This window comes from Microbacterium sp. ZXT2-5 (assembly GCF_055329545.1).
In genome coordinates this window covers 915,476-1,146,161 of record NZ_JBUZWD010000001.1, presented here as the reverse complement: position 1 = coordinate 1,146,161, position 230,686 = coordinate 915,476, and the positions used below count along the sequence as shown (strand labels likewise).

The window sequence follows — 230,686 nt, the reverse complement described above, 5'->3', positions numbered from 1 at the left end:
GGCACGGACTGCCGCGGCCGCGAAGACGCCGAGGACCGTCAGGGCATCGCCCGGCTCTCCCGTGGCGAAGAGCACGAGTGAGACGCCGCCGATCATCACCACGAAGCCGATCTCGAGCACGTAGCGGGGCGCTTCGCCGAGGATGCCCATCGTGCGACTGGCGTTCGCGCCTCGCAGGCGCGCCTGGTAGAAGCCGTCCACGAACCGCTCCGAGCTCGACGTGAGCCGCGCCTCGCGGAACCCGTCGAGTCCCGGCATCAGGTACTGCCACGCCTCGAGGGCCGCCTCGCTCGTGACTTCGCCGAGCTGCGATTGGCGCTTGCGGAAGATCCGCTGCAGTCCGACGACGAACCCCCCGAAGATCACGACGGTCACGATCGTCACGACCGGCGCGGTCCACGCCAGCACGGCGGTGATGGCGATGAGCATCATCAGATCCGTGCACATGCTGATGGTGGCCAGCAGCACGCCCGTGGCCTGTGCCGTGCTGGTGGAGATGTTGCGGTACACCTCACTGAGGCGCCGGGTGCGGTGGTCGGCGTACGGGGCGAGCACGTACCGCCGGAACATCCCGCGCGAGAGCGTCGCGGAGACGCGCGTCGTGCGCCCGAGCAGCCACCAGCGGAACAGGAGCGCCGCGACGCTCTTGCCGATGAAGAGGACGGCGACGGCGCCGGCGACGAGAGGGATGAGCTCCTGCGGCGTCGACATGCCCGTCACCCCCGAGATCCAGCCCAGTGCGCCGGTGTCGGTGTCGGCTCCGGCGATGAGCTGGGTGAGCGGGATCATCGCCGCGATCCCGAGGCTGTCGAGGACCGCGAGGACGAGGGATGCACCGACGGTGGATGCCGCCCAGCCGGCCGGACGCGCGTCGGCGAGCTCCAGCAGCGAGCGCAGCTGCGGCAGCAGCCGGGTGGGAGGCTCGGGGGCTGTCATGACGACCTTCCGCCTGCGCGCTCGGATCGCAGGCCTTCCGCATCCTATCCGGGCGCACCGGGCGCAGGCTCGGGCCGCCACGGCGTGGGGCAGGCGCAATTCGCGTCATGACCTGGTATGGGGTGTGCGCGGAACGGGATGATGCGATACGATCCCCCCATCGCCTTCCGCGAGGAGATGGGGTCTGTCCGTCGCCGGAAGGGATAAGCCTGGTGCTGGGGGGGCCCAGGGCCTCGCCATAAATAGGGGAATATCGACGTCGGAATCCGGCGGCACCAGCTCTGGGAGGGACTGGGGAACATGGACGAACTCGAACCGCAGAAGTCCGGCGTCAGCCGCCGGACCGTGACCAAGGCCATGGCGTGGGCGGTTCCCGCCATCGCCATCGCCGCACCGGCTCCGGCCTTCGCGATCTCGGGCTCGCCGCCCGACGTCGTGATCGGACAGGCGTGCAAGCTGCCCGGTGCCAGCAACCAGGGCTGTGCCGGCGTCTACGCCAACTGTCCCGGACTGGACACCGACAAGGCGTACGCCTTCCCGATCCAGATCACCAACACCGACGATCAGATCATCTACATCACCGATGTCGAGATCACGACCGTGGGCGACCTCGATTTCGACGTCCGCTGCATCTCGCCGGCGTACTGCTCGCCGATCGCGGGTGGCGCCACGGTGACGATCTTCGTGTACGCGAACTCGAACAACAGCGCGAACACCGAGGAAGACGTCACCCTGACGGTCACGTGGGGACACTCCGTCGACACGACGGGCGGCACCTGTACGCTCACCGACAACGACCACACTCCGGTCGTCGCCGGCCCCGTGCACATCGACGCGTTCCCGCCGTGCTCGTCGCGGATCCCGTTCCCGACCGGCGCGCCGACCTGCACGCCGCCGTTCTACGAGCCCGCGTAAGGCTCAGTCACGACAGCGCCTGAGGCGCCGGGACTCGTTCCCGGCGCCTCAGCCGTTTCCGCACGACAGCCCCGCACGGTCGCATCGGGCGGGCTGCCGGGAACGGCCCCGCTACGCTCGAGTCGTCGCTCTTCGACCGGCCCGGAGGATTGCAGTGGAACGCAGCCTGATCCACGCCATCACTCCCGGCGACCACTTCTCGCCGCTGACCGGGTCGGCCATTCCGACGGTGGTGCACGGGCTGGCCGGCGCGGCGCTGCGGGCCGGCGCGCCGCGACACCGGGTCGTCGTGGACCGCTCGACGTGGCATCCGCGCTACGACAGCGCGGATGTGATCGAGTACGACGGCGCACGCGGACCCGACCGGCGGGCGCGGTACGCGGATGCGCTGCGCGGACGCCTCGGGATGCCGCGCACCGCTGTCGCCGCGTACTACCGACCGATCGCCGACGCCGTGGGGGCGCAGCCGGCGTCGGTCGTCCTCGCGCACAACGCCCCCATCCTCGTGCGGCTGCTGCGCGACACGCCGCACCGGGTGGTGCTCTATGCGCACAACGACCTGCTGCGCACGTACTCGCGCCGTGAGGCGGGGCGGATGCTGGGCTCCGCCGCCGGGATCGTATGCGTGAGCGAGTCCCTCGCCGACCGTACCCGCGAGCGTCTGCCTCCCGCGCTGCACGGGCTCGTCCACGTCATCGGCAACGGCGTCGACACCGCGCAGTTCCAGCCCGACGGAGTCCGGCACGAGGGGGCTGTCCGCGTCATGTTCATGGGCCGCGTGATCCCCGACAAGGGCGCCGACGTCCTCCTGCAGGCGGTGCAGCGACTGGACGCCGCGGGCCTCGAGGTGGTGATCGTCGGACGACCCGGCTTCGCGGCGGATGCCCCGCTCAGCGACCACGAGCGGGAGCTCCGCCGGCTCGCCGAGGCGTCCGGCGCCGCGGTGCGCTTCCAGACCTTCGTGCCCCGCGCGGAGCTTCCTGCCCTGCTGCGCACTGCGGACGTCTTCGTCGTCCCGTCCCGTTGGCCCGAGCCCTGGGCGCTCACCGTCGGCGAGGCACTCGCGACGGGTCTGCCGGTCATCGCCAGCCGCATCGGCGGCATCCCCGAGGCGATGGGGAATGCCGGGATCCTCGTCCCGCCCGACGATCCGGCGGCGCTCGCCGACGCGCTGCGCGGGCTGATCGACGACACCTCGCGGCGGGCGGCGTTGGCCGAGGCGGCTCGCGCGCGCGCCGAGGAGCGCGACTGGTCGTGGTCGTGGCGGCAGCTGGAGACCGTGCTCGATCAGATCTGACGGCGTCGCAGCCGACCGGGCGTCAGCGCGGCGGCATCCGGTCGATCACGGCGCGCATGGCCGCAGCGCGGTCGTCCCAGTCCGGGGCATCCCCCTCCGCCCCGTCGGGGAACCGGCTCGTCGCGGGCATCAGCGACGCGACCGCGGACGGGAAGGCGGATGCCTCCGCCAGCCGCACCCGCGGATCGGCGGCATCCCGGAACCCGGCCACCGGCGTGGCGACGACCGGGCGGCCGACCGCCGCGTACTCGTACAGCTTGATGGGGTCGAGGCTGTCGGTGAACGGGCTGACGACGTGCGGCACCAGCAGCACGTCGGCGTGCTGCAGATAGGCGACGACGTCCTCGCGCCGGCGCTGGCCGAGGAGCAGCACACCGGCGGCGCGCAGCCGTGCGGCGTCGGAGGGATCCAGGGCGTCGGGGCCGACCAGCACGACGCTGCCGCGGCCGGCGACGAGTCGCGCGGTCGCCACGCACACGTCGAGGTCGAGCCGGTCGCGGTGGAGCGTGCCGACGTAGACCGCGGCGACGGCCGGGAGGTCGGTCGGTCGCGGCCGCGGCACGCGGTACGCGGCCACGTCGACGGCGTTCGGGATGAGGTCGATGCCGACCCGTGCCGATGCCTTGCGTCGCACCAGCTCCTCCGAGCACGCGACGACCGCCGCGGCGTTGCGCAGCAGCCACTCCTCGCCGCGGCGGATGCGGTCCAGCTCCGCCCCCGGCCGGTCGGCGGCCAGCCAGTCGTCGGTCAGGTCGTAGAGCGTCGGCCAGCCGGTCGCCCGGGCGAGGTCGGCGGCGCGCGGATCGTTGAGCCACAGCAGCGGGCGCCGCATCCCCGCTTTCCCGGCGGCCCGGTGCACGGTGCGCGCGAGGCGCTGATCGGCGCGCCGGTCCAGTCGCCGCGGCAGCGCCTTCAGAGGTCGCACGCGCAGCAGGCGCCCGTCGTAGCCGGCCGCGCGGGGGCCGAACGGGCGCGAGGGCCGGCGCCGCGACGCGAGGTCGTGGAGGGGATCCGCGGGCGGTTCGACGAACAGCACGCGCAGTGCGGGGTCACCGTCGAGCAGGCGCGAGACCAGGTGCTGGTTGCGGCGCCACACCTCGTCCCATGCTTCCAGCGACACCACCACGAGGTCGGTCATCGGCGCTGCCGCCGCTCCGCGTCGCCGCCCCGCCGCGCGGCGATCGCGCGACGGTACACGGCATCCGTGCCGGCGAGCTGCGCGGCGATCGAGAACTCGGCGCGCTGCCGCTCGCGTCCGGCGGCACCCAGGGCCGCCCGCGCGGCCTCGTCGTCGGCGAGGTCACGCAGCGACCGCGCCGCGGCGGCGACGTCGTCCGGCGGGAACAGCGCGCGCGGATCGAGACCTGCGAGGATCTCGGAATGCCCGCCCGCGTCCGCGGCCACCGCGGGAAGCCCCGTCGCCATCGCCTCCAGCAGTGACAGCCCGAGGCCTTCGACCGGACAGGGGGCCAGGAACAGCCCGGCCCCCCGATAGAGCTGTGCGACGTCGTCCCGGAATCCCAGGAGGTCGACCGCACCGTCCACGCCGAGCGACGCCGCATCCTCCTCGAGCAGCGCCAGCTCCGGTCCCGCGCCGGCGATCTGCAGGCGCCACCCGTCGTCCGCCAGGCCCGACGCGGCGAAGGCCGCGAGGCCGATCCGCGTGCGCTTCTCGGGCTGCAGCCGCTGCGCCATGAGGACCGTGCGAGATCGCGTGGCGTCAGCCGGCGCCGCGGCATCCGCGACACCCGAGTGCACCACGGTGCTCGGGATCCCGATCGAGCGCGCGACGGCCTCGCTGATCGCGATCTCGGCGTCGATGCGGCGTTCGATCGCCGGATACACCGGCCGGGGGGCGCGACTGCCGCGTCGCCGCGTGAAGTGGCGGGTCGCGACGAGGGCAGCATCCCGGCCGAGGAGGGCTGTCGCGGCGGCGGCATCCGCCGCGGTCATGTGCGTCGCGACGACATCGGCGCCCCGCGCGCTGCGGCGGATGAGGAGGATGTCGCGGATGCCGCTTCCCGACGCCGTGAAGCCGACGCCCGCGGCGTGCAGCTCGGTGGCCATCTGCGCGGGGTCGCCCCCGATCACCGCGACGCGATGCCCGGCGCCGGCCTGGGCGATCGCGAGGCGCCGCACGAACTGCTCCACGCCGGCGAAGCTGCGGGTGCGCACCACGTGGAGGATCTGCAGCGGGCGGTCGGTCATCGCGCCGCCTCGGCATCCCGCTCGGCGCGCACGTCCTCGAGCAGTGCGACGTACCGCTCCGCGATCGCGCGCCAGCCGAACGGCTCGGCACTGCGGCGGGCGGCCGCCGCGAAGCTCCCCGGCTCGGCGGCGGCCACCTGCTCCAGCCGCCGCGCGAGTTCGAGCGGATCCCGGTCGACGAGCCAGCCGTTTCGGCCGTCCTCGACGACTTCGGGCGCGATCCCCACGCGTGTCGCGACGACCGGCAGGCCACTGGCGAGTGCCTCGAGGAACACCAGGCCGCTCGACTCGTACGAGCTCGGGAGCACGAACAGATCCGCGACGGCGAGGTACGGCGCGAGGTTGGACTGCTGGCCGAGCAGCAGAACGCGGTCGGCCACCCCCAGCTCGTCCGCCTCGCGCTGGGCCCGCGCGACCATCGAGCGGGTGCCACCGACGACGAGCAGCAGCACGGTCGTGGCGTGCACGAGCGCCTCCATCGCCAGCCGCAGGCCCTTGCGCTCGAACTCGTGCCCGACGAACAGCGCCACACGGTGCTCGGCGTCCAGCCGGAGCCGCTCGCGGGCGGCCCGGCGCTCCTGCGGGGTCGGCGGACGGAACCGCTCCAGATCCACGCCGTTGGGGATCACGACGGTGCGGGGGCGCACCCGCCCGAACGTGCGGGTGAGGGTCGAGACCTCGTCCTCGGTCAGGCACACGACCACGCGATGGGTGTCCGAGCGCAGCCGCGCGCGGTCGCGGACGAAGCTGAACAGGTGGGTGGGGTCGCGCACGAAGCCGCCGATCCCCGATCCGTGGGCGTGCATGGCGGCGAGCAGGATGCCGTGGTTGACGTAGACGTCGCCCGCGACCACCTTGCTGTGGCAGAGCGAGACGGCGTCGGGGCGCGCGGCGAGGAACGCCCGCGCCCTGCGGGTGCCGACCGTGCTGAACCAGAGCGTGCGCCACGACTGCAGCGCCCGAGCGCTCCAGCGCCCCCGGGCGCGGAACGGATCCGGTCTGCCGCGGCGGGCGGTGGCGAACGTGAAGCTCTCGACCTGATGGCCGAGCGTCCGGAACTGGCGGTCGAGATTGTGAGCGACCCCCGGAACGCCCGCTCCCGGCCCGATGAAGGGCGCGAGCTGGACGATGTGGACCACGCTTCACTGTAGCGACGGCCCCCGCGCCGTGCGACGTCCCGGATGGGGCCGGTTGTAGTCTCAGGGCGGGGTTCGGTTCGAAGGGGAACGGCATGGCGGACGCGACCGTGCAGGGGAACATCATCCCGGATGAGAGTCAGGCGCTCACCGGGTTCCGCTCGGCGACCCTCGAGAGCGGCGGATCACCGTTCACGCTGTGGTTCCGCGAGCTCGACGGCCGGCCGCTCGACCCGCGGCTCGCCGACGTGTACGTGCTCGGATCCCTGCTGCACTGGATGGCGCGAGGCGGTGCGGTCCACGTGCACGGGGCGGTGAGCCGCACCCTGCTGAGCAACCTCGACGAGTGGCAGGCGGCGCTGCACTCCTGGCTGCCCGACGTGTACGACACGGTCACCTTCACGGTCGACGAGGTGGTGGACGCGGAGCCGGATCGCTCCGCCCGCGCCATCGCCGCCTACTCCGGCGGCCTAGACTCCGCGTTCACCGCGATCCGGCACACGCGCGGCCTGGCCGGGTGGCGCACCGAGCCGCTGGGTGCGCTGCTGCTCGTCCACGGGTTCGACGTCGCGCTGGACCGGGCCGCCGAGTTCGAGGGGGCGAGCGTTCGAGCCGGCCGGGCCGCGGAGGCGCTAGGCCTGGAGCTGCGCACCGTCTCGACGAATCTGCGCGACCTCGGCCAGGACTGGGAGATGGTGCACGGCCTGGCGGTCGCGGCCGCCCTGCAGCTCTTCGCCCCGGAGTTCGGCGTCGGGCTCATCGGCAGCAGCGCGCCGTACTTCCGCCTGGTGGTCCCGTGGGGGTCGAATCCGGTGACCGACCACTTCCTGTCGTCGGGCACGATGCGGATCTCTCACGACGGAGCGGCGCTGAGCCGCACCGCCAAGGCGAAGGTCGTCGCCACCGAGCCGGGCGTCCTGGCCCTGCTGCGGGTGTGCTGGCAGGGAGAGCGGCTGTCGCGCAACTGCGGACGCTGCGAGAAGTGCGTGCGGACGTACTGGGCCCTCCACATCGCCGGCGTCCGGCGGCCGGCCTGCTTCGACGAGCCCTTCTCGGTGCCGCCGACTCGGGTGCGGATGCCGTCGCACAACATGTCGTACTGGCGCGAGATGCTCCGGCTGGCCCGGCTCGAGGGTGACGACGAGGCGATCCGCTACATCCTCACGCTGCTGCGGTACCAGCGCGCGCGGCGCGCGCTGCGCAGCATCAGGCCGCTGCGGGCGGTCGCCGTGCGGGCCCGTCGGCGGCCGGGCCTGGCGAACCGGCTGTTCAGGTGACGGATGCCGCGCCGAGGCGGGCCTCGACGCGGACGGGGCCACGCCGGAAGGCCGCGGCCCGTCGCCGGGCGGCCGCACGGCGATCGCCGCGCAGCGCGACCGAGCGCGCCATTGCCCCGAGCCAGATCGCGGCCCTCGCCGCCTGCCAGCCGACCGGGCCGAAGTGCTTGCGGTAGAACCGTTCCTGCGAGGCGAAGAAGTGCGCCTCGCGACGCCGGGGGTCCGTGCTCGTCGCGGCGCCCGCATGCACCGCGCGCACCTCGTCGACGAGGGCGTGCCGCCAGCCGAGCAGGTGCGCGCGGTAGGCCCAGTCGGTCTCCTCCGCGTACAGGAAGAACCGCTCGTCGAAACCGCCGACCTGATCCAGCGCCTCCGCGCGCAGCAGCAGCACCGAGCCGATCACGTAGCGCGCCCCGCGCTGCCACCTTCCCAGCCCGGCCGCTTCCAGCCACGCGTTGAGCGGGGTGGGGAACGGCCACGCGACCCGGGCGGGGCGACCACGCTCATCCGTCTGCGCCGGCGCCACCGACGCGAGGCCGGGGTCGGCCGCCAGACCGGCGTGCAGCGCGGCGATCGCGTCCGCCGAGATGACGGCATCCGGATTCAGCAGCAGCATGTCCGCTCCCGCCACCATCCGGTCGCCGAGCGCGACGTTCACACCCGCCGCGAACCCTCCGTTGCGACCGGGATCGAGGTAGCGCACGCCGAGCTCGCCGCACAGCGCCGCGATCTCGGGCAGCGACGAGTTGTCGACCACGGTGACGGGAAGATCGCGCACCGGCTCCAGCGCCCTGCGGAGGAGGTCCGGGGCGCCATAGGCGACCACCGCGATCTCGAGCGCGCGCGGCGCACGAGCGCCGCCGCCGGGCGCTGGACGGGCGCCGCGGCGGGTGATGCTGTCGTAGAGGTCGGCGTAGGCGCCGGCCACGGCATCCCACGAGCACTCCGCAGCACGCGTCAGCCCGGCCGCCCGGAGCTCGGGCGCGCGTGCGGTCGCCGCCTCGACGAGGGCGCTCGCGAGAGCGGCCGCGTCGCCCGCGGGAACCACGAGCCCCGCCCCGCCGACGACCTCGGGGAGGGCGCCGGCGTCGCTCGAGACGACAGGGACTCCCGAGGCCATCGCCTCGACGGCGACGCGGCCGAACTGCTCGGTCCAGCCGGGACTCGGGAGGGACGGAACCGCCAGCACGTCCAGCCCGGTGTAGAAGTCCGGGACGGCCTCGGGGTCGAGCGGGCCGAGGAGTTCGACGCGCTCGCCGAGGCCGCGGGCGGCGGCGTCGGCGCCGAGCTGCTCCGCGAGCGGACCGGCACCGGCGATCCGCAGCCGCAGCCGGGGGTCGTGCGTCGCGGCGTCGAGCAGGACGTGCAGGCCCTTCTCGGGCACGAGACGACCGAGGAACCCGACCGTGACCGGCTCGTCCGTGGGCGGCGCCGACGGGCGCGGGGTATAGCGGTCGAGGTCGACGCCGAGCGGGATCACTCTGGCGCGGCCCGCGAATCCCTTGCCCTCCGCGATGCGTGCCGCCGCCGCGTTGCACGCCGAGATGCCGCTCGCATGCCGCAGCGCGTATCTCTCCAGCCAGCGGAACGGCGGCGGGTAGCGCTTCAGGATGTTCTGGGCGGTGTAGAGCACCACCGGTGCCTTGTTGCGCCGCAGCCACCGCAGCAGCAGCACCTCTGCCGTCGCGAGCGCGAAGGGCTCCTCGTGCACGTCGATGACGTCGTACTCCTCGGCCAGCGCCCGCCACAGCGGACGCGGGTCGTAGACGAAGAGCGCCGGATGCCGCCCCCAGGTGTCGACCGGGACCGCATGCTCGTCGGCTCCGGCGGTGAGCTGCGTCTCGGCGCCGCCGGCATGCCATCGCCGCGCGCTCAGCAGCATCACCGTCATGCCGAGGGCGCGCAGGCTGCGCTCCCGGCCGCGCCAGTCGGCGACGGCGGCGCTGTGCGAGATTCGCAGGACGCGCACGGAAGGCCTCCTAGTATGCTTGCCCAGGCAACCCTATGTCCGGATGCTTCTGGACCGGGATAGTGAGGTGCCCGATTGGCCGATGACTTCGTCGTACTGGCGGTCTGCGCAGGAAACCTCCATCGTTCGCCCCTCGCCGAGGCGCTCCTGCGGCGCTGGGCGACGTGGTACCTGCCGTCGCCGCTGGCGTCGCACGTGCGCGCCATGAGCGCGGGGGTCGTCGCCCCGGCCGGGGTTCCCATGGGCGAGCGGGCCCAGCGGATCGCCGCGGCGCTGGGCGCCGACGGCTCGAGCCACACCGCCCGGCGTCTCACGGACGCCGACCTCGGAGGCGCCGACCTGATCCTCACGGCGTCGCGGCGCCTGCGCGACACCGTCCTGCAGCGGGAGCCCTCGGCGGCGCGCCGCACGTTCACGATGCGCGAGGCGGGCCGGATCGCGGCATCCCTCGATCCGGCGTCCCCCTCCTCGGTGCAGGACCTGCGCGACGCGGTGGGGCGCCTCGCCGACCACCGCTCACCCGGCGACGACGACATCGTCGATCCCGAAGGCCGTGGCGACGAGGCGTACGCCGCGATGGTCGCGCAGGAGGTGCCCGCGCTGGCGCGGCTGGCGCACCTGCTCTACGGGATGCCGGCCGGCGACGTCGAGCGGTATGCCGCCGTCGCGACGACCGGCGAGGGGATGCCCTTCGCGCCGGCGCCTCCCGCGACGAGGGACCCCTCCGCCCCGTGACCGCTCTGCGCGTGCTGCACCTCGATCACACCGCGGCGGCGGGCGGCGCAGAGCTGGCGCTGGTGCGCATGCTGTCGGCCCGGCCGGGCTGGCGGCCGTTCGTGCTCACGCCGCCCACCGACGGCTCTGTCTTCGATCCGCTGGACGGGGTGGTCGCGCGTGGGACGAGCGGCATCCGGCAGCCGGCGGGCGTCTCCTCCGGACGGACGGGCGCGATCCTCGGTGCCGCCTGGCGCCTGATCGTCCAGGCCGCCGCGACCCGCACCCACCGCGCCTTCCGCGGCGCCGACCTGGTCGATGCCAACAGCGCCCGGGCTGCGGCGTACGGAGCGCTGGCGGTGCGGGGCTCGCGCACGCCCTTCGTCGTGCACCTGCGCGACACGGTCGATCCCACCGCGCTCGGCGGCGTCGGCTTCCGGCTGATGAGCCGCCTGGTGCTGCCGCGTGCCGACGGCGTGATCGCCAACTCGCGGCTGACGCTGCGGACGGCGTCGCCGTTCCTGCGCGAGGGCACCGGCACCGCCGTCATCCCGAGCGCCTCGGGGCTGCGCGCCGCGTCGGCGTCCGCGGACGGGCGCGAGCCCGGCCCGCTCCGCATCGGGATGCTGGCGCGCATCGACCCGTGGAAGGGGCAGGCGCTGCTGATCGAGGCGTTCGCCGCCGCCTTCCCCGACGACGCCGTCCTCGAGATCGCCGGCTCCGCACCGTTCGGGCACGAGCGGTACGCCGCGGAGCTTCGCGCACAGGCGGAGCGTCTCGGCGTCGACGATCGCGTCGAGCTGCTCGGCCACGTCGACGCGGTGGACGCCCTGCTCGCGCGCTGGGACATCGCGGTGCAGTACTCCACGCGCCCCGAGCCCCTCGGCCAGAACGTGCTGCAGTACCTGGCCGCCGGGAAGGCCGTGGTGGTGGCGGACGAGGGCGGACCCGTGGAGTGGGTCGACGACGGCGTCAACGGGCTGCGGGTGCGCCCTCGCGACCCTGCTGCGCTCGCGGCGGCGCTGCGCCGTCTCGCCGACGAGCCCGAGCTCCGCGACCGCCTGCGCGCCGCCGCCGGGGCGACCGCGGGCCTGCTGACCGACGCCGATGTCGCGGCCGCTCACGCGCGGTTCTACGCAGAGGTCGTACGCCGGCGCGAAGAGGGTGCGGGCCGTCGCCGCACCCGGTTGCCGCGCGAGTAGCATCAGCGTGTGATCGCTGCCCTCGCCGCCACCCTTCCTGTGATCCTCGCCGGCGTGCTCGTGGCCAGCGCCGTGGCGAAGCTGCGCGCGCCCGACGACCTGGTGGGCTGGGCCGAACTGGGCGTGCCGAAGGCGTTCCGCAGACAGTGGCTGCTCTCGTTCCATCCGTGGGGTGAGATCGCGCTCGGCGCCGCGCTCGCACTGCTCGGGGGGTGGCTGGGCCTCCTCGCCGCCATCGTGGCCGTCGTCCTGATGGCCGCCTATCTGTGGCTGGTGGTGCAGGCGAAGGGCCGTTCCGACGACGCGTCCTGCGCGTGCTTCGGCTCGCGACGCCGGATCACCCGGGTCACGATCATCCGCAACAGCTGGCTGCTGGCGCTCGCGCTCGCCACCGCCGCCGTCATCTGGACGGCACCTCTGCTGGGCGGGGCGCTCGCGCTCGCCGTCTCGGGCTGGTGGGGCACCCTGATCGCCGCGGCCGCGGCGGCGGTGACCGCCGCGCTCGTGCTCTGGCCCGACGCACCCCAGGCCGAGCCGGTCTCGCCCGCGGCAGAGCCGGCAGCCGCCGAACAGGTCGACGCCGGCGGCGAACTGGACTACATCCGCACCCGCACGCCCGCCGTACCCGTCTCGCTCGCCGACGGCACCCGCGTCAACCTCCGCGAGCTGACGCGCACGAAGCCCATGCTGATGCTGGCAGTCTCGTCCACGTGCGGCTCGTGCAGCGTCGTGATCGAGCAGGCGCCCGATTACCGCACGCTGCTGCCCGAGCTCGACGTCCGCCTCATGTTCACCCACCCGCACGACAGCGGACGCCTGAGCGAGCTCACCGAGCCGCAGTCTCTGCACGACCCCGAGCACTTCATCAGCGGCTCGATCGAGGACTGGAGAGTGCCCTCGGCGGTGCTGTTCGGAATCGACGGCCTGCTGGCGGGCGGTCCCGTCACCGGGGTGCGCGAGATCGAGGACTTCGTCGACGACGTGTACGAGAGCCTCCACGGCGTACGGCCGTCTCGATCCCACATCGCGTGAGCATCGCGCGGCGACGTCCCTCGTCCCGCGGGGACGTTCATGGCATCCTGGCGTGAGACGACCGGCCGGGTCGCGACACTGTCACCAGTGACGGGTGCTGCGGTCGCGGCATCCGTCCCGTCGAAAGGTGCGCCCATGATCCGCCGTCTTGCTTCCGTCGCAGGCATGACACTCCTCGCCGCGGGGCTCCTCGCCGGGTGCGCGAGCACCGCTGGCACCGAATCCCCCGAGCCGGACGAGACGGTGCCCGCCGACAGCGAGGAGATCGAGGTCGAGGCCGCCTGGCTGGACGGCGGCCGCATGATCGGCATCGTGACGGAGGGCTCCTCGACCTGTGTGCCCTCCGCCGGCGAGGTGAGCTACGACAACGGCGTCCTCCAGGTCGAGCTCGTCGAGGCTCCCGCCGACACCGCGTGCACGAGCGACCTCGTGGCGCGGGCGACCGTCGTGGGACTGCCCGAGGGCATCGACACCACGCGCGAGCTCGAGGTGTTCGTCACCGGCGACGGCTACCACGGCGAGGCCGAGCTCGACCCGGTCCCCGGCCTCGATCAGAGCGGCGAGACCGACTACCTCCCTTCGGCAGGATGGACCGACAAGGACGGGCAGTTCGTCATCCTCACGTGGGGGTCGTCGACCTGCGTGCCGGCGATCGAGAACGTCGAGGGCTCCGGTCAGGAGGTCACCGTCACGTTCATGACGCCGCCCGAGGACCAGGCGTGCACCATGGACATGGCCCCGCGCGCGGTGGTGGTGCAGGTCGAAGGGGTCGACGACGACGCCGAGGTCACCGCGATCCTCACCGGCGGCGAGTTCGACGACGTGCGCGTCCCGATCGTCGGCCACGACTGACAGTGCGCGATTGCGGATGCCGCGGCCCGCGGCATCCGCAATCCACTCAGTCCGTCCGCACCAGCAGCTCGCCGATCTCGCAGTCCAGCGCGCGGCAGATGGCCGACAGCGTCGAGTAGCGGATGGCGCGGGCGCGGTCGTTCTTGAGGACCGACAGGTTCACGACCGACACCCCGACGAGCTCCGAGAGCCGGGTGAGGGTCATGCCGCGCTCCTCGAGCAGCTCGTCGAGCCGGCAGTGGACCCCGGTGGGCCCGTCGTCTTCGGCCGGGCTCACACGAGGCCTTCGGTCTCGCGCTGCAGGCGCTCGCCGATCTGGAAGGCAGCGCCGATCGCCGCGAGCGCGAGCATGCCGAACAGCGGCGCGAAGTCGGTGGAGAAGGTCACGCCGTCGTACGTGTAGTCGCTCACGGCAGACAGCGCGCCGTTCACCGTCATCGTGGTGAGCATCGAGCCGACGAACCAGCCCACGGCGAGGATGCCGGTGCCCAGGAAGATGAGGCGCGCGGTGCCGCGCTCGAAGGCGCGGCCGCGCGCGAGGCGCAGGCAGAACAGCGCGCCGACCACGATGCCGGCGATGATGGCGAGCGCGATGACGATCGGCTCGGCCCACAGCGCGAAGAGGGTGGCCGCAGCCGGCTCCGCGACCGTGACGGTCGCCTGCTCGACGGCGACCTGCACCGGCGCTCCGTCGGGGCCGATGGGAAGGTCGGCGGTCTCGCCCAGGAACGGGACGAGCACGGGGATGTCGGTCCCGCGCGCCACCTCCGCCAGCCGGGCGATCGCGTTCCAGGCCGTGAAGCCGATCGCGACCGCCCCGATGGCGACGGAGAGGTAGATCCCGACGCGATCGCTCCTGGTGGGCATCCTGGTGTCCGTCATCTCGATCGTTCTCCCATGCTCATATCGATAAACGTTGTTATCGAAAAACGATACGGTATGTGCGCAGCTCGCCGCAACCGGCGAGCCGGCACGGGCGCCGGCGGGGCGTGCGCTATGCCCACGGCGAACACGGCCATCCCGTCCGGGCCCGCTGGCTACCCTCGATGTAAGGCGCAGTAGGTCACACCGACCCGAGGCGTCCCGGAGGAGTGAACGATGTTCGAGAGATTCACCGACCGTGCCCGTCGTGTGGTCGTCCTCGCCCAGGAAGAGGCGAAGATGCTGAACCACAACTACATCGGCACCGAGCACATCCTGCTCGGTCTCATCCACGAGGGCGAGGGCGTCGCCGCCAAGGCCCTCGAGAGCCTCGGCATCTCGCTCGACGCCGTCCGCGAGCAGGTCCAGGACATCATCGGCCAGGGACAGCAGCAGCCGACCGGTCACATCCCCTTCACTCCGCGCGCCAAGAAGGTGCTCGAGCTGTCGCTGCGCGAGGCGCTGCAGCTGGGCCACAACTACATCGGCACCGAGCACATCCTCCTGGGGCTCATCCGCGAGGGCGAGGGCGTCGCCGCCCAGGTGCTCGTCAAGCTCGGCGCAGACCTCAACAAGGTGCGCCAGCAGGTCATCCAGCTGCTCTCGGGCTACCAGGGCAAGGAGCCCGCCGGCGTCGCCTCCGGCGCGGGCGAGCAGACCCAGGGCACCACCCAGGGCGGCTCGCAGGTGCTCGACCAGTTCGGCCGCAACCTCACGCAGGCCGCGCGCGACAACAAGCTCGACCCGGTCATCGGGCGCGAGAAGGAGATCGAGCGCGTCATGCAGATCCTGTCGCGCCGCTCCAAGAACAACCCCGTCCTCATCGGCGAGCCCGGCGTCGGAAAGACGGCGGTCGTCGAGGGCCTCGCCCAGGCCATCGTCAAGGGCGACGTTCCCGAGACACTGAAGGACAAGCAGGTCTACTCGCTCGACCTCGGCTCGCTCATCGCCGGCTCGCGGTACCGCGGTGACTTCGAGGAGCGCCTCAAGAAGGTCACGAAAGAGATCCGCACCCGAGGCGACATCATCGTCTTCATCGACGAGATCCACACGCTCGTGGGTGCCGGTGCCGCCGAGGGCGCGATCGACGCCGCGTCGATCCTGAAGCCGCTCCTCGCGCGCGGCGAGCTGCAGACGATCGGCGCGACCACCCTCGACGAGTACCGCAAGCACTTCGAGAAGGATGCCGCGCTGGAGCGCCGCTTCCAGCCGATCCAGGTCGCCGAGCCGAGCCTGCCCCACGCGATCAACATCCTGAAGGGGCTGCGCGACCGCTACGAGGCGCACCACAAGGTGCAGATCACCGACGGCGCGATCGTCGCGGCGGCGAACCTCGCCGACCGCTACATCTCGGACCGCTTCCTGCCCGACAAGGCGATCGACCTGATCGACGAGGCCGGCGCCCGCCTGCGCCTGTCGATCCTGTCCAGCCCGCCCGAGCTGCGCGAGTTCGACGACAAGATCGCCAACGTGCGCCAGCAGAAGGAGCAGGCGTCCGAGGATCAGGACTTCGAGAAGGCCGCGTCGCTGCGCGACGAGGAGAAGTCGCTCCTCGCCGAGCGTCTGCGCCTCGAGAAGCAGTGGCGCTCGGGCGACGTCGCCTCGCACGCCGTCGTCGACGAGGGCCTGATCGCCGAGGTGCTCGCCCAGGCCACCGGCATCCCGGTCTTCAAGCTGACCGAGGAGGAGTCCAGCAGGCTCGTCTTCATGGAGAAGGCGCTGCACCAGCGCGTCATCGGCCAGGAGGAGGCGATCGCCGCCCTCTCGAAGACGATCCGCCGCCAGCGCGCGGGCCTCAAGGACCCCAAGCGTCCGTCGGGCTCGTTCATCTTCGCCGGCCCCACGGGCGTCGGGAAGACCGAGCTGGCCAAGGCGCTCGCCGAGTTCCTCTTCGACGACGAGCACGCGCTCATCTCGCTCGACATGTCGGAGTTCGGTGAGAAGCACACCGTCTCGCGCCTGTTCGGCGCCCCTCCCGGCTTCGTGGGGTTCGAGGAGGGCGGCCAGCTCACCGAGAAGGTGCGCCGCAAGCCGTTCTCGGTGGTGCTCTTCGACGAGATCGAGAAGGCCCACCCCGACATCTTCAACTCGCTGCTGCAGATCCTCGAGGAGGGTCGCTTGACCGACGGTCAGGGCCGCGTCATCGACTTCAAGAACACGGTGATCATCATGACGACGAACCTCGGTTCGTCGGCGATCGCCGGAGGCCCGGTGGGCTTCCAGGTCGAGGGCGACACGGGCACGACGTACGACCGGATGAAGGGCAAGGTCAACGAGGAGCTCAAGCGCAACTTCAAGCCCGAGTTCCTCAACCGCGTCGATGACATCATCGTCTTCCCGCAGCTGAACAAGGACGAGCTCCGCCAGATCGTGGGCCTGTTCACCAAGCGTCTCGGCGAGCGCCTGCTCGACCGCGACATGACGGTGGAGCTGACGGATGCCGCGAAGGACAAGCTGATCGACATCGGCTTCGACCCCGCGCTCGGCGCCCGGCCGCTGCGTCGCGCGATGCAGCGCGAGGTCGAGGACCGCCTGTCGGAGAAGATCCTGCACGGCGAGCTCAACCCCGGCGACCACGTGAAGGTCGACGCCGAGAACGGCGAGTTCGTCTTCGAGCACGGCCCCCGCGGCGAGAAGGTGGCGGTGGGCGTCGTGCACAACGGCGAGATCACCGCGACCCCCGATCTGGCCGCCAACGCCTAGGGCGGTCGCCGAGCCGCGACACGCAGTCGAAGAGCGGATGCCTCACTCCGAGGCATCCGCTCTTCGCATTCCCGGCCCGCCCCTCGCTCCACGCACCGGTCCCGGCCCTACGCTGGACGGATGAGCGAGTTCACGGTGCGGCCCGCGCGCACGCCGGACATCCGCCGCATCCAGGCGCTCCTCGAGCCGTTCGTGCAGCGGCGCATCCTGCTCGGCAAGGACCTCGTCGTGCTCTACGAGGCGACCCAGCAGTTCCTCGTCGCCGAGGATGCGCACGGCGAGCTGATCGGCTGCGGCGCCCTGCATGTGATGTGGGAGGACCTCGGCGAGGTGCGCACCCTGATCGTCGCCGACGGGTGGCTGCGGCACGGGGTGGGACGCGCGCTCGTGGAGGGCCTGGAGGAGAACGCGCGCGCGCTCGGGCTGTCGCGGCTGTTCTGCCTGACGTTCGAGGTGGACTTCTTCACACGGCGCGGCTTCGAGCCGATCGGCGAGCAGGTCGTCGACCCCGACGTGTACTCGCAGCTCATCCGCTCGCCCGACGAAGGCGTCGCGGAGTTCCTCGACCTCGCGCACGTCAAGCCGAACACCCTGGGCAACACGCGCATGATCAAGCGCCTCTGACCCGCGGGCGACGCGCGCGCCAGGCGGCTGCGCCCTGCCGGGTGGCGCGATCCGGGGCGCGCCGACCGGAGATGACGCCGCCCAGAGTTAGCCTGTCATCATGACCGGCACCACTCCGCGCCGCCGCCATTCCCCGGCGGTCTATCGTCGCCGGCGATTGGTGCTGCTCGTCGGGCTCCTCGTCGTCGTGGGCGTCGTGTGGCTGCTGATCGCCCAGCCCTGGCGCGGATCGGCCGAGGAGTCGGCCGCCGACGGGGATCGCGCGTCGTCGCAGAACTCGGCGGACTCGCTGCCGGTGCCGTCGCCGGGGGAGACCCCGGGCCCGTCCGAGACGGGCGCCGTCGAAGGTGCGGTCGTCGAGGGTGCGACGCCGGGCGCGACGCCTGCCGCGCAGCCCTGCGTCGCCGGCGAGATCACCGTGGAGCCGGTCACCTCCGCCGACGCGTTCACCGGCGACCAGAAGCCGCAGTTCTCCATCGAGCTCACCAACAACGGCCCCGACTGCACGCTCAACGTCGGCACCAGCGCGCAGTCCTTCACGGTCACCAGCGGCGACGACGTCTGGTGGCGCTCGACGGACTGCCAGAGCGAGCCCAGCGACATGATCGTGCTCGTCGCCGCGGGGCAGACGGTGTCCAGTGCGGCGCCGCTGGAGTGGGATCGCACCCGCTCCGCCGTGGGCACGTGCGGCGACACGACCCGGCCCGTCGCGCCGGGCGGCGGCGCGTCGTACCACCTGTCGGTCGAGATCGGCGGCGTCGCGTCGACGGAGCCGAAGCAGTTCCTGCTCTACTGAGCGCGTCCTGAGCTGCCGGGCGTGGGCGCGGGCGCGGCATCCGCTGTCCATCGCGGCCGCGGCATCCGCTGTCACCGGCCCGCCTCGGGCTCTTGGTCGCCGGCGCCGTCCACGGCGCTGGCCCAGACCCAGCAGCGGTATTCCTCGCCTGAGATCCGGAAGCGGATGGCGATCGCACGCGGCGTCCACATGCAGGCCTCCGCGTCGACCTGGATCGGCGTCCGGCCGAACCGCACCCACGCCTTGACGCGCTTGGGCTTCGGATCGGTGGTGCACGGCAGATCGTCCAGTTGCAGCTCGAGCCGCGAGAGCGTCTCGAGCGGGCCGCCGGCCGCGATGCGCTGCAGGATCCTCTCGTCCATCAGCCGGTCGTAGTGGTCGGCGTATCGCCTGTTCGTGCCCACCCGCCGGCTCCCTCCTCCGGCCTCCTTCCACTCTATCGAGAGTCGAAGATGTGTTCTATTCTCTTAACCCATGACGACCACGCGCATCGAACATGACGTAATTATATGGATGGCCGACGACATCCCCGCGCGCATGTTCTACGCGGGTCGCCGGTGGCGTGTGAGCGATGCGCCGACGCGGCTCCGCGAGTCGATCTGGGCCATGCCGCTGGAGCGCGGGCGCAGCATGTACGGCTGGCGGTTCCAGGCGACCAGCGACGACGGCGACGTGGTGGTGTTCGACGTCTATCGCGACGGCGAGGACTGGCACATCCACCACACGTACACGTGAGAAGGCGCAGACAGCGCGAAGCGGGGCTCCCCCAGGACGCCCCGCTCCGCTTCCCCACACCAGGGTGTCAGCCGAACACCTAGGGCTTGTCGCCGAACACCTCGGACTCCATGGCGTCGTACCCCTCCGCCTGGGGGTCCCAGTGCTTGCCACCGGAGAGGGCGTACTCCTCCTCCGGAGAGAGCACGAGACGGTGGCGGAAGTACAGGGCGAATCCGACGAGGATCACCACGTACACGATGGCGATCGCGACGATGGCGGGCCGGGCCGGCTCGTTGATGAAGAAGCCGAAGAAGATGAGCACCGACACGGCGCCGGCGATGACGGCGCCGGGGATGCCCCACGGACTGCGGTAGGGGCGGTGGGCGTCGGGGTACTTGCGGCGCAGGATCACGTACGACGCCATCTGCAGCGCGTAGGCGATGACCGCTCCCCAGATCGCGATGTTCAGCACGATCGCTCCTGCCACCCCGCCGGTGCCGCCGAGCGAGTCGACGAGCACGAGGGCGATGAAGCCGATCGCCGCACCGACCACCAGCGCGACCCACGGCGTCGCCCGCTTGCCGGTGAGCGACAGGAACTTCGGGTAGTAGCCCGCGCGCGACAGCGAGTACATGTTGCGGCCGTACGCGAACATGATCCCCTGCAGCGACGCGAGGAGCCCGATCAGGGCGAAGAGCGCCAGCACCGCGGCCAGCTCGTCGCCGACGATCGCGCGGAATCCGTCGAGCAGCGGCTCGCCGGCGCTGCCGGTCGCCTCCGCGCCCACGACACCGGTGTTCAGGAACAGCACGAGCAGGCCGGTGATGATCAGAGTCGTGCGGGCGATGAAGCCGGCACGGGGGATGTCGCGCTCCGGGTTGTGCGACTCCTCGGCCGCGAGCGGCAGCTCCTCGATGCCGAGGAAGAACCACATCGCGTACGGCAGAGCGAAGAGGATGGGGATCACGCCGTGCGGCAGGAAGGCGCTCTGTCCGGGATCGGGTGCGATGTCGAAGAGCTTGTCCCAGCTGAACTGGCCCGAGAAGAGCGCCATCGCCGAGAACACCAGGATGATGGCGATCGAGATGATGGACACGACGATCGCGAACTTGAACGAGATCGCCGCGCCGGCGGCGTTCAGCGCGATGAAGGCCGTGTAGAGGATGATCCACCACACCCACGTCGGCATCGAGAAGTTCAGCAGCTCGCTGGTGATGGCATCCGCGTAGGACGCCGAGAAGTACACGATGACCGCGGTCGTCGCGACGTACTCGATCGTCTCAGCCGCGCCGGTGACCAGGCCGCCCCACGGGCCCATCGCGGAGCGCGCGAACGAATACGCACCGCCGGTGTGCGGCATCGCGGCGGCCATCTCGCCGATCGAGAAGATCATGCCGTAGTACATGACGACGAGGATGGCGAAGGCGATGAGCATGCCGCCGAAGCCTGCGAAGCCGATGCCGAAGTTCCACCCCGAGAAGTCGCCCGAGATGACGGCGGCGACGGCGAGGCCCCACAGGCCCCAGACGCCGGCCGAGCGCTTCAGGGTCCGCTTCTGGAAATAGTCGTGACCTGCTCGCCTATAGGTCGCTCCTGCGACCTTCGACGAGCTTGCGGCGGCGGATGCCGGTGGCTTCGGGGTGGATGCACTGCTCGCTTGGGACATCGGTCCTCCAGTGATAGGCGAAGGGAGGCGCGCTCGGGTCGCGCGGCTTGCACTTGTCGCCGATTGTGGCGCTATTGGTGGGCTGTGTCTACCTTTGAATCCGATTTTCGTTAGAGTGAGCGCGTGCCCGCGGCCGGGCATGGTCGCGTGCGCGACTGGTCGCACGTCGGGACTTGAGGAGGACGGATGCCGGGCAACCTCACCGTCGAGCAGTTGAACGACCGGATCGCGAGCGGCGACATCGACACGGTGGTGGTCGCCTTCGGCGACGCGCAGGGGCGGCTGGTGGGCAAGCGCGTGTCGGCGCGGCTGTTCCAGGAGGAGGTGCTCCCCCACGGTGCGGAGGCCTGCAACTACCTGCTGTCCGTCGACGTCGACATGAACACCGTCGACGGCTACGCGATGTCGAGCTGGGAGACCGGCTACGGCGACATGATGCTGCGCCCCGACCCGTCGACGCTGCGCGTCATCCCGTGGCTGCCGGGCTCGGCGCTGGTGATGGCCGACCTCACCTGGGAGGGTGGCGACCCGGTCGTGCAGTCGCCGCGCGACATCCTCGACCGCCAGCGGCAGCGCCTCGCCGACCGCGGCCTCGTCGCCTACTCCGGCACCGAGCTGGAGTTCATCATCTTCGACGACACGTACCGCGATGCCTGGGCCAAGGGCTACCGCGGCCTCACGCCTGCGACCGACTACAACGTCGACTACGACCTGCTCGCCTCGGGCCGCCTGGAGCCGCTGCTGCGCGACATCCGCCTGTCGATGGACGGGGCCGGGCTCTACACCGAGGGCGTCAAGGGGGAGTGCAACCTCGGTCAGCAGGAGATCGCCTTCCGCTACGCCGAGGTGCTCGAGACCGCCGACCAGCACGCCATCTACAAGAACGGCGCCAAGGCCATCGCCGAGCACCACGGCAAGGCGCTGACGTTCATGGCCAAGTTCGACGAGCGCGAGGGCAACAGCTGCCACATCCACCTGTCGGTGCGCTCCGAGGCGGGCGAGCCCGTCATGGCCGGCGACGGGAGGCACGGCTTCAGTCCGCTGATGGAGCACTGGATCGCCGGCATCCTGGCCACCCTGCGCGAGTTCACGCTGCTGTACGCGCCCAACATCAACTCGTACAAGCGGTTCGCGAAGGGCTCGTTCGCCCCCACCGGGATCGCGTGGGGCCTCGACAACCGCACCTGCGCGCTGCGCGTGATCGGCCACGGCTCCTCGCTGCGGGTGGAGAACCGGGTCCCGGGCGGCGACGTGAACCCGTACCTCGGCATCGCGGCGATCATCGCGGGCGGCCTGCACGGCATCGAGCACGAGCTGCCGATGCCCGACGCGCTCACCGGCAACGCGTACACGTCCGGGGTCGACCACCTTCCGACGACGCTGCGCGAGGCCGCGCAGCTGTTCGACCAGTCGGCCATCGCGCGCGCCGCCTTCGGCGATGACATGGTCGAGCACTATCTGAACCAGGCGCGCATCGAGGTCGAGGCCTACGACGCCGCCGTGACCGACTGGGAGAGGGTGCGTGGCTTCGAACGCCTCTGAGAACCCCGTGATCGGCCTGACGACGTACCTCGAGCAGGCCACGCAGGGGGTGTGGGACGTGCGCGCGGCGTTCCTGCCGCAGGTGTACTTCGACTCGGTGACCGCCTCGGGCGGAATCGCGGTCCTGCTGCCGCCGCAGCACAGCAGCGCGACCGGCGTGCGTGTGGAAGACGCCGCCGAAGCCGTCCTGGACGGCCTCGACGGTCTCATCCTGACCGGCGGCCTCGACGTCCAGCCCGAGCTGTACGGCGCGGAGCGGCATCCGACCACCGACCCGGCGCGTCCGGATCGTGACGCGTGGGAGCTCGCGCTGTTCCGCGGGGCCGAAGCGCGACGGATGCCGGTGCTCGCGATCTGCCGCGGCCTCCAGCTGGTCAACGTCGCCCGCGGCGGGACGCTGCACCAGCACCTCCCGGAGGTGCTGGGCACCGAGCGGTACCGCGTCGGCGGCGGCGTCTTCGCCACCAACGAGGTGCACGTCGACGACGGCACGCGGCTCTCGGCGCTCGTCGGCGCGGGACCGATGGACGTCCACAGCTACCACCACCAGGGCATCGACCGGCTCGGCGACGGCCTCGTGGTCACCGCGCGCACCGACGACGGGCTGGTCCAGGCGTTCGAGTCGGACGGCGACGGCTACGTCCTGGGGGTGCAGTGGCATCCCGAGCAGAACCAGGAGGACCGCCGGCTGTTCGCGGGGCTCGTGGCCGAGGCATCCGTCTACGCGTCCCGGGAGGTCCACGCATGAGTGGGACGTTCACGCTCGTCAACCCCGCGACCGCGCAGCCGATCCGCGAGATCGCCCGTGCCGACGGGGCGCAGACGGATGCCGCGATCGCGCGTGCCGTCGCCGCCCAGCGTTCGTGGGCGTCGCTGCCGCCCGTGGCGCGGGCCGACGCGCTGCGTGCGTTCGCTCGCACGGTGGAGGCCCATGTCGAGGAGCTCGCGCAGCTCGAAGTGCTGAATTCGGGGCATCCGATCGGTTCGGCGCGGTGGGAGGCGTCGCACGTCGCGCAGGTGCTGAACTTCTACGCCGGCGCGCCCGAGCGGCTCTCGGGCCAGCAGATCCCGGTCGCCGGGGGACTCGACGTGACGTTCCACGAGCCGTACGGCGTCGTCGGCATCATCGTGCCCTGGAACTTCCCGATGACGATCGCGTCGTGGGGGTTCGCCCCCGCGCTCGCCGCCGGGAACGCCGTGGTGCTCAAGCCCGCCGAGCTCACCCCGCTGACCGCGATCCGCCTCGGCGAGCTCGCGCTCGAGGCGGGGCTTCCGGCGGGGCTGTTCGAGGTGGTCACCGGCTCGGGCTCCGTGGTCGGTCAGCGCTTCGTGTCGCACCCGGACGTGCGCAAGGTGGTCTTCACCGGGTCGACGTCCGTCGGCGTCGAGGTCGCGGCCGGCTGCGCGCGCGAGCTGAAGCCGGTCACCCTCGAGCTCGGCGGCAAGAGCGCCAACATCGTGTTCGCCGACGCCGACCTCGAGAAGGCGGCCGCCAGCGCGCCGGGCGCGGTGTTCGACAACGCCGGCCAGGACTGCTGCGCCCGCAGCCGCATCCTCGTCGAGCGCTCCGCCTACGACCGGTTCCTCGAGCTGCTCGAGCCCGCGGTGAAGGCGTGGCGCGTGGGCGACCCGGGCGACGAGCGCACCGACATGGGACCGCTGATCTCGGCATCCCACCGCTCCACCGTCGAAGGCTTCCTCGACGGTGCGGACCTCGCCTTCCGCGGGTCGGCGCCCGACGGCGACGGCTTCTGGTTCGCCCCGGCCGTCGTGCTCGCCGATCGCGGGGACCGCATCGCGCGCGAGGAGGTCTTCGGACCGGTGGTCGCGGTGCTGCCGTTCGACGACGAGGCCGACGCCGTGCGGCTCGCCAACGACACCATCTACGGGCTCGCCGGCTCGATCTGGACCGAGAACCTCGGCCGCGCCGTGCGCGTCTCGCGCGGGGTCAAGAGCGGCGTGCTGTCGGTCAACTCGCACTCCTCGGTGCGGTACTGGACGCCGTTCGGCGGCATGAAGGCGTCGGGCCTCGGCCGTGAACTCGGCCCCGACGCCGCCGAGCACTTCACCGAGACCAAGAACGTCTTCTTCGCGACGGACTGAGAGGGAACAGCATGGATCTGACGGCGAGGCTCAAGGACCGGGTCGCCATCATCACCGGCGGCGCGTCGGGCATCGGCCTGGCGACGGCGCGCCGGTTCGCGGCCGAGGGCGCGCGCATCGTGATCGCGGATCTCGATCCCGAGTCCGGCGAGGCCGCCGCCGCTGAGGTGGACGGCGTCTTCCGCGGGGTGAACGTCGCCGACGAGGCCCAGGTGAACGCCGTCTTCGACGGCGTGGCCGCGGAGTTCGGCGGCATCGACATCGCCTTCAACAACGCCGGCATCTCACCGGCCGACGACGACTCGATCGAGACGACCGAGCTGCCCGCGTGGGACCGCGTGCAGGACGTCAACCTCAAGAGCGTCTACCTGTGCTCGCGCGCGGCGCTGCGGCACATGGTGCCGGCGGGCAGGGGCTCGATCATCAACACCGCGTCGTTCGTTGCGCTGCTGGGGTCAGCCACGTCGCAGATCTCGTACACCGCCTCGAAGGGCGGCGTGCTGGCCCTGACCCGGGAGCTCGGCGTGCAGTTCGCGCGTCAGGGGATCCGCGTGAACGCGCTGTGCCCGGGACCGGTGAACACCCCGCTGCTGCAGGAGCTGTTCGCGAAGGACCCCGAGCGCGCGCAGCGCCGCCTCGTCCACGTGCCGATGGGCCGGTTCGCCGAGCCGGAGGAGCTCGCCGCCGCCGTCGCGTTCCTCGCCTCGGACGACGCCTCGTTCATCACAGCGACCGCGTTCGTCGTCGACGGCGGCATCACCAACGCCTACGTGACGCCGCTCTGAGGAGGCTTCCGATGCATCGCCCGTACCGTGTGCAGGACCGACCGGCCGAACCGAGGCGGAACTCGGCGTGTCGCGCGGGTTCGGCGGGATCCGTCCTGCGAACGGTACGGCGGAGAGGCGAGGGGCTGTGACCGACCCGCCGCTGCACGAGGTGCGCAAGGCCGTGTACCGGCCGGTGCGCGAGGGCAACGCCCTCGAGGACACGGTCGCGCGCATCGCGCAGACCATCCGGCTCGGCGTGGTGGCCCCGGGGGAGTCGCTGCCGTCGGAGCGTGAGCTCGCCGTTCTCTACGCCGTCAGCCGCGACACCGTCCGCGAGGCGATCCGCGAGCTCGCCGACACCGGCTATCTCGTGCGACGGCGCGGCCGCTACGGCGGCACGTTCGTCGCCGACCCCCTGCCGCAGCCTCCGCACCCGCGGGACGTGACCGCCGCCGAGTTCGAAGACGTCCTCGGGCTCCGGCGCGTGCTCGAGGCCGGTGCAGCCCGCGCCGCCGCCGGCCGGACGCTCGACGCGTCGGCGCGCGACGTGCTGTGGGCGAGGTACGAGGCCGTGGCCGAGGCATCCGCCACGGACTACCGCAGGCTCGACACGCTGCTGCACCTGACGATCGCCGAGCTCGCCGGCATTCCGTCGCTCGTCGCGCTCGCCGCCGAGAACCGCGCGAAGGTCAACGAGTGGCTCGACACCTTCCCGCTGCTGCCGCGCAACATCGAGCACTCCAACGCCCAGCATGAGCACATCGTGACCGCCATCCTCGCGGGGAGAGCGGATGCCGCGGAGGCGGCGATCCTCGAACACCTCGCCGGCTCGGAGGCCCTGCTGCGGGGCTTCCTCGCCTGAGGGTTCCTGCCCCGGTGGCCGCTGGGGCGGCGGAGCGGAAGGCCGTCCAGGCCGAAGCTACGCTGGAGGGGTGGCAGGCAAGAAGCGGGCGAAGAAGGCGAAGGAGCCGCTGGAGTTCCGCAACACCCAGCTGAGCGATGCGCTCCAGACGCAGGACATGGCGGCGGTCGCGTTCGCGCTGCGCCATGGTCCCACCGTCGTCCCGCTCATGCGTCCGGGGCAGCGCGACAACCCGCTCGACGTCGGCGAGGTGTGGACGTACCGCGACCCCGACACCGGCGACGTGGCCCTGCTGCTGTTCAGCGATGCCGCGCACAAGCCCGCGAGCCTGCCGCCCGGCGTCGCGCTGCAGTCGCCGGCATGGCTGCGCGCGTTCCTCGGCGCGCACGAGGCCGAGATCACCACGGTCTTCTTCGACATCGCCGGACCCCACCCGCTGCAGGCCTCACCCGCCGACCTCATCGCCGCGCTCGACGCCTGACGCGCCCAGCACCCAGCGTCCCCGGTTTGGGGCGCGTCGCGCCCGTCTGGGGCGTGCCCCGTGCGCCCCGAACGACAGCGGTGCGCCCCAAACCCCCGGTGATCCGCCGGGTGGGTGCCCGCGCGACAAGCGCCGAGCTTCCTCGGGTTTGGGGCGCGTCGCGCCCGTCTGGGGCGTGCCCCGTGCGCCCCGAACGACAGCGGTGCGCCCCAAACCCCCGGTGATCCGCCGGGGGACGCGCCCGCGCGACAGCAGACGGCAGCTCCGGGGGAGGGGTTTGCGTCGACGGGGATGAGCGGGCAGACTCGCCGGGTGGAATTCCTGCTCGTCGGAATCGTGTGCGCGGCCGGACTGGTGATCCCCATCGTGCTCGGGTACGCCGACCCTGGGCGTCGACGCCGGCCCGGGGGTCGCTGAGGGGACCGGCCGCACGCCGCGGGACCCAAGGACGTCTTCGCCCGGCAGGCTCCAGCGCTGAGGGGACCGGCCGAGCCTCAGAACTCGGGGACGTCTTCGCCCGGCCGGCCCTTCGACCGCGTCCGCACGTCGCTGACGGCGCCACCCAGCGAGCCCGAGCGGTGGTCGATCACGTCTCGGTACCCGAGACGCGCGCCTTCGCTGCGCCGTTGCGTCGCCTGGGTGACGGGCCGCACCTCGCCCGCCAGGCTCAGCTCGCCGACCACGGCGATATGGCGGGGAATCGTCCATCCTTCGACCGCGCTGGCCACGGCGAGCGCGATCGCGAGGTCGGCCGCCGGTTCGGCGAATCTCACTCCGCCGACCGTCGAGACGTACACGTCCTGATCCGAGGTCTTGATCTTCATCCGCTTCTCGAGCACCGCCAGCACGGTCGCCACGCGGGCGGCGTCGACCCCGTTCACGATGCGCCGCGGGTTGCCCGACTTGCTGTCGATCGTCAGCGCCTGCACCTCGACGGGCAGCGCGCGCCGGCCCTCCAAGGCGATCGAGACGCACGTGCCGGGCTCGGTGCTGCCGTGGCCGAGGAACAGGGCGCTGGGGTCGGGGACCTCGGCGATGCCCGCGCCGGTCATGTCGAAGCATCCGACCTCGTCCGTCGGACCGAAGCGGTTCTTGAGCGCGCGCACGAACCGCAGCGACGTCTGCCGGTCGCCCTCGAACTGGCACACGACGTCGACCAGGTGCTCCAGGATGCGGGGCCCCGCGATCGAGCCGTCCTTGGTGACGTGGCCCACGATGATCGTGGGGATCCCGCGCTCCTTCGCGACCCGGATGAGCGTCGCCGCCACCTCGCGCACCTGCGACGGATGCCCCGCCATGCCCTCGGACAGGGCCGACGACACCGTCTGCACGGAGTCGACGATCAGCAGGTCGGGGGAGACGTCGTCGACGTGGCCGAGGATGGTCGCCAGATCGGTCTCGCTCGCGAGGTACAGCTCGTCGTGGAGCGCGCCGGTGCGCTCGGCGCGCAGGCGCACCTGAGCCGTCGACTCCTCCGCGCTCGCGTAGAGCACGCGGCGCCCTTCGCGGGCGGACTGCGCCGCCACCTCGAGCAGCAGCGTCGACTTGCCGACGCCCGGCTCGCCGGAGAGCAGGATCGCCGCACCCGGAACGAGGCCGCCGCCGAGCACCCGGTCGAACTCGCCGACCCCGGTCGTGCGGCGCGGCGCGTCGGACGTGTCGATGCGGGTGATGGGCTGCGCCGCGCGCGCCGCGCCGGGCGAGACCGGCGTGATCGAGCGGAGGATGCCGGTCTGCTCGGCCGCCTCGACCACGGTGCCCCACTGCTGGCATTCGCCGCAGCGGCCCACCCACTTGATCGTCGTCCAGCCGCATTCGGTGCAGCGGTAGGGCGCGGTCTGCGTCGGGCGTCGGGCTGCGGGCATGGGCCCAGCGTAGGCGCCCGCGGGGACATCGCCGGCGCGCGTCGCCGGGGTTCGTCAGGCGCGCAGCGAGTCGGCCACCTTCTTGAGCGCATCGGCGGACGCGTGGAACAGCTCGAGCTCGCGGTCGTCGAACCTCGTCTCGCGGATCGGGACCGCGCCGGTCGCACTCACCACCGACGGCACCGACAGGGCCACCCCGTCGACGCCGTGGAACCGGCTGAGCACCGTCGACACGGGCATGACCGCGCGCTCGTCGTTGAGGATCGCCTCGATGATGCGGGCGCTGGACAGGCCGATGGCGTAGTTCGTCGCACCCTTGCCCTGGATGACCTTGTAGGCGGCGTCGCGGACGTCGACGGCGATGCGGTCGAGCTCTTCGACGGTCAGGCGGTCGCCGCGCGGTGTGACCCAGTCCAGGATCGGCACGGTGCCGATCGTCGCCTTGGACCACAGCGGGAACTCGGTGTCGCCGTGCTCGCCGACGATGTAGGCGTGCACGCTCGAGGTGGAGACGCCGGCGCGCTCGGCGAGCTTCCACCGCAGGCGCGAGGTGTCGAGCACCGTGCCGGAGGCGAAGATGCGCTCGGGCGGCAGGCCGGTGTCCTCCTGCGCGAGCACGGTGAGCACGTCGCACGGATTGGTGACGATGACATAGATCGCGTTCGGGGCCGCCTCGAGCAGCTGCGGCATCATCTTCTGCATGATCCCGGCGTTCACGCCGGCGAGTTCGATGCGAGTCTGCCCCGGGTGCTGCTTGGCGCCGGCCGTGATGACCACGACGTGCGAGCCCTCGACGACCGACAGGTCGCTGCCGCCGACGATGTCGCTCGAGCCGGTGAACTGCGTCCCGTGGGCGAGGTCGAGCACCTCGGCCTCGACCTTCTCGGTCGCGATGTCGTAGAGCGCGACGTGCCGCGCGGACCCCCGGATCAGCGCCGCGTAGGCCGCGCTGGACCCCACGCTGCCCGCTCCGACGATGGTGACTTTCGAGTTCTCGATCACGGCCATGCCGCCAGTCTGGCAGCGCGGGACGCGGTGCGGCCAGCGCCGGTGGCCGTGAGTATGGCGACGGCGAGCGGATGCCGCGCCCCGGCCGGGTCGCGGCATCCGTCGCCCGTCACGCGGGCGGTGTGTCGGCGGCGGTCTCGGGATTGCGGATGCCGAGGAACGAGGTGATCCCGCCCGCGATCATGAGAGCGGCCGTGACGATCGCCGCGCGGTGGAAGCCGTCGAGGTCGAGCGCGCCGCCGACGATCGTGGCGAGCAGGGCGATCGCGATGAGGCCTGCGACGCGGGCGACGGCGTTGTTGACCGCGGATGCGATGCCGGAGCGCTCCGGTCCGATCGAGCCCAGGATCGCCGACGTCAGCGGCGCCACCGTGAGCGCCAGTCCCGCGCCCAGGACGACCATGCTCGGAAGCACCTGCCACCAGTAGGAGAAGTCCGTGCTCACGGTGAGCAGGAGCAGGGCGCCGGCGCCCATAGTGATCGGGCCGACGGTCATGAACAAACGCGGACCCCACCGGCCGCTGAGCGTGCCCACGCGGGAGCTGAAGAGGATGAGGAGGATCGTCGTGGGCAGGCTCGCGAGCCCCGCGAGCGTGGCGGAGAGGCCGGCGCCCTCCTGCAGGTAGACCACCACGACCATGCCGTTGAGGGCGAGGGCGCCGTAGATGAACGTCGTCGCGATGTTGCCCGCCGAGAAGTTGCGGACCCGGAAGAGGTCCAGCGGCAGGATCGGGCTGCGCACCCGCCGCTGGCGCAGGATGAACAGCACGAACAGCACTGCGCCGAGCAGGAGCGGCACCCAGATCGCGGGAGAGGACCAGCCCAGGTGGGGCTGCTCGATGAGCGCGTAGACCATGCCGCCGAGGCCGAGGGTGCACAGGGCCGCGCCGAGCCAGTCGATCGAGGCATCCGGGTGCCGGGTGTCACGGAAGCCGCCCCGCGCGAGCAGCACCAGCGTCGCGCCGATCGGGAACACGTTGATGAGGAACGCCAGCCGCCACGACGCCAGGTCGACCAGGAGGCCTCCGATGAGGGGGCCGACGATCATCGCCGAGGTCGTCATCGCCGTCCAGACGCCGATGGCGCGGCCCTGCGCCCCGCCGGAGAAGTTCGACGTGATGAGCGCGAGTGAGCTCGGCACGAGGAACGCGCCCGCGGCACCCTGCACCGCTCGCGCGACGATCAGGAACTCGGCCGTCGGCGCGGCCGCGATCGCGAGGGATGCCACGCCGAAGCCGATGAGCCCGATGCGGAGCACCAGCACGCGACCGTAGGCGTCGCTCACGGATCCCGCGACCAGGATCAGCGCGCCGAGGGTGATGAGGTAGGCGTCGACGACCCACTGCTGCGTCCGGAGGCCGCCGCCGAGCTCGTCGCTGATGGCGGGGAGGGCGACGTTGACGATGGTGCCGTCGAGGAAGGCCACGAAGGATCCGAGGATCGCGATCCACAGCACGAACCGCTGCGTCGTCGACATCGGATCGGTGACGGTCTGCTCGGCCCCGGATTGCTCGTGCGTCACGACCCCCACGCTAGACCCGCCCGGCGACACGGCGGTCGGTCCGCGCGACCCCGTGTGCGCGGGGGCTCGGCGCCGTAAGATGACGACAGCCCCACCCTGTGCCGCTTCGAACCTCGCGCGGGAGCTGCGATGTGCCGATGGCTGGCCTACACGGGGGAGCCGCTGCGGCCGGCCGCCCTCGTCCTCGACGCGCAGCACTCGGTGGTGGCGATGTCGCAGAATTCGCCGCTCGGAGCCGAGACCGTCAACGGCGACGGCTTCGGCTTCGGCTGGTACCCGCAGGACACCGGAGGGACGGATGCCGCCAGCCCGAGGCATCCGTTCGTCTTCCGCAGCATCGAGCCGGCGTGGAACGATCAGAACCTCCGCGAGATCACCCGCGCCGTCCTCAGCCCGCTTTTCTTCGCGCATGTGCGCGCGGCCGCGGGACCGCCGATCCAGCAGACGAACTGCCACCCGTTCCGGCACGACGAGTGGCTCTTCATGCACAACGGCGCGATCTCGGGATTCGGCCTCATCAAGCGCGACCTCACGCTCGCCGTCGACCCCGCGCTGTACCCGCTCATGCAGGGGACGACGGACTCCGAGGTGTTGTTCCACCTCGCCCTGACGTACGGACTCGCCGACGACCCGATCACGGCCGTCGGTGCGGCCATCCGCCGCGTGGAGGAGCTCGGCCGTGCGGCCGGCGTGCCGTTCCCGATGCAGGGCACGCTCGCGGTCTCGGACGGGACGACGCTGTGGGCGTTCCGCTATTCGTCGCAGGGGCGCTCGCGGACGCTCTTCCACTCGGCGGACATCCCCACGCTGCGCGCGATGTACCCCGACGCCGAGCGCCTGTCGCTCTTCGGCGACCACGCGCAGGTCGTCGTGTCCGAACCGCTCAACGATGTGCCGGGCATCTTCCACGAGGTCGGCGAGTCCACCGTGGCGGTGCTCGACCCCGACGGGTACCACCACCGGTCGTTCCTCGACGCTGCCTGACGATGTGGCGGCGGCGGGCGGCGAGCGCGGCGGCCAGGACCGATTCGCGGCATCCGTCCGCGTGTCGTAAGCTTGTCGGCGGTGACGTGTCCGAGCGGCCGAAGGTGCAACTCTCGAAAAGTTGTGTAGGGTAACCCCCTACCGTGGGTTCAAATCCCACCGTCACCGCCAGTTTGGGCCAGATCGACGTCCTTCTCGGACGGTCTCGATCTGGCCCATTCCTCGTAGCGGGATGACACGAGCTGGAACCACCACGCCACAGGGCGTGAACAGTCGGACTCACTCGAAGCGTCACGCGTCAGAGTCCGCTTCCACGCGTCTCGTCGCCTGCGCTCTGGGACAGTTGCGCCCCGACGGCCCGATGGACGTTGCCGTGGACGTGGTCAGTGCCGATCCGATCGATGATGCCCTGGGCCTCGAGTACGTCGCGTACGCGGGGCTTGACTCGCGCCAGCCGCATCGTGACGCCCTCCGCTTCGGCCAGGTCGACGAGCTCGGTGAGTTTGGCTGCCCCCTGCGAATCCACGAAGGCGACGCCTTCCAGATCGATCACCAGCGCGGTGAGGAGCGGGTCCCCGGAGATGACCTTGCGGATGCGTTCATCGAACGCTTCGGCGGTTGCGAAGAACAGGCCGCCGTCCAGACGTATCACGGCGATACCGGCGATGGTCTCATCGGCGGGGTTGAGGTCGATGTCGCGGAAGACCTGGGTGCCGGGCTCACGGCCGAGCAGGGGCATGGCGGGCCGTGTCGACACGTAGATGAGCCACCCGAGCGACAGTGCGATCCCGATGACGATCCCGAAGAGCACGCCCGCGGACAGCACGCCCACGACGGCCGCCACCGCGATCCAGAAGTCGAATCTGGACACGCGCCGCAGCCGGGAGAACTCTTTGAGGTCGATCATCCCGAACACGACCGCGTCGATGATGATGGAGGCCAGCACGGCCTTCGGCAGCTCTGAGAAGACAGGTGCGAGGAAGAGCAGCGTCAGGATCACCAGCGTTCCGGTGGTGAGCGACGCCACGGGTGTGCGCGCACCTGCGGATTCGTTGAGCGAACTGGCCGACAGACTCGTCGAGACCGGCATCCCTTGGACGAGGCCGGCGCCGACGTTGGCCATACCCTGGGCCACCGCCTCCTGATTCACATCGATGCGGTAACGGTGCCGGGTCGCGAAGGATCTGGCGTCGCCTGCCGTCTGAGAGAACCCGATCAGCAGCAGCGCCAATGCCGCGATGATGATTTCCGGGACGTTCCCCAGGACGATGTCGAGGTCCGGCAATTGCGGGACGGGCAGCCCGCTCGGCACGTCGCCGACCAGCGTCACTCCTCGCTCGCCCAGGTTGAGCAGCGCGGATGCGAGGAGCCCGCCGACGACGAGCACCAGCGCGCCGGGGATCTTGGGCGCCCAGAAGCGCAGCGCGAGGATCACCGCGAGGGCTGCCGCGCCGACCACCAGTGTCGGGAGGTGGATGGCACCCAGCCCGACGATCCACGACGCGAACTCCCGCCACACGTTGTCGCCCTCTCCCGAGGTGCCGGTCAGCTTGGGCAGCTCTCCCACGACCACATCGATTGCGGCTCCCGCCAGGAACCCGGTGACGACGGCCTTCGAGAGGAACTGGGCGATCCATCCCATCCGGAAGAGCGCCAGGAGCAGCAACAGGATGCCGGTCACCAGCGTGATCGCCGCGACGAGCTGAGCTGCATCACCGCCAGTGACACCGGTCACGATCACCACACCCCCGGCGACCGTTGCCAACGCCGAGCTCGGACCGGTGGAGATCTGACGTGACGTGCAGAACAGCGCGTAGACGATCGCCCCGGCCGCCGCAGCGTACAGACCGTTCTGAACTGGGATCCCCGCGATCTCGGCATACCCGAGGTTCTTCGGCACGATCATCGCCACGACGGCCACTCCCGCGATGATGTCCGCGCGCAGCCATCGCCGTTCATAGCGAGGCAACCAGCGCAGGATCGGGAGAAAGCCTGCGGAGCCGCTCTTCGCGCTTGTCCGCACAGTTGCCTCCGACCATCGGCGCGTCGGGCCGGTCGCCGGCAGGGTACGAGAAGCGCCTCGCCGACACCGCCGATGTTCCCGATGCTTTCCTGACGGCATGCTACGTCCCGAGAGGACGCAGACGCACCTGTGCATGTCCCGGACCGGCGACCACGGGAGCCGAGACGGCGAGCGAGCTCTGACGGAACCCAGTTCGACGAACCGCTTTGCCATCGCTCGAAGGCACGCTAACGTTGAGAATTGTTGTTGCCTAGAACAAATCGCGAGCCAAGGATGCCTCATGACCGGCCTCACTGCGGAGAACTGGCCGATCGCGGCCGCCGCGCTTCCCTTCCCCGGCACCACCGCTGACGGACGCAGCGTCACCGACGCGGGCGCCGAGGAATGGGCGGTCACCCTGACCGAGATCGCCGATGCCGGGTTCGACCGTGTCGACATCACCGACTCGTGGCTGCGCGTCGGGGACCTGACCGCCGGCGGCCTGCGTGATCTGAAAGACGCGTCCGCGCGCGCGGGCGTCGTGCCGACGTCGATCTCGGCCATCCGGCGCAGCGTCATCGATCGCGCCGACGGCGACGCGAACCTCGCCTACAGCCATCGCACGCTCGACGCCGCCGCCGCGCTCGGAATCGAGACCGTGTCGTTCGGCCTGCACCAGGCGCTGACTCCGCAGCAGCAGGAGGAGCTCTGGTTCTGGACGGTGCAGGGCCACGTCGACGACCCCGCGGACTGGAATCTCGCGGTCAGCCGGCTGAGAGAGCTCGGCAGCCACGCCGCGGAGCTCGGCATCCTGGTCTCCCTCGAGATGTACGAGGACACCTTCCTCGGCACCGCCGACTCGGCGGTGCGCCTGGTAGAGGAGATCGGTCTCGACAATGTCGGCCTCAACCCCGACATCGGGAATCTGGTGCGACTGCATCGGCCCATCGAGTCGTGGTGGGAGCTCGTCGAGAAGACGCTGCCCTACGCCAACTTCTGGCACGTCAAGAACTACGCGCGCGACGAGGACACGGCACGCGGGACGTACTTCGCGGTGCCCGCGCCGATGCAGTACGGCCTCATCGACTACCGCCGCGCGTTCCGGTACGCGATCGCGCAGGGCTTCCAGGGCGTGATCTGCGTGGAGAACTACGGTGGCGACGGGCTGAGCGTGTGCGCCGACAACCGCGATTACCTGCGCCGGCACGTGCTCCCCAAGCGCGACGGCTACGTGCGGGGCGAGAGCAGGGTGCGCCAGCCCCGCCACGACGGAGGTGCCTCGTGACCCGCATCGCCAACGACCCGGCCGAGTTCGTTCCGCAGGCCCTCGCCGGTTTCGTCGCCGCGCACGGCGACCTGGTCCGCGCCGTCGACGGCGGCGTCGTCCGCGCCGCTCCTGCACCGCGCGGCTCGGTCGCGCTCGTCGTGGGCGGCGGGTCGGGGCACTACCCCGCCTTCGCCGGCGTCGTCGGAGCCGGGATGGCGGCGGGCGCGGTGTGCGGCAACATCTTCACCTCGCCCTCGGCGGGGCAGGCCTATCGCGTCGCGAAGGCGGCGCATCGCGGCGGCGGCGTGCTCTTCAGCTTCGGCAACTACGCCGGCGACGTGCTGCACTTCGGGGAGGCGCAGGAGCGCCTGCGCGAGCAGGGCATCGACGCGCGCACGGTGCTCTGCACCGACGACATCGCCAGCGCCCCGCAGGACGAGCTGCACAAGCGCCGCGGCATCGCGGGCGACTTCGTCGTGTTCAAGATCGCCGGCGCGGCCGCCGAGCGCGGCGACTCGATCGACGACGTCGAGCGCCTCGCCCGACACGCGAACCACCGCACCCGCACGCTCGGAGTCGCCTTCAGCGGCTGCACGTTCCCGGGCGCCGACGAGCCGCTCTTCACCGTCCCGGACGGCATGATGTCGATCGGTCTCGGCATCCACGGCGAGCCCGGCATCCGCGACGTGCCGCGCGCCACGTCGGAGGACCTCGCCCGCACGCTCGTCGACGCGCTCCTCGCGGACGTCCCCGAGGAGCGCGGCGATCGCGTGGCCGTGATCGTGAACGGCCTCGGCTCGGTGAAATACGAGGAGCTCTTCGTCCTGTACGGCGACGTCGCCGCCCGGCTCGACGCGGCGGGCATCACCGTGGTGCAGCCGGAGGTGGGCGAGCTCGTGACGAGCCTCGACATGGCCGGGGCATCCGTCACCCTCTTCTGGCTCGACGACGAGCTCGAGGCGCTGTGGGCCGCGCCCGCGTACACGCCGGCCTACCGCAAGGGCTCGGTCGTCATCGCCCCCGCTGCCGACGCCGAGGACGAGGACGAGGGCGCCGCGGCCGAGGCCGCGAGCAGCTCCGATGCCTCCGCGTGGTCGAAGTCCGCCGCCGCGGTCGCCCGGGCCTGCCTCGTGGCCGCGCGCGACACGATCCACGAGCACGAGGCCGAGCTCGGCCGCATCGACGCGATCGCCGGGGACGGCGACCACGGCGTCGGCATGCGCACCGGCGTCGACGCGGCATGTGAGGCGGCCGACCCCGACGCGGGCCTGGCGGCGATGCTGGATGCCGCCGGCGAGGCGTGGAGCGAGAAGGCCGGGGGCACCTCCGGCGCGCTGTGGGGCGCGATGCTGCGCGCGATCGGCTCCGCGCTGGACCGCGATGGCGCCGACCCGCGCACGTCCGCCGTCGGCGCAGCGCGAGCGGCGCTGGACGCGGTGACCGCGCGCGGCGGCGCGAGCGTGGGCGACAAGACGATGGTCGACGCGCTCGATCCGTTCGCGCGAGTGCTCGCCGAGCAGATCGACGCCGGCGAGAGCCTGCCCGTCGCGCTTCAGACCGCCGCCCGGGCCGCGACCGACGCCGCCGCGGCCACGTCGGCCCTTCGTCCCGCCCTCGGTCGCGCCCGCCCGCTCGCCGAGAAGAGCCTGGGGCATCCCGACGCCGGTGCGACGTCGCTCGCCCTCATCGCGACGGCGATCGCCGAGGCATCCGCACAAGAGAACCTTCGAGAGGAACAGCGATGAGCGACACCCTGCGCATCGTCGTCGGAAGCGACGATGCCGGTTACGAGTACAAGTCCGCCCTGAAGGCGCTGCTGGAGGCCGACCCCCGGGTCGCCTCGGTCGCCGACGTGGGCGTCGCGGGCGACGAGCACACCGACTACCCGCACGTCGCCGTCGAAGCCGCCCGTCGCGTGGCCGCCGGGGACGCCGACCGTGCCCTGCTCATCTGCGGCACCGGGCTCGGCGTGGCGATCTCGGCCAACAAGGTGCCGGGCATCCGCGCCGTCACCGCGCACGACAGCTACTCGGTGGAGCGCTCGGTGCTCAGCAACGACGCGCAGGTCCTGACGATGGGGCAGCGCGTCATCGGCCTCGAGCTCGCCAAGCGCCTCGTGACGGAGTGGCTCGGCTATCGGTTCGACCCGTCCTCGTCGTCGGCGGCGAAGGTCGCCGCCATCGACTCCTACGACCAGCCCGGCGTCGCCGGAGACACCACCCAGAACCCGCACACCGTGGAGGCCCGCTCATGACCCGTATCGCCGTCGTCGGCAGTGGCTACATGGGTGGCGGGATGGCGCAGGTCTTCGCGATGGCCGGCCACGACGTCGTGCTCTCGGACGTCACCGCCGAGATCGCGGCATCCAACCTCGATCGGGTCCGCACCGAGGCCGCGCAGTTCGAGCAGCAGGGTCTCTTCCCGGCAGGAGCCGCCGAGCTGGTCGCGCGCCACATCTCGGCCGCGCAGAGCATCGAGGAGGCCGTCGCCGACGCCGAGTTCATCGAGGAGGCGGTGCCCGAGCGGATCGAGGTCAAGCACGAGACGCTCCGGCGCATCTCGCAGGCCAACGCGCAGGCCGTCATCGGCAGCAACACCTCGACCATCTCGATCACGAAGCTCGCCGAGGCGGTGGCGAACCCGGAGCGGTTCCTCGGCGTGCACTTCTCCAACCCCGCGCCGTTCGTGCCGGGGGTCGAGCTCATCCCTCACCCGTCCACCGCCGAGAGCGCGATCGTCGTCGCCGAAGAGCTGCTGTCGCAGTGCGGCAAGGTCGGCGCGCGCGTCAAGGATGCGACCGGCTTCGTGCTGAACCGGCTGCAGTACGCCCTGTTCCACGAGGCGACGCAGCTCGTCGACGAGGGCATCGCGACGCCGGAGGACATCGATGCCATCGTCCGGTCGACCTTCGGGTTCCGGCTGCCTTTCTTCGGTCCGTTCGCCATCGCCGACATGGCGGGTCTGGACGTCTACGCGTTCTGCTACGCCTCGCTGCAGGGTGACTTCCCCGAGCGGTTCGCCACGCCCCCGATCCTCGCCGAGCGGATCGAGCGCGGCGAGCTGGGCACCAAGTCCGGTGCCGGGTTCCGCGAGATCGACCCCGCGCGCATCCCCGAGCTGGTGGCCTACCGCAACCGCGCCTACGCGAAGATGAAGGACCTCCTCGACGAGCTCGGGCCCTCGCCCTTCGAGGCGCCGGCCGATGGGGTGGCGCGATGACGACGGCTCGCCCGGACCTGACCCGCAACTGGGCATCGAACGTGGTCTACGGGCCGTCGCGGATCGTCGCACCGCGGTCCCTCGACGAGCTCGCCGAGGTGGTGCGCTCGGCCGACCGCGTGAAGGCCCTCGGCAGTCGCCACTGCTTCAACACGATCGCCGACACCGACGGTGTGCACGTCTTCCTCGGCGAGCTCCCCGCCGAGGTGAGCATCGACGCCGAGCGCGGTGTCGTGCGCGCCGCGGCCGGCCTGCGGTACGGCGACATCGCACCGGCGCTTCACCGCGAGGGATGGGCGCTGGCCAACCTCGCGTCCCTGCCGCACATCTCGCTCGCCGGAGCCGTCGCGACCGGAACGCACGGCTCGGGCGACGCCGTCGCCTCCCTTGCGGCGGCCGCCGCGGGCGTCGAGCTCATGACCGCCGACGGCGACCTGCGCACGTTCCGGCGGGGCGACGCCGACTTCGACGGCGTCGTCGTCTCACTGGGTGCGCTCGGCATCGTGACGGCGCTCGAGCTCGATCTGGTGCCGACGTTCGAGGTCGCGCAGACCGTCTACGAGCGCCTGCCGCTGGATGCCGTGCTCGAGGACCTGGACGCGATCACCGGCCTGGGCTACAGCGTGTCGATGTTCCACACGTGGCGCGATCCCGGCACCGTCGACCAGTTGTGGGTGAAGCGTCGGGCCGATCAGGCCGGCGCGCTCCCCGACGAGATCCTGGGCGCCCCGAAGGCGCCGGGCAAGCGGCATCCGCTCCCCGGCGTATCGGCCGAGAGCTGCACCGAGCAGCTCGGCGCCCCGGGGGAGTGGTACGCCCGGCTGCCGCACTTCAAGCTCGAGTTCACGCCGTCCAACGGCGAGGAGCTGCAGTCCGAGTTCCTCGTGCCCCGGCGCAACGCCGTCGCGGCCATCGCGGCGATGCGCGACCTCGCCGGCCAGGTCGCGCCGCTGCTGCAGGTGTGCGAGCTGCGCACCGTCGCGAGCGACGACCTGTGGCTGTCTCCCGCGTACGAGACCGACGTCCTCGGCATCCACTTCACCTGGCAGCCCGACCAGCCCGGCGTCGAGCGGCTGCTGCCCGTCATCGAGCGTGCCCTGGAGCCCCTGGATGCGCGCCCGCACTGGGGCAAGCTCTTCACGCTCGACGGGGCGGCCGAGCGGATGCCGCGCCTCTATCGCCGCTGGGACGACTTCGCGGCGCTGCGCCGCCGCCTCGACCCGCGAGGCGTGTTCGGCAACGACTTCCTCTCGCGGCTCGGTCTCTGAGGAGCGGGTCGGACGGGGAGGCGGCCGGCACCTTCAGCGCTGGTCGCTCGACTGGTCGTGGTGCAGGTGGTCGCGGTGCTTCTCGGCCTGCCGCGTCTTGGTGACGGTGTCGATCGGACCGGTGACGGTGAGCTCGTCCTCCCAGCACTCGATGCCGGTGACGCCGGGGAGCCTGTCGCGCGTGAAGACCGGGTCGCGGCCCGCGCGCCGCTGACCGGTGTAGTCCTTGAGCAGCTTGAACGCGAGCCCGGACAGCAGGCCGATGGCGATGAGGTTCGTCAGCGCCATGAGGCCCATCACGCCGTCGGCGAAGTTCCACACGAGGTCGGCCCCCACCACGGAACCTGCCAGCACGGCGGCCACCACGAGCACCCGGTAGACGGTGAGCAGGATCGGGTTGGTCGAGATGAACTCGATGTTGGACTCGCCGTAGTAGTAGTTGCCCAGGATCGACGAGAACGCCAGCAGGAAGATGATCACGGTCAGCGCGATGTTCGACCATTCGCCCAGCGTGCCGACGAGCGCCCCCTGCGTGAGCCCGATGCCCTTGGTGGCTCCGGCGAGATCCGGCACCGACACCAGGATGATGAAGGCGGTGATGGAGCACACCAGGAACGTGTCGAAGTAGACCCCGAGGGTCTGGACGAGCCCCTGCTTGACCGGGTGCGTCACCGCGGCGCTCGCGCCGGCGTTGGGGGCGGAGCCGAGCCCGGCCTCGTTGGAGAACATGCCGCGCTTGACGCCGGTGAGGACGATGTACCCGAACGCGGCGCCGACGACCTCGTTGAATCCCCAGGCCGAGGTGAAGATCTCGGCGAAGACCGGGCCGATCCGGTCGACGTGCAGCGCGACCACGACGATGCCCAGCAGCAGGTAGGCGATCGCCATGATGGGCACCAGGAACTGGGTGACCGAGGCGATCCGGCGGACGCCTCCGAACACGACCAGCCCGGTGAGCACCGCGATCCCGAGGCCCACGCCCCACGGCAGCCAGGGGTTGTCGCCCCCGATGCTCGACGTGACCGTCGCCGAGATCGTGTTGGCCTGCAGGGAGCTGAAGGCGAAAGGGAAGCAGACGATGAGGATGACCGCGAACCAGACGCCGAGCCAGCGCGCCTTCAGGCCGCGCTGCATGTAGTACGCCGGCCCGCCGCGGAAGCTGTCCTTGTCGCGCACCTTGAACAGCTGCGCGAGCGAGGACTCGATGAAGCTCGACGCCCCGCCGATGAACGCCATCACCCACATCCAGAACACGGCGCCGGGTCCACCGACGGCGATCGCGGTGCCGACCCCGGCGATGTTGCCGACGCCGACCCGTGATGCCGCCGAGATGGTGAAGGCCTGGAACGCCGAGACGGACTGCGGATCGCCGTCGGCGTTGCGGGGCGTCTTGTCGGTGAGGGTGCGGAACATCTCGGGGATGAGCCGGAACTGCACGACGCCGGAGCGGATCGTGAAGTAGAGACCCAGGAGAACGACGACCGGGAGGACGACCCAGGTCCAGAGGTTGTCACCCCATGTCAGCAACCACGCGTTGACGGCATCCATGCCCGTCAGTATGGCGAACTCCGCGCCTGCCGGGGGGAGGCGACGCGCCCGTGCCGCGACCCCGCCGCCATGGTTTCCGCGTCAGATGAGCTGAGCGAACGCCTCGGCGTCGCGCGTCTTGCCCACCACGAGGATGGTGTCGCCCGCGCGCAGGACGGTGCGGTTGTCGGCGTTGTCCCAGGGGCTGTCGCCGTGCTGGAACGCGGCGATCGTGACGCCGTGGCTGCGACGGAGCCCCGTCTCGCCGAGCGGGACACCCTGGACCGACGAGGGCGCGGGCGCCTTGACCATGGCGTATCCGGGAGCGATCTCGATGAAGTCCAGCGCAGCGCCGCGCACCAGGTGCGCCACGCGGCGGCCCATGTCCTTCTCCGGGTAGATCACCTTGCCCACGCCCAGCTGTTCGAGGATCAGCCCGTGCTGGTCGTCGACGGCCTTCGCCCAGACCGCCGGGATGTCCATGGTGAGCAGGATCGAGCACGTCAGGATCGACGCCGAGATGTCGCCGCCGATCGCGACGACCACGCGATCGAACTCGTCGACGGCCAGCTGCTCCAGCGCCTCGCGCTTGGTCGAGTCGGCGCGCACGACCTGGGTGAGCTGCCCGTTGAGCGACTGCACGAGATCCTCGGAGAGGTCGATGCCCAGGACGTCCGTCCCGCCGGCCATGAGCTCGAGGGCGAGCGCGCTGCCGAACCTCCCCAAGCCGATCACGGCGACGGAGTGGGCCTCGGCGGTCCGGCGCGAACGCGCGGATCCCGAGAACGCGGGGAATCTAGCCAATGGCGGGCCTCTCCTTCGGGTATTCGTACAGGACGCGCCGCTCGCGCAGCGCGATCGCCGACCCGAGCGTGAGGGGCCCCAGCCGGCCGAGGAACATCATCACGATCAGCACGACCTGGGCAGGTTCCGACAGGGTCGGCGTGATGCCCGTCGACAGGCCCACGGTGGCGAACGCGGAGACGGTCTCGAACAGCGCCCGATCGAGGTTCTCGCCCGTCAGCAGCATGAGCGATCCGGTGCCCGCGACGACCGCGGCCACCGCGATCAGGACGACCGTGATCGCCTGCCGGTGCACCGCCCGCGACAGCCGCTTGCCGAAGATGTTCACGGCTCCTTCGCCGCGCAGCTCGGTGAGCATGATGAAGAAGAGCACCGCGAACGTCGTCACCTTGATGCCGCCCGCGGTGCCTGCAGGCCCGCCGCCGATGAACATCAGGATGTCCATGCCGAGCCACGTCTCGTCATGCATTGCGGCGATGTCGACCGAGTTGAAGCCGGCCGTGCGCGTCTGGACCGACTGGAAGAAGCCGGCCAGCACCCGCGCCCACGGATCGAGGCCTCCGAGGGTGCCGGGGTTGTCCCACTCGATGACCGTGATGTACACGGACCCTGCGGCGAGCAGGACCACCGTCGCCGACAGCACGAGCTTGGTGTTCATGGCCCAGTGCAGCGGATGCCGGAACTCCTTGCGCAGCTGCATGATGACCGGGAAGCCGAGCCCGCCGAGGATGATCGCCGCCGCGATGGGGAGGCAGATGAACGGGTCGCCCACGAAGGCCATCAGGCTGTCGCTGTACAGGGCGAAGCCCGCGTTGTTGAACGACGAGACGGCGTGGAACACGCCGTGCCACGCGGCATCGCCGAGGGAGTAGCCGTAGCCCAGCAGGAACCGCAGGAACAGGACGACGAAGAGGGCGGCCTCGGTCGTCAGCGAGATGCCGACGATTCCCCGCACCACGCCGCGCACGTCGTCGAGACCGAGGACCTTCGCCTCGGCGGCCGCATACAGCCGCGATCGCACGGAGATGCGCCGGGCGAGGACGAGCCCGATCAGCGACGCGAAGATCATGATCCCGAGGCCGCCCAGCTGGATCAGCACCAGGATCACCGCCTGGCCGAACGGCGTCCAGAACGTCGGGGTGTCGACGACGACCAGGCCCGTCACGCACACCGCGCTCGTGGCGGTGAAGAGCGCCTCGACGGGGGTCGCCGCGCCGGGGCCGGCCTTGGCGACCGGTGTCAGCAGCAGCGCCGTTCCCGCGAGGATCGTCACGGCGAATCCGCTCGCCACGGCCTGCGCCGGGTGCAGGCGAAGCCGAGAGGCCAGCTCTCGATTGCGCACCCGGCCCGGCCGTCTCATCGCCACCCGCACACGGTACTCGCGCCGCGACCGCCCGCCTGGCCGCCCTCACGGAATCCTCACGACGGCATCGGGAACGCGTACGAACGCCGGGACGGATGCCGCGCGCGAACGTCTCGGCGTCCCCGCGGCGTCAGCCGACGATCGGCCGTTCGGTGGGGAAGGAGAAGAGCATCTTGCGCTGCCTGACGGCCAGCGCTGCGGCCAGGCCGATCGGCCCGATGCGGCCGGCGAGCATCAGGATGGAGAGCACGAGCTTCCCGAACGCGTCGAGCTCCGCTGAGAGCCCGACCGACAGCCCGCACGTGGCGAACCCGGAGATGACCTCGAACAGGATCCGATCCAGCGGCGCATCGTTCGTGAGCGTGATGAGGGCCGTCGCCCCGAGCACCAGCGTGGCGCCGAGGAAGGTCACGCTGATGGCGACTCGGAGCAGCCCGTTCGGGATGGTGCGGTCCGCGACGCTCAGATCCCGCGTTCCGCGGGCCTCGGCCGCGATGGCCAGGAACAGCACGGCGAGAGTCGTCACCTTGATGCCGCCGGCCGTGGATGCCGAACCGCCGCCGACGAACATCAGCGCGTCGCTGAGCAGCAGCGTGGTCGACGTGGACTGCGCCGTGTCGACGATCGCGAACCCGCCCGAGCGCATCATCGTCGAGGCGAACAGGCCGTTGAGCACCTTCTCGCCGACGGTGTAGTCGGCGATCGTCGCCGGGTTGCTCCATTCCGTCGCCGTCCAGGCGGCGGCGCCGACCAGCAGCAGCAGCGACGTGGTGACGAGGGTGAGCTTGGTGTGCAGGTTCCACCGCTTGCGGTTCCATCGCGTGTTGATGAGGTTGAGGAAGATCGGGAATCCGAAGCTGCCGACGAAGACGCCGATCGCGATCGGCGTCAGCACCCAGCCGTCGTCCCGGAACGGGATCAGACCGCCCTCGTGGACGGAGAAGCCGGCGTTGTTGAAGGCGGAGATCGAATAGAACAGGCCGTGCCACAGGCCCCTGCCCCAGCCCTCGGCGACGATGAAGGCGGGGGCGAGCGCGACGAAGAGGGTCCCTTCGATCGACAGGGTCGTCAGCACGACGATCTGCAGCAGGCGCCGCACCTCTCCGAGTTCGGGGGATCCGATGTTCTGCTGGGCGAACACTCTGCCGCCGAGCCCCAGCTGCCGGGTGACAGCGCGCGCCAGCAGGAGCGCGAGGGTCACGATCCCCAGGCCGCCGATCTGGATCGCGACGAGGATCACGATCCACCCGAAGGGCGACCAGTAGGTCGCGGTGTCGACCGTCGTCAGGCCGGTGACGGTGATCGCCGACGTCGCGGTGAAGATCGCGTCCTGCCAGGGTGCCGCCCTGCCGGTCGCCGTCGCGATGGGAAGCCGGAGCAGCAGCGAGAAGACCGCAGCCGCGCTGATGAACACGAGCACGGACGCGCGGGCGGGCGACCGCCTGATGAACCCGCTGAGGACCCGCTGGGCTCGCCGGAGGGGTCTCCGCTCGGAGGCTGTGGTTGAGGTCATCGAGGGTCTCTTCCAGGGACGGCGACGGACTGCCTCGCCGACCCGACTTCCCGGCACACCGGCCAGCACCATACCGCACCGGTCTTTCTGTCACGATAAGCACCGCGCAGGCGGGCGGCCTCACCTCACCGCCGGGGCGCCTCGCGCGCGGTGACGTGCGCGCCGGCTGAGCCGGCCGCGGGTCGCGATCTCGACGCCGGGTTTGACGGCGCGCGCGAGGCCGCATACGCTCTGAAGCACGTTAGTGAACGTTCACTGTATTGAGGGAGCAACGATGCCATCCGCCACCACGCCCGAGCGAGGCGCCGCCCCGCTGCGATCGGCCATCATCGGGACGGGCGGCATCGCGCACGCGCACGCCGGCGCCATCGCGGGTCTGGCCCCGCGCATCGAGGTCGTCGCGGTCGCGGACGTCGACCGCGACCGCGCCGAGGCCTTCGCGCTGCGGCACAGCCCGCAGGCCTCGGTGTACGCATCGGCCGACGAGCTGCTCGCCGCGGAGACGCTCGACCTGGTCCATGTGTGCACTCCGCCGCAGACGCACGTGCCGCTCGCCATCGCGGCGATGCGGGCCGGGGTCCCGGTGCTCGTCGAGAAGCCGACGGCGCTGAGCCTGGCCGAAGCCGATGAGCTGGCCGCGGTGTCCGCGGAGACGGGCGTGCCCGTTCTCACGGTGTACCAGCACCGCTTCGGCCCGGCGGCGCAGCGTCTGCTCCGTCTGTTCGCGGAGGGTGCGCTCGGTCGCGCGATGGTCGCGACCTGCGAGACGCAGTGGTACCGCGGCCCGGAGTACTTCGACCTGCCCTGGCGTGGGCGGTGGCACGTCGAGGGCGGCGGGCCCACCATGGGTCACGGCATCCACCAGTTCGATCTGCTGCTCGCGGTGCTGGGTCCCTGGTCCCGCGTGTCGGCGTTCGCCGCTCGGCAGAAGCTGCCGACCGACACGGAGGACGTCTCGGTCGCCGTCGCGGAGTTCGACAACGGCGCCCTCGCGACGATCGTCAACTCCATCGTCTCGCCGCGCGAGAGCTCGCGCCTGCGCTTCGACTTCGACTGCGCGACCGTCGAGGTCGAGCACCTCTACGGCTACGCCGACGGCGACTGGACCTTCACGCCGGCACGCGGACACGAAGAGCTCGCGTCGCTGTGGCACGCGTCGGACAGCCCGGAGACGACCAGCCATCGCAGCCAGATCGAGGCGATCGTGACGGCACTCGAAGAGGGGCGGGACCCGGGCGTGGGCATCGCCGACGCCCGGCGCACGCTCGAGTTCGCCGCCGCGACGTACGCGTCGGCGTTCCGCGGAGTTCCGATCCGTGCGGGCCAGATCACGCCGGACGACCCGTTCGCGACGGCGATGGACGGCGGCGCGGTGCCCTGGGCGCCCGTCAAGGAGCCGATCGGGGCGGGCGCGTGAGCATCCGCATCGACGATGACGGCGTCGGCGCGTTGAGCATCCGGGACGGTGATGTCGAGCTCGTCCGGTATACGTACGTCCCCGACACCGTCCAGTTCGAGTCGCCGAAGCCGTACCTTCACCCGATCCGCACGCGGGCCGGGAGACTGGTCAGCCTGTTCCGCCCCTGGGATCACGTCTGGCACAAGGGCATCGCATGGTCGCTGCCCGTCGTCGGCGACGAGAACTTCTGGGGCGGCGTCACGTACGTCAACGGCCAGGGGTACGTGCAGCTGCCCAACAACGGGGCGCAGGTGCACCAGGGCGGCGGAGCGTCGACGGACGGAACGAGTGCCTCGTACGCCCACGACCTGAAATGGATCGCCGAGGACGGCAGGCGGCTGTTCGCCGAGCAGCGGCAGCTCGGCGCCCATATCCTCGACGACACCGCCTGGGCGCTCACCTTCGACACCGCGCTGACGAACGTCTCGGACGAAAGCATCCCCATCGGGTCCCCGACCACGCGGGGCCGGGAGAACGCCGGATACGGCGGCCTGTTCTGGCGCGGCCCCCGCTCCTTCACCGACGGGCTGGTCGTCACCGAGGGCGCGCGCGGCACCGGAGACGACCTCCGCGGACAGCGTCACGCGTGGATGGGCTACGTCGGCCGCCACGACGACATCGACGAGCAGTCCCTCGTCGTCATGGTCGACGATGCCCGGAATCCGCAGCATCCGCCGCAGTGGTTCGTGCGATCCGAGCCGTTCGCGTGTCTGAACCCCGCACCGTTCTTCAGCGAGGAGCTGGTCGTGGCGCCGGGCGAGACCGTCCGGTTCCGCTACGCGGTGGCCATCGCGGATGCCGGAGCCGACGCCGCCCCGGCGCTCGCCGCAGCCGCGGGGACGGTGCTCTGATGGCAGGCTTCCCCGGCGGGGTCGCGCTCAGCGAGCTCGCCGTGTACGACTGGGAAGCGGCCGACGGGTGCGCGGGCGGGACCCCCCACCTGCACACGGCATCGAGCGAGGGCTACGTGGTCGTCGCGGGCGCAGGGGCGGTCCAGACGCTGTCGTCGGTGGGCCGCGAGGAGCACCCGCTCGCTCCCGGCGACATCGTCTCGTTCACCCCCGGCACCGTGCACCGGCTGATCAACGGCGGAGACCTGCGTCTGCTCGTCGTCATGTCGAACGCCGGACTCCCCGAGGCCGGCGACGCCGTCATGACGTTCCCCGACGACGTCCTCGCCGACCCCGAGGCGTACGCGCGCGCCGCCGCGCTCCCTGCGGGCGGCTCGGACGACGAACGGGCCGCAGCGGCCCGCTCGCGCCGGGATCTCGCGCTCGAGGGGTACGCGTCGCTCTGCGCCGCGATCGACGACGAGGGGCCATCGGCGCTCGAGCGCTTCCACCGCCGGGCTGCGGCGCTCGTGCAACCCCGCGTCGCGCGGTGGCGCACCATCTGGCAGCAGACCGTCGCGGCGGAGACGGATGCCACGCGCGCTCAGTTGGACGCACTCGAAGCGGGGCGGCGCGGAGCGCTCGGCGAGGCCGCGGTGACCAGGGCCACGCCACGCGACGCCCGCGGCTTCGGGATGTGCGGGCGCCTCACCACGTGGCAGTGGCCCACGCAGGCGATCGAGGACGGCGGGGTCGAGCGGCGAGCGTGATGCCGCCTGGCGGCCGCCGCCGGGCGTCGCTCAGTGCCGGCGGGTCACGAGGTCTCCCTCTCGCGGTCGGCAGCCATCTCGTCGTCCGCGGCCGGCGTGGTCAGAGGGCGTGCCGGCGCGTCGCGGTCGCCGCGGGTCTTGATGAGGCTCGCGGCCGTCGCCACCGCGATGGTGCCGGCGATGAACAGCAGCGAGAACCAGATGGGGATCTCGGGGGCCCACAGCATCGGCTCACCGCCGTTGATGAACGGGAGCTCGTTGACGTGCATCGCGTGCAGCACCAGCTTGACGCCGATGAAGGCGAGGATCACGGCGAGACCCTGCGCGAGGTAGACGAGGCGCTCCAGCAGGCCGCCGATCAGGAAGTAGAGCTGTCGGAGCCCCATCAGCGCGAACGCGTTCGCGGTGAAGACGATGTAGGCCTCCTCTGTCAGCCCGTAGATCGCGGGGATCGAGTCGACGGCGAAGACGAGGTCGACGAAGCCGATCGCGATGATCACGAGGAGCATCGGGGTGACGAAGCGCCGACCGTCCTTGACGACGGTGAGCCGATCCGCGTTGTACTCGTCGCTGACCGGCAGGTGGCGGCGCACGAACGACATGAAGCGGCCCTGCGAGGGGTCCGCCTCGCCGTGCGCGAAGGCCTGACGATACGCCAGGAACAGCAGCAGCGCGCCGAACAGGTAGAAGATCCACGAGAAGTTCTCGATGAGCGCGGCACCGACCGCGATGAACACGCCGCGCAGGACCAATGCGATGACGATCCCGATCATCAGCACCTTCTGCTGATAGATCTTCGGCACCGCGAAGCCCGTCATCACGATGAGGAAGACGAAGAGGTTGTCGACCGAGAGCGCCTTCTCAGTGAGGTAGCCGGCGAAGTACTCGCCGCCGTACGTCCAGCCCGACATGACGCCGATGCCGACGCCGAAGAGCAGCGCGAGTCCGATGTAGAACGCCGACCAGCGGGCCGACTCGCCGATCGACGGCTCGTGGGGTCTGCGGACGTGGGCGAAGAACTCGTAGACGAAGAACGCGATCGTGACCGCGATCGTGATGAACCAGACGAGCGGGGTGATGTTCACAGGGATCTCCAGACCTGGCGTGATGGATGACGCCAAGGTCTTCTCCATCCCCGTGATCGAGGACCGGTGACCCGGGATGCACCCTGCATCCGTAGTGACGAGTCGACCGCGCCGGAGTACTCCCCTTGCTGTCGGCAGATTACTGGGCTACGCCGATGTCTTCCTGAGAACCGGCCGAGAGGCGGCGCATCGTCGGCCGTGCGCGAGCGGCGCGCTCACGCACGGGCCGGCTCGACGTGGGAGCGGTAGACCTCGACGACCCGTGAGAGGTACGCCGTGATGATCGCCTGCTCCTGAGCGCTGAAGTCGTCGAGCACGGCGTCGACGTCGAGGATCATCGGCATGAGCACCGAAAGGGCGCTCTCGCGCGAGGTCTCCGTCGGCACGACCAGCACCCCGCGGCGATCGCTGGGATGGGGCTCGCGGGTGACGTGGCCGAGTCCTACGAGCCGGTCCACGAGTGCCGTCGTGGACGCCGTCGTGATGCCGAGCCGGCGCGCGAGTTCACTCGGCCCGAGCGGCCCCGAGGCGATCAGGTGCTCCATGGCCTCGAGGTCGGTGGGGTTCACCGTCAGGTGCGTCCGCAGCCGCCGCTCGAACAGGTCGCTCACGGTGATGAGGTCGCGCAGCAGGCCGGTCGCCGGGCGCACGGGCGGGCCGCCCGCGTCAGCCTCGCGAGGGCGGCGGGAAGCGTCCGTGTTGCCAGCGGCGACGGCATCCATGCGTCGATGATAACCCGAACTTGCGCAGTCTGACTTATATCTAGATAATCTAGACATTAGTTCTGCTAGGGAAAGGGCGGCCATGAACGGCTTCCTCCGTTTCGTCACCTCCGCGAAGACGTCGTGGATCGTGCTGGTGCTCGCCGGCCTCATCGCGGGCGGGTTCTTCGCCCTCGGCAGTGGGGCGGAATCGGAGACGGCGCCCACCGTGGGGCTGCCCGACTCGGCGGAGTCCGTGCAGGTGGACGAGCTGCTCGAGGAGTTCCCGAGTGCGGACACCACGTCGGCGCTGCTGGTGTTCGCCGCCGACGACGGAGAGCTGTCGTCCGACGACATCGCGCTGATCGGCGAGAAGGCGGCGGGCGAGCTCGCCGATTTCACGCCGGACGGCTTCGTCCCGCCCGCCCAGATCTCGGAAGACGGCACGGTCGCCCTTCTCGTCGTCCCGCTCGACCCCGAGTCCGACGTCGAGCGCCAGGCCGAGCGGGCCGCGGAGATCCGCGAAGCGGCCGCGGCCGATCTCGAGGACGTGCGTGTCTACCTGACCGGCCCCGAGGGCTTCGAGGTCGATGTGGCCGCAGTCTTCGCGGGAGCCGACTTCACCCTTCTCCTCACCACCGTCATCGTCGTCGCGGTGCTCCTCATCGTGACGTACCGGAGCCCCTGGCTCTGGATCGTGCCGCTCGTCGTCATCGGACTCGCTGACGCGGTGGCGGGAATCGTCGCCAACCGGGTGGCCGCCGCCGCCGGAATCGCGCTGGACGCGTCGATCACCGGCATCCTGTCGGTCCTCGTCTTCGGTGCGGGCACCAACTACGCGCTCCTCCTGATCGCCCGATACCGCGACGAGCTGCGGCTCAGCCCCGATCGCCGTGAGGCGATGCGCCGCGCCATGCGCGGCGCCGGCCCCGCGATCATCGCGAGCGGCTCGACCGTCGCCCTCGCGCTGGCGACACTGCTCCTGGCGGAGATCGCCGGCAACCGGGCGTTGGGGCTCGCCTGCGCGGTGGGCATCCTCGTGGCCATGGCCTTCGCGCTCATCGTGCTGCCGGCAGCCCTCGTGCTGTTCGGCCGCGGCCTGTTCTGGCCCTACGTCCCCCGGTTCGGCTCGCGCGACGCCATCGCCCGCAGCCCGTGGGGGAAGCTCGGCCGTGCGGTGTCGCGGCGCCCGGTCGTCGTCGCGATGTCCGGCTTCGGCGTGCTGGCAGCGCTCGCGAGCGGGCTCTTCTTCGTCGAAGTCGGCCTGTCGCAGAGCGACCGGTTCCTCCGCGAGCCGGAGGCCGTGCAGGGACAGGAGGTGCTCGCCGATGCGTTCTCGGCCGGCACGAGCTCGCCGGCGGTCGTCGTCCTTCCGAGCGAGGATGCCGAGCAGGCCGTGGCGACGCTGTCCGACCTCGACGGCGTCGACGGTGCGACGGTGACCGAGGAGAGCGGCGATCTCGCCCGGATCGATGTCGTGCTGTCGGATGCCGCCGAGACGCCGGAATCCTTCGCGACGATCGAACGGATGCGCACCGCACTCGCCGACGCCGGTTCGAGCGACGCGCTGGTCGGTGGCCTGGACGCGAGATCCCTCGATGTCGCGCAGGCGCAGGCGCGTGACCAGGCGCTGCTCATCCCGCTCATCCTCGTGGTCGTGCTCGTCGTGCTCATCATCCTGCTGCGTGCGCTCGTGGCCCCGATCCTGCTGCTGCTCGCGGTGGTGGCGAGCTACTTCTCCGCCGTGGGGGCCAGCTGGTGGCTCTTCCAATCGCCGCTCTTCGAGTTCCCGGCCATCGACACCAATGTGCTGCTGTTCAGCTTCCTGTTCCTCGTCGCGCTCGGCGTCGACTACAGCATCTTCCTGGTGACGCGTGCCCAGGAGGAGTCGCGCGTGCTGGGCACGACGCAGGGCATGATCCGGGCGCTCGCCGCCACCGGGGCCGTCATCACGAGCGCGGGCATCCTTCTCGCGGCGGTGTTCGCGGTCTTGGGCGTGCTGCCCCTGATCACCCTCACCCAGATCGGCGTCATCGTGTGCATCGGCGTCCTCATCGACACGCTGCTCGTGCGCACCGTGATCGTGCCGGCCATGGCGTTCATCACCCGCGATCGGTTCTGGTGGCCGCGGCGTCCGGTCGTGTCCGACGCGGACGCGCACGCGGCGGGCCTGGACGCTCTCGCAGGGCGTGCCGGCGAGCACGCCGGTGACGAGAGCATCGACGCCCCGGTGGCGGCTATGCACTGACTCCGCGGGCCGATCGGCCTCTCTCGGCCTACATGCAGTTACTGCGGTATAAAGTGCAGTCACTGTAAGTTTCTGAGAGAGGGACCATGATGACACCCCAAGCGGACGAAGGGCGAGCCGCAAGCGGCTCGCCCGTTCTGGAGGCACGCGCTGTGACGCGCACCTACGGACGCGGTGAGAGCGCGTTTCACGCGCTGCGCGGCGTCGACCTCGCCGTGAAACGCGGCGAATCGCTGGCGATCGTCGGCAAGTCCGGGTCGGGCAAGTCGACCCTGATGCACCTGCTCGCGCTCCTCGACAGGCCCACCTCCGGCCAGGTGATCGTCGAGGGGACGGATGCCGCCACCCTCCGCGCTCGCGACCTCAACGCCCTCCGCAACTCCACCTTCGGCTTCGTCTTCCAGCAGTTCTTCCTCGCCGCCGGGCAGTCGGTGTTCGAAAACGTCACCCTCCCCCTGGTGATCGCCGGAACTCCGGCCAAGGAGCGGCGGCGGCGGACCATGGCCGCGCTCGACGCTCTGGGGATCGCCGACAAGGCCGCCAACCGTGCGACGGATCTCTCCGGGGGGCAGAAGCAGCGCGTCGTGATCGCCCGCGCCCTCGTGGGCGAGCCGTCGGTGATCTTCGCCGATGAGCCGACCGGAAACCTCGACTCCGCAACGGGCGCACAGGTCGAGGAGATCCTCTTCGGGCTGCAGCGCGAACGCGGGATCACCCTCGTCGTCGTCACCCACGACCGCGAACTCGCCGATCGCTGCGGGAGGGCGGTCGCCATCGCCGACGGGCTGATCTCGACGGATGCCGCGACCGCGGCCGCAGCGCTGACGGAGGTGTCGCGATGAGGACGAGCGATCTGGTGCGCACGGCGGCCCGCAACGCTTTCCGCAGCCGGCTGCGCACCACCCTCACGGTGCTGAGCCTGTTCGTCGGCGCCTTCACGCTGACCCTCACGACCGCCCTCGGTGCGGGCGTCAACGACTACGTGGAGCGGCAGGTCTCGACCCTGAGCACGGGAGACGTCCTGCTCGTCAGTCCCGCCGCGACGACCGAGACCTCCGACGGCCCTGACGAGTTCGATCCGGACGGGCGTCAGCAGGCCGCCGCGGCCAATCCGCTGGCCGGCGGTACGCTGCTGAACGAGGACGATGTCCAAGCGATCGCCGGGATGGACGGCGTCCGCTCGGTCGAGGCCGTCAGCCAGGTCCAGATCGATTGGGTCCAGGCCGCCGCCGACGACGCGACCAGGTTCGAGATGGACATCAACCCGACGTCGTCGATCGGGCGGAGCGACCTCGTCGCCGGCGCCCAGCTCGACCAGGAATCGGCCGGGTACGAGCTGGTGATCCCCGAGGAGTACGTCGCCGCACTGGGATTCGCCGACGCCGACTCGGCCGTCGACGCGCGTGTGATGCTCGGCTTCAGCGACGCCGGACTGGCCGAGCGGCAGGTCGAGGCCTCGGTCGTGGGAGTGGCGCGGACGAGCCTGTTCGCGTCGGGCGCCGGCGCCAACGCCGCACTCGTGGAGGAGGTCGCCGCCGCTCAGGCGATACCCGGGCAGCCTCGCGCGTGGCCGCTCGCGGTCGCCTACCTCGAAGGCTCCGGCGACGACGGAGCGGTGACTGCCGATGACATCGGCGCGGTCAAGGCCGAACTGGCCGACGCGGATCTCGCAGGCCAGACCGTCGAGGACCAGCTCGGGGTCGTCCAGACCATCATCAACGGCATCATCGGCGTCCTCAGCGCGTTCGCCGTGGTCGCCCTCATCGCGGCGTCTTTCGGGATCGTGAACACGCTCCTGATGAGCGTGCAGGAGCGCACGCGCGAGATCGGACTCATGAAGGCGATGGGGATGTCGAACGGCCGCGTGTTCGGGCTGTTCAGTCTCGAAGCGGTGGTGATCGGGTTCCTGGGCTCGGCGCTGGGCGCGCTCGCCGCAGTCGCCGTCGGATCCGCGCTCGCCGGCTCCCTGTCGCAGACGGTCCTGGCCGACCTCCCGGGCCTGCGGATCCTCCTGTTCGAACCGGCGGGCGTCGCCGTGGTGATCGTCGTGATCATGGCGATCGCCTTCGTCTCCGGCGTGCTGCCGGCACGCCGCGCGGCCCGCCAGGACCCGATCGAGTCGCTACGGTACGAGTGAGCCGAGGAGCGCAGATCATGTCCACGTCACCGAGTCCACGTCGTCGCGACGCCGTTGCGAAGGCCGCGGCCATCGAAGCCGCGGCGGTCGACCTCGTGCTCGAGCACGGGTACGAGGCGGTGACGGTGGACATGATCTGCGCTCGCGCGGGTGTGAGCCAGCGCACGTTCTTCAACCACTTCAAGACGAAGGACATGGCTCTGATCGGCCCCGGTGCGCCGACCGTGGACGAGCGCGCTGCGCGCGCCTTCATCGTGTCGACCGGCCCGCTGCTGCGCGAGGCGACGCAGCTCATCCGGATCGATGCGGGTGCGATGGCGAGCGACCCAGGGCTCCTCGCCCGCCGGATCCGCGCGGTGGGTACCAACCCCATCCTGATGGCCCGTCAGATGGAGCGTCTCGCGTCGATCGAGCACGAGCTGCGCGAGATCATCCAGCTGCGACTGCAGACCCAGTACCCCGATGAGGCTCCCGCCGACTTGGCCGATCAGGCCGACATCATCACCCACCTCCTCGCCGGGGTCATGCGCTACATCGGCCAGTCGTGGGCGCGCGATGTGGAGCGCGGCGCGGCACCCGCGATCGACCCGACCGCCATCGGCGACGCGCTCGATCGCGCCGTGCGCAAGCTCGGCTGACCGACGCCTGGCCGCATCATGGCGTGACGGTCGTCCCAGTCGTTCTCCGCACCGACCGGGGCGTCCGCCCCCGGTAGGTTGGGACGGTGCGGGAACTGTCGTCGGCGGATTCGAGTTCGTGCGCGAGCGCCACCTGGCCACGCTGTCGACGATGGCGCCGTGGGGCGGCATCCATTCGGTCCCCGTCGGGTTCACACTCCACGACGGGATCCTCCGCGTCATCACGTCGCGCGACTCCCAGAAGGTGCGCAACGTGCTTCGCGACGGGACGGCGACCATCAGCCAGGTCGACGGGGCGCGGTGGCTCAGCTTCCCCGGCACCGCGACCGTCCACGACGATCCCGAGGAGGTCGCGCTCGCGGTCTCGCTCTACGCCGAGCGGTATCGGCAGCCGCGCGTCAACCCGAAGCGCGTGGCGATCCAGCTGCGGCCCACGCGGATCCTCGGCAGCAGCGGGCTGCGCCGGGACTAGGGCCGGGCGTCACTCCGGCCGCTTCTGCGGCAGGATCAGCGAGAAGCGCGTCGTGGGCGACGAATCCAGCAGCAGATGCCCGCCCAGGGCCTCTGCCAGTTCGGCCGACAGGGCCAGCCCGATCCCTTCGCCGCCTCCGGTGCTCTTGCCGGGGGTGCGCTGGAAGATGGCGTTGCCGGCGGGACGCGGCCCTTCGTCGCCGACGCTCACCGTCACGTAGCCGTTCGCGCGGGCCGCCGACACGCTGACCCTGCCCCGGCCGTGCTGCAGCGCGTTGTGCACGAGGACGTCGAGGATCTGCGCCGTGGGCGCCGGCGCGTCCACGGTGGTCACGTGCGTCGCGTCGACGCGGATCTGACGGCTCTTCGCCGCCGCCTGCGATCGCCACCGATCGCCCGCCTGCGTGAGCATCGGGGCCAGCGGCGTCCACGCGTCCGCACCCGGCGTGCCGCCTCGGGCCATCTCGAGCAGCTCGGCGATCGCCTCTGAGAGACGGTCGATCTCCCGCAGCGCGTGCTCTAGCTGCTCGCGCACCGGTGGCGGAGTCTCGGGCCACAGCGACAGGTCCTCCAGCTCGAGCCGCAGCGCCGTGATGGGGGTGCGGAGCTGGTGCGAGGCGTTCGCGGCGAACTCGTGCTCGCGCCGGATGCGCTGCTCGAGCGTGGACGCGCTGGTGCGCAGCGCCTGGTCGATCGCCCGGGCTTCGGGGATGCGCAGGTCCTCGTGCGCGCGCTCGAGCGTCCCCTCGCCGAGGTCGCGCGCGACGGCGGCCAGCCGGGTGAACGGCTGCGAGAGGCGACGCGCGAGCAGCACGGCCGCGACGGCCGAGACCGCCATGAGCGCCACGCCCAGGATCACCACGGGCATCACCGCTTCCTGCACCCGCCCCGAGATGACGTCGTCGGACCGGCCGAACTCCACCGTTCCGCCCCCCTCGACCTCGGCGGTCGAGACGATGTCGTCCGGTCGGGGGTTCACGCCCGCCTGCACGCGCTCGCCGTCTGCGTCGACATAGACGATGTGCTCGCCCTCGATGAGCAGGGGCTCGAGGAACTCCGCGGTCACCTCGGCCTCCGCCTCGCGCTCGGCCATCAGCACCGCGAGGAAATCGGCGAGACGCACGACCCGCCGCTCCTCGCTGGTCTGGATCAGGTCGGCGACGATGTACGCGCGCGGGATGCCGTACAGCGCGATGATCCCCACCGCGAGGGCCACGAAGGCGAAGACGAGGCGTTCACGCATCCGCCGCCCCGTCGTCGAGGCGGAATCCCACGCCCCGGATCGTGGTGACGCGCACATCCGCGCCGGACTCCTCCAGCTTCTGGCGGAGCCGGGCGATCGTCACATCGAGCGTCTTGGTGGAGCCGAACCAGTTCTCGTCCCACACCTCGTCCATGAGGCGTTCCCGCGTCACGACGGCGCCGCGGTTGCGGTCGAGCTGCTCGAGCAGATCGAACTCCTTGGTGCTCAGCGAGATCTCGCGATCACCGGCGAAGACCCGGCGCGCGTCGGCGTCGACGGTGAGTCCGGCCCCGGATGCCGCGACCGCGGTGGTCTCCGCCGTCCCGGCGGCCAGAAGCCCCGCGCTGCGTCGCAGCAGCGCCCGCAGCCGCGCGAGGAGCTCCGCGAGCGCGAACGGCTTGGCGATGTAGTCGTCGGCGCCGACGTCGAGACCGACCACCCGGTCGAGCTCCCCGTCGCGCGCGGTGAGGATGATGATGCCGCCGGCGAAGCCCTCCTCGCGCAGTCGGCGGCAGACGTCGAGGCCGTCCATGTCGGGGAGGCCGAGATCGAGCACCACCAGGGAGAAGCCGTCGCCGATGACCCGGCTGACCGCCGTGCCGCCCTCGGCCACCCGCTCGACCTCGTAGCCCTCTCGGGTCAGCGTGCGCACGAGCGGCACCGCGATGCCGTCGTCGTCCTCCACGACCAGGATGCGCTGCCCCACGACGTCGATGCTATCCAGGCTGTCGTCTCGGGCTGCGTCAGCCCCGCCTGGGGTGTCGCCCTGCTGTCGGCTCACTCAGAACTCCCGGTCCAGGTTGCCCGTCTCGGTGACGGGGGTGTTCGAAGAGGCGGTGCCGCCGAGGTCGGTCGCAGAGCCGGACGGCGTCCACACCATGGCGGCCGCCGATGTCGTCGGAGCGGTGCGCAGGGCGCCGCCGCCGAGGAGGGAGCCGAGGGTGACCTGCACGACGATCACGGGCAGGCCGTTCACGGTCGCGGTGGTCGCCGTCATCGTGGCGTTGAACGTCGACGTCTTGTTGCTCTTCACGTAGTCGCCCTTGAGGTTGACGGAGCCGAGGTTCACGAGCGTGCTCGTGCCGGGGACCAGCACGTCGACCGTGTCGCCGGCGTTGCCGAGCGAGAGCAGGTTGCCGTCGCGCAGGCGCAGCGTCACGGGCGCGCCGACGCCGTTCCAGCCGGCCATGATGCTCGCCGGGTTCATCTGCGTGCTGTACGTGAAGGTCATCGTGTCGCCGGCATCCAGTCGGCCCGGTGTCGTGCCGCCGCTCGCGGTCTGCACATCCGTGCCGCGCACGGCGCGGTTGTCGACGCGGCGCTGGGCGACCGTCGCGGACGTCGTCGTCTTGCCGGCGGAGTCCGTGAGCACGGCGCGGAAGTCGTAGAGACCGTCGGCGACCGATCGGGTGTTCCAGGCGCAGCTGTACGGGGCGGCCGTCGGAGCGCATACGGTGGTCCAGGCGGTCGTGCCGCTCAGAGTCATCTGGATGGCGACGTTCGCGACTCCGGCCGTCGAGTTGGCCGTCGCGGTGAGGCTCGCCGCTCCGCTGAGGAAGGCGCCCGGGTCCTCCATCGCCACCGATGCCACGGTGTTGTCGACGACGCGCTGTGCGATGACGGCGGAGGTCGTGATGTTCCCGGCCCCGTCGGTCGCGACGGCACGGAAGGAGTAGCTCCCGCCGGGCAGCGCGGTCGTGGCGTACCGGCACGAGTACGGCGGAGCGGTGACGGTGCACGCGTCCTGCCAGCTCGTGCCGTTGGCCGAGAGCTGGATCACGACGCGCGCGATGCCCGACGCGGCGTCGGAGGCGGTCGCGGCGAGCGTCACGGTGCCTCGCAGCGGCGACCCCGGGTCGGTCATCGCCACGGTGGGCGCCCCGTTGTCGACGAGGACGTCGGCGACGACGTTGGACGCGGTGGTCACGCCGTTGGCGGTGACGGTCGCCCGCAGGTCGTAGAAGTCGTCCTTGAGCGAGCCCGTGGCCCAGGCGCAGGTGTACGGCGACGTCGTCGTCGTGCAGACCGACTTCCAGATCCCCGTGCCCGCGACGGCGTACTCGAAGTTCACCGTGTAGGTGCCCGTGCCGGGGTTCTGCAGCGCGGCGGCGAGCGAGACGGATCCGCGCACGATCTCACCCGGGTCGGCGAGGACGATGCCGACGGCGTTGCCGACGGTGGCGCGCACGCTCGTCGAGGTGGTGACGTAGCCGGAGTTGTCGGTGGCGACGGCGCGCAGGTCGTAGGCGCCGTCGGCGGTGGTGCGGGTGTCCCACGCGCAGCTGTAGGGGCTCGTGGTGTCGGCGCAGAGCGTCGTCCACGTCGCCGCTCCGACGGCCTGGACCGAGATGACGACGCTGCGGATGCCGGTCTCGGCGTCCGCCGCGAGGGCGGTGATCGTCGCGGTGTCGCGGAGGGTGCCGGCGGGCTGCTGGACCGACACCGTCGGCGGCGTCCAGTCGACGGCGGCGCCGACGCGGTTCGCGCCGTTGGTGGTCTGGGCGGTGAAGGACGCCGACGAGAGGGCCGGTCCGAGCGGACCCCCGGCGACGAGCAGGACGGCCGCGAGCACCACGAGCACCGCGTTGCGGAGCGCGGTGCGGGTCATCGGGTTCTCCTCGTCGGACGGGGCGATTCCGACGCTACGCGCGGCCGGGTTACAGCCGTGCCACGGCAGCGCCTCACCCGCTCCACAATCAGCGTGGGCAGCCGTCGGCGACGCGGCGCGCGGTGGCCGGCCATGACGCGGTCAGGCAGGCGGCGAGGCCCGCGAGCAGGAGATCCCGTCCGTCCCACGGCGCGGCAGCTGCGCCGGGGATGCCTATGGTGTGGGTCAGGCAGACGCCGACCAGCGTCGCTGCGCCGATGAGGACCATGGCCAGCCGCGACTCGAAGCAGCGCGCGGTGACGAGGCGCAGGGCGGCGAGCACTCCCGCCGTGCCGAGGACGGCGGACACCAGCGCCGACGGGTCCCGGCGGGGGTCGCCTGCGGAGGCTGCCAGCAGGTGAAGTGCCGACAGGCCCACGAGGGCGGCCGTCGCACCCCCGCCGATCAGGCGGTGACGTGTGGAGGCGCGAAGGGGTGCCATGGGGAGCTCCGGGAAGGGCAGGTCGCCGGTGAGCGGGGACCGGCGGCGGTGGGGAAGGTCGTGGCCCGCGTTTCGGGTACGCGGGCCACGGGTCAGGAGGCGACGGGAGCCGGGGCGGCGCCGCGGCGCGGGCTGCCGGCGCGGATGAGGTCGCGGAGGAAGAGCAGGGCGATGAAGGCGGCGGGTACGCCGATCGCCAGCATCCGGATCATCGCATCGGACAGGGCGATGAAGATCCAGCCGACGAGGGGCACCCAGCCGACCACGCGGGGCTGGACGGCGTCGGCGAGGGTGAAGGTCCAGGGGTCGACGCCGGCGTTGGCGTCCCCCTGGGTGCGGAACACCCGCGACGGGCTGCCGTCGGGGTTCGGTTCGATCGAGACGATGCGGTGCGTGACGAGCTCGGTGATGCCCGAGTCGGCAGGGGGCAGGTACGTGATGACGTCGCCGGTCCGCAGCTCCGACACCGGCACCTGGCGCTCGAAGACGAGCGCACCTCGTTCGAAGGTGCCGGACATGGAGCCGCCGGTGATGACGTAGCGGTCCATCCCGAGGAGGCCGGGCACGAACATGAGCGCCGCGATGATGGTGGCGATGATCGCGGCGATGGTGATCGCGGCGCTGCCGACTCGCTGGAACGTCTTCGCGGCGCTCATGTCGTGTCCCCCCTACCCCCAAGTCGGATTACTGGTTGGTGACCGTCGCGGCGGTCTGCGTGGCATCCCACGTGTAGGTCGCAGTGGCGGTCTTGCCCTGCTCCTCGTTGCCCGCGGTCTGGGCGAGCGTCACGCTGAAGGTGTACTCGCGGGCCTCCCCGGCGGCGAACTGGCCGAGGGCGACGGGGCCGGCCGTGGTGAGGGCGCCGAAGGTGCCGCTCCAGACGGTGGTCGAGCCGTTGGTGATGGTGAGCTTGAGGTTGTCCTTGTTCGCGAAGCCGTTCGTTGCGCTCTCGGTCAGCTTGAGGACCGCGGCCAGCGAGCCGGAGTTCGTGATCGTGACCTTGCCGTTGACGGTGTCGCCAGGCTTGAGGTTGTCGAGGTTGAAGATCGCGCTGTTCGCCTTCGAGTTCTGCTGCGTCAGCGTGCCGGTGCTGTAGGCGTTGCCGGTGTTGACCGAGTTGGCGACGAAGTCGGCGCCCGAGCCCACGGTGATGGCGGCGGCGACCAGAAGGCCGGCGAGCGGAAGGAGGATGCGCTTGCGCGAACGAGCGGGCGCGGTGACCGGAGCGGCGGGGGTGGCGGTGATGTCCATCGTGGGCGGGTTCCTGTTCTGAGAAGGGGTTCTTCGTGCTGTGGAAGACGCTACGAAGGCGCGGGCAACAGAACCCCCACAGCCGGACTACGACAGCGCCAGGGCTCGGACACACGCGTCCGCGGATGGCAACGAGCGGGTGACGGATGCCGCGTCCCGGCCGCGCCGGATCGCGCGGAGCCCCCTCGCGGTCGGGCAGGATGGCAGGAGCGCCCGTACGAGCGGGCGGGATGTGGGTCACCGGTGACGCTTCGCAGTTCCCAGTGGTATGCGGGCGACGACCGCAACGCGTACATCCACCGTGCCTGGATGCGGCGCGGCGTGCCGGACTCCGCGTTCACCGGCCGCCCGCAGATCGCGATCGCCAACACCGCCTCCGACCTGACGCCGTGCAACGCGCACCTGACCGAGGTCGCGCAGTCCGTGACGAACGGCGTCTACGAGGCCGGCGGCATCCCGCTGGAGCTCCCGGTGATCTCGCTCGGCGAGACGAACGTGCGGCCGACCGCGATGCTGTGGCGCAACATGGCGGCCATGGCGACGGAGGAGATGCTGCGCGCCAACCCCATCGACGGCGTCGTGCTCCTCGGCGGATGCGACAAGACGATCCCGGCGCTGCTCATGGCCGCGGCATCCGTCGATCTGCCCGCCGTCGTCGTGCCCGGCGGGCCCATGCTGACCGGGCACTTCCGCGGCGAGGCGCTCGGCTGCGGCACCGACGTGTGGCGGCTCAGCGAGGAGGTGCGCGCGGGCACGCTCAGCGAGGCGATGTTCCTGAAGAGCGAGTCGTCGATGATCCGCTCCAAGGGGCACTGCAACACGATGGGCACGGCGTCGACCATGGCGCTGGTCGCAGAGGCGCTCGGGGTGGTCGTGCCCGGGGTGGCCGGAACCCCCGCGGCGGATGCGCGGCTGCTCGAGGCGGCGCACCTGACCGGCGCGCTGGCCGTGGGGCTCGTGGCGGAGGACCGCCGGCCGTCGACGTTCCTCACCGAGGGCAGCTTCCGCAACGCGATCGTCGCGCTGGCGGCGATCGGCGGATCCACCAACGCGGTGGTGCACCTGCTGGCGATCGCGGGGCGGCTGGGCATCGACCTCACGATCGACGACTTCGACCGCGTCGGGGCCGACGTGCCGCTGCTGGTGAACCTGCAGCCGGCCGGCCGGTACCTCATGGACGACCTGTTCCGCGCCGGCGGGTTCCTCGCGGTGATGCGCGAGGTGCGCGACCTGCTGGACCCGGAGGCCCTCACCATCACCGGGCGCCCGTTCGTCGAGTACGTCGACGACGCCCGCATCTGGGACCCCGACGTCATCGCCTCGCGGGACGCGCCGCTGCAGCCGCACGCGGGGATCTCGGTGCTGCGCGGGTCGCTCGCGCCGGGCGGCGCACTCATCAAGCCCGCCGCCGCCTCGCCGCACCTGCTGAAGCATCGCGGCCGGGCCGTCGTGTTCGACTCGATCGAGGACTTCCACCGACGCGTCGACGACCCGGAGCTCGACATCGACGAGGAGTCCGTGATGGTCCTGCGCGGCTGCGGCCCGAAGGGCTACCCCGGCATGCCGGAGGTGTCGAACATGCCGCTGCCGAAGAAGCTGCTCGAGCGGGGCGTCCGCGATGTCGTGCGCATCTGCGACGGCCGCATGTCGGGCACCGCCTACGGCACCGTCGTGCTGCACGTGACGCCTGAGGCCGCCGCCGGAGGCCCGCTCGCCCTCGTGCAGAGCGGCGACTGGATCAGCCTCGACGTGCGCGCCGGCCGACTCGACCTCGACGTCCCCGCGGAGGAGCTGGCCGAGCGGATGCCGAGCCAGGCCACCCTCGACGGCTACGCCCGGCCCCGGCGGGGGTGGGAGCGCCTCTACGTCGATCATGTCCTGCAGGCAGACAGGGGCGCCGACCTGGACTTCCTGGTCGGCGCATCCGGATCCGAGGTGTCGCGTGAGTCGCATTGATACCCAGACCGCGCCGAACCTGTGGGCGGGGCGATGAGGGCGCTCGTCGTCACCGGACCCGGCCACGCCGAGATCCAGGAGGTCGCGGAACCGGAAGCAGGCCCCGGCGAGGTCGTCGTCGATGTCCGGCGCGCGGGCATCTGCGGGACCGACATCGAGTTCTTCACGGGCGAGATGGCGTACTTCGGCACCGGTGACGCCGCGTATCCGATGCGCATCGGGCACGAGTGGATGGGCGTCGTCTCGGCCGTCGGCCCGGGGGTCGACCCGCTCTGGGTCGGTCGCCGCGTCACCGGCGACACCATGCTGGGGTGCGGGGCGTGCCGGCGCTGCGAGCATGGACGGCAGCACGTGTGCGCGCGCCGGCTCGAGCTCGGCATCCGCGGGGGCAAGGCGGGCGCGCTCGCCGAGAAGGTCGGGACGACCGTCTCGTCGCTGCACGGACTCCCCGAGCCGGTGGACGATGCGATGGGGGCGATGGTCGAACCGGGGGGCAACGCCTTCCGGGCCGTGCAGGGTGCGGCGCTGCAGCCCGGCGACCGCTGCCTCATCCTCGGCCCGGGCACGATCGGGCTCCTCTGCGCCATGTTCGCCCGCGCCGCCGGCGCCGAGGTGCACCTGCTCGCGCGCCACGAGGGGGCGAGGGCGTTCGCCCGATCGCTCGGCTTCGACCACGTCTGGACCCAGGAGCGGCTGCCGGAGCTGCCGTGGGACGCCGTGATCGAGGCATCCAACGCGTCCCAGCTCCCGGCGAAGGCGCTCGAGCTGGTCGAACCCGGCGGGCGGGTGGTCTACATCGGCCTCGCCGGAACCCCGAGTCTCATCGACACGCGCGACCTGGCGCTGAAGGACGTGACGGCGGTCGGCGTGCTGAGTGCCTCACCCGGGCTCGCCGGAACCATCGACGCCTTCGCGGCAGGGGTGGTCGACCCGCGCCCGCTCGTCGCCGCCACCGTGGCCCTCGAGGACCTGCCCGCGATCCTGGCGGGTGAGCGGCCGGAGGGTGCCGGATCCGGTCCGAAGTTCCACGTCGCGCTGTGAGCGGGCTCGGCGGGTCACCGCCGGGGCGCGACGCGGGGCGCGTCAGGCGCCTTCGGCCGCGTGCTCGTCCGCGGCGGGCTCCTCGGCGCGGTGCGTCGCCGCCCACGAGGCGAGGAGACGCAGTCGCTCCGCGGAGGGCGACCCCGGCTCGGCGGTGTAGATGAGCATGACATGCCCAGGCTCTGCGGTGATCGCGAGCTCCTCGTAGGCCAGGATCAGCTCGCCGACCACCGGATGGTGGAACCGCTTCGTGCCCGAGCCGTGCGTGCGCACGTCGTGGGCGGCCCACAGCCGCCGGAACGTCTCGCTGCGCGTGGACAGCTCGCCGACGAGCTCCTGCATCGCCGGGTCGTGCGGATCGCGGCCTGCCTCGGCGCGCATGACACCCACGCACATCTCGGCGAACCGGTCCCAGTCGGGGTAGAACTCACGGGCGGCCGGGTCGAGGAACTGGAAGCGGGCGAGGTTCGGCACACGTCCGCCGTCGCCGATGACGGGGGAGTAGAAGGCCCGGCCGAGCTCGTTGACCGCGAGCAGGTTCTGGCGCTGGTCGCGCACGAACGCGACGCCGTCGGTGATCGCCTCCATGGCCCACTGCAGGCTGGGGCGCGCCGCCGACGCGCGGGAGCTCCGGCGGCGCGGGCGGCCGCTCGTGGGGATGCCGTCCGCCGCGCGCGCGAGGTCGAACAGGTGCGCCCGCTCGGCGTCGTCGAGCTGCAGGGCCCGCGCGACGGCCTCGAGCACCGACGCCGATGCGCCGGCGATGCTTCCTCGCTCGAGCTTGGCGTAGTACTCGACGCTGACGCCCGCGAGGATCGCGACCTCGCCGCGGCGCAGCCCCGGGACGCGGCGGTTCGGCCCCGCCGCGATGCCGGCGGCATCGGGCGTCACCCGCGCCCGGCGCGCCATGAGGAACTCTCGCACCTCGGCTCGGTTGTCCATACGAGAAGGCTAGATCGGCTCGGCCGCGCGAAGGGTGCCCTGTCGGTACATGTCTCATCAGGAACTCCCCCGGCGAGCGGCGGCGCGCGACGCTCGATGCATGACCGACACCGCCGCTCCGCCGCGAAGCACACGCACCCGGCTGCTGCCGACGCTGCTGCTCCTGCTCACGGTCTTCGGGCCGATCTCCATGGACCTCTACCTTCCGGCGCTCCCCGCGCTCACGAGCGAGCTCGGCGCAGCGACCTCGGTCGCCCAGCTCACCGTGACCGCATGCCTCGTGGGCCTGGCCGTCGGGCAGCTGGTCGCGGGTCCGCTCTCCGACCGGTTCGGTCGGCGGGGGATCCTCCTCGTCGGCATCGCGGCGTACATCGCCACCTCGGCGCTGTGCGCCATGAGTCCCACGATCGAGCTGCTCATCGCCGCGCGCTTCGTGCAGGGCCTCGCGGGCGGCGTCGGCATCGTCATCGCGCAGGCCGCCGGTCGCGACGTGTACTCCGGCGGCGCGCTCATCCGCTTCTACGGCCGGCTGACGGTGGTGGGCGGACTCGCCGCCATCGTGGGCCCCCTTCTCGGCGGGGTGCTCATCGCCGTCACCTACTGGCGGGGACTGTTCGCCTTCCTCGCGCTGATCGGCGCGGGCATCCTCGTCATCACGCTGCAGACCTTCCCCGAGACACTGCCGGTCGCCCACCGCACGCAGGGCGGCTGGACCCGCACGATGCGCGACTACCGGACGCTGGTGACGGATGCCGCGTTCCTCGGCGCCGTCCTCAGCCAGGGCTTCCTCTACGCGGCGCTCTTCGCCTACCTGGCAGGGGCGACCTTCGTGCTGCAGGACATCTACGCACTGACACCCCTCGGCTACGCGCTCGCCTTCGGGCTGAACTCCGCCGGCTTCATGGTCTTCGGCTGGCTCGCCGGCCGCCTGGCCGAGCGCTGGAGCCTTCGCGGGACGCTCGCGGCGGGCATCGTGGTCGCGGGGCTGGGCGCCGCCGGGCTGCTCGCATCCGGCCTGGCGGCGATGCCGCTCTGGGTCGTGATCGTCTCGCTCTTCGCGCTCGCGGTCGGCGTCGCCATCACCTCGCCCCCCGCGACCACCCTGGCCCTGGCCGACCACCCCCGCATGGCCGGCACCGCATCGTCGCTGCTGGGCATGGTGCGCTTCGGCTTCGGCGGCATCGCCGCCCCGCTCGTGGGGGTCGCCGGTGCGACCAGCATCCTGCCTCTCGGCGTCGTCACCGTGACGGCCGTGGCGCTGGCGGCCGTCGCCTACGTCGTGCTGACCCGCCGGTCCGCTCCCGCGGCGACCGTGGAGCAGGCGGCGGTGGCGGCATCCGTCGGCTGACCTCCTCCGAACCCCGAGACCACCCCCATCCGAACCCCGACAACAAGGAGCACCTCATGCGCGCCGTCATCATGACCGCACCCCGCGACGTCCGCGTCGAAGACCGCGACGATCCTGTCATCTTGGAGCCCACCGACGCCGTCATCAAGCTCGCCGCGACCTGCATCTGCGGGTCGGACCTGTGGCCGTACCGCGGCGACGACGAGGCCGACCACCTGCCGATGGGACACGAGTACGTCGGCGTCGTCACCGAGATCGGCGAAGACGTGCGCACCCTGACGGTCGGCGACTTCGTCGTCGGCTCGTTCTTCGCCTCCGACAACACGTGCGAGATCTGCCAGGCCGGGTACCAGTCGCGGTGCATCCACGCGTACCCGGTGGGCGCCATCGGCACGCAGTCCGAGTACGCGCGCATCCCGATGGCCGACGGCACCCTCGTCGCCACTCCCGGTCAGCCCGACCCCGACCTGATCCCGTCGCTGCTGGCGGCCTCCGACGTGCTGGGCACCGGCTGGTTCGCCGCGGTCGCCGCCGAGGCCGGACCGGGCAAGACGGTCGCCGTCGTCGGCGACGGCGCCGTGGGCCTCCTCGGCATCCTCGCCGCCAAGCAGCTCGGCGCGGAGCGCATCATCGCGATGAGCCGGCACGCCGACCGGCAGGCCCTGGCCCGCGAGTTCGGCGCGACCGACATCGTCGAGGAGCGCGGCGACGAGGGCGTGGCGAAGATCAAGGAGCTCACCGGCGGCTACGGCGCGCACAGCGTCATCGAGGCGGTGGGCACGCAGGAGGCGATGATGCAGGCCATCCGCGCGACCCGCCCGGGCGGCCACGTCGGGTACGTCGGCGTCTCGCACGACGTCTCGCTCGACGGGCTCGAGCTGTTCTTCTCGGGGGTGCACCTCCACGGCGGACCGGCCCCCGTGCGCCGGTTCCTGCCCGAGCTGATCCAGCTGATCTGGGACCGCCGGATCGACCCGGGCAAGGTCTTCGATCTGACCCTGCCCCTCGAGGAGGCCGCCGAGGGCTACCGGGCGATGGACGAGCGTCGGGCCACCAAGGTGCTCCTCACCGTCTGATCTCGCGCGGACCGGAGGGGGCGCCGCCGGCGCCCCCTCCCCGGGGGGATGCACAGAAGCAGCGCTTCGCGCAACCCCATGGAGAGCGGCCGGGGGTGGTGCCTAACGTCGCGCCATGGCCGCACCATGCCCACTTCTCACCGCGCGACGCGAGGTCGGGCGTCGCGCACGCCCAGCGAGCGAGGCGCCGCGATGAGCGTGACGTCGCAGAACGACGCCGTCGTCGAGGCTCTCAAGGAGGCCACCGACTCGAGCGCGGACGGCGGACGGGGCCGCGCGCGGCGCAAGGAGCGCCCGCGCAAGGTCAAGGTCAAGCAGCACTACGACAAGCGAGAGGTGCTCGCCGGCTATCTCTTCATCTCGCCGTGGATCGTCGGGTTCCTGATCTTCACCGCCGGCGCGATGGTCTACAGCCTCTACATCTCGTTCAGCAACTACAACCTCGCCACCAACACGGCCCGCCCGGTCGGTGTCACCAACTACGCCGGCCTGTTCGAAGACCCGCGGGTGGGTGTCTCCCTGGCGAACACGCTGTTCTACGTGGTGCTCGCGGTTCCGCTCGAGATCGTCTTCGCCCTGATCCTCGCGATGCTGCTCAACCGTGTCGGCCGCGGCGCCGGCGCGTTCCGGACGCTGTACTACCTGCCCAAGATGACCCCGGCCGTCGCCACCGCGGCGGTGTTCTTCCTGCTGCTGAACGGCAACACCGGCGCGATCAACCAGGGTCTGCGCATCTTCGGCATCGAGGGTCCGCAGTGGCTCGTCGATCCCGCGTGGGTGAAACCGAGCATCGTGATCATGACGCTGTGGACGGTCGCCGGCACGATGGTGATCTTCCTCGCGGCGTTGAAGAACGTGCCGGTCGAGCTGTACGAGGTCGCCTCGCTCGACGGTGCCGGCCCCGTGCGCAAGTTCTTCTCCATCACGCTGCCGATGATCTCGGGCGCGATGTTCTTCAACATCATCGTGCTGTCGATCGCCGCCTTCCAGGTCTTCGACCAGGCGTACCTGCTGTTCTGGCGCGATCAGAGCAACGCCTCGCCCGAGGCATCCCTCTTCTACGCCATCTATCTCTTCCAGCAGGCGTTCCGGCAGTTCAACTTCGGGTTCGCCGCGGCGATGGCGTGGCTGCTCTTCGTCATCATCATGATCATCACGGTGATCCAGGTGAAGTTCGGCAACCGCTTCGTGTACTACGAGGGAGACCGCTGATGTCGGCGTCGCTGCAGACCCCCGGAGTGTCCCGGCCCACCCCCGAAGCCGCGGTGGCCGCCGCTCCGCCGCCCAGGCGCTCCCGCTGGCGCCGCGGGCTCTCGCAGCCCAAGACCCTCGCCGGGCGCGTGGTGCTGACGATCCTCCTCCTCGGGTTCGCGCTGCTGTTCCTCTACCCGTTCGCCTGGCTGCTCGCGGCGAGCTTCAAGCCGCGCGGCGAGGTCTTCGACAACTCGCTCATCCCGAAGACCTTCGTGCCCGAGAACTACGTCGAGGTGTGGAACCAGCTGCCGCTGCTGAGCTGGATGTTCAACAGCGTGGCGATCGCGCTCCTGGCCGCCGGAACGGTGGCGATCTCGAGCTCGATCGTCGCGTTCGGCTTCGCGTACTTCCGCTTCCCGCTGCGGGGGCTGCTTTTCGGCCTGGTGCTGGCGACCATGATGCTCCCGGGTGCGGTGACGATGATCCCGATCTACCTGATCTGGAAGGAGACCGGGTTCCTCGGCACGTGGGTTCCGCTGTGGGGCATGAACCTCTTCGGCTCGGCCTTCTACATCTTCCTGCAGCGGCAGTTCTTCCTGAGCCTGCCCAAGGAGCTGTTCGAAGCGGCGCGCCTGGACGGCGCGAGCTACTGGGGACTGTTCTGGCGCATCGCGATGCCGTTGTCGATCCCATCGTTCGTCATCGTGTTCCTGTTCGAGTTCCAAGCGAGCTGGAACAACCTCCAGGCCGCGCTGATCTACCTCAACGCCGGATCCGTCGACGAGTTCACCGCGCCCCTGGGCATCGCCTACGCGATGACGAAGTACAGCCCCACCGCCGGCGGCCAGGGCGACTACCAGTACGTGATGGTGGCGTCGCTGCTGGTCACGCTCCCCATGCTCATCCTGTTCGCCTTCGGCCAGCGGTACTTCATCGAGGGCGTGGCGACGCAGGGCAGGAAGGGATGACGGATGCCTCTCCGACGCTGAGCTCGATTCCACAACCACACATCACGAACGCGAAAGGGAAACAGATGCGCAAGCGCATGATCGGAATGGCCGCCATCGCGGCATCCGCTGTCCTCCTCGCCGGCTGCGGCGGCGGCGGCAACGGCGGCGGAGTCACCGACGGCGACGTCGACTTCGAGGCCGAGCCGACCGGCGCCCTCTCGGCGTGGGGCTTCGAGAACGCCGACGACGTCGGGCAGTCCCGGCTGGACTACGCGGAGGAGCAGCTCCCGGACGTCGAGGTCGACCTCGACGCCACAGCGTTCGACGCGCAGAAGTTCACCACGCGCATCGCGGGCGGCGACGTCCCCGACGTCGTGCAGATGGACCGGCGGTACGTCACCCAGTACGCCGCGCAGGGTCTCATCGTCCCGCTCGACGCGTGCTTCGAGGCGCAGGGGGTCACCCCCGACGACTACTGGTACCCCTTCGTGGTCGACGACGTCCGCTACGACGACGCGATCTGGGCCGTGCCGCAGTTCTACCAGCCGCCGGCGATCATCCTGAACAAGCGCGTGATGGACGAGGCCGGTGTCACCAGTGAGGACATCGACACGTCGAAACCCGACGCCCTCCTCGGCGCGATCGAGAAGATGTACCAGGAGTCCGGCGGAGTGCCGACGCGCCTGGGCTTCGACCCGGTCTCGACGGGCCAGGCGCCGCTGTGGATCCTCGGCATGGGCGGCCAGCTCACCGATGAGGATGGTGCGCCGACGCTCGACGACCCGAGCAACATCGCGGGCATCGACATGCTCAAGCAGATCAACGACGCGCAGGGCGGTTACGCATCGGTGAAGAGCTTCACCGACTCGTTCGACACGTTCGGAGACAACAACCAGTTCGTCGCCGACCAGGTCGGCGCGCAGGTGAACGCGCAGTGGTACCCGAACGTGCTGTCGCCGTACGTCGACGAGATCCAGATCGAGGCGGTGCCGTTCAAGAACAGCGACGGCGAGCCCTTCTCGGTCACAGGCGGCCAGGCCTTCGTCATCCCCGCCGGTGCGGAGAACGCCGCCGCGGCCTGCGCGTGGATGATCAGCCTCACCAGCGAGGACGCCTGGGCGGCCGCCGGCGAGGCGCGCGCCGCGACGCGCGAGGAGGACGGCGGCATCAACACCGGGCTGTTCACCGGCGCGCCGGGCCCCGACCAGGCGATCCGCGACGAGTACGTCGTCGAGACGGGCAACGCCGGCTTCGACCAGACCATCGCCACCTACTACGAGGTGCTCGACTACGGTCGGTCGTTCGGCTCCTCGCCCGCCGGGCAGGACATCCAGAACGAGCTGAACAACGCGGTCACCGCGGCGCTGCTCGGCGACAAGACGCCCGAAGAGGCGCTCGCCGACGCGCAGTCCGCCGCGATGCGGGCGTACGAGAACGCGACGGCCGGCGGCTGAGCCGCCGGCCGCCCCCACGCGCGGGGGACAGCGGGGCGGGTTCGACGTCAGGTCGGCCCGCCCCCGTTCGTTCGAGCGTCGTCGCTCGGGCTCAGAGCCAGTGCCGCCGGCGGAACACCCAGTACAGCGTGATGCTCGTCGCGGCCATCAGACCGAGGGCCATCGGGTAGCCGAGCGGCCACGCCAGCTCGGGCATGTACTCGAAGTTCATGCCGTAGATGGTCCCCACGAGCGTGGGGCCGAAGAGGATCGCCGCCCACCCGGAGATCTTCTTCACCTGCTCGTTCTGCATGAGTGCGGTGTCCGTCTGGCGCTGCGTGACGATCGTCGCGTTGACGGTGAGCGCGTTGTCGAGGATCGAGCGGAAGGCCACCGTCTTGTCGACGATCCGCAGCGCGTGGTCGTGGACGTCGCGGAGGGCCCGCTGCAGCTCCACGTCGACCTCGTACTTCGGGGCGCCGCGCTGGAGCGCCTCGAGCATGTCGGCGAGCGGCGCGACGGCCCGCTGCAGGAGGATCACCTCGCGCGAGAGGTCGTAGATGCGCTTGGAGAGCGTGACGCCGCCGTTCTCGAACAGCGCGTCCTCGATCTCGTCGATGTCGTTCTCGACGCCGTCGATGACGGGCGTGTACTCGTCGACGACCTCGTCGAGGATCGCGTACAGCACGGCCTCCGGCCCCCGGGCCAGAAGCTCGGGCTCGCCCTCCATGCGATGGCGGACGCGGGCCAGGTCGGGGGACTCGGCGTGGCGGATCGTCACGATGAAGTCGGGCCCGACGAAGACGTGCAGCTCGCCGAACTCCACGCTCTCGGTCTCGTCGACGTACCGGGCGGGCCGGAGGACGATGAACAGGATGTCGCCGTAGCGTTCGAGCTTGGAGCGCTGATGCCCGGTGAGCGCGTCCTCGACGGCGAGACGGTGCAGCCCGAACTCGTCGGCGACCTGCGCGATCTCTTCGGGAGACGGGCGGAACAGCCCGATCCACGCCATCCCGTGGTGTTCGCGCGTGTACTCGAAGGTCTCGCTGAGGCTCGACGGATTCCGGATCCGCTTCCCGGCGACGTACACGCCGTTGTCGACGATGGGCATCTGCCGATTCTTCTCGCCCCGCGACCGCGGGAGGTGCGACCCGCCGCGGCGGACGGATGCCGCAGCCCGGTGAACGTCGGACCGCGTGGGTACTCTGCCGTCATGACCACGGATCAGCGCGTGCTCGAGTGGCTCCTCGATTCCGACCCCGCCCTGCGCTGGCAGGTCGAGCGCGACCTCGCCGGCGCCCCGCCGGAGGTGTGGCAGGCGACGCGGTCGCGCGTGGCGACCGAGGGCTTCGGCGCGCGGCTGCTGGCGCTGCAGGGCGACGACGGCCAATGGGCGGGAGGGGCGTTCTTCCCGGCGGGCTTCTTCGGAAGCGCCGAGGCCGACGAGCCCGGCCAGCCCTGGACGGCCACCACGTGGGTGCTGAAGGACCTGCGCGAGTGGGGCCTGGACGCCCGGGCGCTCGCCGGAACCGCGGAGAAGCTGGCGGTCAACAGCCGCTGGGAGTACGAGGACCTGCCGTACTGGGGCGGCGAGGTCGACGTCTGCATCAACTCCTACACGCTGGCCGCCGGTGCGTGGCTCGGAGCGGACGTCTCCCGGCTCGTCGCCTGGTTCCCGGAGCACCGCCTGGCCGACGGCGGCTGGAACTGCGAGGCCGAAGAGGGCGACTCGGTGCGCTCCTCGTTCCACTCGACGCTGAACGCCGCCCGCGGCATCCTCGCCTACGAGCGGATCACCGGCGACGCCGGCATGCGCGACGCCCGCCACGGCGGCGAGGAGTACCTGCTGTCCCGGCGCCTCATGCTCCGTGCGTCGACCGGCGAGGTCGTCGGCGACTTCGTCAGCCGATTCGTGTACCCGAACCGCCACCGCTACAGCGCCCTGGCGGCGCTCGACCACTTCCGCGAGGTCGCGCTGCTCGAGGGCGGCCGGCCCGACCCGAGGCTGGCCGACGCGGTCGCCCTCGTGCGGGCGGCGCGTCAGCCCGATGGCACGTGGCTGCAGACGACACCGCTGCCCGGTCGCACCTGGTTCTCCGTCGACGTCGCCGAGGGCGAGCCGTCGCGCTGGCTCACCCTGATCGGCACCCGCGTGCTGCGGTGGTGGGACGAGGCGACCTGACGCTGCCCCGACGGCCGGCGCCCCGTCACTCCTCCAGCACCGCCAGGCGGCCGGTCGCGCGCGTCATGGCGACGTAGCGGTCGACGGCGCCCTCGACGCCGACCCCCCAGGTCGACGGCGCGACCATCACCACGAGGTCGAACTCGAGGCCCTTCGCCCCCTCGGCGGTGAGCGATCGCACGCGATCCTGCGGCGGGAATGCGGCGTCGCCGATCACCGCGGCCGTGCCGTCGGGGTGGGTGGCCAGCCACTCCCCGACGATCGCGTCGCGCCGCGACAGCGGCGCGCGCAACACCGGGATGCCGCTCGACCGGATCGACGTCGGCACGTTGGCGTCCGGGACGGCTGCGCGGATCACCGGCTCGGCCTCGGCCATCACCTCGCTCGGCGTGCGGTAGTTGATCGTGAGCGACGCGATCGACACCTCGGTCGGCCCGACGCGCCGCAGACGCTCCTGCCAGGACTCGTGGAAGCCGTGGCGTGCCTGCGCGCGGTCGCCGACGACGGTGAAGCTGCGCGACGGGCAGCGGGCCAGCAGCATCCGCCATTCCGCATCGGTGAGCTCCTGCGCTTCGTCGACGACGATGTGCGCGAACGGGCCTGCCAGCACGTCGGGATCGACCGCGTCGAGCACGGACTCGTCGACGAGGCTGTTGCGCAGGTCGTCTCCGTCCAGCCACTGCATCAGCTCGTCGCCGGCCTCCTTCAGCCGCTCGACGACCTGCGCCATGTACTCGCGCTCCTGCGCGAGCCTGGCCTCGCGCCGTCGCCGTCGGCGGGATGCGTCCGGGTCGCCGAGGCGCCGCCGCGCGGCATCCAGCAGCGGCAGGTCCGATGCCGTCCACGCGGCCGGCTCCGCGCGCTGCAGGAGGTGGACCTCCTCGGGGGTGAGCCACGGTGCGCACCGGCGCAGGTAGGCGGGCACCGTCCACAGGTCGGAGACGACGACGGATGCCTCCACGAGCGGCCACGCTCGCGCGAAGGCGCTGGTCAGGTCGTCGTGGCGTGCGAGAGCCCGTCGCAGCTGGTGCAGCGGCACCTCCTCGCCGTCGACCTGGTCGGTGAGGATGTCGAGCACCCTCTCCCAGACCTGGTCGCGCGCCTCGTTGTGCGGCACGCCGGGCTCGGCGGATGCGAACGCCTCCGCCCAGTCGTCGGGAGCGAGCCGCAGCTCCGCCCACGGCGTCTCGACGAGCAGGCCCTTGAGGGGCGGCTCCTCGTAGAGGCGCACGGCGGGCTCGATCGCGTCGATCATGCGCGCGTCGGCCTTCAGGCGGGCGACGCGCGGGTCGGCCTCGGGTGAGGCCGCTGCCCCCTCGGCCACGAGGTCGCGCACCGTGCAGGTTCGCACGCTCTCCTCGCCGAGACCGGGGAGGACGTCTTCGACATAGGAGAGGTACGCGGGGCTGGGGCCGACGAAGAGGACGCCGCCGCGTCCGCCGCCCAGGTGCGGGTCGGAGTACACGAGGTAGGCGGCCCGGTGCAGTGCGACGACGGTCTTGCCCGTACCGGGCCCGCCGTCGACGACGAGGCTGCCGCGCGAGCCGGCGCGGATGATCGCGTCCTGGTCGGCCTGGATCGTGCCGAGCACATCCCGCATGCGCGGCGAACGGCTCGCGCCCAGGCTGGCGATGAACGCCGACTGATCATCGAGGGCCGCGCTGTGCGCGAATCCCTCCGTGGTGAAGACCTCATCCCAGTAGTCGGTCACCCGGCGGCCCGTCCACCGGTACCGGCGGCGGCTCGCAAGGCCCATCGGCCGCGCATGGGTCGCGGCGAAGAACGGCTCGGCCGCCGGCGTCCGCCAGTCGACCAGGAGGCGCCGGCCCGCGGGATCGGTGAGCCCGAACCGCCCGATGTACGCCGGCTCCGGCCCGTCAGCGGGAACCATGCGCCCCAGGCACGCGTCGATCGTGAAACGGCGCAGCGTGCGCAGTCGTGCGGACAGGCGATGGATCTCGAGGTCGCGTTCGAGCGCCGCCTGCCCATGTCCGCCGGGCAGACGACGGAGCGCGTCCAGGCGCTCCTCGATGGCGGCGACGGACTGGGCGATGCTCTCGGCGATCGCGGCGAAGTGGCGTTCGTCGTCGCCGATGAGCACAGGGGCGGTCTTGGCGGCGAGACGTTCGGGAAGGAGGAAAGGGCTGGTCCGGGTGGTGTTCACGGCATCGACTCCTGGCTGCTGCGCGACGCTGAGGTGCGGAGGGGTGGCGGAGGCAGCGCGTCGCGACCGACAGTATGCGTCCCCGTGGGGGCCTTGCCGCAAGCCCCGCACCCGCCGATATCCTGGGAGGGGCGGGGACGCGAGGGCGGGGACGGGGAGGTCTTTCGCAATCGGTGCATTCGCTCGTGTGACCGGCGTGTTTGTGGCAGGGTTCGCGGGCCCGTAGGATCACCGACGTGACGGAGATTCTCCGTGAGTCCGGGCTGGGGGGCCCTGACCTGCAGGCTGTGCTTCTGCGCAGCAAGACCCAGCCGCCACCTGCTCGCCCGGGTGCGGTCAGCCGGCGCGGCCTGATCGAGCGTGCTCGCGCGAGCGGCGCCCGCGTCGTCTCGGTCACCGCCCCCGCCGGCTACGGCAAGTCCACGCTCCTGGCGGAGTGGGCGGCATCCGACGACCGCCGCGTGGCCTGGGTCTCGCTGGACCGCACCGATGTCGACCCGGCGTCACTGCTGTCGGTGATCGCGTCGGCATCGGCGTCGTTCTCACCGGGCGCGGCATCCGTCGTCTCCGAGATGCGCGGTGTCGGCACCGCGGCGCTGGGCCGCTCCGCACCGCTGCTGGCCGGCGCGCTCGCGGGCGCGCCGAGCGCCTTCGTCCTGTTCGTGGACGACCTGCACTGGGCGGACTCTCCCGACTGCCAGGATGCGATGGAGGTGCTCCTGGCGCGCGTGCCCGCGGGATCCCAGGTCGTGCTCGCCAGCAGGCGGGAGCCGTCGCTGATCGGACGCCTCCGCGCGGCCGGCGACGCCTGGGAGATCACCGCGGCGGACCTGTCGCTGGACCACGCCGCCGCGCGCGCCGTGTTCGAGCACGCCGGAGCGGCGGGCGTCGACGACGCCGACCTGCACACCATCGTCGAGCGCTGCGAGGGCTGGCCGACGGGCCTGTTCCTGTGCGCCCTGGTGGCGCGGTCGGGCGGCGACGCGGCATCCATCACCGGCGACGACCGCTTCGTCGCGGACTATCTCTATCGCGAGTGCGTCGCGCGCCTTCCCGAAGACACGCAGGTCTTCCTGCGCCGGGCTGCCGTGCTCGAACAGCTCTCGGCGGCCTCGTGCAACGCCGTGCTCGGCATCGAGGACGCACGTGCACGGCTGCGCGACCTCGAGGACGCCAACCTCTTCCTCGTCGGGATGGACCGGCACCGCGGGTGGTTCCGCTTCCACGCCCTGTTCCGCGAATTCCTCGAGACCGAGCTCGAGCGCGCCGAGGGCGCGGTGGCCGTCGCCGAGCTGCACCGCCGGGCCGCCGCCTGGCACGAGGAGCATCGCATGCCCGTCCAGGCCGTGGAGCACCTGCTGCTCGCCGGCGAGATCGAGAGCGCGGCCGGACGCATCGCCGAACTCGGCCTGCCGATGTACCAGATGGGGCAGGTCTCCACGGTCCGCCGGTGGCTGTCGGAGCTCGGCGACAGTCTGGTCCGCAGCTACCCGCCGCTGGTGGTGACGATGACGTGGACGGCGGTCCTCCTCGGCGAAGTGTCCGCCGGCGAACGCTGGGCGCGCATCCTCGACGCCTTCGATCTGGACTCCCTCCCCGAGGGCGACCGCGTGGCGTTCGAGTCCGCGCGTGCCATGGTGCGTGCCGCGATGTGCGAGCGCGGGCACGAGCGGGTCGTGGCGGATGCCGCCTACGCCGTGCAGCACGAGCCGACGACCAGTCCCTGGCGCGATCAGGCCCTTCACCTGTGGGGATCGGCCCGCTTGCTCGTCGGCGACCTCGCGGGGGCGGAGGACGCGTTCGACGAGGCCGTCGAGGTCGCCACGCTGGCCGGCAACCCCGACACCGTGATCCTCAGCGAGCCGGAGCTCGCACTGCTGGCGATCGACGCCGGGCGCTGGGGAGTCGCCCGGGATCACGCGCAACGCGGCGTCGGCGCCATCGACGCCAGTCACATGGACGGCTACCCGACCACAGCGCTGGCGCTGGCCGTCGCGGCCCGCGTGGCCATCCACGACGGCGACCGCGACGAGGGGGCGCGGCTGCTCTCCCGCGGCATGCGGGCGCGCATCGGGTGCACGTACCTGCTTCCGTACCTCTCGATCCGCGCACGCATCCAGCTCGCGAAAGCCCACGTCGCGATCGGGGACCGGTCAGCGGCGTGGCATCTCGTCAAGGAGATCGACGACCTGCTGCGCAGGCGACCGGACGTCGGCGTGGTCTCGGCGCAGGTGGCGGAGCTGCGCAGTGCGCTCGCGGCGGAGCCCGCCGCCGGCGGATCCGTTCCCCTGACGCCGGCCGAGCTGCGGCTCCTGCCGTATCTGCAGACGCACCTGACGATCGCCGAGATCGGGCAGCGCCTCTTCATCTCACGGAACACCGTCAGTTCGGAGGTCGGGTCGATCTATCGCAAGCTCGGGGTCACCACGCGCGGCGGCGCGGTCGACAGGGCGAGCGCGCTGGGACTCCTCGGCGGCTGACGCGCGCCGGACTCGGCAGGGTCAGAGCGCCGGCTCGGGCACGAGGTCGTCGCCGTAGCCGAGCGCCGCGGCGATCCGTGGTGCGGCGGCGACGACCCGGGGCAGGCCCACGACGCTCACCATCCCCTCGAGCACCGCCACGATCTCGTGCAGCGTGACCCCCGCCGCCACCGCGTCGTCGACCGCGGAGCGGATGGACGCGGCGGGTGCGTCGGTCGCGATGAGCGCCCCCATCCGCACGAGCGCCACGGTGCGGGTGTCGAGCGCTCCCGACCACCACGGAGCCCCGGATTCGCTCTCCAGCGCCGGGTCGTCGACGCAGAAGCGTCGCAGCCGTTCGACATCGTCCACCTGCCCGCCTCCGCTCCGAAACCCGGACAACTGGACCAAGTGCACAATGTGCGCCGATCGCGCGCACCATGCAGATCATGTGAACCAGGTGCCTGCGACCCTTTCGCCATCGGCTTCACGCGATCCGAGTGATGTGGGGCGGAATGCCGCTCGATACCGTGACGCGGGGGTCTCGGCCGGCTGCCCGTCAGCGCGCCGGTCGAGCGGGATGACTGCGCCGTGACAGGAGAAGACGATGACGCAAGAAAACCAGACGATCGTGGGCGCGCCCCTCCCGCCGGCCAGGACGCTGCCCTTCCCGCCCAAGACGTCGGGAAGCGTCGCGGGGCGCACGCTGGCGGAGTCCACGTACTCGCCACTGCCGCCCTCGCGTCATCTCGGCGAGGACGCACCGAGCATCCTGGTGATCCTCATCGACGACGCCGGACCTGCCCTGCCCGAGCCCCTCGGCGGGGCCGTGGCCACGCCGACCCTCGACCGGATCCGCCGCGAAGGGGTCGGCTTCAACAGGTTCCACACGACGGCGATGTGCTCGCCCACGCGCGCGTCGCTGCTCACGGGCCGCAACCACCACCGCGTGGGGTCGGGTCAGATCGCCGAGCTCGCGAACGACTGGGACGGCTACTCGGGGCACATCCCCAAGAGCAGCGCGACGATTGCCGAGGTGCTGCGCAACTACGGCTACTCGACGGGTGCGTGGGGCAAGTGGCACAACACCCCGGCCGAGGAGACCACCGTCGCCGGCCCGTACGACCGGTGGCCCACGGGATACGGCTTCGAGTACTTCTACGGCTTCCTCGCCGGAGAGGCCTCGCAGTACGAGCCCAACCTCGTGCGCAACACCACGTCGGTGCTGCCTCCCCGCACGCCGGAGGAGGGTTACCACCTCAGTGAGGACATCGCCGACGATGCGATCGGGTGGCTGCGCGACCACAAGGCGCTCACGCCCGACAAGCCGTTCTTCATGTATTGGGCGACGGGGGCGATCCACGGCCCGCACCACGTCATGAAGGAGTGGTCCGACAAGTACCGCGGCGCGTTCGACGACGGCTGGGACGTCTACCGCGAACGGGCGCTGGAGGGCGCGAAGGCGGCCGGCTGGGTGCCGGACGACGCGGTGCTCACCCCTCGTCCGGAGAGCCTGCAGAGCTGGGATGACATCCCCGATCATCAGAAGCCCTTCCAGGCGCGCCTGATGGAGGTGTGCGCCGGCTTCGGCGAGCACGCCGACGTTCAGGCGGGCCGCGTCATCGACGCGCTGGAGGACCTCGGCTACGGCGACAACACGCTCGTCGTCTACATCTGGGGAGACAACGGCTCATCCGGCGAGGGGCAGAACGGCACGATCAGCGAGCTTCTCGCGCAGAACATGATCCCCACGACGATCGAGCAGCACCTCGCCGCACTCGATGAGCTCGGCGGACTGGACGCCCTCGGCACGCCGGCGACCGACAACCAGTACCACGCCGCGTGGGCGTGGGCAGGCTCCAGTCCCTACCAGGGCATGAAGCTGCAGGCCTCGCACCTCGGCGGCACGCGCAACCCGATGTTCCTGAGGTGGCCCGGCCGTGTCGAGCACGACCCGGTGCCCCGCACGCAGTTCCACCACGTCATCGACCTGGCCCCGACCCTCTACGAGATCCTCGGCATCTCGCATCCCGAGTCGGTCAACGGCATCCACCAGGATCCGGTCGACGGGATCAGCTTCGCGTATGCCGTGGACGATGCGTCCGCCGAGGGCCGCCGCCGCACGCAGTATTTCGAGATCATGGGAAGCCGCTCGATCTACTCCGACGGATGGATCGCGTCGGCGACCGGCCCGCGGCTGCCGTGGGTGCCGGGCGTCCCTCCCGGTATCGCCGCCTGGACACCCGACCACGACGCGTGGGAGCTGTATCACCTCGACGAGGACTGGAGCCAGGCTCGCGACCTCGCGGCCGAGCATCCCGAGAAGCTCGCCGAGCTCAAGGAGCTCTTCGCCATGGAGGCGGCCAGGAACGAGGTCCTCCCGGTCGGTGCCGGGCTCTGGGTGCCGGTCTACCACCCGGAGTTCCGCATCACCGTGCCCTACACCTCGTGGGAGATGTCGGGTGACACCGTGCGCGTGCCCGAGTTCTGTGCGCCGGCGCTCGGCAACACACCCAACATCGTCACGATCAAGGCGTCGGTGCCCGATCGGGCGAACGGCGTGCTCTACAAGCTCGGCGGCGCGGGCGGCGGACTCACCTGCTTCTTCGCGGACGGCGTGCTGACGTTCGAGTACAACCTGTTCCTCGTGCAGCGCACCACCATCGCCACGTCGGCACCGGTATCGGCCGGCGACGTGACGATCGAGGTCGAGACGACGTACGTCGAGGCCAGGCCCGGAGGACCTCTCTCGGTGACGCTGCGCGTCGACGGCGAAGCGGTGGCCTCGGGCGTGGTCCCGATCAGTGCCCCACTGCTCTTCTCCGCGAACGACTGCCTCGACATCGGGCGCGCGTACGGCGGCGCCGTGTCGAGGGCGTACGCCGACCGGATGCCGTTCGCGTTCGACGGGGAGATCGGCAAGGTCCGCATCGCGTACCAGACGTCGCCGCAGACGTAGGGGTGCCGCTCGGCCGGGCGTGAGGGGTGTGCGCGCGGGGGTAGTTTGGAACGCGATCCAGACGCCGCACGACGGGAGACGACGACGATGCCCGACCTCGACCCCGATCGCGCGCGCCCCGGCGGCCTCGGCGCCGTCGCGGTCATCGGCGACGGACGCGTCGGCCGTGCGGTCGCGGCGGTGTTGCGCGGGGCGGACGTCGAGGTGACCGGCCCCCTCGGCCGTGGCGCGACGGCGGCGGAGGCCGACATCGTGCTCCTGGCGGTCCCGGACGCCGAGATCGCCGCCGCGGCCGCGCTGGTCGCACCCGGACGGCTCGTCGGGCACTTCTCCGGGGCCACGACCCTCGAGCCGCTGGCGCCGCACGAGGCTCTCGGCATCCACCCCCTCATGACCGTGGCGGGGGAGACCTCGTTCGCCGGCGTCCCCGCGGCGGTCGCAGGATCCACGCCCCATGCGCTCGAGCGGGCGCGGGCGATCGCCGAGGCGATCGGCATGACGGCGTTCGAGATCGCCGACGCCGACCGCGCCGCGTACCACGCGGCCGCCTCGATCGCGTCGAATTTCCTCGTCACCCTCGAGGTGTTCGCCGAGGAGCTGGCCGCGACAGCCGGCGTTCCGCGCGACGCCCTCGTGCCGCTGGCGCAGGCCGCGCTGGACAACTGGCGATCTCACGGCGCGGCCGCGCTCACCGGGCCCATCGCCCGCGGCGACGAGGGCACCGTGTCCCGCCAGCGGGAGGCCGTGCACGACAGGCTGCCCGCCGGCTCGGAGCTGTTCGATGCGCTCACCGCCGCGACGAGGGACCTTGCCGCGCGCGAGCTGCGAGGGGCGACGTCATGATCGTCGTGCGCACGGTGGCCGATCTCCGCGACGCGCTGCGCGGAAGGCGCGACGGGAGCATCGGGCTCGTCCCGACCATGGGAGCGCTGCACGAGGGCCACGCGACGCTGCTGCGCGCGGCGAGATCCGCCGATGACACCGTGGTGATGTCGATCTTCGTCAACCCGGCGCAGTTCGACGAGCAGACCGACCTGGCGGCTTACCCGCGCACCGAGGAGGCCGATCTCGCCCTCGCCGAAACCGAGGGTGTCGATGTGGTGTTCGCCCCCGACGCCGCGGAGGTGTATCCGCCCGGCTTCGCCACCACCGTCAGCGTCACCGGCCCGATCGCCGAGACGCTCGAAGGGGCGCAGCGCGGTCGCTCGCACTTCGACGGCGTCGCGACGGTCGTCACCAAGCTGCTGCTGGCAGCGCTGCCCGACCGCGCCTACTTCGGCGCGAAGGACGCCCAGCAGGTCGCCGTCATCCGCCGCCTCGTCGCCGACCTCGGCATCCCCGTGTCGCTGGTGGTGTGCCCGACGTCGCGCGATCACGACGGTCTTGCCCGATCGAGCCGCAACACCCGTCTCTCGCCCGAAGAGCGCGCGCGGGCGCTGGCGATCCCGCGCGCCCTGCAGGAGGTGACGGATGCCGCGGCCGCGGGCGTCACGGACGCCGAGGCTCTGCGGTCGCGGGCGCAGGCCGTGCTCGAGGCATCCGGAATCCGTCCCGACTACGTCGCGCTCGTCGACCCCGGCACCTTCGCGCCGATCGCGCACGTGGGCGGCCCCGTCCTCGTGGCCATCGCGGGCCGCGTGGGGGCCACGCGACTCATCGACAACACCGTCGTCGCTCCCCGCGGCGTCCCCGCTCCTGGAGGTTCATGATGCGCGCCCCGGTGACGCTGCAGCGGCTCAACGAGATGAAGGCACGCCGCGAGCCGATCGTCATGGTCACGGCCTACGACTTCCCGACCGCGCGGACCGCCGAGCAGGCCGAGGTCGACATGGTGCTGGTGGGCGACTCCGGGGCGCAGGTCGTGCTCGGCCACGACTCCACGGTGTCGGTGACCGTCGACGAGATGCTGGTGCTCGCGGGCGCGGTGCGTCGCGGCGTGCGCTCCGCGTTCGTCGTGTGCGATCTGCCCTTCGGCTCGACGGAGGTCTCCGACGAGCAGGCCGTGACCACGGCGGTGCGCTTCGTCAAGGAGGCCGGCGCCGACGCGGTCAAGCTCGAGGGCGGCGGCGAGGCGCGGCTGAGCCGCATCCGGGCGATCGCCGACGCGGGCATCCCCGTGGTCGCCCACGTCGGGCTCACCCCGCAGACGGCCGTCGCGCTCGGCGGCCTGCGCGCGCAGGGACGCACCGCGGAGTCGGCGGCGCGCATCGTACGGGAGGCACTGGACGTCCAGGAGGCCGGAGCCGCGGTGCTCGTCATCGAGGCGGTGCCGGCCGACGTCGCCGCCGTCGTGCTGCCGGCCCTGCGGATCCCGGTGATCGGGATCGGCGCCGGGCCGGCCGACGGCCAGGTGCTCGTCATCCACGATCTGCTCGGCATCACCGAGGGGAAGACGGCCGCCTTCGTCAAGCGCTACGGCGCCATCGGGCCCGACATGGTCGCCGGCGTGGCGGCGTACGCGCGGGAGGTGCGCGGCGGCGTGTTCCCCGGGCCTGAGCACGGCTACTCCGCGACCGATGCGGCGATCGCCGCGGCCCGCGAGGCGCTCGGCGCGGCGACGCGCGCGAGCGATCACTCCGAGACCTCCCTCTGAGCTCGCCGGCCGGGCGCCCCCGCTGCGCGCGGCACCGCTCTTCCCCCGGGGGTCGGCGGCGAGTAGGTTCCCGCTCAGGCGTCTCCCGACGTCGGAACATCACTCTCCCGAGACCCTAGGAGCAGCAGTGAATCATCGAACCAGGCGCGGCGCCACGATCGCCGTGTCCGCTCTCGTCGCCGGCGGCCTGACGGTCGCCGCGGTCGGCGCCCCCGCGACGGCGGCCCCCGTGATCGACACGACGGCCCTGACCGACGCCATCACCATCGACGGGCTGAAGTCCCACCTGGCGGCGCTGCAGAGCATCGCGGATGCCAATGGCGGCAACCGCGCAGCCGGCACCAGCGGGTACGACGCGTCGCTCGCGTACGTCAAGACGACCCTCGAGGCGGCCGGCTATCTCACGACGGTCCAGCCCTTCGAGTACACCGTGGTCGACTACGAGGGCTCGACGCTCACGCAGACCGCACCGGCGGACGTCTCATACGACTTCATCGATGAGTTCTACCCGTTCGAGTACTCGGGCGACGGCACGGTGGAAGCCGCCGTCCAGGCGGTCGACGTGAACCTCGGCGGCGACCGGGCGTCGACCAGCGGCTGCGAGAGCGCCGACTTCGCGAACTTCGTCGCGGGCTCGATCGCCCTCCTGCAGCGCGGCTCGTGCGACTTCAGTGTCAAGGCGGTCAACGCCGTGGCCGCCGGCGCCGTGGGCGTCATCATGTTCAACCAGGGCAACGAGAACCCCAACGACGACCGGTTCGGCGTCTTCGGCGGCACCCTCAGCACGGCGGACTGGACCGCCGATCCCGTGCCGGTCGTGAGCACCTCGTTCGACCTCGGGGCAGCGCTGGTCGCCACGAGCGGGCTGGTCATGGAGATCAACGTCGTGACCACCGAGACGACCATCCAGACGGAGAACCTGCTGGCCGACACTCCGACCGGGCGCACCGATCGCACGGTCATCGTGGGCGCGCACCTCGACTCCGTGCCCGAAGGGCCGGGCATCAACGACAACGGCTCGGGCATCGCGGCGCTGATGGAGACGGCCCTCCAGATCGATGCGCTCGGCATCGACACCGAGAACCGGATCCGCTTCGCGTTCTGGGGCGGCGAGGAGGACGGCCTCCAGGGCTCGAACCACTACGTGTCGCAGCTGAGCAAGGCCGAGATCAAGCAGCACGCCGTCAACCTGAATTTCGACATGCTCGGGTCGCCGAACGGCGGCCGGTTCATCTACGACGGCGACGGCGACGGGTTCGGCACGACAGGCCCCAACGGCTCCGACATCGTCGAGAGCGTGTTCGAGGACTGGTTCGACGCGCGTGATCTCGACACGGAGCCGACGGCGTTCGACGGGCGCAGCGACTACTTCGCCTTCATCGGCGCCGGGATCCCGGCCGGTGGCCTGTTCTCGGGCGCCGAGGACCTCAAGACGGCGGCGCAGGTGGAGTTGTACGGAGGCACCGCGGGGGTCGCGTTCGACCCGTGCTACCACCAGGCTTGCGACACCTACGCCAACATCAGCGACACGCTGCTCGAGCAGATGTCCGATGCCGCCGCCCACGCGACGCTCACGTTCGCCGAGACGCAGTCGGCGATCAACGGCACGGCCAAGGGCAAGGCGCTCGGCCAGTGGTCGCCCGAGTACAAGGGGCACCGCGCGCTGCGCTGAACGAGGTGACCGGACGGATGCCGCGGGCGCGGGCCTGCGGCATCCGTCCCGCTCGTCCTACCTGGCCACGAGCGTCGTCTGGAAGCTGTACATGTCGGGCCGGTAGCAGTGGTGGCCGAACTCCACCGCGCGACCAGAGGCGTCGAAGGCCACACGCTCCATCGTGAGCACCGGCCCGCCCTTGTCGATGTCGAGCAGTCCCGCCTCATCGCCGTGCGCCCGCCGGGCGCCGATCTTCTGGTTGGCCACGCGGATGGTCACGCCCCGCGCCCGCATGATCTCGTAGAGCCCCTTCTGCTGGAGCTGCTCGGTGGTGATGTCGGCGAAGTCCAGGGGCAGGTAGTTGGTGAGCACGGCGACGGGCACGCCGTCGGTGGAACGCTGCCGCCGGAGGTAGACGATGTCGGATCCGACCGGCACGCTCAGCGCGTCCGCCGTCGCGGGGTCGGCGGCGCGCGTGTCGTGTTCGAGCACCCGGGTGCCGGGCTCGTGCTGCGAGTTCTTGAGATCCTCGTACAGGCTCGTCAGCTCCACCTGCCGCGTGACCTGACCCTGCACCACCTGCGTGCCGATGCCGCGCCGGCGCACGAGGAGCCCCTTGTCGACCAGCTCCTCCATCGCGCGGCGGATCGTCGGGCGGGAGAGCCCGAGGCGCTGGCCGATCGCGATCTCGTTCTCGAGCCGCGCTCCCGGCGGGATCTCACCGGACCGGATCGCCTTCTCGATCGCGCTCGAGACCTGGAAGTACAGCGGCACGGGGCCGGTGCGGTCCATGCTCGAGAGGAAGTCGTCGAGCCTGACCACGTCGTCTGCCATCATCCACTCCAAGTCCCGACAGCATAATGTCCCGACAATGATACATCGCTACGCATTTGTCATACGCCCAGCGCGGGTGTGTCGCTTTCCGGAGGCGTTGTGCTATTGTCAGGACAAAGAGTCCGCCGAGGCGGCCCGAGGGCGCCGCAGAGAGTTGTACAGCGGGGTATGACCCAGAACACTCCTCCCTTCGACGTGCTGGCGTTCGGGCGCCTGGGCGTGGACATCTACCCCCTCCAGTCGGGCGTCGGGCTCGAAGAGGTCCAGACGTTCGGCAAGTTCCTCGGGGGCAGCGCCGCCAACGTGAGCGTCGCCGCGGCCCGCCACGGCCGGCACGTCGCGTTGATCTCGCGCGTCGGGGACGACCCGTTCGGACGCTATCTGCTCGCCGAGCTCGAGCGGCTGGGTGTCGACAACCGCTTCGTCGCGGTCGACGACACCCTCAAGACGCCGGTGACGTTCTGCGAGATCTTCCCGCCGGACGACTTCCCGCTGTACTTCTACCGCGAGCCGAAGGCGCCGGACCTCAACGTGCCGCCGGCGGACCTCGACCTCGACGCCGTCCGCGCCGCCCGCATCCTGTGGATCACCGCGACCGGGCTGAGCCAGGAGCCGAGTCGTGCCGCTCATCATGCCGCGCTGCAGGCGCGCACGGTCGGCCACACCGTCTTCGACCTGGACTACCGTCCGATGTTCTGGGCCGGCCCGGCCGACGCGCACGCTCAGATGACCCGTGCCCTGGAGCACGCCACCGTCGCCGTGGGCAACCGCGAGGAGTGCGAGGTCGCGGTCGGCGAGTCGGAGCCGGAGCGAGCTGCCGACGCCCTGCTCGAGCGCGGCGTCGAGCTCGCGATCGTCAAGCAGGGCCCGAAGGGGGTGCTGGCGAAGACCCGCGAGGAGTCCGTCGTGGTGCCCCCGCATCACGTGGACGTCGTCAACGGCCTCGGCGCGGGCGACGCTTTCGGCGGCGCCCTGTGCCACGGGCTGCTCGCGGGCTGGGACCTGGAGCGGCTCCTGAGGTTCGCGAACGTCGCCGGAGCCATCGTCGCCTCGCGCCTGGAATGCTCCACGGCGATGCCGACGGAGTCCGAGGTGGCCGCGATCGTCGGGGCGGGAGCATCCCGATGACCCGGTTCCTCACCGCGGACGACTTCGTCCGCCTGCGCGATCTGCGTGCCACGGCACCCGAGGTGATCCGCGCCTCCCTCACCGCCCGCCGCCGGCGCGACGTGCTGTCCGCCGACGGCCGCCTGTTCATCGTCGCGGCCGACCATCCCGCCCGCGGCGCGCTCGCGGTCGGCCCGAACCCCACCGCGATGGCCGACCGGTACGAGCTGCTCGACCGGCTCGCCATCGCGCTCAGCCGGCCCGGTGTGGACGGCGTGCTCGGCACGCCCGACATCATCGACGACCTCGCCGCGCTCGGGCTTCTGGACGACAAGATCATCGTCGGCTCCATGAACCGCGGTGGACTGCGCGGCGCGGCGTTCGAGCTGGACGACCGCATGACCGCGTACGACGTGCCGACGATGGTCGGCGCGGGCATCGACTTCGCCAAGACGCTGGTCCGCATCGACCTCGCCGATCCCGCAACGGTGTCCACGCTCACGGCGATGGCCGCCGCCGTCACGCAGGCCTCCGCCGCCGGGCTGCCGATCATGCTCGAGCCGTTCCTCAGCACGCGCGCGGACGGCCGCGTCGTCAACGACCTGTCGACGGATGCCGTCATCCTGTCGGTGGCGATCGCTTCGGGTCTGGGCGCATCCAGCTCGCACACGTGGATGAAGCTGCCCGTCGTGGACGACATGGAGCGCGTCATGGCGGCGACGACGATGCCGACGCTGCTGCTGGGCGGCGACTCCGGGGTCGATCCCGACGAGACCTTCGCCGCGTGGGAGGATGCCCTGTCGCTCCCCGGCGTGCGTGGGCTGACCGTCGGCCGCACGCTCCTGTATCCCCCCGACGACGACGTCGCCGCCGCCGTGGACATCGCGGCGGGGCTCGTCCACTCCGACCTCTCGACCCTCACGAAGGAACTCACATGACCGACACCCAGATCTCTCCCGCGACGTCCGACGTCGACTCGGACGTCCGCGTCATCTCGCACTGGATCGACGGCGCGGAGCGGCCGTCGGTCTCGGGGCGGACGGCGCCGGTGTTCAACCCGGCGACGGGTGCGGTGCAGGCTCAGGTGGCGCTGGCGGATGAGGCGGAGGTCGATGCGGCGATCGCATCGGCGCAGGCGGGGTTCCAGGTGTGGAGCGGGTTCTCGGTCGCGAAGCGGCAGACGGTGCTGTTCGCGTTCAGGGAGCTGCTGAACGCACGCAAGCAGGAGCTGGCCGAGATCATCACCGCCGAGCACGGCAAGGTCGTCTCGGACGCGATGGGGGAGATCCTGCGCGGCCAGGAGGTGGTGGAGCTGGCGTGCGGGTTCCCGCACCTGATCAAGGGCGCGTTCAGCGAGAACGCCTCGACCGGGATCGACGTGTACTCGCTCAAGCAGCCGCTCGGCGTGGTGGGGATCATCAGCCCGTTCAACTTCCCGGCGATGGTGCCGATGTGGTTCTTCCCGATCGCGATCGCCGCGGGCAACTCGGTGGTCCTCAAGCCCAGTGAGAAGGACCCGTCGGCGGCGCTGTGGCTGGCGCGACTGTGGCAGGAGGCGGGACTGCCGGACGGGGTGTTCACGGTGCTGCAGGGAGACAAGCTCGCCGTGGACGGCCTGCTCACCTCCCCGGACGTCGCCTCGATCAGCTTCGTGGGGTCGACCCCGATCGCGCAGTACATCTACGAGACGGCGTCACGGCACGGCAAGCGGGTGCAGGCGCTGGGCGGCGCGAAGAACCACATGCTGGTGCTGCCGGACGCCGACCTGGACCTCGTCGCCGACCAGGCCGTGAACGCCGGATACGGCGCCGCCGGGGAACGCTGCATGGCCATCAGCGTGGTTCTCGCGGTGGAGCCGGTCGCGGACGAACTGATCTCGAAGATCCAGGACCGCATCGGGCGGCTGCGGATCGGCAACGGCGCCGGCACCGACGGGGTGGAGCCGGACATGGGTCCGCTGATCACCGACGCGCACCGCGCCAAGGTCGCCGAGTACGTCGACATCGCCGAGGCCGACGGCGCGAGGATCGTGGTGGACGGCCGCGGCTGCACCGTCGACGGCCAAGAGGACGGGTTCTTCTTCGGCCCCACCCTGCTGGACAACGTCCCCACCACCTCCCGGGCCTACACCGAGGAGATCTTCGGACCGGTGCTGTCCGTGGTCCGGGTGCAGTCCTACGACGAGGGGCTGGAGCTGATCAACTCCGGCCGGTTCGGCAACGGCACCGCGATCTTCACCAACGACGGCGGAGCCGCCCGCCGGTTCCAGAACGAGGTGCAGGTCGGCATGATCGGCATCAACGTGCCCATCCCCGTCCCCGTCGCCTACCACTCGTTCGGCGGCTGGAAGCAGTCTCTCTTCGGTGACGCGAAAGCCTACGGCGTCCACGGCTTCGACTTCTTCACCCGCGAGAAGGCCATCACCTCCCGCTGGCTCGACCCCGCCAGCCACGGCGGCATCAACCTCGGCTTCCCCCAGAACCACTGATCACCCCGATTGGGAGACATGAGCACCACCGACCAGCGCTGGTTCCACCGCCGCGGCGAGCTCGCCCGTGACGGGTGGGAGAGCGTCGTCGACGAGACCACTCCCGGCTGGGCGCACACCGGCATCCGGGTGGCCGAACTGGCCGAGACCGACTCGCTCGCGCTCGCGCCGACGGGGGTGGAGCGCATCGTCGTGCCGCTGGCCGGATCGTTCACCGTCTCGTACTTCGAGGGCGCCGAGACCACCACGGCGCGTCTGAAGGGCCGGGCGACGGTGTTCGACGGGCCGACCGACGTGCTCTACCTCTCGTCCGCCGCGACCGCGGTGCTCACCGGCGCCGGCCGCGTCGCGATCGCGTCCTCGCCCACCCAGATCGTGAAGCCGAGCGTGCACGTCCCCGCCGCCGACACGCCCGTCGAGCTGCGCGGGGCGGGCCGCTCCAGCCGTCAGGTGCACAACTTCGGCACGCCGCAGGCCCTGGACGCCGCGCGGCTCATCGTGTGCGAGGTCATCACGCCCGCCGAGAACTGGTCGTCGTACCCGCCGCACAAGCACGACGAGCACGTCCCCGGCCACGAGTCGCGCCTCGAGGAGATCTACTACTTCGAGACCGCGCCGGTGGCCGGATCGGATGCTTCGCCCGAGGCATCCTTCGGCATGTTCAGCACCTACTCCTCACCCGCAGGCGAGATCGACATCAACGCGATGGTGCGCACCGGCGACATCGCGCTCGTGCCCTACGGCTACCACGGCCCGGCCGTGGCGGCGCCCGGGTACGACCTCTACTACCTCAACGTGATGGCCGGCCCCGACCCCGAGCGGGTGTGGCTGATCAGCGACGACCCCGCGCACGCGTGGGTGCGCGACACCTGGACCGGGCAGGACGTCGACGACCGACTGCCGTTCACCGCCGACGACGAGGAAGGCAGCAGCTGATGGGCGCGACGAGACGGATGACGGTGAGCCAGGCCCTCGTGGAGTTCCTCGCGCACCAGTGGACCGTGGACGGCGACATCCGCGAGCGCACCGTCCCGGGGGTGCTCGGCATCTTCGGGCACGGCAACGTGGCCGGCATCGGCCAGGCGCTGAAGCAGGTCAACGTCGAGCAGCCGGAGCTCATGCCGTACTACCAGGCCCGCAACGAGCAGGCCATGGTGCACGAGGCGGTGGGGTACGCGCGCATGCATCGCCGGCGCGGGACGTTCGCCGCGGCGGCCTCGGTCGGTCCGGGTGCCGCCAACATGCTCACCGGCGCGGCGCTCGCGACGACGAACCGCCTCCCCGCGCTGCTGCTGCCCAGCGACACCTTCGCCACGCGCGTCGCCGACCCGGTGCTGCAGCAGCTCGAGCAGCCGTGGGACACCGGGCTGCAGGTGACGGATGCCTTCCGCCCGCTGTCGCGCTTCTTCGATCGCGTGCAGCGCCCCGAGCAGCTGTACTCGATCGCCCTCGCCGCCATGCGGGTGCTGACCGATCCCGCCGAGACCGGCGCCGTCACCATCGCCCTGCCCGAGGACGTCCAGGCCGAGGCCCTCGACGTGCCCGTCGAGTTCCTGCACGACCGCGAGTGGCACCTGCGCCGTCCGCTTCCCGAGCAAGGCCCGCTCGCGCGGGCGGTGGCGGCGATCCGCGGCGCGAAGAACCCGTTCATCGTCGCCGGCGGCGGCGTCCTCTACTCGGGGGCCGAGGACCAGCTCCGCGCGCTCGTCGAGGCGACCGGCATCCCCGTCGGCACCACGCAGGCAGGCGGCGGCTCCCTCGCGTGGGACCACCCGCAGTACGTCGGAGGCGTCGGCGCGACCGGCACCTCCGCCGCCAACCGCCTCGCGGCGGAGGCCGACGTCGTCATCGGCATCGGCACCCGGTACAGCGACTTCACGACCGCCTCGCGCACGGCGTTCCAGAATCCCGGTGTCGTGTTCGTCAACATCAACGTCGCGTCCTTCGACGCCTACAAGCACGGCACCGAGCTGCCGGTGATCGCCGACGCGCGCGAGGCTCTCCGCGAGCTCTCGATCGAGCTCGAGGGCTTCCAGGTCGGCCGCGACCACCGCGAGCGGATCGCCCGCGTGAAGGCGGAGTGGGACGCCGCGGTCGATGCGGCCTTCGCGCCGTCCGGGCTCGCCCTGCCGGGCCAGCCCGAGATCATCGGCGCCGTGCAGTCCACGAGCGCACCGGAGGACGTCATCGTCCAGGCGGCCGGCTCACTGCCGGGCGACCTCCACAAGCTGTGGCGCGTCCGCGACCCGCTCGGCTATCACGTGGAGTACGCGTTCTCGTGCATGGGGTACGAGATCGCCGGTGGACTGGGCGCGAAGCGCGGTCTCCTCGCCGACGGCGACGACCGCGACGTCATCGTCATGGTGGGGGACGGCTCCTACCTCATGCTCAACACCGAGCTCGTCACCGCGGTCGCGGAGGGGATCAAGCTCATCGTGATCCTCGTGCAGAACCACGGGTTCGCCTCCATCGGCCACCTGTCCGAGACGGTCGGCTCAGAGCGCTTCGGCACGCGCTACCGGGAGTACGACCCCGAGGCGCGTAACTTCCAGGGCGACGGCATCCTCCCGGTCGACCTCGCGATGAACGCCCGCAGCTACGGACTCGACGTCATCGAGGTCCAGCCCGGCGCCTCCGCCATCGACGACCTGAAGGCGGCGGTCGCGCAGGCGAAGGCATCCGACCGGTCCACCGTCATCCACATCAACAGCGATCCGCTCCTCTACGCGCCCGACGGAGCCGGCTGGTGGGACGTCCCGGTGGCCGAGGTCTCGACCCTCGAGTCCACCCAGCGGGCCCGTCGGGAGTACGAGGAGCAGCGGGTCACGCAGCGGCCGCTGCTGGGCTGAGCTCCGGTGCCGCGGCCTGCGGCATCCGTCATCCCAACGCGAACGCCCCCCGCCTCGCGGCAGGGGGCGTTCGGCGCGGCGGCGCCCGTCAGAGCGTGGCGGCCAGCGGGTCGAACTCCGCGGGCAGCGAGCCGACCTCGCCGAGGGTGCTCTTCACCTCGACGAACCCGCGGGACGCCGCGGCCTCCTCGATCGAGAGCAGGGTGTCGAGCACGTGGTAGCCGAACTCGCCGGTGGCGATGTGCGGGCGGTCCTCGCGGATCGAGCGCGCCATGTCGAGCAGTCCGAGGCCGCGGCCGGTGAGCACGCCCTCCTGCGGCACCTCGAGGATCTCCTGCTCGCTCACCGACGCGTCGGTCAGCGGACGGATGATCGAGATGTCGCCGCCGAACATGTTCGGGTCGGGGATCACGATCGTGCCCTCGGTGCCGTTGATCTCGACGATGCCGTGGCGCTTGAGCGGCGAGTCGGTGCTGTACAGGCTCTGCGCCTGACCGCCCTGCTCGAAGTCCATCAGCACCGACAGCGTCGACGGGATCTCGACCGGGAACTCCTGGCCGGCGAGCTCTCCCGACTTGACGGTGCGGGTCGGGACGCCCTGGAGCCCGAGGGCGGCGACCGACGCGACCGGGCCGAACACGTGCACGAGTGTCGAGACGTAGTACGGTCCCATGTCCAGCAGCGGCCCGGCGCCCTTGGCGTAGAGGAACGCGGGATTCGGATGCCACAGCTCCGGACCCTGCCACTGGAACGTGGTGGTCGCGAACAGCGGGCGGCCGATGTCGCCGCGCGCGATCGCGCGCTTCGCCGTCTGCACACCGGGGCCGAGCACGGTGTCGGGCGCGACGCCGACCCGCAGACCGGCCGCGCGGGCGGTGTCGAGCAGCCGCTGCGACTCCTCGCGGTCGATGCCGATCGGCTTCTCGGTCCACACGTGCTTGCCCGCGGCGATGATCGCCTCGGACACCTCCACGTGCACCGCCGGGATCGTGAGGTTCACGACGATGTCGATGTCGGGGTCGTTCAGCACCGACTCGACGCTGCCGCCGCGCGGCACGCCGTACTTGTCGGCCTGGGCCTTGGCGCGCTCCTCGAGAAGGTCGCCGACGGCGAGCACGCGCACGTCGGGGAAACTCGTGAGGTGCGTCAGGTACTGGTCGCTGATGTTGCCGGCGCCGATGAGGCCGACGCCGACGGGCTGGGTCGCGGCGGCCATCAGGCGGACACCTTCTCGTCGAGGAAGCGGCGGCTCTGCTCGACGGCGTCGAACAGGTCTCCGCCGAAGTGGTCGAACTCGACGATGGCGACCTCGAGGGCGGATGCCGCGGCCAGCGCCTCTTCGAGGGGCACGACGCCCTGGCCGGCGGGCACCTGGTCGGCCGGCGGGTAGGCCGCGACGGCCTCGGGGTCGAGCGTGCCGTCCTTGACGTGCACCGCGATCACGCGGTCTCCGAGCCGGCGCAGGAGCGCCGCCGAGTCGACGCCGGCGCGCGCCACCCAGTAGAGGTCGACCTCGAGCACGACGCGCTCGTCGAGCTGGTCGGCGAGCACCTCGAGACCGGTCTTGCCGTCGAAGGTCGCCTCGAGCTCGTGCGCGTGGTTGTGGTACCCGACGCGGATGCCGCGTGCGGCGCCGATCTCGGCGGCGGCGTTGAGCTGCCGGGCGATGTCGGCGATGTGCTCACGGCTCTGCCACAGGGCGGGGTCGGTGTAGGGCTCGATGACGGTGGTCATGCCGAGGGTGTCCGCGGCGTCGAAGACGGCCTCCGGTGCGGGGACCGGGCGGGTCGTCGTCGTGCCGTCGGGGTTCACGAACGAGGTCGACGCGAGGAAGGCGTGACCGGTGGGGGCGGCGATGCCGTTGGCCTTCAGCGCTGCCGCGAGCGGCTCGGCGCGGCGCACGAAGTCGTACGGCTCCGCGGCGGTGAAGCCGCGGGCGGCCAGTTCGGCGAGGGTGCCCTCGAGGTCGGCCTCGAGCGCGTCCTTCACGGTGAACAGCTGGATGGATGTCTGGACCGGCATCGGTCGCGCTCCTTCGTTGTCTGCTTCGACGGTTGTCGCTGTGGGCGGGAGCGGGTCGACCGACCCCGCCGACGATCACGGTACCACGAAAACCTCCACGTGGAGGTTTTCGTCGGATAGCATGGCCGCATGTCCGGCGACGAGCACCAGCCGGCCCCGCGCGGGTCGTACGCGAAGGGCGTCGCCCGACGTCAGGAGATCCTCGACCGCGCGATCGAGGTCTTCGCGCAGCGCGGCTCGGACCGCACGAGCCTGCGCGCGATCGCCGAGGAGGTCGGCGTCACCCATGCCGCGCTGAAGCACTACTTCGGGTCGCTGGAAGAGCTGCTCGTCGCCGTCTACCAGGAGTCCGAGCGACGCGGCGACGACGAGCCCTCCGCCGATCAGGACGAGACCCCCGTGGAGGCGCTCCGTCGCTGGACGGAGTCGAACCGCGAGGTGCAGGGACTCGTCCAGCTCTACTCGACTCTCGTCGCGACGGCGCTGGAGGAGGGGCATCCGGCCGCCCGCGAGTTCGCCACCTCGCGCTTCGCCCGCGTGCGCGCCGACATGGCCAGGCGGGTGCGTCACAGCCAGGAGGCCGGTCGCATCCGGGCGGATGTCGACCCCGAGGCGGTCGCGGCCCTGGTGATCGCGGCATCCGACGGTCTGCAGACCCAGTGGCTCCTGGACGCCACTGCTCCCCAGGACGCCGCGCTCGCCCTGCTCGACCAGCTGCTGGCGGCCCCCCGCGCCTGACCGGTCGCGCGCGCGGACGCCCGGGAGGCGTGCCCAATATGTGACCTCCGGTTGCCGGCTCGTGCCGGCTCCTCCACAGGGGTGCGGCATCCGTCGACGTCGACCGATCCGTCGCTCGCGCGGGCGAGTCCGGTAGACGTGTCAGGAGCATGGGGCAGGGTGGAACCCGTGACACCGACGACGACCACCCGTGCCGAGGCCCTCGACGTGCTGAGGGCGCTGGTGGGGCGGGACGACGCCGACTTCCACGAGGGCCAGTTCGAGGCGATCGAGGCGCTCGTCGACGACCGGCGCCGCGCGCTCGTGGTCCAGCGCACCGGCTGGGGCAAGTCGGCGGTGTACTTCGTGGCGACGCTGCTGCTGCGCCGACGAGGTGCGGGGCCGACCGTGCTCGTGTCTCCGCTCCTGGCCCTCATGCGCGACCAGATCGCGGCGGCCGCCCGGGCAGGGGTCCGCGCGGTGAAGATCGACTCGACGAACGCGCACGAGTGGGGCGATGTGCTCGCGCAGCTCGACCACGACGAGGTGGACGTGCTGCTCGTCTCGCCGGAGCGGCTCAACAACCCTTCATTCCGAGACGAGCAGCTTCCGCAGCTCGTCGACCGCATCGGCCTGCTGGTCGTCGACGAGGCCCACTGCATCAGCGACTGGGGCCACGACTTCCGCCCCGACTACCGCCGCCTGCGCGAGCTCATCGCACGCATGCCCGACGGGGTTCCCGTGCTGGCGACGACCGCGACGGCCAACAGCCGCGTGGTCGCCGACGTCGCCGAGCAGCTCGACGCGGGTGCGCACCGCGACGGGCCGGCGGGGGATGCCGGACCAGGCGTGCTCACGATCCGCGGGCCGCTGGCCCGCGCGTCGCTGCGGCTGGGCGTGCTGCGCCTGCCCGACTCGCCGAGCCGCCTCGCCTGGCTCATCAGCCACCTCGGCGACCTGCCCGGCTCTGGCATCATCTACACCCTCACGGTCGCCGCCGCGAACGACACGGCGCGACTGCTGCGCGAGCGGGGCCACGACGTGCGCGCCTACACCGGACAGACCGACACCGACGAGCGGGAAGAGTCCGAGGCGCTCCTGAAAGACAACCGGGTGAAGGCCCTCGTGGCCACCAGCGCGCTGGGGATGGGGTTCGACAAGCCCGACCTCGGCTTCGTCGTGCATCTGGGCGCCCCGTCGTCGCCGGTGTCGTACTACCAGCAGGTCGGGCGCGCCGGCCGTGCGACCGAGTCGGCCGACGTGCTGCTGCTCCCGGGAACCGAGGACCGCGAGATCTGGCACTACTTCGCCACGGCGTCGATGCCCGACCGGGAGCGAGCCGAGCGGGTGCTGGCGGCGCTCGCCGACGCCGCGGGGCCGCTCTCGACGCCCGCGCTCGAGGCGGTCGTCGACATCCGCCGCACGCCGCTCGAGCTGCTGCTGAAGGTGCTCGACGTCGACGGAGCCGTCGCCCGGGTGCGGGGCGGCTGGATCGCCACCGGCGAGCCGTGGACCTACGACGAGGACCGCTACCGGCGCATCGCCGCCGAGCGGGTCGCCGAGCAGCAGCACATGATCGAGTACGAGGAGTCGCGCGGCTGCCGCATGGAGTTCCTGCAGCGCTCGCTCGACGACGACACCGCCGCCCCGTGCGGCCGCTGCGACAACTGCGCCGGCGCGTGGTTCCCGACCGAGATCGCGACGGGGGCGACGGATGCCGCCGCGGCCGCGCTCGATCGCGTCGGCGTGCCGATCGAGCCCCGGCGGCAGTGGCCGACGGGCGCCGACCGGCTCGGAGTCGCGGTGAAGGGCCGGATCCCTCCGGAGGAGCAGGCAGCCGAGGGACGCGCGCTCGCTCGCCTCACCGACCTCGGCTGGGGCGGCGCGCTGCGCGACCTCTTCGCCGCCGGCGTCGGGGACGCGCCGGTGCCCCCGAACGTGCTGCAGGCCTGCGTCCGCGTGCTCGCGGAGTGGGGCTGGGACCGCCGGCCCGTGGCCGTCGTGGCGATGCCGTCGCGGTCGAAGCCGCAGCTGGTGGACTCGCTCGCCCGCGGCATCGCCGAGATCGGGCGGCTGCCGTTCCTCGGCGCCCTCGACCTCGTGGACGGTGGCCCGACGGGCTGGCCGGGCGGCAACAGCGCATTCCGGGTGGCGGGCGTCTGGGGGCGCTTCTCCGCGGCGACTCTCGACCTTCCCGACGGGCCCGTGCTCCTCGTCGACGACCGCGTCGACAGCGGGTGGACCCTGACGATCGCCGCCCGCGAGCTGCGGCGGGCAGGCGCGGTCGAGGTGCTGCCCTTCGCCCTCGCGCTGCGCGGCTGACCCGCGCCCCCGTCGTCCACTCATGATGTCGCGTACGACTCGCGGTAGTCGGTACGCACGGCGCACCGCGATTCGATCGCGACACCGCGATTCAGCGCGCGGATGACCCCGTATGTCGCCGCGTGTCGCCCTGTCGCGGCGTGTGTCGTCTCAGCGTTTCACCGAGTCGGGCGCCCGGCCAGCATGAGCGCATGCCTACCCCACTCATCTCGCCGACCGACCTCGCCGATCTGATCCGCGGCGGCACCCCGCCGCGGATCCTCGACGTGCGCTGGCGCCTCGACCGGCCGGAGGGCCGCCCGGACTACCTCGACGGGCACCTGCCGGGCGCAGTCTACGTCGACCTCGACAACGAGCTCGCCCGCCGCGGCGACCCGCGTGAGGGGCGGCATCCGCTCCCGTCCCGCGAGCAGCTGCAGGCCGCTGCCCGGCGCTGGGGAATCCGCACCGGTGACACCGTCGTCGCGTACGACGACGTGCACTCGGTCGCGGCGGCCCGCGCCTGGTGGCTGCTGACCCGCTCCGGACTCGCCGACGTGCGTGTGCTCGATGGCGGGCTTCGCGGGTGGCTGGCGGAGCGGCTGCCGCTGGAGACCGGCGACGTGCTGCCGCGCCCGCCGGGCGATGTCGTTCTCGATGACATCAGCGACGGCTTCGCCGACATCGACGGCGTGGAGGAGTGGCCCGACCACGGCTTGCTGCTGGACGTCCGCGCGCCCGAGCGATACCGCGGCGACAGCGAGCCGCTGGACCCCGTCGGCGGTCACATCCCGGGCGCGGTGAACCTGCCGACGACCGTGCACCTGTCAGCCGGGAAGTTCCGCTCGGCCGAAGAGATCCGCGCCGAGTTCGCCGCCGCCGGGGTGCGCGACGGAGTCGCCGTCGCCGCCTACTGCGGCTCGGGCATCGCGGCGACCCACACGGCGCTGGCCGGGGTGATCGCGGGCATCGACGTCGTGGTGTATCCGGGGTCGTGGAGCCAGTGGTCGCGCGCGCGCGGCCGCCTCGCCGCCGTCGGCCCGGCGCCCTCGCTGGACGTGGTGCCGGTATGAGCGAGCCTCTCATCGTCGGCGCCATGGTGCGCACACTCGGCGCGTACCCGTCAGGCTGGCGCTACCCCGGCGCGCACAACGACCCGCAGTCGGATGCCGCGGTCCTGCGTCGCATCGCACGCCTGGGCGAGGACGCCGACCTCGACTACCTCTTCTTCGGCGACGACACCGCTCGGGGCGTGCTCATCGACGCCGACCGGTTGCGCCCGGCCGCATTCTCGGGCGCGCACGTGCGAGTCGAGGGGCCGCTGAATGTCGCGCGCCCACCGCAAGGGCATCCGCCGATCGTCCACGCCGGCACTTCGCCGCGTTCACGTGCGCTGGCCGCGACCGAGGCCGACCTCGCGCTCATCGCCGCGGGAGAGCCGGCCGTGGCCGCGGCGACGCGAGCCGGGCTGCGGACGCTGGCGGAGGCATCCGGCCGTGATCCCGACGAGCTCAAGGTCATCGTCCCGGTGCTGCCGGTGGTGGCGGAGACGGATGCCGCGGCCCGCGCGATCGTCGACCGGCTGCTCCTGCTCGTCCCGATCGACGACGGCTTCTCCGGCTCCGACGGGCGGCCGGCGTTCCCATCGAACCGCTCGCTCGCATCGTTCCTCGACATCGCCTGTATCGACGCCGACGACGCCGTGCGCGAGGCATCCGTCGACGACGCGGTGCCACGGCGGGCCGCGGCCCGCTTCGCGGAGCCGGCGGCGCGGACGCTCGGCATCGTGCGCGGGCGCACCGGCCGGAGCCTCGACGGTCCGTACCCGGTCACGTGGCGTCACCTCATCGCCGCGCACGCCGTGCCGGCCAACTTCGTCGTCGGCGGTGCCGGAGCGATCGCCGATCACTTCGAGCTGTGGCGCGACTCCGGCGCCGCGGACGGCTTCAATGTGCTGTCTGCCTTCCAGCCGTCGCAGTTCGAGTCCTTCACGTCCCTCGCCGTGCCGGAACTGCGGCGCCGGGGCCTCATCGGCCGTTCCGGGGCGACGCTTCGGGATCGCCCGGGGCTCGGTGCGCCCCGGCTCGCGCGGGCACCCGAACCCGCCGCCCTGCGTCGCTGAGCTCGCCGTATTACGTCCCGTGAACGTCGGTGACCCTCGTTTGCGCACGGTGAACAGCAGTGACAGCCCGATCGGCGGGCGACGGATGCCGCTCCCTAGCGTGGCCAGCACCCCTTCACCTCACCCGAATCACATTGGAGAACCCATGTCCCGTCCCGCATTGCGAATCGCCGCCGGGGCTGCCGCCCTGCTCGTCGCCGCGGCATCCCTGGTGGCGTGCGCGTCGCGGCAGCCCGCCTCGGAGGGCGCGGCGGCCGCAGCCGACGACCCCGTCCGCGGCGGCACGCTCACCTACCTCGAGCACCAGACGTACACGAACCTCTACCCGCCGCAGGCGGGCTTCTACCCCAACGGCGGCATCGTGAACAACATCACGGCGCGCCTGACGTGGCAGAATCCCGAAACGCTCGAGATCGAGCCGTGGGTCGCGACGGAGTGGACGGTGAACGCCGACGCCACGGAGTACACGTTCGAGTTGCGCGACGATGTCACCTTCTCGGACGGGACTCCGCTCGACGCCGCCGCCGTCGCGAAGAACTTCGACACGTACGGTCTCGGCAACCCGACGCTGGGACTGACGGTCTCGGAGGCGATCAACAACTACGCCTCGAGCGAGGTCGTCGACGCCGACACCGTGACGTTCCGCTTCTCGGCGCCGGCGCCCGGCTTCCTCCAGGCGACGTCGACCATCAACTCCGGCCTGCTCTCGCCGACGACGCTGGATCGTTCGCTGGAGGAGCTCGGCGCCGGAAACGCCGTCGACATCGTGGGCTCGGGTCCCTTCGTGGTCACCGATGAGAAGCTAGGCACCGACCTCACACTCGAGGCACGCGAGGATTACGACTGGGCGCCGCCGAGCTTCGAGCACCAGGGCCGCGCGTACCTCGACGAAATCCACCTCATCGTCACGCCCGAGGACAGCGTGCGCATCGGCTCGCTGCTGTCGGGCCAGGCCGACTACATCCGGTACGTGCAGGCGTTCGACGAGGCGCGCGTCGAGTCGTCGGGCTTCGACCTGTACGCTCCGCAGACCCGTGGTGTGAACAACGGGCTGAGCCTGCGGTTCACCAACCCCCTGCTGAGCGACATCCGTGTTCGTCAGGCCCTCGTCGCCGGTGTCGACAGCCAGGAGGTCGTCGACACGATCTTCACGGGCAACTACCCGCGAGCCACGTCTGCACTGAGCTCGTCCGCTCTCGGATACAAGGACGAGTCGGACTTCTATGAGTACGACCCCGAGAAGGCAGAGGAGCTGCTCGACGAGGCCGGGTGGGAGCCGGGAGCCGACGGCATCCGCGAGAAGGACGGCCAGCGCCTGTCTCTGGACGTCTACGAGGCGAAGCCGCAGCCGCTGTCGAAGCAGACGCTCGAACTCGTCTCGCAGCAGCTGAAGAAGATCGGCGTCGAGCTCAACGTGAAGTCGGCGGATGCCGGCACGTACGCCGAGGACATCAAGGACCCGCTGAAGACCCCGCTCTACCACTCGATGGTCGGACGCGCGGACCTCGACGTCATCAAGAGCCAGTACTACACGAAGAACCGCAACACGCTGCTGTCGGACGATGCCGAGCTCGACCGCCTGCTCGAGGCCGTGGCCTCGACGCCCGACGCGGAGGCGCGGATCGCGGCGTCGCAGGCGGTGCAGGACCATCTCGCCGAGCAGGCGTACGTCATCCCGCTGTTCGAGGAGCCGCAGGTGTACGGCGCAGCACCGTACGTCCACGGGATCGAGTTCGAGTCGGTCGCGCGTCCGCTGTTCTACGACGTGTGGCTCGAAGAGCAGCAGTAGGACTCGGGAGCCGAACCCATGAGCTACGCGCTCCGACGCGCCGGGCAGGCCGCGATCGTGCTGATCGCGGCCTTCACGGCCACCTTCGTCCTGCTGCAGCTGCTGCCCGGCGACGCCGTCCTCATCAAGTACGACAATCCCGAGCTGGGACTGACGCCTGATCAGATCGCGTCCATCCGCACCGCGTACGGCGTCGACTCGCCGTGGTGGGAGCAGTACTGGGCCACCCTCACCGGATACGCGCAGGGGGACTTGGGATTCTCCACGCAGTACGGCACCGGGGTCCTGCAGCTCATCGGGGAGGCGCTCCCGCCGACGGTGGCCCTGGCGACGCTCGGGTTCGCGCTGGCCGCGGTGCTCGCGTTCGCGGTCGCGTTCCTCTCGACGCTGTCACCGTTCGCGTGGCTCCGCCAAGGGCTTCAAGCCCTCCCGGGGGTGTTCGTGGCGGTGCCGGTGTTCTGGCTCGGCATCCTGCTCATCCAGGTGTTCTCGTTCGGCCTCGGCTGGGTGCCCATCGTCGGCGCCGATCCGGTGGCGGGCCTCATCCTCCCGGTGGTCACGCTCGCGGTGCCCATCTCGGCGCCCCTGGCCCAGATCCTCGTGCGCAGCATCGATGAGGTGCAGCTGCAGCCGTTCGTCACCGTCGTGCGGGCGAAGGGCGCGTCGCCGTCCTGGGTGCTGTGGCGTTCGGTCGCACGCAACGCCCTGCTGCCGACGCTAACGATCGCCGGCGTGCTGTTCGGCGAGCTGATCGGCGGCGCGGTGGTCACCGAGACGGTGTTCGGACGACCCGGCATCGGGCGCGTGACGGAGCAGGCGGTCGCGAACCAGGACATCCCGGTGCTGCAGGGGATCGTCGTGCTCGCCGCGCTGACCTTCGTCGTCGTGAACCTCCTCGTCGACCTGCTCTACCCCGTGCTCGATCCCCGGCTGCGCAGCGGCAGACGCGCTGCCCGCAACCGGTCCCCCATCGCGTTGCAGGAGGCGACCGCATGAACGCGCAGACCACGACAGAGGTCACGGATGCCTCCACCGCCGCGACCGCGCGGGACGAGGCCTCCGGTGTGGTCCTCGATCCGGTCGCTCACGATGCCGGGGCGCCCGACGGCCTGCCCGAGCGACGCGCGTCGGCCGCGCGGCTGTTCGCCCGCAGGCGGCGGCCGTCATGGACGCTCGTCGCCGCGGTGGCGGTGATCCTCGTCGCGGTGCTGTGGGCGGTCGCGCCGTGGCTGTTCACGTCGCACGACCCGATCGTGGGAGTGCCTGCCGAGAAGCTGCTGCCGCCGAGCGCGGCGCACTGGTTCGGCACCGATGCGATCGGACGCGACGTCTACGCGCGCGTCGTCTACGGCGCGATCCATTCGCTGTCGGGGGCTCTCATCGCCGTCACGGTGGGGCTCGCGGCCGGCACGGTCGTCGGCGTCGTCGCCGGGTCCGTGGGCGGCTGGGTGGATGACGTGCTGATGCGCCTTGTCGACGTGCTCCTGTCGATCCCCGGGCTGCTGCTCATGCTGTCGGTGATCATCCTGCTCGGATTCGGGACGGTCAACGCGGCCATCGCCGTCGGCGTCGTCAGCGTCGCGTCATTCGCACGAGTCTCCCGCTCCGAGGTCGTGCGCGTGCGCCGCACCGACTACGTCGAGGCCGCGTTCGGCAGCGGCGGATCGTACGTCTCGGTGCTGCGCCGGCACGTGCTCCCGAATTCGACCACAGCCGTCGTCGGGCTCGGGGCCCTGCAGTTCGGCACCGCGATCCTCGCGATCTCGACGCTCGGCTTTCTCGGTTACGGCGCACCGCCGCCGACGCCGGAGTGGGGGCTGCTCATCGCGGAGGGACGCAACTACGTCGCCACCGCCTGGTGGCTCACCACCCTGCCGGGTCTTGTCGTGCTCGTTGTGGTGCTGAGCGCCAACCGCATCAGCCAGTCGATCGGAAGGGGAGCGCGATGAGCGTGCTCGACGTGCAGGATCTGCGCGTGTCGTATCAGACGCGGGCCGGACGCCGAGAGGTCGTCCACGGCGTGGACGTCTCGGTCGGCGAAGGGGAGGTGGTCGCACTCGTCGGCGAGTCCGGCTCGGGCAAGTCCACCACCGCTCACGCCCTCATCGGTCTGCTCCCAGAAGGTGGCCGCGTGGACGGCGGATCGATCACGATCGGCGGTGTCGACATCACCGGATGGAGCCAGAAGCGGCTGCGCGCGGTGCGTGGCGCACAAGTGGGCCTGGTCCCCCAGGACCCGGTGTCGTCCCTCGACCCGGTGCGCCCGGTCGGCGTGCAGGTGGGCGAGATCCTCCGGCTTCATGGGGTGCGGGATGCCGCCACCCGCCGCGGCCGCGTGCTGGAGCTGCTCGACCGGGTCGGCCTCGACGACCCCGCGCTGCGGGCGCGTCAGCATCCTCACGAGCTGTCCGGCGGCATGCGGCAGCGGGTGCTCATCGCGACCGCGATCGCGCTGCGGCCGCGCCTGATCATCGCGGACGAGCCGACGAGCGCCCTCGACGCCACCGTGCAGCGTCGCATCCTCGATCTCATCGACGATCTGCGGCGCGAGGAGGGCACGTCGGTGCTCCTCGTCACCCACGACCTCGGGGTCGCGGCGGACCGCGCGCAGCGCATCGTGGTGCTCAATCACGGGCGCGTCGTCGAGCAGGGGCCGAGCGCCGGCATCCTGTCGTCTCCCGCTGTCCCCTATACGCGTCAGCTGCTCGCCGACGCGCCGTCCCTCGCGACCGGGGAGTTCCGGGGGCCGGCGGCACCGCTGTTCCTGCGGGATGCTGCGGCCGCCGCAGCCGAGAACCCCTACGCCGTCGCAGCGGAGGGGCTGGTGAAGGAGTTCGCCGTGCACGGGCGTGGACGCGAGCCGTTCCGCGCCGTGGACGACGTGTCGTTCCAGGTGCGCCGGGGCACGACCCACGCGCTGGTGGGGGAGTCGGGCTCCGGCAAGACGACGACGGCACGGCTGGTGACGCGGTTCCTGCATCCTGACGCCGGGCGCATCCAGCTCGACGGCGCAGACATCGCCGGCCTGAAGGGCGAAGAGCTTCGGCGACTGCGCCGGCGCGTGCAGCTGGTGTACCAGAACCCGTTCTCGTCACTGGACCCGCGGCAGAGCGTGGCGCAGATCGTGGCCGAGCCGCTGCACAACTTCCGGGAGGGCACGCGGCCCCAGCGGAGGGCGCGCGCCGCCGAGCTCATCGACCGCGTCTCGCTCCCCGCCGACGTGCTCGAGCGCACGCCGCGGGAGCTCTCGGGTGGACAGCGTCAGCGCGTCGCGATCGCCAGAGCACTCGCGATCCGCCCCGAGGTCGTCGTGCTCGACGAAGCCGTCTCGGCCCTCGACGTCACCGTCCAGGCGCGCATCCTCGAGCTGCTCGAATCGCTGCAGCAGGAACTCGGTCTCACCTACCTCTTCATCTCGCACGATCTCGCGGTGGTGCGTCGCATCAGCCACACGGTCTCGGTGATGCGCCGCGGGAGGGTGGTCGAGGCCGGCAGCACCGAGGACATATTCACCGCACCCGCCCATGACTACACGCGCGAGCTGCTGGCCGCCGTGCCCGGACGATCGGAGGTCGCGGCATGACCGTGTCGTCTCTCGCCTTCTTCACCCGCCTGCTCGACGACGCGCCCGCCTCCGAGCGATACCGCCTCGCCGCCGACCAGATCCGGCATGCCGAACGCTTCGGCATCGGGCGCGCATGGGTCGCGCAGCACCACTTCCGCGCGGCCGAGGGCGGCCTGCCGGCACCCCTCGTGTTCCTCGCCCACGTCGCCGCCGCGACGAGCGAGATCCGGCTCGGCACCGGCGTCATCACGCTGCCGCTCGAAGACCCGGTGCGCGTCGCCGAGGACGCCGTCGTGGCAGACCTGCTCTCCGGCGGGCGGATCGACCTCGGTCTCGGCAGCGGCGGCACCCCGTCGTCGTTCGCGCCCTTCGGTCAGGACGCGGCGGCCAAGGCCGCCGTCTACGACGCGAAGCTCGCGCTCCTGCTCGACGCACTCGCAGGGCGTGAGATCGGCGCGGGCAACAGGCTCTACCCCGATCCGAGCGCGGTGACACCGCCTACCGCCACACCCCTGTCTTCGCGCGTGTGGCAGGCGACGTTCTCCGCGGCGGGAGGCGCGCGCGCCGGCGTGCACGGCCACGGCCTGCTGCTGTCGCGCACGCAGCCTCGCGCGGCGGACGCCGTCGGCGCGACCCTCGCCGACCTGCAGCATCCGATCATCGACCGCTATCTCGACGCGCTCCCGACCGGCGCAGCGCCGCGGATCACGGCATCCCGCACCGTGTTCGTCGCCGACGACCGCGCCGACGCGGTGCGCTTCGCCGCGGTGGGGCTGCGCCGCGCGGCGGAGGGCTTCCGGCGCGCCGGACAGCACATCCCCGGCGACACGCTCGACGAGCTCATCGCCGCGACGGACACGCACCTCGGGACCCCCGAAGAGGTGGCCGCATCGCTTGCCACCGACACGACTCTCTCGCGGGCCACCGAGGTCGCCTTCCAGGTGCACTCGGTGGACGCCCCGCACGACTTCGTGCTGCGGTCGATCGAGCTGTTCGCCACCGAGGTCGCCCCCGCACTCGGCTGGAGAGCGCGCGAAGGAACCCTCGAACCACTCGGACGTCTCGGAAAGGAGACCCCATGACCACCGCGACCACCGACGTCGTCGACGAGCTCGTCGGCGTGCGCCGAGGCGACGTGCTCGACGAGCTTCGCCGCCGGCGACCTGTCACGCGCGACCAGCTGCAGGCCAGCTACGACGCCCTCTTCGCACCGGTCGACGACAGAACGTTCGCCGTCGCCGACCGCGTGCTCGTCGCCGCGTTCGCGACGCGCTCCACGGCCGACGACGAGACGGCGCGCCACTACGCGGACGCCGCTCGCGACGCCGACTCCGAGCGTGCCGCGCTCGTCCTCGCCGAGGCATCCTTCGCCGCGACGGCAGGGCCGTTCGGTGCGTATCGCGAGGAGGGACTGCGGGGCGAGAGCAGCGAGGGCCGACGGTACGAGCCGTCCCCCGACACGCGCGACGTGCTCGGGGAGCGGCTCGCGGCCGCGCTCGCCCACACGCACCTGCTCACGTTCCGGCCACGTGAGGCGGATGCCGCCGATCACGCGCGTCTGCTCGAGGCGGGGTGGACCCCCGACGGGATCGTCACGCTGTCGCAGCTGGTGTCGTTCCTCGCGTTCCAGCAGCGCGTCGCCGCAGGGCTCCGCGCGATCGCCGCGACCCAGGAGGTCTCCGCATGACCGGCAGCACGACCGCATCAGCCGTCCTCGCCCACGATGCCGCGCACCCACACGCGTTCACGCGCGCTGAGGTGGGGTGGGTGCCGTGGCTCCAGCCGCTTCTCATCGAAGAGCTCACCCAGCGCCACTACGACGGCCTGGTCGACCGGCAGCGCGCCGGGAGCGACTACTTCCGGCTGCTGGCGCGCGACCCCGAGATCCTGCGTGCGCGCACGCTCGTCGACAAGGACATCTTCTACAACACGGCCGACGGGCTCCCGCGGGCCGAACGGGAACTCGCAGCCACCGCCGCTTCGCGGATCAACGGCTGCGTCTTCTGTGCCTCGGTGCACGCACGCTTCGCCGCCCACCACTCGAAAGCTCCCGAGCTGGTGGACCGACTGCTCGCCGAGGGGATCGGCGCCGAGCTGGGCGAGCGCTGGGACGCCATCGTGGCGGCCGCCGCAGCGCTCACCGCGACGCCGCTCGCGTTCGACGTCGCTCACGTCGCGCGCCTGCGCGCCGCGGGCCTGGACGAGCTCGAGATCGCCGACGTCGTGCACGGCGCCGCGTTCTTCAACTGGGCGAACCGTCTGATGCTGTCGATCGGGCGTCCGGTCGCGCCGCCGGAGGAGAACTCGTGAGCACGTTCGACGCCCAGGCGACGCTCGCTGCTCCTCTCGGGGTCCGGGCGTGGCGCGATGCGGGGACACCGTCCGGGTCCACTGACCCCACGCCGGGTCCATCCGCGTCACGGCGGCTGCGTGTGGTCGGCGTCTCGGGCTCGCTGCAGGCACCGAGCCGGACGACGGCTCTGATCGGCGCGATCCTGGACGCCGTGGCGGAGCGGGTCCCTGCCGAGACCGAGCTGGTCGAGGTCGCAGCGCTGGGCCCCGGGTTCTCTGGCGCGCTGCGGCGCGCCGACGTCGCCACGGAGGTCGAGGCGGCGCTGCAGGCGATCGAGTCGGCCGATCTGCTGGTCGCGGCCAGCCCGGTGTACCGCGCCTCCTTCACCGGTCTCTTCAAGCATCTGTTCGACTTCGTCGGTCAGTACGGGCTCGTCGGCACGCCGGTGCTGCTCGGCGCCACCGGTGGGGGCGAGCGACACGCGCTCATGATCGAGCATCAGCTGCGCCCGCTGTTCGGCTTCTTCCAGGCGCTCACACTGCCGATGGGCGTGTACGCGTCGGATGCCGACTTCGCGGGCTACGAGCTCGTCGACCCCGCGGTGACCCGTCGCGTCGCACAGGCCGTCGACCGCTCCCTGCCGCTCATCGCGCAGGCCGCGCACGTCGGACGATCGGAGGACGTGAGGACCTGGTGACCCGGAACGGCCGACGGGTGCCGCGACCGGCGGGAGAGCGCCGGGTCGCGGCATCCGTCGCTTCCCGTCCGCCGTCGGACTAGACTCGTCCGCGTGTTGACCTGTCGGTGTTGTCGCCCCTGCTGTTGAAGCCCGTGCTTCACGCAGACCTCCGCGACCCCGATCACTCCCCGTGCACCCGCGCGGCAACACCGAGGACCTACCCGTGCGTTACGCCGAAAGCGTGGCCGACCTCGTCGGCAACACCCCTCTCGTCCGCCTGACCCGTGTCACCGACGGCATCGCCGCCACCGTGCTGGCGAAGGTCGAGTACTTCAATCCCGGCGGCTCCGCCAAGGACCGCATCGCCCGCCGCATCATCGACGCCGCCGAGCGCGACGGGCAGCTGCGGCCCGGCGGAACGATCGTCGAGCCCACCAGCGGCAACACCGGCGTGGGTCTCGCGCTTGTCGCCCTGCAGCGTGGATATCGCATGATCTTCGTCGTGCCCGACAAGTTCGCCGGCGCGAAGGTCGACGTGCTCCGGGCCTACGGCGCCGAGGTCGTCGTCACCGACACCAGCGTGCCGCCGGAGGACCCGCGCTCGTATTACAGCGTGTCGGACCGCCTCGTGCGCGAGATCCCGGGCGCCTTCAAGCCGAACCAGTTCGCCAACCCCAACGGGCCGCTCAGCCACTACGAGACGACCGGGCCCGAGATCTGGCGCGACACGGACGGCCGCGTGACGCACTTCGTCGCCGGGATCGGCACGGGAGGCACCATCACCGGTACCGGACGGTACCTGCACGAGGTCTCGGGCGGGAGGGTCCGTGTCGTCGGCGCCGACCCCGAGGGCTCGATCTACTCCGGCGGCCCGATCCACGGCTACCTCGTCGAGGGCGTCGGCGAGGACTTCTGGCCCGACAGCTACGACCCCTCGGTCCCCGACGAGATCCACCGCATCCCCGACGCCGAGACGTTCGCGATGACGCGCCGCCTCGCCCGCGAGGAGGGGCTGCTCGTCGGCGGATCGAGCGGTATGGCCGTCGTGGCGGCGCTGCGCACGGCGCGCGGCCTTCCGGCCGACGCGGTCGTCGTCGTGCTGCTGCCCGACCATGGCCGCGGCTACCTCAAGCGCTTCTACGACAACGACTGGATGCGCGAGCACGGGTTCGACGTCGAGCCCGCGGCATCCGCTCTCGCCGACGACCGCACCACCGCCGAAGCCCCCCACGAAGGAGCGACCGAATGACCGATCACAACAGCGACGCCGGCTTCGAGACCCGCGCCGTGCACGCCGGCCAGGCGTTCGACCCGGCGACGGGCGCCGTCATCCCGCCCGTGCACTTCTCGACCACGTACGCCCAGGACGGCATCGGCGGGCTCCGCGGCGGCTACGAGTACGGCCGCAGCGGCAACCCGACGCGCACCGCCCTCGAGACGCAGCTCGCCGCACTCGAGGGGGGCGCGCACGCCCTGTCGTTCGCCTCGGGCCTCGCCGCCGAGGACGCGCTGCTGCGCGCCGCGCTCGAGCCCGGCGACGAGGTGCTGCTCGGCAGCGACGTCTACGGCGGCACGTATCGGCTCATCGCGCGCGTGCTGGGCGCGTGGGGCATCGGCGTGCGCGTCGTCGACATGAGCGACCTGGGCGCGGTGCGGGCGGCGCTCGAGGAGCGCCCCGCGCGCATCGTGTGGGTCGAGACCCCGAGCAACCCCCTGCTGCGCATCACCGACATCGCCGGGCTCGCGCGGCTGGGCCACGAGGCGGGTGCGCTCGTCGTGGTCGACAACACCTTCGCGTCGCCCGCGCTGCAGCAGCCGCTGTCGCTCGGCGCGGACGTGGTCGTGCACTCCACCACGAAGTATCTCGGCGGGCACTCCGACGTCGTCGGCGGCGCGCTCGTGCTGAACGACGACGCGCTGTACGAGCAGGCGAAGTTCCTGCAGTTCGCCGTGGGCGCCGTGTCGGGCCCGCTGGACGCGTGGCTCACGACCCGCGGCATCAAGACGCTGCCCCTTCGCATGCGGCGCCACAGTGAGAACGCGCACGCGATCGCCGAATTCCTCTCGGGCCACGGCGCGGTCGAGCGCGTGTACTACCCCGGCCTGCCGTCGCACCCCGGCCACGAGGTCGCCGCCCGGCAGATGAGCGGGTTCGGCGGGATCGTCTCGGTGGCGCTGGCGGATGCCGCCTCCGCGCGCCGTCTCGCCGAGTCGACGCGTCTGTTCCAGTTGGCCGAGTCGCTCGGCGGGGTCGAGTCGCTGATGAACTACCCCGACGAGATGACGCACGCCTCGGTGCGCGGCACCGAGCTCGCCGTCCCTCCGGAGGTGGTGCGGCTCTCGGTCGGCATCGAGTCGATCGATGACCTCGTCGCCGACCTCGACCAGGCCCTCGACCGCCTCTGACGCCGCCCGCAGGCCGCCGCCGGCCGCGGCATCCGCGCGTATGCACCCCTGCCCAGTAACCACGATCTCGGCGAGTGACCACGTCACCGTCGCCGACAGCGTGGTCGTTCGACGACGTCGCGGTTACTCGGCGGGCGCCGCGGGGCGGCGACGTAGGCTCGGAGGATGACCGCGAGTCCCGGCATCCGCTCCTCCGTCCTCGCCGAGCCGCTGCGGATCGGGGCCGTGACGGTGCCCAACCGCATCATGCAGACGGCGCACTCGAAGCAGTACTCCGACCGCGTCGAGTCCGACCGCGAGACGGCGTACTACGTGCGGCGGGCGCACGGCGGGTGCGGGCTCTTCGTCGCCGGCAACCACTTCGTGCACCCCACCGGGTCGATCCGCGGGTTCGAGGACGCCTACCGCCCCGAGAGCGTCGCGGCATCCAAGAAGATGACGGATGCCGTCCACGAGGCCGGCGCGAAGATCTTCGTGCAGCTCAACCACCACGGCGCGCAGGCACAGCCCGACGGTCCGGACGGCCCCCGCGCGGTGTACGCCCCGTCGCGACTGCTCTCGCCGTCGACCGCGCACGCCACGCGCGAGATGGACCACGACGACATCGCGGCCTTCGTCGACGGCTGGGCGCTGTCGGCCGAGCACGCCCGCGACGGCGGGTTCGACGGCGTCGAGATCCACATGGCGCACGGCTATCTGCTGCACCAGTTCCTCTCGCCGCTCTACAACGCGCGCGGCGACGAGTACGGCGGCGACATCGAGGGGCGCACCCGCTTCCCGCGCGAGGTGCTGCGCGCGGTGCGCGCGCGGGTCGGCGACGACTTCACCGTCGGCACCCGGATCGTCGCGAACGAGTTCCACCCCGACGGCGTCGACGGCGCGGGAATGCGCGAGGTCATCGACCGGCTCCGCGCGGAGGCCCGCATCGACTTCCTCGACCTCGCCGGCGGCGGGTACCACAACGTCCACTACGTCTTCCCGTCCTCGCCGATGCCGTACGCCTGGCTGCGCGACGACGTCGCGGCCGTCAAGGCCGCGAACCCCGACGTGCCGGTCTTCGGGGTCGGCGCCGCGCGCACGGTCGAGGACGCCGAGGAGGTCGTCGCCTCGGGCATCGCCGACATGGTGGCGCTCACCCGCGCGCAGATCGCCGACCCCGACCTCGGCCGCAAGCTCATCGGACCCGGGACCGCGCACGGACCGGGGCCCGCCGGCGTCGCGGAGCCCGGCATCCGTCACTGCATCCGGCTGAACCAGGGATGCCTCGGCCGCGGCAGTCGCGGCCTGGCCATGTCGTGCACCGTGAACCCGCTTGCGGGGCGCGAGCTCGAGCGGGGCGCGCGGCCCCGGGCGGCGACCGCGCAGCGGTGGGTCGTGGTCGGCGGGGGACCGGCGGGCATGCGCGCCGCCGTCGAGCTCGCGACCGACGGCCACGCCGTGACGCTCATCGAGCGCTCCGGCGAGCTCGGCGGCCAGCTGCGGCTCGCTCGCCGCGTGCCGGGGCGCGAGAGCGTCGGGCTGCTCGTCGACGATCTGGAGCGCGACCTCGCCGCCGCAGGCGTCGACGTGCGGCTCGGCGTCGAGGCGACGACCGAGTCGCTGCGCGGACTCGGCGCCGACGGCATCGTCGTCGCGACCGGTGCCGTCGCCCCCGCGTCGACGTCGCTCGCGCTCGGGGGTGCCTACGCGGGCGGCTTCCCGGCGGCGGGCACGATCGACGCGTTCGCCGCGGTGACTCGCACCGCCGGCGCCGAGACCGGTGCCCGGCCGCTCGGGCGGAGGATCGCGGTCGTCGACGCCGACGGGACCGCGTATGCCGCCGGCATCGTCCTGACGCTCCTGCCGCACGTCGACGAGCTCGAGCTCGTCACGCCGTTCGAGACCGTGTTCCCCCATATCGGCGCCGGCTACGACCGTCCGCTGCTGCTCGAGCGTCTGGGCGCCCACGGCGGCTTCCGCCGGCGCGCCGCCCACCGCGTCGAGGGGGTCGCGGCCGGTGCGGTCCGGGTGAGCGATGCGCTGACCGGCGTCGCCGGCACGATCGGGGCGCTCGAGGCCGTCGTGGCGATCGAGCCGCGCGCGTCGGTCACGATCCCCGGCGGGATGACGGATGCCGCGCCCCGCGTCCTCACGATCGGCGACGCGTTCGCGCCCCGCACGATCGACGCCGCGGTGTTCGACGCCGTCGAGCTCGCCTACGACGTCGCCGGCCTGGCTCGCCTCCGCGGCTGACGACGGCGCCCGCCCCACGACCGGGGGGCGGGCCCGTCCACCGGCCGCAGGTCAGGCCGCCGACCAGCCGCCGTCGCTGGCGAGGTTCTGGCCGTTGACGTTGACGCCGTCGTCGCTCAGCAGGAACGTGATCGACGCGGCGAGGCGGTCGGCGGTCACCGGCGGCGGCATGATCGCCATGCCGGCGCGCACGCGGTCGGCGCCGAGGGGCGAGTTGAAGGCGGCCTCGATGTTGGTGATCACCGGCCCCGGTGCGACGGCGTTGACGCGGATCCCGCTGGGGCCGTACATGAACGCGCTGGACTTCGTCAGGCCGACCACCGCGTGCTTGGACGCGGTGTAGGCGGCACCGGCCGAGGAGCCGCGAAGGGATGCCTCCGACGAGGTGTTCACGATCGAGCCGCTGCCCTGCGCGAGCATCGTGGGGAGCACCGCGCGCATGAGCTTCATCGTGCCCGTGACGTTGACCCGGAACACGCGGTCCCACACGGCGTCGGTGACCTCGCCGACCGGTGTCATGTCGTCCATGATCCCGGCGATGTTGGCGAGGGCGTCGATGCGGTCGCCGGCGGCCTCGACGATGCGGGCGACGCCCTGATCGTCGGTGATGTCGGCGGTGAGCGCCACGACGTCCGCGCCGGGATGCGCCGCGACGAACTCGTCCAGACGCTCCTGGCTCACGTCGACGGCGATCACGCGGCCGCCCTCGCGCGCGACGCGCGAAGCGGTCGCGCGGCCGATGCCGGATCCGGCGCCGGTGACGATGACGGTCTGACCGGTGAAGCGGCCCGACGTGATCTTCTCGGCCCACTCCGCGGCCGGCGCGTCGCCGGGGTCGGCGTCCGCCTCGGCCGCGATGCCGTCCGGGTTCACCTGGGCGACCAGGGCGTCCAGCGCGGCCTGGGGGAAGGCGCCGCCGCTCATCGCGACGAGGTTGCGGATGGGGAGGCCCGCCACGGGGGCGAGGGCGTCGGTGCTCTGGCCGCCCTGGGAGAGGAGGCCGCGCAGCGCGGGGCCTCCGGCCGGGTGGTCGAGCCACGCCTGGATGGTGGACGCTCCGGTGAGGAGCGCGGTGTCGGTGGTCATGAGTTCTTCCCTTTCTGCCGGCAGCGGGACGTCCGGGATGCGGGTGCGGGACCTTCGGGGCGGCTCCTACCGGACATCTATGTCCGGTACTAGGCTACACCCGTGCCCCGCACAGCAGTCCCCGATTCGACTCCCCGCCGCAATCGCGGGCCGGCCGCGGCCGCCGACAACCGGCGCGCCCTCATCGCCGCAGCCCGCGAGGTCTACGCCGAGGGCGGTCTCGGCGCGCCGTTCAGCGCCGTTGCCAAGCGCGCCGGAGTGGGCCAGGGGAGCTTGTACCGTCATTTCCCCGACCGCACGGCGCTCGCGGTCGCCGTCTTCGAAGACAACGTGCGCGAGCTCGAGGAGTACTCGGCGGCGTCCGACCGGACGATCGAGGACCTGCTCGATCGCGTCGTCGATCAGGCCGTGGGCTCGACCGCGCTGATCCAGCTGGTCACGGCGGATCCCGCCGACGGGCGGGTCGCGGCGATGGGTGAGCGGTTCCGCGTGCTCGTCGACCGCCTGCTGACGCGCGACCGGACGGCGGGGCGCGTCGGCTCGCACATCGAGGCGGAGGACGTCACGCTCGCGGCGGGGATGCTCGCCACCGAGCTGGCGCGGGCCGACCCGGCGCAGCGACCGGCGGTCGCGCGGCGTGCGCGGGCCCTTTTCGCCGCGGCGTTCGCCCCGCGATGAGGACCCAGTAGGCTCCTGCCATGGGTAGGTTCATCTACGACACGAACGCGAACGCGGTCGACATCGAGGACCGCACTCTCGCCCATCTCCGCATCGTCATGATGAACAAGCTGCGGCGCTCCGAGCCCTTCATGTTCGACGTCGAGATCGGGGACGGGAGCGGCCGTCGCAGCTTCTGGATCCATCCGTCGGTGCCGCTGCAGTTCCACTTCTTCGGCGGCCGCCAGCCCCGCATCAACCGGCGCTGGGTCGAGGAGCTCATGCGGACCGCGAGCGGCCCGAACGGGCTCACCGTCATCCCCGAGCCCGACGAATCCGAGTCCGACTCCGACGACTGAGCCCGCCAGGCGTCACAGGCGCGTCCACGCCTCCGTCAGCACGCTGCGCAGGATCTGCTCGATCTGATCGAACTCGGCCGGGCCGACCGTCAGCGGCGGCGCGAGCTGGATGACGGGGTCGCCGCGGTCGTCCGCGCGGCAGTACAGCCCGGCGTCGAACAGCGCCTTGGACAGGAACCCGCGCAGCAGCCGCTCGGACTCGTCGTCGTCGAAGGTCTCCTTCGTCGCCTTGTCCTTGACCAGCTCGATGCCGAAGAAGTAGCCGTCGCCGCGGACGTCTCCGACGATCGGCAGATCGGTGAGCTTCTCGAGGCTCGAGCGGAACAGCGGCGAGTTCTCGCGCACGTGCTCGTTGAGGCCCTCCTCCTCGAAGATGTCGAGGTTCTCCAGGGCCACCGCCGCCGAGACCGGATGGCCGCCGAAGGTGTAGCCGTGGTAGAACGCGCGGTCTCCGTGCGCGAACGGCTCGTAGATGCGGTCGCTCACGATGGTGGCGCCGATGGGCGAGTAGCCGCTGGTCATCGCCTTGGCGCACGTGATCATGTCGGGCACGTAGCCGTACGCGTCGCAGGCGAACATGTGGCCGATGCGTCCGAACGCGCAGATGACCTCGTCCGACACCAGGAGCACGTCGTACTTGTCGCAGATCTGGCGCACGCGCTGGAAGTATCCGGGAGGGGGCGGGAAGCAGCCGCCCGAGTTCTGGACGGGCTCGAGGAACACGGCGGCGACGGTGTCGGGGCCCTCGAACAGGATCATCTCCTCGATGCGGTCGGCCGCCCACACGCCGAACGCCTCGAGGTCGTCGGCAGGCGCGCCCATGTCGGCGGCGCGGTAGAAGTTGGTGTTCGGCACGCGGAAGCCGCCGGGCGTGACCGGCTCGAACATCTCCTTCATCGCCGGGATGCCGGTGATCGCGAGCGCGCCCTGCGGCGTGCCGTGGTAGGCCACCGAGCGGGAGATCACCTTGTGCTTGGTGGGCTTGCCCTGGATCTTCCAGTAGTACTTGGCGAGCTTGAACGCCGTCTCGACCGCCTCTCCGCCGCCGGTCGAGAAGAACACCTTGTTCAGATCGCCGGGCGCGTAGCCGGCGAGGCGGTCGGCGAGCTCGATCGCGGCGGGGTGGGCGTAGGACCAGATCGGGAAGAACGCCAGCTCCTCGGCCTGCTTGGCGGCCACCTCGGCGAGGCGGCGGCGGCCGTGGCCCGCGGCCACGACGAACAGGCCCGCCAGACCGTCGATGTACTGCTTGCCCTGCGAGTCCCAGATGTGGTGGCCCTCGCCCTTGACGATGATGGGCACGCCGGGGCCGTCGGTCATGACGGACTGGCGGGCGAAGTGCATCCACAGGTGGTCTTTCGCCATCTGCTGCAGCTCCGCGTCGCTGCGGGCTGGGCGTCGGGTCACGGACTGCGCGGTGGTGGACATGGGAGAGCCCTTCCGTCGGAGGTTCTCCCACGCTACTCGCGTGCCCCACGGGCCCGGAGGGGACGTTTCGTCCGGTTCGGATGCCGCGGCCGTCGGTCCGTCCGGATGCCGTGCGCCGCGGCATCCGCTCTTCTCTGTGGTTCGGGTCTTCACCCCGTCGCGCCACAGGTCAACCGCGACTCCACAGGAGGTTGGAACGGTTCAACCTCCTGCGGAAGCGCGGTTGACCTGTGGGGATCGGGTCGGGCGCGGGCTCCGGTGACCCCGGGAGCGCTCAGGTCGAGCCGCGCTCGATGAGGCGGGTGGGAAGAAGGATCGGTCCAGGCGGCAGGGTCGCACCCGCGGCGGCCTCGGTGAGCGCGGTGACGGCCGCCGCGGCCATCTCGCGGATGGGCTGGCGCACGGTGGTGAGCGGCGGCGTGAGCCAGCGCGCCCCCCGCAGGTCGTCGAACCCGACGACGAGCACGTCGTCGGGGATGCGCCGCCCGGTCGCCGCGGCTGCGGAGTACACGCCCGCCGCCATCTCGTCGGAGCATGCGAAGACCCCCAGCCGCTCTCCCGGCCGGAGGCCGCGCAGGACGGGCAGCGCGGCCTCGCGCGCCGCCGCTCCGCCCCAGTCGGCCTGCACCGCGACGAGGTCGGCGTCGGGGCGGACCAGGCGCAGCGCCTCGCGGAAGCCGGTGTTCCGCGCACGGCCGTAGCGGTACGGCGGCGACCCCAGCACCACCGCGAACCGGGTGGCGCCGCGGTCGGCCAGGTGCATCGCCGCTGCCGCACCGCCCTCCCTGTCGGTCGTGCGAACGCTCGTGAGACCGCGCGACGTCTCGGCCTGCGGATCCATCAGTACGACCGGGATCTCGGCGTCGTTCAGCGCCGCCAGCTGCGACGCCGTCGGCGAGATGAGTCCCAGCACCACGCCGGCCGAACCGCGCCGGCGGATGCGCATCGGCCAGTCGTCGTCGGGGGTGTCGCGCTCCTCGGTCAGCACGAGGTCGTAGCCGGCGGCGGCCGCGGCGCTGCGGGCGCCGGCGGTGACCTCGTCGGAGTAGGCGTTGTGGAACCAGCCGAGCACCAGGTCGACCAGGCGCGCGGATCCCGGCGGCCGCCCGCCGACGGCGGGGTCACGCGCGTAGCCGAGCGTGCGGGCCGTCGCCAGCACCCGACGTCGAGTGGCAGGGGCCAGGTCGCCGCGACCGGACAGTGCGCGGGATGCCGTCGCCACGCTGACCCCGGCCGCCGCCGCCACGGCCGCCAGGCTCACGCGCGCCGACACCGGATGCCTCCGCTCGACGCTTCCTCGTGAGACGTCACCGGGCCGCCGCGACCGCGGGTGAACCCCACGGTCTCGGCGATCGGATGACGTCTCACGGCCATCGCACCACCTTGGCGCACGGTCGAGGTTTTGCGCAACATTGTCGCGACGCCGACCGGGCGATGGCATCGTCTGTGGCTGGAAAGGGCACACACCCGATGACGACGACGACATCACCGCTGCGGATCGCACTGATCGGCACCGGCTTCATGGGCCGCATGCACACGCACGCCTGGCGCACCGCTCCGCGCTTCTTCGACCTGCCGCTGACTCCGCAGCCGGCGCTGCTCGTCGGGCATCGCGCCGACGCCACGGCCGAGGCCGCGGCGCGGTGGGAGTGGCCGGAGCACTCGGTCGACTGGCGCGGGGCCGTCGAACGCGACGACATCGACGTGATCGACATCTGCACCCCCGGCCAGACCCACGCCGAGATCGCGCTCGCCGCGCTCGCCGCCGGAAAGCATGTGCTGTGCGAGAAGCCGCTGGCGAACTCGGTCGCCGAGGCGGAGGAGATGACGGATGCCGCAGCCCGCGCCGGCGTCGTCGCCATGTGCGGCTTCAGCTACCGCCGCACCCCCGCGCTCACCCTCGCGCGCGAGCTCATCGCGGCAGGCCGTGTCGGCGAGATCCGCCACGTCCGGGCGCAGTACCTGCAGGACTGGCTGAGCGACTCCGACGCGCCCCACACCTGGCGGCTGGACCGTGACCGGGCGGGCTCGGGCGCGTTGGGTGACATCGGCGCGCACAGCATCGACACCGCGCAATGGCTCACCGGTCAGGACATCACGGCGGTGTCGGCGACCCTGCGCACCTTCGTGACCTCGCGGCCCCGACGCGGGGCTGTGGAAGGCCTGGGCGGCGTGGCCGCCGACACCACCGACCGGCTCCCGGTCACCGTCGACGACGCGGCGGCGTTCACCGCCCACTTCGACGGCGGAGCCCTGGGTGTCTTCGAGGCGTCGCGCCTGGCGACCGGACGCCGCAACGCCAACCGCATCGAGATCAACGGCGACCGCGGCGCGATCGCGTTCGACTTCGAGCGGATGAACGAGCTCGAGGTGTACGACGCCGCCGCCGACGTCGCCCAGGGCTTCCGGCGCGTGCAGGTCACCGAGGCGCAGCATCCGTATGCCGGCGCGTGGTGGCCCGTCGGTCACGGACTCGGGTACGAACACCTGTTCACGCACCAGGCGGTCGACTTCGTGCGCGCCGTCGCCGGTGAGATCCCCGCGTCGCCCACCTTCGCCGACGCGACCCAGGTGCAGCGCGTGCTCGCCGCGGTCGAGCAGAGCGCCGCGCACGACAGCATCCTGACGACGGTCGCCGCCGGCGCCGTCGACGCCCCCGCAAACCCCGTGGAAGGAAACCCCTCATGACCCGCACCGCCCTCGTCGTCCGCGGCGGATGGGACGGCCATCACCCGGTCGAGGCGACCGAGCTGTTCCTGCCGTTCCTCCGTGACAGCGGCTTCGACGTCTCCGTGGAGGAGAGCCCCGAGGTGTACGCGGACGCCGACCGCATGGCGGGGGTCGACCTCGTGCTGCAGTGCGTCACCATGTCGCAGGCCTCTCAGGAGGCCGTCCGCGGGCTGCGCGACGCCGTCGCCGCCGGAACCGGCCTCGCCGGCTGGCACGGCGGGATCGCCGATTCGTTCCGGGCCAGCTCCGACTACCTCCAGCTCGTCGGCGGCCAGTTCGCCACCCACCCTTCGAAGCACCCCGACGAGGTGCACGGGGACCAGAGCGACAACTACCTCGAGTACACCGTCGAGCTCACCGACCTCGGCCGCACCCACGAGATCACCGCGGGCCTGGACGACTTCGTCCTGACGACGGAGCAGTACTGGGTGCTCCACGACGACCTCATCGACGTGCTGGCGACCACCACGCATCCGGTGCAGCCGTACCACCCCTGGCACCGCCCCATCACCTCGCCCGCGGTGTGGACGCGCGAGTGGGGACAGGGGCGCGTCTTCGTCGCGACGCCGGGTCACAGCGTCGACGTGCTGCAGGATGCCAACGTCCGCACGATCATCGAGCGGGGGCTGCTGTGGGCGGCGCGGTGACCGGGGTCGGCATCGTCGGGCTGGGCGTCATCTCGCGCCAGTACCTCGACACCTTCAAGGGCGTCTCGAGCGTGCGCATCGTCGCGGTGGCGGACCTCGACACGGCCAGGGCCGATGCGGTCGCCGCGACCATCCCCGGCGCGCGCGTGCTGACCACGGACCAGCTCGTCGCGGACCCCGAGGTCGACGCGGTCCTCAACCTCACGATCCCCGCCGCGCACGCCGAGGTCGCGCTCGCCGCCATCGCCCACGGCAAGGACGTCTTCGGCGAGAAGCCGCTCGCGGCGACGCTCCCCGATGCCGCGCGGGTGATGGATGCCGCGGCCGCTGCGGGCGTCCGCATCGGCGCCGCGCCCGACACGGTGCTCGGCACGGGCGTGCAGACCGCCCGGGCTGCGATCGACGAGGGTCTGATCGGCCGCCCGGTCTCGGCGTCGGCGATGTGGATCTCGGCCGGCCACGAGTCGTGGCATCCGCAGCCGGACTTCTACTATCGCGAAGGCGGCGGCCCGCTGCTGGACATGGGGCCGTACTACGTCACGTCCCTCGTGCAGCTGCTCGGGCCGGTCGCCTCCGTCTCGGGAGCGGCGTCGCGGTCGCGCGACACGCGCGTCATCGGATCCGGCCCGCGTGCCGGGGAGTCCATCGCCGTCGACGTCGACACGCATCTCACCGGCATCCTGCACCACGCCTCCGGTGCCCTGTCGACCGTGACGATGAGCTTCGACGGGGTGCGGTCGACGGCGGCGCCCATCGAGGTGCACGGCGTCGACGGCTCGCTCCTGGTGCCCGACCCGAACATGTTCACGGGCGACGTGCAGCTGCACCCCCGCGGCGGCGAGTGGCAGACGCTGCAGCCGTCGGCCGGATACGCCGACGCGGGTCGCGGCATCGGGCTCATCGACTTCGCCGCCGGCCACGCGCGCGCGAGCGGGGCGATGGCCCACCACGTGCTCGAGATCATGACGGCGCTCGCCGCCTCCGCCGCCTCGGGCGCGCGCGAACCGCTGCACACGACCGTCGAGCGCCCCTCCCTCGTTCCCCTCACCCCTGCAGACACCTGGAGAAGCCTGTGACCACGGCCCGCGCCGTCATCGACCTCGACGTCCCCGGCGACGTCATCAGCCGCCACCTCTACGGCCACTTCGCCGAGCACCTCGGCCGCTGCATCTACGGCGGCTTCTGGGTCGGCGAGGATTCCGAGATCCCGAACGTGCGCGGCATCCGCTCGGACGTCGTCGAGGCGCTCCGAGCGCTCGGCATCCCGAACCTCCGCTGGCCCGGAGGCTGCTTCGCCGACGAGTACCACTGGCGCGACGGCATCGGTCCCCGCGAGAGCCGCCCGCAGATGGTGAACACCCACTGGGGCGACATCGTCGAGAACAACCACTTCGGCACGCACGAGTTCATGGACCTCTGCGAGATGCTCGGCGCCGACGCCTACGTCAACGGCAACGTCGGCAGCGGCACGGTGCGCGAGATGAGCGAGTGGGTCGAGTACCTCACGCGCGACGGCGACAGCCCGATGGCGCGCCTGCGTCGCGAGAACGGCCGAGACGAGCCGTGGAAGGTGCCGTTCTGGGGCATCGGGAACGAGGCGTGGGGCTGCGGCGGCAACATGACCGCCGAGCAGTACGCGCTGGAGGCACGCCGCTACGGCACCTTCTGCCGCAACCACGGCGGCAACGAGCTCTACCGCATCGCGGCCGGCGCGTCGGACGACGACATCACCTGGACGCGGGCGCTCATGGAGTCGCTCGGATGCCTCACCTGCGGCTCCAACCCGTCCCCGGTGTTCCAAGGCGTGTCGTTCCACTACTACGCGCACGCCGGAGCGGGCATCAACACCGAGTCGGCGACGGAGTTCGACGCCGAGCAGTACTACGGCACCATGCGCAAGGCGATCGATGTCGAGCGCGTCATCCGCCGGCACGAGGCGGTGATGGACTCGTACGATCCCGACCGCAAGGTCGGCCTGATCCTCGACGAGTGGGGCACGTGGTGGAACGTCGAGCCGGGCACCAACCCCGGGTTCCTCTTCCAGCAGAACACCGTGCGCGACGCGCTCGTGGCCGCCGTGCACTTCGACGCCTTCCACCGGCACGCCGGGCGTCTGAAGATGGCGAACATCGCGCAGACGCTCAACGTGCTGCAGGCGATGATCCTCACCGACGACTCCGGTGCGATGGTGCTGACCCCGACCTACCACGTGTTCGAGATGAACCGCGGCCACCACGACGCCACGGCGCTGGGCGCCCACGTGCTGTCGTCGCCGTCGGCGTCCGAGGGCGTCCCCGGACTGTCGGTCTCGGCCTCGACCACCGAGGGCGCGGCGCTGGTGTCGCTGTCGAACCTCTCGCTCGACCAGACGCTCGACGTGCGCGTCGACCTGCGCGGGCGCGCCGCGACGGTGCGCCGCGCGCGGGTGCTGACCGGGACGGATGCCGCCGCCCACAACACGCCCGAGACGCCCGACGCCGTCGCGCCGGCGCCGCTGGAGACGTCGCTCGACGGCGGCGTGCTCTCGGTGTCGCTGCCGCCGCACGCGTTCGCGACGGTGGAGCTCGACCTGGCGTAGCCGGCGCGGAGACGAAGGAGGCCCGCGGCACATCGCCGCGGGCCTCCTCGCGTCCGAAGCAGCGGGCCGGCGGGTGGGTGGGTGGCATCCCCTCGTCCGTTTCCGTTCGACAGGTCAACCGCGCTTCCGCAGGAGGTTGGATCGGTTCAACCTCCTGTGGAGGGCCGGTTGACCTGTGGAACGGGCACGAAGGCGCCCCGCGGCGACCGGGGAGCAAGCTCGCGCGTGGGATGACGGCATCCGCTGGCTGCCTTCCGTTCGACAGGTCAACCGCGCTTCCGCAGGAGGTTGGATCGGTTCACTCTCCTGTGGAGGGCCGGTTGACCTGTGGAACGGGCACGAAGAGGGCCCCGCGGCGCGATGCCGTGGAGCCCTCTTCGTGCCGTTCTCAGCGGGCGGCGAGGGCGTCCGCGCCGGTACGGACCGTCGCCATCGCCACCCTCGGGTCGGCCGCCGTGACGACGTGCACCTCGCCGGTCAGCTCGACCTGTGCCTCGGCGTCGCGCCGGGCGCACGAGGGGCCGACCCAGAGCTCGATCTCGCCCGGCTCGACGATGCGGCGGCCGTCACGTCCGGTGAACGCGAGGCGCGTGGCCGGCACGGCGAAGCTCACCGACACCGACTCGCCCGGCTCCAGCGGCACCCGCTGGTACGCCAGCAGTTGCGCGACCGGACGCGTGACCGATGCGACCCGGTCCCGCGCGTACAGCTGGACGACATCCGCTCCCGGCCGGTCGCCGGTGTTGGTGACGACGACCGACACCTCCAGGATGCCGTCGGTCGCGGCATCCGTCGCCGTCAGCGCTCCGCGCTCGAACGTCGTGTACGTCAGGCCGTGGCCGAAGGGCAGGGCCGGGGTGTTGTCGGCGCTCGTGATCTCGGTGGGGCCGCCCAGGACCGGGTGCAGGTACGTGTACGGCTGTGCGCCCGCCGACCGGGGGAGCGACACCGGCAGGCGCCCCGACGGCGCGGTGCGGCCGGAGAGGATCCCGGCGATCGCGGGGCCGCCTTCCTCGCCCGGGAAGAAGGCCTGCAGGACCGCGCTCGCGGCGCCCGGTCCTTCGAGCATCCAGCCGATGGCGTACGGGCGTCCCGAGACCACCACGACGGTCGTCGGCGTGCCCGTGGCGATCACGGCCTCGACGAGGCGGCGCTGTGCGCCGGGCAGCTCGAGGTCGTCGACGTCGTTGCCCTCGCCCACCGTGCCACGGCCGAACAGGCCGGCACGATCGCCGACGACGACGATCGCGACGTCGGCGGCGGCCGCCGCCTCAGCGGCCGCGGCGATCCGGCTCGTGTCGGGGTCCTCGACGTCGCAGCCGCGTTCGACCACGAGGTCCGCTCCCGCGAACTCGCCGCGCAGCGCCTCGGCGATGGTCGGCATCTCGAAGCCGAGCGGAGTGCCCGGGTGGTGCGCGAGCACGTGGTTCGCGAAGGAGTAGCACCCCATGAGCGATTCGGCCGAGTCGGCGTTGGGGCCGATCAGCGCGATCCGCCCGGGAGCCGAGAGCGGCAGCACGCCGTCGTTGGTCAGCAGGACGACGGATTCCTCGGCCGCCCGCCGCGCCAGGGCGCGCAGCGCGGGATCGTCAAGGTCGATCTCGGTGGGCGGCGTCTCGAAGTCGGCGTCGAGCAGGCCGAGCCGCTCCTTCTGGGCGAGCACGCGCAGCACGGCGCGGTCGACGAGCTCCACCTCTTCGGGATGAGCGGCGAGCCGGGCACGCAGCGGTGCTGCGAACGCGTCCGCGGTGGGCAGCTCGACGTCGATGCCGGCGCGGAGGGCCAGCACCGCCGCCTCGCCGAGATCGGCGGCGACGCCGTGCAGCGAGTGCAGGAACGCGACCGAGAAGTAGTCGGCGACCACGGTGCCCTCGAAGCCCCACTCCTCCCGCAGCAGCTCTGTGAGCAGCGTCGGGTCGGAGGCGACGGGGACACCGTCGATCTCGGCGTACGAGTTCATGACCGACTGCACGCCGCCGTCGCGGATGGCCATCTCGAAGGGCGGCAGCACGACGTCCTGCAGGCGGCGTCGGCCCATCTGGACGGGGGCGTGGTTGCGACCGGCCTGCGAGGCCGAGTACCCGGCGAAGTGCTTGAGGGTCGCATCGACACCGGCCGACTGCAGCCCGCGCACGTAAGCGGTGCCGATGGTGCCGACGACGTAGGGATCCTCGGCGATGCACTCGTCGACGCGGCCCCAGCGGGGGTCGGTGACGACGTCGAGCACCGGGGCGAGGCCCTGGTGGATCCCCAGCGCCGCCATGGACCGGCCGATCGCCGCCCCGAGCTCCTCGGTCAGCTCGGGATCGAAGGCCGCGCCCCACGCCAGCGGCGTCGGGAACGTCGCGGCCTTCCACGCCGCGAGCCCGGTCAGGCACTCCTCGTGCACGATGGCTGGAATGCCCAGGCGGGTCTGGGTACGCAGACGCCGCTGCTCCGCCCAGAGCCATTCGGCGCGCGCGACCGGGTCCACGGGCCGCGTGCCGTACACGCGGGTGAGGTGGCCCAGGCCGTGGGCCGTCGCCTCCTCGTACGGGCCGGTGTTGCCGCGCTCGCCGGCCATCGGGGCGACGACCTCGCCGCCCTTGTCGACCCAGTAGCCGACGAGCTGCGCGAGCTTCTCGTCCAGCGTCATCTGCGCATGGAGGGACTGCACCCGCGGCGAGACCGCGGGCATCGCGACGTCGCTCATCCCTTGACCGCCCCCGTCAGGCCGCCGACGATCCGCCGCTCGAAGAGGCTGAAGAACACCAGCGCGGGCAGCATCGACAGCGACGTGAACGCGAGCACCTTCGCCGTGTCGACGGAGTACTGCGACGAGAAGGCCTGCACACCGAGCGGGAGGGTGAACTGCGCCTCGTCGTTCAGGATGAACAGCGGCAGCAGGTAGCCGTTCCAGCTTCCGATGAAGGCGAGGATGGCCACGGTGATGACACCGGGCACCGCCAGGGGGAGCACCATCCGCCAGAAGAACGACAGGCGACCGCAGCCGTCGATGTACGCGGCCTCCTGGATCTCGTCGGGGATCGCCCTCAGGAACGGGACCAGGATGATGATCGTCGTCGGCAGTGCGAACGCGATCTGCGGCAGGATCACCCCCGGCAGCGAGTTCATGAGCCCGAGGTTGCGCACCACGATGTACAGCGGCGTGATCGCCACCGTGATCGGGAACATCAGGCCCGCGGCGAACAGCGCGTACAGCGCTCCCCGCCCGGCGAAGGTGTACCGGGCGATGACGTAGCTGGCCATGAGCCCGAGCGCCACCGCACCCGCGGTCGTCGCGAGGGCGACGATCGTCGAGTTCAGCACCTCGTTCCAGAACAGCCCGCTGGTCAGGACCTCGACGTAGTTCTGCGGGTTCCAGCTCACCGGCAGGCCCGACGGGTCGACGGTGATCTCGGAGTTGCTGCGGAAGCCGCCGATGATGATGTACAGCACCGGCCCGAGCATCAGCGCGATGATGACCAGGGCGACGAAGTACACCGCCGGGCTTCCCCAGGGGAGCTTGTTGACGTCGCGGCGGCGGGCGGGCACCGTGTCGCGGATCGTGATGTTCCGGGTGCTCATCGAGTCCGTGGAGCTCACTTGACGCCCCTCTCTGTGATGGCCCCCGCGGTGTCACGGCGCAGGATCGTGCGCTGGTAGATCAGGGCGACCACCAGCGAGATGACGAAGATGACGACGGCCACGGCGCTGCCGTACCCGAAATTGCCGGAGTTCCGTCCGGTCGCGACCATGTAGATCGCCATGGTGTTGGTTCCCGCCACGGACGACACGTACTGACCCCAGATGATGTACACCAGGTCGAAGAGCTGCAGCGCGCCGATGATCGAGAGGAACGCCCAGATGCGCAGCGTCGGGCCCAGGAGCGGCAGGGTGATGGTCCGCTGGATCTGCCAGTAGGACGCGCCGTCGATCGCAGCGGCCTCGTACAGCTCCTGGGGGATCCCCTGGAGCCCGGCGAGGAAGAGGATGACGGCGAACCCGATGTACTTCCAGGTGAGGATCGCCATGAGCGTCCAGATCGCGATGCTCGGGTCGGCGAGCCAGTCCTGCGCCAGCCCGTCGAGCCCGATCTTCTCGAGGAAGCCGTTCAGCGCTCCGTTCGTGGCCAGCATGAGGCTGAACCCGGTGCCGACGATGACCTCGGCGATCACGTAGGGTACGAAGATGAGGACGCGGATCACGGACTGACCGCGCATCCTGCGGTTGAGCAGCAGCGCCAGCAGGATCGCGACCGGGCCTTGGATCACCAGCGACGCGACGACGATGAAGAAGTTGTGCCCGAGTGCCTGCTGGAAGATCGGGTCGGTGAAGATCGTGACGTAGTTCTGCAGGCCGATGAACTCGGTCGCCGGGCCGAAGCCGGACCAGCGGAAGAAACCGTAGTACGCGGCCATGATGACCGGGAAGATCACGAAGCCGACGAAGAAGATCAGCGCCGGCCCCACCAGGATCATGACTTCGAGGCGGCCGGCCCAGCCCAGGCCTCGCGGGCGTCGGCGGCCTCGCGGCACCGACGGGGGCGGCGTGGTGCCGCCCCCGTCGTGCTCTGCAAGGCCGCGAGCGTCGGATGACATCTCGCGGGTAGACACGATCAGCCCTGCTTGCCTGCCGCGTTGACCGCGTCGACGAGCTGCTGCGGGTCGCTGTTGCCGGCGAGCATGTCGACGACCGCCACGTTGAGCGCGTTGCCGACATTCTGGCCGAGCACGGTGTCGAGCCACTGCGAGACGAACGGAGCGCTGTTGTACGCCTCGAGGATCTGCTGCAGGTACGGCTCGGTGACGGCTTCCTGCGCCACGGTGTTGACCGGCGGCGAGTTGAATGCCTTGTAGTAGGCGGTCTGCTGCTCGGCGCTGGCGACGAAGTTCAGGAAGTCCGCACACTCCTCCGGGGCGTCGACCGAGCACGAGTAGCCGTCGACGCCGCCCATCATCGAGCCCGGCTCACCCTCGCCGCCCGAGATCTCGGGGAACGGGAACCACGCGAGGTCGGGGAGCGGCTTCTCGTCGGGCGTCAGGGAGGCGATCACGCCCGGGTCCCACGCGCCCATGAGCTCCATCGCGGCCTTGCGGTTGGCGATGAGGCCGGCCGAGCTGCCCGCGCCCTGCTGGGGCTCGGTGGTGAGGAATCCGTCGTTGAAGGGGTCGATCGCCGCGAAGTCCTCGAGGTCCTCGCCGGCGCGCAGCCAGCACTCGTCGCTGAAGTCCTTCGTGTCGCCCGTCTCCTCGATGACCTCCGGGCTGCACTCCCGGATCGCGAAGAAGTAGTACCAGTGCGCGGCCGGCCACGCGGCCTTCGCGCCGAGGGCGATGGGCTCGATGCCCGTCTCCTTGAGGCTGGCCACCGCGTCCTTGAGGTCGTCGATGGTCTCGGGGGTCTCGGTGATGCCGGCGTTGTCGAAGGCGTCCTGGCTGTAGAAGAAGCCACCGGGCAGCACGGACAGGGGCATCGCCCACACCTTGTCCTGGTAGGTCTCGGCGGCGAAGGAGCCCTCCGGGATCTCGGCCTTGATGTCGTCCGAGATGAGGTCGGTGAGGTCCATCAGCTGGCCCGCGTTGACCATCGCGGTCATCTTGCCGCCGCCGCGCTGCAGGAAGATGTCCGGCGCGTCGCCGGCGTTCAGTGCCGTCTGCAGCTTTCCGTCCATGTCCTCGTTCTGGACCGACTGCATCTTGATCGTGACGCCGGGGTTCTCTTCCTCGAACGCGGCGATCGCGTCCTTCCAGAACTGCTGGCCGGGGCCCGTGGTGGAGTTCTGCCACAGCGTCATCTCGACGCTGCCGTCGCTGTTCTCGCCGGAGCCGCCCGCACTGCAGCCGGCGAGCGCGAGCGCGCCGGCGACGAGTGCAGCCGAACCCGCGAGGATCCTGTTGCGCTTCATGTGATTCCCGTTCTCTCCTTCGAGGAGCACCTCTGCTTCGCGGTGCCTTGGTCTGCGCGATTCGGGGTCGCGCGGTCCGGAGCTCGGCCCGGACCTGAAAAGTCTGAAATGGCAACAAAAGGTTTGTCAAACGTTTTCGAAAACGGTTTCGACCACGTTATGCTTTCGAGATCATGAAGCGCCGCCCCACCATCACCGACGTCGCCGCGGCGGCGGGCGTCTCGGTGGCGACGGTGTCGAAGGCGGTCAACGGCCGTTACGGAGTGGCCAGCGAGACGGTCGACCGGGTGCTCGCCGTCGTGGCGGAGCTCGGCTACGAGTCGAGCCTCATCGCCAGCAGCATGCGCTCGCGCACGACCGGCGTCATCGGGGTCCTCGTCGCCGACTTCGAGCCGTTCAGCGCCGAGATCCTCAAGGGCGTCGGCCAGGCGCTGCGCGAGTCGCGCTACGACCTCCTGGCGTACTCGGGGTCGCGCGGAGCGGCGGACGGCTGGGAGCGCCGCTCGCTGTCGCGCCTGAGCGGGACGCTCATCGACGGCGCGATCATGGTCACCCCGACCGTGGTGAACGTGGGCGCGGAGGTGCCGCTCGTCGCGATCGACCCCCACACCGGTCCCGCCGACCTGCCGACCGTCGAATGCGACAGCTTCGGCGGGGCGCTCCAGGCGACGCGTCATCTGATCGAGCTGGGCCACTTCCGCATCGGCTTCATCGCCGGCCGCCCCGACCTGCGCTCCTCCATCGCGCGCGACGCCGGCTATCGGCGTGCGCTGACGGATGCCGGACTGCCGATCGATCCGGCACTGGTGGGCTCGGGCAGCTACCGCCAGGACGCGGTGCGCATGGCGGCGCTGGAGATGCTGCGACGGCCTGACCGGCCGACGGCGATCTTCGCCGCGAACGACATCTCCGCGATGGAGATCGTCAAGGTGGCCGCCGAGCTCGGCCTCGACGTTCCCCGCGACCTCTCGATCATCGGATTCGACGATGTGCCGGAGGCCTCCAAGGTGACGCCGGCGCTGTCGACGGTGCGCCAGCCGATGCAGACGCTCGGCGCGGAGGCTGCGCGGCTGCTGCTCTCGCTCATGCAGGGCGACACCCCCGAGGTCACGCACGTGACGCTGCCGACCCGGCTCGTGCCGCGCGCCACGACAGCGCCGCCGCCCTGATCGCGGTGGTCAGCGCAGCGCGATGACGGACGGATCGCGCAGCAGTTCCGCGAACGCGGCCTCGGCCGCGCCGATCAGCAGCCGGTCCTCGGCCAGCGCGGCCGGCCGGATCTCCAGGTCCTCGCCGTTCGCCGGCATCGTCTGCGAGACGACGGCCTGCCGCAGCCCCGACGGGTCATGCTCCGCGAGCATCGCGAGGAAGCCCCCCAGCACCACGACCGCGGGGTTGAGCACGTTGACCGCGTTGGCCAGGGCGGTGGCGAGGATCCGGCGCTGACGGGCGATCTCGTCGAGCACGTCGGGTGCGTCCGAGGTGCGCAGCAGCTCGGCGAGCTCCGGCTCGTCGGCGTTGTGCCGCCCGAGCGCCGCGAGCAGGCGTGCGCGGCTCACCTCGTCCTCCAGCACGCCGTCTGCCGCCCGCCTGTCGGTGGGGGACGCGATGCCCGGACGGTTCTGGCCGAACTCGCCGGAGTACCCGGACGCGCCGCCGACCGGGATGCCCTGCACGATGAGCCCGCCGCCGATGCCGCTGGCGCCGCCGTTGAGATAGACGACGTCGTCGATGCCCCGGGCAGCCCCGAAGAGGTGCTCGGCGACCACGCCCATCGCCGCGTCGTTGCCCACGAGCGCGGGGAGCCCGGTGGCGTCCTGGACCAGCTCGCGCAGCGCGACGTCCCTCCACTTCAGGTGAGGGGCGTCGCGGACGAGTCCGTCCGACCCGCGCACGAGGCCGGGCACGGCGATCCCGATGCTTGCGACGACCGATCCGGCGAGGTCGTCCCGCCGCCACGACGAGATGCGCTCGCCGATCAGCTCGGCCGTGCGCTCGGGGCTCAGCAGCTCCGTCATCTCGATGCGCTCGCGGCGGCGGACGCGGCGGTCGAGGCCGACCGCGGCGATCGACAGCGCGTCGACCTCGGGGTTGGCCGCAACGGCGATGACGCGCGGGTCGGCGGTCACCAGCGGAGACGGGCGCCCCACACGCCGGCTGGGATCGGGTGCGCGCTCTTCCGCGACGCCGGAGGTGACCAGGTCGCCGACGAGATCGGCGATGGTGGAGCGGTTGAGGCCGGTCGCAGCCGTCAACGTGGCGCGCGAGACCGGGCCCTCGAGGTGGATGAGGCGCAGCAGACGCGAGAGATTCGCCTGGCGGCTGCCGACCGGATCGTTCATCCCCTCACTGTAGAGGCGGACGTCGGCGGGCGATCAGCCGCGGGTCGGCGCTGCGGGCTTCTCCCGCGTCTGGTCCGCGACGGCTGAGGGGCAGATCGACTGCACCGCGGCGGCGAAGTCAAGTGTCTGGAGCACCTCGAAGGCGCGGTCGTAGCGCGCGCCCTGCAGCACGACGAACACGGCGCCGACGACGTCGATGAAGCCGACGGTGGCGCCGCGCACCTTCACCTCGTAGCGGTCGACGTCGATGCGCTCCCATCGCACGGCGGAATCCCGGGGAGCGGGCGGCTCCGGCATGCGGGGCGGCAGCTCGCGGAGCGAAGGCATGGCGCGCGAGCGGAGACCGCTGCGCCGTGCGGGTGAGGACGGCCTTTCGAGGACCATGGACCGCCTCCTCTCGTCGATGAAACGATCCTGGTCCCTGCACGATTCCGGCGCATCGGGGTTGACCTTGCGGGACGGTGCCGCTAAGCGATTCCGCGAGCCGGCGTCCGCCACCCCTTGTTCTACCCGAGGCGGATGAATGCCGAGCCTCGCACCGGTGAACGCCCGGGTTCACCGGTCAGGAGCGCAGCCGGAGGTCAGGACGGATACGGCGCCGTGCTGCCGCGCACCACGAGGTGCGTCGCCAGATCCATCCGCAGGGTCTCGGGCGTGGCGCCGTCGGCGAGTCGCAGCGCGAGACGGGTCGCCTCCTCGCCCATGCGTCGCAGCGGCTGGTGCACGGTGGTGAGCTGGGGGCTGACCCACCGCGCCAGCGCGATGTCGTCGTACCCGACGATCGACAGATCGTCGGGCACCCGCAGCCCCGCCGCCGAGCCCGCGGCGATCGCGCCGAGGGCCTGCAGGTCGCTGCCGGCGAAGATCGCCGTGGGCGGGTCGGGGAGCGCCAGCAGCTCTCGCGTGTGGGCCTCGCCGCCGGCTGTGTGGAAATCGCCGAACCGGATGAGCGCGGGGTCGATGCGAAGCCCCGCCGCGTTCATCGCCGACCGGTAGCCGTCCACGCGCGCGAGCGAGCACATCATGTCTTCGGGGCCGGTGATGGCCGCGATCCGGCGGTGCCCCAGCTCGATCAGGTGGCGCGTCGCCATCAGGCCGCCCGCCCAGTTGGCCGACCCGACCGACGGGACGTCGGGGGCCGGGTCGCCGGCAGGGTCGACGATCACGAAGGGGATGCCGCGCGAGCGGAGCTTGTCGCGGTAGCGCTCGGCGAGGTCGGAGAACACCAGCACCACAGCCACCGGCCTGCGGCGCAGGACCCCGTCGATCCAGTCCGCCGCGGGGGAGTGGCGGTCGCCGCTCACGGTGAGCACGACCGAGAGCCCGGCGGCGTGCGCGATGTCCTCGACCCCCTCGATGACCTCCATCGACCAGCTCGGCTCCAGCTCGTGGAACACCAGTTCGACGAACTCGCTGCGCGGGGTCTGGCTGCGCCGGGTGTAGCCGTGCCGGGCGAGGTGCTCTTCGAGCCGGGCGCGCGTGGCAGGCGAGACGTCGGGTCTGCCGTTGAGAACCTTCGACATCGTCGCGAGGGAGACGCCCGCCTCCGCGGCGATCTCTGCCAGCGTCACGCGCGGCGGTGTCGACATGGGCGGATCCTTGCGTCGTGGTGCGCCTGTCCTGGGCGTCGTCGCCGGGACCACGTTCAGGATGCCATACCGGGTTTCGCTGTCCGGTGCGAGTGGTTCCGGCTCGCTCACCAGTCGTGGATGGTGCCGTCGGCGAGGCGGTTGTACGGGAGGTAGGCGCGGATGTAGGGGTATTTGCCGGCTTCGTCGGTGTCGAGGTCGACACCGAGTCCGGGTTCGTCGCCGGGGTGGAGGAAGCCGTCTGTCCAGGTGAAGGACTGCTGGAACACCGCGTCGGTCTTGGTGCCGTGCCGCATGTACTCCTGGATGCCGAAGTTGTGGATCGCGAGTCCGAGGTGCATGGCGGCGGCCATGCCGACGGGGGAGATGTCGGTGGGACCGTGCATGCCGGATTTGATCTGGTACTGCGCGGCGTAGTCGAGCACCTTCTTCAGGTGGGTGATGCCGCCGGTGTGGGTGACGGCGGAGCGGACGTAGTCGATGAGCTGTTCACGGATGATCTGCTGGTAGTCCCAGACCGTGTTGAAGATCTCGCCGATCGCCAGCGGCGTGGTGGTGTGCCGGCGGACCAGGCGCAGCGCCTCCTGGTTCTCTGCGGGGGTGCAGTCTTCGAGCCAGAACAGGTCGTAGGGTTCGATGCTCTTGCCCAGCTGCGCGGCTTGGATGGGGGTGAGGCGGTGGTGGGCGTCGTGGAGCAGGGGCAGTTCCGGGCCGAACTCTTGGCGGACCGCTTCGAACACGGTGGGCACGTGCCGCAGGTAGGAGCGGGTGTCCCAGTCCTCCTCGTTGGGCAGGTCACCGCGCTGGGCGGGTTCGTGGTCGTAGCGGACACCGGTGTTGGCCTGGTAGGTCGCGTTGGAGGCGATGCCGTAGATCGACTTCAGGCCGGGCACGCCGGTCTGCACCCGGATGGCCTTGTAGCCCTGCGCCTGATGGGCGCGGATGGAGTCGAACAGCTCGGGCAGGTCCTTGCCGGACGCGTGCCCGTAGGCGAGCAGGCCGGTGCGGGACGCGCCGCCGAGCAGCTGGTACACCGGCATGCCGGCGGCCTTGCCCTTGATGTCCCACAGCGCCATGTCGACCGCGGCGATCGCGGCCATCGTGACCGGCCCGCGCCGCCAGTACGCCGACCGGTACAGGAACTGCCAGGTGTCCTCGATGCGGTGCGCGTCCCTGCCCAGCAGCAGCGGCACCACGTGCTCGCTGAGGTACGCGACCACCGCCAGCTCCCGCCCGTTCAACGTCGCATCGCCCAGCCCGGTCAGGCCGTCGTCGGTCGTGAGCTTCAACGTCACGAAATTGCGGTCCGGGCTGGTCACGATGACCTCGGCACGATCGATGATCATGTCGGTCTCCTCTTCTGTCGGTTCTACGGGTCAGTCCGCGGCGATCGCGGACGAGATGAGCTCGCGGTCGGCCGCGTTCGCTCCGGTCATCAGCCGGTCGAGCAGGCCGTCGGGGTCCCCGGCGGGAAAGGCCCCTCGCCGGGCACCCTCGGCCCAGTCGCGGATGACGGCGAGCGCACCGCCGGCGTCGTGGCCGGCGACGCGCTCGGCGGCGAGGACCGGCAGGATCCGCAGCCGCACCTTCGTCGCGGTGTCCACGGCGATCTGGCGGAGGCGGTGCGCGATCCGGCCGTTCTCGAAGCGCTCGACGAGGTCGCGCCGGTAACCGGCGGTGTCGGCGCCCCCGCCGACCGCGCGTTCGGCCTCGTCCCAGAACCGGTCGAGCACCTCGCGGCACGCGGGATCGGCCATGGCGTCCGCGACCGTCTCATGGCCGCGCAGCAGGCCGCGGAACGCCAGGGCCAGGTGCCCCCCGTTCAGCACGAGGAGCTTGCGGCGCTCGAAGGGTTCGATGTCGTCGACGAATCGGGCGCCGGCGTCCTCCCAACGCGGCCGTCCCGCCGGGAAGTCGCCGGCGAGCACCCAGTCCGAGAAGGGCTCCGCCACCACGGCGGCGTCGTCGCGGAAGCCGGTCGACGCCTCGACCGCGCGCAGGTCCTCGTCGGTGGTGTGGGGGGTGATGCGGTCGACGCTCGTCGAGACGAACGAGACGGGCCAGGACGCGGCATCCCACCCGGCTGCGGCGGCGATGTCGCGGACGGCGCGGCGCATCGTGGCGCCGTTGCCGGGCAGGTTGTCGCAGGGGACGACGGCGATCGGTCCGCCACCGCGAGCGGCCCGCTCGGCCAGGGCGTGGGTGAGCCGGCCGACCGGCGTGCGCAGGCGTGCCGGATCATCGTCGCGCAGCGCGGTGAGGTCCGCGGCGAGGTCGGGATCGGCGGGGTCGATGAGGCCGTCGGCGCCGAGGTGGTAGCCCGCCTCCGTGACGGTGAGGGTGACGATCGCCGTCGCGGGGTGCGACACCAGCTCGACCAACCGCGCCAGGTCGCTCGCGGGCCGGGCCTCGGCGATGCTGTCGACGAATGCGAACCGGTCGCCGTCGCGGTCCCGCTCGATGAGGGTGTACACGCCACCCTGGGCCTCGAGCTGTTCGGCGACCCGCGGACCGCGGCCGGTGAATCCCGCGATCCCCCAGCCGGCGGCGTCGCCGGCGCGCGCCGTGTACCACGCCTGGTGCGTGCGGTGGAAGGCGCCGATGCCGAGGTGGACGATCCGCACCGGCGCCGCGGGGCGGGCCAGCCCCGCGGTGAAGAGCCGGTCGCGGTGCAGGCGGGGGGTGGGATCCGGCGTCATGACGCCGCCTTCGCGCCCACCGGCATCCGGTCCGGCTGTCCGACGCGGTCGCGGAGCCACTCCGCCTGACGCACCCAGTGCGCCCCCTCGCCGCCCTCGTGGCCGTTCCACGGGTACGCGACCACGTCGGCGCCGGCCGCCCAGTGGTTCGCGGCCGCGAAGACGCCCGAGGGCGGCGCGACGGTGTCCATCAGGCCCGCGCCGAAGAGCGCGGGAGCCGTCGCCCGCCGTGCGAAGGCCACGCCGTCGAAGTACGACAGTGTCTGGAACACCCGCTCGGCCGAGTCGCGATGCACCGAGAGATACCGCGTGAGCTCGGCGTGCGGGTCGGCGTCGGTGAGCCCGACCACGCGGGGGAGGTCGCACAGGATCGGCGCCGAGGGGAGCGCGCCGGCGAGCCCGTCGGACAGGCCGGCGGCCGCGATCGCGATCGCTCCGCCCTGGCTGTTGCCGGTCACCGCGATGCGCTCGGGGTCGACCTCCGCGACCTCGCGCAGCGCGTCGACTGCCCGCACCGCGTCGGTGAAGACGCGTCGGTAGTAGAACTCGCGCGGGTCCTCGATGCCGCGCGTGAGGAATCCCGCCGTCGCGGGCCCGGCGCCGTGCGGATCGGGCGTCTGCCCGCCGGTCCCCCAGGTCGACCCCTGGCCTCGCGTGTCGACGATGAGCTGCGCGAAACCCGCCGTCGGCCAGTGCAGCCGCTCGTGAGGGAGGCCCCGGCCGCGACCGTAGCCGACGAACTCCGCGACGGCGGGCAGCGGCTCGCGGACGCCTGCGGGCAGGATCAGCCACGCGTGCACCGGCTCGCCCGCGAATCCGGGGAACACGACGTCCTCGACGGTCACGAGGTCGAGCGGCGACGGCGCCGGAGAGCGACGGATGCCGCTTCCCGCGGCTCGCGACGTCGCGAGCGTCTCGCGCCAGAAATCGTCGAATCCGGAGGGCTCGGGGACCTCCGGGCGGTATGCCCGCAGCTGCGGCTCGGGCAAGTCGAAGTGCGCCATCGGCGGCGGTTCTCCCTTCATCTCGAGGGGCGCCCGACTCGGCGGTCCCTCGTCGGCGCTGCCAAATGAAAACGTTGACATTGCCTTCCCCAGAGGCTACCGTCATCGTGTATCGAACGGGAAGTCGAAACTTTCTGCACGAATCGAGGCCCTTCCGAGGCTGCCGACCACCCCGCAAAGGAGCGCAGTGTCCGTCAACAGCAACGTCGTCATCGCCGACGCGATCGAGCTGCGCGAAGAGGCCGAGGACGAGCGGCGCAACGCCGGTCGTGGCGGGCGCTCTCGCGTGCCGAAGCAGCGCACGACCTGGCGGCGAGCCCTCAAGAAGGACTGGCGGCTCTACTCGCTGCTGGTGCTGCCGATCGTCTTCCTGCTGATCTTCCGCTACGTGCCGATGGCGGGCAACATCATCGCCTTCCGCCGCTTCCGCCCGGGCGGCAGCATGTTCGGCGACGAGTGGGTGGGGTTGCGCTACGTCGAGCTCTTCATCAACGACCCGACCTTCTGGCGCGCGTTCTGGAACACCGCGATCCTCGGCGGACTCACCCTTGCGATCGTGTTCCCGCTCCCGATCATCCTCGCCCTGATGTTCAACGAGCTGCGGTCCCACCGGTTCAAGCGGGTCGCACAGTCGATCTCGTACCTCCCCCACTTCATGTCGATCGTCATCGTCGCCGGCATGGTGCTCCAGCTCACGGCGCTGCGCGGGTCGATCAACCAGGGGATCGAGTTCTTCGGCGGCGAGGCCATCCCCTTCATGCAGCTGCCCGAGTGGTTCCGCACCATCTATGTGAGCTCCGAGATCTGGCAGACGGTGGGCTGGGGGACGATCCTCTATCTCGCCGCGCTCACCACCATCGACCCGCAGCTCTACGAAGCAGCCCGTATCGACGGCGCGAGCCGCTGGCGGCAGATCTGGCACGTCACGCTGCCCGGCATCCGGCCCACCATGATCGTGCTGCTCATCCTCAACATCGGCACGTTCATGGCCGTCGGGTTCGAGAAGGTGCTGCTGCTGTACAACCCGCTGCTGTATCCGACAGCAGACGTCATATCCACGTACCTCTACCGGGTGGGCATCATCTCCAGCAACTTCTCCTACGCCACGGCGATCGGCCTGTTCGAGGCGCTGATCGGCCTGACGTTGATTCTGACCGCCAACGCCATCTCGCGTCGAACCGTGGGGACGAGCCTGTGGTGACCTCCAGCATCCGCACTCCGGTGCGCAGCCGCGCCGACCGCATCTTCCGGCCGTCGACCCACGGCGGGATCAAGGACTCCCGCAGCTACACGGCCTTCCGGGTGGTCAACGGCGTCCTCATCGTCGCCATCTGCTTCATCACGCTGTACCCGTTCCTCAACGTCGTCGCGCAGGCGTTCAGCTCGGAGGCGTACATCAACTCGGGCCAGGTGAACCTGATCCCGATGGGCTTCAACGTCACCACGTTCGGCTACGTGATGAGCGATCCGCTGTTCTGGCGCAACTACGGCAACACCGTCATCTACACGGTCGTCGCGACCGCGATCGCGATGGTGCTCACCACCTCGTTCGCCTACGCGCTGTCGAAGAGGCACCTGAAGGGGCGCGCCGTCTTCATCGGGATCGCCGTCTTCACGATGTTCTTCAACGGCGGACTGATCCCGAACTACATCCTCATCAACACCCTCGGGTTCAAGAACACGATCTGGGCGATCGTCATCCCCAACGCGATCAGCATCTTCAACCTGCTGGTGATGAAGGCCTTCTTCGAGAACTTCCCCGAGGACCTCGAGGAGGCCGCCGCGATCGACGGGCTCACCACCTACGGCATCCTGCTGCGGATCGTGCTGCCTCTCAGCAAGGCGGTGATCGCGACCATGGTGCTCTTCTACGCGGTCTCGTTCTGGAACTCGTGGTTCACGGCGTTCCTCTACATGGACCGGTCGGAGCTGTACCCCGTCACGGTCTACCTGCGGAATCTGCTTGCGGCTGCGACCGGCGGGGAGTCCCTCGGCGCGGGGATGGGCTCCGGCGAGACGGCGCAGGTCGCCTCCAACGTCAAGGCCGTGACGATGCTCCTCACCGTGCTGCCCATCGTGTGCCTCTACCCGTTCATCCAGAAGTACTTCGTCTCCGGGGTCATGCTCGGCTCCGTCAAGCAGTGACACCCTCCCACGGAACCACCCCCCAAGAAAGGAATCCCGATGACACAGCAGATACGACCGAAGGGACGCGCGCGACGCGGCGCGATGCTCGCCGGTGCGCTGCTCGCCGCCGGCGCCCTGGTCCTGAGCGGCTGCAGCGCGCCCGACGACGGCGGAGCCGCTGAAGGCGGCGACTTCGACTTCACCGGCAAGGACGTCGGAGCCATGGAGGACTACGGGGTCGGTGACACCTTCACTGCGACCGAGCCGCTCGAATTCGGGCTGTTCTATCGGGACCACCCCAACTACCCCATCGACGAGAACTGGCTGATCTTCGAAGAGCTCGAGGCGAACCAGAAAGTAACATTCGACGTCGTCAGCGCGCCGCTGTCGGAGTGGGATCAGCGCAAGTCGCTCGTGATCGGCGCCGGCGACGCGCCCGACATCATCTCCGTGACGTACCCGGGCCAAGAGGTCGCGTTCGTCTCGGGCGGTGCCATCCTCCCGGCGAGCGACTTCGTGCAGTACATGCCCAACTACATGGACAAGGTCGAGAAGTGGGACATGGAGGCCGACCTCGACCAGCTCCGTCAGGAGGACGGCAAGTACTACGTCTTCCCCGGTTTCCGTGAGGAGCCGCGTCCCGAGTACTCGTACGCGGTGCGTACCGACATCTGGGAGGAGCTCGGCCTCAGCCTCGAGCCGGCGACCTTCGAGGAGTTCGCCGAGCAGCTCCGCACCGTCAAGGAGGCCTACCCGGACCTTTACCCCATGACCGACCGGTGGTCGGCCAACGGGCCGATCGAGGGCACGCTCGGCTTCGTGTCGCCGAACTTCGGCACCTCGGCGGGCTGGGGCTTCGGTGAGGGTCTGTGGTGGAACGGCGAGGAGTTCGAGTACACCGGCGCGACCGACGGCTATCGCGACCTGGTCGAGTACTACGCCTCGCTCGTCGAGGAGGGTCTTCTCGACCCCGAAGCCATCACGCAGGATGATGACCAGGCCCTGCAGAAGTTCGCGTCGGGCCAAGCCCTCGCGATCGGGACCAACGACCAGGAGATCGTGCGCTATCGGTCGACGATCGAAGAGCTCGGAACGGATGCCGAGATCGGCATGATCCGCGTGCCCGCAGGACCCGCCGGCGACAACTTCCAGTCCGGCCAGCGGCTCGTGAGCGGATTCATGCTCTCGTCGGAGGTCGCGGAGTCGGAGAACTTCCTCGCGCTGCTGCAGTTCCTGGACTGGCTCTACTACTCCGACGAAGGACTCGAGTTCGCCAAGTGGGGCGTCGAGGGCGTCACCTACGAGAAGGAGGGCGACGGCACCTGGGTGCTCAACGAGAACATCACCGCGATGGGCCTCAACCCGGGCGCGCCTGAGAACCTGCAGGCCGACTATGGCTTCTCCAACGGCGTGTTCACGCTCGTGCACGGATCGACGCTCGCCCTCGACCGGTCGATGCTGCGACCGGAGGCGCTCGAGTTCGTCGAGTCGATGTCGTCCAAGAAGGTCCTCGAGCTGCCCCCGCCCGCACCGCTCGACGAGATCGAGCGCGAGCAGGTGTCGCTGTACCAGTCGGCGCTCAAGGACCACGTCTGGCAGAACACGGCGTCGTTCATCCTGGGCCAGCGCTCGATGGATGAGTGGGACGATTACGTCTCCGAGCTCGAGGGCATGAACATGCCCGCGTACCTCGACATCGTCAACGCCGCGCAGGAGCGCTACGCCGCGAACAACTGATACGGCCCGTGCGGCCCCGCGTCCTTGTCTGGACGCGGGGCCGTTCCCGCGACCGGACGCCGGCTTACGGCATCCGCCCTCTGCCACCCTGCCGAACCGCCACCTGGAGCCGCGAACGATGACACTCCCCGCCATGGACAAGATCCCCTACGGGGGCGACTACAACCCGGAGCAGTGGGCCGAGGAGGTGTGGGACGAGGACCACCGCGCCTTCGACCTCGCCGGCATCGACCTGCTGACCGTCGGGGTGTTCTCGTGGTCGCTGACCCAGCCCGACGAGGAGACCTACGACTTCTCGGTGCTCGACCGCATCATCGAGCGCGCCCACGCGGAGGGGCGGAAGGTCTGCCTGGCCACCGGGACGGCCGCGGTGCCGCCGTGGCTGGCGACCGCGTACCCCGACGTGTGCCGCGTCGACTTCGAGGGGCGCCGCCACGTCTACGGCGTGCGCCACAACGCCTGCACGAGCTCGCCGAACTACCGCCGGCTCGCCACGGCGATGGCCGGCCGGGTCGCCGAGAGGTACGCCGGTCATCCCGCGGTCGTCGCGTGGCACATCAACAACGAGTACGGCGGGCTGTGCTACTGCGGGCTGTGCGCGGCGGAGTTCCGCCTCTGGCTGCGGGACCGCTACGGATCGCTCGACCGCCTCAACGACGCGTGGAACGCCGCCTTCTGGTCGCACCGGTTCACGGACTGGGACCAGATCGTGCCGCCGAACATCCTCTCCGAGCACTGGAAGAGCCCGGACCACACGGCCTTCCAGGGGATCACGCTGGACTACCACCGGTTCAACACCGACAACATCCTGCGGTCGTACCGCGACGAGAAGGCGGCGATCCGCGAGCACTCGGACCTGCCTGCGACCACGAACATGATGGCGATCTACCGCCACCTGGACTACCACCGGTGGGCCGACGACCTGGACTTCGCCTCGTGGGACAACTACCCCACCGACGGGTCGCCGGTCTCGCGTCAGGCGCTCAGCCACGCGCTCATGCGCGGGATCAAGGGCGGCCAGCCGTTCTGGCTCATGGAGCAGACGCCGACCATGACGTCCACGCGCGACTACAACCCGGTCAAGCGACCGGGCCAGATGAGGCTCTGGTCGTGGCAGGCCGTCGCCCACGGCTCGGACTCGGTGCTGTTCTTCCAGATGCGCCACAGCAAGGGGGCGTCGGAGAAGTACCACGGCGCGGTCCTCAACCACGCGGGCCGCACCGACACCCGGGCGTTCCGCGAGGTCGCGGACCTCGGCGCGGAGCTCGCGGCGGTCGGGGACCGGCTGCTGGGCTCGCGGACGCCGGCGCGGGTCGCCGTGCTGTTCGACTGGGACTCTTGGTGGGCCCTCGAGATCTCGGACGGGCCCAGTCGGTTCGTCAAGTACGAGAAGCAGATGGTGCTCTATCACGAGGCGCTGTGGCAGGCAGGCGCCGTGCTCGACGTCGTGCCGGTCAGCGCCGACCTGTCGGGCTACGACGTCGTGGTCGCCCCGTTCCTCCACATGGTCAAGGGCGACACCGCCGCCCGGCTCGAAGCGGTCGCACGCCGCGGCGGCACCGTCGTGACCACCGTCCTCTCGGGACGCGTGGACGAGGACGACAACGCCTTCCTCCTCGACGTTCCCGGTCCCCTCGCCCCGATCGTCGGCGTGCGGGTCGACGAGACCGATTCGCTGCCGCCGGCGCAGACGAACACCGTCGTGCTCTCGCGTCCCGGTGAGCCCGAGGTGCGCAGCGAGGCCTCCCTCGTCTTCGATCTGGTGATCCCGCAGGGCGCCGAGCCGGTCGGCTCCTACACGCAGGACTTCTACGCCGGCACGCCCGCCGTCACCCGGAATGACATCGGCGACGGCTCGGCCTGGTACGTCGGCGCCTGCCTCGACCAGCGCGGCGTCGACTGGGTGATCCGCCACGCGCTGGGGGAGCAAGGGCTGCTGGGAGTCTTCGCCGACGTGCCGGACCTCGAGCACACGACGCGCGAGATCGACGGGCGCCGGTACGAGTTCGTGCTCAACCACAGCGGAGCCGAGGTGGAGGTGGACTCCCCGTTCACCGGGACGGACATCCTGTCGGGGCGCGTCGTGACCGCCGGCGAGCCCCTGCGGCTCGGCGTGAACGGTGTGGCCGTGATCGAGGCGGGCTGATGCCGGGTGCGCCGACGCCCGGCAGGATGGATCGCGTGACCACTCCCGCGTCGTCTCCGGACCCTCGCCAGGGCGCGTTCTGGCGCGCGACGACGGTGGTGTACTGGTACGTCGTCGTCGAGTGCTGCTTCCTGCTGGCGGCCGCACCGGGGCTCGCCGGCATCCTGCTGCTCGAGCGTCATCCGAGCAACATCCCGCTGTACGCCCTTTGCCTCGTGCCGCTCGGCCCCGCGTTCTCGGCGGCCGTCTCGACGATGGCGGCGCGGGCGTCGGCCGACGAGGCGAACGTCTGGCCGCGATACTGGCGCGCGTATGTCCGCAACCTCCGCGACGTGCTCTGGGTCTGGATCCCCGCCCTCGCACTCGCGACGGTGCTCGGCACCACGATCGCCTTCGGCACGGCGGCGGGCGTGGACCTGTTCTTCGGAGGGGCCGCGATCGTGCTGCTGGTCGCCCTCGCGCTGTGGTCGTCGCACGCCCTGGTGATCGCGTCGTTCTTCCGCTTCCGAGCGCGCGACATCGCCCGCCTCGCGCTGTACTACCTCGCCGCGAAGCCGCTCGTGACCCTCGGCGCCGCCTCGTACCTCGTGCTGGCGACCGCGCTCGTGACGTTCGGGTCGGACTGGATGCTGGCGCTCGCCGCCGTCGTCTTCGCGGTGTTCGCGGGCGCCAACGCGCGTCCGATGATCGCCGACGTCACGGCCCGGTTCACCGCCGACGCCGAGTGACGCCGGTCGCGCTCAGAAGATCGTGCGCCCGGCCTCGTCGGCGATCCCGGACTTGCGCCAGAAGTACGTGTTGATCTGATCGCGCCACTCGGTCGCCGAACGCAGCTGCTCCGCGAAGCGCTCCCGCCCGCGGGCGTGCACGTCCTCCGGCAGGCGGCCTTGCAGCGCGTCCCACGCCGCCACCATCTCGCGCACGCGCTCGACGCCGGCGAAGTGGGTGTCGTAGATGTGCTGGATGACCGTCCGGCCGCTGTGGAGCCGGTGGGTGTAGGGCACGTGATGGAAGAAGAGGATCAGCTCGTCGGGCACCGTGTCGAGGGACTCGTACCGGCTCGCCCACGGCTCGGCGTACTGGCCCGCGTATCCGGTGCCGGTCGCCACCGTGCGGTCGACGCCGATGCCGTCGCGATCGGCGAAGTGGTACGTGCCCCACGCGGAGTACTCGTAACCGTCGACGTCGGGGCCGTAGTGGCGGTTCAGCGGGCTCACCATGAAGCACACGCCGAGGGGTGCGGTGTACGACTCGTACGTCCGCCACGAGTCGTCCAGGATCGAGCGGATGCCGCGGCGCGTCGTCTCGTCCTCACCGAAGGTGAGTGCGATCCACTCGTCCAGGACCGTCCCGGGCTCGAGTGCCGGATCCCACGCCAGTCGCCCGTAGGCGTACAGGTTGGCCTGCGCGAGCGGGTGGCCCGTCCAGAACGCGTCCGCGCCCACGTTCGCCACCGCCGCGATCCCACCGCGGACGATCTGGGCGAGCTCCGGACCGTCGTCGCCGGTCGGCCGGAACGCGAGGATCTCGCTCCACTGCGGGCCGAGGTACACCGCGTGCTGCTGCTGGCCGGTGTACTCCTGCGTCACCTGCAGCTCAAGGGCGACCCGCGTGCGGGTCATCGCCGGGATGACCGGCGAGACCGGCTCCCGCACCTGGAAGTCGAGCGGGCCGAACTTCACCTGCAGCACGACGTTGTCGTCGAAGCGTCCGTCGAGGGGCGCGAAGGTGTCGTAGGCGGCGCGCGCCCGGTCGGTCGTGCGGTCGCGCCAGTCCTGCCGGTGGTTGTAGACGAACGCCCGCCAGTGCACGAGGCCGTCGTGCGGCGCCAGCGCGCGGGCGAGCATGTTCGCGCCGTCGGCGTGGTCGCGGCCATACGCGTAGGGCCCGGGCTGCCCCTCCGAATCGGCCTTCACCAGGAACCCGCCGAAGTCGGGGATCCGCGCGTAGACGCGGGCCGCGGCATCCGTCCACCAGCGCTGCACTGCGGGATCGAGCGGATCCGAGGTGTCCAGATCGCCCAGCGTCAGCGGTGACGCGAAGTTGATCGACAGGTGCGTCCGGATGCCCCAGGGGCGGAAGATCGCGGCCAGGCGCTCGACGCTGCCGAGGTCGTCGGTGAGCAGGCGTGCCTCGCGCCGCCCGACGTTGACGTTGTTGATCGTGACGCGGTTGATGCCGATCGACGCGAGCAGCCGCGCGTAGCGCTCGACGCGCGAGAGGTCGTCACGCAGCATCCCGTCCTCGTAGAAGACCGACCCGTCGGCATAGCCGCGCTCGACCTGCCCCATATAGGGATGGACCGCGACGTTGTCCCAGTGGTCCAGCATCCGCAGCTCGTGCAGCGGCTCGTGCCGCGTGGTCCCGTCGCCGCCGCCGAGTGCGAGGTGCCGCACGTGGTGGAACCAGCCGTAGAGCGCTCCGTTCGGCCCGCCGTACGCGACCACGACCCGGCCATCCCGCACCTCGTGGACGAAGCCCTCGGCGCCCAGTCCGGCGGTCGGCAGATCCGCGAGACCGTGAGCGGCGGCGTCGTCGGCCGACAGGATCAGCACGTCCGCAGCGGTTGTGGCATCCGTCATCCCCGCCCTCGCCGCCTCGGCGCGGACGGTGTCGACCACGTCCCCTTCCCCGAGGACGGAGACGGTGCGGCCGCGCAGGGCCGCCAGGCGGTCGTCGGGCAGCCACATCGGGTGCTCGCGCACGGGATGGCCGGATGCGTCGGAAGTCATGCGTACCTCATCGTCGGTGGTGGGGGATGGATGCCGGCGCCCGGGGCTCACCAGTCGTGGACCGTGCCGTCGACCAGCCTCGCCGCGGGCAGGAAGGCGGGTTCGTAGGGGAAGCGCTCGGCGTACGCGTCGTCGTAGTCGACGCCGAGCCCCGGGGAATCGCCCGGGTGCAGGAAGCCGTCGGCGAAGCGGTACGACGTGCGGAAGACCTCGTGGGTCAGCTCGTGGTGCGCCATGTGCTCCTGGATCCCGAAGTTGTGGATCGCCAGGCCCAGGTGCAGGGCGGCCGACATCCCCACCGGCGAGATGTCGGTGGGGCCGTGGCTTCCCGACTTGACCTGGTACTGCGCGGCGAAGTCGAACAGGCGCTTCAGGTGCGTGATGCCGCCGGTGTGGGTGACCGACGCGCGGACGTAGTCGATGAGCTGCTCCTGGACGAGGGTCCGGAAGTCCCACACCGAGTTCAGCACCTCGCCGATCGCCAACGGCGTCGTCGTGTGCCGGCGCACGAGCCGGAGCGACTCCTGGTTCTCCACCGGGGTGCAGTCCTCCAGCCAGAACAGGTCGTAGGGCTCGAGCGCGCGCCCGAGCCGCCCCGCCTCGATCGGAGTCAGGCGATGGTGCACATCGTGCAGGAGCATCACCTCGGGCCCGAACTCGGCCCGTGCCCACTCGAAGAGCTCGGGGGCGTACCGCAGGTAGCGACGCGAGTCCCACCCCTCCTCGATGTGGAGGCCTGCGCGCTTGGCGGGCTCGTAGGTGTAACGACCGCCGCTCGCACGCGCGGAGGCGATGCCGTACCCGCCGCCCATCCCGGGCACCGCGACCTGCAGCCGGATCGCGCGATACCCCTCGTCGAGGCGCGCGCGGACGGAATCGCCGAGGTCCTCCAGGTCGGCGCCCGACGCGTGCGCGTAGACGAGGCATCCGTCGCGGGACGCTCCGCCCAGCAGCTGGTGGACCGGCATGCCCGCGAGCCGGCCCTTGATGTCCCACAGTGCCATGTCCACCGCGGCGACGGCGCTCATCGTGACCGGTCCGCGGCGCCAGTATGCCGAGCGGTACAGGAACTGCCAGGTGTCTTCGATGCGGTGCGCGTCTCGACCGATGAGCAGCGGCACGACGTGGTCGCGCAGGTAGGACGCGACTGCGAGCTCGCGGCCGTTCAGCGTGGCGTCGCCGAGGCCCACCACGCCGTCGTCGGTCGTGATGCGCAGGGTGACGAAGTTGCGGGACGGACTGCTGACCAGCACCTCCGCCGATCGGATGCGCGCGACCGTCGTCATGCGAGCGCCTCGGACGCCGGGTGGGACACCGCGCCGGCTGCCGCCTGGGCCGCGCCGGCGCGTCTCGGCGCGGGGTAGCTCTCGCGCGGCAGGGTGTAGGCGAGCTCGACCGCCGACTCGATGGCCTCGTCGAGGTCGAGCCGGTGCTCGGCGACCAGCCGGGCGAGATGCCCGGCGTCGATGCGGCGCGAGAGGTCGTGGCGGGCGGGGATGGAGCAGAAGGCGCGGGTGTCGTCGACGAACCCGCTCGTGTTGCGCAGGCCCGCGGTGTCTCCGATCGCCTCACGGAATCGGCGCATGGCGTCGGGCGTGTCGAGGAACCACCACGGCGCGCCGAGGCGCATCGCGGGGTACACGCCGGCGAGCGGGGCGAGCTCGCGCGAGTAGACCGTCTCATCCACGGTGAAGACGATGAGACGGAAGTCCTCGTGGTGACCGAACGCCTCGAGCACGGGACGCAGCGCGCGCGTGAACTCGGCGGCGACCGGGACGTCGTAGCCGATGTCGTGCCCGAAGCGCTCCGCGGCGCCGCGGTCATGGTCGCGCATGACGCCGGGGTGCAGCTGCATCACCAGGCCGTCGTCGGTGGCCATCTCGGCCATCGCGAACAGCATGTGGCCGGTGAACGCAGACGCGGATGCCGGATCGATGCCGCCGTCACGTGCCGCGGCGAACAGCCTGCGGGCCTCGTCGGTCTCGAGCGGCGCCATGACGGCGGAGCGGTGACCGTGATCGGAGGCGCGGGCGCCCGCGTCCGCGAATGCCCGCCGTCGCGCGCGGAGGGCGTCGACGTAGCCGTCGTAGTCGTGCGCGTCGATCCCCGCGCTCTCGCTGAGGGCGTCGAGCTGCCGGGTCCAGTCCCCGCGCACAGGCTCCAGGAGCGGGTCGGGTCGGAACGTCGGGATGACCCGGTCTCCCCACCCGTCCGCCGCCAGCCGGCCGTGGCCTGCGAGGTCGGAGGTGGCCGGGTCCGTCGTCGCGAGCAGCTCGATGCCGAAGCGCTCGAACAGCGCCCGCGGTCGGTACTCCGGGCGGCCGAGACGGTCCGCGATGTGGTCGTAGAGGGCATCCGCCGTCTCGGGGGAGGGGCGCTGCGGCGCCTCGAAGACCTCGGCGAGGACGTGCTCGAGCCAGAAGCGGGTGGGCGTGCCGCGCAGCGCCGGCCAGCCGGCGCAGAAGCGCCGCCAGATCGCGCGCGGGTCGGTCTCGACCGCCGCGCCGCGTGAGGCCCCCGCGCCGAGGTCGGCCACCGTGCGCACCCCCGAATCCCGCACCGCTCCGGGTGCGGTGGATTGCGAGACCAGCATGCGCACCAGGTAGTGGTCGGGGCTCACGAGCAGCGACGACGGGTCGGAGAAGGCCTCGTCGTCGGCGAGCATGTCGACGTCGACGTGACCGTGCATCGAGACGATGGGAAGCGCCGCCGTCCGATCGAGGATGCGACGGGCCAGAGCCCGCACGCCGGGGTCCGCCGGCAGGGCGCGATCGGGGTGCAAACGCTGCTGGGCGGTGGGCGCGTCGTCGCGGCCGTGGACCGACATGGGGGAGCTCCTCACGAATGTAAACGTTATTATCCTAGTGTCCATCTCGCATTCCGTCACCGGCGGTTGGGATGATGGAGCTCTGAACCGCTAGCGAGGTGTCCGTTCGACATGGTGACCGTCCACGACGTCGCGGCCCGATCGGGTGTCTCGATCGCCACCGTGTCGCGCACGCTGCGCGAGCCGCATCGGGTCTCGGGCGACACCCGCGACCGGGTCCTCGCCGCGATCGACGAGCTGGGGTACCGGCCCAATCGCGCCGCGGCGAGCCTGCGCCGCGGCCGCACCGGCGTCATCGCGCTCGTCGTCCCCGACATCGAGAACCCCTACTTCTCGTCGATGACCAAGGGCGCCCAGGCCACGTCGCGCGAGCGCGGGTACGGTCTGGTCGTGGTCGACACCACCGAACGCGCCGACGTCGAGGATGAGGAGATCCGCGCGCTGCGCTCGCAGATCGACGGGCTGATCCTCGTCTCGTCGCGGCTGTCGGACGAACGGCTGGCCGAGGTGGTCGCCGGGAACACGTGCGTCCTCATCAACCGCGATCTCGGCGACGACGGTCCGGCGACGCCGTCGGTGACGATCGACGAGTCGGCGGCGGGCCGGGCGGCCGTCGAGCACCTGTACGGGCTCGGCCATCGGCGCATCACATACGTCGGCGGTCCGGTGACCTCGTGGTCGCAGGCCCGCCGCTCGCGCAGCATCGCCGAGGCTTCGGCCGTTCACCCCGATCTCGCCCTGCACCAGCTGGACGACTGCACGCCGACGTCTGCCGGCGGGCGGGCGGTCGCCGACCGCGCGCTGCAGACCGGAGCGACGGCCGTCATCGCCTACAACGACCTGGTCGCGCTCGGGATGCTGGCGCAGTGGTCCGAGTCGGGGATCCGCGTGCCCGGCCAGGTGAGCCTCGTCGGCTTCGACAACACGTTCGTGACGGGGCTCGCCTCGCCGCCGCTCACGAGCGTCGGGGCCGACCTGCGCGAGCTGGGCGACGCCGCGGTCAAGCTGCTGCTGGAGCGGATCGACGCGCGCGGCGCGAATCCCGAGGGCGACATCCACCGGTCGCTTCACCCGCGGCTCGCCGTCCGCGCCTCCACGGCGCCGCCGCCGGGCTGAGCCGCCGCGCCTGCGGGAGCAGGGGCCGACGCCGTCGAGTGGTCACCCTCGCGGGGAGGGGCGTCGACGGCATTCGACTGCGCCCCCGCCGTGACGGGGTGATCGGAGCCGACCGCCCTGGCCACCGCCTCGTCGATCCGACGCTGCACGCGCGCGGACGACCTTCGGCGCGCTCGCACGGTCAGGACGATCGCCCCCGACACTGCGGCGAGCAGGAGGATCTGCGACCACGGCACCGTCCAGACGGTGAACGACGTCGTCGACGCGGCGACCGTCCCCGGGAGCACGTCCTCGCCGACCGCCTCAGGTGTCACCTGCACTCCGCCGAAGCCGAGGAGAAGGGGCCAGACGTCGAACGTCGAGGAGGCCCGCACGACCTCGCCGGGGAGGACTTCGCGGATCGTCGTCGCTTCCGACACGGGTGCGATGCCGAACGGTCCCACGATCGTGGTGGTGGAGGTCGCACCGAGACGGACGTTGCCGGCATTGCCGAGGGTGTACTCGACGCGAGCCGTGCCGGGCGAGAACGGGTTCCACGACGGCTCGTAGGTGACCGAGACGGCATCGGCGGCGAGCGCGGTCACGACCGGCCCGTCGACCCGCAGATGCACGCGCACGCCCACGCGGCTCGCCATCTCGACGCCGGAACCCTCGGCGGGCACGAACTGCGCCACGAGTCCGGCGGGGTGATCGCCCGGTGAGGCGTCGGCGGGCACGGCGATCCGCAGAGGGATGACCACCGTCTCCTCGGCGGGTACCTCGATCGTCAGGGTCTCGCCCGGAGAGGGATCGTCGTCGCCGACGGCGCCGATGTCGATCCACGCACCGCCGTCGACAGGACGCTCGCCGGGAGGCAGCAGGTCGAAGCTGCCGTCGGGGGTGACGATCCCGTCGCTCGCGTAGACCGCGAACGTCGCGGGGTGCGGGCTGAAGTTGGTGAGGGCCACCTGATCGTCAGCGTTCCCGCCCGGCTCGATGACGTGGCGCAGGGAGATGCGGTCGTCGGCTCCGCTGTCGCCGTCTGTGCCGGCTGGGGAGAGCGACCAGGTCGTGCCGGGAGCGGTGTCATCGGCCACGGCACCGGACGGTGCCGCGATGATCAGGCCGACGAGGATCGCCGCTCCGGCACGGGGGAGCAGATGGGGGATATTCATCGCGGACTCCGATGTGAGCGGGGGGATACGTCGATGGGTGATGCGGGAAGGGGGCGCGGCCGACCTGGGGCGGCCGGCCGCGCCGGGTGGGGTGCGGGTCAGTCCTCGGGGAAGAGGGTGACGGTCAGCACGCCCGCATATGTGCCGGGTGCGGTGTCCACCGGCATCTCGAGGGCGAGGTCCGCGCTGAGCTCCGTCGAGCCGAACCGGCCTTCAGTCGACGCCCCCGCGAGCTGACTCGGGCCTGCCAGACCCGTGCCGCCGTCGAGGATCGTCGGCACCGCGTCACCCGCGGTCACCCCCGCACGCGGGGTGAGGACCTCGGGCGACCACCCGAGATGCCCGGCGCCCAGCACTTCTCCGCCCGCGTCGAAGTCGCTCGCCTGGCCCGAGACCGACCAGCCGCCGTCTCCCGCCTGCTCTGCGTTGCGCGAGTCGGTGACCGTCACGACGGGAAGCTCCCCCACGAACCGGATCCGGTCGCCCGCGTTCGCGCCCTCTTCCAGCACGACCCCCTCGCCGAAATCGGCCACCGTCATCGACAGCGAGCCGGGCTCGCCGGGCTCGGCCACGGTCGCTTCGAGCGGGATCCCCTCGCCCGCCGGCTCCTGCGGCTCGACGACGAGCGTCACGAGCGACCGCGCGGGCAGCTCGAGGTCGGTCTTGCCGTCGGCGGTCGTGGCGATGCCCTCGCTCTGGACCAGCTGGTGGGTCTGGTCGTTCAAGTAAACCGTGGGCTGGCTGTCGATGTCGATGTCGGTCGAGATGGGCACGGTGCCGTTGTTCAGCAGCTGCACCACCCGCGTGCCGTCGGCGTTGTCGAACGCCGCGACCTTGAGGTCCGCAATGCCGTGCACCGCGTCGAAACGCACCGCCTCGGGGCGGATGAACCGGCTGAACGCGGCCATCCCGTAAAGCCGCGCACCCACCGTGTAGGTGTCGTTCTCGACGTCCACCACCATGAGGGATCCGGATCCGCCCTGGCTCACACCGAGCCACCACAGGTAGCCGGTCGCGTTCGCACGGGTCAGGGTGTCCATCATGTGATCCACCATGCGGATGCCGTCCGAGCCGGCGCCGGGGCTGCCGTCCCAGTTCGCGTTGAACTGCGTGAGGCCGGCCACGGAGGCGGCCCACTCCGACATCCAGAGCGGCTTGTCGGTCTCGAAGGTGGTGTCCGAGCGGCTGGCGTAGGAGTGAGCGGTGAGGACGTCGACCCACTGCGCCGCCTCGGCATCCTCCTGGATCGCACTGTGGTAGTTCTTGCCCTGACTCCAGCCGAACGACTCGCAGCACAGCAGGTCGTAGCCCGCAGCGTCGAAGACCGGTCCCGCCGTCTTGGTGAACTCGACCGCCTGCGCCGGAGTCAGCCGCATGGCCTCGTAGGTCGCGGTGTAGTCCGGCTCGTTCGCGAACGCGAGCCCGTCGATCTCGACGCCCTCCTGCTTGTAGAAGTCCGCCCAGGCGACGAGATAGTCGGCGTAGGCGTCCGTCCAATCCCCGCTCTCGCAGGTCGCACCGCTCAGACCGCACAGCGTTCCGCCGCTGGTGGGCGAGTTGTTCGTCTTCATGTAGCCGGGCGCGGTCCAGGCGTTGCCGTAGATGTACTCGACGCCGGCGGCCTCGGCCTCCTGGGCGAACCAGACCTGGCCGTTGTCGTAGCCGTCCCACTGATAGTTCGGCTCGGCATCCGGGCCGCCCGGGTCGGTGGGCTGGATCGACTGCATGACGTCGTACGTGTTGATCGACTGCCCGCCGATGCCGAGCCGGAGGATGGACGGGTCGACGCCCGTATCGCCGAGCAAGAGCTCGACGGCTTCCGCCTTCTTCTCGTCCGAGAGCAGGTTCAGGCGGTGCGTGCGCTGGAAGGCGGCGGAGTAGCCGAAGCCGTCGATGGTCTGCTGCACACTTTCGGGCTGCAGGTCGATCTCCGTCGCGTCATTGGCTGTGGCGATGGTGGGAACGGCCAGGGCCGATCCTGTCAGTGCCACAGCGGCGACTAACGACAATGTCTTCTTCACAGTTCTCCTTCGAAACTGTCGGCGTGTAATGTAAACGTTAACCTAGCCATGCGATGGAGCGAGGGTCAACGACTTTTATCCCTTTGATCAGGCACTGAACGCGCGGACCGCGGCCCGACCCCGCGGAGGCTCTTCCGCTCGCTCCTGCGCCCGGTTCTGGGAACGAATCGACGGTCTCGTCTCGATCGAGCGAACTGTGAAGGCGCAGAAATGAAACTTTCGGAACCCGCCGAGCTCGAGGCGACCACGGCCGGCGTCGCCGAGCAGTCCCCGCTGCGGAACGCCATCGCCACCGACTCCGACATCGTCGAGACGCTCGTCGCGCGCATGTCGCTCGACGAGAAGCTCGCCCAGCTCTACGGGGTGTGGGTGGGGGCCTCGGATGAAGGGAACGACGTCGCGCCCCACCAGCACGACGTGGAGGATCCCGTCGACCTCGACGCCCTGCTTCCGGCGGGCCTCGGTCAGCTCACAAGGCCGTTCGGCACCAAGCCGGTCGACGCCGGCGTCGGCGCGCTGTCCCTCATGCGCACGCAGCAGCGGTTGCGCGCGGCATCCCGCTTCGGCATCCCCGCCGTGGCCCACGAGGAGTGCCTCGCCGGGTTCGCCGCCTGGGGGGCGACGGCGTACCCCGTGCCGCTGAGCTGGGGGGCTACCTTCGACCCCGAGCTCGTGCAGCAGATGGCGCGGCACATCGGCGACGACATGCGCTCGGTGGGCGTGCATCAGGGTCTCGCGCCCGTGCTCGACGTGGTCCGCGACGCGCGGTGGGGCCGGGTCGAAGAGACGATCGGCGAGGACCCGCACCTGGTGGCGACGATCGCGACCGCGTACGTGACCGGTCTCGAGTCCGCCGGCATCGTCGCGACCCTCAAGCACTTCGTCGGCTACTCGGCATCCAAAGGCGGCCGCAACCTGGCGCCCGTGTCGGTCGGCGCGCGTGAGCTGCAGGACGTCCTGCTTCCCCCGTTCGAGATGGCGGTGCGCGAGAGCGGCGTCCGCAGCGTCATGAACTCGTACGCCGACATCGACGGCGTCCCGACCGCCGCCGACAGGTCCCTGCTCACCGACCTGCTGCGCGACGAGTGGGGCTTCGAGGGCACGGTGGTCGCCGACTACTTCTCCATCGCGTTCCTCAAGCTCCTCCACGGGGTGGCCGATTCGTGGGCGGATGCCGCGGGCGCGGCGCTGGCGGCGGGCATCGATGTCGAGCTGCCGACCGTGAAGACCTTCGGTGAGCCGCTGCGGCGCGCCGTGGAGGAGGGAGTCGTCGATGCGGACCTCGTCGATCGCGCCCTGCGTCGCGTGCTGCGCCAGAAGGAGCAGCTCGGGCTCCTCGACGAGGCCTGGTCGGCCGTTCCGGACGCGCTCGCGGGCGCGGACCTGTCGTCGCCCGAAGCGGTGCGCGGCACCGTCGACCTCGATCCGCCCCGCAACCGCGCGCTGGCGGCGCGGCTCGCGGAGGAGGCGATCGTGCTCCTCCGCAACGACGGCACCCTCCCGCTCGCCCGGCCCGCGACGATCGCGGTCATCGGCCCCAATGCCGACGACCCCTACGCGATGCTCGGGTGCTACTCGTTCCCGACGCACGTCGTGACGCAGCACCCGGGAACCGAGATGGGCATCCGCATCCCGACCCTCCTCGACGCGCTGCACGAGGAGTTCCCGGGAGCGCGGATCATCCACGCGCGCGGCACCTCCGTCGACGGAGGAGAGCGTGACGGCTTCGACGCCGCGATCGCCGCCGCCCGAGACGCCGACGTCGCCGTGCTGGCGCTCGGGGACCGCGCCGGCCTCTTCGGGCGGGGGACGAGCGGCGAGGGATGCGACGCGCCCTCGCTGGATCTGCCCGGTGCGCAGCAGCAGCTGCTCGATGCCGTCCTCGACACCGGCACCCCCGCCGTCGCCGTGCTGCTGGCCGGTCGTCCCTACGCGCTCGGACGCGCGGCGAGCGAAGCGGCGGGAGTGATCGAGGCGTTCTTCGCGGGCGAAGAGGGCGCGGCGGCGATCGCCGGGGTGCTGAGCGGACGGGTCAACCCGAGCGGGCGCCTGCCCGTCAGCGTGCCGTCGTCGCCCGGCAGCCAGCCGACGACATACCTCGCTGCCAAGCTGGCGCGCCGCACCGACGTCTCGAACATCGACCCGACGGCGGCATTCCCGTTCGGCCACGGGCTGTCGTACACGTCGTTCGCGTGGTCGCCGCTCACCGCGGACGCCGCCGAGATCGCGACGGACGGCGAGCTGACGGTCGGCCTGCGCGTGACCAACGAAGGGAAGCGCGCCGGCAGCGACGTGGTGCAGCTGTACCTCCACGACCCTGTCGCCTCGGTGGCGCGGCCGCTGCAGAAGCTGATCGCCTACGCCCGGGTGTCCCTCGAGCCGGGTGAGGCTGCCGACGTCCGCTTCCGCGTGCACGCCGACCTCTCCGCGTATACCGGCTCGGCGGGCGAGCGCGTCGTCGACGCCGGCGAGATCGTGCTCTCGGCCGGCAGGTCCAGCGGCGACCTCGTCTCGGCGCACCCGGTGGTGCTCGCGGGGCCGGAGCGGCGGGTGGATCACCGTCGGCGACTGCGCGCCGGGATCGACGTCTCGCCGGCCGTTGACGAGGAGTGATGCCGCTGGACGGGGCATCCGTTCTGGTATAGGTTGTCGTCAGCAACATTTACCCGCAAAGGAGCGTCATGCCCACCCCCACCCGCGACGACAAGTTCTCGTTCGGCCTCTGGACGATCGGCTACAACGGCACCGACCCCTTCGGCGGGCCGACCCGTCCCGCCCTCGATGTCGTGCACGCGGTCGAGAAGCTCGCCGAGCTCGGCGCCTACGGACTCACGTTCCACGACGACGACCTGTTCGCCTTCGGCTCGACCGACGCCGAGCGTCAGACCCAGATCGACCGCCTCAAGGGCGCCCTCGCCGATACGGGCCTCATCGTGCCCATGGTGACGACCAACCTCTTCTCCGCTCCGGTGTTCAAGGACGGCGGCTTCACCTCGAACGACCGCGGCGTGCGTCGCTACGCCCTGCGCAAGGTGTTCCGCCAGCTCGACCTCGGCGCCGAGCTCGGTGCCAAGACCTTCGTGATGTGGGGCGGACGCGAGGGCGCCGAGTACGACTCGGCGAAGGACATCCGCGCCGCCCTCGAGCGCTACCGCGAGGCCGTCAACCTCCTCGGCGACTACGTCACCGACAAGGGCTACGACATCCGCTTCGCCATCGAGCCCAAGCCCAACGAGCCCCGCGGCGACATCCTGCTGCCGACGCTCGGCCACGCGATCGCGTTCATCGACTCGCTCGAGCGCCCCGAGCTGGTCGGCCTCAACCCCGAGGTCGGCCACGAGCAGATGGCCGGCCTCAACTTCGCCGCCGGCATCGCGCAGGCGCTGTTCCACGGCAAGCTCTTCCACATCGACCTCAACGGTCAGCGCGGCATCAAGTACGACCAGGACCTCGTGTTCGGCCACGGCGACCTGCACAACGCGTTCGCGCTGGTCGACCTGCTCGAGAACGGCGGCCCGGGCGGCGTCCCCGCCTACGACGGCCCGCGTCACTTCGACTACAAGCCGTCGCGCACCGAGGACGAGACCGGCGTCTGGGACTCGGCGGCGGCCAACATGCGCACCTACCTGCTGCTCAAGGAGCGCGCCGCGGCATTCCGTGCCGACCCCGAGGTGCAGGAGGCGCTCGAAGCCGCCCGCGTGCCGGAGCTGTCGGTCCCCACCCTCAACGAGGGCGAGAGCTACGACGACTTCCTCGCCGACCGTTCGGCGTACGAGGACTTCGACGCCGATGCCTACCTCGGTGGCAAGGGCTTCGGCTTCGTCCGCCTGCAGCAGCTGGCCACCGAGCACCTGCTCGGCGCCCGCGGCTGAGGCATCCGTCCCGGCGTCATACGCCCCGGCGCGCCCCCTCCCGGCGTTCACGTGCGCTGACTGCACGCTCTGCACCCGGTGCGGCGTACGTTCAGCGCACGTGAGCCGGGTCGGGGGCGCGCGAAGCGAGAAGGAGGAGCGATGGCTCTGGTGATGGGCGTCGATTCGTCGACGCAGTCGTGCAAGGTCGTGATCACGGATGCCTCGACCGGCGCTGTCGTGCGCCAGGGGCGTGCGGCGCACCCCGACGGCACCTCGGTCGACCCCGAGGCCTGGTGGACGGCGCTGCAGCGGGCGATCGAGGACGCGGGCGGGCTCGACGACGTCGAGGCGTGGGCGATCGGCGGCCAGCAGCACGGCATGGTGGCGCTGGATGCCGACGGCCGGGTGGTCCGCGACGCGCTGCTGTGGAACGACACCCGCTCCGCGCAGGCCGCCGCCGACCTCGTCGCCGAGTTCGGCGCCGACCTGCTCGCGCACCGCACGGGCCTCGTGCCCGTGGCATCGTTCACCATCACGAAGCTGCGGTGGCTGCGCGACCACGAGCCCGACAACGCCGCTCGCGTGGCGGCCGTCGCCCTTCCCCACGACTGGCTGACGTGGCGCCTGCGCGGCTTCGGACCCGCCGGCGAGTCTCCCCGCGGCGCGGTGCTCGACGAGCTCGTCACCGATCGCTCCGACGCCTCGGGCACCGGCTACTGGGACCCCGCGACCGGCGGGTACGACCGCGAACTGCTGATCGCGGCGCTCGGCCACGACGCGGTCCTGCCGCGCGTGCTCGGACCTGCGGAATGGGTGACGGATGCCGCCGGCCGGCGCGTCGGCGGCGGTGCGGGCGACAACGCCGGCGCGGCGCTGGGCCTGGGCGCCGGACCGGGCGACGTCGTCGTGTCGATCGGCACCAGCGGCACGGTCTTCGCCGTCAGCGAGGAGCGCACGATCGACCCCAGCGGCACGGTCGCGGGGTTCGCGGACTGCACCGGGCGGTTCCTCCCGCTCGTGGCCACCCTCAACGCCGCCCGCGTCCTCGACGCGATCGGCCGCGTGCTGGGCGTCGACCACGCCGAGCTGTCGCGTCTCGCCCTCGCCGCCGAACCGGGCGCCGCGGGGCTCACCCTCGTGCCGTACTTCGAAGGCGAGCGCACGCCGAACCTGCCCGACGCGACCGCGTCGCTCACGGGCATGACGCTGGCCTCGACGACGCGCGAGAACCTGGCGCGCGCCGCGGTCGAGGGGATGCTCTCCGGGCCCGCTGCCGGGCTCGAGGCGCTCCGCGGCCTGGGCGTGCCGCTCGAGCGCGCCCTGCTCGTCGGCGGCGGCGCCCAGTCCGACGCGGTCCGCCGGATCGCCCCGCTCGTGCTCGGGCTGCCCGTCGACGTGCCCGAGCCGGGCGAGTACGTGGCGCTGGGGGCGGCGCGGCAGGCGGCATCCGTCCTCTCCCCTTAGGCGCGCACGCCGACACCGGGTGCCGGAGCCTCCGCGGCGGTACCATTCCGCCATGGCGGACACCTCCGCCGTGCTCGAGCGAGCGCGGACGGCATATCGGTCCGGTGACTGGGAGACGGCGCGGGACGGCTTCGCCACCGCGCGCGATGGGGCGGCGGCCACCGGCCCCGATCTGCGCGCGCTCGCGGCGTGCGAGTGGTGGCTCGGGCGGCAGGAGTCGTGCCTGGACATCCTCGACGAGGCCTACCGCATCCTCGCGGCGGACGGCGATGCGATGGCCGCCGCGGAAGCCGCGCTCGTCATCGCGCTCGTACGGCTGACGCGTGCCGAGATGACGGTCGGCACGGCGTGGGCGCGCCGCGCGCACCGGATCCTCGCGGACCTCCCGGACGCCCGGGCGCACGCGTACGACGTCTACCTGACGGCGAGCATGGACCTCGACGCCACCGGTGCGCTGTGGCCCGCCGAGAGCGTGTCGCGGATGCGGCAGCTGGCGTCGTCGCTGCGCATCCCCGCGGTGTCGGCGCTCAGCGCCGTCGTGTCGGGGATGCACGCCATCCGCGCCGGCCGCACCGCGGAGGGCTTCGCCGAGCTCGACGAGGCGATGCTCAGCGTGGTGTCGGGCGAGCTCGAGGCGGAGTGGGCGGGCGATGTGCTGTGCACGACCATCCACGTCTGCCACGAGCTGGCCGACTTCCGGCGGATGGCCGACTGGACGCGCGCCGCCGAAGCATGGTGCGCGTCGCACGGCACCGATGTCGTCTACGCCGGGGTGTGCCGCGTGCACCGCCTCGAGCTGCAGTCGGCGAGCGGGGAGTGGGATGCCGCGGAGGCGGCGCTGCAGCGGGCGTGCGCAGACCTCGCATCCGACCATCCCTGGGTCGCCGGCGAGGGGTGGTACCAGGTCGGCGAGGTCCGCCGGCTGCGCGGCGATACCGCGGGTGCTCGGCACGCGTACGACCGGGCGCGCGCGGCCGGTGTCGACCCGGTTCCGGGCGAGGCGCTGCTCGTGCTCGCGGAGGGCGACCTCGAGCGGGCGGCGGCGATGATCTCGACCTCGCTCGCTCAGCGCGATCGCCTGGGCCGTGCACGGCTGCTGCGCCCCGGCGTCGAGATCGCGCTCGCGGGCGGCACGCCGGAGCAGGCGCATCGGCTGCTCGACGAGCTCGAGGACGACGCGCGCGAGTTCGGCAGCGACGGCTTCCGGGCGTGGGCCGCGCACGCCCGTGGGATGGCGCTGATCCACGCCGGCGACGCCGACGGTGCGATCAGCCGCCTGCACTCCGCGCTGGAGATCTTCCGGCGCCTGCGGCAGCCCTGGGAGCAGGCCAACGTGCTGTGCTGGCTCGCGTCCGCGCACGAGCGGCGCGGCGACGACGCCCTGGCCGCACAGCTGCGCGACCAGGCCGGCGCGATCTTCGAGCGGCTCGGCGCTCCGCCGGTCGTGGTGCGGTCGGGGACGGCGCCCGCGTCCGACGGCCCGCTGACCGCCCGGGAGCGGCAGATCGTGGAGCTCGTGGCACAGGGCAAGTCCAACCGGCAGATCGCCGCGGAGCTCTTCATCAGCGAGAAGACCGTGAGCCGGCACCTGGCGAACGTGTACGTGAAGCTCGACGTCGGCTCGCGCACCGCCGCGGTGGCCTGGTGGCACGAGCAGGGCGGGCCGCGCGGGCGGTAGGCCGATGCTCCCCGCGCGGGCCGGGCGGCGGGCGCCCGCGGCACGGCCGGCGCGGCGGTCTGCATGGAATGGTGCAGGCGCGTGGGCGAAGTTGCGCCGTTCGCCCGAGGCGGCCGCCCGGGTGGCGTCCGTAGCGTCGTCCCCAGACACACCCGATGGACCTCGACGAAGGAGACCACGATGTCCACGACGACGATCACCCGGACCGATCCGGAGGCGACGGCCGCGTTCGCGGACCGGCTCATGGGCGCCACGCTCGGCTGGTTCGACCTCATGGCGGTGCACCTGGGCTCGCAGCTCGGCTGGTATGCCGCCCTGTCGCAGCCGGGCGGACTCACGGCGGCGCAGCTCGCCGCACGCACGCGCACCGACGCCCGGTACGCCCGCGAGTGGCTCGAGCAGCAGGCCGCGAGCGGCATCCTGCACGCGGAGGACGCCGCGGAGCACGCCGGCCGCCGCTTCCTGCTCGCGCCCGGCGTGGAGGAGGTCCTGCTCGACCGCGGCAGCCTGTCGTACCTCGAGCCGCTCGCCCGCATGGCGGCGGCCGTGTCGGGGCAGGTGGACGCCCTGCTCGATGCCTATCGCACGGGCGGGGGCGTCAGCTGGGAGCAGCTCGGCCGGCACGCGCGTGAGGCGCAGGCCGATATGAACCGCCCGTGGTTCGAGCAGCTCCCTTCGCTCTTCGCGGGCATCGAGCGCATCGACGACGTGCTGCGGCGCCCCGGGGCCCGGATCGCCGACTTCGGGTCGGGTGGCGGATGGTCCTCGATCGCGCTGGCGCAGGCCTACCCGCAGCTTCGCGTCGTCGGCTTCGACATCGACGAGGCGTCGGTCGAGGCCGCGCGGCGCAACGCCGCGGAGGCCGGCGTCGGCGACCGGGTCGAGTTCCTGCTCTCCGACGCGGCGCTGGCCGCTTCGCAGGGGCCGTTCGACGCCGTCTTCGCCTTCGAGTGCCTGCACGACATGCCGCATCCGGTCGCCGTCCTCGCCGCGGCGCGCGAGGCGGTCCGCGACGACGGCATCGTCGTCATCATGGACGAGGCCACCGAGGAGCGCTTCGCGCCGCAGGCGAGCGAGCTCGAGCGTCTGCTGTACGGCTTCAGCATCTTCGTGTGCCTCCCCGACGGCCTCTCTCACCAGCCGAGCGCCGGCACCGGGACCGTCATGCGCCCGGACACCCTCCGCGGCTACGCGCGATCCGCCGGCTGGAGCGACATCCGCGTGCTCGTGCCCGAGTTCGGGCTGTGGCGGTTCTACGAGATCGTCTGACCCGACGCCGCAGAACTTTCCGACCCGCGCCCGGCAGGGCGCGGGTCGGATCGCGGGGAGCGGCCACAATGAGGGGATGGCGAAGGATGCCGACGACCTCGATGCGATCGCGGCCGAGCTGTACGCGCTGCCACCCGCGCAGTTCACGGCCGCCCGCAACGCCCGTGCGGGACGTGCCGCGCCGGGCCTCGCCAAGCAGCTGAAAGCGCTGCGCAAGCCCACCGTGCCGGCGTGGAGCGTGAATCTGCTCGCGCGCGAAGGGCAGCTCTCGGAGGCACTCGAGCTCTCGGCCGCGCTCCGCGAGGCACAGGACGACCTCGACGCGGCCGAGCTGTCGCGGCTGGGCAAGCAGCGGCGCCAGCTGGTCGCCGCCCTGGCGAAGCAGGCAGTCGGCCTCGCCGCCGACGCCGGCGTCGCGCTCAGTCCCGCGGCCCGCGAGGAGGCCGAGAAGACGATCAACGCGGCGGTGATGGATGCCGCCGCCGCCGCCGCCGTGCTCACCGGGCGCCTCGTCAAGGCGCTGGAGGCGGGCGACATCGACCCGAGCGCGCTGGCCGACGCGGTCGGCGGTTCGGTGCCGGGAGTCGTCGCGCCGCCGCCGCGTGACGACCTTGCCGAGCGGCGAGCGCGCCGCGCGGCAGAGAAGGCCGCGCGGGAGGCCGAGCGCTTGGCCGGCGAGGCGGAGCGCGAGCTCGCCCGGGTCGAGACGCGCCAGGCCAAGGCCCAGGAGCGGGTCGATCACGTGCGGGAGCGCATAGACGATCTCCGCAGGGATCTGGCCGCGCTCGAGGCCGATGAGGATGCCGCCGTCGGCAAGCTCGACGCGATCGAGCGCGAGCGGGCCGATGCCGTCGCGAAGGCGCGCGCCGCCGCGAAGGAGTCCGAGCGCGCGCAGCAGGCGCTCGACAACCTCTGAAGGTCGTCCCGCCGCCACTCACAGCACACTCGTAGGCCGCCGTCCTACCGTGAGACCCATGGCGACTCCCGCACCCGTGGTGTCCGTGACGGCGACCGACGAGGGTGAGATCACGGTCTCGCCGAGCGAGCTGCGTGAGCTCCGCGACGAGCTGCAGCGGTTCATGATGGAGTACCGCTTCGGGCTGCAGGAGGTCGAGACCAAGATCGGGATCCTCCGCGAGGAGTTCCTGCTGACGCACGACTACAACCCGATCGAGCACGTCTCGAGCCGGGTGAAGTCCCCCGACAGCCTCGTCGAGAAGGTGCAGCGCAAGGGCATCGACGGGGACTTCGCCTCCATCCGCCGCAGCATCACCGACATCGCCGGCATCCGCATCACGTGCAGCTTCGTCGCCGACGTCTACCGGCTGTTCGACCTGCTCACCGCGCAGGACGATGTGCGCGTCATCCAGGTGAAGGACTACATCGCCGCACCGAAGCCCAACGGCTACAAGAGCCTGCACGTGATCCTCGAGGTGCCGGTGTTCCTCTCGACCGGACGCATCGAGGTGCCCGTCGAGGTGCAGTTCCGCACCATCGCGATGGACTTCTGGGCCAGCCTCGAGCACAAGATCTACTACAAGTACGCCACGCGCGTGCCCGATGAGCTGCTCGCGAGCCTCAAGGACGCCGCCGACAGCGCGGCCGAGCTCGACGAGCGCATGGAGCGCCTGCACCGTGAGATCAAGGGCGGCGGCGCAGGCGCTGCCGCACCCGTCGCGGTGCGCGAGATCGCCGCCGTCGCCGCGCCGGATCCGTCGACGGATGCCGCTCCCGCGCGGCCCCGCGACGCCCGGGACCGGCCCGTCTCGCTGTAGCCGCTCGGTCGCTCCGCGCGAAGGCCGGGTGCGCGCCGGAGGCCTGCCGCTACCCTGAACCCGTGCATCTGGAACCCACGCTCATCCTCATCCCGGCGGTGGCGGTGCTGGCTCCGGTTCTCGCGCGGCTGGTCGGCCGATGGCTGCGGGTGTCGATCGTGGTGTTCGAGCTCGTGCTCGGGATCGTCATCGGCCCCTCGGTGCTGGGCTGGGCGAGCGAGAACCCGTTCGTGGAGACGCTCGCCGACTTCGGCCTGGCGATGCTGTTCTTCGTCGCCGGCACCGAGATCGCGTTCGGGTCGTTCCGCGGCCGGCTGGGGCGCCGGGCCGGCCTCGGGTGGATCGTGAGCCTGGTGCTCGGCATCGGCCTGGGGTGGCTCATCGCACCGGGCGAAGCGGCGATCGTGATCGGCATCGCGCTCTGCTCGACGGCGCTCGGGACGCTGCTGCCGATCCTGCGCGACGCCGGCGAGCTGCACACCCCGTTCGGCCGGACCGTCGGAGCGCTCGGCGCCGTGGGGGAGTTCGGGCCGCTGATCGCGATCTCGATCTTCCTGGGAAGCCGCAACCCCGGCCTGTCCACCTTCGTCCTGATCGCCTTCGCGCTCATCGCCGCCGGCGCGATCTGGCTGGCGTTCCGCATCCCGCATGGGGCGATGCACGCCTTCGTCGCGTCGACCCTGCACACGTCGGGCCAGTTCGCCATCCGGGTCGTGCTGCTGATCCTCGCGGCGCTCGTGTCGCTGAGCATCGTGTTCGACCTGGACTTCCTCCTCGGCGCCTTCACCGCCGGGATCATCTGGCGCCTCCTCATGCGCGACGCCGGAGAGGAGGACGCCGCGGCCGTGGAGAGCAAGATCGAGGGCGTCGCGTTCGGGTTCATGGTGCCGATCTTCTTCGTCTACACGGGAGTGACGTTCGACCTCCAGGCGCTGCTCGACGAGCCCTCGCTGTTCCTGCTGCTTCCGGTCGGTCTTGCAGCTCTGCTGGTGATCCGCGGTCTTCCGTCGACGCTCGCGGCGCCCGAGGGCTCGACGCCGCGCGATCGGCTCTCGATCGCGCTCCTGGGGGCGACAGGCCTCCCGATCATCGTCGCCGTCACCGCGATCGGCGTCGAAGAGGGCGTCCTGTCGACGGGGCACCAGGCGGCCCTCATCGCCACCGGCATGCTGTCGGTGCTGCTCTTCCCCGTCGTGGCGATGGCGCTGCGGGGGGACCGCGTCGCCGGCGACGTGCTCCAGGACGACATGGCATGACCACCGCCGAGCTGTTGGACCGTGCCCGCGCACAGCTGGCCGGAGCCCCGCGCGAGGCCCTCGGCGAGCTCGTCGTGCCCCGGCGGATCCTCGGCGTCTCGCGACCGCCGCGAATCGAGCCGCGGGGAACCGCGTGGCACCTGGGGGTGCTGCTGCTCGCCGACGACGCCGTGTGCGCGACGGGCGACGTCGTCCGCGCCCGTGCGGAGGCTCGGCGCGGGTACACCGCCGAGTCCCAGCGTCACCGCGCCGAGCTCGCGGCGGCGGCACGCCGCGGCGGTTTTCGGGAGGGCGAGACCGTCCACATCGGATGGCGGATGCTGCGGCCCGACGCCGTCGACAGGGGAGAGGCATCCGGTCCGCTCATCTCCGACGACGGCGTTCCCAGCATCCGCTGGAGCACCTCAGGCGGACTCATGCCGCTCGAGGCATACCTGTCCGAGCGGGTCGCACTGCTGCTCGATCCGCCCACCGGCGCGTAGAGCGCCCGCCAAGCGCTTACCAACGGGCCTGGGTCGGGTCAAGAGGTGGCCGGGCCTCTCGCGCGCGCCTACGGTGAGACCATGGCGCGACGCGACCTCCTCCGGCAGATCGTCGTCATCAGCGCGTTCTGCTTCATGATCGTCGCCGCGATGGTCGGCTCCGGCGTCTTCGGTGGGACATCCGTGGAGAACCTGCAGGACGGCGCGCTGGACGAGGACGGCTCGTATCTCGCCCCCGCGGGGCCGGCGTTCGCGATCTGGTCCGTGATCTACCTCGGGCTCTTCGCCTACACGATCTGGCAGGCGCTGCCGGCCCAGCGCCGCAGCGACCGGCAGCGCACGCTCAGGTGGCTCATCGCCGGCACGATGGTGGTGAACGGGCTGTGGCTCGTCGCGGCGCAGTTCGGCTCGCTGGCGCTCACCGTGCTCGTCATCATCGTGCTGCTGGCCCTCCTCGGGGTGACCTTCCACCGGACGGTCATCGACCCGGCCGACGGCTGGCTCGACCGGCTGCTCGTCGACGGTGTCACGGGTCTCCACCTCGGCTGGGTGACCCTCGCGACGGTGGCCAACATCACGGCGTGGCTCACGGTCATCGGCCCACCCGAGTGGGAGGCATCCGCCGATCTCTGGGGCGTCGTCGTGCTGATCGCCGTCGCGGTGATCGGCCTCGGCATCGAGGCCGCCGGCGGCTGGCGGCTCGGCCCGGCGCTGGCGATCGCCTGGGGACTGTCATGGCTCGCCGTCGGACGACTGTCCGGCGAACCGCCGAGCACGGCCATCGGCATCACCGCGCTCATCGTCGCCTTCGTGGTCCTCGCGGCGGCCGTGATCGGCACGATCCTGCGCGAAGCGGCGTCCGTCCGCAACGCGTCGGCGTGAGTCAGGCGCTCGCGAACCGGGCGGCGAAGGCATGCAGCAGCCGTGCCGGCTCGGTCACGGACGCCGCGAGCACGCGCGCGGCGATCGTGTCGAAGTGCGCCGACTCGAAGTAGCCGTCGTCCCGGTAGACCGCCATGCGCTCGGTGAAGGCCTTCGTCGTGGGCTCCGGGTGGAACTGGGTGGCGTAGAGCCGGTCGCCGACGCGGTACGCCTGGACGGGGCATTCCTCGTTCGACGCGAGCAGCACCGCTCCGTGCGGCAGCTCCTCGGTGCCCTCCTTGTGCGCGGTGAGCGCGGTGAAGCGGTCCGCGAGGCCGCCGAACACCGGGTCGGCCAAGGCGGCGTCGGTGAGCTCGATCGCGACGGGGCCGGTGTCCTCGGGGAAGGCGCGGCTCACCCGTCCGCCCAGCGTACGGGTCGCGACGCCGATCCCGTAGCAGGTGAACAGCGCCGCCGGACCCATGCCCGAGGCCGCGTGCTCGGCGATGCGCTCGAGTTCGGCCTCGAGCCGCCGCTGGGCGTCGGTCTTGGTCGACTCGGGGTCGGCGACGTTGAAGGGGCTCCCGCCGATCAGGAAGCCGGCGTACTGGTCGAACACGCCGGCGGGCAGCGGATCGCGCACCAGATCGTGGCGGGCCAGGGCGTCCGCGTCCACGCGCATCGCGGCGCGGAAGGACTCGTATTCGGCTGCCGCCGCGTTCAGCTGCGGGCGCACGCAGACATAGAGCAGCGGCCGGGTGGTCATGCACGCAGTCTAGGTCTCCGCCCGCACGGCGGGCGAGACGGCCGAAATCTGCGGAATCGGTCAGGTCGTCGCGTGTATCAGACCGACACTTCCGTGCTCGGGCATGGTGTGGACAGAATGGGCGCTATGACGCATACGGGCGCCGAGCCATCCGTCGACTCCGTGGAGCCGGCGCGATGGGAGCGAGCCGCCGCACTGTTCGTGCGGTGGCGCGAGGGCGACAGCCGTGCGATGGATGAGCTCGTCCGCCTGATGACGCCGCCGCTGTGGCACGTCGTCCGGGCGTACGGTCTCGACCACGCGCTCGCTCAGGACGTCGTGCAGACGACGTGGCTGACGCTCGTTCGCCGTCACGAGACCATCCTCGACCCGCTCGCGGTGTCGGGGTGGCTCACGATGTGCGCACGCCGTGAGGCGTGGCGGGTCGGCAAGCAGCATCGGCGCGCCGATGCGACCGAGGCCGAGTCGCTCGAACCGCACCTTCCTGTCCACGAATCCGCCGAGCAGACGGCAGCGCAGGACGACGAGACGCGTCGCCTCTGGACCGCTGTCGGCACGCTCAACGACCGATGCCAGCGCCTGCTGCGGATCGTCGCGTTCGAGGACCGCCCCGACTACGCCCGCATCGCCGAAGACCTGGCGATGCCCATCGGATCGATCGGACCGACCCGTCAGCGCTGTCTCGCGAAGCTGCGCGCCGTTCTCGAGGGCGACGGATGGAGAGGGGACGACGATGGAAACTGAGGACTTCGCGGCCGATGCCGCACTGTTCGCACGCATGCGCCGGATGTGGGAGGACGTCGATCCGGTTCCCGCCGACCTGGTCGACCGCATGGTCGCCGCGGTGGCCGTCGAGGACCTCTCGCGCGAGTACGCGCTGCTGACCCTCGTGGAGGGGACGCTCGCGGCGGTGCGCGGAGAGACCGATACCGCGACGCTGCAGTTCAGCGACGGCACGACGAGCGTGCTGCTGCACGTGACGGCCACCGAGGGCGGCGGCCGGCGCGTGGACGGATGGGTGGATGCCACGGCGCTGGCCATCCGGCTCGTCCAGGACGACCGCGAATGGTCGGCCGAACCCGGCGAGCACGGTCGGTTCGCCTTCGAGGAGGTCACGCCAGGGGTGGCGCGGCTTCGCCTGGTGGTCCGCGACGCCGATGGGGCGATGCACGACTTCCAGACCCCGCAGTTCGAAGTCTGACACGCAGTTCCGAGAGACGGATGCCGCGGCCTGGGGGCCGCGGATTCCGCATGTGATGAGGGAGAAGACATGGCGAAGGGCGAGAGCGCGCAGCGGCGCACCTGGCGGGAGCGAGAGGTCGCGGGGGAACCGAAGGGCGTGGTCCTCGACCCCCGCCGCGAGCCGGTCCCCGGCCTTCAGGCGTACGACACGATGTACGTGCCGGGGCACCTGGTGATCTCGGGAGACCCCGCCGCCGCCGAGGAGGCCCTGAAGGGGGCCGCGGCCAAGCTCGGCTGGGACGTCGAGGTGGAGCCGCTCCCGAGCGGGAAGGACACCGCGGCGCTCTCGCGTGCGCGGATCGTCCAGGCGCCGCGGGAGAACCGCGACGACGAGCCCGTGCCGCCCGTGGACGCCTGGCGTCTGCTGCAGCAGGCGCGCCGCGATGTGCTCATCGCCGAGCGCCTCGGCGTCTCCCCCCGCACCCTCGCGCGGCGGGAGGCGGCCGCGGAGGAGGTCGACTCCGCGGCCCGTGCGGCCGCGACGCGCAGCGTGTCGCTCGAGGCGGCGATCGCCAACGACCCGCCCCACCGCGCCGAGGCCGCGGCCGAGCCGGAGGTGAAGACCCGGCGTGCCCGCGCGGTCGACGATCCCGTGCTCGCTCAGGTCAGCCTCGACCACGTGCTCGGCGTCGACCCGATCGACATGAATCCCCACGGCCGCACCAACCCCCACGGCCGCACGAATCCGCACGGGCGGACGAATCCGCACGGGCGCACCAACCCGAGCGGCACCGACGGCTACGCCTACCCCGGATCGGGCGGACTGGAACTCGTCACCTTCATCGGCGCTCCGCCGACCGACCGGCACACGCTCGCGGACGGCGGCCGGCGACCCGTCATCGCCTTCGCCGACACCGGCTGCGGCGAGCACCCCTGGTTCACCGCGCCCGACGGCCGGTCCGTCGTGCGCACGATCGACGCCGCGGACGGCTCCGGCATCATCGGCGTGAACGACCCGGCGACCGACCCCGAGCGCTTCGGCGACCTCGCCGGCCCGCTCGACGGGTTCCTCGACGATGCCGCCGGGCACGGGACGTTCGTCGCGGGCGTGCTGCGCCAGGTCTGTCCCGACGCCGACCTCATCGCTATCCGGGTCGCCGACAGCAACGGCAGCGTCCTCGAGAGCGAGCTGATCACGGCGCTCGAGCAGCTGGCGGACTGGATCGACGCGGGGACGGAGGCGGAGCCGCACGTTGTGGACGTGCTGAACCTCTCGCTCGGCTACTACCACGAGACCCCCGAGGACGGACGGTTCAGCCTGCGCATGTACGAGGCGCTGCGCAGCCTCCGAGCCCGCGGCTGCGTGATCGTCTGCTCGGCCGGGAACGACGCGACCGAGCGTCCCACCTTCCCGGCGGCGCTGTACAACTGGGGAGACCCGCTCCTCAGCTTCGACGATCCGGACGGCGACGCCGCGCGGCACTTCGCCGTCGGTGCGCTCAACCCGCAGCGCACCTCGGTCGCGCTGTTCAGCAACATCGGGGACTGGGTGAACCTCTACGCCCCGGGGACGTCGGTGCTGAGCGTCTTCCCGTCCTTCGAGGGCGGCCTCCAGGCAGGCTCGCGCAACGACCGCGGGCAGCGCCGTCGCCAGAGCCTCGATCCGGACGACTTCGACAACGGCGACGAGGGGGGGTTCGCCGTGTGGAGCGGCACCTCGTTCGCCGCGCCGTACGTCGCGGGAACGGTGGCGGCGAAGCTCGCCCCGCAGCTGATGGGCGCCGCCGTCGCCGGACGCAGGAAGCACCCCGTGGACGAGGCGGTCGAGGCGATCACGGCGCTGGACCGATCGCGGCTCCCCTCCGGGTAGCGGCGGAGCGCGGCATCCGTCGTCGCTCCGCGGGCCCTCTTCGCGCCATGATTGCTCCATGGGGACTGGTCTCGACGCGGGGGCGTCGTATGCCCGCGGGGTCGAGCTGGCCAATCGGGGTCGCTACACCGACGCGAAGCGCGTGCTCGCCGAGGCGAGCGCCGCCGCCGAGCGCGACGGCGACCGGAATCTGACGGCCCGCATCGCGGGCACCACCGCGTATGTGCTCGCGCGCACCGGCGACGTCGACGCAGGCGAGCGGCTCTGCCTGGACGCGCTCGGTCAGGACGGCCTGGACGCCGTGACGATCGCGCAGCTCCACGGGCAGCTCGGCGCCCTCGCCCTCGAGCGCGGTCTGCTCGACGACGCGGCGGCGTGGCTCGACAAGAGCATCCGGGGGCTTCGGGACGAGCCGGTGCGCCAGGCCAACATGAGGATCAACCGGAGCCTCGTCGACATGCAGCGCGGTCAGCTCGACACGGCGCTGGCCGACCTCGCCGCGGCCGAGCAGGCGTACCGCGAGGCGGGGATGACCACCGAGGCGAACCTCGCGGTGCACAACCGCGGCTACACCCTGATGCTCGCGGGTGATCTCGTGGCGGCGCTGCAGACGATGCAGTCCGTTCGCGAGCCGCTGGACGACGCCTCCACGATGTGGGCGGCGGTGAATGAGCTCGACCGTGCCGAGGTGCTCCGCGAGGCGGGCCTCGTGACGGAGGCCGAGCGGAGCCTCTCGGCCGTGTCGGCGGCGTTCGGCCGGCACCGCGCACCGCGCGACAGGGCGACCGCCGACTATCACCTCGCGCGGTCGCTGCTCAGCCATGATCCCGAGCGCGCCGCGACGGTCGCGACGGCCTCCGCCCGCCGTTTCGCCGCCATCGGCAGTCCGGGCTGGGCGGTGCGGGCCGACGCGATCGGGCTCCGCGCGCGCCTGGCCGTCGGCCGCCTGGACCGCAGCGGGATGCCGGTGCGGGTGGCCCGCCGGCTGCCCTCGCGCGCGAAGGTCGCCGCCGTCGCCGAGAAGCTCGAGGCGCAGGGATTCCGCTCCGAGGCCGAGGCGCTCCGGCTGACCGATGCGCTGGCCCGCCTGCGCGCGAACCGCCGGGGGGCGGCGTCGGATCCGGGCACCCGCGTCGGCCCGCGCACGCCCCTGGAGGTGGGCCTGCTGGCGCACGAGCTGCGCGCGGCGCGCGCCGCCGACCGCGGCCGGGAGGGCGACACCCGCCGGCACGCCGCGGCGGGGCTCGACCTCCTCGACCGCAACCGGCAGTCCTTCGGCAGCCTCGACCTGCAGGTGTCGGCCGCCATGCGCGGCATCGGGCTGGCGACCACGGGCCTCTCGTCGGCGCTGCGGTCGGGCAGCCATGCCGCCGTCTTCGAGTGGTCGGAGCGCGCACGGGCACTGACGGGCTTCGTGCTGCCGCTGCGGCCCCCGCCCGACCCGCAGCTGGCCGCCGACCTCGCCGAGCTGCGGGTGCTGCGCACCGCCCACCCCGACGGCGACTGGCTGTCGGACCCTCGTGCCTCGCTGCTGAGCGACCGCGCCCGCCAGCGCCAGTGGTCTCAGACCGCCGCCGGCGAGCAGACCGGACGCGCGTCGCTCGACGACGCCGTCGGCGAGCTCGGCGACGGCGAGGTGCTCGTCTCATATGTGTTCGACGGCAACCAGCTGGCGGCGCTCGTGGTGTCGAAGCAGGGCAGCGAGCTCGTCGGATTGGACTGGGCGGCGGCGCGCTCGGCGCTGGGCGGCCTGCGCGCAGACCTCGACATGTCGGCGACCGTCGTCGGGCCGATGGCCGCGGTGGTCCGCCGCGGCCTGGACGCGCGTCTCGAGACGCTGTCGCAGGTGCTCTGCACACCGGTCGACGGGCTGCTCAGGCGCGCAGAGCGCGTCCTCATCACTGCGCCCGGCGTGCTTTCGGGAGTGCCCTGGATGATGCTGCCGGCGCTGCGGCGGCAGCCGATCTCGATCGCCTCCTCGGTCTCGGCCTGGCTCCGCGAGCGCTCACGCGAGTGGACGCCTCCTGGGTCGGCCGGCTTCGCGGCGGGACCGCGGGTCGCCCGCGGCGAGGAGGAGGTGACGGCCGGTTCGGCGGCCTGGCGGCAGGCTGAGGTGCGGACGGGCGTCGGCGCCACGGTCGCGGACGTCACTGCCCTGGCCTCGCGCGTGGACGTCCTGCACGTCGCCGCGCACGGCAGGCACGCCGCCGACAACCCGATGTTCTCGGGTCTCGAGCTGGCCGACGGCGCGCTCTTCGGATACGACATCGATCTCATCCCGCGTGTGCCCGACACCGTCGTCCTCTCGGCGTGCGAGGTCGGACGCTCGTCGGTCCGGTGGGGTGAGGAGGCGCTCGGGATGACCCGCATCTGGCTGCACGCCGGGACGCGCAGCGTGATCGCCGCTCCGGTGGTCGTCGCGGACGACAACGCGTGCGAGCTGCTGGGCGCCGTCCACGAGGGGCTCGCAGCGGGCACCGCGCCCTCGGTCGCGCTCGCCGAGGCGTCAGAGCGCACCGGCATCGTCGCCCCGTTCCAGGTTCACGGCGCCGGCTTCTGACCCGATCCACCGCGCGTGTATCAGGACGGATGCCGCGCACTCCTCATCATCGGACAGGCTCGGCATGCCGACGGGGGGTCGGGTGCGACGCGAGGCATTGGGGAACGCAGATCGGGCTGCGCGTCTCGGCGCCGGTCCGCGAGGGGTGCCGCGTGGGAACTGGGGCGGCACCCCTCTCCTCGCCCTGCGGAGTCAGTCGCGCGACGAGTTGGCGGTGCGACCTCGCACGATCCCGACGAAGGTCTCCACGGCGGCCGTGCTCCGCTCGGCCACCCACGCCAGCGCGACCGTCGACGAGGGGCCGTCGATGAGCGGCCGGTAGTCCGCGTCCTTGCGCCGGTGCAGGCGAGCCAGCGACATGGGGACGACCACGATCCCCACCCCGGCCGCGACGGTGGCGATCGCATCGGCGGTCTCGGCGGGAGGGTCGAAGGCCGGCGAGAGGGTGCCGGGGATCCGGATGCCGAGCACGTCGTCCCCGGGCACGATGAGCACCTCGCCCACGAGGTCGGCGGTGTCCAGCTCGTCCGCCGCGGTGAGGTGCGAGTCCGCGGCGCAGACGACGACCGGCACCTCGTCGTACAGCGGGATGACGTGCAGCCCGTCCTTGTCGATCGGGAGTCTCACCAGCGCCGCGTCGACATCGCCGTCCAGCAGGGCCCGCCGCTCGTCGTCGGTGGCCAGCGGCACCAGCTCCAGCGCGGTGCGCGGCATCCGCTCGTTCCACGTGTCGATCCACTTGCCGGGCGTCGCCCCGGCGATCGCGCCGAGCGTGAACACCGGCGGCGCCGGATCGCCGGGCGGTACGGGGGAAGGAGCGGGCGACGGCTGCGGCCGCCGGGACCGGGTGGGCCCGGGCTTCTGCGCACGGCCGGCGGTGTTGCCGCGCTTCGGCGGCGTGCCCCGTCCCCGCCCACCCGCGCGTGCCCCGCCTTTCGCCATACCGTTCAGCGTAGCCGGGGCGCTATCGTTCGCTCATGGTGGCGATCCTGGCGACGGTCTTCGCAGCGCTGGCCGCGCTGCTGCACGTGTACATCTTCGTGATGGAGAGCGTGCAGTGGACGCAGCCGCGGATCTGGCGGCGGTTCGGGGTGGCCGACCAGGCGGCCGCGGACACCACGAAGCCGATGGCGTACAACCAGGGCTTCTACAACCTGTTCCTCGCCGTCGGCGTCGTCATCGGTCTGGTGCTGGTCTACGCCGGTGCGGATTCCGCCCCGCTGCGCGCGGCCGGCCTCGCGCTCGTGCTCTTCAGCCTGGGCTCGATGGTGGCGGCCGCCCTCGTGCTGCTGACGACCGGCATGAAGTACCTGCGCGCGGCGCTCATCCAGGGGACGCTGCCGCTCATCGGCTTCGTGCTGTTCCTCTTCGCCTGACGCGCCGCAGATGGCTCAGTCGCACGCGCCCCAGCGGCCGGCCGACGCGGCGACCGCGGTGGACTCGAGCGAGCGCAGCAGCTCCTCGTGGGTGCGATTGGGCGAGTAGACCTCCACGCGCGCATCACCGCCGGCGACGAGCTCGCCGTTCACGAAGCGGCCGTCAGGGGTCCAGACATAGAGCAGGGTCCTGCCGTACTGATCCTGCGGCTCGACGTCGGTGGTGACCCAGATGGTCGATCCCGCCGGGGCGAGCGAGGTCAGCGTCGCCGTCGCCTGCGCACCCCAGCACTCGAGTTCGGGCGAGATCTCGGGCGTGTCGACGCCCAGCAGGCGGATGCGCGTCGAGCCGGGATCGCCGACGACCTCATTGGGGGTCGTGACGTGGGCGCGCAGCGTGTCGCCGTCGTGCACGCTCTCGACGGTCATCTCGAAGGCGTCGGGCGGGATCACCGGCATCGCGGCCGTCGTGGCCCCTGCCGTCGGGGCGGCCTCGGGCGCGTCGCCGCGGCCTATGAACCACCACAGGGCGGTGCCCGCGAGGACGACGAGCAGGATGCCGACGAGGACGCGCGTGACCACCCGGCGAGCCTAGAGCCTGGCGGCGACGTGCGCCGTCTCGAGGTGAGCGGGCGCCCGGCGCTCAGGCGGCGAGGCGGAGCCCCCGCTTGTCGGTGGCGACGCGCTCGCCGTCGCCGATCGTCTCGTCGTCGCCGATCAGCGATCCGCCGGCCACGCGTGCGTCGTGTCCGACGTGCGTGCGCACGCCGATCTTCGCGCGCGGCCCGATCGCCGCCCGTGGACCGATGTGGGCGTGCGGCGCGATCTCCGCGTCGGGCCCGATCACCGCGTCGGATTCCACCCAGACGCCACGGCCGACATGCGCGCCCGCGGCGATCTGCACTCCCGGTTCGATGTACGCCCCCGCTTCGACGACGGCGCTCGGGTGCACCTTGGCTCCATGCGCGATCAGGCCACGGCCATTGGCGTGCTTGCGATAGCGCAGCGTCTCGCCCTGGTCGTTCTCGATGTCGACGTAGTTCTTGCCCACTGTCCCCTCCTGCAGCGCCGGAAGGCGCCGAGTACAGGAATAACCTCAACCCTTGATGATTCATTCCCGCGCATCGGATGCTTTGGATGCACGGGGTTGCCAAATATTCGGAACCGGGCTATGAAGCGGATTGCGCCCGCGTCCGCGAGGGGTCGAACGCGCACCGGGATGCTGCCGCAGGGGTCTTCCCGGACAGATCGACCGGTTCTGCTCTAGGCTGTGGAATCACCCATCCGTCGAGCAGAAGTGTGGTGCAACGGTGCCCGACCGTCGCGAGGATCGCTCCATCCATACGGACCGTCTGGTCGCGGGATCGGCGCTCGAGACCCTTCCGACGATCCGCGAGGTCATCGCCCTCGACGCCGTCGTCCAGGGGGTGCCGGAGGTGCTCGTGGGCGACCAGGCGCTCGAGCGCCGCGTGCGGTGGCTCCACGTGTCCGACAACGCCGGTGTGGCACGGCTCCTCGACGGCGGCGAGCTGCTGCTCTCCACCGGTGCGTCGTGGCCCGAGGACGCGGCCGATCTGCGGCGATTCATCGGCGAGCTGGACGACGCCGGGCTCTCCGGCCTGATCCTCGAGCTCGGCACCCACTACCGCGACGTGCCGCCGGCGGTGGTCGAGGCGGCGCGGGAGCGGGGGCTGCCGCTGATCATCCTCCACCGCGAGCTGAAGTTCATCACGATCACCGAGGCCGTGCATGCCCGCATCATCACGGGGCAGACGGATGCGCTCCGCGCCCGCGACGAGGTGCGCGAGCGGTTCACGGCGCTCGTGCTGCGAGGCTCCCCCGCGGACTTCATCGTCCACCAGCTGGCGCAGACGCTCGGCGCTCCCATCGTCCTGGAGAACCTCGGGTACGAGGTCGTGGCCGCCGAGGTCCCCCTCGCGATGGAAGAGGAGCTCTTCACGGAGTGGGAGCTGCGGTCGCGCTCGGCCCACCGGCGCTCGGAGCAGCGTCGCGAGCGCGGCGTGGCCGCCGGCGCCGAGGACTGGCTCATCGTGCCGGTCGAGGCCCGCGGCATCCGCTGGGGGAATCTCATCGCGCTGCCCGGGCCCGAGCATCCCGCCGGGCGCACTGCCGTGCTCGAGCAGGGCGCGATCGCCCTCGCGGTCGGTCGGCTCGCCGACGGCGACGCGGACGAATGGGCCCGTATCGGGCGCCGCCGCCTCGTGGACGGTCTCCTCGCCGGTCGGTTCGCGGGAGTCGGAGGGGCCGCGGCGCGACTCGAGGCCGCCGGCCTGCCGCTGCGCGGGGCGAAGCTGTACGGTCTCGTCATCTCGGGGGCCCCCGTCGCGGCGGAGCGGGCGGATGCCGCGGCTCGCGCCCTGCGCGGCCGAGCCCTCGCCGGCTCGGCTCCGTCGGGGGTCGTCGCGCCCGCCGCGACCGTCCTCCTGTCCCTGCCGGTGGACGCAGTGTTCGACGACGACGCCGTCCTCGCCTTCGCGCGGTCGCTCGTCGAACCCGCGGACGCCGAGCGCGTGACGGTGTCGGTCGGGCGCGCGTCCGAGGGCATCGACGCGGCGCTCGCGTCGGTGCACGAGGCCGTCGACCTCGCCGGGGGCCGTCGGCGCCGCCCCGGTCGCGGGCCGCAGCTGCGTCGCGCGGAGAACCGCCCGCTCGTCCAGCTCGTGACGGCGCTGCGCGACGACCATCGCGTGCTCGAGCACGGGGAGCGCATGCTGGCGCCGCTCATCGCGCACGATCTCTCCCGTTCCGGCGACCTGCTCGACGTGCTCGAGGCCATGCTCGCCCACCCCGGCAACCGCACGGCGGCGGCGGCGGCATCCCATCTCTCCCGATCGGTGTTCTACCAGCGGATCGCGCTCATCGAGGAGCTGCTGCGCGTCGACCTCGACGACGGCGAGACCCAGACGGCGCTCCACCTCGCGCTGCTTGTGCGCAGGTCGGCGGGGCGGTGAGTTCTCCGTTGCTGAGCGCCACCACGGCGCCACCTGCAGACCCCACGGAGTGCCGTGCGCGATGTCGGACGTGGTCGCCATACTGAAGTCATGACATTCATCGAACATATGTGCGAAGCTGTCGACCGGCTTCGCGTGTTAGGGGAATTGGATGTCGAGGCGGGTGAGCTTCCCGCGTCTGCGTCGCGGCTGAGCGATGGATCTGTGCGCGAGCTGCTCGCCGAGACGAGCGGACTCGCGAAGCAGATCGCCGCATTGCAGGCTGTGGTCGCAGGGGTCGCATCGGCGCGCTCTGCTCGCGACCGCGGCCACACCGGCTTCACGCAGCAGACCGGGCACCGCAATGCCGTCGAACTCCTGCGCGACCTGACCGGTGCGACGCGCGGCGAGGCGACGCGGGCGGTGAAGGTCGGCGAAGCGCTACTCGACGGCCTCGGGAGTGACGATGGCGTCGACTCTGCGCTGGACACGGATGCGACCGGGGGCAAGGAAACGCCCGTGATTTCGCCCCTCTGGCATGAGCCGCTGCGCGAAGCCGTGCTGGCAGGCCTGATCACGACGGCCCAGCATCACGCCATCCGCAGCGGACTCGGCGAGCCGCCGGTCATCGATGGGCGCGAACCGGATGCCGTGATCGCGGCGTGGCGCGCGGCGGCGGGGGAGCTGGTCGCAGACGCCGAGACGTGCACTGTCGAAGACCTCTCGGCTCGCGCCCGCGCGCTGAAAGACATGCTCGACCCGGCGGGAGCCGAAGAGAGGTTCGCCGCGCGATTCAGCCAGCGTGGGCTTCGATGGACCACCGGCGCAGACGGGCTGCCGCGGGCGATCATCACCTTCGACGACGAGATGGGTGCCTGGGTTCGCGGCCTGCTCGATGCGGGACTCGCCCCTCGACGTGGCGGCCCACGGTTCGTCGCCGAGGATGAGAGAGCGGCGGCGGAAGACCTCGTGCGCGATCCACGCACCAACGAGCAGCTCGCCTATGACCTGCTCGTGGACGTCCTTCGCGCGGGCGCGCTCGCCGACGCCGTCGACGTGTACGGCACGAAAGAGGCGGGTGTGCGGCTGGTCACGATGACGGATGCCGTAACCGGCGAGCTCGTGCGGCGAGATGTGTTCGGCCGTCTCGTGACGACGGCGCACTCCGACGACGGCACCGTCACGCTTCCGGGGTCGGCTCTGGAGCGCGCGATCTGTGCGACGGGCACTGTCGAGGTCACGATCGACACGTCAGGCAATCCGCTTGATGCCGGCCGTGAGAGTCGCCTCTTCACGGCGAAGCAACGACTGGCGCTGGGGATCAGAGATGGTGGATGTCTCTGGCCAGGCTGCGATCGCCCACCCGCATACTGCGAGGCGCATCATTGCGAACGGTGGTCGGACGGTGGCCGTACGGATTGCAGTGTCGGCGTCCTGCACTGTCGATTCCACCATCTTCACCTCCACAACCGCGGGTGGCGGATCAGCGGCGATGGCGGCAGCGCCTTCATGCTTCATCCGCCGCCGAACGTCGATGACAAGCCGATCCGGCTGCGCTCCAAGTCTCCGTTGCGGTGGCTCTGGGATCCACCGCCCGGTCGAACAGGATGGCGTACCCCGCCCGCCTCGCCTGCGCAGGAACCGATCTTCCGGCGCAGCGCCTGAGCCGGGTTCGGCATCGACCCTCACGTGCTGGAGACCTGCGTGCGCACGCCCGTTCCACCGGTGGGCGATCACGCCGGCCTTGCGGCGCACCCCACCCGAGCTTGCCGCGCACCCCACCCGAGCGTGCGGCGTGCCTCACACGCGGTGCGGGTCGATCATCGTCATGCCGGCGGGCGTGGCCTGGTCGAAGCCGGGCAGCATCCCGGCCGCCTCGTCGAGGTCGATGACGCGCTCGATGAGGCGCTCGGGGTCGAGGGCACCGCTCTCGATCAGCGCGAGCATGCCGGGGTAGTCGGCCGCGGCCATGCCGTGGCTGCCGAGGACGTCGAGCTCCCACGCGATCACGCGCGCCATCGGCACGCGCGGATGCCCTTCGACCGGAGGCAACAGCCCGATCTGCACGTGCCGGCCGCGGCGGCGGAGGCTGTGGATGCCGTCGGCACAGGTCTGCTCGCTGCCGACCGCGTCGACCGACACATGCACGCCACCTCCCGTGAGCTCGTGGACGGCGGCGGGGATGTCCCGGCCATCGGCCACGAGCACGCGATCGGCGCCGAGCGACCGAGCCACGTCGAGCGCAGCCGGGTTCCGGTCGACCGCGACCACGCGCGCCCCGAGCGCCTTCGCGATCATCACCGCGCTCAGTCCGACGCCGCCGGCCCCGACGACCGCGACCCACTCGCCGTGCGCGAGACGCGCACGACCGACGAGTCCGCGGTATGCCGTGGCGAAGCGGCAGCCGAGGCTCGCGGCCGCCTCGAAGCTGACGGACTCGGGGATCGCGACGAGGTTCATGTCGGCCGCGTGCAGGGCGACGTACTCGGCGAACGAACCCCGGTGTGTGAAACCGGGCTGCTGCTGATCCGGGCACACCTGTGCCTCGCCGTTCAGACACCACTCGCAGCGCCCGCACCCGCACACGAACGGTACGGTCACGCGGTCGCCGACCGCCCACTTCTCGACGCCTGCGCCGACCTCGGCGACCACTCCGGCGAGCTCATGCCCGGGCACGTGCGGCAGGGCGACCTCGTCGTGCCCCGCCCAGGCGTGCCAGTCGCTGCGGCAGAGGCCGGTCGCGTGGACGCGCACCACGACCCCGCCGTCCGGCGCGCTCGGAACCGGGATGTCCCGGACCTCGGGCATCACACCGATGGCGTCGTACACGACAGCTCGCACCGCGACATCCTCTCATCCGGTTCGCGCCACGACCGACGGGATCAGCCCGCGAGGTACACCTTCCGCAGCGTCTCGCGCACCGTCCACACCGTGCGCATCCCCGCGGTGAGCCGCACGACCGATCCAGGCCGCAGCTCGATCGGCTCGAGAGCCGGGTCGTCGAACGACACCGTGGCGGCGCCCGCCAGCACGACGAACACCTCGTCCGCCTCGACATCCGTGGACGTGCCCGGCGTGTGCTCCCACACCCCGATCGTGTCGGTCAGCTCGACGAGGCCGGCGGCCGGCGCGCCCGCCACGACCAGCTCGGCAGGCACCGGTTCGAGGGGGAGCGTCAGGGCGACGGCATCCGTCACCGTCCCGGGCTCGAGGCCGTCGAACGGCGACGTCACGAGTCGAACCCCAGTCCCAGCGCGTCCAGCGTCTTCAGCAGCAGGTTGCGCCTGCCCCCGTTGTGGTCGGCGCGGTCGAGGGACCAGCGGGTGGCGTTGATGCCGATCGACGCGGCGGGCTCCGGCGGAAACGGGAGCGGGCGCTTGCGCACCATCTCGAGCTCGGTGCGCTCGTTCGACACCCCGTCGAGCAGGTCGAGCATCACCTCTCCGGCGAACCGGGTGGAGCCGACGCCGAGTCCGGTGAAGCCCGCGGCGTAGGCGACGCGGCGGTCGCGCGCGGTGCCGAAGAACGCCGTGAACTGCGTCGACGTGTCGATCGCGCCGGCCCACTGATGGGTGAAGCGCAGGCCCTCGAGCTGCGGGAAGGTCGTGAAGAAGTGGCTCGCGAGCTTCTGCCAGGTCTCGGGCCGGTGCTCGTAGGCGGGGTCGACCCGGCGGCCGTAGCGGTAGATCGCGTCGTAGCCGCCGAACAGGATGCGGTTGTCCTTGCTGAGCCGGTAGTAGTGGAACTGATTGGCCAGGTCGCCGATCCCCTGGCGGTCCTGCCAGCCGACCGAGGCGAGCTGCGCGTCGGTGAGCGGCTCCGTCATCAGCACATAGTCGTAGACGGGCACGGTCATCAGGCGGTTGCGCTTGATGAGCGACGGGAAGACGTTGGTGCCGAGTGCGGCGCGGGATGCCTCCACCCGGCCGCCCTCCGTCACCGCGACGACGCCGGGTCCGCTCGTGTCCAGCCCCGTGACGCGCGTCCGCTCGAAGATCTCGACGCCGCGCTCCTCGCACACGCGCGCGAGCTCCGCGGCCATCCGGGCGGGGTGGACCATGCCGCAGGTGTTCCGCTCCCACACCGCGGCGAGGTAGGTCGGGGAGTGGACGGCCGCCTGCGCCTCGGACCGGTCGAGGAAGACCACGCCCTCCTCGCCCTCGGCGGCCCACTCCTCGAGCCACTCCACCTGGTGCGGCTCGACCGCGGGCGCGAGCTGCCCGGTGCGCTCGAACTGGAAGTCCATCCCATAGCGGGACTCGGACGCCTCGATCGCGTCGAGGTTCTCCCGCCCGAGACGCTCGAGCGTCGGCATCTCGCGCGGCCACCGGGCCATGCCGTTCTCGTGGCCGTGCGTGAGGCTCGCCTCGCAGAACCCGCCGTTGCGCCCCGAGGCGGCCCACCCCACCCGCTGCGCCTCGAGGACGACCACTCTCGCATCGGGTTCGCGCTCGGTGGCCAGCAGCGCCGTCCACAGGCCGGTGTACCCGCCGCCGACCACCACGAGGTCGGCCCCCGTCGTCCCGGCCAGCGACGGTCGGTCGGGAGTGAGGCTCTGCGGGAGGTCGTCGCGCCAGAAGACGGAGTGCTTCGCCTCGGCGAGGGAGTGCTGGACGACGGATGCCGCCGGCCGCTGTCGTTCGAAGACGGTGGTGCCCACGGGGATCAACTCCGATGCATGAGAGGTGCTCCCATCCTGGCCGCTCGCCGTCACGCGAGGCGGCGGGCGGTGTCGGGAGTTGCCGCCGCGGTCGGACAGGTTGTGTCGGACCGCCCGCTGATCGGTGCGGGGCGCCCGGTCGTCCCGGACCCGCGAGGTCAGCGAGCGGCGAGCTCGCCGACGAGCGCGTCCACCGTGCGGACGCGGGCGTACGTCCCGTCCAGCGCGGCCATGAACGCCACGTGCACCTGCTCGCCCGGCACGGTGCGACCGTCGTATGCAAGGTCGGGCGCCGCGCACGCGTCCTCCGCCACCGCGACGGAGAAGCCCAGATCGGATGCCGCGCGCACGGTGGCATCCACGCACATGCTCGACATCATCCCGGCCACCACGACCTCGTCCGCGGCAGCCGCGCGCAGCAGCGCCTCCAGGCCGGTGCGGAGGAAGGCGTTCGGCTCGTGCTTGACGACCACGTGCTCCTCGCCGTCCGGCGCCACCCGCCGGTCGATCTCCACGCCCGGTGTCCCCGGTGCGAAGAAGGAGGCATCCGCGTCGTCCGACACGTGCTGCACGTGCACCACCCGCTCACCCGTGGTGCGGAAGACGGCGAGGAGCCGGGCGGCGGCGTCGGCTGCGGCATCCGCGCCCACGAGAGGGTGCCGGCCACCGGGGAAGTAGTCGCGCTGGATGTCGATGAGGAGCAGGAGTCGGGTCACCGCAACAGCATAGAAGTCGGCGACCGCCGAACCGGCGACCGGGGATCAGGCGTCGGGAGAGGCGAAGACGCGCTCGCCCTCGACGAAGGTCTGCAGCGCATGCGTCGCGCCGATCTCCTCCGCGGGCCCGGCGAACGGATCGCGGTCGAGCACGACGAGGTCGGCGAGCTTGCCGACCTCGATGGTGCCCGTGACGTCGTCGAGGTGGTTCACCCACGCCGAGCCGGCGGTGTAGGCGGTCAGCGACGTCGCCAGGTCGATCGCCTGCTCGGGGAGGAACGCGTCGTACTCGCCCTCCTCATGGCCGGGGGCGGCCGTGCGGTTCACCGCGGTGTGGATGGCCGCCATGGGGTCGGGTGTCGAGACCGACCAGTCGCTGCCGGCGGCGAGCACCGCTCCCGCTCGCAGCAGATCGCCGAACGGGTACTGCCACGCGCTTCGCGGCTCGCCCAGGAACGGCAGGGTCAGCTCGACCATCTGCGGCTCGTACGTCGCCCACAGCGACTGCATGTTGGCGGCCACGCCCAGCTCGCGGAAGCGGGGGACGTCCTCGGGGTGCACCACCTGGATGTGGGCGATGTGATGACGGTTGTCGCTCCGGCCGTTGAGCGCGATCGCGCGCTCGACCGCGTCGAGGCACTCGCGCACCGCGCGGTCGCCGATCGCGTGGAAGTGCACCTGGAAGCCCTCAGCGTCGAGGATCGGCACCGCCTCGGCGAGCACGGCCGGGTCGACGAACGAGATGCCGGAGTTGTCGGTGAAGTGACCATGGCCGTCGCAGTAGGGCTCGAGCATCGCCGCGGTGAAGTTCTCTGCGACGCCGTCCTGCATCACCTTGACCGAGGTCGCCGCGAACCGGCCGGCGCGGTAGCGGTCGCGGCGCTCGAGGATCGACGGGATCTGCTCGAGGCCCTGCGTGCGGTCCCACCAGACGGCGCCGACGACCCGCGCGGTCAGGGTGCCGTCTGCCGCGGCCCGGAGGTAGGCGGGGCCCGGGTCACCGGCGTCGCCGTACGACCCGACGATGGCGTCCTGCCATGCGGTGATGCCGAACGAGTGCAGGTACCGCTGGCCGAGGAGGAGGGCGTCGGTGAGCCGCTCGAGGGGCTCCTCGGGCAGCAGGCGGTTGACCAGGGCCATGGCCCCCTCGTGCAGCGTTCCGGACGGCGTGCCGTCCGCGTCCCGCTCGATGCGGCCGTCGGCCGGGTCGGGGGTCTCGCGGTCGATGCCGGCCAGGCGCAGCGCGGCCGAGTTCACCCACGCGCCGTGCCCGTCGCGGTTGGGGAAGAACGCGGGGCGCTCGCCGGTCACCGCATCGAGGGCGGCGGCCGTGGGGGTGCCGCCGGGGAAGGCCGACATCTGCCAGCCGCCCCCGAGGATCCACTCGTCGGACGCATGGTCGGCGACGTAGCCGGCGATGGCCTCCAGGTACTCGGCGGCGGTGCCGAGCTCCGACAGATCGCAGCGCAGCATGTCGAGGCCGCCCCACACGGGGTGGACGTGCGCGTCCTGGAACCCGGGGATCAGCATCCGCCCCCGCAGGTCCACGAGCTCCGTCGACGGCCCGACGAGCTCGCGCACGTCGTCGCCGCCGACCGCCACGATGCGGCCGGCCCTCACCGCGACCGCGCTCGCGCGGGAGCGCACGGTGTTCGCGGTGAAAACAGGGCCGCCGGTGAAGACGAGGTCGGCGTGGGTCACGGAAGGTCTCCTTCTGAAGGTCAGCCGCCCGTCATGGTGCGGGCGATCTGCGTGGCCGAGTCGCCCGCCCGTCTGAGAACCAGCGCGACGAGCGCGAGGGCCACGAGCGTCAGCAGCAGCATGATCGTGGAGACGGCGGCGATCTCGGGGCGCAGGCCCGACCTCACCGCGCTCAGCACGTACACCGGCCACGGGGTGGTGCCCGAGACCTGCACGAAGGCGGCGACGATCGTGTTGTCCAGACTCAGCGTGAAGGCCAGCAGGAAGCCGGCGAGCACCGCCGGCATGGCCAGCGCCAGCGTCACCCTGCGGAACGTCGTGAACGGCTTCGCGTACAGATCGGCGGATGCCTCCTCGAGGTGGGAGTCCTGGCCCACCAGGCGCGCCCGCACGATGTACGAGACGACGGCCGTGGCGAACAGCGACGAGCCCACCGAGAGGCGCACGATGCCGTCGTTGAACATCGAGAGGCCGAGGTCCTGGCCGAGGAACACCAGCCAGGGCAGCAGCGCCACGGCGTCGACGATCTCGGGGGTCACCGACACCAGCAGGAGCAGGCCCAGGAACCACCACACCCACTTGCCGGGGTGGCGGGCCATGGCGATGCCGGCGAGGGTGCCGAGCACCGTCGCGATGACGGCGGCGATGAAGGCGGTGATGAGCGAGACCCGCACCGCGCTCTGGATCGCGGGTTTGGCCAGGATCGTGCCGAAGGCGTCGAACCCGAAGCCGTCCCACGACACGAGCAGGCGGCCGGTGTTGAAGGAGTAGACGACGATCACGATGATCGGCAGGAACAGGAAGAGCATCACCAGGACGCCCCACACGGTGAAGGCGATGTCCGACCACGATCGGCGTGCGCGGCGCCGCGGCGCCGCCGCCGTGCGGGTGTCGCGCTGCTGCGCCTGCAGGATCGTCTCGGTCGCGGTCATCGTCTCGGGGGGAGTCATGTCGTCACCTCCACGGTCGCCGCGGGCGCGGCATCCGTCGTCGCCGTCTCGGACACGGGACCCAGCACCAGCCGGTCGCGGCTGCGGAAGGGCAGCGCGATGAGCCAGATGAGCACGGCGGCGACGCCGATGGTCAGCATGATCACGAGCATCAGCAGCACGGCCATCGCGGAGCCGAGCGCCCAGTTCTGTGCGGTCTGGAACTGGCTCGCGACGAGCTGCCCGACCATGTTGCCCTTGGCGCCGCCGAGCACGGTCGCGGTGATGTAGTCGCCCATCAGGGGGATGAACACCAGCAGCACGCCGGCGACGATGCCGGGCTGCGAGAGCGGCAGCGTCACGCGGAAGAAGGTGGTCACCTTGCCGGCGCCGAGGTCCTTGGAGGCCTCGCGCAGCGCCGGGCCGACGCGGTCGAACGCGACGAACAGCGGCAGGATCATCAGCGGCAGGTAGTTGTAGACGACGCCGATGACGACGGCCGTGCGGGTGTAGAGGAGCTCCAGCGGGCCGTCGAGCACGCCGATGCCCTGCAGCAGCGACGAGAGCCAGCCTTCCGGCGCGAGGATCACCTGCCACCCGATGGTGCGCACGAGGAAGTTCGTCCAGAACGGCACGAGCACGAGCGCGATGAGGATGCCGCGGCGCTGCGGCTTGACCTTGAACGCCATCCAGTACGCCACCGGCGCTCCGATGAGGAAGCAGAGCACGGTGCCGATGACGCCGACCCACAGCGTGTTCGCGAACGTCGCGAAGAAGGTCGGCGACACCGCCTCGACGTACCGGTCGAACGACAGGATGTCATTGGCGTGGGTGCCGAAGACGCCCGGCTTGTACCCGAAGCTGAACCACACCACCATCGCGACCGGCGCGACGAAGAAGAGCAGGAGCCACGCCCACGCCGGAACGGCGAGCGCGGCCCCTGCGGAGCGGTTCTCACGCACCTGCTGCGGCCTTCATCTCGTTGTAGATCTCGACCCGCGTGGTCTGCGAGTCGTTGAGCTCCTGCTCGTGCATCGTCTCGAGCTGCTCGGGGGTGAAGAAGATCATGTCGGCCAGCTCCAGGCCGCCCTCCGTGGCCGCGGCCTCCATGTCCTTGCCGCCGACGTTGTAGCCGATGTAGTCCAGGTTCAGCGCGAGGTTCTCGGGTGTCATGGAGAAGTCGATGAACGCGTGGGCGGCCTCGGGGTGCGGGGCGCCGGCGGCGATGGCCCAGTTGTCCATCCACAGCTCCGTCTGCGGGCCGGGGAGCACCCACTGCCAGCGCTCGGGCTCGCTGGACTCGAGCAGGCCGAGACGGGCGTCGCCGTTCCACGCCTGCATGAGGACCTGCGTGCCCTGGGGGATCGCGTTGGTGCCCGGGTAGGAGTCGAACGCCGAGATGTGCGGCGCGATCTGCTCGACGAGGAACTGGCGGCAGGCCTCGAGCTCCTCGGGGTCGTCGGTGTTCCAGTCCATGTCGTTGGCCCAGAAGTAGGCGCCGATGATGCCGGCGGGGTCGTCCGACATCGCGGTCTTGCCGCTCGCCTCGTTCTGCGCGGCGTCGAAGAAGTCCCCCCAGGTGCTGAGCTCGCGGGTGATGACCGTCTTGTCGTACACGAATCCGGTGGTGCCCCACGCCTTGCAGACCGAGTAGTCGTTCTCCGGGTCCCATGCACGACCGAGGAACGCGGGGTCCATGTTCGACATGTTGGGCAGCAGGTCCTTGTTGAACTTGGTCAGCAGCTCGTTCTCGATCATCTGCGGGATGAAGACGCCGGTGGGCACGACGATGTCGTAGCCGGAGGTCCCCTTGGCGGCGACGAGCTTGGCGATGAGCTCCTCGTTCGAGGAGTAGGAGTCGAGCGTGACCTTGGGTCCCAGCTGGTCCGTGAAGGCGGCGATGACGTCGGGCGAGTCGTAGTCGCCCCACGTGTAGATGGAGAGGCTGTCCTCCAGGTCGCCGCCGGTCGCCTGCGGGGCGGGGGAGCCGCCGCCGCCGGGCGAGCAGGCGGCGAGCACGGTGGCGCCGCCGGCGAGGGCAGCCAGGCTCAGGAAGCGCCGGCGCGACAGCTCGCGGACGATCGAGGGCGCGGATCCTTCGGGAGCGAGGATGCGCAGCGGGTTCCGGGGCTGGGTCACGAGTACTCCTGGTTCGGGTCGGATGCCGGAAGGGCGGATGCCGCGGCGGCGGCCGGCTCGTCGGGCACGGGTTTCGGGTGTGGATCAGACGGTCGGGGGTGCGATGTAGCCGCCCTGCTCGGCGGCGCCGTCATCGGCGCCGGGGAACAGCAGCACGTGGTGGGCTGCCCACGTGCAGACCACCCGGTCGCCGACGGCGAGAGGCGGCGCGTCGGGCGTCGGGCGTCGGACGATGAGGCTCTGGTCGGCGCCGAGCTGCACGAGGTACTGCATCGTGTCGCCGAGGTGCGAGACGCCGATGAGCTCGCCCCGCGCGGTGTTCGCCTCGGTCACGCCGGCCGCTCCCTCGCCTGCGCCGGCCGGGGCATCCCGCTCGATGCGGATGTATTCGGGGCGGACGGCCGCCTCACCCAGATTGGTCGTCGTGAGCACGGGGGAGGCCGCCCGCACGAGCGCGTGCGGGGAGGAGATCGCGGCGCCGGCCTCGGCGGTGGGACCCCGGAAGAAGTTCTGCTGCCCCACGAACGCGGCGACATAGGCGGACGCGGGACGGGCGTACACCGTGTCGGCGTCGGCCAGCTGCTCGATGCGACCCGACCGCATGATGGCGATGCGGTCGCTCATCGAGAGCGCCTCGCCCTGGTCGTGCGTCACGAAGATGAAGGTGATGCCCAGCCGCGACTGCAGGAGCTTGAGCTCGAGCTGCATCTCCTCGCGCAGCTGCCGGTCCAGCGCGCCGAGGGGCTCGTCGAGGAGCAGCACCGCGGGCCGGTTCACGAGGGCGCGCGCCAGGGCGATGCGCTGCTGCTGGCCGCCGGAGAGCTGCGCCGGCTTGCGGTCGCCGAAGCGCCGCATCTGCACCAGGTCGAGGGCCTGCGTGACCCGCTCGCGTACCTCGGACTTCGGCGTGCGCCGCTGCTGGAGTCCGTAGGCGACGTTCTCGGCGACCGACAGGTGCGGGAACAGCGCGTAGGCCTGGAACACCGTGTTGACGTCGCGACGGTACGGCGGGACGCCGCGCACGGGGCGCCCGGAGATGCGGATGTCGCCGGCATCCGGCTGCTCGAATCCTGCGATCATGCGCAGGGTCGTCGTCTTGCCGCAGCCCGACGGGCCCAGCAGCGAGATGAACTCGCCCGGCTGCACCGTGAGCGAGAGGTCGTCGACGGCGATCTGGTCGCCGTAGTACTTCGTCACTCCCGAGAGGACGACGGCGCCGCGGGCGGCCTCGCTGTCGGTGGGAACCTGCTCCGCCGGATTCGCCGCGGTCGCCGTGCCTGTGGACATCGTCACCTCGTGAGGTCCTTCTGATCATCGGGTCGCGCGACGTTGCGCGACCCCTATCGGGTGTGTCACGTATTCAATATCGCGCGGTGCCCCCCTGCAATGCGCCCGAGAGCGAACCAGACGATCCGAGGCGTCCCATGGCCCCCGCCTGACAGATCGTCCGGAGTTGTGTAACGGGCAGGCGACCGCGGCGTTTCAACGGCTCGACGTCGAGTGCGTCCGCGTCGGTGGCCGTCGGGCGACAGTTCGTCCGTCGCGCATCGTGATGAAAGCGTGGCCGTGCGGTCAGCGCTGACAGGTCGGGCACCAGAACACGATGCGCTCGCGGGTCGGGTCGGCGCCGAGGCTGCCGCCGCGGATCAGCGTCCCGCAGCGCCGGCACGGGCGGCCTTCGCGACGGTACACCCACGTGGAGCGGCCGGGTCGCGCGTCGCCGGTGAAGGTGCGCCCCGAGCGGTCGCGGTTCGCGCGGATCATGCGTGCCCCGAGGTCCACCGCGGCGGCGGTGTCGGTCTGGTTCGCGGGGGTGGTGGGCAGGATGCCGCGCACGAAGAGGATCTCGTTGGCGTACTCGTTCCCGAAGCCGGCCACATTGCGCTGGTCCTGGATGGCGACGTGGATGGGGCGTGTGTCGGCCGCGAGCCGTCTCGCCGCCTCTGCGGGGTCCCATGCGTCCGAGAGGGGGTCGGGCCCGAGGTAGCCGACGAGCGCGTCCTCCTCGGCGGTCGGAACGAGCGTGATGTCGGCGAGGTCGAACCCTACCGTCTCCCACTCCGTCCCGTCGGGCGCGGTCGCGCCGATGACGGCCCGGGCCCGGAACCCCGCGGCGTGCCAGCGCTCGCCGCGCCGGTAGACGTGCCATTCGCCCTCCATCTTGAGATGCGTGTGGAGGGTCCACGTTCCGATGCGGTGCAGCAGGTGCTTGCCGCGCGCGACGACGTCGTGCACGACCTCGCCGCGCAGGTCCGCCGTCGCCGCCTGCGGCACGCGAAGCTCGAAGCGCGTCACGCTCGCGCCCGCGAGCGCCGCGTTCAGCCGGCGCGCCGCACGGAACACGGTGTCGCCCTCAGGCACGGCACCTCCTGCCCGGCACCGGGCGCCGGCGCGGCGCGTCAGGCACGCGCGCCCTCGCGGAGCACGTCCCCGGCGGTGAGGCGGCGCAGCGTGAGACCACGCGGGGACTCGACGAATCCCGCCTCCCGCAGCGCCCGTCCGACGCCGGTGCCGTAGACGAACGCGCCGTTGACCTGCTCGACGGTGAGTGTGTCGAGCCGGCGCGCGCGCGACGTCGCGGCGAGATCACGGGCGGCGGCCGTGAGCACGGCCTCGTCGCCGGTGAACGCCAGCGCCGACTTGCCGCCCCGCTCGAGGTACAGCGCGAGCTCGCCATCGACGAGCACCACGAGCGCGCCGGCCTTGCGGCCCGGACGGTGTCCGACCCCCTCCAGCGCCGGCCACGCCAGCGCGGCGCCGTAGGGGTTGGCGGGGTCGGTGGCGGCGAGGGTCACGGCGCGCAGCGGCGGCGGATCGGGCAGGCCGGCGAACTCGCGCAGCCGGTCGACGGTGGCGGAGGCTGCGAACTGCGCCGCGCCGAGCTTCTCGATCACGTACCCCCGGCGGCAGTGACCCGCCTCCTCGAAGCCGGCCAGGACGCGGTAGACCTGCGCGAAGCCGCCCGGCACGCCTTCGGACTGGACGGCGCCGCGCGTCACCACGCCGTACCGGTCGAGGAGCAGGCTCGCCGTCGCCGTCGCCCGCAGCGCCGCATCGGGCTCCGCCTCGGGCAGCAACGACCACCGGCCGCCGATGGTGGGCGGGCGCGCGGGCACGGAGGACGCCACGGTGCGCACCGCTGCGCCACGGTACAGGCGGGCGCGCGGAGCCCGCCGGCTCACGCGGTGCGCCTGCGAGCCGCCCGACACGAGCGAGCGCACCGGCGCGAAGGTGTCGTTCGTGACGCGCCCGGACCAGGTCAGCCGCCACAGCGCCTCGACGACGGACTGCTCGTTCTCCGCGCCCGTGGTCTGCTTCAGCTGCGACGCGAAGTAGGCGCCCCCGCTCGAGAGCGCCGCGAGGAGCTGGGCATCGAGCGAGCCCGGAGCGGGCTCGTCCGCCTCGTCGGGAAGCGTCAGCGTCAGCGGCACGGCATCCGCTGGATGCAGCGCGATCCAGCCGTCCCTGCCCGGCAGGCTGCCGTGACCCGACCAGACGACCTCGCCGGTCGCGGTCAGCTCGTCCAGCATCCCCGGCGTGTAGTCCGAGACGCGCGCGGGAAGGACCAGCGACTCCCACGCGCTCGCCGGAATGGGAACCCCGGCGAGCTGCTCGACCACCGCGGCGACCCCGTCGACCCCGTCGAGCGGCCGGGTCACGTGCTGCCACACGGGAAGGAACCGGGCGTACGCCTGCTGCGGCACCGGTTCGACGCTGCCGCGGATCGCGGCGAGCGACCGCATGCGCAGCCGCCGCAGCACCTCCGCATCGCACCACTCCGCCTCGTCGCCCCGCGTCGCCGAGCCGTCCTCCGAGCCGGGCGGCGGATCGGGCAGGAAGAAGCCGCTCGTCACCCGGCCCTGCGACTCGAGCCGCTGCAGGGTGTGGCGGGCTACCGCCACGCCGATGCCGAGGCGGTCGGCCGCGGCATCCGCCGTGAAGGGGCCGTGCGTGCGTGCGTACCGGGCGATGAGGTCGCCGAGCGGGTCGGCGACGGGTTCCAGGAACGCGGTGGGGATGCCTACCGGCAGGGCGGCCCCGAGCGCGTCGCGCAGCCGGCCGGCGTCCTCGATCGCGGCCACCCGGGTGATGCCGGCGATCGTCACCGGTATGGCCCGGCGCGCCGTCACGAGGGCATCCAGGAGAGCGGATGCCTCTTCCGCCGTGGCGTGCCCGTCGGAGGAGCCGTCCGCGGCGGGCTCGAGCCGGGCCGCCACCTCGGGCGCGTCGAGCGGGCCGAGGATGCGCAGCAGGTCGGCGACCCCCTCGAGCCCGCGTGCGCGGCGCTCGGGATCCAGGCGCTGGGCCTCGCGTTCGAACTGCGCGATCACGTCGGGGTCGAGGAGCTCGCGCATCTCGACCTTGCCGAGCAGTTCCGACAGCAGCGCGGGGTCCACCGAGAGCGCCGCCGCCCGCCGCTCCGCGAGGGGGGAGTCGCCCTCGTACATGAAGGCGCCGACGTAGCCGAACAGCAGGTCGCGCGCGAACGGTGAAGGCTGGGCGGGCTCGGTCTCGATGAGGCGGATGCGGCGCTCGCCGATGCCGCGCATGAGCCGCAGGAGCGCGGGCACGTCGTAGACGTCCTGGAGCACCTCGCGCAGGGTCTCGAGGATGATCGGGAACGTCGGATAGCGCCGGGCCACCTCGAGCAGCTGCGCCGACCGTTGCCGCTGCTGCCACAGCGGTGTGCGCTTGCCGGGGTTGCGCCGCGGCATGAGCAGCGCCCGCGCCGCGCACTCGCGGAATCGCGAGGCGAACAGCGCGGAGCCGCCGACCTCCTCGGTCACGATCTGGTCCAGCTCGTCGGGGTCGAAGACGAAGAGGTCGGCGCCCGGCGGCTCCGCCGTGGCATCCGGGATCCGGGCGATGATGCCGTCGTCGCTGGCGACGGCGGAGCCGTCGACTCCGAGGCGTTCGCGGATGCGGGCGTTGACGGCCAGCGCCCACGGCGCGTGGACCTGCATGCCGTACGGGGAATGAAGGATGACGCGCCAGTCGCCGACCTCGTCGCGCCCGCGTTCCACGGTGAGCTGACGGTCGGTGGGCAGAGTGCCCGTGGCCTCGCGCTGCTCGGCGAGGTAGGCCAGCAGGTTGTCCTGTGCGTACTCGTCGAGGCCGGCGTCGCGCAGACGCGCCTCGGCCTTGTCGGGCTTGGCCGTGGAGACCTCGCGCGAGAACTTGCCGAGCGCCTCACCGAGCTCGGCGGGACGTCCGATGCCGTCGCCGTGCCAGAACGGAACCTTGCCCGGCTGGCCGAACGCGGGCACGACGTTGACGCGGTCATGGGTGATCTCGACGATGCGCCAGCTCGTCGTGCCGAGGGTGAAGACGTCGTTGACGCGCGACTCGTAGACCATCTCCTCGTCGAGCTCGCCGACGCGCGCGTTCTGGGACTCGCCCGCGATGAAGACGCCGAACAACCCGCGATCGGGGATCGTGCCGCCGCTCGTCACCGCGATGTGCTGTGCGCCCGGGCGCCCCGTCAGCACGCCCAGGTCGCGGTCCCAGACCACGCGCGGACGCAGCTCGGCGAACTCGTCGGACGGGAAGCGCCCGGCGATGAGGTCGAGCGTCGCCTCGTAAGCGGAGCGCGGGAGCGAGCGGAAGGGGGCGCTCCGCTTGAGCGTCTCGTACCAGCCCTCGACGTCGACGGGCCCGATCGCGGCGGCCGCCACGGTCTGCTGGGCGAGGATGTCGAGGGGGTTCTGCGGGATCGCGATCGCCTCGATCTGCCCCGCGAGCATGCGCTCGGTCACGATCGCGGTGTGGAGCACGTCGCCGCGGTGCTTGGGGAACAGCGCCGCGCGGCTGACCTCGCCCACCTGGTGGCCCGCGCGCCCGATGCGCTGCAGACCCGATGCGGCGCTCGGCGGCGCCTCCACCTGGATCACCAGGTCGACGGCGCCCATGTCGATGCCCAGCTCGAGGCTCGAGGTCGCGACGACGCAGCGCAGCACCCCGGACTTCAGCTCCTCTTCGACCTGCGCGCGCTGCTCCTTGGACACCGACCCGTGGTGGGCCTTGGCCAGCACGGGGTCGGCGCCGGCCGTCGTGCCCGCCTGCGCCATCATGGCCGCGGGAACCGACGGGTCTGGGAGCTCGAGCCCGAAACGCTCGGAGTAGATCTCATTGAGCCGGCCGGTGAGCCGTTCGGCGAGGCGCCGGGAGTTGCAGAACACGATCGTGGAGCGGTGCAGCAGGATGCGGTCGACGATGGCCTCTTCGACGTGCGGCCACACCGAGCCGGTGATCTCGGTCTCACCGCCGTCCGCCGCGCGCGGGCGCCCGGACGAGCCGTCGTTGAACCAGTCCTCGTCGATCGGCTCGGCGCCGGGATCGGCGGATGCCTCGGCCGAGGCATCCGCGCCGGTCCACGCGGCGGGCTCGGACTGGTAGGCGCTCGGCGGAGGTGGCGGGTTGAGCATGTCGTCGATCGGCACGACGACCCGCATGTCGAACGCCTTCGACGCGCGGGGGGCGACGATGTCCACCGGTTCGGCACCGCCGAGGAAGCGCGCCACCTCGTCGATCGGTCGCACGGTCGCCGACAGCCCGATGCGCTGCGCGGGCAAGGCATCGGGCGCGAACGAGCGACGGAGCGCGTCGAGGCGCTCGAGGCTCACCGCGAGGTGCGCGCCGCGCTTGGTGGCCGCGACCGCGTGCACCTCGTCGACGATGACGGTGTGGACGTCGCGCAGCGTCTCGCCCGCGCGGCTCGTCAGCATGAGATACAGCGACTCGGGCGTCGTGATGAGGATGTCGGGCGGCGCCTGCACGAGCTTGCGCCTGTCACCCGCCGGGGTGTCACCGGAGCGCACTCCCACGGTGACGTCGGGCACCGTGAGACCGAGCCGGCGCGCGGACTGGCCGATGCCCACGAGCGGGGAGCGGAGATTGCGCTCGACGTCCACGCCCAGCGCCTTGAGCGGCGAGATGTAGAGGATGCGCGTGGCGGGGGCGGGGGCATCCGCTCGCTTCTTGCGGCCCGAGGGGCCGACGGATGAAGGTGCGGTCGCCTTGTCGTGGAAGACCCGGTCGATCGCCCAGAGGAAGGCCGACAGCGTCTTTCCGGAGCCCGTCGGGGCGACGACCAGGGCGTGCTTGCCGGCCGAGATCGCCTGCCACGCGCCTGTCTGCGCGTCGGTCGGAGCCGCGAACGCGCCGCGGAACCAGTCCCGCGTGGCAGGACCGAATCGCTCCAGGACATCGCCCATCCCTCCATCTTCGTCGCGATCTCCGACATCGGGCCAGGCGGGGACGGATGACCGGGCCTCGCGTAAGCTCGGGTGGGTACGTGTCCCCCCGCACGCCCGCACCGCCCGAGGATCCTCCATGGAGTCGACGCCGTCGAGCAGGTCGGAATCGCCGACGCCGCTCACCCGCCGCACGAACCCCGCCCTCGCCGTCCGCTCATGGCCGGCCTCGCGCCGGGTGCGCACCTTCGGGCTCGGCGCCCTCTGCGGGGCCCTCGCCCTGTCGCTCGTGGTCGTGGTGACCTCGATCTTCGCCGCCTCCGGCGACCGGCCGCCCCTGCTGCCCGAGCCGGCCCCCGCCTCGGACGTGCGGGTCACACCCCGGCCGACGCCGAGCAGCACGCCGTCCACGCCCGCTCCGCAGCCGGAGGTGGTCGCGACCCCCGAGGCCGAGGAGCCCGCACCCGAGGAGGGGGCGATCGAGCCCGTGGTGGCGCCCGCGCCGTCGCCCGTGGCGACCGATCCGCCCGCGGCCGACGAGCCCGTCGAGGATGCCCCCGGCAACAGCGGCAGCGCGCCGGGCCGTACGAAACCGCCCAAGAGTCCCTGATGAGGGCAGGCTTCGCGCGAGCGGTCGACCGTTAGTCAACCGTTGTGAAAGGTGCTCGGCGGCCGTGCCCCGCCGCCGATAGAGTCGCGGCACCTGCTCGATGGAGATACCGTGCGACGTCCCCTTCCCCTCGCCTTCGCTGCGCTGGCAGTGCTTGGCGTCCTCACCGCCTGTGCGCCGACGACGCAGCCCGGCGCGACCGCGACACCGGATCCGGTTCCATCGGGCGAAGCGGCCCCGACGCCGGCCTTGACCATCCAGATCGTCGCAGGCGGACAGGCACCTCCTGCGGTGTTCGGCGGCGACTGCGCGGTCGCCCTGCCGGCTGCGGGGCTGATCGCCGCCACCGGGATCGATGGAATCGAGGTCACCCGCCGCGATCAGACGTGGACGCGCTCGATCGACAATGTCGGCGGACTGGTGTGCGAGTGGCAGGGTGGCGGCGTCAGCGGCAACGTCACGATCCTCCCGAAAGTCGGCCTCGGCGGCGCGGAGCTGCCCGCTGAGGTGTCCGACGCGTACTTCGGCCCCTGTGACTGGAACTGCTCATGGCAATGGGAATCCGCCGACTTCTCGGTGATGGGCTACTCGAGCGACCTCGCCGACCGCGGTCGGGAGGAGGCCGATCGGATCGGTGCCGAGGTCGGGATGGGCATCGCCTCCCGCACGGCGGAGGCCGGACTCGGATGGCAGCGCGACAGCGCGCGTTGGTGGCCGGCGGCGGACTGCGCGGACCTCGCGACACAGCTCGGCTCGCACCTGGGCGCGGTCGTGACGGCAGAGGAGGCCGGCTACCACGATCCTCCGAGCCCCGCGACCATCCTGGCGGACATCGCGAGCCATCGCACGTGGTGCGGGTTCTCGACCGAGGGGCGGCAGCTCGCGCTCGCGGTCTTCGAGTCCGGGGTCGCGTGGGACCTGCCCTGGGCAGGGCTTGGACAGCCTGTGGATCTCGGGGTGCCCGGCGTGCAGGCGTTCTCTTCCACGCAGGGGGGCTATCTGGGCGGAGAGGTGTACGAGGCGACCGACGGCGTCAACGGGATGAACGTCGAGATCGCCCCAGACAGCGGGTGGTCGCCGCATGAGCTCGCCGCGCTCATCGCGGAGACTTTCGTCGCGCCCTGACCGCCGGCATCAGCGCTCGTCGGGCAGGAGGATCCACAGCAGCAGGTACATCAGGATCGACACGCCGAAGAACACGGTCGAGGCGACCCACAGCACCCGCACCGGCACGACGCTGCACGAGAAACGGTCGGCGATGCCCTGGCACACCCCCGCGATCATCCGTCCCCGAACGGGACGCACCAGCCGATGCATGCGTTCATCATCGCCCGGCCCGCCCGTGCGCGCCAGATGTGCCGTGCGTCAGCGCTCGGAGGGCACGAGGATCCACAGCAGGATGTAGATCCACAGCGGGAGGCCGAAGAAGATCATCGCGACCACGGTGAGGATCCGGATCAGCGTGACATTCCAGCCGAAGCGGTTCGCGACGGCGAGGCAGACGCCGGCGATCCAGCGGCCGTTCTGAGGTCTGACGAGTGAGTTCATGACCCCATCCTGCGCGCAGGGACGCCCGCGCGCACTGGGGGTGGCCCCCGAACCGAGAGGGGGCCGGCCGCGGCATCCGTCGCCTTCCTTGAGGACGGATGCCGCGACCCTGCGTCAGCGCTCGGTGAGCGTGCCGTCGCGGTCGAGCTCCAGCACGAGGTCGACGCCGATGCGCTCGAGGAACACGTCGTCGTGGCTGACGACGAGCACCGCGCCGCGATAGGCGGCGAGGGCGGCGACGAGCTGGTCGACCGTGTCGAGGTCGAGGTTGTTCGTCGGCTCGTCGAAGACAAGCAGCTGCGGCGGCGGGTCGGCGAGCATCAGCCGCGCGAGCGCCACCCGGAACCGCTCACCTCCCGACAGGGTCCCCACCGGCCGCTCCACCGCCGCACCCCGGATGAGGAACCGCGCGAGCCGGTTGCGCAGCTCGACCATCGTCACCTTCGGCGCGGAGGGCGCGACGTTCTCGAGCACCGAGGCGCCGTCGTCGAGACCGTCGACCCGCTGCGGCAGGTAGCCGACGCGGTCGGTGTGCAGCTCGGCCCGTGCAAGCAGCGGGATCGACGGACCTTCATCCGGTCCAGGAAACACGCGCGGTGCAGATCCGCCCGCCGGTTCGACACCGGAGCCGACCAGCCGCTCCAGCAGGGTGGTCTTGCCGGCGCCGTTCGGGCCGATCAGGGCGACCCGTTCCGGGCCCTGGATGGTCCACGAGCGCTCGCCGTCACCGAGGGTCGCGATCCGGCGGCCCGCGGGCACGCCGGGATCGGGAAGGTCGATCCTCACGATGTCGTCGTCGCGCACGCGGCGCTCCGCGGCATCGAGCGTCTCGCGGGCGGACGCCTCGCGGTCGGCCTTCTCGCCCCGGAGCTTGCCGGCCGAGACCTGAGCGGCCCGCTTGAGGTTGCCGGCCACGATCGGCGGCACGCGCTTCTCGAGCTGGGCCTTGCGGCCCATCGCCGCACGGCGGGCGATGGTCGTCTCGGCCTCGATCCGCTGGCGCTTCTCGCGCTTGACGGCCTGCCGCGCGGCGCGCTCGGCGTCGCGGGCGGCGCCCTGTTCGGCATCCAGCCACGCCCGCCACTGCGAGTACGGGCCGCCGAACACCGAGAGCTCGTTGTCGTACAGCTCAGCGGTGTCGTCGACCAGCTCCAGCAGCGCGATGTCGTGGCTGACGACGACGAGCGCGCCCCGCCACGAGCGCACCATGTCGTACAGGCGTGCCCGGGCGTCGCGGTCGAGGTTGTTCGTCGGCTCGTCCAGCAGCGCGATGGCGGCCCCGCGCAGACGGATGCCGGCGATCGCGGTGAGCACCGCCTCGCCGCCCGACAGCTGCCCGACGCTGCGGTCGAGCATGCCGGGGGCGAGCCCGGCCTCGGCCAGGGCGGCGTGCGCGCGCGCCTCGATGTCCCAGTCGGAGCCGACCGCGTCGAAGTGGCGCGGATCGGCGTCGCCGGACTCGATCGCGCGCAGCGCGCGCAGGGGCGCACCGACGCCGAGCAGGTCGGCGACCGGACGGTCGACGTCGAGCGTGAGGCGCTGCGGCAGGTACGCGGCATCCGCCGTCCGGGTGATATGGCCGGCGGTCGGCGCCAGCTCTCCGGCCACCAGGCGCAGGAGCGTGGACTTGCCGGAGCCGTTCCGGCCGACGAGGCCGGTGCGACCGGCACCCAACGACCCCGAGACGTCGGAGAGGGCGGTGGTGCCGTCGGGCCACGAGAGCGAGACCCGGTCGAGGATGATGGCAGGGGTGAGGGTGTGAGCGGGCATGAGGCCTCCAGGTCGGTCAGGCACTGACACACCGACACCGCGGAGGTCGCCCAGGCGGGCCGGCCCATCGAAGGGCGCAGCACCGCAGGAGAGAAGCGGCGGATCGACGGCCAGCGCGAAGGATTCAAGCGCTGACGCGTCGAAGGTCGACGGAGCAGCGCGATTACAGCGCGGTCGCGTCGATCAGCTTCAAGGGAGTTCCTCACCGAGGGGACAAAGGCCGTGAGACACCATAGCGGACCATGCCGGGCATGACCAGTGACCGCCGTGCGCTCAGTCCGCGGCGTCGAGGGCCTCGAGCTGCTTGTCGAGGAAGACGCGCACGTCGGCGAGCTCCTGCTCCGACACGCTGTGGGTGAGGCCGGGGTAGACGCGTCCGCTCAGCTCCGCGCGTTCGGGAAGCCACTGCGTCGTGTGCTCGACGAGGAAGCCGGGGATGACGTCGTCGTTCGTGCCGCGGCCCCAGAAGACCGGCGGGCGGCGCTCGGCGAGCTCGGCGTCGCCGGGCAGCTCGCCGGGGGTGACGTAGCCCGACAGGTTCACCGCGAAGGCGAAGCGATGCGGGTCGAGGCGCATGGCCTGCAGGGACACCGCGGCGCCCTGCGAGAAGCCGAGAAGACCCACGGATGCCGCGCCCGGCACGTGCGCGTCGACCCAGGCGAGGACGGCCTCGGCGGCGCGGGTGACGTGCGAGGGATCCCGACCGTCCAGGCCGTCGATCGGATACCAGGAGCGGCCGGGAGCCGGCCACGGCGGTGACAGCGGCGCGGCGAGGCTCGCCACGGCGAACGGCTCGGGCAGGTACGCGCGCAGGGGATAGAGATCGTGCTCGTCGGCGCCGTAGCCGTGGAGGAGCAGCAGCAGATGGCGCCCGGCGAGGTCGTTGCGATCGGCCGACCACAGCACGGCGTCGGCGTCGAGGACCAGCGCTTCCGGCATGCCCCCATCCTCCCACCTGACGTCGACACGTCCGGTGGACCTCGGGCGCCGGCGGCGCACCCGGGGTATACAGGAGTCATGTCCGTACGCACCCCCGACCCCGAACCTGCGGGCGACGAACCGTTCGGCCCGCCCGCGGGGAACGTCTCGAACCCCGCCTGGCTGAGCGACATCGAGCTCGAGGAGGCCCGCCGCCGCCTGCCGATGCTCTACGTCGAGGGCGTGCCGGTGCGCACCGACGGCATGGGGCAGGTGACCGCCGTCGGAATCCTGCTGCGGGCGACCCCGGTGGGGGAGATCACCCGCACGATCGTGTCGGGCCGCGTGCGGTACGGCGAGACGGTGCGCGACGCGCTCTTCCGCCACCTCGAGAACGACCTCGGGCCGATGGCGTTTCCCCTCCTGCCGCCGCAGCCGGTACCGTTCACGGTCGCGGAGTACTTCCCGCTCCCGGGGGTCAGCGCGTTCCACGACGACCGTCAGCACGCCGTCTCGCTCGCGTTCGTCGTTCCCGTCACCGGGACGTGCGAGCCGCGGCAGGACGCCCTCGAGGTGACGTGGCTGACGCCGGAGGAGGCGTCCTCCGACGCGCTGTCGGCCGAGATGGAGGGCGGCAGGGGCACGCTCGTGCGGCTCGCGCTGGCCAGCGTGGGCGCGCTGCGCTGAGGCATCCGCGTCATCCAGCCGGCTCTCGCGGAGCGTCCGCCTCGCCCCCTAGGCTCGCAGGATGACCCTCCAACCGCTGCCGTTCCCCGTCGACGCCGCCGGATGGGCCGACTTCGTCTCGGAGCGCCCGGCTCAGCGCATCGCCCGCGTACGGGAGCTCGACGAGCGGCTCAAGGGCGAGCCGGCCCTGTCTACGGCCGACCGGCTCGAGCTGTGGAACGACACCGAGCTCGCGCTCGCCGAGGCGCTCAGCGAGGCGTACCTCCTGAGCGAGGCGCACCCCGACGCGGAGGTGCGCGAGCTGGCCGAGGGGCAGGTGCAGGCCGTCGAGTCGCTGTCGGCCGCGCGCCTGCTCGACCGCGAGCTGTGGAGCGTGTTCGCGGATGCCCCGACGGACGGCCTCGACGCCGACCAGGCGCGGCTGCTCTCGCACCTGCTCCGCGACTTCCGTCGCGGGGGCGTGGAGCTCGCCGACGACGAGCGGGAGCGGGCGCGCGAGCTGGCGGACCGCGACACCGAGCTGTCGCTGACGTTCTCGCGCAACATCCGCGACGGCCGGCGCGAGGTCCAGGTGCCCGTCGCGGGCCTGGCAGGACTGCCGCAGGACTTCGTCGACGCGCACCCCGCCGACGAGCGCGGCTTCGTCACGCTGAGCACCGACTACCCCGACCTCATGCCGGTGCGCGACTACGCCTCCGACCGTGCGACGCGCCTGGCGCTGGTGGGCGCCTACAACGACCTCGCCTGGCCAGAGAACGACCCCGTCCTGGCGGAGCTGCTCGCGGTGCGCGCGCAGCGCGCGAGCCTGCTGGGCTACCCCGACTGGGCGGACTACGAGACCGAGACGCGGATGATCGGGGCGGGTGCCGAGATCCCGGTCTTCCTCTCGCGCTTGGACGACGCGTCGAAGCCGGCCGCCGACGCCGAGTACCCGCTGCTCCTCGAGCGGCTGCGCCGCGATGTGCCCGACGTGGACGCCGTCACGATCGCCGACTACTGGTACCTGGTGGGAGCGATCAAGCGCGAGCAATACGACGTCGACGCCCAGCTCGTCCGGTCGTACTTCCCGTTCGAGCGAGTCGTGTCGGGCGTCCTCGACGTCACCGGCCGCCTCCTCGACGTCGAGTACCTGCCGGTCGACGCTCCGGCGTGGCACGACGACGTGCAGTCCTTCGACGTGGTGCGCGGAGGAGTCCGCCTTGGCCGTATCCACCTCGACCTGCACCCCCGCGAGGGCAAGTTCAGCCATGCGGCCTGCTTCCCGCTCGCTCCGGGCGTGGCGGGTCGGGTGCTCCCCGAGGCCGCGCTCCTGTGCAACTTCTCGCGCGGACTGCTCGAGCACGACGAGGTCGTGACGTTCTTCCACGAGTTCGGGCACCTCGTGCACGACATCCTCGGCGGCCACCAGCGGTTCGCCCGTTTCAGCGGCGTGGCCACCGAGTGGGACTTCGTCGAGGCGCCCAGCCAGCTGCTGGAGGAATGGGCGTGGGACGCCGACGTGCTGGCCTCCTTCAGCGGCGACGCGGACGGCCGCCCGATCCCGGCCGATCTCGTGGCCCGCATGCGCACGGCCGACGGGTTCGGTCGCGCACTCGAAGTGCGGCGCCAGCTGGGGCACGCGAACGTGTCGTACCGCCTGCACGTCGACCGTCCCTCCGACCTGCAGGCCGAGACCGAGCGGATCTACGCCGCGACGAGCCCGGTCCAGCCGCTGCCCGGCCAGCACTCCTATGCCGGCTTCGGCCACCTCACCGGCTACGGCGCCTGCTACTACACGTACCAGTGGAGCCTCGTGATCGCCCGCGACCTGCTCAGCGGCTTCGGCGAGGGACTGATGGATCCCGAGGCGGCGCGCCGCTACCGTACCGAGGTGCTCGAGCGCGGAGGATCCCGCGACGCACGCGAGCTCGTCGAGGCGTTCCTCGGGCGCGCGTCGTCGTTCGACGCGTACCGGGAGTGGCTCGCGGGGCGGTGAGCGCCGCGCGTTTCGCGCACACGGCGAGGCGCGGTAGGGTTCAGTCACCCTGAGCGCAGTCACCCCTGCGACACTCACCCCCCGGTGTCGTCGAGGGCGATGCGGCCTCCGTCGGCCGCGCCCGGCGACCCGTTCGCCGTGCGACCGGCGGAACGCACCGCCGCCGCTGTATGCGGTCGCCGACACAGTGATTCCCCTCGCCCCTAGAAAGCAGAGTCACTCGATGTCCGAGCACGCCGTCAACCCCGGCACCACTGGTCCGGAAGACCCCAGCCCCTTCGACACGATCATCGGCGAGACGTCGACGACGTTCGGATCGGGCTTCACCACGACCTTCCGCGGCTACGACAAGGAAGAGGTGGATGCCGCGATCGCCGGCCTCGACGCGCGCGTGCGCGCTGCGGCCGACGAGGTCGCGCAGCTGAAGCAGCACCAGCGGCGGGCGGGCGCCGCGGTCGCGCAGAGCCGGGCGAAGGCCGAGCGTCTCGAGGCGGAGCTGCAGGTCGCGAACGAGCGGCGTCAGGCCGACATCGACGCCGCCATCGCCGCCCACCGCGCCGAGGTCGACGCCGAGCTCGCCGCGCGACAGGAGCAGATCGACCGGCTGCAGGCCGAGCTCGCGGCAGCGGACGAGAACCGCCGCACCGAGCGCGAGCGCGCCGAGGCCGAGGCATCCGCCGCCCGGGAGGAGGAGGGCGACGCCCTGCAGCGCCTGCAGGCCGAGCTCGAACTCGCCAATGCCCGGCTGGCCGACGCCGAGCAGCGGGTCCAGGCGCTCAGCGACGAGCTTGTCGGCGCCACGGGCGAGTCGCCGAACCGCCAGCAGTTCGAGGAGGTGCTGCGCGTCGCGGAGGACCAGGCGAGTCTCCTCATCCGCAACGCCTCCATCCAGGGCGACCGCCTGCTCGAGGCGGCGCGCGAAGAGATCGCCAACCGGCGCACGGCCGCGCAGGCCGAGGCCGACGGCATCGTCTCGCAGGCCCAGCACGAGGCGCAGCAGATCCGGCTGAAGATCGACACCGAGCTGACCGCGCACGAGGCCCGCATCGAGCGCGAGTCCGCGCACGCCGCCGAGAAGATCTCGCAGGCCGAGCGCGAGGCCGCCGCCATCCGCTCGGAGGCCGAGAAGGGCGCGGCCATGCTGCGCTCCACGGTCGCCCGCGAGACGGCGCGCGACCGGTCCGAGGCCGAGGAGGCGGTGCGCGAGCTGCGCCTGCGGGCGCTGGAGTTCGAGGCATCCCTCACCCGTCGCCAGGACGATGCGCACCAGGAGTTCCTCGTGCTCCACAACCAGGCGGTCGCCCATGCCGAGCGCATCACGCAGGATGCCAACGAGCAGGTCACGGCGTCGCTGGAGCACGCGCAGCGGGTCTCGGCGAAGGCGGAGGACTTCGAGCGTCTGATGCGCGCGCAGTCGCAGCAGATCGAGGCCGACGCGCAGCTGCGCGCCCGAGAGCACCTCGAGCAGGCGCACGTGAAGGCCGAGCGCATCATCGCCCTGGTCACCTCGCACTCCCAGTCCGTGCTCCGTGACGCCGAGGACCGCACGCGCACCCTGCGCTGGCAGCAGCACCAGCTCATGAGCTTCATGGCCGAGGTGAAGGAGCTCATCCGGCCCGAGACCGCCCTCGCGCCGGCATCCGTCACCTCTGCAGATCAGCCGGACGAGGAGACGACGGATGCCGCCCCCGGCCATTCCGCCGAGGACGCGGCGGTCGTGCCGGAGCCGGGCGAGGACGCGGCCGTGGACGGTGAGTCGCAGGACGACCCGGCCGAGAGCGGCGAGTCGCAGGAGGACATGGCTGGGGGCGGCGAGCCGCACGAAGCCGAAGCAGAGTCGCACGAGGCCGAGGCCGAGCAGCACGAGGCCGAGGTCGAGCAGCACGAGGGCTGAGCCCCCGGGTCCCGGACCGCGCGCCCCGCGGTCCGGGAGCCGCGCGGTCCGGCTACGACGCCGAAGTCTCCCGCGCGATCGCGGCGAGGAACGCGTCGATGTCGTTCTCGGACGTGTCGAAGCTGCACATCCAGCGCACCTCGTTCTTCGCGGCATCCCAGTCGTAGAACCGGAACGACGCGCGCAGACGGTCGGCGACGCCGGCCGGCAGGGTCGCGAAGACGCCGTTGGCCTGCGTCGGCTGGGTGAACGCGACCCCCCGGATCGACCCGTCGGCGAGGCCGCGCTCGATGCCGGCGCGCAGGCGCTGCGCCATCGCGTTCGAGTGGGAGGCGTTGCGCAGCCACAGATCCCCCTCGAGCAGGGCGAGCAGCTGCGCCGAGACGAACCGCATCTTCGAGGCGAGCTGCATGTCGAGCTTGCGGAGGAACTTCAGGCCCTGCGAGGCCTCGGGGTTGAGCACGACGACGGCCTCCCCGAGCATGGCGCCGTTCTTGGTGCCGCCGAAGCTCAGCACGTCGACGCCCGCGTCGCGCGTGAACTCCCGGAACGGCACGCCGAGCGACGCGGCGGCGTTCGAGATCCGCGAGCCGTCCATGTGCACGTGCATCCCGAGGCCGTGCGCGTGCGCGGCGATCGTGGCGATCTCGTCGACGGAGTAGAGGGTGCCGAGCTCGGTCGACTGCGTGATCGAGACGACGAGTGGCTGCGCGCGGTGCTCGTCGCCCCAGCCCCACGCCTCGCGGTCGATGAGCTCGGGCGTGAGCTTGCCGTCGTCGGTCGCGACGGTGAGCAGCTTGATGCCGGCCACGCGCTCGGGCGCACCGCCCTCGTCCACGTTGATGTGCGCGGTCCCGGCCGTGATCACGGCGCCCCAGCGGGGCAGCATCGACTGCAGCCCGACGACGTTGGCGCCGGTCCCGTTGAACACCGGGTACGCCTCGACGCCGTCGCCGAAGTGCCGGGCCATGACCTCCTGCAGGCGCTCGGTGTAGACGTCCTCGCCGTACGAGACCTGGTGCCCGTCGTTGGCGGCGGCGATGGCCGCGAGCACCTCCGGGTGGATGCCGGAGTAGTTGTCGGACGCGAATCCGCGCAGGTTGGGGTCGTGGATGGTGGTCACGGGTATCCATTCTCCCGCGGCGACGGCGGGCGCGGCGGAGTCACAGCGAGGGGTCGGTGAGGTCGACGATCGTGTCGTTGGTCTCGGAGGCGTCGGTCATCCACAGGTCGGCGAAGCGCTGCGCCAGGGCATCCTCGAGTCCCGAGAGGCTCTTGGTGCGGAAGATGACGGATGCCGCGGCCAGCGGCCGCCCGGAGTCCTTCGCGGCCTTCGCGAAGCCCTGCGCGACGGCGCGCGCCCACGCCTCGCTCGCCGCCTTGACCGCGGCGTAGTTGGCGCCGCCGGCGAGCGGGCGCTCCACGGCGGTGGAGGAGACGATCGCGGTGCGCGCGGACGACGACCTCCGCAGGTCGGCGTCGAATGCCCGGCTGACGTGGCGCAGCGCGGTCAGCGAGCGCTCGAGGAAGCGGTAGTCGTCGTCGGTCTGCCCCGCCAGACCGCCGCCGCCGCGCCAGCCGCCCACGAGGTGCAGCACCCCGTCGACGGCTCCGTCGGCCGCGTGGATCCGCTCCGCGAGTGCGGCGACGTCGGCCTCATCGGTCAGGTCGCACACCTCGGTGCGGACGCTGCCGGCCGGGTCGACGTCGGCGACGCCCGGCCCGGCGCCGAGGGAGGAGGTGAGCTCCTCCAGCTTCTCGGAGCTCCGCCCCACCGCGATGACGCGCGCGCCCGCCGCGACGAGTTCGCGGGTGGCGGCGAGACCGGACGCGCTGGTGGCCCCCGAGACGACCACGAGTCTGCCTGAGACGCTCATACCCCTACCCTTCCACGCCCGCTCTCCACTCCGCTCTCCACTCCGCCCTCCATCGCCGAGATCGTGCGATCTCGTCGAATGACCACGTCGTCGGCGCCCACGACGTGCGATCTCGACGAGAACGTGCGATCTCGGCGAGAACGATGGGCCGAACGACGCTTCAGGAGTCGCGGCCGGTGATGCCGGCGGTCGACTCGATGACGGGCTTCATCTTCCGCTCGAGCGCCTCGAAGAACATCGACAGCGGGAACTCGTCGTCCATGACCGCGTCGGTGTAGCCCTTCGGCGGGCCGGCGAGGATCTCGTCGGGCAGTCCGCGTGCCCACTGCGACGCCGGGTTCGGCGTCAGGGTGCCGCGGACGAGGTCGTACGCGGCGAGCCAGTGCGCGGTCTTCGGGCGGTCGATCGAGCGCCAGTAGAGCTCGTCGATCGCGTCGCCGAGCGCGACGACCGCGGCGGGCACGTCCTCCCAGTCGAAGGCGAGGGCCGTGTCGGTCCAGTGCAGCACGTCGCGCTGGTGCAGCCACGCGAACAGCAGCTGGCCGCCGAGCCCGTCGTAGTTGCGCACCCGCGTGCCGGTGATGGAGAACCGGAAGATCCGGTCGAAGATCACCGCGTACTGCACCAGCTTGGCGTGCTCGAGCAACTCGGCCTCGGCCTCGCTGAGCTCCGCCCCCTGAGCCTGTCGATCGGCCAGCCGCCGCTGGATCGCGACGCACTCGCGGAACGCGGTGAGGTCGCACCGCAGCTCCTCAAGCGAGTACAGGAAGTACGGCATCCGCTGCTTGATCATGAACGGATCGAACGGGAGATCGCCGCGCATGTGGGTGCGGTCGTGGATGATGTCCCACATCACGAACGTCTTCTCGGTGAGCGCCTGGTCGTCGAGCATGCGGGCGGCGTCGGCGGGGAGCTCCAGCTTCGTGATCTCGGCGGCCGCGCGCACCACCCGGCGGTAGCGGGCGGCCTCGCGGTCCTGGAAGATCGCGCCCCACGTGAACGCCGGGATCTCGCGCATCGCGACGGTCTCGGGGAAGAGCACGGCGCTGTTCGTGTCGTAGCCCGGGGTGAAGTCCAGGAACCGCAGCGACACGAAGAGCTTGTTGCCGTAGTCGCCGGCCTCCAGCTGGGCGATGAACTCGGGCCAGATCACCTCGACGAGCACCGCCTCGACGTGACGATCGGACGATCCGTTCTGCGTGTACATGGGGAAGACGACCAGGTGACGGATGCCGTCGACCCGGTGCCGCTGCGGGTGGAACGCCATGAGCGAGTCGAGGAAGTCCGGGATGCCGAAGCCCTCGTCGGCCCACCGCTGGAAGTCGCGCACCGAGGCCGCGAGGTACTCCGCGTCGTGCGGGAACGCCGGGGCGAGCGCTCGGATGCCGGCGATGATCTCGGCGACCAGAGCGCGCGCCCGGTCGTGGGCCGCGGCATCCGGAATCGAGCCGTCCTTGATCTGCAGGCCCTGGATCGCGGTCGCCGCCGCCTTCAGGCGCAACCAGGCGGGCGACGCCTCCACGGGCTCGGCGGCCGATGACCGGGTCGCATCCTCGACGACCTCGGGTTCGCCGACGATGACCTGCGTGGTGCGGGTGGGAGCGGGCATGGTGAACCTCCGATCTTCGAGCGCGGTTTCTCTCCCGATTCTAGAGAACTTCCCCCAGCGACACGATTCAGCAGGAAAATTTCCTGTCAGGGATAGAGTCGAGGCATGCCGAGCCTGGATGACGCGACCGACGCCGCCATCGTGCGGGAGGTCTCCCGCGACGCGCGCGCGACGCTCGCCGATCTGTCCGCCTCGGTCGGGCTGTCGGTGTCGGCCGTCCAGGCGCGACTGCGGCGGCTCGAGAGCCGCGGCGTCATCACCGGCTACCGGGCCCTCGTCGACGCCGAAGCGGTCGGCAAGCCCCTCGCCGCCTTCGTCGAGATCACGCCGCTCGATCCCGGCCAGCCCGACAACGCGCCCGAGCTGCTCGAGCACCTCACCGAGATCGAGGCGTGCCACTCGATCGCCGGCGACGCGAGCTACATCCTCCTCGTGCGCGTGGCCACCCCGCGTCACCTCGAATCGCTGATCCGCGACATCCGCGCGGCCGCGTCGGTGAACACGCGCACGACCGTCGTGCTGCAGACGTTCTACGAGAACCGCCCGATCCTCCCCGCCTGACCCTTTCCCGGCGAGCGGTGGGTAGTCTCGGCGCATGGACCCCGCCCCGCCCCCACCCGCCGACGATCGCGGCCGGGGAGTGCTGATCGTGCGGAACGCGGCATCCGGCTCGGCGGTCATCCGGTCCGACCCCGCCTCGATCTTCGCCGCGCGCCTGCCCGGGGCGCAGATCCGAGAGCTCGGCGACGACGAGGACCTCGAAGACGTCGTCGCGAAGGCGATGGCCGCCGACCCCGCCCCCGCGGTGCTCGGCGTCTACGGCGGCGACGGGTCGGTCTCGCGCATGGCGCACCTCGCCCGCCGGTACGACCGGCCCCTCCTCGCCATGCCGGGCGGCACGTTCAACCACTTCGTGCGCGCGCTGGGCCTCGACAGCGTCGACGCCGCGATCGACGCGTACGAGGCGGGCTCGACGGCCGAGGTCGGCGTCGCGGATGCGACGGCGGATGACGACGAGCCGCTCACCGTGCTCAACGTCGTCTCGGTCGGGGCCTACCCCGAGCTCATCGGGGAGCGCGAGCGGCGAACGAGCCTCGGCAAGTGGATCGGCGGCGTCGTCGCGACCGCGGTCGCGCTGCGCCGAGCCGAGCCGCTCACCATCGTGCGGGGCGGACGCCGCGCGCGCGTGTGGTCGGTGTTCGTCAGCGTCGGGCGGAACGACCCCGATCGCGTCGCCACGATGCAGCGGCAGGAGACCGAGGCCGGCGTGCTCGATGTCCGCATCCACCACGCGCGCGGGTCGAAGGTGCGCGCGCTCGCCTCGCTCGCCTTCGGCAAGCGCACGGCGGCCGTGCTGCGCGCCGTGCGCCTGTTCCCCCGCGACGAGGACGTCGAGCGCCTCGTCGTGCGCGAGCTCGACGTCCGCGTCCGCCCCGAGGCGGGGCATCCGTCCGTCTTCGTGCACGACGGCGAACTCGAGGAGCGGGAGGCGGGCGGCTTCACCTTGCGGTGCGTCGCGGTGCCTCGCGCGGTGACCGTGTTCGCACCGGCTCCGCCGGGCCCCTGAGCGAGCGAGGCGAGGCGGGTCAGTCGTGCTGCGGGAAGCCCAGGTTGATCCCTCCGTGCGACGGGTCGAGCCAGCGTGACGTGATCGCCTTCTCGGCCGTGAAGAACTCGAAGCCGTGCGGGCCGTACGCCTTCGCGTCGCCGAAGAGCGACGCCTTCCAGCCTCCGAAGGAGTGATACGCCACCGGCACCGGGATCGGCACGTTGATGCCGATCATGCCGACCGTCGCCTCGCGCTGGAAGCGTCGTGCGGCGCCGCCGTCGTTGGTGAAGATGGCGGTGCCGTTGCCGTACCGGCTCGCGTTGATGATATCGAGGCCCTCTTCGTAGCCCTCGACGCGCACCACCGACAGCACCGGGCCGAAGATCTCGTCGGTGTACACCGTCGACGACGTCGGCACGTTGTCGATCAGCGTCGGGCCGAGCCAGAAGCCGTTCGCGTCTCCGTCGACCTCCACGCCGCGACCGTCGACCACGACCGAGGCGCCGTCGGCGCCGGCGACATCGATGTACGACGTCACCTTGTCGCGGTGCTGTCCGGTGATGAGCGGTCCCATGTCGCAGCCGCGGGTGCCGTCTCCGGTGCGCAGGGAGGACATGCGCTCGGCGACCTTGGCGACGAACTCGTCGGCGACCGTGTCGACGGCGAGCACCACCGAGATCGCCATGCAGCGCTCACCCGCCGAGCCGAAGCCGGCGTTCACGGCGGCGTCCGCGGCCAGGTCGAGATCGGCGTCGGGCAGCACCAGCATGTGGTTCTTCGCGCCGCCGAGGGCCTGCACGCGCTTGCCGTGCGAGGTCGCCGTCTCGTAGACGTACTTCGCGATCGGCGTCGAGCCGACGAACGAGATCGCCCGCACGTCCGGGTGCTCCAGCAGCGCGTCCACCGCCTCCTTGTCGCCGTGGACGACGTTGAAGACGCCGTCGGGGAGCCCCGCCTCCGTCAGCAGGCCCGCGAGCCAGTTCGCGGCGCTCGGGTCTTTCTCGGACGGCTTCAGCACGACGGCGTTGCCGGCCGCGAGGGCGATCGAGAAGAACCACAGCGGCACCATCGCCGGGAAGTTGAAGGGGCTGATGATGCCGACGACGCCCAGCGGCTGACGCAGCGTGTAGACGTCGATGCCGGTCGAGACGTTCTCGGAGTACGCGCCCTTGGTGAGGTGCCCCACGCCGCACGCGAACTCGACCACCTCCATGCCGCGGGCGATCTCGCCGCGCGCATCGGCGAGCACCTTGCCGTGCTCGGAGGTGAGGATCTCGGCGAGCTCCTCCTTGCGCGCGTTCAGCAGCTCGCGGAACGCGAACATCACCGCCTGGCGCTTGGCGATCGAGGCGTCGCGCCACTGCGCCCACGCCGCGGACGCGGCATCCACCGCTGATCCGACGTCGTCGCGGGTGGCGAACCGCACCCGCTTCTGGACCGTGCCGAGCGCGGGGTTGTACACCGAGCCGGTGCGGTCGGATGCCCCCGCCCACGGCCCGCCGTTCACCCAGTGCTCGAGGACCGCCGTGTCGGCGCCCACCGGGTCGGTGCGCTCCATCATGTCCGTCATTGTCGTGTTCCTCCTTCGGAAGCGCCGCAGGCCGACCCGGTCGGTCGGCCGCGACGCGATGCACGCGTCAGAAGAGGTCGCCTTCGACGCTCGTCAGGGCTTCATCGTAGATCGACATCGCCTCCCGCACCTCCTCGTCGGTGACCACGCAGGGCGGCACGACGTGGATGCGGTTCTCCGCCGCGAAGGGCAGCAGCCCTCGCGACGTCAGCTCCTTCTTCAGCTTCCCCACGACCTCGGCGCCGACCGGCTCGCGGGTGTCGCGGTCGGTCACGAGGTCGAGCGCCCAGAACACGCCCTCGCCGCGCACTTCGCCGATGAGCGGATGCCGCGACGCCAGGGCGCGCAGACCGGGGCCGATCGCCTCCTCGCCCACGCGCCGGGCGTTCTCGACGATCCCCTCCGACTCCATCGCGTCGATCGCTGCGACGATCGAGGCCGCGGCCAGCGGGTGCCCCGAGTAGGTGAGGCCGCCGGGGAAGACGCGGTCGTCGAACGTCGCCGCGATCTCGGGCGAGATGATCACGCCGCCCACCGGCACGTAGCCCGAGTTCACGCCCTTGGCGAAGGTGATCAGATCGGGCACGACGTCGTGGCCCTCGAAGGCGAACCAGCGGCCGGTGCGCCCGAACCCCGCCATCACCTCGTCGAGGATGAGCACGATGCCGTAGGCGTCGGCCAGCGCGCGGACCCCCGCCAGATAGCCGGGCGGCGGCACCATGATGCCGGCGGTGCCGGGCACCGACTCCAGCAGCAGGGCGGCGATCGTGGAAGGCCCCTCCGACTGGATCACGCGTTCGAGGTGGTGCAGGGCTCGCTCGCACTCCTCCTCCGGCGTGGTCGCCCAGAACTCGGTGCGGTACAGGAACGGGCCGAAGAAGTGCACGTGTCCGCGGGCGTACTGGTTCGGCATCCGTCGCCAGTCGCCCGTCGCGACGATCGCCGCACCGGTGTTGCCGTGGTACGAGCGGTAGGTCGAGAGCACGGTGTCGCGACCGGTGTGCAGGCGTGCCATGCGGATCGCGTTCTCGATCGCGTCCGCACCGCCGTTGGTGAAGAAGACCTTCGCGAAGCCGGCAGGGGCCTTGTCGAGGATGCGCTGCGCGGCCTGACCGCGGTGGAGGTTGGCCGTGGCGGGCCCGATGGTCGCCAGGCGCTCGGCCTGCTCGCGGATCGCCGCGACGACGGCGGGATGCTGATGCCCGATGTTGACGTTGACCAACTGGCTCGAGAAGTCCAGCATGCGATTGCCGGCGTGGTCCCACACCACCGTGCCCCTGCCGCCCGCGATGACGGGCAGGTCCAGGCCCGCCTGCGCGGACCAGGAGTGGAACACGTGCTCGCGGTCGAGCTCCTTCGCGAGGGCGTCGAGATCTTCGGTCATGTGTCCACGTTCCCTGTTCGCGGAAGGCGGGTCAACGGCGTTTCGTCTTGCCTTGCCCCGCGCGGCGACCGGAGTGTCCGGTCGCCGCGCGGGTGCGGCATCCGCTACTGGCCGCCCTCGGTGAGCGTCACCTCGATCGGCGTGTACTCGCCCCCGACCTCGACGCCTTCCTCCTCGAGCTCGGCGAGCGCCTGCTCGATGTACTCGTTCGAGTACGCCGAGTCGGCGGGCTCGGTCGTGATGAGCTCGAGGTCGTCCTGGTTCTTGGCCGACAGCGCACCGGCCACCGTCTTGTCCCAGGCCGCCTCGTCCACGAGCCCGAAGTCGGCGCCCGTCCAGATGAGCTTGTTGACCTCGTTCATCTGCCACAGCTGGTGCACCGGCCCGACGGGGAACGCGGCCTCGGCGTTCGACGCGATGTCGTAGACGATCTCGGCCGCCTCCTCGGGGTTGTCGCGGGCGAAGATCCAGCCCTTCGTCACGGCCTTGAGGAACCGCACCGCCGCATCGGCGTAGGCCGGGTCGTCCTCGAGCCGCTGCGTGTCGGCCCAGATGGCGTCCTGCAGCATGGCGCCCTCGGTGTCCTCGTACGAGATGACGTCGAAGTCGTCGGGCTGGTAGAGCTCGCCGGTCTCCGGGTTCACGACCTCGAGGATCTGCGCCCACTCGTTGTACGTCATCGCCTGGGCGGCGTCGACGTCACGGTCGAGCAAGGCGTTCATCGAGAAGTCCTGGGTCGTGATCGACACGGAGGTGGAGTCGAGGTCCTCGGCGGCCATCGCGGCGAAGATCTCCCACTCGTTGCCGAAGCCCCACGAGCCGATGCGCTTGCCCTCGAAGTCGGCGACGGACTCGATCCCGTCGCCCTTCCACGACACCTGCAGCGTCCCGGACTTCTGGAAGACCTGCGCGATGTCGGTGAGCTCGACGCCCGTCGCCTCGAGCGTGCCGAGCACCTTGGGCACCCACGCGATGGCGAAGTCGACGTCGCCGGCCACGAGCGCGTCCTGCGGCACGATGTCGCCGCCGGACGGCACGATCTCGACCTCGTCGAAGCCCTCCTCCTCGAAGTAGCCCTGCTCCTGGGCCACGTAGTAGCCGGCGAACTGGGCCTGCGGCAGCCACTGCAGCTGCAGCTTGATCGAGGTGAGCGGCTCGAAGTCCTCGTCTCCGCCTCCTCCGCCGTCGTCGGTGCCGCCCGACCCGGAACAGGCTGCGAGCGCGAGTGCCGCGACGGTGGCGACGGAGGCCGCGGTCAGGCCGCGTCTGATGCTGTGTCTCATGGCGTTCCTTTCGTGTGGTGCGTCGGGTACTGCAAACGCCGGTCAGGCCGGCGACCGCCTCGTCGCCAGGCGCTCCAGGAGCGAGGTCACGAGGAAGAACACGAGCCCGATGATGATGCCGCCGAGCACGTAGGCCCACGCCAGCGCGGCCCGGCCGGACTTGGCGTAGGTGGCGATGGCCGTGCCGATGCCGTCGGCTGGCCCGCCGAAGTACTCGGCGACGAGGGCGGCGATCACCGCCAGCGAGCTGGCGATGCGCAGGCCCGTCATGAGGTACGGGAGGGCGGTCGGGAGTGTCAGGACGCGGAACGTCTGCCAGCCGGATGCCGCGGACGAGCGCAGCAGGTCGCGGTGCACGGGCCGGGTCTGGCGGAGGCCCCGCAGCACGTTGACGAACACCGGGATGAAGGCCGCGATCGTCGCGACCGCCTGACGTCCGAACTGGCTCGAGGCGCCGAACATCGTGTTGAGGATCGGCGTGATCGCGACGATCGGGATGACGGCGAGGGCGGACACCAGCGGCGCGAGCATGCCGTCGACGGGCTTGGCCGCGGCCGCCAGCCCGGCGAACAGCAGCGCGAGGAGGGAGCCGACCACGAGGCCGATCAGAGCGTTCGTGGCCGTGATCATCATGTCGTCGAGGATGATCGGGAACCGGCGGACGAACTCCTCGGCGATCGCGGTCGGGCTCGGCAGCATCCGCGGCGCGGTGCCGAGCACATCGACCCAGAAGATCCAGATCGCGAGGATCAGGACGCCGACGATGACGGGCGCCACCCACTTCAGCCACCCCGGAAGCTCGCGCTCGCCGGGCCCCCGTCCCGCGCCCGCCGGAGTCGGCGCGGCGGGCAGCATCGTGGTCGCGGCATCCGTCATGATTCACTCGCCCTCGTGACGGGCGAGCCGTGCAGCGCCTCGCGGACGGCCGTCACGCGGTCGAAGAACTCCGGCGATTCGCGCAGCGCCTCGTCGCGCACCTCGCCGAGAGAGGTCTGGACCACGTCGGTGATGCGACCGGGACGCGGGCTCATCACCACCACGCGGTCGGAGAGGAAGACCGCCTCCGGGATCGAGTGGGTCACGAACACGACGGCCGCCGAGGTCTCGGCGGCGATGCGCGTCAGCTCGGACTGCAGGCGCTCGCGCGTCATCTCGTCGAGCGCGCCGAACGGCTCGTCCATGAGGAGCAGCTTCGGGCGGGCGGCCAGCGCGCGGGCGATCGCGACGCGCTGCTGCATACCGCCGGAGAGCTGGTCGGGGTAGCGATCGACGAAGTCCGAGAGACCGACCAGTTCCGCCAGCTCGGCCACGCGGCTCGCGCGAGCAGCCTTGCCCGTGCCGTGCAGTTCGAGCGGCAGCCCGATGTTGGCGGCGACCGAGCGCCACGGCAGGAGGCCGGCCTGCTGGAACGCGATGCCGTAGTCCTGATCGATGCGGGCGCGCTTGGCGGGCTTTCCGAAGATCTGGAGGGTGCCGGACGTCGCCTGGTCGAGGTCCGCGATCAGGCGCAGCAGCGTCGACTTGCCGCAGCCCGACGGGCCGATGAGCGACACGAACTCACCGCCGGCGACCTCGAGATCGACGTCGGTCAGCGCGACGACCTCCCCGGTCTTCGTCGGGAACACCTTCCCGACGCCGGATGCGTGGACGGCAAGGTCGGTCATGCGGCGGCCTCTCCTCTGCGGTAGTTGGCAAGTCCGAGGCCGATGAGGGCCACCGAGCCGGCGGCGATCAGGCCGAGGGCGATCGAGCCGAACGTCGGCCCCCATGGAGCGGCGGGGTCGCTCGAGGCCTGACCCGCCAGCTGGATGAGCATGCGGCCGATGCCGCCGCGCATGCCGATGGAGACCTCCGCCACGACCGCGCCGAGCACCGCGTTCGCGGCGGCGAGCCGCAGCGCCGGAAGCAGGTGCGGGACGGCCGCGGGCAGGCGCAGCCGGAACAGCGTCGGCCAGTACCCCGCGGCGTAGCTGCTCATGAGGTCGAGGTGGATGCGGTCCGGCGACGCCAGGCCTCGGAGCACCCCGACGGCCACCGGGAAGAACGCCAGATACGACGCGATCACCGCCACCGACAGCCACTGCGGCCACGTGCCGCCGCCGCGGTCGATCTGGTTGCCGATCGCATTGACGACGGGGGCGAACGCGATGAGCGGCACGATCTGGCTCACCACGATCCAGGGGAGCAGGCCCCACTCCAGCAGGCGCCACCGCTGCATCACCAGGCCCAGGAGGGCGCCCACGACCACGCCGATCAGCCATCCGACGGCGGCGATCCCCAGGGTGATGAGGGCGGCGCCGGCGACCGAGACCCAGAGCGCGGGGGTGTCGCCGCCGCTCGTGGGGGCGAACAGGCGCGCGACCATGTCCCACACGTGCGGCATCGCCCGGTCATGGGTGCGCGGGAGGATCATGAGCCCCGACCCGGACTCGCCGGGGACGGCGCCCACGACAACGCCGTCGGCGGGTCCGAGGAACTTGTACAGCTCCCACAGCACGATGACCGCCACCACCCCCACCGCGCCCCAGCCCGCGGCGATCCAGCCGCGGAGCTCGCCCTGACGGCGCGCCGACCAGCCGATGGGCCTCATGCCGGTGCCGACTTCACGACTTGGCCGTCACGTGGGTCTGCAGCGCCGGGATCACGGTCTCGCCGTAGACGCGGAGCGTCTCCTCCTTGTTGTCGTGCTGCAGGTAGCCGGCGAACTGGGTGACCCCCAGCTCGCGCAGCTGTTCGAGCTTGGCGATGTGGTCGGATGCCGAGCCCAGGATGCAGAAGCGCTCGACGATCTCGTCGGGGACGAAGTCGACGTGGTCGTTGTCGGCCTTGCCGTGGGTGTTGTAGTCGTACCCCTTGCGTCCCTCGATGTAGTCGGCGAGCGCGTCGGGGATGGCGCCGTGATGGCCGTACTTCGCGACGATGTCGGCGACGTGGTTGCCCACCATGCCGCCGAACCACCGGCACTGGTCGCGCATGTGCGCTTCGTCGTCGCCGATGTACATCGGGGCGGCCACGCAGAAGGCGAGCGAGTCGGGGTCGCGGCCGGCGGCGGCCGCGGCATCCTTCACCGTCTTGATCATCCACGCGGCGATGTCGACGTCCGCCAGCTGCAGGATGAACCCGTCGCCCACCTCGCCGGTGAGCGTGAGTGCCATCGGCCCGTACGCCGCCACCCACACGTCCAGCTGCGAGCCCCGGCTCCACGGGAACCGGATCGTCGAGCCGTGGTACTCGACGGGCCGCGAGTTCGCGAGCTCGCGGATCACGTGGATGGACTCGCGCAGTTCGGCCATCGTCACCGGCTTGCCGTTGGTCACCCGCACCGCCGAGTCCCCGCGGCCGATGCCGCAGATCGTGCGGTTGCCGTACATCTCGTTGAGCGTGGCGAACACGGAGGCCGTCACCGTCCAGTCCCGCGTCGCGGGGTTCGTCACGAACGGCCCCACCGTGACGCGCTTGGTCTCGGCGAGGATCGCCGAGTGGATGACGTAGGGCTCCTGCCACAGCAGGTGCGAGTCGAAGGTCCACACGTGGCTGAAGCCGTGCGCCTCGGCGAGCTTGGCGAGCTGCACGGTGCGCGCGGCGGGCGGGTTGGTCTGCAGGACGACGCCGAAGTCCATGATCTCGATACGCTCCGCTCGATCGCCGGGAATCAGATGAGGTACTGCGAGAGGCCGCGCTTGAGGAAGCGCCCGTCGCCCTTGGAGCCGTGGTACCGGCCGCCGTCGACCACGACCTTGCCGCGGGAGATCACGGTGTCGACATGCCCGTCGATCTCGTAGCCCTCCCATGCGGAGTGGTCCATGTTCATGTGGTGCGTGCGGCCCTCGCCGAGGCCGATCGACGTGTGGCCGTTCGGGTCGTAGACGACGATGTCGCCGTCGGCGCCCGGCTGGATGACGCCCTTCCTGCCGTACAGGCCGAACATGCGCGCGGGTGTGGTGGAGGTCAGCTCCACCCACCGCTCGAGCGTGATCTTGCCCGTGACGACGCCCTGGTACATCAGGTCCATGCGGTGCTCGACCGAGCCGATGCCGTTCGGGATCGCGCGGAAGTCGTCGAGACCCAGCTCCTTCTGGCCCTTCATGCAGAACGGGCAGTGGTCGGTCGAGACCATCTGGATGTCGTTGGTGCGCAGCGCCTGCCACATGTGGTGCTGGTGGCCCTCCTTGCTGCTGCGTAGCGGCGTCGAGCACACCCACTTGGCACCCTCGAACTGCCCCCACTCCTCGCTGAACGCGCCGAGCTGCTCCTCCAGCGAGAGGTACAGGTACTGCGGGCAGGTCTCGCCGAACACGTTCCAGCCCTGGTCGCGCGCCCAGGCGATCTGGTCCACGGCCTGCTTGGCGCTCACGTGCACCGTGTACAGCGGCGCGCCGGTGAGGTTCGCCAGCATGATCGCGCGGTGCGTGGCCTCCTCCTCCATCTGCCAGGCGCGCGCGATGCCGTGGTAGTACGGCGCCTTCTTGCCGGCTTCGGCCAGCTGCGCCGCGAGCACGTCGATCGCCGGGCCGTTCTCGGCGTGCATCATCGTGAGCAGGCCGGTCTCCGCCGATACCTGCATGGCCTTGAGCACCTGCGCGTCGTCGGAGTAGAACACGCCGGGGTAGGCCATGAAGAGCTTGAAGCTCGAGACGCCCTCGTCGAGCAGGCCCCGCATCGCCGCGAGGGAGTCGTCGTCGACGCCGCCGACGATCTGGTGGAAGCCGTAGTCGATCGCGCAGTTGCCGGCGGCCTTCTCGTGCCACGCCGCGAGCCCGTCCTGCACGCGCTCGCCGTAGCGCTGCACGGCGAAGTCGATGATCGACGTCGTGCCGCCCCACGCGGCCGCCCGCGTCCCGGTCTCGAACGTGTCCGACGCGTTGGTGCCGCCGAACGGCAGCTCCATGTGGGTGTGCGCGTCGATGCCGCCCGGGATCACGTACTTCCCGGTCGCGTCGATGACCGTGTCGACGGATGCCGCGACATCCGTGCCCAGCAGCTGCGAGCCGGGCGCGAGCACGGCCGCGATGGTCTCGCCGTCGATGAGCACGTCGGCCTCGCCGCGTCCCGTCGCCGAGACGACGGTTCCGCCCTTGATGAGTGTCGTTGCCATGTCAGTCCTCCGGTGGCCGAGCCTGTCAGGCCCTCAGGGCTTCGCGATCTTCGTGTAGGAGTCGGGCCGGCGGTCGCGGTAGAACTGCCAGTCGTCCCGCATCTCACGCACCATGTCCATGTTCAGGTCGCGCACCAGCAGCTCCTCGTGGTCGCCGGATCCGCGCTCGCCGACGAAGTTCCCGCGCGGGTCGATCACCTGGCTGGTGCCGTAGAAGTCGACAGCGAGGTCGCCGTACTCGTTGTCCTCGCGCCCCACGCGGTTGGGCTGCAGCACGAAGTACCCGTTCGCGACGGCCGCGGCGGGACCCTCGACCTCCCACAGCCGGTTCGACAGCCCGGGCTTGGTCGCGTTCGGGTTGAAGACCATGTGCGCGTCGTTCAGTCCCAGCTCGCGCCACCCCTCCGGGAAGTGGCGGTCGTAGCAGATGTACATCCCGACGCGTCCGACGGCGGTCTCGAACACCGGGTACCCGAGGTTGCCCGGGCGGAAGTAGAACTTCTCCCAGAACCGGTCGAGGTGCGGGAGGTGGTGCTTGCGGTACTTGCCGAGGATGCTGCCGTCGGCGTCGACGAGCACCGCGGTGTTGTAGTAGACCCCGGTCTCGGCCTCCTCGTAGATCGGCAGCACCGTGACCAGGCCCAGCTCCTTGGCCAGCGCGGCGAACCGCTGCACGATCGGCCCGTCGGCGGGCTCGGCGAAGCCGTAGTACTTCTTGTCCTGCGTGATGCCGAAGTAGGGGCCGTAGAACAGCTCCTGGAAGCACACCACCTGCGCGCCCTGCGCCGCGGCATCCCGGGCGAAGCCCTCGTGCTTGTCGAGCATCGACTCCTTGTCGCCCGTCCAGGTGGTCTGCGAGATCGCCGCGCGTACCGTCGTCATCGTGTCTCCGTTCGTGAGCCGGCGCTCGCCGGCTCGTCGTCCGCGCCCCCGCGGGGGCATCCCTCGGGCTGGGACCGACGGGTCCGATCGATGGGGCGGCCCCGCACCACGATCCTGTCGACTGCACGTTTCCCGTCGGTTTCGGCCTGTGACGCGACAGTAAAGCCTCACCCGGTGCCGCGCAATGGTGGGTCCAGCAGACCTTATGGATACATCCGGCGGAGGATGCCATCGGGGCCGCAGGTACAGCGCGGGACGGATGCCGCGCCCGCTGGTCTCCCGTAACGTGAAACGGTGTTCCGCCGCCTGAAGACGTACCAGCTCGTCGTCGACGTCTCGCTGGGCGTGCTCTTCTTCCTCGCGGCGTGGCCGATCGAGCACGTCGTCACCGGCGCGACGGGCTACGGCGCACCGCTGCAGGGGACGTTCCCGGCGCTCGAGGCGTTCGTCATCGCCCTGTTCTTCGGTGCGGCGCTCGCCGTGCGCCGCCTCTCACCGGCGCTCGCGCTGGGGCTTGCGTGGGCGGGCGCACTGCTGCAGATGGGATTCGGGCGCCCGCCGGGCTTCGCCGACGTCGCGATCTTCGCCGTCCTGTACGCCACGGCGGCCTATGGCGGCTCCCGCGTCTATTGGGCGGGCCTTGTCTCGGCGCTCGTGGGCGCGCTGGTGATCACCGTCTACCTCGCGGCGGGGCCGCTGTACTCCGGCGGCCTCACCTGGCAGACGCTGCCGCTCGCGCTGGTGATGCTCGTGGCGGCCGCCTTCGCGCTGGGCCTGGCGTGGACGATCGGCGCGCTCGTGCGGACGGCGGTGCGCGCGCGGGAGAACCGCGAGGCGCAGCAGCGGGCCGAGGCCGAGGCCATCGCCGAGCAGGAGCGCGTGCGCATCGCGCGCGACATGCACGACGTCGTCGCGCACTCGCTCGCGGTCGTGGTCGCCCAGGCGGACGGCGCACGCTACGCGGCCGGATCCGATCCCGCGGTCGCGACCGAGGCGCTCGCCACGATCGCGAGCACGGCGCGCTCCGCCCTCGCCGATGTGCGGCTGCTCCTCGGGCAGCTGCGCCACCGTCAGGGCGACGGCCCGCAGCCGACGCTCGCCGACCTCGAGGAGCTCTACGCGCAGGTGCGGGCCGCCGGCGTGCGGCTGCGGGTCGACGTCGATCCGGCACCGCCCGGGGAGCCGCCGGGCGCGGTCCAGCTGGCCGTGTACCGCATCCTCCAGGAGGCGCTCACCAACGCCCTGCGACACGGCGCGCCCGGAGGTCCGGTCGACGTGCGGCTGGCGTGGCTCGCCGACCGTGTGGAGCTGGGGGTGCGCAACCCGCTGCCGCCCGGCCCGCGCACGCCGAAGGCGGGGCACGGCCTGATCGGCATGCGCGAACGCGCCCAGCTCGCCGGCGGCCGGCTCGACGCGGCGGACGAGGACGGCGCGTTCGCGGTGACCGCACTGATCCCGATCGGAGGACTCGCATGATCCGCGTCGCGCTGGTCGACGACCAGGCGCTCTTCCGCGCCGGCATCCGCATGCTCGTCGATTCGCAGCCCGACCTCGAGGTGGTCGCCGAGGCGTCGGACGGCCGCGAGGCCGTCGACGCCGTGCGCCAGACCCGGCCCGACGTCGTGCTCATGGACATCCGGATGCCCGTCATGGACGGACTGGCCGCCACCGCCGAGCTCCTCACCGACCCCGAGCCCCCGCGCATCGTCATGCTCACGACGTTCGACCTCGACGAGGCGGCGGCGCGGGCGATCCGCCAGGGTGCGAGCGGCTTCCTGCTGAAGGACGCCGACCCCGAGTTCCTCCTCGCGGCGATCCGCACGGTGCACGCGGGATCGGCCGTGATCGCGGCATCCGCCACCCGGGAGCTCTTCGCAAGATTCACGGATGCCGCCGCCCGCCCGGTCCCCGCCGCCTACGGCGAGCTCACCGAGCGCGAGCGGGAGATCTTCGCCCTCGCCGCGCGCGGCCTGTCCAACGCCGAGATCGCGGCGCGGGAGTTCCTCTCCGAGGCGACGGTGAAGACGCACATCAGTCGCATCCTGACCAAGCTCGCCCTCCGCGACCGGGTGCAGCTGGTCGTCTTCGCCTTCGAGCACGACCTCGTCTGACCGGCGGGATGCGGCGGGGAGGATCATCCCGGGGATGTAGACGGATGCCTCGCCAGGCGGACGCGCGCGACAGCAGGCGCTTCCTACCGTCGAGGACATGGAAATCTCTTCGACCGATCTGGGCCTCGCCGCCCGGGTCCACCAGCTCACCAAGACCTACGGCACCGGCGAGAGCACGGTCCGCGCACTGGACGGCGTGACCGTCGGCATCCGTCGCGGCGAGTTCACCGCCATCATGGGCCCGTCGGGCTCGGGCAAGTCCACGCTCATGCACATCATGGCCGGGCTCGACGCCCCGACCTCGGGCCGGGCATGGATCGGCGACACCGACATCACCGGCCTCAGCGATCTGGAGCTCACGATCCTGCGCCGGCGGCGCGTCGGCTTCGTCTTCCAGGCGTTCAACCTCGTGCCGACCCTCGACGCGCTGGGCAACATCCTGCTGCCGTTCGACCTCGACGGACGCCGCCCGACGACGCTCGAGCGGTCCCGCATCGACGGGCTCGTCGAGCGCCTGGGGCTGACGAGCAGGCTTCGCCATCGGCCGCACCAGCTCTCGGGCGGCCAGCAGCAGCGCGTCGCGATCGCGCGCGCCCTCGCAACGGCGCCCGACCTGGTGTTCGCCGACGAGCCCACCGGCAACCTCGACTCCCGCTCGGGCCGCGAGGTGCTGGCGCTCCTCGCCGCCGCGAGCCGCGACCAGGGCCAGTCCATCGCCATGGTGACCCACGACCCGGTCGCCGCCTCGCACGCGGACCGCGTCCTGTTCCTCGGCGACGGCCGCATCGTCGCCGACAAGCCCCGCCAGAGCGCGGAGGAGATCTCGGCGTACATGCTGGCCTCCGAGCTCGGCGCGGCGGCGCCGGTGGCGGCGGCGCCGGTCGCCGCGGCTCCGGTCGCGGAGGCCGCCTCGTGAGCGCCGTCGCAGCGCCGACGGCGGAGCGCACGCCGGCGACCCGCGGGGCCGGGGCCGCGGTCGCGGCGCCTCTCGGATGGCTCCGCGAGCGGGGTATGGGCGCGAGCATCCTCGTCGCGGCGATCTCGAGCGCGTTCGGGGCGATCCTGCTCAGCGCGACCGGGTTCATCGCGGCCGTCCTCCGCGCCGACCCGTTCATCGGCGACAGCGGCACGCTCGCCGCGGTGCTGGGCATCATGAGCGTCCTGCTCATCGGCGTCGCCGTCTACGTCGCTGCCATCGTCACTGCCAACACGTTCGCCACGGTGATCGCCGGCCGCACCCGCCGGATCGCCCTGCTGCGGCTCATCGGCGCATCGGCGCGGTCGCAGCGCGCCGAGGTGGCCCGGCAGGGTCTCGCGGTGGGCATCGTGGGCGCGCTGCTCGGACTCGTCGGCGGCACGCTGGTGTCGTGGGCCGGGGTCGCCCTCGCCGTCGGATACCTCGGCATCGACGGCGTCCAGTACGCCGTCGTCCAGCCGGTGCTGGTGGTCCCGGCGACCGTCGTCGCCCTGACCACGTGGGCCGCGGCGTGGGCGGGTTCCCGCCGCGTGCTCACCGTGACGCCGCTGCAGGCGCTCGGCGGGTCGGTGGAGGCATCCCACGACGCGTTCGCGCGCCGCGGCCCCCGCAACGGCGCCGCCGTGGCGCTGTTCGCGATCGGCGGCGCGCTGCTGGTCGCGGGCATCGCGCTGGGCCTGCTCAGCCCCCTCGGCGTGGTGATCGCCTTCTTCGGCGGGATCTTCTCCTTCACGGGGCTCGCACTGGGGGCGACCCTGGTCATGCCGCCGGTGCTGCGGCTCGTCGGCAGGTGGTTCGGATCGTCCGCGACCGCCCGGCTCGCGGCCGAGAACGCGCTGCGCTACCCGGAGCGCTCCAGCCGCATGGCCATCGGCGTCGTGATGGGGGTCACGCTCGTGACGATGTTCGCGGTCGCCCTCGAGACCGTGAAGGCGGTGCTCACGATGTCGGCGGGCGGCGACGCGCCCGACGAGCTCACGACGCTGCTGGACACCTTCGCGGGGATCATGATGGGCCTGGTCGCCGTGTCGGCCGTCATCGCGGCCGTCGGGCTGGTCAACCTCCTGACGATCGGCGTCGTGCAGCGCCGCCGTGAGCTCGGGCTCCTCCGGGCGCTGGGCGTGTCGACGGGTCAGGTGCGTCGGATGGTGCTGCTCGAAGCGGCGCACATCACGATCGCCGCCACGGTGACCGGTCTCGTGCTGGGGATCGCGTACGGCTGGGCGGGCGCGCAGTCGCTCCTCGGCTCCGTGCCGATGCCGCCGTCGTTCTCGGCGCCCACGCTGGTCGCGCCCGCGGTGCCGTGGCTGCCCGTGGCGATCATCGTGGCCGCCACCGCGGTGCTCACCCTCGTCGCGGCGGTGGTGCCGACCCGGCTCGCGACGCGGGTGGCGGCGGTCGAGGCGCTCGCCGAGTGAGGACGGATGCCGCGGCCCGCGCGCGCGGGCCGCGGCATCCGGTCATCCGTTCCCCGCCGCCGGGACCGGCCGGAACGGTCCCCCGGAGACCTCCGACACCAGTTCGACGTACTCCTCGCCGCCGACGAGGTCGTCGGTGGAGTAGAGGTCGGCGACCTCCTGCAGTGCTGTGACCAGGTGCGTCTGCGGGACCGCGTTGTCGCCCTTGCCGTGCACGCCCTGCCGCGTCGACATCACCGCGGTGAGCCGGGGCAGGCTGTCGGCGCGGTCCTTCCAGAGCGCGTGCAGCGAGCGCGGCGTGGCGTTGCGGCTGCCGTGATGGCCGACCTTGTACAGGTCGATCCGTGCAAGCCGCTCGCGCAGCCGCGGCTCGCCGGGGAGCTGGTCCAGCGTGTGCCGCCAGTTCTCGATCTGGGCGTCGCCGGGGAAGAGCAGCGACAGGCCGCCGATCTCGAGCAGCAGGATCAGGCTGGTGTTGTTCAGGGCGTCGTCGAGGTCGCGGACCAGCCGCGCGGCCGACGCGGTCCGCTGATTGGCCAGGCGGTCGATCAGCCAGCGGACCGGACCCGGGCCGTGGGTCATGGGCGCCGGGGTGCCGGCGTCGGCGGCGGCGCCCACCATGCGCAAAGAGGCGTCCAGTGCGGTGAGCCAGTACTCCGGATCGTCCTCGCGCTGCTTCGCGACCCGCGGATCCTGGTCGACCGTCGGCGGGCCCAGCACCGTCGCCCGGAGCCCGGGGATCAGCGCCTCCATCCCGGACTCCATGCCCGCGTGGAGATAGCGCCCGCGGCCGTCGCGCGACAGCTCGTCGAGCAGGGCCACGGCCTCGGCGTTCTTGAGCTGGTCCTCCGCGGCCGTCCGCACCTCGTCGTCGAGGCCGGCGAGCCCGGCGAGCCGGGCGACGTGCTCCTGCGCCTGCGCGAGGAGCGCGGCGTAGCGCACCGACGCGCGGCTGAGGCCGGCCGGCGCGGCGCCGGCGTCCGGGCCGTCCGCCGTGGCCGACAGCTCAGGGTCCTCCGTCCACGACCGCAGCACGAGCGTCGGAGCGAGCCGCCTCATGATCGCCGCGCCGGCGTCGACCTCGAATCCCCTGAGGTGATCGCGATGACGGTGGCTCACCACGAGGACGTCGAGGTGGCCGCCGGTGTGCTCCTCGACGAGCGCGGCGACGTCCGCCATGCGGCCGCGGGCCATGCCCTCCCGCGGCGAATGGCTGGTGCCGTAGTCGATGAGGATGTGCCGGGCGGCGCGCCCGTCCTCGAGCGGCCCGTCGTACTCGATCGACACCAGGAAGCAGTCGCCGAAGCCGACCTGGTACATGCGCACGCGCGTGCGGACGGCGGCGCTCACCATGTCTCCCCGGAGCTGCGCTCGGTGCGGTGCAGCTGCGCGAACGTCTGCCCGCGCGCGGCGCTGTCCGAGAACCCGAGGCGCCGCGAGGCGTCGTGCCGGCCCGTCCGGGCGAGGTGGTCGAGCCGCTTCTGCTGGCGGCGCCAGTCGTCGAGACGCTTGTGGACGTGCAGCTTCAGGCGGCCGAACTGGTCGAAGATGAGCGTTCCGCCGCCGAACAGCTGGACGGGCGTGCGCGGGTCTATGGCCGGCGACAGCTGCAGCCCCGACTCGTCGGTGAACTCGCGAGCGGTCATCTCGGCCATCTGGACGTACGTCGCCACCGACTCGGGGACGATCAGCCCGTCGGGGCCGATCCGCTGCGTGGGCAGCACGGACTCGATCACGGTGTAGTAGTCCGTCGACACGTCCAGGCGGCGGGCGTTCTGCCACAGGAACCGGAACACCTCGTCGCGGTCGCTGCGCAGGCCGGCGAAGTTGATGCCCAGGTAGTAGGGCGGCAGCTCGGACTCCAGCACGTCGGTCACGCGGTTGGCGGAGCGCTGGATGCCGGCGCGCGCGAATCCCTCCACCAGGAGCTGCCGGTAGCCCAGGTCGTCGTCGGGCGCGACCTCGTTGTCGGCCAGCAGCACGGCGTTCAGCAGGTCGCCGAAGTCGAATTCGACCGGCGGCAGGTAGTCCAGGCCCCGGATCAGCATCGTGAGCAGCTGGAACGCCGCCTTGGCGCCCTCCTCGGCGGCGCGCGCCCGGTCGAGGGTGATCCGGCCGGTCGCCCCCTCGCCGCGGGGCCTGGAGAACAGCGCCTGCAGGCGCTTGACCCAGATCTCGATGAGGACGTCGAAGGCGATCGCCACGAGCACCTCGCCGCGCCGATGCGGCTCGAGGAACTCGGGAAGCTTCGCCCAGTCCTGCGGCGGCGGGTTCAGCGCCGACTGGCGCAGCGCGCCGCGACCCTGGGTCAGCACGCTGCCGATCTGCTCGGCGACCCGGGCGAGCATGCTCCGCCGCAGCGCCTCGCGCTCGACGCGGCTGCGGGGGATCCGGCCGCTGCGGTCGGGCCGCCCGAGCGCCTGCTCGAGGACCGGACGCATCGAGAACACCGACAGCAGCGCCACGATGTCGGCGAACCCCTCGTGGAAGGCCGCCTGGTCGGGCAGGCTCGGCTCGAGGAACCGCCGGCGGAGGCCGTCGAGCACAGCGTGGGTCGTCTCGTGCACCACGACGTCGTGGCTCAGGCACGTGTACACCGCCTCGCCGCGGGGGTCAACCGGAGGCACGTAGCCGAACAGCAGCGCCCTGTCGTCGTAGGAGTAGAACGCGTTGGCCTCCGGGAACGCGTGCGGCACGAGGAAGAGCTGGTGGCTGCGGAAGCCCCACGGCAGCCGGCGCCCGAGCGCCGTCTCGAACGTGGCGAGCGTGCGCGCGGCGGTGGCGTAGACGTGCTGCGCGTGGAAGGCCAGATCGGTGCGCAGCACGTCGTCCGCGGCATCCGCGAACAGATCCTCCCTGCCCAGCGGCGCGTGCTTGACGTAGCGGCCGGTCGCCGTGTCGTAGTCGACGACGTGCAGCCGGGATCCGCGGGGACCGTCCTCCATCCGCGACCACGGCACCTTCACGTTCGCGGTGAGGATGCGCCCGTCGTCGCCGCTCACCGCGGGGTCCTGCGCGATGAGCCGCAGCGTCACGTGCGTGCGCGGCTCGTCGGCGGGCTCGGCGTACTGGACTTCGTCGGCCATGTCGCACCTCCCCAGGGTCTTGGGACCACATTGCAGTGGACCGCCCCGATGCGGAAGAGGGGTGGCGCGCGCACGCTGATACCCGCGGGGCCGGTCGCGCCGGGTGCCAGGTTCCGCGGCGTCCGTCAAGGCGGGTGCGGCCATCCGGCGGCGGGTGCAGGCTGACCCCATGAAGATCGACATCGTTGAGCACGAACCGCCCTACCGCGTCGGCATCGTCATCGGCAGCCTGTCGCGCGAATCCGTCAACCGCCGCCTCGCCGAGGCGCTCCAGCGCCTGGCCCCGCGGGAGCTCGAGTTCTTTGAGATCGGATACGCCGACCTCCCGCTGTACAACCGCGATCTCGACGGCGACTACCCGCAGGTCGCGACCGACTTCAAGGAGGCGGTGGACTCCGCCGACGCCGTGCTCTTCGTGACGCCGGAGTACAACCGGTCCATCCCCGGCCCGCTGAAGAACGCGATCGACTGGGGCAGCCGGCCGTACGGGCAGAACGCCTGGGAGGACAAGCCCACCGGGGTCATCGGGGCGTCACCGGGCAAGATCGGCACGGCCGTGGGCCAGCAGACGCTGCGCAGCACGCTGAGCTACCTGAACGCACGGCAGATGACGTCGCCCGAGGCCTACATCCAGGTCACGCCCGGCCTCATCGACGACGACGCGCGGGTGACCGACGCCGAGACCGAGGAGTTCCTCCGCACGTTCATGCGGAAGTTCCTCGAATACGTCGCGCGCGTGCTGACCGTCATCCCGCAGGAGTGACGTCCGAGCCGGATGCCGCGGCCTCGGCCGCATCCGCCGGCTCGGGGTCGTGCGCCCACGTGGGCGCGAGGGCGCGGATGCGCGCGGCGCGCCACTGCCAGGTCGCCCACAGCATCGGCCACAGGAGCGCGGCGGTGGGTCCGCCGATCACGAGCCGGTCGCGCCAGAGGGTCTTGCCCGGCTGTCCCGGTGCCGGCGCCACGGCCATCTGGTGGTCCCAGACGTCGAGGCTCGCGAGGGGCCCCGTGAGCGGGATGCCGCTGTCGCGGAAGATGCGCACCTCGCCGCCCGGCCCGTCGACGCGCCGTTCGCTCGCGTGGATCAGCTGGCGGCCGACCGGCACCGACCCGAACGCCGACAGCTGCACCGGTACGTCATCGCCGGGCGACCACGAGGTCGGCAGCCCACTGGGAACGAGGGGCTCGAGGCCGAGCACCGGACCGTACAGCTCGGCCACCGCCCGTGGCGAGTGCAGCGCCCGCCACGCCGCGTCGGGGTCGCAGTCGATCACGAACTTCAGCAGGATCCGCATGCTCCAGTGTCGCACCCTGTGTGTCGGATGGTCGCGGCTCTCGCGCGCTACGGCTGAGCACGGGCGGTCCGCGCCGGGGGCCGGCCGAGGACCCGCGATCGCGTCGGCTTAGGCTGGACGGATGCCCGAGAGCCCCTTCGACCAGCAGCGTTACCAGGTCCGTCACGACTGGGGTGTCGAGGGGCTTCGCCGGCTCGCCCCGGCCGACGTCGTCGTGGTGGTCGACGTGCTGCGGTTCTCCACGACGGTGACGGATGCCGTGGCCCGCGGCGAGACCCCGCCGCTCGACGCCTCCGCGCACGCGGTGTCGCTGAACGGCGCGGCCGTCGCGGCGGCGGCGACCGAGACCGGCGCCACCGTGCTGCTCGGGTGCCTGCGTGACGCCCGCGCGGTCGCCGACGCGGTGCTCGATATCCAGCGCCGTCGCGCCGAGCGCACGAGCATCGCCGTGATCGCCGCGGGCGAGCTCGCCGGCCGGTGGAGCGGAGCGCCGCTGCGGTTCGCCGTCGAGGATCAGCTCGGCGCCGGCGCCGTCATCGATGCGCTGGGCACGGTCGGCATCGACCACACGTCGCCGGAGGCGGCGGCGGCCTGCGAGGCGTTCCGCGGGCTGCGCGCCGCGGTGCGGCACCTCCTCACCGCGAGCGCCTCCGGACAGGAGCTCCTGGGCCGCCCGGACCACCCGCAGGCGGCGTCGCGCGACGAGGTGCTGAACGCGGCCGCGGTGGATGCGGCATCCGTCGTCCCGGTGCTGCGCGAGGGCCGCTTCGTCGCCTACTGATCCCGCGGCGTCATCGCGGCGAGCCGCGTCGCACGCGTGATGTCGCGGCGGGTCCAGGTGAAGGCGTGGCGCTCGTCGAAACGCGGCGCGCACTTCGCGCAGGAGGTCGGGCGCGTGGCCTTGCGATGGCGGTAGGCGACGTGCCCGGCGGGGCAGACGCCGATCCACGGCGCGAGCTCCACCGCGGTCTCACCGTCGTGCGTGGTGCCACCGACGTAGCCGAGGTCGCGCGCGACCGCCTTCCAGCGGGGGCCGTGCCCGGCCCGGGGGCCCGCCAGCGCATGCGCGACCTCGTGCAGCAGCGTCTGGTGGTTGGTGTCGTCGTCGTACCGCGCGGCGAGGTAGCGCGAGACGCTGATGCGCTTGCGCGAGTAGTCGCAGAGCCCGGCGCGGCGCTTGGCGTTGTCGAACGCGAAGGTCCACGACCCGTCGAGGTGGGCGGCGATCAGGGCCTCGGCCCAGTGCCGCACGCGATGCAGTTCCGACATGACGCGAGACTAGAACGTATCTCCGACACCCGGGCCGGGGCGGGTCAGCTGGCCACCGAGGCCGCCGCGCGGCGCCGGTCGGCCGCGTCGATCGCGAGCAGCGTCGATTCGAGCTGGTCCTCGGTCGCCCCCGACTCCTGCCGGAGGAACAGCGCCCGCTTGAAGTCCTTGCGCGCCGCCTCGAAGTCGCCGGCGTCGTAGTTCACCTTGCCGCGGTGCTGCAGCGCGAACGCGGCGATGCCGGCCCAGCCCTGCCCCTCGGCCTCCTCGGCGCACGTCGTCAGCTCCTGATCCGCCGCGGCGTAGGCCTCGCGCGCCTGCAGCACGGTGGCGTGCAGGATGCGCGCCCGCAGCAGGTCCTTGCGGGTGCCGGCCATGCGGGCCACCCGCACCGACTGCTCCGAGACGACCAGCGCGTCGTCGAGGCGGTCGAGCACCTTCAGCAGCCACACCCGCTCGAGCAGGGCGGGGAGGCTGCGCTGCTCGCCGATCTCCTCCAGCCGCTCCTTGCACTGGCGCGGATCCACCTGCTCGCGGAGGGTGTCGGGATCGTACCCGCGGATGTAGCTCACGTCTGACTCCCTTCGCCGCGCCGATGGCTGCATCCAGTGTGCCTGGCGCCGCGTGGGTCTCCGTCGTGCCACGCCGAGTCGCGGCATCCGCCCCCTCGTCCGTCCCCGCCCCTCCCCGCCCCTCCCTCCCTCCCTCCCTTCTCCTCTCCTCTCCTCTCCTCTCCTCTCACCCAGTAACCGCGATCTCGCCGAACGACCATGCCGTCGGCGCCCATGTCGTGGTACCTCGCCGAGTTAGCGGTATCTCGGCGGAGGAAGGGAGGGGAATGAGGGGTCGGCGGAGGGAGGGAGGGAGGGGAAAGGCGGGCGGGTGGGGGGTCAGCGGGTGAAGACGGATGCCGAGGGCTTGGGTGAGGGCGTCGCATCGGCGTCGGTGGCCACCCCGGCGCCGCGCACGAAGTCGTCGAGCTCGCGGCCCTCGGCCACCTTGGCCGGGTGGGGGCCGGCGGCCATGAGCCGCGGCAGCCACTCGGTCGGAAGCGGGGCGCGCGAGGCCGCGATCACGAGGTTGCCGAAGCGGCGTCCCTTCAGGGTCTGCACCTCGGCGAGCACCACGACGTGCTCGAGCACGGCGCGCACCGTGGCGACCTCGCGGCGCGCGAACGCCAGGCCCGCGCCGTCGGCGACGTTGACCAGCAGGACGCCGTCCGGGGCGAGGAAGCGCGCCGCCTCGGTGAAGAACTCCACCGTCGTCAGATGCGCGGGCGTCTGGGCGCCCGAGTACACGTCCGACACGACGAGGTCCGCCGCGCCGACGAGCCCCGCGGGCAGGCGGCCGAGCGCCTGCCGGGCGTCGCCGATCCGAACTCGCACCGACGCTCCGCGCGGCAGGGGGAGGTTCTCGCGCACGAGATCCCACAGCGCCGGCTCGAGCTCGACCACCTGCTGCCGGGACCCCGGCCGCGTCGCCTCGACGTACCGCGGGATTGTCAGCGCGCCCGCGCCCAGGTGGATCGCCGTCAGCGGCTGCCCCGGCATCCGCAGCTGGTCGATCACCGCCCCCATGCGCGCGATGTACTCGAAGTGCAGGTGCGTCGGGTCGTCGAGGTCCACGTGCGACTGCGGCGTGCCGTCGACGTCGAGCTCCCAGCCGCCGCCGAAGGGCGAGCGCACGATCCGCGCCAGGGTGCCGTCCGACAGTCGAGCAGTCGGTGCGGCCGGCTCGTCCCTCGCGCGTGCCATGGCCACCACCCTAGCCGCACCCCATGCCTGCGTCGCGCCGGTTTGACACTTCTGCGCGCGAGCGTGCGGATGGGGTTGGCAGAACGCTGAGGAAGCGGCATCCGTCTTCACCGAAACCGAATCGAGACACAGGCGTAACCGACGGAGGGGTTCCGCGCGGGTAGCGTCGGAGGATCACTCCCCGATGAGGGCTGCGCGCACCTCTGCTCCACATCGATGTGCAGCGGAGCCCACACGACATGGAAGGTGCACAGCACATGCTCCACACCGCCAGAAGGCGCTGGCTCACCGGCGCCGCAGCGATCGCCGTCGGCGCGGTCGTCCTCACCGCCTGCGCGAGCCAGCGGGACGAGGGCGGCGCGACCGACGAGGCCGCCGACGTCGACTCGACGTTCATCTTCGGCTCCTCCGGCGACATCGCCGGCCTCGACCCGGCGATGGCGAACGACGGCGAGACGTTCCGCGTCTCGCGGCAGATCTTCGAGGGCCTCGTCGGCGTCGAGCCGGGCTCGGCCGACCCCGCTCCCGGGCTGGCAGAGAGCTGGGAGCAGTCCGAGGACGGCCTCGAGTACACCTTCCAGCTGAAGGAGGGCGTCACCTTCCACGACGGCACGGACTTCAACGCCGAGGCCGTGTGCTTCAACTTCGACCGGATGAACAACTTCACCGGCCTGGCCGCCACCGAGAGCCTCTCGTACTACTGGGGCAAGCTCATGCGCGGCTACGCCGAGACCGGCACGTCGATCTACGGCGGCTGCGAGGCGACGAGCGACACCGAGGCGGTCATCACGCTGACCCAGCCGTTCGCGGGCTTCATCCCCGCACTGTCGCTGCCGTCGTTCGCGATCCAGAGCCCCGCAGCCCTGGAGGAGTTCAGCGCCGATGAGGTCGGCGGCACGGCGGAGGCGCCCGTGCTCAGCGAGTACGCGCAGGGCCACCCCGTCGGCACCGGTCCCTTCAAGTTCGACGAGTGGGCACCGGGCGAATCGGTCACCCTCAGCGCCTACGAGGACTACTGGGGTGAGCAGGGCCAGGTGCAGGAGATCATCTTCCAGGTGATCGGCGACACCACCGCCCGCCGCCAGGCGCTCGAGTCCGGCTCGATCGACGGCTACGACCTCGTCGCGCCCGCGGACCTCGCCTCCCTCGAGGAGGCCGGCTTCAAGCTCGTCAACCGCGAGCCGTTCAACATCCTGTACCTGGCGATGAACCAGGCCGTGCCGGAGCTCGCCGACATCCGCGTGCGTCAGGCGATCGCCCAGGCGATCGACAAGGAGCAGCTCGTCACCCAGGTGCTCCCGGAGGGCACCGAGGTCGCCCGCGAGTTCATGCCGCCCGTCGTCATCGGGTGGAACGAGGACGTCACCACGTACGACTACGACCCGGAGGCGGCCAAGGCGCTGCTCGCCGAGGCGGGCTACGACGAGGCCAACCCGCTGACGCTGCAGTTCAACTACCCCGTCAACGTGTCGCGCCCGTACATGCCCAACCCGGAGCAGATCTTCACGAACCTGGCATCGCAGCTCGAGGCCGTCGGCATCGTGGTCACCCCCGTGGGCGAGGACTGGAACCCCACCTACCTCGACCGCATCCAGGGCGGCGCCGACCACGGTCTGCACCTGCTCGGCTGGACCGGCGACTACAACGACCCCGACAACTTCGTCGGGACGTTCTTCGCCACCCCCGGCAACGAGTGGGGCTTCACGAACGAGGAGCTCACCGCAGCGCTGACCGAGGCCCGCGGCCTCGCGAACGCCGACGAGCAGGAGGCGGCGTACCTCGCCGTCAACGAGCAGATCATGGAGTTCCTGCCGGGCGTCCCGCTGGCGCACCCGGTCCCGACGCTGGCCTTCGCCGAGCGCGTGACCTCGTACCCCGCCAGCCCCGTGCAGGACGAGGTGTACAACATGGTGGAGCTGAGCGAGTAAGGAAGGCAGAGCGGATGCCGCGGCCCCGGGCCGCGGCATCCGCTCCGGCTTCCCCGCCCGACCCGACGGCGCACCCGCGCCGCCCGTCCCCCGGAGAGAGCATCCGTGCTACGCACCATCGGGAGCAGACTGCTCCTGCTGATCCCCACCCTGTTCGGCCTGTCGATCCTGCTGTTCCTGTGGGTCCGTGCCCTTCCCGGCGGGCCCGCCGTCGCCCTGCTGGGCGAGCGGGCGACGCCTGAGGCCGTCGAGCAGATCAACGAGCAGTACGGCTTCAACGAGCCGATCCTCGTGCAGTACTTCACCTGGCT

197 protein-coding genes and 1 tRNA gene (2 of these 198 cut by a window edge) are annotated in these 230,686 nt (G+C 71.6%); 111 read left to right on the top strand and 87 right to left on the bottom strand.

Translation table 11 applies throughout. From position 1 onward, the window contains the following. Positions 1-936, bottom strand: the 5' portion of a protein-coding gene (locus tag ACZBH1_RS04950; protein WP_463645694.1) for an ABC transporter ATP-binding protein. 876 nt of this gene lie to the left of the window's left edge; 936 of the gene's 1,812 nt are visible here — the first part of the coding sequence; the start codon lies at positions 934-936; its stop codon lies beyond the left edge, outside the window. 300 nt (positions 937-1,236) lie between these two features. On the opposite strand from ACZBH1_RS04950, the gene ACZBH1_RS04945 reads away from it, so the two are divergent. Together ACZBH1_RS04945 and ACZBH1_RS04940 are read left to right on the top strand one after the other, a co-directional pair. Then, the gene (locus tag ACZBH1_RS04945; protein ID WP_336393773.1) at positions 1,237-1,851 is read left to right on the top strand and encodes a hypothetical protein; all 615 of its coding nucleotides are present in this window, start codon (positions 1,237-1,239) and stop codon (positions 1,849-1,851) included. A 154-nt stretch (positions 1,852-2,005) separates the two neighbouring features. Further along, a complete protein-coding gene (locus ACZBH1_RS04940) occupies positions 2,006-3,148 on the top strand; it encodes a glycosyltransferase family 4 protein (RefSeq protein WP_463645693.1) in 1,143 nt (380 codons plus the stop codon). 22 nt (positions 3,149-3,170) lie between these two features. On the opposite strand, the gene ACZBH1_RS04935 is transcribed toward ACZBH1_RS04940, so the two are convergent. From ACZBH1_RS04935 to ACZBH1_RS04925, 3 genes are read right to left on the bottom strand one after another with little or no spacing between them, the layout of a single operon-like run. Beyond that, a complete protein-coding gene (locus ACZBH1_RS04935; protein ID WP_463645692.1) occupies positions 3,171-4,286 on the bottom strand; it encodes a glycosyltransferase in 1,116 nt (371 codons plus the stop codon). Continuing rightward, positions 4,283-5,356 (bottom strand): glycosyltransferase family 4 protein, encoded by a 1,074-nt coding sequence (locus ACZBH1_RS04930; RefSeq protein ID WP_463645691.1) that lies wholly within the window; start codon positions 5,354-5,356, stop codon positions 4,283-4,285. The genes ACZBH1_RS04935 and ACZBH1_RS04930 overlap by 4 nt, the downstream gene beginning before the upstream one ends. Beyond that, complete coding sequence (locus tag ACZBH1_RS04925; RefSeq protein ID WP_463645690.1) at positions 5,353-6,495, bottom strand: glycosyltransferase family 4 protein; 1,143 nt, start codon at positions 6,493-6,495, stop codon at positions 5,353-5,355. Before ACZBH1_RS04925 ends, ACZBH1_RS04930 begins: the two co-directional genes overlap by 4 nt. 92 nt (positions 6,496-6,587) lie before the next feature. On the opposite strand from ACZBH1_RS04925, the gene ACZBH1_RS04920 reads away from it, so the two are divergent. Then, the gene (locus ACZBH1_RS04920) at positions 6,588-7,769 is read left to right on the top strand and encodes a hypothetical protein (RefSeq protein WP_463645689.1); all 1,182 of its coding nucleotides are present in this window, start codon (positions 6,588-6,590) and stop codon (positions 7,767-7,769) included. On the opposite strand, the gene ACZBH1_RS04915 is transcribed toward ACZBH1_RS04920, so the two are convergent. Next, positions 7,762-9,738: a glycosyltransferase gene (locus ACZBH1_RS04915; RefSeq protein ID WP_463645688.1), complete on the bottom strand. Its 1,977-nt coding sequence runs from the start codon at positions 9,736-9,738 to the stop codon at positions 7,762-7,764. The genes ACZBH1_RS04920 and ACZBH1_RS04915 overlap by 8 nt on opposite strands. Before the next feature lie 75 nt (positions 9,739-9,813). Here ACZBH1_RS04915 and ACZBH1_RS04910 point away from each other — a divergent pair, with 75 nt between their 5' ends. The 4 genes from ACZBH1_RS04910 (at position 9,814) to ACZBH1_RS04895 (ending at position 13,538) form a co-directional block, all read left to right on the top strand. Further along, a complete protein-coding gene (locus ACZBH1_RS04910) occupies positions 9,814-10,473 on the top strand; it encodes an arsenate reductase/protein-tyrosine-phosphatase family protein (RefSeq protein WP_463645687.1) in 660 nt (219 codons plus the stop codon). Next, positions 10,470-11,654, top strand: a complete 1,185-nt coding sequence (locus ACZBH1_RS04905; RefSeq protein ID WP_463645686.1) for a glycosyltransferase family 4 protein — start codon at positions 10,470-10,472, stop codon at positions 11,652-11,654. The genes ACZBH1_RS04910 and ACZBH1_RS04905 overlap by 4 nt, the downstream gene beginning before the upstream one ends. Positions 11,655-11,663: 9 nt before the next feature. Next, a complete protein-coding gene (locus ACZBH1_RS04900; protein ID WP_452323925.1) occupies positions 11,664-12,686 on the top strand; it encodes a MauE/DoxX family redox-associated membrane protein in 1,023 nt (340 codons plus the stop codon). Between the two features lie 165 nt (positions 12,687-12,851). After that, positions 12,852-13,538 (top strand): hypothetical protein, encoded by a 687-nt coding sequence (locus ACZBH1_RS04895; protein WP_378879823.1) that lies wholly within the window; start codon positions 12,852-12,854, stop codon positions 13,536-13,538. A gap of 46 nt (positions 13,539-13,584) precedes the next feature. Here the strand turns inward: ACZBH1_RS04895 and ACZBH1_RS04890 are convergent, their stop codons facing one another. Together ACZBH1_RS04890 and ACZBH1_RS04885 are read right to left on the bottom strand one after the other, a co-directional pair. Then, complete coding sequence (locus ACZBH1_RS04890) at positions 13,585-13,815, bottom strand: helix-turn-helix domain-containing protein (RefSeq protein ID WP_336393762.1); 231 nt, start codon at positions 13,813-13,815, stop codon at positions 13,585-13,587. Beyond that, positions 13,812-14,420 carry a hypothetical protein gene (locus tag ACZBH1_RS04885; RefSeq protein WP_463645684.1) on the bottom strand — a complete coding sequence of 203 codons (609 nt, stop codon included), beginning with the start codon at positions 14,418-14,420 and terminating at the stop codon, positions 13,812-13,814. The genes ACZBH1_RS04890 and ACZBH1_RS04885 overlap by 4 nt, the downstream gene beginning before the upstream one ends. Positions 14,421-14,636: 216 nt before the next feature. Here ACZBH1_RS04885 and ACZBH1_RS04880 point away from each other — a divergent pair, with 216 nt between their 5' ends. The 3 genes from ACZBH1_RS04880 (at position 14,637) to ACZBH1_RS04870 (ending at position 18,582) form a co-directional block, all read left to right on the top strand. After that, positions 14,637-17,162 carry an ATP-dependent Clp protease ATP-binding subunit gene (locus ACZBH1_RS04880; protein WP_336393760.1) on the top strand — a complete coding sequence of 842 codons (2,526 nt, stop codon included), beginning with the start codon at positions 14,637-14,639 and terminating at the stop codon, positions 17,160-17,162. A 120-nt stretch (positions 17,163-17,282) separates the two neighbouring features. Then, a complete protein-coding gene (locus ACZBH1_RS04875) occupies positions 17,283-17,786 on the top strand; it encodes an amino-acid N-acetyltransferase (RefSeq protein WP_463645683.1) in 504 nt (167 codons plus the stop codon). Between the two features lie 100 nt (positions 17,787-17,886). After that, on the top strand, positions 17,887-18,582 hold the full coding sequence (locus ACZBH1_RS04870; RefSeq protein ID WP_378879831.1) for a hypothetical protein: 696 nt from the start codon (positions 17,887-17,889) through the stop codon (positions 18,580-18,582). A 71-nt stretch (positions 18,583-18,653) separates the two neighbouring features. On the opposite strand, the gene ACZBH1_RS04865 is transcribed toward ACZBH1_RS04870, so the two are convergent. Continuing rightward, positions 18,654-18,986: a hypothetical protein gene (locus tag ACZBH1_RS04865; RefSeq protein WP_336393757.1), complete on the bottom strand. Its 333-nt coding sequence runs from the start codon at positions 18,984-18,986 to the stop codon at positions 18,654-18,656. A 70-nt stretch (positions 18,987-19,056) separates the two neighbouring features. On the opposite strand from ACZBH1_RS04865, the gene ACZBH1_RS04860 reads away from it, so the two are divergent. Further along, on the top strand, positions 19,057-19,317 hold the full coding sequence (locus ACZBH1_RS04860; RefSeq protein WP_463645682.1) for a hypothetical protein: 261 nt from the start codon (positions 19,057-19,059) through the stop codon (positions 19,315-19,317). A gap of 79 nt (positions 19,318-19,396) precedes the next feature. Here the strand turns inward: ACZBH1_RS04860 and ACZBH1_RS04855 are convergent, their stop codons facing one another. Continuing rightward, the gene (locus tag ACZBH1_RS04855; RefSeq protein ID WP_336393755.1) at positions 19,397-20,965 is read right to left on the bottom strand and encodes an amino acid permease; all 1,569 of its coding nucleotides are present in this window, start codon (positions 20,963-20,965) and stop codon (positions 19,397-19,399) included. 186 nt (positions 20,966-21,151) lie between these two features. Between ACZBH1_RS04855 and ACZBH1_RS04850 the strand changes: the two genes are divergently transcribed. The 6 genes from ACZBH1_RS04850 (at position 21,152) to ACZBH1_RS04825 (ending at position 26,720) form a co-directional block, all read left to right on the top strand. Then, positions 21,152-22,507 (top strand): glutamine synthetase family protein, encoded by a 1,356-nt coding sequence (locus ACZBH1_RS04850; protein WP_452323927.1) that lies wholly within the window; start codon positions 21,152-21,154, stop codon positions 22,505-22,507. After that, on the top strand, positions 22,488-23,255 hold the full coding sequence (locus ACZBH1_RS04845; RefSeq protein ID WP_378879841.1) for a gamma-glutamyl-gamma-aminobutyrate hydrolase family protein: 768 nt from the start codon (positions 22,488-22,490) through the stop codon (positions 23,253-23,255). The genes ACZBH1_RS04850 and ACZBH1_RS04845 overlap by 20 nt, the downstream gene beginning before the upstream one ends. Then, complete coding sequence (locus ACZBH1_RS04840) at positions 23,252-24,610, top strand: aldehyde dehydrogenase family protein (protein ID WP_463645681.1); 1,359 nt, start codon at positions 23,252-23,254, stop codon at positions 24,608-24,610. Before ACZBH1_RS04845 ends, ACZBH1_RS04840 begins: the two co-directional genes overlap by 4 nt. An 11-nt stretch (positions 24,611-24,621) precedes the next feature. Then, positions 24,622-25,395, top strand: a complete 774-nt coding sequence (locus tag ACZBH1_RS04835) for a 3-oxoacyl-ACP reductase (RefSeq protein WP_452323929.1) — start codon at positions 24,622-24,624, stop codon at positions 25,393-25,395. Positions 25,396-25,522: 127 nt separating this feature from the next. Next, positions 25,523-26,239, top strand: coding sequence for a FadR/GntR family transcriptional regulator (locus ACZBH1_RS04830; RefSeq protein ID WP_336393750.1), 717 nt, complete (start codon positions 25,523-25,525; stop codon positions 26,237-26,239). A 70-nt stretch (positions 26,240-26,309) separates the two neighbouring features. Beyond that, positions 26,310-26,720 carry a dehydrogenase gene (locus ACZBH1_RS04825; protein ID WP_336393749.1) on the top strand — a complete coding sequence of 137 codons (411 nt, stop codon included), beginning with the start codon at positions 26,310-26,312 and terminating at the stop codon, positions 26,718-26,720. A gap of 494 nt (positions 26,721-27,214) precedes the next feature. Here the strand turns inward: ACZBH1_RS04825 and radA are convergent, their stop codons facing one another. The 3 genes from radA to ACZBH1_RS04810 form a co-directional block, all read right to left on the bottom strand. Then, positions 27,215-28,585 (bottom strand): DNA repair protein RadA, encoded by a 1,371-nt coding sequence (radA, locus tag ACZBH1_RS04820; protein ID WP_463645680.1) that lies wholly within the window; start codon positions 28,583-28,585, stop codon positions 27,215-27,217. Between the two features lie 54 nt (positions 28,586-28,639). Further along, on the bottom strand, positions 28,640-29,593 hold the full coding sequence (locus ACZBH1_RS04815) for an L-lactate dehydrogenase (RefSeq protein WP_463645679.1): 954 nt from the start codon (positions 29,591-29,593) through the stop codon (positions 28,640-28,642). 109 nt (positions 29,594-29,702) lie between these two features. Then, a complete protein-coding gene (locus ACZBH1_RS04810; RefSeq protein WP_463646658.1) occupies positions 29,703-31,070 on the bottom strand; it encodes an MFS transporter in 1,368 nt (455 codons plus the stop codon). Between the two features lie 174 nt (positions 31,071-31,244). On the opposite strand from ACZBH1_RS04810, the gene ACZBH1_RS04805 reads away from it, so the two are divergent. Next, the gene (locus ACZBH1_RS04805) at positions 31,245-32,099 is read left to right on the top strand and encodes a class II glutamine amidotransferase (protein WP_463645678.1); all 855 of its coding nucleotides are present in this window, start codon (positions 31,245-31,247) and stop codon (positions 32,097-32,099) included. Positions 32,100-32,179: 80 nt separating this feature from the next. Then, positions 32,180-32,270: transfer RNA gene (locus tag ACZBH1_RS04800), tRNA-Ser, on the top strand. Between the two features lie 127 nt (positions 32,271-32,397). On the opposite strand, the gene ACZBH1_RS04795 is transcribed toward ACZBH1_RS04800, so the two are convergent. After that, positions 32,398-34,221 carry a SulP family inorganic anion transporter gene (locus tag ACZBH1_RS04795; protein WP_378879857.1) on the bottom strand — a complete coding sequence of 608 codons (1,824 nt, stop codon included), beginning with the start codon at positions 34,219-34,221 and terminating at the stop codon, positions 32,398-32,400. Positions 34,222-34,402: 181 nt separating this feature from the next. On the opposite strand from ACZBH1_RS04795, the gene ACZBH1_RS04790 reads away from it, so the two are divergent. The 5 genes from ACZBH1_RS04790 to ACZBH1_RS04770 are packed head-to-tail and all read left to right on the top strand — an operon-like array spanning position 34,403 to position 39,855. Next, entirely contained in the window at positions 34,403-35,386 is a 984-nt protein-coding gene (locus ACZBH1_RS04790; RefSeq protein WP_463645677.1) for a sugar phosphate isomerase/epimerase family protein, read from the top strand. Next, positions 35,383-37,113 carry a dihydroxyacetone kinase family protein gene (locus ACZBH1_RS04785; protein WP_463645676.1) on the top strand — a complete coding sequence of 577 codons (1,731 nt, stop codon included), beginning with the start codon at positions 35,383-35,385 and terminating at the stop codon, positions 37,111-37,113. The genes ACZBH1_RS04790 and ACZBH1_RS04785 overlap by 4 nt, the downstream gene beginning before the upstream one ends. Further along, on the top strand, positions 37,110-37,622 hold the full coding sequence (locus ACZBH1_RS04780) for a ribose-5-phosphate isomerase (protein WP_336393722.1): 513 nt from the start codon (positions 37,110-37,112) through the stop codon (positions 37,620-37,622). The genes ACZBH1_RS04785 and ACZBH1_RS04780 overlap by 4 nt, the downstream gene beginning before the upstream one ends. Next, complete coding sequence (locus ACZBH1_RS04775; protein WP_463645675.1) at positions 37,619-38,587, top strand: 3-hydroxyacyl-CoA dehydrogenase family protein; 969 nt, start codon at positions 37,619-37,621, stop codon at positions 38,585-38,587. The genes ACZBH1_RS04780 and ACZBH1_RS04775 overlap by 4 nt, the downstream gene beginning before the upstream one ends. Then, positions 38,584-39,855, top strand: coding sequence for a D-arabinono-1,4-lactone oxidase (locus ACZBH1_RS04770; protein WP_463645674.1), 1,272 nt, complete (start codon positions 38,584-38,586; stop codon positions 39,853-39,855). Before ACZBH1_RS04775 ends, ACZBH1_RS04770 begins: the two co-directional genes overlap by 4 nt. Before the next feature lie 33 nt (positions 39,856-39,888). On the opposite strand, the gene ACZBH1_RS04765 is transcribed toward ACZBH1_RS04770, so the two are convergent. From ACZBH1_RS04765 to ACZBH1_RS04750, 4 genes are all read right to left on the bottom strand, one after another. Beyond that, positions 39,889-41,403 (bottom strand): alanine/glycine:cation symporter family protein, encoded by a 1,515-nt coding sequence (locus tag ACZBH1_RS04765; RefSeq protein ID WP_336393719.1) that lies wholly within the window; start codon positions 41,401-41,403, stop codon positions 39,889-39,891. 81 nt (positions 41,404-41,484) lie between these two features. Further along, positions 41,485-42,186 carry a potassium channel family protein gene (locus ACZBH1_RS04760; protein ID WP_463645673.1) on the bottom strand — a complete coding sequence of 234 codons (702 nt, stop codon included), beginning with the start codon at positions 42,184-42,186 and terminating at the stop codon, positions 41,485-41,487. Next, positions 42,179-43,546 (bottom strand): TrkH family potassium uptake protein, encoded by a 1,368-nt coding sequence (locus ACZBH1_RS04755; protein ID WP_463646657.1) that lies wholly within the window; start codon positions 43,544-43,546, stop codon positions 42,179-42,181. The genes ACZBH1_RS04760 and ACZBH1_RS04755 overlap by 8 nt, the downstream gene beginning before the upstream one ends. 133 nt (positions 43,547-43,679) lie before the next feature. Then, complete coding sequence (locus ACZBH1_RS04750) at positions 43,680-45,062, bottom strand: TrkH family potassium uptake protein (protein ID WP_463645672.1); 1,383 nt, start codon at positions 45,060-45,062, stop codon at positions 43,680-43,682. Between the two features lie 274 nt (positions 45,063-45,336). Between ACZBH1_RS04750 and ACZBH1_RS04745 the strand changes: the two genes are divergently transcribed. Genes ACZBH1_RS04745 through ACZBH1_RS04735 form a run of 3 tightly spaced genes read left to right on the top strand, consistent with a single transcriptional unit; the run spans position 45,337 to position 48,121 of the window. Then, on the top strand, positions 45,337-46,479 hold the full coding sequence (locus ACZBH1_RS04745) for a Gfo/Idh/MocA family protein (protein ID WP_463645671.1): 1,143 nt from the start codon (positions 45,337-45,339) through the stop codon (positions 46,477-46,479). Further along, positions 46,476-47,372, top strand: a complete 897-nt coding sequence (locus tag ACZBH1_RS04740; RefSeq protein WP_463645670.1) for a DUF6807 domain-containing protein — start codon at positions 46,476-46,478, stop codon at positions 47,370-47,372. Before ACZBH1_RS04745 ends, ACZBH1_RS04740 begins: the two co-directional genes overlap by 4 nt. Next, a complete protein-coding gene (locus ACZBH1_RS04735; protein WP_463645669.1) occupies positions 47,372-48,121 on the top strand; it encodes a cupin domain-containing protein in 750 nt (249 codons plus the stop codon). Before ACZBH1_RS04740 ends, ACZBH1_RS04735 begins: the two co-directional genes overlap by 1 nt. 44 nt (positions 48,122-48,165) lie before the next feature. Here the strand turns inward: ACZBH1_RS04735 and ACZBH1_RS04730 are convergent, their stop codons facing one another. Further along, the gene (locus ACZBH1_RS04730) at positions 48,166-49,206 is read right to left on the bottom strand and encodes a TerC family protein (RefSeq protein WP_336395011.1); all 1,041 of its coding nucleotides are present in this window, start codon (positions 49,204-49,206) and stop codon (positions 48,166-48,168) included. Between the two features lie 215 nt (positions 49,207-49,421). Next, on the bottom strand, positions 49,422-49,928 hold the full coding sequence (locus ACZBH1_RS04725; protein ID WP_463645668.1) for a MarR family winged helix-turn-helix transcriptional regulator: 507 nt from the start codon (positions 49,926-49,928) through the stop codon (positions 49,422-49,424). A gap of 82 nt (positions 49,929-50,010) precedes the next feature. Here ACZBH1_RS04725 and ACZBH1_RS04720 point away from each other — a divergent pair, with 82 nt between their 5' ends. From ACZBH1_RS04720 to ACZBH1_RS04700, 5 genes are all read left to right on the top strand, one after another. Next, a complete protein-coding gene (locus ACZBH1_RS04720) occupies positions 50,011-52,155 on the top strand; it encodes an MMPL family transporter (protein ID WP_463645667.1) in 2,145 nt (714 codons plus the stop codon). An 89-nt stretch (positions 52,156-52,244) separates the two neighbouring features. Continuing rightward, a complete protein-coding gene (locus ACZBH1_RS04715; RefSeq protein ID WP_463646656.1) occupies positions 52,245-52,997 on the top strand; it encodes an ABC transporter ATP-binding protein in 753 nt (250 codons plus the stop codon). Beyond that, entirely contained in the window at positions 52,994-54,292 is a 1,299-nt protein-coding gene (locus tag ACZBH1_RS04710; protein WP_463645666.1) for an ABC transporter permease, read from the top strand. Before ACZBH1_RS04715 ends, ACZBH1_RS04710 begins: the two co-directional genes overlap by 4 nt. A gap of 17 nt (positions 54,293-54,309) precedes the next feature. After that, positions 54,310-54,930, top strand: coding sequence for a TetR/AcrR family transcriptional regulator (locus ACZBH1_RS04705; RefSeq protein ID WP_463645665.1), 621 nt, complete (start codon positions 54,310-54,312; stop codon positions 54,928-54,930). 118 nt (positions 54,931-55,048) lie between these two features. After that, positions 55,049-55,402: a PPOX class F420-dependent oxidoreductase gene (locus ACZBH1_RS04700; protein WP_463645664.1), complete on the top strand. Its 354-nt coding sequence runs from the start codon at positions 55,049-55,051 to the stop codon at positions 55,400-55,402. A 9-nt stretch (positions 55,403-55,411) separates the two neighbouring features. On the opposite strand, the gene ACZBH1_RS04695 is transcribed toward ACZBH1_RS04700, so the two are convergent. The 6 genes from ACZBH1_RS04695 to ACZBH1_RS04670 all read right to left on the bottom strand — a co-directional run bounded on the left by ACZBH1_RS04695 (position 55,412) and on the right by ACZBH1_RS04670 (position 60,984). Next, on the bottom strand, positions 55,412-56,644 hold the full coding sequence (locus ACZBH1_RS04695; RefSeq protein WP_463645663.1) for a sensor histidine kinase: 1,233 nt from the start codon (positions 56,642-56,644) through the stop codon (positions 55,412-55,414). Then, positions 56,637-57,350 (bottom strand): response regulator transcription factor, encoded by a 714-nt coding sequence (locus ACZBH1_RS04690; protein ID WP_463645662.1) that lies wholly within the window; start codon positions 57,348-57,350, stop codon positions 56,637-56,639. The genes ACZBH1_RS04695 and ACZBH1_RS04690 overlap by 8 nt, the downstream gene beginning before the upstream one ends. Positions 57,351-57,425: 75 nt before the next feature. Continuing rightward, positions 57,426-59,252 (bottom strand): Ig-like domain-containing protein, encoded by a 1,827-nt coding sequence (locus ACZBH1_RS04685; RefSeq protein ID WP_463645661.1) that lies wholly within the window; start codon positions 59,250-59,252, stop codon positions 57,426-57,428. A gap of 88 nt (positions 59,253-59,340) precedes the next feature. Further along, positions 59,341-59,733: a hypothetical protein gene (locus ACZBH1_RS04680; RefSeq protein WP_452323968.1), complete on the bottom strand. Its 393-nt coding sequence runs from the start codon at positions 59,731-59,733 to the stop codon at positions 59,341-59,343. A gap of 92 nt (positions 59,734-59,825) precedes the next feature. Then, positions 59,826-60,389, bottom strand: a complete 564-nt coding sequence (locus ACZBH1_RS04675) for a signal peptidase I (RefSeq protein WP_336393703.1) — start codon at positions 60,387-60,389, stop codon at positions 59,826-59,828. A 28-nt stretch (positions 60,390-60,417) separates the two neighbouring features. Next, complete coding sequence (locus ACZBH1_RS04670) at positions 60,418-60,984, bottom strand: TasA family protein (protein WP_463645660.1); 567 nt, start codon at positions 60,982-60,984, stop codon at positions 60,418-60,420. Positions 60,985-61,227: 243 nt separating this feature from the next. On the opposite strand from ACZBH1_RS04670, the gene ACZBH1_RS04665 reads away from it, so the two are divergent. Continuing rightward, on the top strand, positions 61,228-62,940 hold the full coding sequence (locus ACZBH1_RS04665; protein ID WP_463645659.1) for an IlvD/Edd family dehydratase: 1,713 nt from the start codon (positions 61,228-61,230) through the stop codon (positions 62,938-62,940). 33 nt (positions 62,941-62,973) lie between these two features. Then, on the top strand, positions 62,974-63,981 hold the full coding sequence (locus tag ACZBH1_RS04660) for a zinc-dependent alcohol dehydrogenase (RefSeq protein WP_463645658.1): 1,008 nt from the start codon (positions 62,974-62,976) through the stop codon (positions 63,979-63,981). A 42-nt stretch (positions 63,982-64,023) separates the two neighbouring features. On the opposite strand, the gene ACZBH1_RS04655 is transcribed toward ACZBH1_RS04660, so the two are convergent. Further along, the gene (locus ACZBH1_RS04655) at positions 64,024-64,923 is read right to left on the bottom strand and encodes a helix-turn-helix transcriptional regulator (RefSeq protein ID WP_463645657.1); all 900 of its coding nucleotides are present in this window, start codon (positions 64,921-64,923) and stop codon (positions 64,024-64,026) included. Positions 64,924-65,023: 100 nt separating this feature from the next. On the opposite strand from ACZBH1_RS04655, the gene ACZBH1_RS04650 reads away from it, so the two are divergent. The 5 genes from ACZBH1_RS04650 (at position 65,024) to ACZBH1_RS04630 (ending at position 70,945) form a co-directional block, all read left to right on the top strand. Continuing rightward, positions 65,024-66,271: a multidrug effflux MFS transporter gene (locus tag ACZBH1_RS04650; protein WP_463645656.1), complete on the top strand. Its 1,248-nt coding sequence runs from the start codon at positions 65,024-65,026 to the stop codon at positions 66,269-66,271. 56 nt (positions 66,272-66,327) lie between these two features. Next, entirely contained in the window at positions 66,328-67,347 is a 1,020-nt protein-coding gene (locus ACZBH1_RS04645) for a zinc-dependent alcohol dehydrogenase family protein (RefSeq protein ID WP_463645655.1), read from the top strand. Between the two features lie 192 nt (positions 67,348-67,539). Continuing rightward, on the top strand, positions 67,540-68,559 hold the full coding sequence (locus ACZBH1_RS04640; protein WP_378879925.1) for a carbohydrate ABC transporter permease: 1,020 nt from the start codon (positions 67,540-67,542) through the stop codon (positions 68,557-68,559). After that, positions 68,559-69,509, top strand: coding sequence for a carbohydrate ABC transporter permease (locus ACZBH1_RS04635; RefSeq protein WP_336393695.1), 951 nt, complete (start codon positions 68,559-68,561; stop codon positions 69,507-69,509). Before ACZBH1_RS04640 ends, ACZBH1_RS04635 begins: the two co-directional genes overlap by 1 nt. 65 nt (positions 69,510-69,574) lie before the next feature. After that, positions 69,575-70,945 carry an ABC transporter substrate-binding protein gene (locus ACZBH1_RS04630; protein WP_463645654.1) on the top strand — a complete coding sequence of 457 codons (1,371 nt, stop codon included), beginning with the start codon at positions 69,575-69,577 and terminating at the stop codon, positions 70,943-70,945. Positions 70,946-71,036: 91 nt separating this feature from the next. Here the strand turns inward: ACZBH1_RS04630 and corA are convergent, their stop codons facing one another. After that, on the bottom strand, positions 71,037-72,035 hold the full coding sequence (gene corA, locus ACZBH1_RS04625) for a magnesium/cobalt transporter CorA (RefSeq protein WP_336393693.1): 999 nt from the start codon (positions 72,033-72,035) through the stop codon (positions 71,037-71,039). A gap of 102 nt (positions 72,036-72,137) precedes the next feature. Here corA and ACZBH1_RS04620 point away from each other — a divergent pair, with 102 nt between their 5' ends. Then, complete coding sequence (locus ACZBH1_RS04620) at positions 72,138-73,106, top strand: squalene cyclase (protein WP_336393692.1); 969 nt, start codon at positions 72,138-72,140, stop codon at positions 73,104-73,106. Positions 73,107-73,131: 25 nt separating this feature from the next. Here the strand turns inward: ACZBH1_RS04620 and helR are convergent, their stop codons facing one another. Then, positions 73,132-75,270, bottom strand: a complete 2,139-nt coding sequence (gene helR / locus ACZBH1_RS04615) for an RNA polymerase recycling motor ATPase HelR (RefSeq protein ID WP_463645653.1) — start codon at positions 75,268-75,270, stop codon at positions 73,132-73,134. Positions 75,271-75,506: 236 nt separating this feature from the next. Between helR and ACZBH1_RS04610 the strand changes: the two genes are divergently transcribed. Continuing rightward, the gene (locus ACZBH1_RS04610; RefSeq protein WP_336393690.1) at positions 75,507-77,750 is read left to right on the top strand and encodes a winged helix-turn-helix domain-containing protein; all 2,244 of its coding nucleotides are present in this window, start codon (positions 75,507-75,509) and stop codon (positions 77,748-77,750) included. 21 nt (positions 77,751-77,771) lie between these two features. On the opposite strand, the gene ACZBH1_RS04605 is transcribed toward ACZBH1_RS04610, so the two are convergent. Next, positions 77,772-78,101: a carboxymuconolactone decarboxylase family protein gene (locus ACZBH1_RS04605; RefSeq protein WP_336393689.1), complete on the bottom strand. Its 330-nt coding sequence runs from the start codon at positions 78,099-78,101 to the stop codon at positions 77,772-77,774. 235 nt (positions 78,102-78,336) lie between these two features. Here ACZBH1_RS04605 and ACZBH1_RS04600 point away from each other — a divergent pair, with 235 nt between their 5' ends. The 5 genes from ACZBH1_RS04600 (at position 78,337) to ACZBH1_RS04580 (ending at position 84,953) form a co-directional block, all read left to right on the top strand. Next, positions 78,337-80,688 carry an arylsulfatase gene (locus tag ACZBH1_RS04600; protein WP_463645652.1) on the top strand — a complete coding sequence of 784 codons (2,352 nt, stop codon included), beginning with the start codon at positions 78,337-78,339 and terminating at the stop codon, positions 80,686-80,688. Positions 80,689-80,775: 87 nt separating this feature from the next. Then, a complete protein-coding gene (locus ACZBH1_RS04595) occupies positions 80,776-81,531 on the top strand; it encodes a DUF2520 domain-containing protein (RefSeq protein ID WP_463645651.1) in 756 nt (251 codons plus the stop codon). Beyond that, a complete protein-coding gene (gene panC / locus ACZBH1_RS04590) occupies positions 81,528-82,397 on the top strand; it encodes a pantoate--beta-alanine ligase (protein ID WP_463645650.1) in 870 nt (289 codons plus the stop codon). Before ACZBH1_RS04595 ends, panC begins: the two co-directional genes overlap by 4 nt. Next, positions 82,394-83,281 (top strand): 3-methyl-2-oxobutanoate hydroxymethyltransferase, encoded by an 888-nt coding sequence (gene panB / locus ACZBH1_RS04585; RefSeq protein ID WP_336393685.1) that lies wholly within the window; start codon positions 82,394-82,396, stop codon positions 83,279-83,281. The genes panC and panB overlap by 4 nt, the downstream gene beginning before the upstream one ends. A 127-nt stretch (positions 83,282-83,408) precedes the next feature. Then, positions 83,409-84,953 (top strand): M20/M25/M40 family metallo-hydrolase, encoded by a 1,545-nt coding sequence (locus tag ACZBH1_RS04580; RefSeq protein ID WP_463645649.1) that lies wholly within the window; start codon positions 83,409-83,411, stop codon positions 84,951-84,953. A 57-nt stretch (positions 84,954-85,010) separates the two neighbouring features. Here the strand turns inward: ACZBH1_RS04580 and ACZBH1_RS04575 are convergent, their stop codons facing one another. Beyond that, a complete protein-coding gene (locus ACZBH1_RS04575) occupies positions 85,011-85,769 on the bottom strand; it encodes a GntR family transcriptional regulator (RefSeq protein WP_336393683.1) in 759 nt (252 codons plus the stop codon). Positions 85,770-85,937: 168 nt separating this feature from the next. Here ACZBH1_RS04575 and iolC point away from each other — a divergent pair, with 168 nt between their 5' ends. From iolC to iolD, 5 genes are read left to right on the top strand one after another with little or no spacing between them, the layout of a single operon-like run. Continuing rightward, on the top strand, positions 85,938-86,897 hold the full coding sequence (gene iolC, locus ACZBH1_RS04570; RefSeq protein WP_452323981.1) for a 5-dehydro-2-deoxygluconokinase: 960 nt from the start codon (positions 85,938-85,940) through the stop codon (positions 86,895-86,897). Continuing rightward, positions 86,894-87,814 (top strand): class I fructose-bisphosphate aldolase, encoded by a 921-nt coding sequence (locus ACZBH1_RS04565; RefSeq protein ID WP_452323982.1) that lies wholly within the window; start codon positions 86,894-86,896, stop codon positions 87,812-87,814. Before iolC ends, ACZBH1_RS04565 begins: the two co-directional genes overlap by 4 nt. Further along, positions 87,811-89,364, top strand: a complete 1,554-nt coding sequence (locus ACZBH1_RS04560) for a CoA-acylating methylmalonate-semialdehyde dehydrogenase (protein WP_463645648.1) — start codon at positions 87,811-87,813, stop codon at positions 89,362-89,364. Before ACZBH1_RS04565 ends, ACZBH1_RS04560 begins: the two co-directional genes overlap by 4 nt. Before the next feature lie 18 nt (positions 89,365-89,382). After that, positions 89,383-90,300 (top strand): 5-deoxy-glucuronate isomerase, encoded by a 918-nt coding sequence (gene iolB, locus ACZBH1_RS04555; RefSeq protein WP_463645647.1) that lies wholly within the window; start codon positions 89,383-89,385, stop codon positions 90,298-90,300. Further along, positions 90,300-92,213, top strand: coding sequence for a 3D-(3,5/4)-trihydroxycyclohexane-1,2-dione acylhydrolase (decyclizing) (iolD, locus tag ACZBH1_RS04550; protein WP_463645646.1), 1,914 nt, complete (start codon positions 90,300-90,302; stop codon positions 92,211-92,213). The genes iolB and iolD overlap by 1 nt, the downstream gene beginning before the upstream one ends. A gap of 88 nt (positions 92,214-92,301) precedes the next feature. On the opposite strand, the gene ACZBH1_RS04545 is transcribed toward iolD, so the two are convergent. Both ACZBH1_RS04545 and ACZBH1_RS04540 read right to left on the bottom strand, forming a co-directional pair. Further along, on the bottom strand, positions 92,302-93,429 hold the full coding sequence (locus ACZBH1_RS04545; RefSeq protein WP_463645645.1) for a Gfo/Idh/MocA family protein: 1,128 nt from the start codon (positions 93,427-93,429) through the stop codon (positions 92,302-92,304). Further along, positions 93,429-94,235: a sugar phosphate isomerase/epimerase family protein gene (locus ACZBH1_RS04540; protein ID WP_336393676.1), complete on the bottom strand. Its 807-nt coding sequence runs from the start codon at positions 94,233-94,235 to the stop codon at positions 93,429-93,431. The genes ACZBH1_RS04545 and ACZBH1_RS04540 overlap by 1 nt, the downstream gene beginning before the upstream one ends. A gap of 129 nt (positions 94,236-94,364) precedes the next feature. Between ACZBH1_RS04540 and ACZBH1_RS04535 the strand changes: the two genes are divergently transcribed. From ACZBH1_RS04535 to ACZBH1_RS04465, 15 genes are all read left to right on the top strand, one after another. Then, positions 94,365-94,973 (top strand): TetR/AcrR family transcriptional regulator, encoded by a 609-nt coding sequence (locus tag ACZBH1_RS04535; RefSeq protein WP_463645644.1) that lies wholly within the window; start codon positions 94,365-94,367, stop codon positions 94,971-94,973. 168 nt (positions 94,974-95,141) lie between these two features. After that, positions 95,142-97,274 carry a RecQ family ATP-dependent DNA helicase gene (locus ACZBH1_RS04530; RefSeq protein WP_463645643.1) on the top strand — a complete coding sequence of 711 codons (2,133 nt, stop codon included), beginning with the start codon at positions 95,142-95,144 and terminating at the stop codon, positions 97,272-97,274. Between the two features lie 191 nt (positions 97,275-97,465). Next, complete coding sequence (locus tag ACZBH1_RS04525) at positions 97,466-98,326, top strand: sulfurtransferase (RefSeq protein ID WP_378879970.1); 861 nt, start codon at positions 97,466-97,468, stop codon at positions 98,324-98,326. Further along, a complete protein-coding gene (locus ACZBH1_RS04520) occupies positions 98,323-99,375 on the top strand; it encodes an LLM class flavin-dependent oxidoreductase (RefSeq protein ID WP_463645642.1) in 1,053 nt (350 codons plus the stop codon). The genes ACZBH1_RS04525 and ACZBH1_RS04520 overlap by 4 nt, the downstream gene beginning before the upstream one ends. A gap of 145 nt (positions 99,376-99,520) precedes the next feature. Continuing rightward, complete coding sequence (locus tag ACZBH1_RS04515) at positions 99,521-101,164, top strand: TIGR04028 family ABC transporter substrate-binding protein (RefSeq protein ID WP_463645641.1); 1,644 nt, start codon at positions 99,521-99,523, stop codon at positions 101,162-101,164. A gap of 18 nt (positions 101,165-101,182) precedes the next feature. Next, positions 101,183-102,160 (top strand): ABC transporter permease, encoded by a 978-nt coding sequence (locus ACZBH1_RS04510; protein ID WP_378879976.1) that lies wholly within the window; start codon positions 101,183-101,185, stop codon positions 102,158-102,160. Further along, positions 102,157-103,113: an ABC transporter permease gene (locus tag ACZBH1_RS04505; RefSeq protein ID WP_463645640.1), complete on the top strand. Its 957-nt coding sequence runs from the start codon at positions 102,157-102,159 to the stop codon at positions 103,111-103,113. The genes ACZBH1_RS04510 and ACZBH1_RS04505 overlap by 4 nt, the downstream gene beginning before the upstream one ends. Continuing rightward, a complete protein-coding gene (locus ACZBH1_RS04500; RefSeq protein WP_463645639.1) occupies positions 103,110-104,747 on the top strand; it encodes a dipeptide ABC transporter ATP-binding protein in 1,638 nt (545 codons plus the stop codon). The genes ACZBH1_RS04505 and ACZBH1_RS04500 overlap by 4 nt, the downstream gene beginning before the upstream one ends. After that, positions 104,744-105,811: a putative FMN-dependent luciferase-like monooxygenase gene (locus ACZBH1_RS04495; protein ID WP_336393667.1), complete on the top strand. Its 1,068-nt coding sequence runs from the start codon at positions 104,744-104,746 to the stop codon at positions 105,809-105,811. The genes ACZBH1_RS04500 and ACZBH1_RS04495 overlap by 4 nt, the downstream gene beginning before the upstream one ends. Next, positions 105,808-106,416: a CMD domain protein gene (locus ACZBH1_RS04490; RefSeq protein ID WP_336393666.1), complete on the top strand. Its 609-nt coding sequence runs from the start codon at positions 105,808-105,810 to the stop codon at positions 106,414-106,416. The genes ACZBH1_RS04495 and ACZBH1_RS04490 overlap by 4 nt, the downstream gene beginning before the upstream one ends. After that, positions 106,413-107,039, top strand: a complete 627-nt coding sequence (locus tag ACZBH1_RS04485; protein ID WP_463645638.1) for an alkylhydroperoxidase domain protein — start codon at positions 106,413-106,415, stop codon at positions 107,037-107,039. Before ACZBH1_RS04490 ends, ACZBH1_RS04485 begins: the two co-directional genes overlap by 4 nt. Continuing rightward, complete coding sequence (gene msuE, locus ACZBH1_RS04480) at positions 107,036-107,719, top strand: FMN reductase (RefSeq protein ID WP_378879990.1); 684 nt, start codon at positions 107,036-107,038, stop codon at positions 107,717-107,719. The genes ACZBH1_RS04485 and msuE overlap by 4 nt, the downstream gene beginning before the upstream one ends. A gap of 205 nt (positions 107,720-107,924) precedes the next feature. Then, entirely contained in the window at positions 107,925-108,950 is a 1,026-nt protein-coding gene (locus ACZBH1_RS04475) for a pyridoxal-phosphate dependent enzyme (RefSeq protein WP_463645637.1), read from the top strand. Next, positions 108,947-110,107, top strand: coding sequence for a cystathionine gamma-synthase (locus ACZBH1_RS04470; RefSeq protein ID WP_336393663.1), 1,161 nt, complete (start codon positions 108,947-108,949; stop codon positions 110,105-110,107). The genes ACZBH1_RS04475 and ACZBH1_RS04470 overlap by 4 nt, the downstream gene beginning before the upstream one ends. Before the next feature lie 165 nt (positions 110,108-110,272). Next, a complete protein-coding gene (locus ACZBH1_RS04465; RefSeq protein ID WP_463645636.1) occupies positions 110,273-112,339 on the top strand; it encodes an oxidoreductase in 2,067 nt (688 codons plus the stop codon). Between the two features lie 51 nt (positions 112,340-112,390). On the opposite strand, the gene ACZBH1_RS04460 is transcribed toward ACZBH1_RS04465, so the two are convergent. Further along, complete coding sequence (locus ACZBH1_RS04460) at positions 112,391-113,425, bottom strand: SDR family NAD(P)-dependent oxidoreductase (protein WP_452323996.1); 1,035 nt, start codon at positions 113,423-113,425, stop codon at positions 112,391-112,393. A gap of 102 nt (positions 113,426-113,527) precedes the next feature. Here ACZBH1_RS04460 and ACZBH1_RS04455 point away from each other — a divergent pair, with 102 nt between their 5' ends. Then, positions 113,528-114,103: a TetR/AcrR family transcriptional regulator gene (locus tag ACZBH1_RS04455; RefSeq protein ID WP_336393660.1), complete on the top strand. Its 576-nt coding sequence runs from the start codon at positions 113,528-113,530 to the stop codon at positions 114,101-114,103. A gap of 20 nt (positions 114,104-114,123) precedes the next feature. Then, positions 114,124-114,441: a DUF7882 family protein gene (locus ACZBH1_RS04450; protein ID WP_336393659.1), complete on the top strand. Its 318-nt coding sequence runs from the start codon at positions 114,124-114,126 to the stop codon at positions 114,439-114,441. Positions 114,442-114,453: 12 nt separating this feature from the next. On the opposite strand, the gene ACZBH1_RS04445 is transcribed toward ACZBH1_RS04450, so the two are convergent. Both ACZBH1_RS04445 and ACZBH1_RS04440 read right to left on the bottom strand, forming a co-directional pair. Then, on the bottom strand, positions 114,454-115,869 hold the full coding sequence (locus ACZBH1_RS04445; RefSeq protein ID WP_336393658.1) for an aspartate aminotransferase family protein: 1,416 nt from the start codon (positions 115,867-115,869) through the stop codon (positions 114,454-114,456). 274 nt (positions 115,870-116,143) lie between these two features. Next, positions 116,144-117,142: a LacI family DNA-binding transcriptional regulator gene (locus ACZBH1_RS04440; RefSeq protein ID WP_463645635.1), complete on the bottom strand. Its 999-nt coding sequence runs from the start codon at positions 117,140-117,142 to the stop codon at positions 116,144-116,146. 197 nt (positions 117,143-117,339) lie between these two features. Here ACZBH1_RS04440 and ACZBH1_RS04435 point away from each other — a divergent pair, with 197 nt between their 5' ends. From ACZBH1_RS04435 to ACZBH1_RS04420, 4 genes are read left to right on the top strand one after another with little or no spacing between them, the layout of a single operon-like run. Further along, complete coding sequence (locus tag ACZBH1_RS04435; protein WP_463645634.1) at positions 117,340-118,557, top strand: Gfo/Idh/MocA family protein; 1,218 nt, start codon at positions 117,340-117,342, stop codon at positions 118,555-118,557. After that, positions 118,554-119,246, top strand: a complete 693-nt coding sequence (locus tag ACZBH1_RS04430) for a ThuA domain-containing protein (RefSeq protein ID WP_336393655.1) — start codon at positions 118,554-118,556, stop codon at positions 119,244-119,246. The genes ACZBH1_RS04435 and ACZBH1_RS04430 overlap by 4 nt, the downstream gene beginning before the upstream one ends. Beyond that, positions 119,243-120,322, top strand: a complete 1,080-nt coding sequence (locus ACZBH1_RS04425) for a Gfo/Idh/MocA family protein (RefSeq protein ID WP_463645633.1) — start codon at positions 119,243-119,245, stop codon at positions 120,320-120,322. Before ACZBH1_RS04430 ends, ACZBH1_RS04425 begins: the two co-directional genes overlap by 4 nt. Beyond that, on the top strand, positions 120,319-121,824 hold the full coding sequence (locus ACZBH1_RS04420; RefSeq protein ID WP_463645632.1) for an alpha-N-arabinofuranosidase: 1,506 nt from the start codon (positions 120,319-120,321) through the stop codon (positions 121,822-121,824). Before ACZBH1_RS04425 ends, ACZBH1_RS04420 begins: the two co-directional genes overlap by 4 nt. A gap of 388 nt (positions 121,825-122,212) precedes the next feature. Here ACZBH1_RS04420 and ACZBH1_RS04415 read toward each other — a convergent pair whose 3' ends face one another. From ACZBH1_RS04415 to ACZBH1_RS04400, 4 genes are read right to left on the bottom strand one after another with little or no spacing between them, the layout of a single operon-like run. Further along, positions 122,213-124,516: a beta-xylosidase/alpha-l-arabinosidase gene (locus tag ACZBH1_RS04415; RefSeq protein WP_463645631.1), complete on the bottom strand. Its 2,304-nt coding sequence runs from the start codon at positions 124,514-124,516 to the stop codon at positions 122,213-122,215. Continuing rightward, complete coding sequence (locus tag ACZBH1_RS04410) at positions 124,513-125,391, bottom strand: carbohydrate ABC transporter permease (RefSeq protein ID WP_463646655.1); 879 nt, start codon at positions 125,389-125,391, stop codon at positions 124,513-124,515. The genes ACZBH1_RS04415 and ACZBH1_RS04410 overlap by 4 nt, the downstream gene beginning before the upstream one ends. Before the next feature lie 14 nt (positions 125,392-125,405). Further along, entirely contained in the window at positions 125,406-126,404 is a 999-nt protein-coding gene (locus ACZBH1_RS04405; RefSeq protein WP_378880023.1) for a carbohydrate ABC transporter permease, read from the bottom strand. A 17-nt stretch (positions 126,405-126,421) separates the two neighbouring features. Next, positions 126,422-127,711, bottom strand: a complete 1,290-nt coding sequence (locus ACZBH1_RS04400; RefSeq protein ID WP_336393651.1) for an ABC transporter substrate-binding protein — start codon at positions 127,709-127,711, stop codon at positions 126,422-126,424. Positions 127,712-127,884: 173 nt separating this feature from the next. Here ACZBH1_RS04400 and ACZBH1_RS04395 point away from each other — a divergent pair, with 173 nt between their 5' ends. Beyond that, positions 127,885-128,880, top strand: coding sequence for a LacI family DNA-binding transcriptional regulator (locus tag ACZBH1_RS04395; RefSeq protein WP_336393650.1), 996 nt, complete (start codon positions 127,885-127,887; stop codon positions 128,878-128,880). A 9-nt stretch (positions 128,881-128,889) separates the two neighbouring features. Here the strand turns inward: ACZBH1_RS04395 and ACZBH1_RS04390 are convergent, their stop codons facing one another. From ACZBH1_RS04390 to ACZBH1_RS04365, 6 genes are all read right to left on the bottom strand, one after another. Next, complete coding sequence (locus tag ACZBH1_RS04390) at positions 128,890-130,053, bottom strand: ROK family protein (RefSeq protein WP_463645630.1); 1,164 nt, start codon at positions 130,051-130,053, stop codon at positions 128,890-128,892. 33 nt (positions 130,054-130,086) lie between these two features. Then, positions 130,087-130,437, bottom strand: a complete 351-nt coding sequence (locus tag ACZBH1_RS04385; protein ID WP_463645629.1) for a hypothetical protein — start codon at positions 130,435-130,437, stop codon at positions 130,087-130,089. Between the two features lie 197 nt (positions 130,438-130,634). Next, the gene (locus ACZBH1_RS04380; RefSeq protein WP_336393647.1) at positions 130,635-131,642 is read right to left on the bottom strand and encodes a LacI family DNA-binding transcriptional regulator; all 1,008 of its coding nucleotides are present in this window, start codon (positions 131,640-131,642) and stop codon (positions 130,635-130,637) included. A gap of 107 nt (positions 131,643-131,749) precedes the next feature. Continuing rightward, entirely contained in the window at positions 131,750-132,988 is a 1,239-nt protein-coding gene (gene manD / locus ACZBH1_RS04375; protein ID WP_463645628.1) for a D-mannonate dehydratase ManD, read from the bottom strand. A 30-nt stretch (positions 132,989-133,018) separates the two neighbouring features. After that, positions 133,019-134,341 carry a mannitol dehydrogenase family protein gene (locus ACZBH1_RS04370; RefSeq protein ID WP_463645627.1) on the bottom strand — a complete coding sequence of 441 codons (1,323 nt, stop codon included), beginning with the start codon at positions 134,339-134,341 and terminating at the stop codon, positions 133,019-133,021. Then, on the bottom strand, positions 134,338-135,345 hold the full coding sequence (locus tag ACZBH1_RS04365) for an acetylxylan esterase (RefSeq protein ID WP_463645626.1): 1,008 nt from the start codon (positions 135,343-135,345) through the stop codon (positions 134,338-134,340). Before ACZBH1_RS04365 ends, ACZBH1_RS04370 begins: the two co-directional genes overlap by 4 nt. A 286-nt stretch (positions 135,346-135,631) precedes the next feature. On the opposite strand from ACZBH1_RS04365, the gene ACZBH1_RS04360 reads away from it, so the two are divergent. The 5 genes from ACZBH1_RS04360 to ACZBH1_RS04340 all read left to right on the top strand — a co-directional run bounded on the left by ACZBH1_RS04360 (position 135,632) and on the right by ACZBH1_RS04340 (position 142,083). Continuing rightward, positions 135,632-136,546 (top strand): ABC transporter permease, encoded by a 915-nt coding sequence (locus ACZBH1_RS04360; RefSeq protein WP_452324197.1) that lies wholly within the window; start codon positions 135,632-135,634, stop codon positions 136,544-136,546. Positions 136,547-136,566: 20 nt separating this feature from the next. After that, the gene (locus ACZBH1_RS04355) at positions 136,567-137,490 is read left to right on the top strand and encodes a carbohydrate ABC transporter permease (RefSeq protein ID WP_378880243.1); all 924 of its coding nucleotides are present in this window, start codon (positions 136,567-136,569) and stop codon (positions 137,488-137,490) included. A gap of 39 nt (positions 137,491-137,529) precedes the next feature. Then, on the top strand, positions 137,530-139,209 hold the full coding sequence (locus ACZBH1_RS04350) for an ABC transporter substrate-binding protein (protein WP_463645625.1): 1,680 nt from the start codon (positions 137,530-137,532) through the stop codon (positions 139,207-139,209). Positions 139,210-139,342: 133 nt separating this feature from the next. Further along, positions 139,343-141,355 carry a beta-galactosidase gene (locus tag ACZBH1_RS04345; RefSeq protein ID WP_463645624.1) on the top strand — a complete coding sequence of 671 codons (2,013 nt, stop codon included), beginning with the start codon at positions 139,343-139,345 and terminating at the stop codon, positions 141,353-141,355. 35 nt (positions 141,356-141,390) lie between these two features. Continuing rightward, on the top strand, positions 141,391-142,083 hold the full coding sequence (locus ACZBH1_RS04340) for a DUF624 domain-containing protein (RefSeq protein ID WP_336393641.1): 693 nt from the start codon (positions 141,391-141,393) through the stop codon (positions 142,081-142,083). 12 nt (positions 142,084-142,095) lie between these two features. On the opposite strand, the gene ACZBH1_RS04335 is transcribed toward ACZBH1_RS04340, so the two are convergent. The 3 genes from ACZBH1_RS04335 to uxaC are packed head-to-tail and all read right to left on the bottom strand — an operon-like array spanning position 142,096 to position 146,914. Further along, positions 142,096-144,087, bottom strand: a complete 1,992-nt coding sequence (locus ACZBH1_RS04335) for an alpha-glucuronidase (protein WP_463645623.1) — start codon at positions 144,085-144,087, stop codon at positions 142,096-142,098. Between the two features lie 47 nt (positions 144,088-144,134). After that, positions 144,135-145,373 carry a D-mannonate dehydratase ManD gene (manD, locus tag ACZBH1_RS04330; RefSeq protein ID WP_463645622.1) on the bottom strand — a complete coding sequence of 413 codons (1,239 nt, stop codon included), beginning with the start codon at positions 145,371-145,373 and terminating at the stop codon, positions 144,135-144,137. Next, positions 145,370-146,914, bottom strand: coding sequence for a glucuronate isomerase (uxaC, locus tag ACZBH1_RS04325; protein WP_378880054.1), 1,545 nt, complete (start codon positions 146,912-146,914; stop codon positions 145,370-145,372). The genes manD (ACZBH1_RS04330) and uxaC overlap by 4 nt, the downstream gene beginning before the upstream one ends. Before the next feature lie 111 nt (positions 146,915-147,025). Here uxaC and ACZBH1_RS04320 point away from each other — a divergent pair, with 111 nt between their 5' ends. After that, a complete protein-coding gene (locus ACZBH1_RS04320; protein WP_463645621.1) occupies positions 147,026-148,030 on the top strand; it encodes a LacI family DNA-binding transcriptional regulator in 1,005 nt (334 codons plus the stop codon). Here the strand turns inward: ACZBH1_RS04320 and ACZBH1_RS04315 are convergent. Both ACZBH1_RS04315 and ACZBH1_RS04310 read right to left on the bottom strand, forming a co-directional pair. Continuing rightward, positions 147,982-149,184: a COG1470 family protein gene (locus ACZBH1_RS04315; protein ID WP_463645620.1), complete on the bottom strand. Its 1,203-nt coding sequence runs from the start codon at positions 149,182-149,184 to the stop codon at positions 147,982-147,984. The genes ACZBH1_RS04320 and ACZBH1_RS04315 overlap by 49 nt on opposite strands. A gap of 98 nt (positions 149,185-149,282) precedes the next feature. Next, positions 149,283-151,175: a glycoside hydrolase family 30 protein gene (locus ACZBH1_RS04310; protein ID WP_463645619.1), complete on the bottom strand. Its 1,893-nt coding sequence runs from the start codon at positions 151,173-151,175 to the stop codon at positions 149,283-149,285. A 240-nt stretch (positions 151,176-151,415) separates the two neighbouring features. On the opposite strand from ACZBH1_RS04310, the gene ACZBH1_RS04305 reads away from it, so the two are divergent. The 10 genes from ACZBH1_RS04305 (at position 151,416) to ACZBH1_RS04260 (ending at position 163,865) form a co-directional block, all read left to right on the top strand. After that, positions 151,416-153,818 carry a beta-xylosidase/alpha-l-arabinosidase gene (locus tag ACZBH1_RS04305; RefSeq protein ID WP_463645618.1) on the top strand — a complete coding sequence of 801 codons (2,403 nt, stop codon included), beginning with the start codon at positions 151,416-151,418 and terminating at the stop codon, positions 153,816-153,818. A 68-nt stretch (positions 153,819-153,886) separates the two neighbouring features. After that, positions 153,887-155,077, top strand: a complete 1,191-nt coding sequence (gene xylA / locus ACZBH1_RS04300; protein ID WP_336393633.1) for a xylose isomerase — start codon at positions 153,887-153,889, stop codon at positions 155,075-155,077. Between the two features lie 141 nt (positions 155,078-155,218). Beyond that, positions 155,219-156,523: a xylulokinase gene (locus ACZBH1_RS04295; RefSeq protein WP_463645617.1), complete on the top strand. Its 1,305-nt coding sequence runs from the start codon at positions 155,219-155,221 to the stop codon at positions 156,521-156,523. Positions 156,524-156,575: 52 nt separating this feature from the next. Further along, positions 156,576-158,201 (top strand): LuxR C-terminal-related transcriptional regulator, encoded by a 1,626-nt coding sequence (locus tag ACZBH1_RS04290; protein ID WP_463645615.1) that lies wholly within the window; start codon positions 156,576-156,578, stop codon positions 158,199-158,201. Between the two features lie 180 nt (positions 158,202-158,381). Continuing rightward, a complete protein-coding gene (locus tag ACZBH1_RS04285; RefSeq protein ID WP_463645614.1) occupies positions 158,382-159,470 on the top strand; it encodes a class I SAM-dependent methyltransferase in 1,089 nt (362 codons plus the stop codon). 76 nt (positions 159,471-159,546) lie between these two features. After that, a complete protein-coding gene (locus tag ACZBH1_RS04280; RefSeq protein ID WP_463645613.1) occupies positions 159,547-160,386 on the top strand; it encodes a transposase in 840 nt (279 codons plus the stop codon). Positions 160,387-160,444: 58 nt separating this feature from the next. Next, positions 160,445-161,245 (top strand): GTP pyrophosphokinase, encoded by an 801-nt coding sequence (locus tag ACZBH1_RS04275; RefSeq protein ID WP_463645612.1) that lies wholly within the window; start codon positions 160,445-160,447, stop codon positions 161,243-161,245. Between the two features lie 62 nt (positions 161,246-161,307). After that, on the top strand, positions 161,308-162,501 hold the full coding sequence (locus tag ACZBH1_RS04270) for a cation:proton antiporter (protein WP_452324015.1): 1,194 nt from the start codon (positions 161,308-161,310) through the stop codon (positions 162,499-162,501). Next, complete coding sequence (locus ACZBH1_RS04265; RefSeq protein ID WP_463645611.1) at positions 162,498-162,983, top strand: glutaminase; 486 nt, start codon at positions 162,498-162,500, stop codon at positions 162,981-162,983. The genes ACZBH1_RS04270 and ACZBH1_RS04265 overlap by 4 nt, the downstream gene beginning before the upstream one ends. Before the next feature lie 81 nt (positions 162,984-163,064). Further along, the gene (locus ACZBH1_RS04260) at positions 163,065-163,865 is read left to right on the top strand and encodes a TspO-related membrane protein (protein WP_463645610.1); all 801 of its coding nucleotides are present in this window, start codon (positions 163,065-163,067) and stop codon (positions 163,863-163,865) included. A gap of 1 nt (position 163,866) precedes the next feature. Here ACZBH1_RS04260 and ACZBH1_RS04255 read toward each other — a convergent pair whose 3' ends face one another. Further along, a complete protein-coding gene (locus ACZBH1_RS04255; protein WP_463645609.1) occupies positions 163,867-164,610 on the bottom strand; it encodes a glutamine amidotransferase-related protein in 744 nt (247 codons plus the stop codon). A 126-nt stretch (positions 164,611-164,736) separates the two neighbouring features. On the opposite strand from ACZBH1_RS04255, the gene ACZBH1_RS04250 reads away from it, so the two are divergent. The 4 genes from ACZBH1_RS04250 to ACZBH1_RS04235 all read left to right on the top strand — a co-directional run bounded on the left by ACZBH1_RS04250 (position 164,737) and on the right by ACZBH1_RS04235 (position 170,222). Next, positions 164,737-165,354 carry an RNA polymerase sigma factor gene (locus tag ACZBH1_RS04250; RefSeq protein ID WP_336393623.1) on the top strand — a complete coding sequence of 206 codons (618 nt, stop codon included), beginning with the start codon at positions 164,737-164,739 and terminating at the stop codon, positions 165,352-165,354. Beyond that, a complete protein-coding gene (locus ACZBH1_RS04245) occupies positions 165,344-165,811 on the top strand; it encodes a hypothetical protein (protein ID WP_336393622.1) in 468 nt (155 codons plus the stop codon). Before ACZBH1_RS04250 ends, ACZBH1_RS04245 begins: the two co-directional genes overlap by 11 nt. A gap of 69 nt (positions 165,812-165,880) precedes the next feature. Beyond that, entirely contained in the window at positions 165,881-167,662 is a 1,782-nt protein-coding gene (locus tag ACZBH1_RS04240; RefSeq protein ID WP_463645608.1) for a S8 family peptidase, read from the top strand. A 58-nt stretch (positions 167,663-167,720) separates the two neighbouring features. Next, the gene (locus ACZBH1_RS04235; RefSeq protein ID WP_463645607.1) at positions 167,721-170,222 is read left to right on the top strand and encodes a CHAT domain-containing protein; all 2,502 of its coding nucleotides are present in this window, start codon (positions 167,721-167,723) and stop codon (positions 170,220-170,222) included. A 192-nt stretch (positions 170,223-170,414) separates the two neighbouring features. Here the strand turns inward: ACZBH1_RS04235 and ACZBH1_RS04230 are convergent, their stop codons facing one another. Continuing rightward, on the bottom strand, positions 170,415-171,002 hold the full coding sequence (locus tag ACZBH1_RS04230) for a LysR substrate-binding domain-containing protein (RefSeq protein ID WP_463645606.1): 588 nt from the start codon (positions 171,000-171,002) through the stop codon (positions 170,415-170,417). A 197-nt stretch (positions 171,003-171,199) separates the two neighbouring features. On the opposite strand from ACZBH1_RS04230, the gene ACZBH1_RS04225 reads away from it, so the two are divergent. Next, positions 171,200-171,598 (top strand): DUF1304 domain-containing protein, encoded by a 399-nt coding sequence (locus tag ACZBH1_RS04225; RefSeq protein WP_463645605.1) that lies wholly within the window; start codon positions 171,200-171,202, stop codon positions 171,596-171,598. A 15-nt stretch (positions 171,599-171,613) separates the two neighbouring features. Here the strand turns inward: ACZBH1_RS04225 and ACZBH1_RS04220 are convergent, their stop codons facing one another. Together ACZBH1_RS04220 and ACZBH1_RS04215 are read right to left on the bottom strand one after the other, a co-directional pair. Then, on the bottom strand, positions 171,614-172,180 hold the full coding sequence (locus ACZBH1_RS04220) for a thermonuclease family protein (protein WP_463645604.1): 567 nt from the start codon (positions 172,178-172,180) through the stop codon (positions 171,614-171,616). 61 nt (positions 172,181-172,241) lie between these two features. Next, on the bottom strand, positions 172,242-172,649 hold the full coding sequence (locus tag ACZBH1_RS04215) for a transferase (RefSeq protein ID WP_463645603.1): 408 nt from the start codon (positions 172,647-172,649) through the stop codon (positions 172,242-172,244). 259 nt (positions 172,650-172,908) lie between these two features. Here ACZBH1_RS04215 and ACZBH1_RS04210 point away from each other — a divergent pair, with 259 nt between their 5' ends. Both ACZBH1_RS04210 and ACZBH1_RS04205 read left to right on the top strand, forming a co-directional pair. After that, positions 172,909-174,570: a PucR family transcriptional regulator gene (locus tag ACZBH1_RS04210; protein ID WP_463645602.1), complete on the top strand. Its 1,662-nt coding sequence runs from the start codon at positions 172,909-172,911 to the stop codon at positions 174,568-174,570. A gap of 90 nt (positions 174,571-174,660) precedes the next feature. Continuing rightward, entirely contained in the window at positions 174,661-176,214 is a 1,554-nt protein-coding gene (locus tag ACZBH1_RS04205; RefSeq protein WP_463645601.1) for an HNH endonuclease signature motif containing protein, read from the top strand. Between the two features lie 135 nt (positions 176,215-176,349). On the opposite strand, the gene ACZBH1_RS04200 is transcribed toward ACZBH1_RS04205, so the two are convergent. From ACZBH1_RS04200 to ACZBH1_RS04150, 11 genes are all read right to left on the bottom strand, one after another. Next, on the bottom strand, positions 176,350-177,390 hold the full coding sequence (locus ACZBH1_RS04200) for a zinc-dependent alcohol dehydrogenase family protein (RefSeq protein WP_463645600.1): 1,041 nt from the start codon (positions 177,388-177,390) through the stop codon (positions 176,350-176,352). A gap of 41 nt (positions 177,391-177,431) precedes the next feature. Beyond that, positions 177,432-177,782 carry a cupin domain-containing protein gene (locus ACZBH1_RS04195; protein ID WP_463645599.1) on the bottom strand — a complete coding sequence of 117 codons (351 nt, stop codon included), beginning with the start codon at positions 177,780-177,782 and terminating at the stop codon, positions 177,432-177,434. Beyond that, positions 177,779-179,209: an NAD(P)/FAD-dependent oxidoreductase gene (locus tag ACZBH1_RS04190; RefSeq protein ID WP_463645598.1), complete on the bottom strand. Its 1,431-nt coding sequence runs from the start codon at positions 179,207-179,209 to the stop codon at positions 177,779-177,781. The genes ACZBH1_RS04195 and ACZBH1_RS04190 overlap by 4 nt, the downstream gene beginning before the upstream one ends. Before the next feature lie 158 nt (positions 179,210-179,367). Continuing rightward, positions 179,368-179,925 carry an isochorismatase family protein gene (locus tag ACZBH1_RS04185; protein WP_463645597.1) on the bottom strand — a complete coding sequence of 186 codons (558 nt, stop codon included), beginning with the start codon at positions 179,923-179,925 and terminating at the stop codon, positions 179,368-179,370. Between the two features lie 45 nt (positions 179,926-179,970). Then, on the bottom strand, positions 179,971-181,626 hold the full coding sequence (locus ACZBH1_RS04180) for an amidohydrolase (RefSeq protein ID WP_463645596.1): 1,656 nt from the start codon (positions 181,624-181,626) through the stop codon (positions 179,971-179,973). 20 nt (positions 181,627-181,646) lie between these two features. Continuing rightward, positions 181,647-182,576, bottom strand: a complete 930-nt coding sequence (locus ACZBH1_RS04175; protein WP_452324027.1) for an ABC transporter permease — start codon at positions 182,574-182,576, stop codon at positions 181,647-181,649. Beyond that, a complete protein-coding gene (locus tag ACZBH1_RS04170) occupies positions 182,573-183,517 on the bottom strand; it encodes an ABC transporter permease (RefSeq protein WP_378880126.1) in 945 nt (314 codons plus the stop codon). Before ACZBH1_RS04170 ends, ACZBH1_RS04175 begins: the two co-directional genes overlap by 4 nt. Next, positions 183,510-184,694, bottom strand: coding sequence for an extracellular solute-binding protein (locus tag ACZBH1_RS04165; RefSeq protein ID WP_336393606.1), 1,185 nt, complete (start codon positions 184,692-184,694; stop codon positions 183,510-183,512). The genes ACZBH1_RS04170 and ACZBH1_RS04165 overlap by 8 nt, the downstream gene beginning before the upstream one ends. 84 nt (positions 184,695-184,778) lie before the next feature. After that, the gene (locus ACZBH1_RS04160; protein ID WP_463646654.1) at positions 184,779-185,981 is read right to left on the bottom strand and encodes an ABC transporter ATP-binding protein; all 1,203 of its coding nucleotides are present in this window, start codon (positions 185,979-185,981) and stop codon (positions 184,779-184,781) included. A gap of 285 nt (positions 185,982-186,266) precedes the next feature. Then, positions 186,267-187,055, bottom strand: coding sequence for a DNA-formamidopyrimidine glycosylase family protein (locus tag ACZBH1_RS04155; RefSeq protein WP_463645595.1), 789 nt, complete (start codon positions 187,053-187,055; stop codon positions 186,267-186,269). A 38-nt stretch (positions 187,056-187,093) separates the two neighbouring features. Further along, on the bottom strand, positions 187,094-191,908 hold the full coding sequence (locus tag ACZBH1_RS04150; protein WP_463645594.1) for an ATP-dependent helicase: 4,815 nt from the start codon (positions 191,906-191,908) through the stop codon (positions 187,094-187,096). 118 nt (positions 191,909-192,026) lie between these two features. Here ACZBH1_RS04150 and ACZBH1_RS04145 point away from each other — a divergent pair, with 118 nt between their 5' ends. Both ACZBH1_RS04145 and ACZBH1_RS04140 read left to right on the top strand, forming a co-directional pair. After that, a complete protein-coding gene (locus ACZBH1_RS04145; protein ID WP_463645593.1) occupies positions 192,027-192,497 on the top strand; it encodes a hypothetical protein in 471 nt (156 codons plus the stop codon). A gap of 249 nt (positions 192,498-192,746) precedes the next feature. After that, a complete protein-coding gene (locus tag ACZBH1_RS04140) occupies positions 192,747-193,622 on the top strand; it encodes a hypothetical protein (RefSeq protein ID WP_378880137.1) in 876 nt (291 codons plus the stop codon). A 9-nt stretch (positions 193,623-193,631) separates the two neighbouring features. On the opposite strand, the gene ACZBH1_RS04135 is transcribed toward ACZBH1_RS04140, so the two are convergent. The 4 genes from ACZBH1_RS04135 to ACZBH1_RS04120 all read right to left on the bottom strand — a co-directional run bounded on the left by ACZBH1_RS04135 (position 193,632) and on the right by ACZBH1_RS04120 (position 196,754). Beyond that, a complete protein-coding gene (locus ACZBH1_RS04135; protein ID WP_336393601.1) occupies positions 193,632-193,814 on the bottom strand; it encodes a PspC domain-containing protein in 183 nt (60 codons plus the stop codon). A gap of 48 nt (positions 193,815-193,862) precedes the next feature. Continuing rightward, on the bottom strand, positions 193,863-194,045 hold the full coding sequence (locus ACZBH1_RS04130; RefSeq protein ID WP_463645592.1) for a PspC domain-containing protein: 183 nt from the start codon (positions 194,043-194,045) through the stop codon (positions 193,863-193,865). Positions 194,046-194,159: 114 nt separating this feature from the next. After that, a complete protein-coding gene (locus ACZBH1_RS04125) occupies positions 194,160-195,815 on the bottom strand; it encodes an ABC-F family ATP-binding cassette domain-containing protein (RefSeq protein WP_463645591.1) in 1,656 nt (551 codons plus the stop codon). Between the two features lie 273 nt (positions 195,816-196,088). Next, on the bottom strand, positions 196,089-196,754 hold the full coding sequence (locus ACZBH1_RS04120) for an alpha/beta hydrolase (protein WP_336393598.1): 666 nt from the start codon (positions 196,752-196,754) through the stop codon (positions 196,089-196,091). 78 nt (positions 196,755-196,832) lie between these two features. Between ACZBH1_RS04120 and ACZBH1_RS04115 the strand changes: the two genes are divergently transcribed. The 3 genes from ACZBH1_RS04115 to ACZBH1_RS04105 all read left to right on the top strand — a co-directional run bounded on the left by ACZBH1_RS04115 (position 196,833) and on the right by ACZBH1_RS04105 (position 201,289). Further along, a complete protein-coding gene (locus tag ACZBH1_RS04115) occupies positions 196,833-197,420 on the top strand; it encodes an NUDIX hydrolase family protein (RefSeq protein WP_336393597.1) in 588 nt (195 codons plus the stop codon). A gap of 61 nt (positions 197,421-197,481) precedes the next feature. Next, positions 197,482-199,395 (top strand): M3 family metallopeptidase, encoded by a 1,914-nt coding sequence (locus tag ACZBH1_RS04110; protein WP_463645590.1) that lies wholly within the window; start codon positions 197,482-197,484, stop codon positions 199,393-199,395. 223 nt (positions 199,396-199,618) lie between these two features. Next, positions 199,619-201,289, top strand: a complete 1,671-nt coding sequence (locus ACZBH1_RS04105; RefSeq protein WP_463645589.1) for a coiled-coil domain-containing protein — start codon at positions 199,619-199,621, stop codon at positions 201,287-201,289. A 52-nt stretch (positions 201,290-201,341) separates the two neighbouring features. Here ACZBH1_RS04105 and ACZBH1_RS04100 read toward each other — a convergent pair whose 3' ends face one another. From ACZBH1_RS04100 to ACZBH1_RS04090, 3 genes are all read right to left on the bottom strand, one after another. Beyond that, entirely contained in the window at positions 201,342-202,412 is a 1,071-nt protein-coding gene (locus ACZBH1_RS04100) for a threonine aldolase family protein (RefSeq protein WP_463645588.1), read from the bottom strand. Between the two features lie 40 nt (positions 202,413-202,452). Beyond that, positions 202,453-203,166, bottom strand: a complete 714-nt coding sequence (locus ACZBH1_RS04095; RefSeq protein ID WP_463645587.1) for an SDR family NAD(P)-dependent oxidoreductase — start codon at positions 203,164-203,166, stop codon at positions 202,453-202,455. Between the two features lie 160 nt (positions 203,167-203,326). Continuing rightward, the gene (locus tag ACZBH1_RS04090) at positions 203,327-204,775 is read right to left on the bottom strand and encodes a DUF6421 family protein (protein WP_463645586.1); all 1,449 of its coding nucleotides are present in this window, start codon (positions 204,773-204,775) and stop codon (positions 203,327-203,329) included. A gap of 114 nt (positions 204,776-204,889) precedes the next feature. Here ACZBH1_RS04090 and ACZBH1_RS04085 point away from each other — a divergent pair, with 114 nt between their 5' ends. Both ACZBH1_RS04085 and ACZBH1_RS04080 read left to right on the top strand, forming a co-directional pair. Continuing rightward, complete coding sequence (locus tag ACZBH1_RS04085) at positions 204,890-205,336, top strand: Lrp/AsnC family transcriptional regulator (protein ID WP_452324200.1); 447 nt, start codon at positions 204,890-204,892, stop codon at positions 205,334-205,336. Between the two features lie 34 nt (positions 205,337-205,370). Further along, entirely contained in the window at positions 205,371-206,342 is a 972-nt protein-coding gene (locus ACZBH1_RS04080; RefSeq protein WP_463645585.1) for a diacylglycerol/lipid kinase family protein, read from the top strand. A gap of 19 nt (positions 206,343-206,361) precedes the next feature. Here ACZBH1_RS04080 and ACZBH1_RS04075 read toward each other — a convergent pair whose 3' ends face one another. The 9 genes from ACZBH1_RS04075 to ACZBH1_RS04035 form a co-directional block, all read right to left on the bottom strand. After that, positions 206,362-207,894, bottom strand: a complete 1,533-nt coding sequence (locus tag ACZBH1_RS04075) for a CoA-acylating methylmalonate-semialdehyde dehydrogenase (protein WP_378880161.1) — start codon at positions 207,892-207,894, stop codon at positions 206,362-206,364. Between the two features lie 67 nt (positions 207,895-207,961). Further along, positions 207,962-209,278 carry an aspartate aminotransferase family protein gene (locus tag ACZBH1_RS04070; RefSeq protein ID WP_463645584.1) on the bottom strand — a complete coding sequence of 439 codons (1,317 nt, stop codon included), beginning with the start codon at positions 209,276-209,278 and terminating at the stop codon, positions 207,962-207,964. Positions 209,279-209,382: 104 nt separating this feature from the next. Further along, positions 209,383-210,561, bottom strand: a complete 1,179-nt coding sequence (locus tag ACZBH1_RS04065) for an ABC transporter substrate-binding protein (protein ID WP_378880164.1) — start codon at positions 210,559-210,561, stop codon at positions 209,383-209,385. Between the two features lie 42 nt (positions 210,562-210,603). Further along, on the bottom strand, positions 210,604-211,437 hold the full coding sequence (locus tag ACZBH1_RS04060; protein ID WP_463645583.1) for an ABC transporter permease: 834 nt from the start codon (positions 211,435-211,437) through the stop codon (positions 210,604-210,606). After that, positions 211,434-212,225, bottom strand: coding sequence for an ABC transporter ATP-binding protein (locus tag ACZBH1_RS04055; RefSeq protein WP_463645582.1), 792 nt, complete (start codon positions 212,223-212,225; stop codon positions 211,434-211,436). Before ACZBH1_RS04055 ends, ACZBH1_RS04060 begins: the two co-directional genes overlap by 4 nt. Beyond that, the gene (locus ACZBH1_RS04050; RefSeq protein ID WP_336393585.1) at positions 212,222-213,151 is read right to left on the bottom strand and encodes an ABC transporter permease; all 930 of its coding nucleotides are present in this window, start codon (positions 213,149-213,151) and stop codon (positions 212,222-212,224) included. The genes ACZBH1_RS04055 and ACZBH1_RS04050 overlap by 4 nt, the downstream gene beginning before the upstream one ends. Positions 213,152-213,164: 13 nt before the next feature. Further along, positions 213,165-214,181 (bottom strand): TIGR03842 family LLM class F420-dependent oxidoreductase, encoded by a 1,017-nt coding sequence (locus ACZBH1_RS04045; protein WP_452324041.1) that lies wholly within the window; start codon positions 214,179-214,181, stop codon positions 213,165-213,167. Between the two features lie 32 nt (positions 214,182-214,213). Continuing rightward, the gene (hydA, locus tag ACZBH1_RS04040) at positions 214,214-215,656 is read right to left on the bottom strand and encodes a dihydropyrimidinase (protein ID WP_336393583.1); all 1,443 of its coding nucleotides are present in this window, start codon (positions 215,654-215,656) and stop codon (positions 214,214-214,216) included. A 33-nt stretch (positions 215,657-215,689) separates the two neighbouring features. Then, the gene (locus ACZBH1_RS04035; protein ID WP_336393582.1) at positions 215,690-216,538 is read right to left on the bottom strand and encodes a nitrilase-related carbon-nitrogen hydrolase; all 849 of its coding nucleotides are present in this window, start codon (positions 216,536-216,538) and stop codon (positions 215,690-215,692) included. Positions 216,539-216,832: 294 nt separating this feature from the next. Between ACZBH1_RS04035 and ACZBH1_RS04030 the strand changes: the two genes are divergently transcribed. From ACZBH1_RS04030 to ACZBH1_RS04015, 4 genes are all read left to right on the top strand, one after another. Further along, positions 216,833-218,014 carry a sensor histidine kinase gene (locus tag ACZBH1_RS04030; protein ID WP_452324042.1) on the top strand — a complete coding sequence of 394 codons (1,182 nt, stop codon included), beginning with the start codon at positions 216,833-216,835 and terminating at the stop codon, positions 218,012-218,014. Then, positions 218,011-218,649 carry a response regulator gene (locus tag ACZBH1_RS04025; RefSeq protein WP_336393580.1) on the top strand — a complete coding sequence of 213 codons (639 nt, stop codon included), beginning with the start codon at positions 218,011-218,013 and terminating at the stop codon, positions 218,647-218,649. Before ACZBH1_RS04030 ends, ACZBH1_RS04025 begins: the two co-directional genes overlap by 4 nt. A gap of 97 nt (positions 218,650-218,746) precedes the next feature. Next, the gene (locus ACZBH1_RS04020; protein WP_336393579.1) at positions 218,747-219,565 is read left to right on the top strand and encodes an ABC transporter ATP-binding protein; all 819 of its coding nucleotides are present in this window, start codon (positions 218,747-218,749) and stop codon (positions 219,563-219,565) included. Positions 219,566-219,660: 95 nt separating this feature from the next. Continuing rightward, positions 219,661-221,043, top strand: a complete 1,383-nt coding sequence (locus tag ACZBH1_RS04015) for an ABC transporter permease (protein WP_463646653.1) — start codon at positions 219,661-219,663, stop codon at positions 221,041-221,043. Between the two features lie 42 nt (positions 221,044-221,085). Here ACZBH1_RS04015 and ACZBH1_RS04010 read toward each other — a convergent pair whose 3' ends face one another. Both ACZBH1_RS04010 and ACZBH1_RS04005 read right to left on the bottom strand, forming a co-directional pair. Then, a complete protein-coding gene (locus ACZBH1_RS04010) occupies positions 221,086-222,393 on the bottom strand; it encodes a ComEC/Rec2 family competence protein (RefSeq protein WP_463645581.1) in 1,308 nt (435 codons plus the stop codon). Further along, positions 222,390-224,129, bottom strand: coding sequence for a gluzincin family metallopeptidase (locus ACZBH1_RS04005; protein WP_336393577.1), 1,740 nt, complete (start codon positions 224,127-224,129; stop codon positions 222,390-222,392). The genes ACZBH1_RS04010 and ACZBH1_RS04005 overlap by 4 nt, the downstream gene beginning before the upstream one ends. A 169-nt stretch (positions 224,130-224,298) precedes the next feature. Here ACZBH1_RS04005 and ACZBH1_RS04000 point away from each other — a divergent pair, with 169 nt between their 5' ends. Beyond that, on the top strand, positions 224,299-224,892 hold the full coding sequence (locus ACZBH1_RS04000; protein ID WP_463645580.1) for an NADPH-dependent FMN reductase: 594 nt from the start codon (positions 224,299-224,301) through the stop codon (positions 224,890-224,892). On the opposite strand, the gene ACZBH1_RS03995 is transcribed toward ACZBH1_RS04000, so the two are convergent. After that, positions 224,876-225,424 (bottom strand): hypothetical protein, encoded by a 549-nt coding sequence (locus ACZBH1_RS03995; RefSeq protein WP_378885347.1) that lies wholly within the window; start codon positions 225,422-225,424, stop codon positions 224,876-224,878. The two genes, ACZBH1_RS04000 and ACZBH1_RS03995, sit on opposite strands and share 17 nt — an antisense overlap. Before the next feature lie 121 nt (positions 225,425-225,545). Between ACZBH1_RS03995 and ACZBH1_RS03990 the strand changes: the two genes are divergently transcribed. Continuing rightward, positions 225,546-226,205: a 2-phosphosulfolactate phosphatase gene (locus ACZBH1_RS03990; protein WP_463645579.1), complete on the top strand. Its 660-nt coding sequence runs from the start codon at positions 225,546-225,548 to the stop codon at positions 226,203-226,205. Here ACZBH1_RS03990 and ACZBH1_RS03985 read toward each other — a convergent pair. The 3 genes from ACZBH1_RS03985 to ACZBH1_RS03975 all read right to left on the bottom strand — a co-directional run bounded on the left by ACZBH1_RS03985 (position 226,199) and on the right by ACZBH1_RS03975 (position 228,447). Next, positions 226,199-226,693: a SprT-like domain-containing protein gene (locus ACZBH1_RS03985; protein WP_378885352.1), complete on the bottom strand. Its 495-nt coding sequence runs from the start codon at positions 226,691-226,693 to the stop codon at positions 226,199-226,201. The genes ACZBH1_RS03990 and ACZBH1_RS03985 overlap by 7 nt on opposite strands. Before the next feature lie 44 nt (positions 226,694-226,737). Further along, positions 226,738-227,265, bottom strand: a complete 528-nt coding sequence (locus ACZBH1_RS03980; protein WP_336393572.1) for a hypothetical protein — start codon at positions 227,263-227,265, stop codon at positions 226,738-226,740. 318 nt (positions 227,266-227,583) lie between these two features. After that, positions 227,584-228,447, bottom strand: a complete 864-nt coding sequence (locus ACZBH1_RS03975) for a spermidine synthase (protein ID WP_463645578.1) — start codon at positions 228,445-228,447, stop codon at positions 227,584-227,586. A gap of 257 nt (positions 228,448-228,704) precedes the next feature. On the opposite strand from ACZBH1_RS03975, the gene ACZBH1_RS03970 reads away from it, so the two are divergent. Beyond that, on the top strand, positions 228,705-230,375 hold the full coding sequence (locus ACZBH1_RS03970; protein ID WP_336393570.1) for an ABC transporter substrate-binding protein: 1,671 nt from the start codon (positions 228,705-228,707) through the stop codon (positions 230,373-230,375). 105 nt (positions 230,376-230,480) lie between these two features. After that, positions 230,481-230,686, top strand: the start of a protein-coding gene (locus ACZBH1_RS03965; protein ID WP_336393569.1) for an ABC transporter permease. Its footprint extends 799 nt past the window's final position; only the first 206 of its 1,005 coding nucleotides appear in the window; the start codon lies at positions 230,481-230,483; its stop codon lies off the right edge, out of view.

Coding starts and splice junctions, on each gene's coding strand:
- ACZBH1_RS04275 (WP_463645612.1), top strand. CDS start 160,445: ATGGCGACTCCCGCACCCGTGGTGTCCGTGACGGCGACCGACGAGGGT.
- ACZBH1_RS04460 (WP_452323996.1), bottom strand. CDS start 113,425: ATGACCACCGACACCGCGCTCCTCACCGGAGCGTCCACCATCCAGGCG.
- ACZBH1_RS04115 (WP_336393597.1), top strand. CDS start 196,833: ATGTCCGTACGCACCCCCGACCCCGAACCTGCGGGCGACGAACCGTTC.
- ACZBH1_RS04125 (WP_463645591.1), bottom strand. CDS start 195,815: ATGCCCGCTCACACCCTCACCCCTGCCATCATCCTCGACCGGGTCTCG.
- ACZBH1_RS04280 (WP_463645613.1), top strand. CDS start 159,547: ATGGCGAAGGATGCCGACGACCTCGATGCGATCGCGGCCGAGCTGTAC.
- ACZBH1_RS03975 (WP_463645578.1), bottom strand. CDS start 228,447: ATGGCACGCGCGAGGGACGAGCCGGCCGCACCGACTGCTCGACTGTCG.
- ACZBH1_RS04225 (WP_463645605.1), top strand. CDS start 171,200: ATGGTGGCGATCCTGGCGACGGTCTTCGCAGCGCTGGCCGCGCTGCTG.
- iolD (WP_463645646.1), top strand. CDS start 90,300: ATGGGCGCGACGAGACGGATGACGGTGAGCCAGGCCCTCGTGGAGTTC.
- ACZBH1_RS04150 (WP_463645594.1), bottom strand. CDS start 191,908: ATGGGCGATGTCCTGGAGCGATTCGGTCCTGCCACGCGGGACTGGTTC.
- ACZBH1_RS04855 (WP_336393755.1), bottom strand. CDS start 20,965: ATGTCCCAAGCGAGCAGTGCATCCACCCCGAAGCCACCGGCATCCGCC.
- ACZBH1_RS04435 (WP_463645634.1), top strand. CDS start 117,340: ATGACGACGACGACATCACCGCTGCGGATCGCACTGATCGGCACCGGC.
- ACZBH1_RS04695 (WP_463645663.1), bottom strand. CDS start 56,644: ATGCGTGAACGCCTCGTCTTCGCCTTCGTGGCCCTCGCGGTGGGGATC.
- ACZBH1_RS04510 (WP_378879976.1), top strand. CDS start 101,183: ATGAGCTACGCGCTCCGACGCGCCGGGCAGGCCGCGATCGTGCTGATC.
- ACZBH1_RS04725 (WP_463645668.1), bottom strand. CDS start 49,928: ATGGATGCCGTCGCCGCTGGCAACACGGACGCTTCCCGCCGCCCTCGC.
- ACZBH1_RS04520 (WP_463645642.1), top strand. CDS start 98,323: ATGAGCGAGCCTCTCATCGTCGGCGCCATGGTGCGCACACTCGGCGCG.
- ACZBH1_RS04575 (WP_336393683.1), bottom strand. CDS start 85,769: ATGGCAGACGACGTGGTCAGGCTCGACGACTTCCTCTCGAGCATGGAC.
- ACZBH1_RS04805 (WP_463645678.1), top strand. CDS start 31,245: ATGTGCCGATGGCTGGCCTACACGGGGGAGCCGCTGCGGCCGGCCGCC.
- ACZBH1_RS04945 (WP_336393773.1), top strand. CDS start 1,237: ATGGACGAACTCGAACCGCAGAAGTCCGGCGTCAGCCGCCGGACCGTG.
- ACZBH1_RS04780 (WP_336393722.1), top strand. CDS start 37,110: ATGAGCGACACCCTGCGCATCGTCGTCGGAAGCGACGATGCCGGTTAC.
- ACZBH1_RS04055 (WP_463645582.1), bottom strand. CDS start 212,225: ATGACCGACCTTGCCGTCCACGCATCCGGCGTCGGGAAGGTGTTCCCG.
- ACZBH1_RS04630 (WP_463645654.1), top strand. CDS start 69,575: ATGCGCAAGCGCATGATCGGAATGGCCGCCATCGCGGCATCCGCTGTC.
- ACZBH1_RS04685 (WP_463645661.1), bottom strand. CDS start 59,252: ATGACCCGCACCGCGCTCCGCAACGCGGTGCTCGTGGTGCTCGCGGCC.
- ACZBH1_RS04405 (WP_378880023.1), bottom strand. CDS start 126,404: ATGTCATCCGACGCTCGCGGCCTTGCAGAGCACGACGGGGGCGGCACC.
- ACZBH1_RS04395 (WP_336393650.1), top strand. CDS start 127,885: ATGAAGCGCCGCCCCACCATCACCGACGTCGCCGCGGCGGCGGGCGTC.
- ACZBH1_RS04515 (WP_463645641.1), top strand. CDS start 99,521: ATGTCCCGTCCCGCATTGCGAATCGCCGCCGGGGCTGCCGCCCTGCTC.
- ACZBH1_RS04075 (WP_378880161.1), bottom strand. CDS start 207,894: ATGACGGACATGATGGAGCGCACCGACCCGGTGGGCGCCGACACGGCG.
- ACZBH1_RS04535 (WP_463645644.1), top strand. CDS start 94,365: ATGTCCGGCGACGAGCACCAGCCGGCCCCGCGCGGGTCGTACGCGAAG.
- ACZBH1_RS04450 (WP_336393659.1), top strand. CDS start 114,124: ATGGGTAGGTTCATCTACGACACGAACGCGAACGCGGTCGACATCGAG.
- ACZBH1_RS04835 (WP_452323929.1), top strand. CDS start 24,622: ATGGATCTGACGGCGAGGCTCAAGGACCGGGTCGCCATCATCACCGGC.
- xylA (WP_336393633.1), top strand. CDS start 153,887: ATGCCCACCCCCACCCGCGACGACAAGTTCTCGTTCGGCCTCTGGACG.
- ACZBH1_RS04105 (WP_463645589.1), top strand. CDS start 199,619: ATGTCCGAGCACGCCGTCAACCCCGGCACCACTGGTCCGGAAGACCCC.
- ACZBH1_RS04500 (WP_463645639.1), top strand. CDS start 103,110: ATGAGCGTGCTCGACGTGCAGGATCTGCGCGTGTCGTATCAGACGCGG.
- ACZBH1_RS03970 (WP_336393570.1), top strand. CDS start 228,705: ATGCTCCACACCGCCAGAAGGCGCTGGCTCACCGGCGCCGCAGCGATC.
- ACZBH1_RS04635 (WP_336393695.1), top strand. CDS start 68,559: ATGTCGGCGTCGCTGCAGACCCCCGGAGTGTCCCGGCCCACCCCCGAA.
- ACZBH1_RS04320 (WP_463645621.1), top strand. CDS start 147,026: ATGGTGACCGTCCACGACGTCGCGGCCCGATCGGGTGTCTCGATCGCC.
- ACZBH1_RS04130 (WP_463645592.1), bottom strand. CDS start 194,045: ATGAACTCACTCGTCAGACCTCAGAACGGCCGCTGGATCGCCGGCGTC.
- ACZBH1_RS04250 (WP_336393623.1), top strand. CDS start 164,737: ATGACGCATACGGGCGCCGAGCCATCCGTCGACTCCGTGGAGCCGGCG.
- ACZBH1_RS04120 (WP_336393598.1), bottom strand. CDS start 196,754: ATGCCGGAAGCGCTGGTCCTCGACGCCGACGCCGTGCTGTGGTCGGCC.
- ACZBH1_RS04265 (WP_463645611.1), top strand. CDS start 162,498: ATGACCACCGCCGAGCTGTTGGACCGTGCCCGCGCACAGCTGGCCGGA.
- ACZBH1_RS04710 (WP_463645666.1), top strand. CDS start 52,994: ATGAGGACGAGCGATCTGGTGCGCACGGCGGCCCGCAACGCTTTCCGC.
- ACZBH1_RS04205 (WP_463645601.1), top strand. CDS start 174,661: ATGACATTCATCGAACATATGTGCGAAGCTGTCGACCGGCTTCGCGTG.
- ACZBH1_RS04035 (WP_336393582.1), bottom strand. CDS start 216,538: ATGACGACGGTACGCGCGGCGATCTCGCAGACCACCTGGACGGGCGAC.
- ACZBH1_RS04775 (WP_463645675.1), top strand. CDS start 37,619: ATGACCCGTATCGCCGTCGTCGGCAGTGGCTACATGGGTGGCGGGATG.
- ACZBH1_RS04465 (WP_463645636.1), top strand. CDS start 110,273: ATGACCGCGAGTCCCGGCATCCGCTCCTCCGTCCTCGCCGAGCCGCTG.
- ACZBH1_RS04885 (WP_463645684.1), bottom strand. CDS start 14,420: ATGACGGACACCAGGATGCCCACCAGGAGCGATCGCGTCGGGATCTAC.
- ACZBH1_RS04755 (WP_463646657.1), bottom strand. CDS start 43,546: ATGAGACGGCCGGGCCGGGTGCGCAATCGAGAGCTGGCCTCTCGGCTT.
- ACZBH1_RS04815 (WP_463645679.1), bottom strand. CDS start 29,593: ATGGCCGTGATCGAGAACTCGAAAGTCACCATCGTCGGAGCGGGCAGC.
- ACZBH1_RS04295 (WP_463645617.1), top strand. CDS start 155,219: ATGGCTCTGGTGATGGGCGTCGATTCGTCGACGCAGTCGTGCAAGGTC.
- ACZBH1_RS04495 (WP_336393667.1), top strand. CDS start 104,744: ATGACCGTGTCGTCTCTCGCCTTCTTCACCCGCCTGCTCGACGACGCG.
- ACZBH1_RS04025 (WP_336393580.1), top strand. CDS start 218,011: ATGATCCGCGTCGCGCTGGTCGACGACCAGGCGCTCTTCCGCGCCGGC.
- ACZBH1_RS04640 (WP_378879925.1), top strand. CDS start 67,540: ATGAGCGTGACGTCGCAGAACGACGCCGTCGTCGAGGCTCTCAAGGAG.
- ACZBH1_RS04750 (WP_463645672.1), bottom strand. CDS start 45,062: ATGACCTCAACCACAGCCTCCGAGCGGAGACCCCTCCGGCGAGCCCAG.
- ACZBH1_RS04675 (WP_336393703.1), bottom strand. CDS start 60,389: ATGAGCGCCGCGAAGACGTTCCAGCGAGTCGGCAGCGCCGCGATCACC.
- ACZBH1_RS04930 (WP_463645691.1), bottom strand. CDS start 5,356: ATGACCGACCGCCCGCTGCAGATCCTCCACGTGGTGCGCACCCGCAGC.
- uxaC (WP_378880054.1), bottom strand. CDS start 146,914: ATGTCGGTCCACGGCCGCGACGACGCGCCCACCGCCCAGCAGCGTTTG.
- ACZBH1_RS04735 (WP_463645669.1), top strand. CDS start 47,372: ATGGCAGGCTTCCCCGGCGGGGTCGCGCTCAGCGAGCTCGCCGTGTAC.
- ACZBH1_RS04595 (WP_463645651.1), top strand. CDS start 80,776: ATGCCCGACCTCGACCCCGATCGCGCGCGCCCCGGCGGCCTCGGCGCC.
- ACZBH1_RS04305 (WP_463645618.1), top strand. CDS start 151,416: ATGAAACTTTCGGAACCCGCCGAGCTCGAGGCGACCACGGCCGGCGTC.
- ACZBH1_RS04525 (WP_378879970.1), top strand. CDS start 97,466: ATGCCTACCCCACTCATCTCGCCGACCGACCTCGCCGATCTGATCCGC.
- ACZBH1_RS04645 (WP_463645655.1), top strand. CDS start 66,328: ATGCGCGCCGTCATCATGACCGCACCCCGCGACGTCCGCGTCGAAGAC.
- ACZBH1_RS04545 (WP_463645645.1), bottom strand. CDS start 93,429: ATGGCCGCCGCGACCCAGCCCGTCGGCGTCGGCCTCATCGGCGCCGGC.
- ACZBH1_RS04880 (WP_336393760.1), top strand. CDS start 14,637: ATGTTCGAGAGATTCACCGACCGTGCCCGTCGTGTGGTCGTCCTCGCC.
- ACZBH1_RS04445 (WP_336393658.1), bottom strand. CDS start 115,869: ATGTCCACCACCGCGCAGTCCGTGACCCGACGCCCAGCCCGCAGCGAC.
- ACZBH1_RS04505 (WP_463645640.1), top strand. CDS start 102,157: ATGAACGCGCAGACCACGACAGAGGTCACGGATGCCTCCACCGCCGCG.
- ACZBH1_RS04175 (WP_452324027.1), bottom strand. CDS start 182,576: ATGACTCCCCCCGAGACGATGACCGCGACCGAGACGATCCTGCAGGCG.
- ACZBH1_RS04875 (WP_463645683.1), top strand. CDS start 17,283: ATGAGCGAGTTCACGGTGCGGCCCGCGCGCACGCCGGACATCCGCCGC.
- ACZBH1_RS03995 (WP_378885347.1), bottom strand. CDS start 225,424: ATGCGGATCCTGCTGAAGTTCGTGATCGACTGCGACCCCGACGCGGCG.
- ACZBH1_RS04315 (WP_463645620.1), bottom strand. CDS start 149,184: ATGAATATCCCCCATCTGCTCCCCCGTGCCGGAGCGGCGATCCTCGTC.
- ACZBH1_RS04235 (WP_463645607.1), top strand. CDS start 167,721: ATGGGGACTGGTCTCGACGCGGGGGCGTCGTATGCCCGCGGGGTCGAG.
- ACZBH1_RS04415 (WP_463645631.1), bottom strand. CDS start 124,516: ATGAGCGACGTCGCGATGCCCGCGGTCTCGCCGCGGGTGCAGTCCCTC.
- ACZBH1_RS04335 (WP_463645623.1), bottom strand. CDS start 144,087: ATGACTTCCGACGCATCCGGCCATCCCGTGCGCGAGCACCCGATGTGG.
- ACZBH1_RS04765 (WP_336393719.1), bottom strand. CDS start 41,403: ATGGATGCCGTCAACGCGTGGTTGCTGACATGGGGTGACAACCTCTGG.
- ACZBH1_RS04090 (WP_463645586.1), bottom strand. CDS start 204,775: ATGCCCGCTCCCACCCGCACCACGCAGGTCATCGTCGGCGAACCCGAG.
- ACZBH1_RS04565 (WP_452323982.1), top strand. CDS start 86,894: ATGACCCGGTTCCTCACCGCGGACGACTTCGTCCGCCTGCGCGATCTG.
- panC (WP_463645650.1), top strand. CDS start 81,528: ATGATCGTCGTGCGCACGGTGGCCGATCTCCGCGACGCGCTGCGCGGA.
- ACZBH1_RS04000 (WP_463645580.1), top strand. CDS start 224,299: ATGAAGATCGACATCGTTGAGCACGAACCGCCCTACCGCGTCGGCATC.
- ACZBH1_RS04110 (WP_463645590.1), top strand. CDS start 197,482: ATGACCCTCCAACCGCTGCCGTTCCCCGTCGACGCCGCCGGATGGGCC.
- ACZBH1_RS04060 (WP_463645583.1), bottom strand. CDS start 211,437: ATGACGGATGCCGCGACCACGATGCTGCCCGCCGCGCCGACTCCGGCG.
- ACZBH1_RS04255 (WP_463645609.1), bottom strand. CDS start 164,610: ATGACCACCCGGCCGCTGCTCTATGTCTGCGTGCGCCCGCAGCTGAAC.
- ACZBH1_RS04660 (WP_463645658.1), top strand. CDS start 62,974: ATGAGGGCGCTCGTCGTCACCGGACCCGGCCACGCCGAGATCCAGGAG.
- ACZBH1_RS04145 (WP_463645593.1), top strand. CDS start 192,027: ATGGAGTCGACGCCGTCGAGCAGGTCGGAATCGCCGACGCCGCTCACC.
- ACZBH1_RS04080 (WP_463645585.1), top strand. CDS start 205,371: ATGGACCCCGCCCCGCCCCCACCCGCCGACGATCGCGGCCGGGGAGTG.
- manD (WP_463645628.1), bottom strand. CDS start 132,988: ATGATCATCGATCGTGCCGAGGTCATCGTGACCAGCCCGGACCGCAAT.
- ACZBH1_RS04385 (WP_463645629.1), bottom strand. CDS start 130,437: ATGGTCCTCGAAAGGCCGTCCTCACCCGCACGGCGCAGCGGTCTCCGC.
- ACZBH1_RS04045 (WP_452324041.1), bottom strand. CDS start 214,181: ATGGACTTCGGCGTCGTCCTGCAGACCAACCCGCCCGCCGCGCGCACC.
- manD (WP_463645622.1), bottom strand. CDS start 145,373: ATGACGACGGTCGCGCGCATCCGATCGGCGGAGGTGCTGGTCAGCAGT.
- ACZBH1_RS04135 (WP_336393601.1), bottom strand. CDS start 193,814: ATGCATCGGCTGGTGCGTCCCGTTCGGGGACGGATGATCGCGGGGGTG.
- ACZBH1_RS04285 (WP_463645614.1), top strand. CDS start 158,382: ATGTCCACGACGACGATCACCCGGACCGATCCGGAGGCGACGGCCGCG.
- ACZBH1_RS04795 (WP_378879857.1), bottom strand. CDS start 34,221: ATGCCGTCAGGAAAGCATCGGGAACATCGGCGGTGTCGGCGAGGCGCT.
- ACZBH1_RS04260 (WP_463645610.1), top strand. CDS start 163,065: ATGGCGCGACGCGACCTCCTCCGGCAGATCGTCGTCATCAGCGCGTTC.
- ACZBH1_RS04050 (WP_336393585.1), bottom strand. CDS start 213,151: ATGAGGCCCATCGGCTGGTCGGCGCGCCGTCAGGGCGAGCTCCGCGGC.
- ACZBH1_RS03990 (WP_463645579.1), top strand. CDS start 225,546: ATGCCCGAGAGCCCCTTCGACCAGCAGCGTTACCAGGTCCGTCACGAC.
- ACZBH1_RS04790 (WP_463645677.1), top strand. CDS start 34,403: ATGACCGGCCTCACTGCGGAGAACTGGCCGATCGCGGCCGCCGCGCTT.
- ACZBH1_RS04920 (WP_463645689.1), top strand. CDS start 6,588: ATGGCGGACGCGACCGTGCAGGGGAACATCATCCCGGATGAGAGTCAG.
- ACZBH1_RS04245 (WP_336393622.1), top strand. CDS start 165,344: ATGGAAACTGAGGACTTCGCGGCCGATGCCGCACTGTTCGCACGCATG.
- ACZBH1_RS04770 (WP_463645674.1), top strand. CDS start 38,584: ATGACGACGGCTCGCCCGGACCTGACCCGCAACTGGGCATCGAACGTG.
- ACZBH1_RS04380 (WP_336393647.1), bottom strand. CDS start 131,642: ATGTCGACACCGCCGCGCGTGACGCTGGCAGAGATCGCCGCGGAGGCG.
- ACZBH1_RS04655 (WP_463645657.1), bottom strand. CDS start 64,923: ATGGACAACCGAGCCGAGGTGCGAGAGTTCCTCATGGCGCGCCGGGCG.
- radA (WP_463645680.1), bottom strand. CDS start 28,585: ATGCCCGCAGCCCGACGCCCGACGCAGACCGCGCCCTACCGCTGCACC.
- hydA (WP_336393583.1), bottom strand. CDS start 215,656: ATGGCAACGACACTCATCAAGGGCGGAACCGTCGTCTCGGCGACGGGA.
- ACZBH1_RS04600 (WP_463645652.1), top strand. CDS start 78,337: ATGACGCAAGAAAACCAGACGATCGTGGGCGCGCCCCTCCCGCCGGCC.
- ACZBH1_RS04065 (WP_378880164.1), bottom strand. CDS start 210,561: ATGAGACACAGCATCAGACGCGGCCTGACCGCGGCCTCCGTCGCCACC.
- ACZBH1_RS04935 (WP_463645692.1), bottom strand. CDS start 4,286: ATGACCGACCTCGTGGTGGTGTCGCTGGAAGCATGGGACGAGGTGTGG.
- ACZBH1_RS04560 (WP_463645648.1), top strand. CDS start 87,811: ATGACCGACACCCAGATCTCTCCCGCGACGTCCGACGTCGACTCGGAC.
- ACZBH1_RS04370 (WP_463645627.1), bottom strand. CDS start 134,341: ATGACGCCGGATCCCACCCCCCGCCTGCACCGCGACCGGCTCTTCACC.
- ACZBH1_RS04860 (WP_463645682.1), top strand. CDS start 19,057: ATGACGACCACGCGCATCGAACATGACGTAATTATATGGATGGCCGAC.
- corA (WP_336393693.1), bottom strand. CDS start 72,035: ATGCCCATCGTCGACAACGGCGTGTACGTCGCCGGGAAGCGGATCCGG.
- ACZBH1_RS04240 (WP_463645608.1), top strand. CDS start 165,881: ATGGCGAAGGGCGAGAGCGCGCAGCGGCGCACCTGGCGGGAGCGAGAG.
- ACZBH1_RS04015 (WP_463646653.1), top strand. CDS start 219,661: ATGGGCGCGAGCATCCTCGTCGCGGCGATCTCGAGCGCGTTCGGGGCG.
- ACZBH1_RS04720 (WP_463645667.1), top strand. CDS start 50,011: ATGAACGGCTTCCTCCGTTTCGTCACCTCCGCGAAGACGTCGTGGATC.
- ACZBH1_RS04895 (WP_378879823.1), top strand. CDS start 12,852: ATGACACTCCTCGCCGCGGGGCTCCTCGCCGGGTGCGCGAGCACCGCT.
- ACZBH1_RS04670 (WP_463645660.1), bottom strand. CDS start 60,984: ATGGACATCACCGCCACCCCCGCCGCTCCGGTCACCGCGCCCGCTCGT.
- ACZBH1_RS04490 (WP_336393666.1), top strand. CDS start 105,808: ATGACCACCGCGACCACCGACGTCGTCGACGAGCTCGTCGGCGTGCGC.
- ACZBH1_RS04540 (WP_336393676.1), bottom strand. CDS start 94,235: ATGCCGGTCCAGACATCCATCCAGCTGTTCACCGTGAAGGACGCGCTC.
- ACZBH1_RS04070 (WP_463645584.1), bottom strand. CDS start 209,278: ATGACCGAAGATCTCGACGCCCTCGCGAAGGAGCTCGACCGCGAGCAC.
- ACZBH1_RS04020 (WP_336393579.1), top strand. CDS start 218,747: ATGGAAATCTCTTCGACCGATCTGGGCCTCGCCGCCCGGGTCCACCAG.
- ACZBH1_RS03985 (WP_378885352.1), bottom strand. CDS start 226,693: ATGTCGGAACTGCATCGCGTGCGGCACTGGGCCGAGGCCCTGATCGCC.
- ACZBH1_RS04745 (WP_463645671.1), top strand. CDS start 45,337: ATGCCATCCGCCACCACGCCCGAGCGAGGCGCCGCCCCGCTGCGATCG.
- panB (WP_336393685.1), top strand. CDS start 82,394: ATGATGCGCGCCCCGGTGACGCTGCAGCGGCTCAACGAGATGAAGGCA.
- ACZBH1_RS04350 (WP_463645625.1), top strand. CDS start 137,530: ATGACACAGCAGATACGACCGAAGGGACGCGCGCGACGCGGCGCGATG.
- ACZBH1_RS04400 (WP_336393651.1), bottom strand. CDS start 127,711: ATGAAGCGCAACAGGATCCTCGCGGGTTCGGCTGCACTCGTCGCCGGC.
- ACZBH1_RS04810 (WP_463646658.1), bottom strand. CDS start 31,070: ATGTCGACGACGCAGCGGTTCGTGCTGTGGATCGCGATCCTCGGATCC.
- ACZBH1_RS04005 (WP_336393577.1), bottom strand. CDS start 224,129: ATGGCCGACGAAGTCCAGTACGCCGAGCCCGCCGACGAGCCGCGCACG.
- ACZBH1_RS04650 (WP_463645656.1), top strand. CDS start 65,024: ATGACCGACACCGCCGCTCCGCCGCGAAGCACACGCACCCGGCTGCTG.
- ACZBH1_RS04290 (WP_463645615.1), top strand. CDS start 156,576: ATGGCGGACACCTCCGCCGTGCTCGAGCGAGCGCGGACGGCATATCGG.
- ACZBH1_RS04365 (WP_463645626.1), bottom strand. CDS start 135,345: ATGGCGCACTTCGACTTGCCCGAGCCGCAGCTGCGGGCATACCGCCCG.
- ACZBH1_RS04840 (WP_463645681.1), top strand. CDS start 23,252: ATGAGTGGGACGTTCACGCTCGTCAACCCCGCGACCGCGCAGCCGATC.
- ACZBH1_RS04680 (WP_452323968.1), bottom strand. CDS start 59,733: ATGGCACCCCTTCGCGCCTCCACACGTCACCGCCTGATCGGCGGGGGT.
- ACZBH1_RS04470 (WP_336393663.1), top strand. CDS start 108,947: ATGACCGATCACAACAGCGACGCCGGCTTCGAGACCCGCGCCGTGCAC.
- ACZBH1_RS04485 (WP_463645638.1), top strand. CDS start 106,413: ATGACCGGCAGCACGACCGCATCAGCCGTCCTCGCCCACGATGCCGCG.
- iolC (WP_452323981.1), top strand. CDS start 85,938: ATGACCCAGAACACTCCTCCCTTCGACGTGCTGGCGTTCGGGCGCCTG.
- ACZBH1_RS04715 (WP_463646656.1), top strand. CDS start 52,245: ATGACACCCCAAGCGGACGAAGGGCGAGCCGCAAGCGGCTCGCCCGTT.
- iolB (WP_463645647.1), top strand. CDS start 89,383: ATGAGCACCACCGACCAGCGCTGGTTCCACCGCCGCGGCGAGCTCGCC.
- ACZBH1_RS04410 (WP_463646655.1), bottom strand. CDS start 125,391: ATGAGCACCCGGAACATCACGATCCGCGACACGGTGCCCGCCCGCCGC.
- ACZBH1_RS04160 (WP_463646654.1), bottom strand. CDS start 185,981: ATGTCCACAGGCACGGCGACCGCGGCGAATCCGGCGGAGCAGGTTCCC.
- ACZBH1_RS04850 (WP_452323927.1), top strand. CDS start 21,152: ATGCCGGGCAACCTCACCGTCGAGCAGTTGAACGACCGGATCGCGAGC.
- ACZBH1_RS04095 (WP_463645587.1), bottom strand. CDS start 203,166: ATGAGCGTCTCAGGCAGACTCGTGGTCGTCTCGGGGGCCACCAGCGCG.
- ACZBH1_RS04705 (WP_463645665.1), top strand. CDS start 54,310: ATGTCCACGTCACCGAGTCCACGTCGTCGCGACGCCGTTGCGAAGGCC.
- ACZBH1_RS04345 (WP_463645624.1), top strand. CDS start 139,343: ATGGACAAGATCCCCTACGGGGGCGACTACAACCCGGAGCAGTGGGCC.
- ACZBH1_RS04430 (WP_336393655.1), top strand. CDS start 118,554: ATGACCCGCACCGCCCTCGTCGTCCGCGGCGGATGGGACGGCCATCAC.
- ACZBH1_RS04870 (WP_378879831.1), top strand. CDS start 17,887: ATGACCGGCACCACTCCGCGCCGCCGCCATTCCCCGGCGGTCTATCGT.
- ACZBH1_RS04390 (WP_463645630.1), bottom strand. CDS start 130,053: ATGAACGATCCGGTCGGCAGCCGCCAGGCGAATCTCTCGCGTCTGCTG.
- ACZBH1_RS04620 (WP_336393692.1), top strand. CDS start 72,138: ATGACCACGGATCAGCGCGTGCTCGAGTGGCTCCTCGATTCCGACCCC.